Source organism: Pseudarthrobacter sp. AL07 (assembly GCF_029960665.1).
Lineage (GTDB): Bacteria > Actinomycetota > Actinomycetes > Actinomycetales > Micrococcaceae > Arthrobacter.
The window spans coordinates 172120-402805 of sequence record NZ_JASBRB010000001.1 but is presented as its reverse complement, the minus strand read 5'-3'; the positions used below and the strand labels follow the sequence as shown (position 1 = coordinate 402805).

Annotated in this window: 198 protein-coding genes, 5 tRNA genes, 1 other RNA gene, 5 pseudogenes and 1 riboswitch (2 of these 210 running past the window's edge); of the genes and pseudogenes, 68 read left to right on the top strand and 141 right to left on the bottom strand. The window is 64.7% G+C overall.

The annotated features are described in order from the left end of the window. Window positions 1–434 carry the 3' portion of a glucose-6-phosphate dehydrogenase gene (locus QK290_RS01850; protein ID WP_282329043.1) on the top strand. 970 nt of this gene lie to the left of the window's left edge, so only the last 434 of its 1404 coding nucleotides appear in the window; the start codon falls outside the window, past its left edge; it ends in the stop codon at window positions 432–434. 78 nt (window positions 435–512) lie between these two features. Here QK290_RS01850 and QK290_RS01845 read toward each other — a convergent pair whose 3' ends face one another. Continuing rightward, window positions 513–851 carry a P-II family nitrogen regulator gene (locus tag QK290_RS01845; protein WP_056349123.1) on the bottom strand — a complete coding sequence of 113 codons (339 nt, stop codon included), beginning with the start codon at window positions 849–851 and terminating at the stop codon, window positions 513–515. After that, window positions 848–2197 (bottom strand): ammonium transporter, encoded by a 1350-nt coding sequence (locus QK290_RS01840; RefSeq protein ID WP_282329042.1) that lies wholly within the window; start codon window positions 2195–2197, stop codon window positions 848–850. Before QK290_RS01840 ends, QK290_RS01845 begins: the two co-directional genes overlap by 4 nt. Window positions 2198–2423: 226 nt before the next feature. Here QK290_RS01840 and QK290_RS01835 point away from each other — a divergent pair, with 226 nt between their 5' ends. After that, window positions 2424–3665 carry an MFS transporter gene (locus QK290_RS01835; protein WP_282329041.1) on the top strand — a complete coding sequence of 414 codons (1242 nt, stop codon included), beginning with the start codon at window positions 2424–2426 and terminating at the stop codon, window positions 3663–3665. Between the two features lie 77 nt (window positions 3666–3742). On the opposite strand, the gene ftsY is transcribed toward QK290_RS01835, so the two are convergent. From ftsY to coaD, 7 genes are all read right to left on the bottom strand, one after another. Further along, window positions 3743–4951 carry a signal recognition particle-docking protein FtsY gene (gene ftsY / locus QK290_RS01830; protein ID WP_282329040.1) on the bottom strand — a complete coding sequence of 403 codons (1209 nt, stop codon included), beginning with the start codon at window positions 4949–4951 and terminating at the stop codon, window positions 3743–3745. A 55-nt stretch (window positions 4952–5006) separates the two neighbouring features. Further along, a complete protein-coding gene (gene smc / locus QK290_RS01825; RefSeq protein ID WP_282329039.1) occupies window positions 5007–8597 on the bottom strand; it encodes a chromosome segregation protein SMC in 3591 nt (1196 codons plus the stop codon). A 140-nt stretch (window positions 8598–8737) separates the two neighbouring features. Further along, complete coding sequence (gene mutM, locus QK290_RS01820; RefSeq protein ID WP_282329038.1) at window positions 8738–9685, bottom strand: bifunctional DNA-formamidopyrimidine glycosylase/DNA-(apurinic or apyrimidinic site) lyase; 948 nt, start codon at window positions 9683–9685, stop codon at window positions 8738–8740. An 8-nt stretch (window positions 9686–9693) separates the two neighbouring features. Then, entirely contained in the window at window positions 9694–10434 is a 741-nt protein-coding gene (gene rnc, locus QK290_RS01815) for a ribonuclease III (RefSeq protein ID WP_282329037.1), read from the bottom strand. A gap of 21 nt (window positions 10435–10455) precedes the next feature. Beyond that, the gene (gene rpmF / locus QK290_RS01810) at window positions 10456–10659 is read right to left on the bottom strand and encodes a 50S ribosomal protein L32 (RefSeq protein WP_009356569.1); all 204 of its coding nucleotides are present in this window, start codon (window positions 10657–10659) and stop codon (window positions 10456–10458) included. A 36-nt stretch (window positions 10660–10695) separates the two neighbouring features. Next, window positions 10696–11220: a DUF177 domain-containing protein gene (locus QK290_RS01805; RefSeq protein ID WP_282329036.1), complete on the bottom strand. Its 525-nt coding sequence runs from the start codon at window positions 11218–11220 to the stop codon at window positions 10696–10698. A gap of 124 nt (window positions 11221–11344) precedes the next feature. After that, window positions 11345–11845 carry a pantetheine-phosphate adenylyltransferase gene (coaD, locus tag QK290_RS01800; RefSeq protein ID WP_282329035.1) on the bottom strand — a complete coding sequence of 167 codons (501 nt, stop codon included), beginning with the start codon at window positions 11843–11845 and terminating at the stop codon, window positions 11345–11347. Between the two features lie 43 nt (window positions 11846–11888). Between coaD and QK290_RS01795 the strand changes: the two genes are divergently transcribed. Beyond that, window positions 11889–13118, top strand: coding sequence for an aminotransferase class I/II-fold pyridoxal phosphate-dependent enzyme (locus QK290_RS01795; RefSeq protein ID WP_282329034.1), 1230 nt, complete (start codon window positions 11889–11891; stop codon window positions 13116–13118). Then, window positions 13118–13906: a fused MFS/spermidine synthase gene (locus tag QK290_RS01790; protein ID WP_282329033.1), complete on the top strand. Its 789-nt coding sequence runs from the start codon at window positions 13118–13120 to the stop codon at window positions 13904–13906. Before QK290_RS01795 ends, QK290_RS01790 begins: the two co-directional genes overlap by 1 nt. A gap of 3 nt (window positions 13907–13909) precedes the next feature. Here the strand turns inward: QK290_RS01790 and rsmD are convergent, their stop codons facing one another. Genes rsmD through thiL form a run of 4 tightly spaced genes read right to left on the bottom strand, consistent with a single transcriptional unit; the run spans window position 13910 to window position 18846 of the window. Continuing rightward, the gene (gene rsmD / locus QK290_RS01785; protein WP_282329032.1) at window positions 13910–14491 is read right to left on the bottom strand and encodes a 16S rRNA (guanine(966)-N(2))-methyltransferase RsmD; all 582 of its coding nucleotides are present in this window, start codon (window positions 14489–14491) and stop codon (window positions 13910–13912) included. A 9-nt stretch (window positions 14492–14500) separates the two neighbouring features. Continuing rightward, window positions 14501–16783, bottom strand: a complete 2283-nt coding sequence (locus tag QK290_RS01780) for an ATP-dependent DNA helicase RecG (RefSeq protein WP_282329031.1) — start codon at window positions 16781–16783, stop codon at window positions 14501–14503. Beyond that, a complete protein-coding gene (locus QK290_RS01775; protein WP_282329030.1) occupies window positions 16773–17783 on the bottom strand; it encodes a DAK2 domain-containing protein in 1011 nt (336 codons plus the stop codon). The genes QK290_RS01780 and QK290_RS01775 overlap by 11 nt, the downstream gene beginning before the upstream one ends. Window positions 17784–17805: 22 nt before the next feature. After that, the gene (thiL, locus tag QK290_RS01770; protein ID WP_282329029.1) at window positions 17806–18846 is read right to left on the bottom strand and encodes a thiamine-phosphate kinase; all 1041 of its coding nucleotides are present in this window, start codon (window positions 18844–18846) and stop codon (window positions 17806–17808) included. Window positions 18847–18967: 121 nt separating this feature from the next. Between thiL and QK290_RS01765 the strand changes: the two genes are divergently transcribed. Then, window positions 18968–19471, top strand: a complete 504-nt coding sequence (locus QK290_RS01765; RefSeq protein WP_282329028.1) for a DUF3515 domain-containing protein — start codon at window positions 18968–18970, stop codon at window positions 19469–19471. A gap of 31 nt (window positions 19472–19502) precedes the next feature. Here QK290_RS01765 and QK290_RS01760 read toward each other — a convergent pair whose 3' ends face one another. The 6 genes from QK290_RS01760 to leuC all read right to left on the bottom strand — a co-directional run bounded on the left by QK290_RS01760 (window position 19503) and on the right by leuC (window position 26088). Next, a complete protein-coding gene (locus QK290_RS01760) occupies window positions 19503–20651 on the bottom strand; it encodes a D-alanine--D-alanine ligase family protein (protein ID WP_282329027.1) in 1149 nt (382 codons plus the stop codon). A 2-nt stretch (window positions 20652–20653) separates the two neighbouring features. Continuing rightward, window positions 20654–21703 (bottom strand): NAD(P)H-dependent glycerol-3-phosphate dehydrogenase, encoded by a 1050-nt coding sequence (locus tag QK290_RS01755; RefSeq protein WP_282329026.1) that lies wholly within the window; start codon window positions 21701–21703, stop codon window positions 20654–20656. Next, the gene (locus QK290_RS01750) at window positions 21703–22470 is read right to left on the bottom strand and encodes a lysophospholipid acyltransferase family protein (protein ID WP_282329025.1); all 768 of its coding nucleotides are present in this window, start codon (window positions 22468–22470) and stop codon (window positions 21703–21705) included. The genes QK290_RS01755 and QK290_RS01750 overlap by 1 nt, the downstream gene beginning before the upstream one ends. A 10-nt stretch (window positions 22471–22480) precedes the next feature. Continuing rightward, entirely contained in the window at window positions 22481–23806 is a 1326-nt protein-coding gene (gene murA, locus QK290_RS01745) for a UDP-N-acetylglucosamine 1-carboxyvinyltransferase (protein ID WP_282329024.1), read from the bottom strand. Between the two features lie 215 nt (window positions 23807–24021). After that, on the bottom strand, window positions 24022–24624 hold the full coding sequence (leuD, locus tag QK290_RS01740; protein ID WP_282329023.1) for a 3-isopropylmalate dehydratase small subunit: 603 nt from the start codon (window positions 24622–24624) through the stop codon (window positions 24022–24024). A 9-nt stretch (window positions 24625–24633) separates the two neighbouring features. Further along, a complete protein-coding gene (leuC, locus tag QK290_RS01735) occupies window positions 24634–26088 on the bottom strand; it encodes a 3-isopropylmalate dehydratase large subunit (protein WP_282329022.1) in 1455 nt (484 codons plus the stop codon). A 113-nt stretch (window positions 26089–26201) separates the two neighbouring features. On the opposite strand from leuC, the gene QK290_RS01730 reads away from it, so the two are divergent. Both QK290_RS01730 and QK290_RS01725 read left to right on the top strand, forming a co-directional pair. Beyond that, on the top strand, window positions 26202–26921 hold the full coding sequence (locus tag QK290_RS01730; RefSeq protein ID WP_104061235.1) for an IclR family transcriptional regulator: 720 nt from the start codon (window positions 26202–26204) through the stop codon (window positions 26919–26921). 44 nt (window positions 26922–26965) lie between these two features. Beyond that, window positions 26966–27505, top strand: a complete 540-nt coding sequence (locus QK290_RS01725) for a DUF1697 domain-containing protein (RefSeq protein WP_282329021.1) — start codon at window positions 26966–26968, stop codon at window positions 27503–27505. A 5-nt stretch (window positions 27506–27510) separates the two neighbouring features. On the opposite strand, the gene QK290_RS01720 is transcribed toward QK290_RS01725, so the two are convergent. The 20 genes from QK290_RS01720 to ilvD form a co-directional block, all read right to left on the bottom strand. Next, complete coding sequence (locus tag QK290_RS01720; RefSeq protein WP_282329020.1) at window positions 27511–29127, bottom strand: GTPase; 1617 nt, start codon at window positions 29125–29127, stop codon at window positions 27511–27513. Then, complete coding sequence (locus tag QK290_RS01715; protein ID WP_282329019.1) at window positions 29124–30839, bottom strand: dynamin family protein; 1716 nt, start codon at window positions 30837–30839, stop codon at window positions 29124–29126. The genes QK290_RS01720 and QK290_RS01715 overlap by 4 nt, the downstream gene beginning before the upstream one ends. Before the next feature lie 214 nt (window positions 30840–31053). Beyond that, a tRNA-Glu gene (locus QK290_RS01710) sits at window positions 31054–31129 on the bottom strand. 143 nt (window positions 31130–31272) lie between these two features. Further along, window positions 31273–31344 (bottom strand) — tRNA-Gln (locus QK290_RS01705). Between the two features lie 148 nt (window positions 31345–31492). Beyond that, entirely contained in the window at window positions 31493–32230 is a 738-nt protein-coding gene (locus tag QK290_RS01700; RefSeq protein ID WP_282329018.1) for an HAD family hydrolase, read from the bottom strand. Continuing rightward, window positions 32230–33744: a glutamate--tRNA ligase gene (gene gltX, locus QK290_RS01695; protein WP_282329017.1), complete on the bottom strand. Its 1515-nt coding sequence runs from the start codon at window positions 33742–33744 to the stop codon at window positions 32230–32232. Before gltX ends, QK290_RS01700 begins: the two co-directional genes overlap by 1 nt. Before the next feature lie 20 nt (window positions 33745–33764). Beyond that, window positions 33765–34541, bottom strand: a complete 777-nt coding sequence (locus tag QK290_RS01690) for a fumarylacetoacetate hydrolase family protein (protein WP_282329016.1) — start codon at window positions 34539–34541, stop codon at window positions 33765–33767. Between the two features lie 56 nt (window positions 34542–34597). Then, window positions 34598–35395 carry an MBL fold metallo-hydrolase gene (locus QK290_RS01685; RefSeq protein WP_282329015.1) on the bottom strand — a complete coding sequence of 266 codons (798 nt, stop codon included), beginning with the start codon at window positions 35393–35395 and terminating at the stop codon, window positions 34598–34600. A gap of 192 nt (window positions 35396–35587) precedes the next feature. Beyond that, a complete protein-coding gene (locus tag QK290_RS01680) occupies window positions 35588–36700 on the bottom strand; it encodes a branched-chain amino acid aminotransferase (protein WP_282329014.1) in 1113 nt (370 codons plus the stop codon). Between the two features lie 112 nt (window positions 36701–36812). Next, entirely contained in the window at window positions 36813–37865 is a 1053-nt protein-coding gene (locus QK290_RS01675) for a 3-isopropylmalate dehydrogenase (protein WP_282329013.1), read from the bottom strand. Window positions 37866–37908: 43 nt separating this feature from the next. Continuing rightward, on the bottom strand, window positions 37909–38604 hold the full coding sequence (locus QK290_RS01670) for a class F sortase (protein ID WP_282329012.1): 696 nt from the start codon (window positions 38602–38604) through the stop codon (window positions 37909–37911). Window positions 38605–38720: 116 nt separating this feature from the next. Next, window positions 38721–39575, bottom strand: coding sequence for a hypothetical protein (locus QK290_RS01665; RefSeq protein ID WP_282329011.1), 855 nt, complete (start codon window positions 39573–39575; stop codon window positions 38721–38723). 269 nt (window positions 39576–39844) lie between these two features. Next, on the bottom strand, window positions 39845–41404 hold the full coding sequence (gene metG, locus QK290_RS01660) for a methionine--tRNA ligase (RefSeq protein ID WP_282329010.1): 1560 nt from the start codon (window positions 41402–41404) through the stop codon (window positions 39845–39847). Between the two features lie 34 nt (window positions 41405–41438). Beyond that, a complete protein-coding gene (locus tag QK290_RS01655) occupies window positions 41439–42194 on the bottom strand; it encodes an ATP-binding cassette domain-containing protein (protein WP_282329009.1) in 756 nt (251 codons plus the stop codon). Continuing rightward, on the bottom strand, window positions 42191–44986 hold the full coding sequence (locus QK290_RS01650; protein ID WP_282329008.1) for an FtsX-like permease family protein: 2796 nt from the start codon (window positions 44984–44986) through the stop codon (window positions 42191–42193). Before QK290_RS01650 ends, QK290_RS01655 begins: the two co-directional genes overlap by 4 nt. A 204-nt stretch (window positions 44987–45190) precedes the next feature. Further along, complete coding sequence (serA, locus tag QK290_RS01645) at window positions 45191–46780, bottom strand: phosphoglycerate dehydrogenase (RefSeq protein ID WP_282329007.1); 1590 nt, start codon at window positions 46778–46780, stop codon at window positions 45191–45193. 126 nt (window positions 46781–46906) lie between these two features. Then, window positions 46907–47932, bottom strand: coding sequence for a ketol-acid reductoisomerase (gene ilvC, locus QK290_RS01640; protein ID WP_282329006.1), 1026 nt, complete (start codon window positions 47930–47932; stop codon window positions 46907–46909). Between the two features lie 98 nt (window positions 47933–48030). After that, entirely contained in the window at window positions 48031–48543 is a 513-nt protein-coding gene (ilvN, locus tag QK290_RS01635) for an acetolactate synthase small subunit (RefSeq protein WP_028271611.1), read from the bottom strand. A 2-nt stretch (window positions 48544–48545) separates the two neighbouring features. Next, window positions 48546–50453, bottom strand: coding sequence for an acetolactate synthase large subunit (locus QK290_RS01630; RefSeq protein ID WP_282329005.1), 1908 nt, complete (start codon window positions 50451–50453; stop codon window positions 48546–48548). 384 nt (window positions 50454–50837) lie between these two features. Further along, window positions 50838–52559, bottom strand: a complete 1722-nt coding sequence (gene ilvD, locus QK290_RS01625; protein WP_282329004.1) for a dihydroxy-acid dehydratase — start codon at window positions 52557–52559, stop codon at window positions 50838–50840. 207 nt (window positions 52560–52766) lie between these two features. Between ilvD and QK290_RS01620 the strand changes: the two genes are divergently transcribed. From QK290_RS01620 to QK290_RS01610, 3 genes are all read left to right on the top strand, one after another. Beyond that, entirely contained in the window at window positions 52767–53741 is a 975-nt protein-coding gene (locus QK290_RS01620) for a hypothetical protein (RefSeq protein WP_282329003.1), read from the top strand. Further along, window positions 53695–54882 (top strand): PQQ-dependent sugar dehydrogenase, encoded by a 1188-nt coding sequence (locus QK290_RS01615; protein WP_282329002.1) that lies wholly within the window; start codon window positions 53695–53697, stop codon window positions 54880–54882. The genes QK290_RS01620 and QK290_RS01615 overlap by 47 nt, the downstream gene beginning before the upstream one ends. 116 nt (window positions 54883–54998) lie before the next feature. Beyond that, window positions 54999–55074 (top strand) — tRNA-Lys (locus QK290_RS01610). Window positions 55075–55240: 166 nt separating this feature from the next. Here the strand turns inward: QK290_RS01610 and QK290_RS01605 are convergent. After that, on the bottom strand, window positions 55241–55696 hold the full coding sequence (locus tag QK290_RS01605; protein ID WP_282329077.1) for a MarR family transcriptional regulator: 456 nt from the start codon (window positions 55694–55696) through the stop codon (window positions 55241–55243). A gap of 95 nt (window positions 55697–55791) precedes the next feature. Here QK290_RS01605 and bcp point away from each other — a divergent pair, with 95 nt between their 5' ends. The 8 genes from bcp to QK290_RS01565 all read left to right on the top strand — a co-directional run bounded on the left by bcp (window position 55792) and on the right by QK290_RS01565 (window position 65866). Next, on the top strand, window positions 55792–56265 hold the full coding sequence (gene bcp, locus QK290_RS01600) for a thioredoxin-dependent thiol peroxidase (protein WP_282329001.1): 474 nt from the start codon (window positions 55792–55794) through the stop codon (window positions 56263–56265). A 157-nt stretch (window positions 56266–56422) separates the two neighbouring features. Continuing rightward, window positions 56423–56504: transfer RNA gene (locus tag QK290_RS01595), tRNA-Leu, on the top strand. 270 nt (window positions 56505–56774) lie between these two features. After that, complete coding sequence (locus QK290_RS01590) at window positions 56775–57446, top strand: fasciclin domain-containing protein (RefSeq protein ID WP_282329000.1); 672 nt, start codon at window positions 56775–56777, stop codon at window positions 57444–57446. Window positions 57447–57639: 193 nt separating this feature from the next. Next, window positions 57640–59262, top strand: a complete 1623-nt coding sequence (locus QK290_RS01585; protein ID WP_282329076.1) for an ABC transporter substrate-binding protein — start codon at window positions 57640–57642, stop codon at window positions 59260–59262. A gap of 79 nt (window positions 59263–59341) precedes the next feature. Further along, window positions 59342–60844, top strand: coding sequence for a malate:quinone oxidoreductase (locus QK290_RS01580; protein WP_282328999.1), 1503 nt, complete (start codon window positions 59342–59344; stop codon window positions 60842–60844). An 80-nt stretch (window positions 60845–60924) separates the two neighbouring features. Next, window positions 60925–64158 carry an efflux RND transporter permease subunit gene (locus QK290_RS01575; RefSeq protein WP_282328998.1) on the top strand — a complete coding sequence of 1078 codons (3234 nt, stop codon included), beginning with the start codon at window positions 60925–60927 and terminating at the stop codon, window positions 64156–64158. A gap of 113 nt (window positions 64159–64271) precedes the next feature. Further along, window positions 64272–65381 (top strand): LLM class flavin-dependent oxidoreductase, encoded by a 1110-nt coding sequence (locus tag QK290_RS01570; protein WP_282328997.1) that lies wholly within the window; start codon window positions 64272–64274, stop codon window positions 65379–65381. Continuing rightward, window positions 65381–65866, top strand: a complete 486-nt coding sequence (locus tag QK290_RS01565) for a MarR family winged helix-turn-helix transcriptional regulator (RefSeq protein ID WP_282328996.1) — start codon at window positions 65381–65383, stop codon at window positions 65864–65866. Before QK290_RS01570 ends, QK290_RS01565 begins: the two co-directional genes overlap by 1 nt. Before the next feature lie 97 nt (window positions 65867–65963). Here the strand turns inward: QK290_RS01565 and QK290_RS01560 are convergent, their stop codons facing one another. Further along, window positions 65964–66770 carry a transglutaminase family protein gene (locus QK290_RS01560; protein WP_282328995.1) on the bottom strand — a complete coding sequence of 269 codons (807 nt, stop codon included), beginning with the start codon at window positions 66768–66770 and terminating at the stop codon, window positions 65964–65966. A 69-nt stretch (window positions 66771–66839) separates the two neighbouring features. Further along, window positions 66840–67655, bottom strand: coding sequence for a hypothetical protein (locus QK290_RS01555; RefSeq protein WP_282328994.1), 816 nt, complete (start codon window positions 67653–67655; stop codon window positions 66840–66842). A 95-nt stretch (window positions 67656–67750) separates the two neighbouring features. On the opposite strand from QK290_RS01555, the gene QK290_RS01550 reads away from it, so the two are divergent. The 3 genes from QK290_RS01550 (at window position 67751) to QK290_RS01540 (ending at window position 69843) form a co-directional block, all read left to right on the top strand. Next, window positions 67751–68413 (top strand): DUF1684 domain-containing protein, encoded by a 663-nt coding sequence (locus QK290_RS01550; RefSeq protein ID WP_282329075.1) that lies wholly within the window; start codon window positions 67751–67753, stop codon window positions 68411–68413. A 70-nt stretch (window positions 68414–68483) separates the two neighbouring features. Then, window positions 68484–69332 carry a fumarylacetoacetate hydrolase family protein gene (locus tag QK290_RS01545; RefSeq protein ID WP_282328993.1) on the top strand — a complete coding sequence of 283 codons (849 nt, stop codon included), beginning with the start codon at window positions 68484–68486 and terminating at the stop codon, window positions 69330–69332. 19 nt (window positions 69333–69351) lie between these two features. Then, complete coding sequence (locus QK290_RS01540; RefSeq protein ID WP_282328992.1) at window positions 69352–69843, top strand: GtrA family protein; 492 nt, start codon at window positions 69352–69354, stop codon at window positions 69841–69843. Here QK290_RS01540 and QK290_RS01535 read toward each other — a convergent pair. From QK290_RS01535 to QK290_RS01515, 5 genes are read right to left on the bottom strand one after another with little or no spacing between them, the layout of a single operon-like run. Beyond that, on the bottom strand, window positions 69840–70994 hold the full coding sequence (locus QK290_RS01535; protein ID WP_282328991.1) for a cysteine desulfurase family protein: 1155 nt from the start codon (window positions 70992–70994) through the stop codon (window positions 69840–69842). The two genes, QK290_RS01540 and QK290_RS01535, sit on opposite strands and share 4 nt — an antisense overlap. Window positions 70995–71001: 7 nt before the next feature. Next, window positions 71002–71874, bottom strand: a complete 873-nt coding sequence (gene nadC, locus QK290_RS01530; protein WP_282328990.1) for a carboxylating nicotinate-nucleotide diphosphorylase — start codon at window positions 71872–71874, stop codon at window positions 71002–71004. Beyond that, entirely contained in the window at window positions 71867–73705 is a 1839-nt protein-coding gene (locus QK290_RS01525; RefSeq protein WP_282328989.1) for an FAD-dependent oxidoreductase, read from the bottom strand. Before QK290_RS01525 ends, nadC begins: the two co-directional genes overlap by 8 nt. A 53-nt stretch (window positions 73706–73758) precedes the next feature. Further along, window positions 73759–75081 carry a quinolinate synthase NadA gene (gene nadA / locus QK290_RS01520; RefSeq protein ID WP_282328988.1) on the bottom strand — a complete coding sequence of 441 codons (1323 nt, stop codon included), beginning with the start codon at window positions 75079–75081 and terminating at the stop codon, window positions 73759–73761. Further along, window positions 75078–75788, bottom strand: coding sequence for an NUDIX domain-containing protein (locus QK290_RS01515; protein ID WP_282328987.1), 711 nt, complete (start codon window positions 75786–75788; stop codon window positions 75078–75080). Before QK290_RS01515 ends, nadA begins: the two co-directional genes overlap by 4 nt. A gap of 478 nt (window positions 75789–76266) precedes the next feature. Between QK290_RS01515 and QK290_RS01510 the strand changes: the two genes are divergently transcribed. From QK290_RS01510 to QK290_RS01495, 4 genes are all read left to right on the top strand, one after another. Then, complete coding sequence (locus tag QK290_RS01510; RefSeq protein ID WP_282328986.1) at window positions 76267–77646, top strand: amino acid permease; 1380 nt, start codon at window positions 76267–76269, stop codon at window positions 77644–77646. A gap of 48 nt (window positions 77647–77694) precedes the next feature. Next, window positions 77695–77982 carry a biotin/lipoyl-containing protein gene (locus QK290_RS01505; RefSeq protein WP_348994424.1) on the top strand — a complete coding sequence of 96 codons (288 nt, stop codon included), beginning with the start codon at window positions 77695–77697 and terminating at the stop codon, window positions 77980–77982. Window positions 77983–77986: 4 nt separating this feature from the next. Next, on the top strand, window positions 77987–78814 hold the full coding sequence (locus tag QK290_RS01500) for an alpha/beta fold hydrolase (RefSeq protein WP_282328984.1): 828 nt from the start codon (window positions 77987–77989) through the stop codon (window positions 78812–78814). 368 nt (window positions 78815–79182) lie between these two features. Then, the gene (locus QK290_RS01495; RefSeq protein WP_282328983.1) at window positions 79183–79830 is read left to right on the top strand and encodes a phosphoribosyltransferase family protein; all 648 of its coding nucleotides are present in this window, start codon (window positions 79183–79185) and stop codon (window positions 79828–79830) included. Between the two features lie 100 nt (window positions 79831–79930). Here the strand turns inward: QK290_RS01495 and QK290_RS01490 are convergent, their stop codons facing one another. Then, on the bottom strand, window positions 79931–81265 hold the full coding sequence (locus tag QK290_RS01490; RefSeq protein ID WP_282328982.1) for an MFS transporter: 1335 nt from the start codon (window positions 81263–81265) through the stop codon (window positions 79931–79933). A gap of 282 nt (window positions 81266–81547) precedes the next feature. Here QK290_RS01490 and QK290_RS01485 point away from each other — a divergent pair, with 282 nt between their 5' ends. Then, window positions 81548–82273, top strand: coding sequence for a helix-turn-helix domain-containing protein (locus QK290_RS01485; protein ID WP_282328981.1), 726 nt, complete (start codon window positions 81548–81550; stop codon window positions 82271–82273). A gap of 43 nt (window positions 82274–82316) precedes the next feature. Here QK290_RS01485 and QK290_RS01480 read toward each other — a convergent pair whose 3' ends face one another. From QK290_RS01480 to QK290_RS01465, 4 genes are all read right to left on the bottom strand, one after another. Then, entirely contained in the window at window positions 82317–83696 is a 1380-nt protein-coding gene (locus tag QK290_RS01480; RefSeq protein WP_282328980.1) for an MFS transporter, read from the bottom strand. A gap of 112 nt (window positions 83697–83808) precedes the next feature. Next, window positions 83809–86886, bottom strand: a complete 3078-nt coding sequence (locus QK290_RS01475) for an SMC family ATPase (RefSeq protein ID WP_282328979.1) — start codon at window positions 86884–86886, stop codon at window positions 83809–83811. Then, window positions 86883–88064, bottom strand: a complete 1182-nt coding sequence (locus tag QK290_RS01470; protein ID WP_282328978.1) for an exonuclease SbcCD subunit D — start codon at window positions 88062–88064, stop codon at window positions 86883–86885. Before QK290_RS01470 ends, QK290_RS01475 begins: the two co-directional genes overlap by 4 nt. Before the next feature lie 71 nt (window positions 88065–88135). Next, entirely contained in the window at window positions 88136–89146 is a 1011-nt protein-coding gene (locus QK290_RS01465; protein ID WP_282328977.1) for an aquaporin, read from the bottom strand. A 144-nt stretch (window positions 89147–89290) separates the two neighbouring features. Between QK290_RS01465 and QK290_RS01460 the strand changes: the two genes are divergently transcribed. After that, on the top strand, window positions 89291–90373 hold the full coding sequence (locus QK290_RS01460) for an ADP-ribosylglycohydrolase family protein (RefSeq protein ID WP_282328976.1): 1083 nt from the start codon (window positions 89291–89293) through the stop codon (window positions 90371–90373). Here QK290_RS01460 and QK290_RS01455 read toward each other — a convergent pair. Beyond that, on the bottom strand, window positions 90360–90878 hold the full coding sequence (locus tag QK290_RS01455; RefSeq protein ID WP_282328975.1) for a DUF4395 domain-containing protein: 519 nt from the start codon (window positions 90876–90878) through the stop codon (window positions 90360–90362). The genes QK290_RS01460 and QK290_RS01455 overlap by 14 nt on opposite strands. Window positions 90879–91003: 125 nt before the next feature. After that, the gene (locus tag QK290_RS01450; RefSeq protein ID WP_282328974.1) at window positions 91004–91996 is read right to left on the bottom strand and encodes an exonuclease domain-containing protein; all 993 of its coding nucleotides are present in this window, start codon (window positions 91994–91996) and stop codon (window positions 91004–91006) included. Window positions 91997–92174: 178 nt separating this feature from the next. Here QK290_RS01450 and QK290_RS01445 point away from each other — a divergent pair, with 178 nt between their 5' ends. Beyond that, window positions 92175–92948 carry a VTT domain-containing protein gene (locus tag QK290_RS01445; RefSeq protein ID WP_282329074.1) on the top strand — a complete coding sequence of 258 codons (774 nt, stop codon included), beginning with the start codon at window positions 92175–92177 and terminating at the stop codon, window positions 92946–92948. Between the two features lie 101 nt (window positions 92949–93049). Here the strand turns inward: QK290_RS01445 and rdgB are convergent, their stop codons facing one another. The 6 genes from rdgB to clpS form a co-directional block, all read right to left on the bottom strand. Next, window positions 93050–93706: an RdgB/HAM1 family non-canonical purine NTP pyrophosphatase gene (gene rdgB, locus QK290_RS01440; protein WP_282329073.1), complete on the bottom strand. Its 657-nt coding sequence runs from the start codon at window positions 93704–93706 to the stop codon at window positions 93050–93052. 26 nt (window positions 93707–93732) lie between these two features. Then, complete coding sequence (rph, locus tag QK290_RS01435; RefSeq protein WP_282328973.1) at window positions 93733–94491, bottom strand: ribonuclease PH; 759 nt, start codon at window positions 94489–94491, stop codon at window positions 93733–93735. 87 nt (window positions 94492–94578) lie between these two features. Beyond that, window positions 94579–95376: an MBL fold metallo-hydrolase gene (locus QK290_RS01430; protein ID WP_282328972.1), complete on the bottom strand. Its 798-nt coding sequence runs from the start codon at window positions 95374–95376 to the stop codon at window positions 94579–94581. Further along, window positions 95373–96440 carry a glutamate racemase gene (gene murI, locus QK290_RS01425; RefSeq protein WP_282328971.1) on the bottom strand — a complete coding sequence of 356 codons (1068 nt, stop codon included), beginning with the start codon at window positions 96438–96440 and terminating at the stop codon, window positions 95373–95375. The genes QK290_RS01430 and murI overlap by 4 nt, the downstream gene beginning before the upstream one ends. Before the next feature lie 69 nt (window positions 96441–96509). After that, window positions 96510–97076: a DUF2017 domain-containing protein gene (locus QK290_RS01420; RefSeq protein WP_282328970.1), complete on the bottom strand. Its 567-nt coding sequence runs from the start codon at window positions 97074–97076 to the stop codon at window positions 96510–96512. After that, a complete protein-coding gene (gene clpS / locus QK290_RS01415) occupies window positions 97069–97461 on the bottom strand; it encodes an ATP-dependent Clp protease adapter ClpS (RefSeq protein ID WP_282328969.1) in 393 nt (130 codons plus the stop codon). The genes QK290_RS01420 and clpS overlap by 8 nt, the downstream gene beginning before the upstream one ends. Before the next feature lie 96 nt (window positions 97462–97557). Between clpS and QK290_RS01410 the strand changes: the two genes are divergently transcribed. Together QK290_RS01410 and QK290_RS01405 are read left to right on the top strand one after the other, a co-directional pair. Continuing rightward, entirely contained in the window at window positions 97558–98886 is a 1329-nt protein-coding gene (locus QK290_RS01410; protein ID WP_282328968.1) for a nicotinate phosphoribosyltransferase, read from the top strand. Then, entirely contained in the window at window positions 98886–99518 is a 633-nt protein-coding gene (locus tag QK290_RS01405; RefSeq protein WP_282328967.1) for an isochorismatase family protein, read from the top strand. The genes QK290_RS01410 and QK290_RS01405 overlap by 1 nt, the downstream gene beginning before the upstream one ends. A gap of 85 nt (window positions 99519–99603) precedes the next feature. On the opposite strand, the gene QK290_RS01400 is transcribed toward QK290_RS01405, so the two are convergent. The 8 genes from QK290_RS01400 to QK290_RS01365 form a co-directional block, all read right to left on the bottom strand. Beyond that, window positions 99604–101388, bottom strand: coding sequence for a DEAD/DEAH box helicase (locus QK290_RS01400; protein ID WP_282328966.1), 1785 nt, complete (start codon window positions 101386–101388; stop codon window positions 99604–99606). Further along, the gene (locus QK290_RS01395) at window positions 101388–101729 is read right to left on the bottom strand and encodes a DUF3039 domain-containing protein (RefSeq protein WP_056349372.1); all 342 of its coding nucleotides are present in this window, start codon (window positions 101727–101729) and stop codon (window positions 101388–101390) included. The genes QK290_RS01400 and QK290_RS01395 overlap by 1 nt, the downstream gene beginning before the upstream one ends. Before the next feature lie 122 nt (window positions 101730–101851). Further along, the gene (gene nagB, locus QK290_RS01390; protein WP_282328965.1) at window positions 101852–102634 is read right to left on the bottom strand and encodes a glucosamine-6-phosphate deaminase; all 783 of its coding nucleotides are present in this window, start codon (window positions 102632–102634) and stop codon (window positions 101852–101854) included. Between the two features lie 31 nt (window positions 102635–102665). Continuing rightward, a complete protein-coding gene (locus QK290_RS01385; protein ID WP_282328964.1) occupies window positions 102666–104237 on the bottom strand; it encodes a transporter in 1572 nt (523 codons plus the stop codon). Beyond that, window positions 104219–105025 carry an ABC transporter ATP-binding protein gene (locus QK290_RS01380; RefSeq protein ID WP_282328963.1) on the bottom strand — a complete coding sequence of 269 codons (807 nt, stop codon included), beginning with the start codon at window positions 105023–105025 and terminating at the stop codon, window positions 104219–104221. The genes QK290_RS01385 and QK290_RS01380 overlap by 19 nt, the downstream gene beginning before the upstream one ends. Before the next feature lie 72 nt (window positions 105026–105097). Next, window positions 105098–106195, bottom strand: a complete 1098-nt coding sequence (locus tag QK290_RS01375; protein ID WP_282328962.1) for an NADH:flavin oxidoreductase/NADH oxidase — start codon at window positions 106193–106195, stop codon at window positions 105098–105100. After that, window positions 106195–107202, bottom strand: coding sequence for a tetratricopeptide repeat protein (locus QK290_RS01370; protein ID WP_282328961.1), 1008 nt, complete (start codon window positions 107200–107202; stop codon window positions 106195–106197). Before QK290_RS01370 ends, QK290_RS01375 begins: the two co-directional genes overlap by 1 nt. Before the next feature lie 65 nt (window positions 107203–107267). Beyond that, complete coding sequence (locus tag QK290_RS01365) at window positions 107268–108962, bottom strand: hypothetical protein (protein ID WP_282328960.1); 1695 nt, start codon at window positions 108960–108962, stop codon at window positions 107268–107270. Window positions 108963–109178: 216 nt separating this feature from the next. Between QK290_RS01365 and QK290_RS01360 the strand changes: the two genes are divergently transcribed. Then, window positions 109179–110498: an AI-2E family transporter gene (locus tag QK290_RS01360; protein WP_282328959.1), complete on the top strand. Its 1320-nt coding sequence runs from the start codon at window positions 109179–109181 to the stop codon at window positions 110496–110498. A 24-nt stretch (window positions 110499–110522) separates the two neighbouring features. Here QK290_RS01360 and QK290_RS01355 read toward each other — a convergent pair whose 3' ends face one another. Further along, window positions 110523–111323, bottom strand: coding sequence for an alpha/beta fold hydrolase (locus QK290_RS01355; protein ID WP_282328958.1), 801 nt, complete (start codon window positions 111321–111323; stop codon window positions 110523–110525). A gap of 95 nt (window positions 111324–111418) precedes the next feature. Continuing rightward, the gene (locus tag QK290_RS01350; RefSeq protein WP_282328957.1) at window positions 111419–111775 is read right to left on the bottom strand and encodes an ATP/GTP-binding protein; all 357 of its coding nucleotides are present in this window, start codon (window positions 111773–111775) and stop codon (window positions 111419–111421) included. 37 nt (window positions 111776–111812) lie between these two features. Here QK290_RS01350 and nucS point away from each other — a divergent pair, with 37 nt between their 5' ends. Further along, a complete protein-coding gene (gene nucS / locus QK290_RS01345) occupies window positions 111813–112508 on the top strand; it encodes an endonuclease NucS (protein ID WP_282328956.1) in 696 nt (231 codons plus the stop codon). Between the two features lie 315 nt (window positions 112509–112823). Next, window positions 112824–113027, top strand: coding sequence for a cold-shock protein (locus QK290_RS01340; RefSeq protein ID WP_011692441.1), 204 nt, complete (start codon window positions 112824–112826; stop codon window positions 113025–113027). 145 nt (window positions 113028–113172) lie between these two features. Here QK290_RS01340 and QK290_RS01335 read toward each other — a convergent pair whose 3' ends face one another. The 14 genes from QK290_RS01335 to QK290_RS01270 all read right to left on the bottom strand — a co-directional run bounded on the left by QK290_RS01335 (window position 113173) and on the right by QK290_RS01270 (window position 126615). Then, window positions 113173–115722: a DUF2156 domain-containing protein gene (locus QK290_RS01335; RefSeq protein ID WP_282328952.1), complete on the bottom strand. Its 2550-nt coding sequence runs from the start codon at window positions 115720–115722 to the stop codon at window positions 113173–113175. Continuing rightward, entirely contained in the window at window positions 115719–117026 is a 1308-nt protein-coding gene (locus QK290_RS01330; RefSeq protein ID WP_282328951.1) for an alpha/beta hydrolase-fold protein, read from the bottom strand. Before QK290_RS01330 ends, QK290_RS01335 begins: the two co-directional genes overlap by 4 nt. 4 nt (window positions 117027–117030) lie before the next feature. Further along, window positions 117031–117462, bottom strand: coding sequence for a DUF2550 domain-containing protein (locus QK290_RS01325; RefSeq protein ID WP_282328950.1), 432 nt, complete (start codon window positions 117460–117462; stop codon window positions 117031–117033). Window positions 117463–117472: 10 nt separating this feature from the next. Continuing rightward, window positions 117473–117757, bottom strand: coding sequence for a F0F1 ATP synthase subunit epsilon (locus QK290_RS01320; RefSeq protein ID WP_056349400.1), 285 nt, complete (start codon window positions 117755–117757; stop codon window positions 117473–117475). Window position 117758: 1 nt separating this feature from the next. Further along, the gene (gene atpD, locus QK290_RS01315; protein ID WP_185260919.1) at window positions 117759–119213 is read right to left on the bottom strand and encodes a F0F1 ATP synthase subunit beta; all 1455 of its coding nucleotides are present in this window, start codon (window positions 119211–119213) and stop codon (window positions 117759–117761) included. 75 nt (window positions 119214–119288) lie between these two features. Next, window positions 119289–120182: a F0F1 ATP synthase subunit gamma gene (locus QK290_RS01310; RefSeq protein WP_282328949.1), complete on the bottom strand. Its 894-nt coding sequence runs from the start codon at window positions 120180–120182 to the stop codon at window positions 119289–119291. A gap of 75 nt (window positions 120183–120257) precedes the next feature. Then, on the bottom strand, window positions 120258–121895 hold the full coding sequence (gene atpA / locus QK290_RS01305; RefSeq protein ID WP_185260921.1) for a F0F1 ATP synthase subunit alpha: 1638 nt from the start codon (window positions 121893–121895) through the stop codon (window positions 120258–120260). 83 nt (window positions 121896–121978) lie between these two features. Beyond that, the gene (locus QK290_RS01300) at window positions 121979–122806 is read right to left on the bottom strand and encodes a F0F1 ATP synthase subunit delta (protein WP_282328948.1); all 828 of its coding nucleotides are present in this window, start codon (window positions 122804–122806) and stop codon (window positions 121979–121981) included. Then, a complete protein-coding gene (locus QK290_RS01295; RefSeq protein ID WP_282328947.1) occupies window positions 122806–123363 on the bottom strand; it encodes a F0F1 ATP synthase subunit B in 558 nt (185 codons plus the stop codon). Before QK290_RS01295 ends, QK290_RS01300 begins: the two co-directional genes overlap by 1 nt. Before the next feature lie 56 nt (window positions 123364–123419). Beyond that, window positions 123420–123635, bottom strand: a complete 216-nt coding sequence (atpE, locus tag QK290_RS01290; protein WP_282328946.1) for an ATP synthase F0 subunit C — start codon at window positions 123633–123635, stop codon at window positions 123420–123422. A gap of 79 nt (window positions 123636–123714) precedes the next feature. Next, a complete protein-coding gene (gene atpB / locus QK290_RS01285; RefSeq protein WP_282328945.1) occupies window positions 123715–124515 on the bottom strand; it encodes a F0F1 ATP synthase subunit A in 801 nt (266 codons plus the stop codon). A gap of 81 nt (window positions 124516–124596) precedes the next feature. Next, on the bottom strand, window positions 124597–124872 hold the full coding sequence (locus tag QK290_RS01280) for a hypothetical protein (protein ID WP_282329072.1): 276 nt from the start codon (window positions 124870–124872) through the stop codon (window positions 124597–124599). Between the two features lie 55 nt (window positions 124873–124927). After that, window positions 124928–125410: a hypothetical protein gene (locus QK290_RS01275; RefSeq protein WP_282329071.1), complete on the bottom strand. Its 483-nt coding sequence runs from the start codon at window positions 125408–125410 to the stop codon at window positions 124928–124930. 92 nt (window positions 125411–125502) lie between these two features. Further along, complete coding sequence (locus QK290_RS01270) at window positions 125503–126615, bottom strand: MraY family glycosyltransferase (protein WP_282328944.1); 1113 nt, start codon at window positions 126613–126615, stop codon at window positions 125503–125505. 293 nt (window positions 126616–126908) lie between these two features. Here QK290_RS01270 and QK290_RS01265 point away from each other — a divergent pair, with 293 nt between their 5' ends. Continuing rightward, window positions 126909–127805 carry a glycosyltransferase gene (locus QK290_RS01265; protein WP_282328943.1) on the top strand — a complete coding sequence of 299 codons (897 nt, stop codon included), beginning with the start codon at window positions 126909–126911 and terminating at the stop codon, window positions 127803–127805. Here QK290_RS01265 and QK290_RS01260 read toward each other — a convergent pair. From QK290_RS01260 to argS, 10 genes are all read right to left on the bottom strand, one after another. Beyond that, window positions 127802–128560 carry a WecB/TagA/CpsF family glycosyltransferase gene (locus tag QK290_RS01260; protein ID WP_282328942.1) on the bottom strand — a complete coding sequence of 253 codons (759 nt, stop codon included), beginning with the start codon at window positions 128558–128560 and terminating at the stop codon, window positions 127802–127804. The genes QK290_RS01265 and QK290_RS01260 overlap by 4 nt on opposite strands. Continuing rightward, the gene (locus tag QK290_RS01255) at window positions 128557–129393 is read right to left on the bottom strand and encodes an L-threonylcarbamoyladenylate synthase (RefSeq protein ID WP_282328941.1); all 837 of its coding nucleotides are present in this window, start codon (window positions 129391–129393) and stop codon (window positions 128557–128559) included. Before QK290_RS01255 ends, QK290_RS01260 begins: the two co-directional genes overlap by 4 nt. A 15-nt stretch (window positions 129394–129408) precedes the next feature. Continuing rightward, the gene (gene prmC / locus QK290_RS01250) at window positions 129409–130278 is read right to left on the bottom strand and encodes a peptide chain release factor N(5)-glutamine methyltransferase (RefSeq protein ID WP_193342326.1); all 870 of its coding nucleotides are present in this window, start codon (window positions 130276–130278) and stop codon (window positions 129409–129411) included. Window positions 130279–130288: 10 nt separating this feature from the next. Beyond that, window positions 130289–131362, bottom strand: coding sequence for a peptide chain release factor 1 (prfA, locus tag QK290_RS01245; RefSeq protein ID WP_193342325.1), 1074 nt, complete (start codon window positions 131360–131362; stop codon window positions 130289–130291). Window positions 131363–131469: 107 nt separating this feature from the next. Then, window positions 131470–133740 (bottom strand): transcription termination factor Rho, encoded by a 2271-nt coding sequence (gene rho, locus QK290_RS01240; RefSeq protein ID WP_282328940.1) that lies wholly within the window; start codon window positions 133738–133740, stop codon window positions 131470–131472. A 298-nt stretch (window positions 133741–134038) separates the two neighbouring features. Continuing rightward, the gene (gene thrB, locus QK290_RS01235) at window positions 134039–135013 is read right to left on the bottom strand and encodes a homoserine kinase (protein WP_282328939.1); all 975 of its coding nucleotides are present in this window, start codon (window positions 135011–135013) and stop codon (window positions 134039–134041) included. A 2-nt stretch (window positions 135014–135015) separates the two neighbouring features. After that, complete coding sequence (gene thrC, locus QK290_RS01230; protein WP_282328938.1) at window positions 135016–136122, bottom strand: threonine synthase; 1107 nt, start codon at window positions 136120–136122, stop codon at window positions 135016–135018. After that, window positions 136123–137439: a homoserine dehydrogenase gene (locus tag QK290_RS01225; RefSeq protein WP_282328937.1), complete on the bottom strand. Its 1317-nt coding sequence runs from the start codon at window positions 137437–137439 to the stop codon at window positions 136123–136125. Beyond that, window positions 137432–138937: a diaminopimelate decarboxylase gene (gene lysA, locus QK290_RS01220; RefSeq protein ID WP_282328936.1), complete on the bottom strand. Its 1506-nt coding sequence runs from the start codon at window positions 138935–138937 to the stop codon at window positions 137432–137434. Before lysA ends, QK290_RS01225 begins: the two co-directional genes overlap by 8 nt. A gap of 5 nt (window positions 138938–138942) precedes the next feature. Further along, complete coding sequence (gene argS, locus QK290_RS01215) at window positions 138943–140592, bottom strand: arginine--tRNA ligase (RefSeq protein ID WP_282328935.1); 1650 nt, start codon at window positions 140590–140592, stop codon at window positions 138943–138945. Between the two features lie 160 nt (window positions 140593–140752). Here argS and QK290_RS01210 point away from each other — a divergent pair, with 160 nt between their 5' ends. The 4 genes from QK290_RS01210 (at window position 140753) to QK290_RS01195 (ending at window position 143794) form a co-directional block, all read left to right on the top strand. Further along, complete coding sequence (locus QK290_RS01210) at window positions 140753–141217, top strand: FMN-binding protein (RefSeq protein WP_282328934.1); 465 nt, start codon at window positions 140753–140755, stop codon at window positions 141215–141217. A gap of 3 nt (window positions 141218–141220) precedes the next feature. Next, on the top strand, window positions 141221–142087 hold the full coding sequence (locus tag QK290_RS01205; protein ID WP_282328933.1) for an FAD:protein FMN transferase: 867 nt from the start codon (window positions 141221–141223) through the stop codon (window positions 142085–142087). After that, entirely contained in the window at window positions 142084–143643 is a 1560-nt protein-coding gene (locus QK290_RS01200) for an oxidoreductase (RefSeq protein ID WP_282328932.1), read from the top strand. The genes QK290_RS01205 and QK290_RS01200 overlap by 4 nt, the downstream gene beginning before the upstream one ends. Window positions 143644–143721: 78 nt before the next feature. Further along, window positions 143722–143794, top strand: a tRNA-Arg gene (locus tag QK290_RS01195). 223 nt (window positions 143795–144017) lie between these two features. Here QK290_RS01195 and QK290_RS01190 read toward each other — a convergent pair. Next, the gene (locus QK290_RS01190) at window positions 144018–145487 is read right to left on the bottom strand and encodes an HNH endonuclease signature motif containing protein (protein ID WP_282328931.1); all 1470 of its coding nucleotides are present in this window, start codon (window positions 145485–145487) and stop codon (window positions 144018–144020) included. A 275-nt stretch (window positions 145488–145762) separates the two neighbouring features. Here QK290_RS01190 and QK290_RS01185 point away from each other — a divergent pair, with 275 nt between their 5' ends. Both QK290_RS01185 and QK290_RS01180 read left to right on the top strand, forming a co-directional pair. Further along, window positions 145763–146821 (top strand): M4 family metallopeptidase, encoded by a 1059-nt coding sequence (locus QK290_RS01185; RefSeq protein WP_282328930.1) that lies wholly within the window; start codon window positions 145763–145765, stop codon window positions 146819–146821. 60 nt (window positions 146822–146881) lie between these two features. Continuing rightward, on the top strand, window positions 146882–147223 hold the full coding sequence (locus QK290_RS01180) for a protealysin inhibitor emfourin (RefSeq protein ID WP_282328929.1): 342 nt from the start codon (window positions 146882–146884) through the stop codon (window positions 147221–147223). Between the two features lie 30 nt (window positions 147224–147253). On the opposite strand, the pseudogene QK290_RS01175 reads toward QK290_RS01180, so the two are convergent. After that, window positions 147254–147598 (bottom strand): annotated as a pseudogene (locus tag QK290_RS01175) (helix-turn-helix domain-containing protein); the annotation flags it as partial. A gap of 302 nt (window positions 147599–147900) precedes the next feature. Between QK290_RS01175 and hrpA the strand changes: the two are divergent. Beyond that, complete coding sequence (hrpA, locus tag QK290_RS01170) at window positions 147901–151851, top strand: ATP-dependent RNA helicase HrpA (RefSeq protein ID WP_282328928.1); 3951 nt, start codon at window positions 147901–147903, stop codon at window positions 151849–151851. A 41-nt stretch (window positions 151852–151892) separates the two neighbouring features. Here the strand turns inward: hrpA and QK290_RS01165 are convergent, their stop codons facing one another. The 5 genes and pseudogenes from QK290_RS01165 to QK290_RS01145 form a co-directional block, all read right to left on the bottom strand. After that, on the bottom strand, window positions 151893–152321 hold the full coding sequence (locus QK290_RS01165) for an HIT family protein (protein WP_282328927.1): 429 nt from the start codon (window positions 152319–152321) through the stop codon (window positions 151893–151895). Next, entirely contained in the window at window positions 152318–153487 is a 1170-nt protein-coding gene (locus QK290_RS01160) for an NAD(P)-dependent alcohol dehydrogenase (protein WP_282328926.1), read from the bottom strand. Before QK290_RS01160 ends, QK290_RS01165 begins: the two co-directional genes overlap by 4 nt. Window positions 153488–153580: 93 nt before the next feature. Then, window positions 153581–153910: pseudogene (locus QK290_RS01155) on the bottom strand (ATP-binding cassette domain-containing protein); the annotation flags it as partial. A 14-nt stretch (window positions 153911–153924) separates the two neighbouring features. Then, a pseudogene (locus tag QK290_RS01150) lies at window positions 153925–154194 on the bottom strand (hypothetical protein); the annotation flags it as partial. Window positions 154195–154249: 55 nt separating this feature from the next. Further along, window positions 154250–155125, bottom strand: coding sequence for a sulfurtransferase (locus tag QK290_RS01145; protein ID WP_282328925.1), 876 nt, complete (start codon window positions 155123–155125; stop codon window positions 154250–154252). A gap of 94 nt (window positions 155126–155219) precedes the next feature. Between QK290_RS01145 and QK290_RS01140 the strand changes: the two genes are divergently transcribed. After that, window positions 155220–156299: a PLP-dependent cysteine synthase family protein gene (locus tag QK290_RS01140; protein ID WP_282328924.1), complete on the top strand. Its 1080-nt coding sequence runs from the start codon at window positions 155220–155222 to the stop codon at window positions 156297–156299. A 7-nt stretch (window positions 156300–156306) separates the two neighbouring features. On the opposite strand, the gene QK290_RS01135 is transcribed toward QK290_RS01140, so the two are convergent. Further along, window positions 156307–156963, bottom strand: coding sequence for an MBL fold metallo-hydrolase (locus QK290_RS01135; RefSeq protein ID WP_282328923.1), 657 nt, complete (start codon window positions 156961–156963; stop codon window positions 156307–156309). Between the two features lie 110 nt (window positions 156964–157073). Between QK290_RS01135 and QK290_RS01130 the strand changes: the two genes are divergently transcribed. Continuing rightward, the gene (locus QK290_RS01130) at window positions 157074–157556 is read left to right on the top strand and encodes a Fur family transcriptional regulator (RefSeq protein WP_282328922.1); all 483 of its coding nucleotides are present in this window, start codon (window positions 157074–157076) and stop codon (window positions 157554–157556) included. 115 nt (window positions 157557–157671) lie between these two features. Here the strand turns inward: QK290_RS01130 and QK290_RS01125 are convergent, their stop codons facing one another. The 5 genes from QK290_RS01125 to QK290_RS01105 all read right to left on the bottom strand — a co-directional run bounded on the left by QK290_RS01125 (window position 157672) and on the right by QK290_RS01105 (window position 162880). Next, on the bottom strand, window positions 157672–158547 hold the full coding sequence (locus tag QK290_RS01125; protein WP_282328921.1) for a metal ABC transporter permease: 876 nt from the start codon (window positions 158545–158547) through the stop codon (window positions 157672–157674). Next, complete coding sequence (locus QK290_RS01120) at window positions 158547–159362, bottom strand: metal ABC transporter ATP-binding protein (protein ID WP_282328920.1); 816 nt, start codon at window positions 159360–159362, stop codon at window positions 158547–158549. Before QK290_RS01120 ends, QK290_RS01125 begins: the two co-directional genes overlap by 1 nt. Then, window positions 159359–160363, bottom strand: coding sequence for a zinc ABC transporter substrate-binding protein (locus QK290_RS01115; protein ID WP_282328919.1), 1005 nt, complete (start codon window positions 160361–160363; stop codon window positions 159359–159361). The genes QK290_RS01120 and QK290_RS01115 overlap by 4 nt, the downstream gene beginning before the upstream one ends. A 115-nt stretch (window positions 160364–160478) precedes the next feature. Next, window positions 160479–161549, bottom strand: coding sequence for a hemolysin family protein (locus tag QK290_RS01110; protein WP_282328918.1), 1071 nt, complete (start codon window positions 161547–161549; stop codon window positions 160479–160481). Beyond that, window positions 161546–162880, bottom strand: coding sequence for a hemolysin family protein (locus tag QK290_RS01105; protein WP_282328917.1), 1335 nt, complete (start codon window positions 162878–162880; stop codon window positions 161546–161548). The genes QK290_RS01110 and QK290_RS01105 overlap by 4 nt, the downstream gene beginning before the upstream one ends. Window positions 162881–163375: 495 nt before the next feature. Between QK290_RS01105 and QK290_RS01100 the strand changes: the two genes are divergently transcribed. From QK290_RS01100 to QK290_RS01085, 4 genes are all read left to right on the top strand, one after another. Further along, window positions 163376–167176 carry a multifunctional oxoglutarate decarboxylase/oxoglutarate dehydrogenase thiamine pyrophosphate-binding subunit/dihydrolipoyllysine-residue succinyltransferase subunit gene (locus QK290_RS01100; protein ID WP_282328916.1) on the top strand — a complete coding sequence of 1267 codons (3801 nt, stop codon included), beginning with the start codon at window positions 163376–163378 and terminating at the stop codon, window positions 167174–167176. Between the two features lie 121 nt (window positions 167177–167297). Then, the gene (locus QK290_RS01095; protein ID WP_099093407.1) at window positions 167298–167897 is read left to right on the top strand and encodes a GDSL-type esterase/lipase family protein; all 600 of its coding nucleotides are present in this window, start codon (window positions 167298–167300) and stop codon (window positions 167895–167897) included. 99 nt (window positions 167898–167996) lie between these two features. Further along, window positions 167997–168839 (top strand): DUF4097 family beta strand repeat-containing protein, encoded by an 843-nt coding sequence (locus QK290_RS01090; RefSeq protein ID WP_282328915.1) that lies wholly within the window; start codon window positions 167997–167999, stop codon window positions 168837–168839. Next, the gene (locus tag QK290_RS01085; protein WP_282328914.1) at window positions 168839–169450 is read left to right on the top strand and encodes a PadR family transcriptional regulator; all 612 of its coding nucleotides are present in this window, start codon (window positions 168839–168841) and stop codon (window positions 169448–169450) included. Before QK290_RS01090 ends, QK290_RS01085 begins: the two co-directional genes overlap by 1 nt. 335 nt (window positions 169451–169785) lie before the next feature. On the opposite strand, the gene rsrA is transcribed toward QK290_RS01085, so the two are convergent. Both rsrA and QK290_RS01075 read right to left on the bottom strand, forming a co-directional pair. Next, entirely contained in the window at window positions 169786–170046 is a 261-nt protein-coding gene (gene rsrA / locus QK290_RS01080; RefSeq protein ID WP_185260958.1) for a mycothiol system anti-sigma-R factor, read from the bottom strand. Continuing rightward, window positions 170043–170867 (bottom strand): sigma-70 family RNA polymerase sigma factor, encoded by an 825-nt coding sequence (locus QK290_RS01075; RefSeq protein WP_282328913.1) that lies wholly within the window; start codon window positions 170865–170867, stop codon window positions 170043–170045. Before QK290_RS01075 ends, rsrA begins: the two co-directional genes overlap by 4 nt. A 316-nt stretch (window positions 170868–171183) precedes the next feature. On the opposite strand from QK290_RS01075, the gene QK290_RS01070 reads away from it, so the two are divergent. The 9 genes from QK290_RS01070 to QK290_RS01030 all read left to right on the top strand — a co-directional run bounded on the left by QK290_RS01070 (window position 171184) and on the right by QK290_RS01030 (window position 179281). Further along, window positions 171184–171720 (top strand): DoxX family protein, encoded by a 537-nt coding sequence (locus QK290_RS01070; protein WP_282328912.1) that lies wholly within the window; start codon window positions 171184–171186, stop codon window positions 171718–171720. Window positions 171721–171726: 6 nt separating this feature from the next. Further along, window positions 171727–173127: a 3-phosphoshikimate 1-carboxyvinyltransferase gene (gene aroA, locus QK290_RS01065; RefSeq protein ID WP_282328911.1), complete on the top strand. Its 1401-nt coding sequence runs from the start codon at window positions 171727–171729 to the stop codon at window positions 173125–173127. Then, a complete protein-coding gene (gene rsgA, locus QK290_RS01060; RefSeq protein WP_282328910.1) occupies window positions 173111–174226 on the top strand; it encodes a ribosome small subunit-dependent GTPase A in 1116 nt (371 codons plus the stop codon). Before aroA ends, rsgA begins: the two co-directional genes overlap by 17 nt. A gap of 54 nt (window positions 174227–174280) precedes the next feature. Further along, window positions 174281–175093 carry a histidinol-phosphatase gene (hisN, locus tag QK290_RS01055; RefSeq protein ID WP_185260962.1) on the top strand — a complete coding sequence of 271 codons (813 nt, stop codon included), beginning with the start codon at window positions 174281–174283 and terminating at the stop codon, window positions 175091–175093. 156 nt (window positions 175094–175249) lie between these two features. Beyond that, a riboswitch (SAM riboswitch) is annotated at window positions 175250–175363 on the top strand. Window positions 175364–175398: 35 nt separating this feature from the next. Next, window positions 175399–176823 carry an aminotransferase class V-fold PLP-dependent enzyme gene (locus QK290_RS01050; RefSeq protein ID WP_282328909.1) on the top strand — a complete coding sequence of 475 codons (1425 nt, stop codon included), beginning with the start codon at window positions 175399–175401 and terminating at the stop codon, window positions 176821–176823. Window positions 176824–176932: 109 nt separating this feature from the next. Next, window positions 176933–177691: a class I SAM-dependent methyltransferase gene (locus QK290_RS01045; protein ID WP_282328908.1), complete on the top strand. Its 759-nt coding sequence runs from the start codon at window positions 176933–176935 to the stop codon at window positions 177689–177691. A gap of 31 nt (window positions 177692–177722) precedes the next feature. Then, window positions 177723–178436: a metal-dependent transcriptional regulator gene (locus QK290_RS01040; protein ID WP_282328907.1), complete on the top strand. Its 714-nt coding sequence runs from the start codon at window positions 177723–177725 to the stop codon at window positions 178434–178436. Beyond that, window positions 178437–178886 carry a CrcB family protein gene (locus tag QK290_RS01035; protein WP_282328906.1) on the top strand — a complete coding sequence of 150 codons (450 nt, stop codon included), beginning with the start codon at window positions 178437–178439 and terminating at the stop codon, window positions 178884–178886. Beyond that, window positions 178883–179281: a CrcB family protein gene (locus QK290_RS01030; protein WP_282328905.1), complete on the top strand. Its 399-nt coding sequence runs from the start codon at window positions 178883–178885 to the stop codon at window positions 179279–179281. Before QK290_RS01035 ends, QK290_RS01030 begins: the two co-directional genes overlap by 4 nt. A gap of 70 nt (window positions 179282–179351) precedes the next feature. Here QK290_RS01030 and QK290_RS01025 read toward each other — a convergent pair whose 3' ends face one another. Beyond that, window positions 179352–181802, bottom strand: coding sequence for a hypothetical protein (locus tag QK290_RS01025; RefSeq protein ID WP_282328904.1), 2451 nt, complete (start codon window positions 181800–181802; stop codon window positions 179352–179354). A gap of 235 nt (window positions 181803–182037) precedes the next feature. On the opposite strand from QK290_RS01025, the gene QK290_RS01020 reads away from it, so the two are divergent. Next, window positions 182038–182406 carry a hypothetical protein gene (locus tag QK290_RS01020; RefSeq protein ID WP_282328903.1) on the top strand — a complete coding sequence of 123 codons (369 nt, stop codon included), beginning with the start codon at window positions 182038–182040 and terminating at the stop codon, window positions 182404–182406. A 220-nt stretch (window positions 182407–182626) separates the two neighbouring features. On the opposite strand, the pseudogene QK290_RS01015 reads toward QK290_RS01020, so the two are convergent. From QK290_RS01015 to QK290_RS00945, 15 genes and pseudogenes are all read right to left on the bottom strand, one after another. Beyond that, window positions 182627–183219: pseudogene (locus QK290_RS01015) on the bottom strand (PDZ domain-containing protein); the annotation flags it as partial. Window positions 183220–183450: 231 nt separating this feature from the next. Continuing rightward, window positions 183451–183819, bottom strand: a transfer-messenger RNA (tmRNA) gene (ssrA, locus tag QK290_RS01010). An 87-nt stretch (window positions 183820–183906) separates the two neighbouring features. After that, window positions 183907–184377 (bottom strand): SsrA-binding protein SmpB, encoded by a 471-nt coding sequence (gene smpB, locus QK290_RS01005; protein WP_282328902.1) that lies wholly within the window; start codon window positions 184375–184377, stop codon window positions 183907–183909. An 87-nt stretch (window positions 184378–184464) separates the two neighbouring features. Further along, window positions 184465–185892, bottom strand: a complete 1428-nt coding sequence (locus tag QK290_RS01000; protein ID WP_282328901.1) for a M23 family metallopeptidase — start codon at window positions 185890–185892, stop codon at window positions 184465–184467. Between the two features lie 27 nt (window positions 185893–185919). Beyond that, window positions 185920–186834 (bottom strand): permease-like cell division protein FtsX, encoded by a 915-nt coding sequence (gene ftsX / locus QK290_RS00995; RefSeq protein ID WP_282328900.1) that lies wholly within the window; start codon window positions 186832–186834, stop codon window positions 185920–185922. Next, window positions 186831–187625: a cell division ATP-binding protein FtsE gene (ftsE, locus tag QK290_RS00990; protein ID WP_282328899.1), complete on the bottom strand. Its 795-nt coding sequence runs from the start codon at window positions 187623–187625 to the stop codon at window positions 186831–186833. The genes ftsX and ftsE overlap by 4 nt, the downstream gene beginning before the upstream one ends. Before the next feature lie 177 nt (window positions 187626–187802). Next, complete coding sequence (gene prfB, locus QK290_RS00985; RefSeq protein WP_160672173.1) at window positions 187803–188918, bottom strand: peptide chain release factor 2; 1116 nt, start codon at window positions 188916–188918, stop codon at window positions 187803–187805. Between the two features lie 62 nt (window positions 188919–188980). After that, window positions 188981–189451: a pilus assembly protein TadG-related protein gene (locus tag QK290_RS00980; RefSeq protein ID WP_282328898.1), complete on the bottom strand. Its 471-nt coding sequence runs from the start codon at window positions 189449–189451 to the stop codon at window positions 188981–188983. A gap of 7 nt (window positions 189452–189458) precedes the next feature. Next, on the bottom strand, window positions 189459–189851 hold the full coding sequence (locus tag QK290_RS00975) for a hypothetical protein (RefSeq protein ID WP_348994652.1): 393 nt from the start codon (window positions 189849–189851) through the stop codon (window positions 189459–189461). 73 nt (window positions 189852–189924) lie between these two features. After that, a complete protein-coding gene (locus QK290_RS00970; protein WP_282328896.1) occupies window positions 189925–190368 on the bottom strand; it encodes a TadE family protein in 444 nt (147 codons plus the stop codon). 3 nt (window positions 190369–190371) lie between these two features. Beyond that, window positions 190372–190653 (bottom strand): hypothetical protein, encoded by a 282-nt coding sequence (locus QK290_RS00965; RefSeq protein ID WP_282328895.1) that lies wholly within the window; start codon window positions 190651–190653, stop codon window positions 190372–190374. Between the two features lie 67 nt (window positions 190654–190720). Next, complete coding sequence (locus QK290_RS00960; RefSeq protein ID WP_282328894.1) at window positions 190721–191662, bottom strand: type II secretion system F family protein; 942 nt, start codon at window positions 191660–191662, stop codon at window positions 190721–190723. After that, on the bottom strand, window positions 191659–192513 hold the full coding sequence (locus QK290_RS00955) for a type II secretion system F family protein (RefSeq protein WP_282328893.1): 855 nt from the start codon (window positions 192511–192513) through the stop codon (window positions 191659–191661). Before QK290_RS00955 ends, QK290_RS00960 begins: the two co-directional genes overlap by 4 nt. Continuing rightward, window positions 192513–193736 carry an ATPase, T2SS/T4P/T4SS family gene (locus tag QK290_RS00950; protein WP_282328892.1) on the bottom strand — a complete coding sequence of 408 codons (1224 nt, stop codon included), beginning with the start codon at window positions 193734–193736 and terminating at the stop codon, window positions 192513–192515. The genes QK290_RS00955 and QK290_RS00950 overlap by 1 nt, the downstream gene beginning before the upstream one ends. 293 nt (window positions 193737–194029) lie before the next feature. After that, the gene (locus tag QK290_RS00945; protein ID WP_282328891.1) at window positions 194030–194308 is read right to left on the bottom strand and encodes a hypothetical protein; all 279 of its coding nucleotides are present in this window, start codon (window positions 194306–194308) and stop codon (window positions 194030–194032) included. A 121-nt stretch (window positions 194309–194429) separates the two neighbouring features. Between QK290_RS00945 and QK290_RS00940 the strand changes: the two genes are divergently transcribed. Together QK290_RS00940 and QK290_RS00935 are read left to right on the top strand one after the other, a co-directional pair. Next, window positions 194430–196475, top strand: coding sequence for a lysozyme (locus QK290_RS00940; RefSeq protein ID WP_282329070.1), 2046 nt, complete (start codon window positions 194430–194432; stop codon window positions 196473–196475). A gap of 192 nt (window positions 196476–196667) precedes the next feature. After that, window positions 196668–197930, top strand: a complete 1263-nt coding sequence (locus QK290_RS00935; protein WP_282328890.1) for a polysaccharide biosynthesis C-terminal domain-containing protein — start codon at window positions 196668–196670, stop codon at window positions 197928–197930. A 91-nt stretch (window positions 197931–198021) separates the two neighbouring features. On the opposite strand, the gene QK290_RS00930 is transcribed toward QK290_RS00935, so the two are convergent. From QK290_RS00930 to QK290_RS00915, 4 genes are all read right to left on the bottom strand, one after another. Continuing rightward, entirely contained in the window at window positions 198022–199014 is a 993-nt protein-coding gene (locus QK290_RS00930; RefSeq protein WP_282328889.1) for a glycosyltransferase, read from the bottom strand. 13 nt (window positions 199015–199027) lie between these two features. Beyond that, a complete protein-coding gene (locus QK290_RS00925; RefSeq protein ID WP_282328888.1) occupies window positions 199028–200452 on the bottom strand; it encodes a bifunctional dTDP-4-dehydrorhamnose 3,5-epimerase family protein/NAD(P)-dependent oxidoreductase in 1425 nt (474 codons plus the stop codon). A gap of 3 nt (window positions 200453–200455) precedes the next feature. Continuing rightward, a complete protein-coding gene (rfbB, locus tag QK290_RS00920) occupies window positions 200456–201454 on the bottom strand; it encodes a dTDP-glucose 4,6-dehydratase (RefSeq protein WP_282328887.1) in 999 nt (332 codons plus the stop codon). A gap of 84 nt (window positions 201455–201538) precedes the next feature. Further along, window positions 201539–202309, bottom strand: a complete 771-nt coding sequence (locus QK290_RS00915) for a glycosyltransferase (protein WP_282328886.1) — start codon at window positions 202307–202309, stop codon at window positions 201539–201541. A gap of 198 nt (window positions 202310–202507) precedes the next feature. Between QK290_RS00915 and QK290_RS00910 the strand changes: the two genes are divergently transcribed. The 5 genes from QK290_RS00910 to QK290_RS00890 are packed head-to-tail and all read left to right on the top strand — an operon-like array spanning window position 202508 to window position 206628. Then, window positions 202508–203257 carry a glycosyltransferase family 2 protein gene (locus QK290_RS00910; RefSeq protein WP_282328885.1) on the top strand — a complete coding sequence of 250 codons (750 nt, stop codon included), beginning with the start codon at window positions 202508–202510 and terminating at the stop codon, window positions 203255–203257. A 4-nt stretch (window positions 203258–203261) separates the two neighbouring features. Then, on the top strand, window positions 203262–203705 hold the full coding sequence (locus tag QK290_RS00905; protein WP_282328884.1) for a DUF2304 domain-containing protein: 444 nt from the start codon (window positions 203262–203264) through the stop codon (window positions 203703–203705). A gap of 3 nt (window positions 203706–203708) precedes the next feature. Beyond that, window positions 203709–204596 (top strand): glycosyltransferase, encoded by an 888-nt coding sequence (locus QK290_RS00900; RefSeq protein ID WP_282328883.1) that lies wholly within the window; start codon window positions 203709–203711, stop codon window positions 204594–204596. A 25-nt stretch (window positions 204597–204621) separates the two neighbouring features. Continuing rightward, window positions 204622–205716 carry an NAD-dependent epimerase/dehydratase family protein gene (locus QK290_RS00895; protein WP_282328882.1) on the top strand — a complete coding sequence of 365 codons (1095 nt, stop codon included), beginning with the start codon at window positions 204622–204624 and terminating at the stop codon, window positions 205714–205716. A 12-nt stretch (window positions 205717–205728) separates the two neighbouring features. Continuing rightward, window positions 205729–206628, top strand: a complete 900-nt coding sequence (locus QK290_RS00890; RefSeq protein WP_282328881.1) for a glycosyltransferase — start codon at window positions 205729–205731, stop codon at window positions 206626–206628. A 242-nt stretch (window positions 206629–206870) separates the two neighbouring features. On the opposite strand, the gene QK290_RS00885 is transcribed toward QK290_RS00890, so the two are convergent. Then, the gene (locus QK290_RS00885) at window positions 206871–207953 is read right to left on the bottom strand and encodes an acyltransferase (RefSeq protein ID WP_282328880.1); all 1083 of its coding nucleotides are present in this window, start codon (window positions 207951–207953) and stop codon (window positions 206871–206873) included. A gap of 84 nt (window positions 207954–208037) precedes the next feature. Between QK290_RS00885 and rfbA the strand changes: the two genes are divergently transcribed. After that, window positions 208038–208901, top strand: a complete 864-nt coding sequence (gene rfbA / locus QK290_RS00880) for a glucose-1-phosphate thymidylyltransferase RfbA (RefSeq protein ID WP_282328879.1) — start codon at window positions 208038–208040, stop codon at window positions 208899–208901. A 56-nt stretch (window positions 208902–208957) separates the two neighbouring features. Then, the gene (locus tag QK290_RS00875; RefSeq protein WP_282328878.1) at window positions 208958–210955 is read left to right on the top strand and encodes a DUF6541 family protein; all 1998 of its coding nucleotides are present in this window, start codon (window positions 208958–208960) and stop codon (window positions 210953–210955) included. 24 nt (window positions 210956–210979) lie between these two features. On the opposite strand, the pseudogene QK290_RS00870 reads toward QK290_RS00875, so the two are convergent. The 7 genes and pseudogenes from QK290_RS00870 to glf all read right to left on the bottom strand — a co-directional run bounded on the left by QK290_RS00870 (window position 210980) and on the right by glf (window position 217836). Further along, window positions 210980–211615, bottom strand: a pseudogene (locus QK290_RS00870) (SGNH hydrolase domain-containing protein). A gap of 104 nt (window positions 211616–211719) precedes the next feature. Then, complete coding sequence (locus QK290_RS00865; protein WP_282328877.1) at window positions 211720–212283, bottom strand: hypothetical protein; 564 nt, start codon at window positions 212281–212283, stop codon at window positions 211720–211722. Window positions 212284–212294: 11 nt separating this feature from the next. Continuing rightward, a complete protein-coding gene (locus QK290_RS00860) occupies window positions 212295–212954 on the bottom strand; it encodes an acyltransferase (protein ID WP_282328876.1) in 660 nt (219 codons plus the stop codon). A gap of 78 nt (window positions 212955–213032) precedes the next feature. Beyond that, on the bottom strand, window positions 213033–213758 hold the full coding sequence (locus QK290_RS00855) for an ABC transporter ATP-binding protein (protein ID WP_282328875.1): 726 nt from the start codon (window positions 213756–213758) through the stop codon (window positions 213033–213035). Then, window positions 213759–214640, bottom strand: a complete 882-nt coding sequence (locus QK290_RS00850; RefSeq protein WP_282328874.1) for an ABC transporter permease — start codon at window positions 214638–214640, stop codon at window positions 213759–213761. It lies immediately after the preceding gene. Continuing rightward, window positions 214637–216652: a glycosyltransferase gene (locus QK290_RS00845; RefSeq protein WP_282328873.1), complete on the bottom strand. Its 2016-nt coding sequence runs from the start codon at window positions 216650–216652 to the stop codon at window positions 214637–214639. Before QK290_RS00845 ends, QK290_RS00850 begins: the two co-directional genes overlap by 4 nt. Beyond that, complete coding sequence (glf, locus tag QK290_RS00840; RefSeq protein WP_282328872.1) at window positions 216649–217836, bottom strand: UDP-galactopyranose mutase; 1188 nt, start codon at window positions 217834–217836, stop codon at window positions 216649–216651. The genes QK290_RS00845 and glf overlap by 4 nt, the downstream gene beginning before the upstream one ends. A gap of 246 nt (window positions 217837–218082) precedes the next feature. Between glf and QK290_RS00835 the strand changes: the two genes are divergently transcribed. Beyond that, complete coding sequence (locus QK290_RS00835; RefSeq protein WP_282328871.1) at window positions 218083–222096, top strand: FtsK/SpoIIIE domain-containing protein; 4014 nt, start codon at window positions 218083–218085, stop codon at window positions 222094–222096. A gap of 15 nt (window positions 222097–222111) precedes the next feature. On the opposite strand, the gene QK290_RS00830 is transcribed toward QK290_RS00835, so the two are convergent. Then, a complete protein-coding gene (locus tag QK290_RS00830; protein WP_282329069.1) occupies window positions 222112–222534 on the bottom strand; it encodes a hypothetical protein in 423 nt (140 codons plus the stop codon). Window positions 222535–222781: 247 nt separating this feature from the next. Between QK290_RS00830 and QK290_RS00825 the strand changes: the two genes are divergently transcribed. Then, window positions 222782–223030: a WhiB family transcriptional regulator gene (locus QK290_RS00825; protein ID WP_003804966.1), complete on the top strand. Its 249-nt coding sequence runs from the start codon at window positions 222782–222784 to the stop codon at window positions 223028–223030. A 103-nt stretch (window positions 223031–223133) separates the two neighbouring features. Here the strand turns inward: QK290_RS00825 and QK290_RS00820 are convergent, their stop codons facing one another. From QK290_RS00820 to QK290_RS00810, 3 genes are all read right to left on the bottom strand, one after another. Then, window positions 223134–224603: a PAS domain-containing sensor histidine kinase gene (locus tag QK290_RS00820; RefSeq protein WP_282328870.1), complete on the bottom strand. Its 1470-nt coding sequence runs from the start codon at window positions 224601–224603 to the stop codon at window positions 223134–223136. A gap of 28 nt (window positions 224604–224631) precedes the next feature. Then, window positions 224632–229485 (bottom strand): NAD-glutamate dehydrogenase, encoded by a 4854-nt coding sequence (locus QK290_RS00815; protein ID WP_282328869.1) that lies wholly within the window; start codon window positions 229483–229485, stop codon window positions 224632–224634. Window positions 229486–229551: 66 nt separating this feature from the next. Beyond that, window positions 229552–230686, bottom strand: partial view of a chromosome partitioning protein gene (locus QK290_RS00810; protein WP_282328868.1) — the 3' portion only. Its footprint extends 164 nt past the window's final position; the window shows 1135 of its 1299 coding nt (coding positions 165–1299); its start codon lies off the right edge, out of view; the stop codon is at window positions 229552–229554.

The following is a 230686-nucleotide window of genomic DNA, read 5'->3' as shown; positions in this document are numbered from 1 at the left end:
TCCCTTTCATTCTGCGTTCGGGCAAGGCCCTCGGTGTGCGACGGAAGGAGGCCGTGGTCACCTTCCGGCCCGTACCGCACCTTCCGGCGGGCTTCACGGGCGTGGACTCCCCTAACCGGCTGCGGATCGGGTTCGGGCCCGATACCCTGGCCTTCGACGTCGACGTCAACGGTCCCGGCAGCATGTTCAGCCTGAGCCGCACAACACTGAATGCGGAGCTGAGCGCTTCTGAGCTGCTGCCCTATGGCGAAGTGCTCGAGGGCGTCCTGAGCGGGGATCCGCTGCTCTCGGTGCGCGGTGACACAGCGGAGGAGTGCTGGCGGATTCTTGAGCCGGTGCTGAAGGCCTGGCAGCGGGGCACGGTGCCGCTGGAAAAGTACGACGCCGGTTCGGCCGGTCCCGCCGGATGGCCAGGTTCCGCGCCGGCTGAGTAGGCCAGAACAAACAGAGCGGGCAGGGAACCTTTTGAGGTTCCCTGCCCGCTCTTTCGTGTGGATCAACTTCTGGAACAGCTAGATGGCGGCGACGCCGCGTTCTCCCGTGCGGACCCTGACGGCTTCGAAGACGTCCACGGTCCAGACTTTGCCGTCGCCCGCGCGGCCGGTGTTGGAGCTGGCGATGATGACGTCCAGGATGTCATCGGCCTGTTCGTCCGTGGCGAGGACTTCAACCCGGATCTTGGGCAGGAGGTCCACGTTGTATTCAGCTCCGCGGTAGACCTCCGTGTAGCCGCGCTGGCGGCCGTAGCCGCTGGCCGCGCTGACCGTCAGCCCCTGGACGCCGTAGGACTCCAGGCCCTCCCGGATGGCTTCGAGCTTCTCCGGGCGGACGATGGCTGTGATCAGTTTCATGCTTCCACGCTTTCCTTGCCCGCTGCCGGTTCAGTCTTCTTGGTGCCGGCTGCTTCGCCGTCAGCGGCAGAGCCTTTGCCCGTGATCAGTTCGTGAAACGGCTGGAAGCTCCCGCCGTGGCCGCCCACTCCGAACTCGTACGCCGTTTCGGCGTGCAGGCTGAGGTCAACGCCAACAGCTTCCTGCTCCTGGGATACCCGGAAGCCCATGGTCTTGTGGATGGCGAAGGCGATGATCGCCGTGAGGGTCGCCGAGTAGGCGATGACGATGCCTGCCGCTGCGAGCTGGGCCCAAAGCTGGGCCGCGCCGCCGCCGTAGAAGAGGCCGCCGCCCACACCGTCGGCGGGGAGGGCGATGAAGCCCAGGGCAACCGTTCCGATGATGCCGGAGACCAAGTGAACGCCCACAACATCCAGGGAGTCATCGAAGCCCCAGCGGAACTTGAGGCCGACGGCCAGGGCCGAGGCGACACCGGCGACGACACCGAGACCGAGCGCGCCCACCGGGCTGACGTTGGCACAGGCAGGGGTGATGGCAACCAGGCCGGCAACCACACCGGAGGCTGCCCCAAGGGAGGTGGGGTGTCCGTCGCGGATGCGTTCTGTGACGAGCCAGCCGAGCATTGCCGCGGCCGGGGCTGCGAGGGTGTTCACCCAGATCAGGCCGCCCTGCTCAGCAGTGGTGGCCGCGCCGCCGTTGAAGCCGAACCAGCCGAACCACAGGATGGCTGCACCCAGCATCACGAACGGGATGTTGTGCGGGCGGTGGTTGGGGTCCTTGCCGAAGCCGCGGCGGTTGCCGATGATCAGGACGAGTACGAGGGCTGCCACACCGGCATTAATGTGGACCACGGTGCCGCCGGCGAAGTCGATGGCCGGGCCGAGGGCCTGGCCAATGGCGCCTTCGGGGCCGAAGAGGCCGCCGCCCCAGACCATGTAGGCCAGGGGGCAGTAGACGAGGGTGACCCAGACGGGGACGAAGACGGTCCAGGCGCCAAACTTGGCGCGGTCAGCGATCGCGCCACTGATGAGGGCGACGGTGATGATGGCGAAGGTGGCGGCATAGCCGACCTTGATGAGCCCGTCAGGGCTGGTGATGCCTTCAAGGCCGAAGGTGGCGAACGGATTCCCGACGATCTGCAGGAACCCCTCGCCGGAGCTCATCGAAGCGCCCCAGAGCACCCAGACTACGCCGACCATGCCGATGGAGATGAAGCTCATCATCATCATGTTCAGTGCAGCTTTGGCGCGCGTCATGCCGCCGTAGAAAAATGCCAGACCTGGTGTCATGAACAGCACGAGTGCTGCTGCCACCATTAGCCATACGTGACCTGCGGTAAGTTCCATGGTGCACGTCCTCCCTGTGATCGATGCTGCGGAATACTCCGCCTTACTAACGCCTTTTGCGTCCTGCATCGAGTCTGTCGCTGCGGTGTTTCGGCCGCAGAGGATTTTCATTGCTGGCTTGTTACAACAACCTCCCGGAAGTAAATGGTGCATATCTGGCTTGTTACGGTTATGTTTCACCACTGCCGCCGACCCTCGGCTGCCTACCTTGCAAGGAAACCGCCCCATGACGGCACCATCACGCGTGAGCCGCGCCACAACGCGGATTTTGTCAGTTGTCCGCCCGCAGAGGCCCACGCTGCCGCGCGACATCAAGGTGATGCTCGCTGCGGCGTTCCTGATTGCCCTCGGGTTTGGGCTGGTGGCGCCGGTCCTGCCCCAGTTCGCCACCACTTTCGACGTCGGGGCGACGGCCGCCGCCGTGATCGTGAGCATCTTCGCCTTCATGCGGCTGGTGTTCGCGCCGGCGGGCGGGGCCTTGATTGCCCGTTGGGGTGAACGGCCGATCTATGTGGCGGGGCTGCTGATTGTTGCGGTTTCAACCGCGGCGTGCGCCTTTGCCCAGGACTACTGGCAGCTCCTGGTCTTCCGGGGGCTTGGCGGTGTGGGCTCGGTGATGTTCACGGTGGCTTCCATGGCCCTTGTGGTGCGGCTGGCGCCGCCGCAAAGCCGGGGCAGGGTATCCGGCGCCTACGCATCCGCGTTTCTGATCGGCAGCGTCCTGGGCCCGGTGGTGGGCGGGCTGCTGGCTGGATTCGGCTTGCGGGTCCCGTTCCTTTGCTACGCGGCCGCGCTGATCCTTGCTGCCGCCGTGGTGCAGACCCAGCTCAGCCATGCGCCGTCGGCGGACCGGTCCACGGTGGGCCGCGCCCCTGACATGCCGTTCATCGAGGCCTGGCAAGTTGGTGCGTACCGCTCGGCACTGATGTCCAGCTTCGCCAACGGCTGGGCCACGTTCGGTGTGCGGATGGCCACCGTCCCGCTGTTTGCGGTTGCTGCGCTCGGCGCCGGTCCGGAGGCTGCCGGCCTGGCGCTGGCCGTTTTTGCTGCCGGCAATGCCGCAGCGCTGACATTCTCCGGCCGGCTGGCGGACAGCCTGGGCAGGCGGCCGTTGATGGTCGGCGGGCTCCTGGTCGCCGGTCTCGCCACGGCCGCCATCGGCTTCACGTCCCACCTGGGTTGGTTCCTGGCCGCCTCGGTTGTGGCCGGGGTGGGGTCCGGACTGCTGGGACCTGCCCAGCAGGCTGCCGTCGCGGATGTCATCGGCAATGAGCGGTCCGGCGGGCGCGTCCTGGCCGTCTACCAGATGACCTCGGACGTCGGTGCCATTGCCGGACCGGTCCTGGTGGGGGTTCTGGCAGACCGGCTGGGCTACGGCTGGGCGTTCGGGGTCACCGGCGGTGTGCTGGTGCTCGCGGCGGCCTGCTGGGCTGTGACGCGAGAGTCGCTTAAACGAATTGAGGGGTGAGTTCCCACCACTAAAGCTTCGGCTTAGCGGCGGGATCTCACCCCTCATTTTGTGTCGATCCGGTGTGGACCCGGTCCCTAGTTCAGCAGGGCGTCCACAAAGGTCTCGGCTTCGAACGGGGCCAGGTCATCGGCGCCTTCGCCGAGTCCGATCAGCTTGACCGGCACGCCGAGTGATTTCTGGATGGCCACCACGATGCCACCCTTCGCGGTCCCGTCCAGTTTGGTCAGGACAATGCCGGTGATGTTCACTACCTCGGCGAAGACGCGGGCCTGGTTCAGGCCGTTCTGGCCGGTGGTGGCGTCCAGAACCAGCAGGACCTCGTCCACCTCCGCCAGCTTTTCGATGACACGCTTGACCTTGCCGAGTTCGTCCATGAGGCCGGTCTTGTTCTGCAAGCGGCCGGCGGTGTCAATCATGACAACGTCGACTTCCTGCTCAATACCCGCCTTGACCGCCTCATAGGCGACGGACGCTGGGTCCGCGCCGTCGACGTCGGACTTCACGGTGGGTACACCCACACGCTGGCCCCACGTGGCCAACTGTTCGGCGGCCGCGGCGCGGAAGGTGTCCGCGGCGCCGAGCAGGACGTCCTTATCCTCGGCAACAAGCACGCGGGCGAGCTTGCCCACGGTGGTGGTTTTGCCCACGCCGTTGACGCCCACCACCAGCACGATGGCCGGCTTGTCCGCATGCCTGTCCGTGCGCAGCGCGCGGTCCATGGTGGGATCCACCAGCTTGATCAGTTCCTCGCGGAGCAGAGCCTTGACCTGCTCGGGGGTCCTGGTGCCGAGTATTTTCACGCGCTCCCGGAGGGCGTCGACCAGCTGCATGGTGGGTTCGGTACCGAGATCGGCCAGCAGGAGGGTCTCCTCCACTTCATCCCAGACGTTCTCGTCGATCTTGTCGCTGGAGAGTAACGCAAGCAGGCTCTTGCCGAGGATGTTGTTCGACCGGACCAGACGCTCGCGGAGGCGGGTCAGGCGGCCGGCAACAGGAAGGGGGGTTTCAACCTGGATGATTTCCAGGCCTGCCACGTCATCAGGAACATCGGTGACTTCGAGGTCTTCGAGGTCGACGCCGGCGGGAGCGCTGCGCTCGGCCGGAACCACGGGCGCGTCCTCGAGCAGTGTTCCCCCGCCTTGCGGGGTGGCGGGATCATTGGCGTCGCGCGTCCCCGGGTACTGGGTGATGTTCTTCCGCGTCTTCAACAGGACCGGGATCAGCCCGCCAATAACCGCCAGGGCAGCAACAATGGACAGAATAATGGGGAGGATGTCATTCACTCCCCTAGCTTCTCACAAACGTGGCAGGCGTTCGGGGCCGCCACCTGCACGGGCGCTATACGTCGGCACCCAGCCGCTGGCTGATGACGGTGGACACGCCGTCGCCGCGCATGGTGACGCCGTACAGGGCATCAGCCACTTCCATGGTCCGCTTCTGGTGCGTGATCACGATCAGCTGGCTGGACTCCCGCAGCTCTTCGAAGATGGTGATGAGCCGGCCGAGGTTGGTGTCATCAAGGGCCGCTTCAACCTCGTCCATGACATAGAACGGCGAGGGGCGGGCTTTGAAGATAGCAACCAAAAGGGCGACGGCGGTGAGGGACCGTTCTCCTCCTGACAACAGTGAGAGGCGCTTGATTTTCTTGCCGGCGGGTCGCGCTTCGACCTCGATTCCGGTGGTGAGCATGTCCGAAGGATCCGTCAGCACCAGCCGGCCTTCGCCGCCGGGAAAGAGGCGTTCAAAGACGTGGACGAACTGGCCCCGGGTGTCCTCAAAGGCCTCGGTAAAGACCCGCTGGACCCGGTCATCCACTTCCTTGATGATGTCCAGCAGGTCCTTGCGGCTGGACTTCAGGTCCTCCAGCTGGGTGCTGAGGAACTGGTGCCGTTCCTCCAGGGCGGCGAACTCCTCGAGCGCCAGCGGGTTGACCTTGCCCAGGGCTGACAGGTCCCTTTCGGCTTTCCGGAGGCGCTTCTCCTGCTCCTCGCGGACAAAGGGCTTGCCGTCGGGGACCGGTGTGCCGTCGTCGTCCACGGGGGTCCGCAGAGCCGCCCATTTGTCGCCGCTTTCCTCTGCGGGGACGGGCACGGGAACGTCCGGGCCGAAGTCCGCCACCAACACGTCCGGCGTGATCCCGAGTTCCTCGATGGACCGCGTTTCCAGGGCCTCAATCCGTGCCCGCTGCTGGGCGCGGACCAGTTCGTCCCGGTGAACCGAGTCCGTCAGTTCCGCCAGTTCGCGGGCCAGCGCATCATTGGTTGTCCGGGTCGCCAGCAGCGCCCGGTCCCGGTCTTCCCGGTTCTCTTCGGCGAGGTCACGTTCATGCCGGGCCAGCTCAACAGAAACATCGATGAACCGGATTGCCAACTCCACCGCAGCGGAGACAGCAGCCGCCCGTTGGGCCTGGATCCGACGGCGGCGCGCCCGTTCGGCAGCCTCTTCACGCGCCCGTCGTTCGGTGGCCGCTGCCCGTTCCAGCGATAGGGCCCGGTTGCTCGTGGCGGTCAGCTGCTCTTCCGTGCTGCGCAGCGAAAGCCTCGCGTCCATCTCCGCAGACCTGGCCAACGACGCCGCCAAAGCGAGGGCATCACGTTGTTCGGTGGAGGGTTCCTCTTCAGCCGGCGCCTCCTGCGCCGCAGCCAGGCGCGCGGCAACGGCGGCGAGCGTCTGCTCCTCTGTCACAACATTGGCCTCCGCCCTGGCCAGCGAAGTGGCCAGCCTGTCGCTTTCACCGACGGCGCTGCGCAGGATGGAGTTCAGGTGGCCGAGCTTTTCGGCCACGGCTGCGAGCCGGGCGTCGGAATCGTGCAGGCGGTCCAGGGCAGCCTCCGCTCTCGTCCGGGCCTCGGTGCGCCGGACCTCGGCGCCGGCCAGTGCGAACCGGTTCCGTTCCAGGTCCGCGGTGACAACAGCCAGCCGGGCCTCGGCGTCGTCCACGGCGGCCTGCACCTCAAGCAGGGACGGCGCCTTTGCCGAGCCTCCGGTCACTGTAAGCGCGGTGAACACGTCCCCGGCCCGGGTCACGGCTGTCAGGTTGGGCCGTTCGGCAACCAGCAGCCCCGCACCGACCAGGTCTTCAACAACTGCCACCCCGGTCAAGAGCGCGGCCACCGCAAGGGCGGCCCCGCCCTCGGCGGATGCCAAGTCCACAGCCCAGCGTGCGCCTGCCGGCAGGAGCTCGCCCGCGCCGGAGGTCGCGTCCCGCACGGGCACAGCAGACGCCAGCAGCAGGGAAGCACGCCCCGCATCGTCGTCTTTAAGAAGTTGAACCACGACGGCGGCCACGTCAGGATCCCGGACCACGATCGCTTCGGAGGCCCCGCCCAGCGCCGCGGCAATCGCGGCCTCATACCCCGGCTGAATAGTCAGGCTCGAGGCAAGCGCTCCCGCAACGCCATCCAGTCCGGAGTCGAGGGCGTGCGCCGTGCCGTCTTTGCGGTTGAGGCCAAGCTGCAGCGCGTCCCGGCGGGCCACGAGGGCGTCACGTTCGCGGACAGCGTCTCCCCCCACGGACGTCAGCTCGGCAATCTCCTGCACAACGGCGTCGAGCTCTGCGCTGGCGTCCTCGTAGTCGGCGTCCAGGCTTTCCTCCCCTTCCTCGACCCCCGCCACCTGCGTTTCCAGGGCGGTGAACTCCGACTGGGCCCGGCGGCGGCGTTCCTGTCCGGCGGCGAGTGATTCCCGCAGCCTGCCCAGTTCGGCCTGCGCGGATTCAACCCGCGATCGTGCGGCACCAACCTGTCCGGCAAGCTTCGCGAGGCCCTCGCGGCGGTCCGCTGCGGCCCGGAGGACGGCAGTCAGCCTTTTCTCCTCGGCAGACGCCTCGAGTTCGGCAGCGTTCTTCGCCGCCGTCGCCGAGTCCAGCGCGCTGCGCCGGTCAAGGATGTGGCGCTCCATCTCCATCAACTCATCCCGGACCCGGACGGCCTGCCGTTCCAGCTGCTCGGGATCCCTGCCCGAGTACGGTTCGGCATCAACGGCGCCCAGCAGGCGGCCGCGTTCCTGGGCCAGCGAGCCCAGGGAACGAAGCCGTTCCCTGGAAGCGGAGAGCCGGTACCAGGTATCCCGGGCGGCGTTGAGCTTTGGTGTTGCCTCGGCTGCGAGCTGTTCCACGGCTGCCTGTTGCCGGCGGCCCGCCTCCAGCTGCTGCTCCACCACCGCACGGCGGGCCTTCAGTGCCGTTTCGTCGGCCACGTCCTGCTCAAGTGAATTCTGTTGCTGGACGAGGTCGTCGGCCAGCAGCCGCGCGCGTGCGTCGCGGACGTCGAACTGGACCCGTTGGGCGCGGCGCGCCACATCGGCCTGCTTGCCGAGTGGCGTGAGCTGGCGCCTGATCTCCCCCGTCAGGTCGCTCAGCCGTTGCAGGTTCGCCTGCATGGCCTCAAGCTTGCGGACCGTTTTTTCCTTGCGGCGGCGGTGCTTGAGGATCCCGGCGGCTTCCTCAATGAAGCCGCGGCGGTCCTCCGGAGTGGCGTGCAGGACCTTGTCCAGCTGCCCCTGGCCCACAATGACATGCATTTCCCGGCCCATACCGGAATCCGAGAGCAGTTCCTGGATGTCGAGCAGGCGGCAGCTGGCACCGTTAATAGCGTATTCAGAGCCCCCGGTGCGGAAGAGGGTCCGCGAGATGGTGACCTCGCTGAATTCGATGGGCAGGGCGCCGTCGGTGTTGTCGATGGTCAGGGATACGTGGGCCCGGCCCAGCGGCGGGCGCCCGGAGGTCCCGGCAAAAATGACGTCCTCCATTTTGCCGCCGCGGAGCGTTTTGGCTCCCTGCTCCCCCATCACCCAGGAGAGTGCGTCCACCACGTTGGATTTCCCGGAGCCGTTCGGCCCCACCACTGCCGTGATGCCAGGCTCAAAATCGAAGGTTGTGGCCGATGCAAACGACTTGAACCCACGGACGGTAAGGCTTTTGAGGTGCAAGGTGTTTCTGGTCTCCTGAGTGGCTGAAGCGGCTGCTTTGCTGCCCCAAATCTACTGTGTTATAGCGGAAAGCCGCGGATTTCCGGGTGTCTGTCCCTGCACCGGACAGCGCCCGATCATGCCCGGCAGGGCGCGGCGGGCTACCAGCGTCCGTTGCGCGGGCGCGGCTGACAGACCGGGCAGGAGTATGAGGACCGGTTCATGAACTGCTCGCGGCGGACCGTGGAGTGAATTCCGACGGCGGCACAACGGCTGCAGGGTTTGCCTTCCCGCCCGTAGGCGTTCAGGGAGCGGTCAAAATAACCAGAGGCGCCGTTGACGTTGACGTACAACGCATCGAAACTGGTGCCCCCTGCCGCCAGAGCATCCAGCATGACCTCGCGGGAGCTGGTGATGAGCCGTTCCGCGTCGCCGCGGCGCAGCGTATCGGTGGGCCTGGCGTAGTGCAGCTTTGCCCGCCACAGGGCCTCATCGGCATAGATGTTGCCGATTCCTGAGACGAGTCCCTGGTCCAACAACGCGCGTTTGAGGCCCGTCCTGCGCTTGCGCAGCCTGCCGTAAAAAAGGTCAAAGGAAAACGCCGGGTCCAGCGGGTCCCGGGCGATGTGGGAAGCTTCCTCAGCGATCAGCGCAACGGGAGATTCGGACTGGCCGCCAGGGCCGCCGTCGTCCGTGGGAATCATGCCGGTGACGAACAGCCCGCCGAAAATCCGCTGGTCAACAAACCTGAGTTGTTCAGGCATTCCGGCCACGGGGCTCAGCCGCAGCCTGACCTTGAGGTGTTTCTCGTCCGGCACTTCGCCGTCCTGCATCAGGAGCTGACCGCTCATCCCGAGGTGGGCCATCAGGGCGACGCGGGGTGCGCCAGCGGACTCCGCAGCCTCGCTCAGCGGCATCCACAGGAATTTTCCGCGGCGCACAACGTCCACAACCGTGGTGCCCTGGAGGTTGCCCCTGAAGTCCTCAGGGCCCATTGCATGCCGGCGGAGGGAGCGCGGGTCCAGCACGTCTACCCCTGTGATGGTTCGGCCGCGGACCCAACTCACCAGTCCACGGCGGACCACTTCAACTTCAGGCAGTTCGGGCACGGCTCAGCCTATACGCTGCGGGAAGACTCTGGTGATGCGCCCTCCGCTGCAGGGGCAGCGGCGGCTCCGGGAGTTCCGGAGAGCTGACGCCAGGCGTCCGCGGCAGCTTCCTGTTCCGCTTCCTTCTTCGAGTGGCCTGATCCGTTGCCGTACGGTTTGCCACCAATATTCAGGACCGCTGTAAAGGTCCGGGCGTGGTCCGGCCCCGCCCCCTCAACGGCGTAGTAGATAGTGCCCATCTGCCTGCTGGCTGCCAGTTCCTGGATGCTGGTTTTCCAGTCGGTGCCGGCGCCGAGGGCGGCAGCATCCTTCAGGAGCGGGCCAATCAGGCGCATGACGAGCTGACGGGCAGTCTCAATGTCGTTGGACACGTAGGTGGCACCAATGAGTGCTTCCATGGTGTCCGCCAGGATGGAAGCCTTGTTCTTGCCCGCGGTGAGCTTTTCGCCCTGCCCCAGGTAGATGTAATCCCCGATGCCGAGGCTTCGGCCAATGCCGGCGAGGGCGCGGGTGCTGACCACCGCAGAGCGGCGTTTGGCAAGGTCGCCCTCTGGGAGGGTGGGGTTGTCCCGGTACAGGGCATCGGTCACGGAGAAGCCCAGGATGGAGTCGCCCAGGAATTCGAGCCGCTCGTTGGTGGGGATGCCGCCGTTTTCGTAGGCGTAGGAACGGTGTGTGAGAGCAAGACGAAGCGTCCCGGCGTCAATGGAGACACCGAGACGCTTCAGAAGCTCTTCAGTTGAAGACATCATGTCAGCCCAAGCGGCCGATTAGACGTCTGCGACCTTGCGGCCCTTGTACTCAAGGAACAACGCAGTGCCAGCCGAGTCGGTAACGACCTTCGCCTGGTGCGGCAGGCTGTAAGTAACCTGGCCGTTCTCTACGGTCTTCACCAGGTGGGGGGCAGTTGCCTTCCACTGGGAGCGGCGGGCGCGGGTATTCGAGCGAGACATTTTCCGCTTCGGGACAGCCACGGCTAACTCATTTCTCTCTAGAAAAACACTTACAAATCAGTTTTGCCGGTCAGGCTTAGCCAAGTCAGCTAGGGCAGCCCAGCGAGGATCTACGACCTCGTGGTGGTGCCCCGGCTCGTCTTCCAGGCGTACTCCGCATTCGGAGCAAAGGCCCTGGCAGTCTTCCCGGCACACCGGCTGGAACGGCAGCATGGTTACAACTGCGTCCCGCAACACCGGCTCAAGATCGATTAGATCGTACTCGATTCGATATTGCTCTTCTTCGTCTTCTCCGTCGGAGAACTGAACGCCCTCGTAGAAGAAAAGTTCTTGCACATTGACCTCAAGGTCATACGCAAGGGGATCCAGGCATCGTCCGCACTCGCCTTTTACTTCGGCGACCGCGGTTCCTGATACCAGAATTCCTTCGTGTACGGCCTCAAGCCTCAGATCCAGCTCGATGTCCGAGCCTTCCTGAACGCCAATGAGTGCCACACCAAGGTCACTTGGTGCGGGTACATGTTCTTTCAGTGTCCGCATGCTTCCCGGGCTGCGCCCGATATCCTTGACGTCGAACGCCAAGGGCGAACTAGCATCTCGTTTAATGAGAACTCCTGTTGAACATATGACCGACGTACCATCCTAGCCTGAAGAACCGCAGGGACTCAAACCAGGCGACGGACGGCCGTCGAAGTACCGGACTAGCCTACCCTCTTGGCAGCTGATCGGACGCAGACCCGCCCGCGAGCAACCTTTTATGCACCGACCGGGGAACATAGTCGGACACGCTGCCACCCAGACCGGCCACTTCTTTGATCAGGGTGGATGACAAATGCAGGTAGTGCGCCTCGGCCGGCAGGAACACCGTTTCGACGCCGCTGAGCTGGCGGTTCATCGTAGCCATCGGAAGTTCATAGTCGAAGTCCGAGGACGAGCGGAGACCTTTGACGATCGCGGAGACCCCGCGCTGGCGGCAGTACTCGGCCAAAAGACCGTCGCCCACCGGTTCCACCACAATGCCCTTGAGGGACGCCAGGGTTTCGCGCGCCATATCCAGGCGGTCCCCCAGGCTGAACATGTACTTCTTCGCATAATTGGTCGACACCGCCACGATCACCTCATCGAAGAGGCCCGCGGCACGGGCGATGACCTCGAGATGGCCGTTGTGAATGGGGTCAAAGGATCCGGGGCAGACAGCGCGTCTCATCCACCGAACCTACCGCATGGGGTGGCCGGGATACCATGACTGGATGCATCCACCACGGGACCTTTCCATGTCCACAATGCCTGCCCCGTGGCAGCGCACCGCCTCAGGCGCCAACCTGCTGGGACCCGCCGGCCAACTGGGCGTCACCATCTTCGAGGAGATGACCACGCTGGCGGCGCAGACCGGCGCCATCAACCTCGGGCAGGGTTTCCCTGACGAGGACGGACCGCTGGAAATCAAGGCGGCCGCGGTGGCCGCCATCGAAGCCGGAGCCAACCAGTACGCGCCCGGCAAGGGCATCCTGGAACTGCGTGAGGCCGTATCCGCACACCAGGAGCGTTTTTACGGGCTGACCCCGGACCCGTTGACCGAGGTCATCATCAGCACCGGCGCCACCGAAGGGATCGCCGCAGCGTTGCTGGCGTTCGTCGGCCCCGGCGATGAGGTGCTGACTTTCGAACCGTTTTATGACGCGTACGGCGCCGTCATCGGCCTGTCCGGCGCCACCCACGTCACGGCCCCGCTGCTGGCTCCGGACTTTTACCCGGATATGACCGCGCTGGAAGCGGCCTTCACCGACCGCACCAGGGTGGTGCTGTTGAATAATCCGCACAACCCCACCGGCGCCGTCTTCCCCCGTCATGTCCTGCAGCGCGTCGTCGAGCTTGCCACAAAGCATGACTGCCTCATCGTCACCGATGAGGTGTACGAGCACCTCACCTTCGGGGTCAGGCATATTCCCGTCGCCTCGCTGCCTGGTGCCGCTGAGCGGACCATCACCATCTCGTCCGCCGGAAAGACTTTCTCCTTCACCGGCTGGAAGATCGGCTGGCTGACCGGCCCGGAACACCTGGTGGCGGCTGTCCGCACGGTCAAGCAGTTCCTGACCTACAGCTCCGGTACACCGTTCCAGTCGGCCATTGCGGCCGGCCTCGCGCTGCCGGACGAGTTTTACCGGGGCGTGTCGGCAAGTCTCCGGAAGAAGCGTGACATCCTCAGCGAGGGCCTCCGCGCCGCAGGATTCGACGTTTACACGCCGCAGGGAACCTATTTCGTCACGGTGGACACCGCACCCCTTGGCATTGGCGACTCCGTGGACCTGGCCCGCAGGCTGCCCGGACTGGTGGGAGTGGCCGCGATCCCCGTCCCCGTCTTCTGTCACCCGGAGGGCGCGGAACGGACACGGAGCCTGCTCAGGTTCGCGTTCTGCAAGAAAGTTGAGCTCCTCGAGGAGGCCTCCGCCAGGCTGGCAACCCTCAGCGGAAAGCTCTGATGTCGGAGCCTGGCGGCACACGATCCACGCGGTTCCTGCGGACCACTGGCCAGCACGCCTCCATCGAGCCCGACGCCTTCACCGACGGCGGCTACGTGCTGAGCATCGGCGGGGCCGAGCAGTCCCACGTTAATCTGGCGCATCCTGAGGAGATCTTCTACGAGTACCTGCGACGGATCGGCCATCTGGTGGACCTCGCCGCGCCCAAAAGTCAGCCGATCACAGCCCTGCATCTTGGGGCTGGAGCCCTGACTCTGGCCCGCTATGTGCAGGCGACGAGGCCTGGATCCGTCCAGTATGCGGTGGAGCTGGAACGCGAGCTCCTCGACTTTGTCCTGCAGCAACTCCACCTTCCTGACGGAACCGACCTGCATTCCGTGATCGGCGATGCCCGCGACGCCCTGGCGGACCTGGACCCTGAACTTCACTTCGACGTCGTGATCCTGGACATTTTCTCTGGTCCGGAAGCCCCGGCCCACATCGCCTGCCAGGAGTTCTACCAGGAGGTCCGGGCACGCCTCGCACCGGAAGGCTTGCTGATCGTGAACGTGGGCGACGAACCCGGGCTGACCCTGGTGCGGAGTCAGGCTGCCGCCATGCGCAGCGCCATGGCGGACGTTGCCGCCTTCGCCGAAACCGGGATGTTCGCGGGCCGCTACCCCGGCAACATCATCCTCGCCGGAACGCAGACTCCGTGGCCCGAAGCCTGGACGGCCGAACTGACGGCACGGGGCCCGCACCCTGCGAAGGTTCTCGCCGGCGTGGACCTGGATGGGCTCGCCGGCTGAATCTCAGTCCTCCGGAAGCACCGGAGGCTCCGCGAACCAGAGCCGTGTTTCGCCGTACTTCTTCTCCGCGAACCGTTCCAGGCCGGCTGGCCAGAGCGGCTCCGGTGAACGCGTGGACCGCTCCACCACCACCACGGCCGCCGGGGCCAGATGATCGGCGAGTTTGCCCAGTACCGCCGTCAGGGCCGGATCATCCAGCGGATACGGCGGGTCCAGGAACACCAGGTCCCAGCTGGACGTCTCCGCCGCGCGCTCCAGGAAGGACTCCACCTTGGACCGGTGGACCGTCACGGCCTTGCGGCCCAGTACACCGTTGATCAGGTCCGCGTTGCGCTGGCACACGGAACTGGCCTTGGCATCGAATTCCACAAGGTCAACGGTGTCAGCGCCCCTGCTGCCGCTCTCCACGCCCAACGAGCCGGACCCTGCGTACAGGTCCAGGACCCGGGCACCTGCAATGATCCCGAAGGCGTCGAGCCGGGAGAACAGCGCCTCCTTCACACGGTCGGTGGTGGGCCTCGTGAGGGAGCCGGGAACGCTCACCAGAGGGGTCCCGCCTGCAGCGCCCGCGATGATGCGGCTCATGGCCGCCTCCTATCCGCGCTCAAGGAACGCCTCCTTCTCGGGGTTCAAGTATTCGTCGATGGCCTCCGCCAGCCGCGGATGCCGTGCCAGGGCAGGATCAGCGGCCACAATTTCCTGGGCGTCCTGGCGCGCCTGCGCAATGATGTCCTCGTGCTCCAGCACGCGCAGCAGTTTCAGGGTGGAGCGGCCGCCGGACTGCGACGCGCCCAGGATGTCGCCCTCGCGGCGCAGCTTCAGGTCCTCCTGCGACAGCTCGAAGCCGTCGGTGGTTGCCGCCACGGCGTCCAGCCGGCGCCGGCTCGGGTGTCCGCGTTCCAGGGTGGTGACCAGCAGGCACGTTCCGGGAAGCCCGCCGCGGCCCACCCGGCCGCGCAGCTGGTGCAGCTGGGAAATGCCGAAGCGGTCGGCGTCGAGGATCACCATCAGCGTTGCGTTATGGACGTCGACGCCGACTTCGATAACGGTGGTGGAGACCAGGAGCTTGGTCCGGTTGGCGGTGAAGTCGGCCATCGCGGCGGTCTTCACTGCGGTGTCCAAACGGCCGTGCATCGGCCCAAGGGGCACACCGGCCAGGGCTGGCTCCTGCTGGAGATGTTCGACGACGGCGGTCACCGACGCGAGCTCCCGCCCACCGCCGTCGCTCGCCAGGTCAGCCGCGGAAGGTTCCGCTTCCCCCGGGCTGAAGTCGCCGTCGTCGTCCGTTCCGATCCTGGGGCACACCACGTACACCTGGTGCCCGGCGTCGATTTCCTCACGGGATCGGGACCAGATGCGGTCGGCCCAGCCGGGATTCTCGGCCAGGCCCACCACATGCGTGGAAATCGGCGCCCGGCCGGCGGGCAGTTCGTCCAGGACGGAGGTTTCAAGGTCGCCGAAGACCGTCATGGCCACGGTGCGTGGAATGGGCGTGGCCGTCATGACCAGCAGGTGCGGCGGCTTGTTGGCCTTTGACCGCAGGACGTCCCGCTGCTCCACGCCGAACCGGTGCTGTTCGTCCACCACGATCAGGCCAAGGTCGTAGAACGCGACGTTGTCGCTGAGCAGCGCATGCGTGCCGATCACGATCCCGGCCGCGCCGGATGCGGCGTCCAGCATGGCCCGTTTCCGGGCGGCGGTGGGCATGGAGCCGGTGAGGAGAGTGACCTGCACGGCCCCTTCGGCCAGGCTGCCCAGCAGCCCGTCAGGGGACAGAATGGGGTCGCGGGACAGGGAGCCCAGGGTCCGCCGGATGGAATCGAAATGCTGGGCGGCGAGGACCTCCGTTGGCGCCAGAAGCGCAGCCTGCCCGCCGGCATCCACCACCTGCAGCATGGCCCGCAGCGCGACGATGGTCTTGCCCGAGCCGACCTCGCCCTGCAGCAGCCGGTTCATGGGGCTGTCCTGCGCCAGTTCTGCGGCAAGCGTTTTTCCGACGGCGGCCTGGCCGCCGGTGAGCGTGAAGGGCAGCTGCCTGTCGAACGCCGCCAGCAGCCCGTCCGTGGCCGGGCGCCGCGCCGTGGCTTCCTCGGCCGCAAGCTGGGCACGGCGCCGGGCCAGAGCCGCCTGCAGGACCAGGGCCTCCTGGTAGCGCAATCGCTCCTGGGCCTTCTTCCAGTCAGCCTGCGTTTCCGGCTTGTGGATGAGCCGGTAGGCCTCGGCCACGGGGAGGAATTTTTCCCGCGCGGCGACCGTCTCCGGCAGCGGATCCGGCAGGGCATCCAGATCCACGGTTTCCAACAGCGTGGAAATGACTTTCTGAATCGACCAGCTGGTGAGCTTTGCGGTGGCCGGGTAGACCGGGATGGGCATCACGGCGAGCTTTGCGGGCTCCATGGCCGGCATGTCCGGGTCCTCGTCGAGGAGGTGGAAATCCGGGTTGGTCAAGCCCAGGGACGCTCCGTAGCGCGTCACCTTGCCGGAGAACATCACGCGCCGGCCCGGCAGGAGCTGCGCCTGTGCCCGGTGTCCGCTAAAAAAGGTGATCTTGAGCGTGCCGTGCCCGCTGCCGGGGCCGACCGAGGAAAGGCGCGGACGGCCGTGGGAGGCGGCGTCGTCGGTGATCACAACGTCGGTAATGGAACCACGCCGCGTATGCATCTTGCGCGTGCTGTTGGAGAGCACTCGCGCAAAAAGCGTGACCTCTTCATCCAGCGGCAACTCGCTGATGGGCGTCAGTTCACCGCGGTTCAGGTAGCGGCGCGGGAAGTAATTCAGGAGGCCGCCGACTGTGGTGATGCCCAGATGCTTCTCAATGGCCGAAGCTGACCGCTTTCCGATCAGGCGTTCCAGGCCCAGGTCCAGTTCAGCGCTCATGCCCACTGGAGTTCACCGGAGCTGGTTCGGGATCTCGGGCCATGGCGAGTTCGCTGACCGAAATGTCGCTGGGTTCGCCGAGGGAACGGATCAGGGCGACGGCCGGGGCGGCGTCGGAGACGTGCACGTGGACCCGCCACCGGTAGCTGCCCTCGGCATCTGCCAGGCTGTCCACCTGGCTCATGATGACGGACTCGCCGATTTCGTCGAGTCGCTGGCGCAGCGTGGCCGCGCTGAGCGGCGACAGGCTGATGGTGCACATAACCTCAACGCCGTCGTCAACCGGCATATCAGTGTGGATGTGGGGGTCCTGGACGTCATAGCCGTGGAGCCCGTCGAGGAGTTCGCCCTGCAGCCCTTCGCCCAGGACTGCTGAACGCAGGCAGTCAAGGATGAGCAGCATGCCAACGCCCCCGGCATCGACCACATGGGCGGCTTCAAGGGCGGCCAGCTGGCTCTCGGTGCTGACGACGGCTTCTAATGCACCGTTGACGGCAGCGTCGAGGGCTTTGCCCAGGGCTTGGTTACTGTCGTCGCCATTGTGCCCGGCGTCCACCGCCGCGGCGGCCCGGGCGGCGGCCTCCATGACCGACAGCATGGTGCCTGGGACGGGGTCGCTCAACGCGGACCAGGCCCGGATCTGGGCACGGTTCAGCGCGGCGGCCAGGAGGGTAGACGTCAGGCGGGTGTGACCGGCCAGGGGTTCAGCCGCAGCGCAGAGGAAGACCGCGAAGAGGGTTCCGGAGTTGCCCCGGGCCTGCTCCATCGCGGCCCGGCCGGCGTGCGCCAGCACTGCCCCGACATCCGACTGGCCAGCATCAGCAGGGACTGCCTCGTCCTGCCCTGCCGGGTCGCTGCGCAGGGCACGGGCGGCCGCCCGCACGGTGAGGTAAAGGTTGGTGCCGGTGTCACCGTCCGCCACGGGGAAGATGTTGATGGCATTGAGGCGGTCGCTGTGGTTGGCAACGGCGATTTCAGCCTTGTCCAACCACCGCTTCATCGCTTGCGCGTTGGCGGCAACCTTAGTCTGCAAAGTGATCCCATCCCCCGGTGCCAACGGCGTGGCCCGCAATCGTGACGCCCGGTGGTGTGGAGCTTCCCGGGGCTTGTACTGAGCCTATCGCAGTGAATCCGGCAGGCAGCTGAACGCCGGCAGGGAACGAGGCCAGCAGCCCATGGTCCTCTCCCCCGCCAAGTACCCAGGCCATGGGGTCAGCTCCGAGAAGGTCCGACGCCGGACGCAGTGCTTCCGCGAGAGGTTTCAGTGCTGCGGGGTCAAGGTCAAGAACCACGCCGCTAGCGGCGGCGAGGCGGCCGCCGTCGCGCACCAGGCCGTCAGAGACGTCCAGCATGGCGGTGGCACCGGCCCGCGCTGCCGACGGCCCGGCCGCGAGGGGCGGCATTGGCCTGCTCTGGCTGTCCATGAGCCGCCGCTGCTCTGCGGTGAGCGTGTCCGCCGGGACGGCGCTCTCAAGGAGGGCGAGGCCTGCCGCGGCCCGCCCGACGGTTCCTGCCAGGGCAAGAGTGTCCCCGGGGTTGGAGCCCGAACGCAGCACCGGCGGCAGTCCGCCCAGGGTCCCGACGATGGCCACCGTCACCGCTATCTCCCGCCCGCGCCCCAGATCTCCGCCGGCAACGGAACAGTCAGCAGCGCCGAGCCCGATGATGCCAGCGGTCAGCCCGTCGGCGAAGCGTTCAACCCACTCGACGGGAGTGCCCGGCGGCATGGTCAGGCTGACCACCAGCGACGTGGCCCGGCCGCCCATGGCGTTGATATCGCTGAGATTCTGCGCGGCGGACTTCCAGCCGACGTCGTACCCAGTGGTCCGGTAGCCGTTGTTCCACTCGAGGCGGAAGTCCTGGTCCTGGGTCTGGGTGTCGATGGAGATCAGGGTCCGGCCGTCCGGAGCGGCGACAATGGCGGCATCGTCTCCAGGGCCAAGCAGGGTTGCCGAACCGTGATTTCCACCCATTTCCAGCCGCGGGAAGATCCGGGCCAGCAATTCGGTTTCGGACAGCGCGGCGACAGTCAGCGTTTCTTCAGTCAACGGGATTTCAGGCACGCCCCTACGCTACAGCGCGGCACCGACATTGTTGATCAGCCCGTCGCTGGTCAGGTGCTCTAAAGGGCCGCACGGTCCATTGAGCGTCCGCAGCACACGGCAGCGACGATAGGCTGGATGCATGCGCAATCCCCGTTTTTCCCTGCCTCTCCGCGTGTCCGGAATCCTGCTGACTGCGTCCTTCGCAGGAGCTCTTCTGTCCGCCTGCGCCCCGACCGTGGATGTCACCGCCGCCGGCGATGCGGCGAACCCGGCCTGCGCTCCGATGATGGTGGCCCTCCCGGACGCCATCGGTGACGCTGCCCTGCGGAAAACCAACAGCCAGGCCACTGCCGCCTGGGGTGACCCGTCCCAGGTGATCCTGCGCTGCGGCGTCAACATTCCGGGGCCGACGACGGACCGGTGCGTGAGTGTCAACGGCATCGACTGGGTCATCAAGGAAGGCGATCCGGTGTGGACGCTGACTACCTTCGGCCGCGAACCCGCCACGGAAATCCTGATGGATCCGGACAAGATCAGCTCCGCGACCGTCCTGGCGGATCTTTCCGCCTCAGCCGGAAAGGTCCCGGCCAGCCGGAACTGCGTGGGCCAGGAAGATCTGCAGAACCTGCCGTCCAGCAAATAGGTCTCGACAGGCTCGACCACCGGACCACCGACTACCGCAGGCCGGTCTTCCGGTGCAGCGCCAGGTAGATGAGCTCATCAATCAGGGCCGCATAGTCCAGGCCTGACGCTGCCCACATCTGCGGGTACATGCTCTTGGGCGTAAACCCGGGCATGGTGTTGATCTCGTTGATGATCAGGTCACCGTCGGGCGTATAGAAAAAGTCCACGCGGCTCAGGCCCTCGGCCCCCACCGCGTCAAAGGCAGCTGCCGCGAGTTCCCGGACGCGCACGATGGCTTCCTCGGGAATGTCGGCGGGGCAGCTCAGCGAGGCGGCGTCGTCTTCAACATACTTGGCGTTGAAATCGTAGAATTCGTGCGTTCCGGCGGCGACGGAAATTTCGCCGGGCATGGACGTACGGGGGGAATCGGTCCCGCGTCCTTCCAGGACGGCACACTCAATCTCACGTCCTACGATGCCAGCCTCGATGACCAGCTTGAGGTCGTGACGTCGGGCCTCCTCGACGGCGGCGTCGAGTTCTTCAAGCGAGTCCACTTTGGAGATCCCCATGGACGAACCCGCCCGCGCCGGCTTGACGAACACGGGAAAGCCGAGTTGGTCCACCCGTTTGCGGACGGCCTCGGCGTCTTTTACCCACTGCCGGTCCGTGACGGCAATGTACGGCCCCACGTGCAGCCCGGCGGCCTCGAACACAACCTTCATATAGTGCTTGTCCATGCCTACAGCCGACGCCAGCACGCCGGCGCCGACGTAGCGGGTGTCGGACAGTTCCAAGAGCCCCTGGATGGTGCCGTCCTCGCCAAAGGGACCATGGAGAAGGGGAAACACAACGTCCACCGTGCCGAGTTCCTGCGGGACCTGGTTCGGCGAGGCGACGATCAGCTGGTGCTCGCCGCCGATCTCGGCCAGTGTCACGGTTTGTGCTGACGGAGCTACCTCCGGCAGCGACGACGCGGACAGCGACCACTGGGTGGTATCCCCCGAGGCCAGCACCCACTGCCCCGATTTGGCGATGCCGAGGGGGATGACTTCGTACTTGTCTTTGCTGATGGCGCCCAGCACGCCGGCGGCGGTCACGCAGCTCACGGCATGCTCGCTGGACCGGCCACCGAAAAGGACCGCGACGCGGGGTTTGGCCCGGGGGGCGGAGTCCGCTGCGGTTAGGTTATCGTCGGACATCGTCAGTAATCGCCTTCGGGTTTCAGGTCCCGGGCCAGCAGCAGCGGCCCCAGTTGGTCAACGGACAGTTTGCCGGCCAGGACGGCTACGACGGCGGCAGTGATGGGCATTTCGACGCCCAGTTTCCCCGCAAGTTCATGCACAGCCTGGCCGGATTTGATGCCTTCGGCTGTTTGTGTCATCTGCTGCGCCAACTGCTCCAGCGTCAGTCCCTGGCCGAGCAGCCGGCCGGCCGTATGGTTTCGTGACAGCGGCGAGGAACACGTTGCCACCAGGTCCCCCAGACCGGCCAGCCCTGCCATGGTCTGTGCCTCGCCACCAAGGGCAAGGGCGAGCCTTGACGTTTCGGCCAAGCCCCGGGTGATCACGGAGGCCTTGGTGTTGTCCCCCATCTGTTTACCTTCACAGATGCCCACCGCCAGCGCGATAACGTTCTTGACGATTCCGCCGATTTCCACGCCGACCACGTCCGCCGTGGTGTATGGACGGAAGTATGGCGCTGTGCAGCTCCTCGCGATCCAGCCTGCGGCGGCCGCGTCGATACAGGCCACCACCGAGGCCGTGGGTTCCTCACGGGCGATCTCCATGGCCAGGTTGGGGCCGGAAACCACGGCGATGCGTTCCGCGGGAATCCCCAGTTCATCGCTGATGACCTCGCTCATCCGAGCGTCGGTGCCGAGCTCGAGGCCCTTCATCAGTGACACCACCATGGCGTCAGAAGCAATCAGTGGCTTCCATTCACGTAGCTGGAGGCGCAGTGACTGGGCCGGAACAGCAAGGACCACCAGGTCTGCGCCCGCCAGCACGGCACGGACGTCTGTGGACGCCGCGATGCCGGGCGGCAGTTCGGTGTCCTTCAGGTACTGGACGTTGCGGTGGGAGGTGTTGATCTGCTCCACCACTTCGCTGCGGCGGCCCCAAATCCGGATGCTACGTTCTTCCCCCGCTGCGCCGGCCGCGTCGGCGAGGATCTTGGCGAATGTGGTCCCCCAGGAACCGGCGCCCAGGACGGCGACAGACCGGGCCGAACCCTGACGGCTTCCGTCAGGCATCAGGTGGCATCCGCAGCGTCGTCAGGATTTCCCGGCTCAACGAAGCGGCCGTGCGTGGCCTGTTTGTGCTTGGACGGGTCCCAGCGTTCAGCGGGAGGCTCCTCCCCGCGGATGTCGGCCAGCAGACCGGTCACGGCATCCATGATCTTCTCGGTAGCCGCGGTCAGCGTTGCTTTGTCCAGTGGCAGGCCCATGAACTGGCTGAGGTCAACGGGCTTGCCCACCATCACCCTGGACGTCTTGCGCGGGAAAAGGTGGAACCGCTTCGCATAGCGCGGGAACACCTCATGGGCGCCCCAGTGCGCGATCGGCACCACGGGAATGCCGCCTTCCAAGGCAAGGCGGGCAGCGCCGGTGTGGCCTTTCATCGGCCACAGCCCGGGATCGCGGGTGAGTGTGCCTTCGGGGTAGATGATGATGGCCCCGCCGTCCGCCACAATCTCCTGGGCGAGCTGCAGCGAGCGGTTCGCTCCCGCCGTCGAGCGTTCCACCGGGATTTGCCGGGTGGCACGCAGGACCGCGCCCAGGACGGGAACCTTGAACAGTCCGGCCTTGGCCAGGAAGTGCGGGGCGCGCTTCTGGTTGTAGAGAATATGCCCCACGATCAGCGGATCGATTTCCGTACAGTGGTTGGGCGCGGCAATAAATCCGCCGGCAGGGAGGTTCTCCAGGCCTTCCCACTTCTTGTTCATCATTGCATTCAGCACCGTGCGCACGATGGCTGCGACCACAACGAATGTGGCCTGGCTCTTGGCTGTTTCCTTCACGTACCCACCGCTACTTTGTCGAAGTGATGTCGAAGTCGGCGCCGAGGCCGGACAGCTTTTCGGTGAAACGTTCGTAACCGCGGTTGATGATGTCGATCCCGGTCACGCGCGACGTGCCGGAAGCGGCCAGCGCCGCGATCAGGTGGCTGAAGCCGCCGCGCAGGTCCGGTACGTCGATGTCGGTGCCCTTGAGCTGGGTGGGGCCGGAGATGACGGCGGAGTGGAGGAAGTTGCGCTGGCCGAAGCGGCACGGCACACTTCCCAGGCACTCGCGGTGCACCTGGATGCTGGCGCCCATCCGGATGAGCGCATCGGTGAAGCCAAACCTGTTTTCGTAGACGGTTTCGTGGACGATTGATACGCCTTCGGCCTGGGTCAGCGCCACCACGAGCGGCTGCTGCCAGTCGGTCATAAAGCCGGGGTGCACGTCGGTTTCCAGGACCAGCGGGTTGAGCTTGCCGCCCCGGTGGTAGAAGCGGATGCCGTCCTCGCCGATGTCCATGCCGCCGCCCACCTTCCGGTAGGTGTTCAGGAACGTCATCATGTCCCGCTGCGAGGCGCCTTCAACGAAAATGTCACCGCGGGTCACCAGCGCCGCGGAGGCCCACGACGCCGATTCGTTGCGGTCCGAAAGGGCGCGGTGGTTATAGCCGCCCAGGTCACGGACGCCTTCAATGCGGATGGTCCGGTCGGTCTGGACGCTGATGATGGCGCCCATCTTCTGCAGCACGGCAATGAGGTCGATGATCTCAGGCTCGGTGGCGGCGCCGGAAAGCTCGGTGATCCCTTCGGCGCGGGTGGCGCTGAGCAGCACCTGTTCCGTGGCGCCGACCGACGGATACGGCAGATTGATCTTGGCGCCGTGCAGGCCCTTGGGCGCAGAGATGTGGATGCCGCCCGGGCGCTTTTCCACCACGGCGCCGAACTGGCGGAGCACGTTGAGGTGGTAGTCGATGGGCCGGTCACCGATCTTGCAGCCGCCAAGGTCCGGAATGAAGGCCTCACCGATCGCATGGATCAGGGGTCCGCAGAGCAGGATGGGGATCCGTGAGTCACCGGCGTGGGCATCGATGGCAGTGCTCGGGGCGGTTTTTGCCGCTTTCGGATCCAGGGTGAGATCGCCATTGACGGGATCCTTGACCACCGTCACTCCGTGCAGCTGCAGGAGAGAGGTGACAACCTCGACGTCCTTGATCTCCGGAACGTTCCGCAACACCGACGGCTCGTTGCCCAGCAATGCTGCCACCATTGCCTTGGGAACAAGGTTTTTGGCCCCCCGGACGCTGACGCGGCCTGTTAGCGGGACTCCGCCGCGGATTGTCAGAACACTACTCATATACCGGTTTCCTTACGATTACTCGCCCCAAAATCCTTGCAAAGGCTCCAGCTAAGCATAGGAGGTTGCGTTACCGAACCGAAATACGGCGTGCCCAGCGCCGTCGTGAATTCCCAACTTCGCCACCGCCAGGAGAGATGCAACGCGGGGTCATTTACGGCCCGTCCTGGGACCTGACATGGGCCGCAAGTGACCCCGCGTTGCCCCAGCGGTACTCAGGAAAGGCGGGCTGGAAGGGTCTTGGGCATGAAGGCCAGACGGGTGGCCTCGAAGGCGGTGATGTCCTCTTCGTGCTGGAGCGTCAGGCCAATATCGTCCAGGCCCTCCAGGAGGCGCCAGCGGGTGTAATCGTCGATGTCAAAAGGTGCCACGATACTGCCGCAGCTGACGGTCTTGGACGGCAGGTCGACGGTGACTTCGGTGCCCGGGGCGTTTTCCAGTTCCTTCCAGATCAGCTCTACATCGTCCTGGGCGAGCTCGGCGGCCAGCAGTCCCTGCTTGCCGGAGTTGCCGCGGAAAATATCGGCGAACCGGGAGGAGAGGACCGTCTTGAAGCCGTAGTCCTTCAGAGCCCAGACGGCGTGTTCACGGGATGAACCGGTGCCGAAATCCGGGCCCGCCACCAGGACGGAGCCGGCGTTGAACGGCGCCTGGTTCAGGATGAAGGCCGGGTCCTTGCGCCAGGCCGAGAACAGGGCATCCTCGAAGCCGGTGCGGGTGATCCGTTTGAGGTAGACCGCGGGGATGATCTGGTCCGTATCAACGTTGCTCTGGCGCAGCGGGACGCCGATGCCGGTGTGGGTGGTGAACTTTTCCATGGCGGCCTCCTAGGCTGCGTTGGTGCGGATGGCGGCGGACTCGGGAGCAGGATCGAGGTCCGACGGCGAACTCAGGGTGCCACGGATGGCCGTGGCCGCTGCCACCACCGGAGAAACCAGGTGGGTGCGGCCGCCCTTGCCCTGACGCCCTTCAAAGTTGCGGTTTGAGGTCGAGGCGCAGCGCTCCCCCACCTCCAGCTGGTCCGGATTCATGCCCAGGCACATTGAGCAGCCCGCGAAGCGCCACTCGGCACCGAAGTCCTTAAAGACCTTGTCCAGGCCTTCTGCCTCTGCTTCGAGCCGCACGCGCGCCGAACCGGGTACCACCAGCATCCGGATGTTGGGGTCCTTCTGGCGGCCGCGGATGATGTCCGCGGCCGCGCGGAGGTCCTCCATGCGTGAGTTGGTGCAGGAGCCCAGGAAGACCGTGTCCACCCGGATCTCCTTCATGGGTGTACCGGCGGTCAGTCCCATGTACTGCAGGGCGCGTTCGGCGGCAGCCTTGGCGTTCTCGTCGCCGAAGTCCTCCGGGGACGGCACCTTGGAAGACAGCGAAACGCCTTGGCCCGGGTTAGTGCCCCAGGTGACAAACGGCTCCAGCGTGTCGGCATCCAGGTCCACCTCGACATCGAACGCCGCGTCGTCGTCGGTCCTTAGCGTGTTCCAGTACGCGACGGCGGCATCCCAGTCCGAACCCTGTGGCGCATGCGGGCGGCCAAACATGTAGTCGTAGGTGATTTGGTCCGGGGCCACCAGGCCGGCGCGGGCACCGGCTTCGATGGACATGTTGCAGATGGTCATCCGGGCATCCATGGACAGCGCTCGGATGGCGGAACCGCGGTATTCCAGGACGTAGCCCTGGCCTCCGCCGGTACCGATCTTGGCAATCACGGCCAGGATGATGTCCTTGGCGGTGACGCCCGGGCGCAGGGTGCCTTCAACGTTGATGGCCATGGTCTTGAACGGCTTCAGGGACAGCGTCTGGGTGGCCATGACGTGCTCCACCTCGGACGTGCCGATGCCCATCGCCAAGGCACCGAACGCGCCATGGGTGGACGTGTGGGAGTCACCGCAGACAACGGTCATGCCAGGCTGGGTGAGGCCCAGCTGCGGGCCAACAACGTGCACAATGCCCTGTTCCGCGTCGCCGAGCGAGTGCAAGCGGACACCGAACTCCGCGCAGTTGTTGCGCAGCGTCTGAATCTGCGTGCGGCTGGTGAGATCGGCGATGGGTTTGTGGATGTCCAGCGTGGGAGTGTTGTGGTCCTCCGTGGCAATGGTGAGATCCGGGCGGCGCAGCTTGCGGCCGGCCAGGCGCAGGCCCTCGAAAGCCTGCGGAGAAGTCACCTCATGGACAAGGTGAAGGTCAATGAAGAGGAGGTCGGGCTGGGCATTGGCTCCTTCGCCCTCGCCTTTGCGCACCACATGTGCGTCCCAGACTTTCTCGGCCAGTGTCTTTGCCACGGCCATCTCCCTTCACTGCTGTTTGGCTGTTTGGTTCCACTGAACCAGCAGGGCTGCATTTTGTGCCAGCCCAAAGATTTGCATCTCAGATAATGAGACGTCAATATCATTACATGGACAATTCTAGTGGAGTCGGTGTCATTGATAAAGCGGCCCATGTGCTTGATGCTTTGGAGGCGGGACCCACCACCCTGGCACAGCTGGTGGCCGCCACTGGCCTGGCCCGGCCCACCGTGCACAGGCTTGCCCTGGCCCTGATCCACCACCGGCTGGTGAGCCGCGATATCCAGGGCCGGTTTGTCCTCGGCAGCCGCCTGGTGGAGCTCGCCTCCGCCGCCGGCGAGGACCGCCTCATCGCTTCGGCGGGCCCGGTCCTGATGCAGCTGCGCGACGCCACCGGCGAAAGTTCCCAGATCTTCCGCCGCCAGGGCGAATGGCGTATTTGCGTCGCCTCCGCGGAACGCCCCATCGGCCTGCGCGACACCATCCCCGTCGGCACCAAGCTTTCCATGAAGGCCGGCTCCGCCGCCCAGGTGCTGCTCGCCTGGGAAGACCACGACCGGCTTCTCGAGGGCCTGCAGGCCGCCCGTTTCACGCCCACCGTGCTGGCAGGCGTACGACGGCGGGGCTGGGGACAGAGCCTCGGCGAACGCGAGCCCGGGGTCGCCTCAGTCTCGGCCCCCGTCCGGGGACCGTCCGGACGCGTGATCGCCGCCGTCTCGATCTCCGGCCCCATCGAGCGGCTCACCCGCCAGCCGGGCCGCCTCCACGCCGAGGTGGTCTGCAACGCCGCCCGCCTCCTCACCGAGGCCCTGCGCAAGAGCAACGACTGAGCCGCCTCCGTCCGGGCGTGGCCGCCCACAGCTAGGCTGTCGGCATGAACAGCTATGCAGTCTTCCTCCGCGGGATCAATGTCGGCGGGATCAACATCAAGATGGCGGACCTCAAGGATGCACTTGCATCGCGGGGCTTCGCGGAAGTCAAGACCCTGCTGGCCAGCGGCAACGTGGTGCTCGCAAGCGACGAGGATCCTGCTGCCGTCAAATGGACCTTTGAGAAGTGCCTGCGTGACGCGTTCGGCTACGACGCCTGGGTGGTGGTTTTGACCGCCCAGCGGGTCGCCGAACTCGTGGCGGCCTGCCCGTACCCGGCGGACGACAAGGCAACGCACACCTACATCACGCTGGCCTCAGACATTGCCATGCTCGATGAGCTGGACGCAGCCGGTGCAGCCCTTGACGGGACTGAACAGAAACGCCTCGGCCTGGAGGCGCTGGCCTGGCTGGCCCCGGCCGGCGGGACGCTGGACAGCCCCTTCAGCAAGATCTCGTCCAAGGCAAAATTCAAGGCGACCACCACAACACGGAACCTGCGGACGCTGATCAAGGTCAGCGACGCCGCAACCGCCCTGGCGTAGCTGCCTTAGTTTCCAGCCGCAGCCTTCAGCGCGGCGTTGAAGGACGCGAGCCTGCTGACCTCGACTTCCACAGGCTCCACCACCAAGTCCCGGGCAACCTCGCCCACCGCTGTCCTCAGCCGTTTCCTGGCCCTGGCTGCACGCGCCCTCGCAGCACCTGACCCAATGAACTTTCCGGTCAGCGCGAGGAAGATCCCCAGCGCCACGCCGCCGGCAATCATCAGCGTCGGCACCGGCCAGCCTTCCACCTTCGGAACCTCGGGGACGGGCAGTTGGAGATAGCCGAGCCCTGCCAGCACGCCAAGCCAGCCCAGGCCACCCAGGACAGTCAGCAGCGTCAGCCACTGGACCACGTTGAACACGCCCCACCACCAGGACTTCCGGGACGCCATCAGATCTGTTCCCGCAATGGCCTGGTCCAGGGCATCCGGCAACGCCTCCCGCCCTTCCCGGGCAGCACCCCGGATTGCCGCACGCCACGGTCCGGGTGCTCCCGCACTCGCCGCGTCCGCAAACTCACGGACAGCAGCATCCGTCCGGGCACGTTCCGGGGCTCCCGCGGCCGGGAGCGACGTCCGGTTAAGTTGGGACGGGGAAGCACTTCTCAGATTGAGCCGGCGGAGCGGATCCGGCCGGAACCGCACCAGCCACCGCGTCACCGGCCACCCCGTGCGGCGCGTCGACTCGATGCGGTAGGATCGCGCAACTGCGTCCACCACCACGGGCACGTTGGCGGCCGTCGCCAGCTCATCGGTGAGCCTGGATTTCGACGCCGGCCTGACACCCGCGGCTTCACCAGCGCCGGCGGCTTCCCGGAGCTGCCCGGAGGCCCGCGAAACGTCCGCGGCCAGCCGCTGCGAAAGCGCCTGGCGCTGCACCACAACATGTCGGATGGCGCCCCGGACCTTATCCACGCCGGTGCCCTTCAGGGCGGATGCGCCCAGCACCTGAACCTTGTCCAGCCCGTCGCGGGCAAGGATCCCTTTCAACGACTCCAGCACAAGCTGGACGTCCCGTTCGGGCAAACGGTCCACCTGGTTAAGGACCACCAGGGTTACAGCTCCATGCGCGGCCAGGGGCGTGAGGAAATCGTTGTGGACCGCCGCGTCGGCGTACTTTTGCGGATCCAGGACCCAGACCAGGACATCAACCAGGCCAACCATGCGCTCCACGATCGCGCGGTTCGCGGCCCTGGTGGAATCGAAGTCAGGCAGGTCCAGCAGGATCAGCCCCGTGCCCTCGTCGGCGAAGCCGGCCACGGGCTCGGCATGGTGGCGGTTGCGCACCTCAAGCCAATCCAGCAGCGGCTCGCTGCCGTCCGCGCCCCAGACACCTGCCAACGGTTCCGACGTTGTGGGGCGGCGGGCGGCCGCCGTCGCGATTTCAGCGCCGCTGACCGCGTTGAAGAGTGACGATTTGCCGCTGCCGGTGGCACCGAAGAACCCAACAACGGTGTGATCAGCCGATAGTGACCGCCGGGAGCTCGCGCGTTCGAGGAGCTGGAACACCTCCTCGAGTGCCGCATCCGGCAGGACGCCTTCGGCGAGTTCGCGGGCATCGTTGAGGGCTTCGAGCCTGCGGTCCAGCTGGGACGCTTCGCGGGAGACGCGGTGGCGGCTCATGCCTTGTCCGCCAACCAGGCCAGGGCAGCGGCGTGGTCGGTCAGGATCCGGCCGGTGTCCGCGCCGCCCTCCGGCAGGCGTTGGAGGAACTTCTGCTGCTCTGCCTGCAGCAGCCGCTGGCAACGGGCATGGAGGTCATCCCGCGCCGTCTGCGCAAGCCGGCGCACCGCGTCTTCGCCGAACACTGCCTCCAGAAGTCGCTGGCCCACCACCGCGGTACCGCCCGCCACGCCGATCTCCAGCCCGGTGAGGCCGGCGGTCATGGAAAACACCACGATCATCAGTGCGGCACCCAGCCCGTTGATCCCGAAGGAAAGCCAGCGGGCCTGCGTCCGCTTGCCCTGCCCTTCCGTGCGGATCAGTTCCATCAGGCCGGCCTGCCAGGCCCTGATCTCCGCTGCGGCCACCTCGGCGAAACCTGGGCTGGTGCCGGACAGATCGGCCGTCCCCAGAAGCTCGCGGCCGGCCGGGTCCGAGCGCCACCGCCGGTCAGTTTCCTCGCCGGCGTTGGCGGCCTCGTCCAGGATGACGGCCTGCAACCCCGTTTCGATGGCGGCCTCAACCCGGACGGCCGGCGTCGGCTCCCCCCGGAAGAAGGCTCCCACCCGGTCCCGCAGCCGTCCGATGTTCTGTTCCAGCGCCCTGAAGAATTCCCCGGTTCCGACGAAGTCCTGCCAGCGCGCCAGGACTTCGCCGCGGAGGAGGGCGCCGTCCTTTGTTGCGTCCAGGATCCGGGTTCCGGCATCGCGATAGGCGGCCTCAGCGCCTGCACGGAGTGAGGCCGCGGCCCGCTCCTGCCCCTGGACCGCGTGCGCCACCGTGCCGACCCGCCCGGCCAGCGCCTTCACCGTGCCGTTGAGTGTACGGCGGGCAATGTCGGACCGCCCGGCGGCGTCGGCTGCAAGATCCTGCAGCCAGCGCTGCAGCGGCTCCACCGCGTTCGTTGGCAGCATGCCGAGATGGTCCAGGTCCGTCTCCGGCACAATGAACAGTCCGGCATCGCCGAGCCCTTCTTTCTGCAGCAACGCACGGAGATCGGCGCTGACTTCGGCTTCCGCCTCGGCCGGCACACGGTCCAGGACCACGGCCACCATGATGTCCCGCGAGGACGCGTCCAAAAGCAGCTTCCACGGGACCGCGTCCGCATAGCGGTTGGCAGTGGTCACAAAAACCCACAGGTCCGCGGCGGCCAGCAATTGACCGGCCAGCCTGCGGTTGTCGTCGGAAATGGAGTCGACATCGGGAGCGTCAAGCAGCGCGATCCCCTGCGGCACAGCCTGATCCGCCACCAGCACCAGGGAGGAAATGGCCTCCGCATCGGGTGTTGCGCCGGCCCGGCTGGCCGGGACGGGTTCCGTCGAGACGGTGCCCCGGATCCGGTTGAGCGTGGGCAGCACACGGTGGCCTTCGAACCAGCCGGCATCAGCCGGGTGGTGCAGCAGGATGGGCTGCCGGGTGGTGGGTCTGATGGCCCCGGAGCGTGTGACCGGGTGCCCCACGAGGGCGTTGACCAGCGTTGACTTGCCGGCGCCCGTGGAACCCCCGACGACGGCAAGCAGCGGTGCGTCCAGGCTGCGGTACCGCGGCAGGATGTAGTCGTCCAGCTGGGCGACGGCGTTCCGCGTGTCCTGGCGCGCCTGTTCGACGTCCGCAAGGGCGAGCGGCAACGACACTGCGGACAGATCCCCACGCACGGCCTCAAGCAAGGCCACGGCTGGCTCCGACGCCGCGTCGGGCCGGCCCGGCTGCGTTCTCGGTGCGCGCTTAGGCGGCGAAGGCTGCGTGGGACGAAGCCCGTCTGAGGAGGTCACAGGATCATCATGCCAGTTGCGCCGCTTTTCCACCGGGCCCCGGTTTTGTCCTGTTCCCGCCGGAGCGGAGTCCACAACGAAAAACGGCCCCGGGCTGAGGCCCGGGACCGTTTCATGGTGACCCCAGCGGGATTCGAACCCGCGTTACCGCCGTGAGAGGGCAGCGTACTAGGCCGCTATACGATGGGGCCGCGTACTTCCAGGAAGTTTTCACTTCCAACCGGCGCCAGGCCGGTTTGCTAAGTGAGTATTTCATACACTCAGCGCGCGTTTCAAATCGGCGAACCGATCTGAAACCACTGATTTGCCGCGGTTAGCCTGCGACCAAACAGAGCTGGGATACCAGGACTCGAACCTAGAATGACGGTACCAGAAACCGTAGTGTTGCCAATTACACCATATCCCAATGATACTTTCGGGCCGGAGTTTCGGGCTTCAAGCCGCGCTCCGTGCGCCTCAGCACGAGAAATTACTTTACCCGAGACTTTGGGCTGGCACAAATCGGCGCTGACGGCTTGGGTGCCGAAGCCCTGCAACGAACGCGCGCCCGGCGGTCATAAAGTCAGTTGCGACAGCGAGCCGACCTCGTGGCCGGTGAAATCCGGCGCCGGCTCCCCCACCCTGTTGAGCCAGACGCCGATCAGGCCCGCCGCCGTCGAACCTTCAGCATCCAGCATCCTGTTGTCCCCCACATAGAGGGTTTCCTCCGGTGCGGTCCCCAGCAGCCGGACTCCTTCGAGGTAGATGGCCGGCTCGGGCTTGGCAACGCCTACCGTGTCCGTGCCAACCAGGCGCGTGACGCGTTCCAGGCCGGCACTGTCGAGCTTTGCCCGCTGGTAGTCGTGCACGTTGTTGCTGACGGCACCGTAGGGGATGCCGGCCGCGTCCAGCACGTCCAGGAGCGGCAGCACGTCCGCGAAGGCCCGCACATAGCTGGGCTGCAGCCGGCTGTAGGCCGAGAGCCACCCGTGCGATTCTTCGCCCTCGGCAAGTTCCACCCCGAAGTGCCCCAGAGCGGCGCGCCCCCGCAGGAGGCGCTGGTCATTGAAGGTCAGCTCCCCCGCCAGGTACCTGTCGTAATAGTGGGTGGTCTCGTGCGTGAAGATCCTGCCGAAACGCTCCCACGAGGTCTGGTCCAGACCGGGCAGGAGGTGCTCGCTGACCTCGCGCAGGGCTGTGGTCATGGCGTATTCGAGGTCCACCAGGGTGTCGTCGATGTCGAACAGGACGCCCCGGATGGTCCCGAAGCGCGTCTGCAGAACTCCGTCAGCGGTGGTGCCGGTGGCGGACATCAGCCGCGGAAGGCGCGGAGCCGGCTCAGGGACGAGTCCTTGCCCAGGATCACCATGGATTCGAAGAGCGGCGGGGAGATCCGGCGCCCGGAGACGGCTGTGCGCACAGGACCGAAGGCCAGCCGCGGCTTCAGCCCGAGGTCCTCCACGAGCGCCTGCTTCAGGGCCGCCTGGATCTCCTCCGGGTTCCAGTCCTGAACAGGCTCAAGGGCCGCCAGTGCGGAATCAAGTACTTCGGTCAGGTTGGCCGGCAGGCCCTTGCGGGCGTCCTCTGCGACGTCGATCGCGTCATCGGCCTTGAACAAAAAGGCGAGCATCTCCGGGGCCTCCCCCAGCAGGGTGATCCGCTCCTGGACGAGGGGTGCGGCCTCGGTGAGGATCTCTTCCTCCCGGTCGGTGAGGATCTCCCCTACCAGGCCCGCGGCCATGAGGTACGGCACCAGGCGCGCACGGAAATCGGCGGCCTCAAGCAGCCGGACGTGCGTGCCGTTGATGGCCTCTGCCTTCTTCAGGTCAAAACGTGCCGGGTTCGCCAGCACATCGTGGATATCGAAATGCTCCACGAGCTGCTTGACGGTGAAGATGTCCTCGTCGGCGCTCAGCGACCAGCCCAGCAGGGACAGGTAGTTCAGCAGGCCCTCGGGGATAAAGCCGCGTTCGCGGTGCAGGAACAGGCTGGACTCGGGATCGCGCTTGGAGAGCTTCTTGTTGCCCTGGCCCATGACGTAGGGAAGGTGGCCGAACTCCGGCATGTACTCGGCCACGCCGATGGCGTAGAGGGCACGGTACAGGGCGATCTGGCGGGGCGTGGAGCTGAGCAGGTCTTCGCCGCGCAGCACGTGGGTGATTCCCATCAGGGCATCGTCCACCGGGTTCACCAGCGTGTACAACGGCGCGCCGTTGGCACGGACCACCGCGAAGTCCGGCACGGAGCCTGCCTTGAACGTGATCTCGCCGCGGACGAGGTCCTTGAAGGTGAGGTCCTCGTCCGGCATCCGCAGGCGCAGCACGGCCTGGCGGCCTTCGGCCTTGTACTGGGCCAGCTGTTCCTCGGTGATGTGCCGGTCAAACCCGTCATACCCCAGCTTGGGGTCACGGGACGCCGCACGGTGGCGGGCTTCGATTTCAGCCGGCGTGGAGTAGGACTCGTAAATGTGGCCGCCGGCCTTCAGACGAGCGATGACATCCTGGTAGATGTCGCTGCGCTGGGACTGGCGGTACGGCTCGTGCGGGCCGCCCACCTCGACACCTTCGTCCCACGTGATGCCCAACCACTTCAGCGCGTCCAGCAGCTGATGGTAGCTTTCCTCGCTGTCCCGCGCGGAGTCCGTGTCCTCGATGCGGAAAACCAGCGTGCCCTTGGTGTGCCGGGCATAGGCCCAGTTGAACAGCGCCGTGCGGATCAGGCCCACGTGCGGGGTGCCCGTGGGTGACGGGCAGAACCGCACCCGGACCGGGGTTTCGGCAGTGACGGACGGGATGGCGGCAGGGTTCAGCGCGGAGGCAGTAGTCATAGTGGTTCCAACTTTACCCGTCAGCGGCGGACCACCGGGTTGGACAGGCGGCCGATGCCCTCGATCTCCACGTCATAGCGGTCCCCCGCGGTTACAACGTCAACGCCGGCCGGGGTGCCTGTCATGATGACGTCGCCGGGGAGCAGGGTGAAGGCCCGGGACACGATGGAGACGATTTCGCGGACGCCGCGGATCATCTGGCTGGTGCTGCCGTCCTGGCGCAGTTCGCCGTTGAGCCAGCCCTTGATGGCCAGGTCTTCGGTGTCCAGCTCGGTCTCGATCCAGGGTCCGAGGGGTGCCGAGGTGTCGAAGCCCTTGGCCCTGGCCCACTGAAGGTCCGTTTTCTGGACATCGCGGGCGGTGAGGTCGTTGCCGCAGGTGTAGCCGAAGATGACGTCGTCGACCCGGTCTTCGGGGACGTCCTTGCAGATCCGGCCGATGACCACACACAGCTCGGCCTCAAACGAAACCTCGTCGGAGAATTCCGGCAGCACAATGGGATCGCCGGGGCCGATGACGGAGGTGTTCGGCTTCAGGAACAGCAGCGGATGCTGCGGGACTTCGTTGCCCAGTTCGGCGGCGTGCTCGGCGAAGTTGCGGCCCACGCCGATCACCTTGCTGCGGGGAATGATCGGCGCCAGGAGCCGGACGTCTTCGAGCTTGTGCTTGACGTGGGTGCGCTCCACCCCGTTGAAGAAGGGGTCGCCGTTGATGACAGTGATTTCCTCACTGCCGGGCTCACCTTCAACAACGCCGTAGAGGGGATCAGAATCGACTACAAACCTGGCAATACGCATGGTCTCCAGCCTACCGTCCTGAGCGGCGGCACCTGGCTTTGCGTCAGGTCCTGTGGTCAGGTGCCGGGCAGCCGGCGGAGGTAATCGAGTTGCGCGGCAACCGACATTTCGGCCGCCCGCCGGACGGAAGGGTCGACGTCGGCGTACACGGCGTCTGCCACGTCCGCCACCGTGGCGTCCCCGCCCAGCCGGGCCAGCGCTGCGCGGATCTGCGCCAGCCGCTCCTGCCGGTGCTCGCGGTAGGCGCGGGTGATGGCCTCCAGGGAGGGCAGCACCGGGCCGTGGGCCGGCAGGAGGGCGGCCTGACCAAGGGCTTCGAGCCGGTCCAGGGACCTGAGGTAGTCCCCCAGCCTGCCGTCCGGGTAGTCCAGCATGGTGGTGCCCCTGCCCAGGATAGTGTCGCCGGTCAGTACTGAACCGTGGGGGCCGTCGTGGGGAAGATGGAAGCAGACTGAATCGGAGGTATGGCCCGGCGTGGCCAGGACCTGGACCGTCACTCCAGCCGCCTGGATGGTTTCACCGTCCTGAAGGGGTTCGCCGCCGCCGTGGCAGTACCGGGGATCGGCGGCGCGGACCGGGGCTCCGGTGAGCTCATGGAGCCGCAGGGAGCCCGCGGTGTGGTCGGCATGCCGGTGCGTGACCAGAATGAGTTCCACGGGGCCTGCGTCCGCGAGGCGACGCAGGTGACCTTCGTCCGCAGGGCCCGGATCCACCACCACAGATGCGCCGGACCCGGGGGCAGAGATGACGTACGAATTGGTGCCGTCCAGGCTCATAGGCCCGGGGTTGGGCGCCAGGATGAAAGCCGTAAGCGGGCTGCAGGTGTGGAGGGAGCCGCTCGAAGTGGAGTTCACTGCACCATCTTCGCATCCGGCCGGCGAGGAATAACCGCACCCCCAGGGCTGGTGAGCCCAACGACTGGGACGGACCTGCCCGCAGTTAAAGGACAACGCGGGGTCACTTAGCGCCCGTCCCGATGCGGTTAATGGGCGCTAAGTGACCCCGCGTTGTAGTGGTCAGCGTTGTAGTGGCCAGGGTTGTGGAGGTCAGGCCAGGCGTGTCAGCCAGCCGTGGGTATCCGGCGCGGTTCCGGTCTGGATGCCCAGGAGCTGTTCGCGGATGGCCATGGTGGTTTCCCCCGCCGCCGCGTCCGCGGAGCCGATGAATTCGGTGGTGTCCTTCAGGACCCCGATCGGCGTGATCACCGCTGCGGTACCGCAGGCAAAGACCTCGGTGATCTCGCCGGAGGCCACGCCGTCGCGCCATTCATCAAGGGTGATCTTGCGCTCCGTCACTTCACGGCCCATGTCCTTGGCCACCTGCATGACGGACATGCGGGTCACGCCTTCCAGGATGGTGCCGCTCAACGCCGGAGTGACCAGTGAGCCGTCCTTCATCACGAAGAATACGTTCATGCCGCCGAGCTCTTCCACGGCGTCATCGTTGAAGTGGTCCAGGAACAGCACCTGCTTGCAGCCGTTGGCTTCGGCTTCCTGCTGCGCGATCAGGGAGGCGGCGTAGTTGCCGCCGCACTTGGCCGCACCGGTGCCGCCGCGGCCTGCGCGGGCGTACTCGCGTGAGATCCAGATGGACACGGGCTTGAGCTCGCCGCCGAAGTAGTTGCCGGCGGGCGATGCGATCACCCGGAAGGACACCTCACGCGCTGCCCGGACACCAAGGAACGCCTCCGTGGCGATCATGAACGGGCGCAGGTACAGGGCCTCACCCTCACCGGCGGGAACCCATTCCTTGTCCGCCTGCACAAGTTCCCGGATGGCGCCCAGGAAGTATTCCTCCGGCAGTTCCGGCAGCGCCAGGCGTCGGGCCGACTTGTTCAGGCGGGCCGCATTCGCCTCCGGGCGGAAGGTCCAGATTGAGCCGTCAGCGTGGCGGTATGCCTTGAGGCCTTCGAAGATCTCCTGGCCGTAGTGCAGCACCGCGGCGGACGGGTCCAGGGAGATGGGTCCGTACGCCTCAACGCGTGCTGTGTGCCAGCCACCTTCGCCTTGCTCGTTGACGCTGTAGTCGACGACGGCGGTGTGGTCGGTGAAGTAGTTGCCAAATCCCGGGTTCGCCAGGATGGCTGCACGCTCTTCAGCTGACTTCGGGGTTGCCGAGAGCTGCTGGTTAAATTCGACGCCATGGGCGGTCTGAGTCATGGTTCCTCCACGATCGGCTGCCTTCTGAATGTGGTTCAGCACTGAACCGCAGGGCAGCATTTGGTGATTCGAAACTAGCTTACGCCGGTTAACCGAGTCTCATGAGCACGGTCTAGAGCGCTGCAGCGATGGCATCCCCCACGGCGCTGGTACTGCGGGCGCCGCCGTCGCGGGTTTCGACGTCGGCGATCACCGCAGCTTCAATCCTGCGGGCCGCGGCGGTGTAGCCGAGGTGGTCCAGCAGGAGCACTGCGGACAGGATGGCCGCGGTGGGATCGGCCTTCTGCTGGCCGGCGATATCCGGGGCCGAGCCGTGGACCGGTTCAAACATGGACGGAGCAGTACGGTCCATGTTGATGTTGCCGGACGCCGCCAGGCCGATGCCGCCGGTGATGGCTGCAGCAAGGTCAGTCAGGATGTCGCCGAACAGGTTGTCGGTGACAATGACATCGAAGCGGGACGGGTTGGTGACCATAAAGATGGTGGCCGCATCGACGTGCAGGTAATCGTGGGTGACCTCGGGGAATTCCTGGGCCACCGCCTCGACGGTGCGTTTCCACAGGTGGCCTGCGTACACCAGGACGTTGTGCTTGTGCACCAGGGTCACATGCCTGCGTTCGCGGGCACTGGCGCGGCGGAAGGCGTCACGGACAACACGCTCAACGCCATAGGCCGTGTTCAGTGAAACCTCGGTGGCCACCTCGTGGGGCGTGCCGGTGCGAAGGGAGCCACCGTTCCCCACGTAGGGCCCCTCGGTTCCCTCGCGGACGACGATAAAATCGATGATGCCGGGATTCGCCAGCGGGCTGCCTACCGTTCCGTATAGCCGCGACGGCCGCAGGTTGACGTAGTGGTCCAGGCTGAAGCGGAGCTTGAGCAGCATCTCCCGCTCGATGATGCCGGACGGAATCCGGGTGTCGCCGGGTGCGGCTCCGACCGCACCGAAGAGGATCGCGTCCCGCGTGCGCAGATCGGCAAGGACTTCATCAGGAAGGGTCTCGCCCGTGGCCAGCCAGTGCTCGGCGCCGAGCTTGTAATGGGTCTGCTTGAGGACAACGCCTTCAGCGGCGACAGCCTTTTCGAGGACTTTCAGTGCCTCGGCAATGACCTCTGGGCCAATGCCGTCACCGGGAATGACAGCGAGATTGATCGTGGATGCGCTCATGCTCCAAGAATATTAAGGTCATCCGCATGTCGGACAATCAGTCTCATTTATTGAGACGAAGGGCTGGGTCCTCCGGTGAGGCCACCACCACCACGTTGGTGCCCCAGAAATCACCCGTATAACAGGAAATCAGGACCAGCCTGTTGGGTGCCACTTGCCATATGGGGCTGTCCTTGAGGCCGGACTTGACGTAGGTAGTCACCGAATCCACCACGTAGGCCACTTCGCCCGTGGCTGTGTCCACTGTCAGCCTGTCACCTGCCGCCGCCTTGGTACTCAGCCGGTTGAACGGCGCGCCCCTGTCCACCCAGCTATGGCCGGCGATGTAGGTGGTATTGACCGAGCCCACTCCGGGCACACCGTAAGGCGACAGCCAGTAGCCGTCCATGGTGGGCGGCGGCACGATAGTTTGAGTGGCCTGGTCCTCGCCGGTTGGTTTGAGCGGATGGACCACCACATCGATGTCTGCGGCCGGGTACACCAGGCGCTGCGGTGGCGACGCTGCCGGACCGGCCGGAACCGGACCGGCCGGGACCGGAGCACCGGTGTCCGTGGAGGGCGCTGGGGTGGACGGCGTTGGAGCCTGGGCGGTCGGCTGCACAGCAACCCCGGTCACCTTCGGCGACTGTCCCGGCCCGGCCAGGAATGGCAAAAAAGCGAACGCCAGGTAGGCCAGCACGCCACAGAGCGCCACAAAGACAATGCTCTTGGCGGTGAAGAGCCTTCCACCGCTGTACATGGTTACCCCCGCTTGTCAGTCGGATTTTCCCGGTTTGCCGGCAGGCGCCGGGCCCTTGCGGCCACGGCGCCCGCCGTTGATTCAAACAGCGCCACTGCGGGCGCCAGGACCCGGCGTCACTCCTTCCAGGGCCGGGATACGGTACCGCTGGCTGCCAGCGTCTTCCGGGCAGCCACTGCCACTGCAGCGAGCAGCATCATCACGATGCCGGCGGCCCAAGGGGCAACGGCAACGTCAGTGGAACCTGCCACTGCAGTCTGGACATTGAAGCCAGGGTTGTTGGCAGCTACGGCCCCACGACCGGCCGTCGTTCCGACAACTGCCCCACTGGGATTACCCGGTACAACTGTCGTTACGCCCGGCGGCACCACAGGCGGGACCACCGGAGGAACCACCGGAGGAACCACCGGAGGGACGACAGGCGGCACTACTGGCGGCACTGTTGTGGGCACGCAACCGTTGTTATACGTTGCCTGCCCTTCACCCATCCAGTTCAGGCCTGCAGGCAGCACCTTGCCGTTGTTCGGCGGGATGATGTCTTCCGAGTCCTGGTGGTTGGCGTTGGCGTGGCCGTTGAGCCCCTGCAGGGCGATCGTTACCGGCACGTACGGGTTCTTGTCCGAGCCGGTGGCGTGGCAGATGGTGATCTTGTGATCGCCCTGACCATTGCCGTTCGGCTCGGATGGTGCGGCGCAGCCGGCATTCCAGATGCCGATCTTGTCAAGGTTCTGGCCGCCGGGAAGAACTTTCCCATCGTTGGCCGGAATGATGTCCTCATCGTACTGGTGGCCCACGTGGCCGTTGAGCCCGTTGAGGTTGATGGTCACCGGCACGTAGGGATTGCTTTCCGAGCCGGTGGCGTGGCAAATGGTGATTTTTTTCTCATCCTCAGAAGGCGACGCGGTAGCCGGCGCTGTGGCACCTAATAGCGCAAGACCCGCGACACCAAAAGCGGCAAGGATCCGTTTCATTTCCGTCTCCGTCCATTGTCTGGTCCAAACTGATCAGACATGTGGAAGAACGGCGCCATCCCCGAAACGGAGGGCTAAAGGCAAACGGACAGCATCGGGGCGACGGTTCTCCCAGATGCGAATCATCAGTTTGCTAACCAGATAAGGCTAGGCAGACGGACACCAAGATGTCGCCAGTACTCAGTACCCGCCTTACAAGATGGACCCTACTGACCGGACCCGGAACCGTACTCAGTCCGCGTACCAGCAAGTAGCCAGCCGGAACGTACCTAGGCTTCGGCCGGCTCCTCGTACTTGGGGAAGACGGGCGCCGGAGCCGGCAGCGGCGTTCCGGCGACAATCGGCGTAGTGAGCGCGGCGAACTGGCGGGATCCGCCGTCGGGCTGTCCCAAGGTGTCCAATAGCGAGGCCGTGGCCGTGGGCATCACGGGCTGGGCCAGGATAGCCACCATGCGCAGCACTTCCAGCGTCACGTACAGCACGGTGTTCATGCGTTCGACGTCGGTCTTCCGCAGCACCCAGGGGGCCTGCTCGGCAAAGTAGGCGTTGGTGTCCCCCAGGACGCCCCAGATGGCCTCGAGGGCGCGGCTGAATTCCTGCTTTTCGAAGGCGGCCCGGGCCGTCTCCAGGAGCCCGTTGGCCTGTGCCAGGATCGCGGTGTCTTCAGCCGTGAAGGCACCCGGAACCGGGACCCGGCCCTCGCAGTTCTTGGCCACCATGGACAGCGAACGCTGCGCCAGGTTGCCGAAGTTGTTGGCCAGGTCCGAGTTCATCCGGCCCACGATGGCCTCATGGTTGTAGCTGCCGTCGGCGCCGAACGGGACCTCGCGGAGGAAGAAGAACCGTACCTGGTCCAGGCCGTACTGCGCCACGAAGTCTGCCGGCGCCACCACATTGCCGAGCGACTTGGACATCTTCACGCCGTTGTTGTGCAGGAAGCCGTGGATCATCACGCGTTTGGGCAGCTCAATGCCCGCACTCATCAGGAACGCCGGCCAATAGATGGCGTGGAACCGCGAGATGTCCTTGCCGATCACGTGCACGTCGGCGGGCCAGAACTTCTTGAATGATTCCGACTCCACGTCCGGGTAGCCGACGCCGGTCAGGTAGTTGGTGAGCGCGTCCACCCAGACATACATCACGTGCTTGTCGTTGCCGGGGACGGGGACGCCCCAGTCGAAGGTGGTGCGGCTGATCGACAGGTCTTCGAGGCCGCGCTTGACGAAGCTGATGACCTCGTTGAAGCGGGACTGCGGTGCGCCGAACTCCGGCTGCGCCTCATACAGCGCCAGCAGGCGGTCCTGGTAGGCGGACAGCCGGAAGAAGTAGCTCTCCTCAGCCGTCCACGTCACTTCGGTGTCCGTCTCCTTTGAGTACCGCACGCCGTCGTCCTTCACCACGGTGTCGTCCTCGACGTAGAAAGCCTCGTCCCGGACCGAGTACCAGCCTTCGTACTTGGACAGGTAGATGTCGCCGTTGGCTTCCATCTTCTTCCAGATGGCCTGCGACGCGGCGTAGTGGTCAGCGTCAGTGGTCCGGATGAAGCGGTCGTAGGTGATGCCCAGGGCGGCGTGGGCAGACTTGTAGACTTCCGCGTTGCGGTCCACCAGTGCCTTGGGCGTAAGGCCTTCCTTCTCGGCCGCCTGCGCAATCTTCATGCCGTGCTCATCCGTGCCCGTCAGGAACATCACGTCGAAGCCGTCAAGCCGCTTGAAGCGCGCCATGGCGTCGGTGGCGATGTACTCGTAGGCGTGCCCGATGTGCGGAACACCGTTGGGGTAGGTGATGGCCGTGGTGATGTAGAACGGGGTTTTGGCTGTTGCGCTCACGTGCGGACGTTACCTTTAGTGCGAAGGGGCAGGGCTAGATCAGTTCAGTCAGCGTATCGCTCAGGCGGACCAGTTCGTGGTCGTGTGAAGCGACCAGTACTGCGATTCCGTCCGAGGTGGTGTCCTTCAGGATGCTGATGATGCGGTTGGCGGAGGCCCGGTCCAGGCTGGCCGTGGGCTCATCAACCACCAGCACACGCGTGCCCAGGATCAGGGCGCGGGCGATCGCCACCCGCTGGCGTTCGCCACCGGACAACTGGGCCGGACGGTGCCGCATCCGACGGCCCAGGCCCACCAGGTCCAGGAGGTCCTTGGCCATGTCGCGGCGCTGGTCCACCTCGCCGTCAGGCACTGCCGGGAGGAGGACGTTTTCGAGGGCGCTCATGCCGTCGATCAGGGCACCGCCCTGGTCAACGTAACCGATCAGGGCCCGACGGCGGTCGGCGATTTCGTCGTCGCCCATGGTTTCGAGAGAATCCCCCTCCCAGAAGACACGGCCCGACGTCGGCAGGGTCAGACCCGCGCCGACGGTCAGGATGCTGGTCTTGCCGGATCCGCTTCGGCCGGCCACGCAGTGCATCTCGCCCGCGTGCAGCGTGAGGTCGAAGCCCTCCACGACACTGACTGCCTCGGCACCGCCCTTACCGCCGCCGTAGCGGATGGTGATGCCGCTCAGTTCCAGCGGGGTCCCGTGGTCCGCGGCCTTGACGATGGTGTTGGCACGGGTCTGCAGGGGCGCCTCAGCCAGGCCGGACCTCCGGCTCCGGTGAACATTCGTCTCGTTTGTCATTGGACCACTTTCGTTGCAATCGGTATCCAGCAAAGTACAGCCACCAGGCCGGCGACGCCGGCCCACAGTGCGGCATACGGGGCAAGAAGCAGCCCGATGCCCAGCGCGCCCAGGACGCCCAGGGGCAGGGCCACCGTGCCTACCAGCGCGTTTTCGAAGAGCCGGACCTGACGCAGCATGTCCGGGTTCCAGCCCATGGCCTCAAGGATGCCCAGGTATTGGCGTTTGGCGTTCAGCTCAAACCTGCCGGTCACCAACGTCAGGGTAAGGCCCACGGCGACGCCGGCGAGAGCAAGGACCATGCTGGGCAGCGCGACGCTTGCTGCGGCCAGTCCGCTGAGCGCACTCGCGCCTGCTGCACGGGGGATGTCGATGAGCAAGGCAACCAGCCCGCCCACCGCGGCGCCGAACACGCCCACTGCGACAGCCAGGGACACGGTGTTGAACTTGTTCGTACTGAGCTGCCGGTTGGCAAACGTCAGCGGAGAGTCGACCGGGATCAGCCGCTCGTCGTGCTGCGGTTCCTGGTCCACCTCATCGCGGTGGCGCAGCTGTTGCGCGGCGAAAAAAGCTGCTGCCGCATACAGGACCAGAACGGAGGCCGAGACGATGGCTGTGGTCACGCTCCAGCTCACCAGGCTCAGGACAATCCCGGCTACTGCGAGCAGCGCAGCGCCGACGGCGAATTCCTCGAGCACCCACTTCCTGATGCGCAGCTGGGTCCAGCCCATGGCGCGGAGGGTGCCGGCTTCGCGTTTGCGTTTCCGGATGTAGCTGACGGTGGAGGCGCCGGTCAGCAGGGCGGCTCCGCAGAGGGTGAGGAAAAGAAGTGTCACGTTGGACCCGGACAGCGAGCCGGAGACGGCGTCGGCAGCGTTCTGCCGGACCCAGGACTGCTGGACTGTGCCCAGCGCTGACTCCTTGCCGGCGTCGTCCTTTGAGTAGCCGGGGACAAAAATGCTGGCGTCTTCACGCGCGGAACCGGCCACGACAGTAGCCTCGAGACCCATCTCGCGGATCTCGCTGGCGAGCTTTTCGACGTCCGGCTGGGCTTCCTTCCAGCTGCCGGGGGCCTTGGCCCGGACACGCACCGCATCGATCACAGAGGCGTTGTCCTTGTAGCCGCGGGCCGCGGCCAGGCCGTAGAAGTCGGTGATGGCGCCAGCGGACTGGCTTGCCAGTCCGGTGGCACTGAGTGAAGGCTTGAGTCCGGCAGCGGTGACCGGCTTGCCGTCGGCGTCCTTGGTGAGGGTAAACGGGGTGGGGTCGTAGCCACCCAGCGGGAGGCGGTTGACGTCGCCGGCCGCCTTTTCGACGGCCGAGGGGTCAAAGGTCCCATAGACCATGGCCAGAGGAGCCGCGAGATTCTCCCCCGTTGCCAGGTCTTCCCGGTAGGAACGTTCATCCACGGGCTCACGCTGCGTCTGGTCCACCGGGGCGCCGTTCGCACCCTTCTCCGGTAGCCGGTTAACGGTGACCCAGTCGCTGGGAACGGCGGTCTTCTGGACTGCGCCATTAGCTGCGGCTTCGCCGTCGGTGTACTTCGGAGCGGCTGCGAAGTCATTGCTCCACGTAGCCGGGGTATAGAGTCCCTGGTTGAAGTTGCCGGCGCTGCCAAAGAGGCCGGAGTGATCGGTGGAACCGGGCCAGGACAACGCGAAGGGGTCTTTGGACACGAAAGGCAGGTAGTCCTTGCCGAGGGAGCGCGTGGCGGTGCCGACTTCCTTGACCACCTTGCCCGCGGCGTCGATCTCCTCGATCTTTACGTTGTATTTCAGGTCCAGGGAGGTGCCGGAACGGACAATCAGGGGAATCGCCTGCGAGTCTGCGGTCAGCTGTCCGCTGCGTTTGGCCTGCTGGTACTGCGTCATCAGCGGTGCCCAGTATTTGAGTTTGACGCCGAGGAAGTCGGGGCCTTCGTTGAGCTCTTGCGTGCTGATGCCATTGGTGAAGAGGCTTTCGAAGTGCCGGCCAATCGCACCGGCATTGCGCGCATCAGCAGGCGGAGCTTTCTCCAACGGGGCAAGGAAGTCGCCGGCCGAGCCAAGCAGGGCGCGCTCGGAAACGGGGTCGACGGCCACCACGGACTCGGTCACTTCGGGAGACAGCGGCAGGGCTACAGAAAGGTTGAACAGGTTGTGTTCGGAACCGCCGGCAGGAGCGGGGAACTTGATGCCCGTCTCGCCTGTGGGAGGAGCGATCCGGATGCTGGTGCCCCCGACCGTCTGCTCTTCGACCAGGCGGGCTTTGCCCAGGCTGCCCTCTGCGGTGGACTTGAACAGGGTCTGCTCTGAGACACCGTCGGAGCTGACGGCGCTGGCGGTCAGGCGGTAGTTCTTGGCGGAGTCGCCGAGAACTGACTCGGCGGCGGGCCATTTGCTGGGCTCTGTGGCGCCTGCGGCCTGGTCTGTGGTGGCTGTGCCTGCCAATCCGGAGTTATAGCCCAGGTAGTCCATGGCGTCGAGCCGCGGAGCCTCCAGGTTCTGTGTCACACGGGACACCAGGCTGATGGGGGCCGCCACGGAGGTTCCGGAAAGCTTCCGGATGGTCTCGAGCTGGTCAAAGCTGATGCCGCCGCCGCCGTTGGCGATCTCCGGCTGCATCAGCGCCGCGGAACCTGCCTTGGCCTGGACGAGGACGTCGTAGAGTCCCCGCGAGTTCTCATCCACCGTTCGGTTGAGCGCGGCCTGAGACTGGCCTTGGACGAGGACCGACAAGCACATGGCTGCGATCAAGATGGCCGCGGTCAGCAGCAGCACTTTGCTTCTGATGAATCGCTGGACGGCGTTCATGGGGCTCCCTGAAACCTGGATTGCGTGCGCACACCGGGATCCGCAGGCGGCGGACATGGAGGATTTCCTGCCTGGTGTGCAAAAAGTATTGGCCGGTCTGCCGGACTGGTCCCGAAACGGGACTCAGCCATTGTAAGCAGACCGGCCAATCATACGTGGCCGAGGTTAAGCTTCGGTCACGCGTAGTTCATGGCGGTGCAGTTCCTAGTCCTCGAGGTCCACTTCGCGGACCATCTCGGCGCCGATGCCTGCCTTGATGGCGTCAAGCACCTGCTGCGGAACGGAGCTGTCGATGGTAAGCAATGCCAGTACCTGGCCACCTTCCGCCTGACGTGCGACCTGCATGCCGGCAATGTTGATGTTGTTCATGCCCAGGATGTGTCCGATGGTTCCGATCACACCGGGCCGGTCGGCGTAGGCAACCACCACGAGGTGCTCGCTGATGGGGATCTCCACGTCGTAGCCGTTGACGCCCACGAGCTTCTGGATCTGCTTCGGGCCAGTGAGCGTACCTGCCACTGAGATCTGGCTGCCGTCGCTCAAAGCACCCCGGATAGTCAGGACGTTGCGGTAGTCCTCCGCTTCCGCCGACGTGATGAGGCGGACGTTGATGCCGCGCTGTTCGGCGATGACCGGGGCGTTGACGTAGGAAACCTGTTCGGTCACCACATCGGCGAAGATACCCTTGAGCGCTGCAAGTTCCAGGACCTTGACGTCAAGGGCCGCGATCTCGCCGGCCACCTCGACGTCGATCTGGGTCAGGGAGGCGTGGGTCAGGGCTGTGAAAATCCGGCCCAGCTTTTCGATCAGCGGGATGCCCGGACGGACGTCGGGGGCGATCACGCCGCCGGCCACGTTTACGGCATCCGGGACGAGTTCGCCGGCCAGCGCCAAACGCACGGACTTGGCAACGGAGACCCCTGCCTTCTCCTGGGCTTCGTCGGTGGATGCACCCAGGTGCGGGGTGACCACTACATTGTCCAGTGCGAAGAACGGCAGGTCCGTGCTGGGTTCCTTGACGAAGACGTCCACGGCTGCGCCGGCGATCTGGCGGTCCTGCAGGGCGGCGTAGAGTGCTTCTTCGTCCACGAGGCCGCCACGGGCCACGTTGATGACGTAGGCGGTGGACTTCATCTTGGTGAACGCGTCTGCGCCGAGCATACCGACGGTTTCCGGCGTCTTGGGCATGTGGATGGTGACGAAGTCAGCCTGGCTCAGCAGTTCGTCGAGGGTGACGAGCCTGACGCCGAGCTGTGCGGCGCGTGCAGAGGTGATGTACGGATCATAGGCAAGGATTTCGGTGTCGAAACCCTGGAGGCGGGCAGCAACAAGGGCGCCGATGCGGCCCAGGCCGATGATGCCGACCTTCTTCTCGAACAGTTCGATGCCGGTGTACTTGGAGCGCTTCCATTCACCGTTTTTCAGCGCGGAGCTGGCCTGCGGGATATGGCGTGCGAGGCTAAGGATGTGGCCCACCGTCAGTTCCGCTGCCGAAATGATGTTCGATGTCGGGGCGTTGACCACCATCACGCCGGCTTGTGTGGCGGCTTTGATGTCAACGTTGTCCAGGCCAACACCGGCGCGGGCGATGACCTTGAGGTTCTTGGCGGCGGCAATGGCTTCGGCGTCCACCTGGGTGGCGGAGCGGACCAGGATGGCGTCCACGTCAGCGATGGCGGCGAGCAGCTGGGCCCGGTCTGCGCCGTCGGTGTGGCGGATCTCGAAGTCCGGGCCGAGGGCCTCGATGGTGGCGGGCGAAAGTTCTTCGGCGAGCAGTACTACGGGTTTTGACACGGCTGATCCTCTGCGTTGCAGTCCTGGGGATGGGAACAAGTCTAGGCTGACAGAAAGGCCGGGCTCACATTGTTAAGTGTGAGCCCGGCCTCACTGTTGCACGGTGATGGCGCCGGAAGGGCAGACTTAGCGGGCTGCGGAGCCGTCTACGTAGTCCTCGTCCGTCTGCTGCCAGGCGAACAGGGAGCGCAGCTCGCGGCCAACGCCCTCGATCGGGTGCTGCTCAGCCTTGGCACGAAGGGCCATGAACTCGGCGCCGCCGTTGTCCTGGTCGTCAATGAAGCGCTTGGCGAAGGCACCGCTCTGGATGTCGCCGAGGACGGCCTGCATGTTTTCCTTCACCGCGGGGGTGATGACGCGCGGGCCGGAGACGTAGTCGCCGTACTCTGCGGTGTCGGATACGCTCCAGCGCTGCTTGGCGATGCCGCCTTCCCACATGAGGTCAACGATGAGCTTGAGCTCGTGAAGCACCTCGAAGTAGGCGATCTCGGGCTGGTAGCCGGCCTCGGTCAGGGTCTCGAAGCCGTACTGCACCAGTTGGGACACGCCGCCGCACAGGACAGCCTGCTCGCCGAAGAGGTCGGTTTCAGTCTCTTCGGTGAAGGTGGTCTTGATGACGCCGGCGCGGGTGCCGCCGATGGCTTTTGCGTAAGACTTGGCCAGGTCCCAGGCTGCTCCGGAGGCGTCCTGCTCCACGGCGATGATGTCCGGGATGCCACGGCCGGCTTCGAATTCGCGGCGCACGGTGTGGCCCGGAGCCTTCGGAGCGATCAGGATGACGTCAACACCCTCCGGTGCCTCGATGTAGCCGAAGCGGATGTTGAAGCCGTGGGCGAAAGCCAGAGCCTTGCCGGGGGTCAGCTTGGCCTTGATGGAGTCGTTGTAGATGGAGCGCTGGTGCTGGTCCGGTGCCAGGATCATGATGACGTCGGCCCATTCGGCGGCGTCGGCAACGCTGAGAGCCTTGAAGCCGGCTTCTTCGGCCTTGGCGATCGACTTCGAGCCCTCCTTGAGGGCAATGACAACCTCGACGCCGGAATCGCGCAGGTTCAGCGCGTGGGCGTGGCCCTGGGAGCCATAGCCAACAATGGCAACCTTGCGACCCTGGATGATCGACAGGTCAGCGTCGTCGTCGTAGAACATTTCAGTCACTTGGGTAACTCCTCTTGAGTGTTTTTACTGGGTAAATAGTCTGCGGTGTTGCGGTACTGCACGGGCAATGCGCCGCAGGTGGGACGTGCCCCGCCTGACTAAGCGCTGCGCAAAGCCCTGTCACTCATGGAGCGGGATCCCCGTCCAACGGCCAGGGTGCCGGACTGCACAATTTCGCGGATGCCGAAGGGCTCGAGCACTGAGAGCAGCGCCGTGAGCTTTTCGGGGTGGCCGGTTGCTTCAATGACCACGGAGTCTGTGGAGACGTCAACCACTGAAGCACGGAACAGGTCTGCAGCCTGGGTCACCTGCAGACGAGTTGCGGCATCCGCACGTACCTTGACCAGGATGTGGTCTCGCTGTACGGAAGATTCGGAGGTCAGCTCGACAATCTTGATCACGTTGACCAGCTTGTTGAGCTGCTTGGTGACCTGTTCAATGAGGTCACCGTCGGCGTCGACGACGACGGTCATCCGGGACATGCCCGGAACTTCCGTCGGGCCGACGGCCAGGGAGTTGATGTTAAAGGCGCGTCGGGCAAAGAGGCTCGCGACGCGGGTCAGTACACCGGGCTTGTCTTCAACCAGAACGGACAATGTGTGGCGGGTCATGTTCAGTCCTCCTCTTCCCATTCCGGGGTCATGTTGCGGGCAACCTGGATCTGGTCGTTGCTTACGCCGGCGGGCACCATCGGCCACACCATGGAGTCGGGGCTCACCACGAAGTCGATGACCACGGGTCGGTCATTGATTTCAAGGGCCTTCTGGATGGTGGCATCAATGTCCTCATCCCGCTCGCAGCGGAAGGAAGCGCAGCCATAGGCCTCCCCCAGCTTGACGAAGTCAGGGATCCGGACCGTCTCGTGGCCGGTGTTGAGATCCGTGTTGGAGTAGCGGCCCTCGTAGAACAGTGTCTGCCACTGGCGGACCATGCCCAGCGAGGAGTTGTTGATGATGGCAACCTTGATGGGGATGTTGTTAATGGCGCAGGTGGCCAGTTCCTGGTTGGTCATCTGGAAGCAGCCGTCACCGTCGATGGCCCAGACCACACGGTCCGGATCTCCCACCTTGGCACCCATGGCAGCCGGGACGGCATAGCCCATGGTGCCGGCGCCGCCTGAGTTCAGCCAGGCATGCGGACGCTCGTACTTGATGAACTGTGCGGCCCACATCTGGTGCTGGCCGACGCCGGCAACGTAGATGCCTTCCGGTCCTGTCAACGCGCCGATACGTTCGATGACGCGCTGTGGGGCGCTGAGCCCGTCCTCCGGCTCGGTCCATCCCAGCGGATACGTTTCCTTAAGGTTGTTAAGGAAAGCCCACCAGGTGGTGAGGTCCGGCGCGCCGGCGGACTCGAATTGTGTGCGGACCGCCTCGGTGAGTTCGGGGATGATTTCCTTGACGGATCCCACGATCGGTACATCGGCGGTACGGTTCTTGGAGATTTCGGCGGGATCAATATCCGCGTGGATCACCTTGGCGTTGGGCGCAAATGACTTGAGGATGCCCGTCACCCGGTCATCGAAGCGGGCTCCGAGGGTGATGAGCAGATCGGACTGCTGCAGCGCCGTGACGGCGGAAACGGTGCCGTGCATGCCTGGCATGCCCACGTGCTGCGGGTGGGAGTCGGGGAAGGCGCCGCGTGCTGTCAGAGTGGTGACCACAGGCGCGCCTGTCAGTTCGGCCAGCTCGCGGAGCTCAGCAGAGGCGTGCGCCTTGACCACGCCGCCGCCGACGTACAGGACAGGCTTGCTGGCTGCGGCAATGAGTTTGGCGGCTTCGCGGACCTGCTTGTTGTGGCCGCGCGTCACCGGGCGGTAGCCTGGAAGGTCGATTTTCGGCGGCCAGGAGAACGTCATCTGTCCCTGCTGGGCATCCTTGGCGATATCCACCAGCACCGGGCCGGGGCGGCCCGTGGACGCGAGGTGGAAGGCCTCGGCCATGACATGCGGAATATCCTGGGGGTTGGTGACCAGGAAGGAGTGCTTCGTGATCGGCATGGTGATGCCCACGATGTCTGCTTCCTGGAACGCATCGGTGCCGATCACGGCGCTGGATACCTGGCCGGTGATGGCCACCAGCGGCACGGAATCCATGTGGGCATCCATAATGGCGGTAACGAGGTTGGTGGCACCGGGGCCCGAGGTGGCAATACAGACGCCAACCCGTCCGGTAACCATGGCATAGCCTTGCGCGGCGTGGCCGGCTCCCTGTTCGTGACGGACCAGGATGTGATTCATCCTGGAAGCCATCAAGGGGTCATAGGTAGGCAGGATCGCGCCACCGGGCAAACCAAAAATATCGTCGACGCCGAGTTCTTCGAGCGATCGGACAATAGCTTGTGAGCCGGTCATCACCGTTGGGGGTACAACGTTGTTGGGCCCAAGGACAGGAGAGACGGCGGCAAGATCAGCGACGACGGCGGCCTGGTCAGCCGTTCGGTCGGCGCGTTCCGGAGCCTTGGGGGCTCCAGCGGACTTAGTAGCCATCAGCGAGGGGCTGATCGGCGATCCTTTGCTCATCGGACTCTTCCTTGTGGATCATCTGTGTACTTGGAAAATGCGGAAATAAAAAAACCCCTCAGCCGGGTGGCCTTCGAGGGGTTGCGCGTGACGGTTCGTTACCAGTCGGGCTAGTCAGCCACGCGCTTGGTAAGGACGACGGATACACCCAAAGCGGCGCCGACAGTAACGAATGCGATCATGCGTTCAGTTTTCCCTCTGCGTGAGATGCCTGTCAACGAGGACTGTGCGCATCTCACAGTGTGGACTCCATTGTCCACGGACTGATCTTACCCCGCACCTCCGGCGGAAGCGCCGTCCGCGCGGGGACCCTGGATCAGCCCTTATTAAGCCCTGCCGCCTCCGGCAGCCGCGTCGCCACCGGAGGCTTGAGGTACTTGGGTATCACCCGCAGTATGCACCCGTGCTCGCGCTGTGCACCAGCTTGGCGTACTTGGCGAGCACGCCCTTGGTGAACTTGGCGGGGAGGGGCTCCCAGCCAATCCTGCGGGATTCGAGCTCGGCCTCGCCGACCAGCAGGTCGAAGCTTCGGGCGGCGATGTCCACCCGGATCCGGTCACCGTCCTCGACGAAGGCGATGGGGCCGCCGTCGGCTGCTTCCGGTGCCACGTGGCCAATGCACAGGCCGGTGGTTCCACCGGAAAAGCGGCCGTCGGTGAGGAGCAGGACGTCCTTGCCCAGTCCGGCGCCCTTGATGGCGCCGGTGATGGCGAGCATCTCGCGCATGCCCGGCCCACCTTTGGGGCCCTCGTAACGGATGACCACAACGTCGCCGGCCTTGATCAGGCCCTGGTCCAGTGCGGCCAGGGCGCCCTGCTCACGCTCGAACACACGGGCGGTGCCTTCGAAGACGTCGGCGTCGAAGCCTGCGCTCTTCACTACCGCACCTTCAGGCGCCATGGAGCCGTGCAGGATGGTGATGCCGCCGGTCTTGTGGATCGGGTTGTCCATGGCACGGAGGATCTTGCCGTCCAGGTCCGGCGGGTTGATCGCGGCGAGGTTCTCGGCAACGGTCTTGCCGGTGACGGTGAGGCAGTCGCCGTGCAGCAGCCCGGCGTCGAGCAGTGCGCGCATGATGACCGGCACACCGCCGATCTTGTCAACGTCAGTCATGACGTAGCGGCCGAACGGCTTAAGGTCACCGAGGTGCGGAATCTTGTCGCCGATGCGGTTGAAGTCCTCCAGGTTCAGCTCGACCTCTGCTTCGCGGGCGATGGCCAGCAGGTGCAGGACGGCGTTGGTGGAGCCACCGAAGGCCATGGTGACGGCGATGGCGTTTTCGAACGCTTTCTTGGTCATGATGTCCCGGGCGGTGATGCCGAGGCGGAGCAGGTTCACCACTGCTTCGCCGGACTTGCGGGCAAATTCATCACGACGGCGGTCTGCCGAGGGCGGGGCGGCCGAGCCGGGGAGGGACATGCCCAGGGCTTCGCCGATGCAGGCCATGGTGTTGGCGGTGTACATACCGCCACAGGCGCCTTCGCCGGGGCAGATGGCCTTTTCGATGCGGGTCAGGTCTTCGAGGCTCATCTTGCCGGCGGCGCAGGCGCCGACGGCTTCGAAGGCGTCAATCAGGGTGACTTCTTTTTCGGAGCCGTCCTCAAGCTTGACCCAGCCCGGCATGATGGAGCCCGCGTACAGGAAGACGCTGGCGAGGTCCAGTCGGGCGGCAGCCATGAGCATACCCGGCAGGGACTTGTCACAGCCTGCGAGCAGGACGGAGCCGTCGATGCGCTCGGCCTGCATAACGGTTTCCACGGAGTCGGCAATGACTTCACGGGAAACGAGCGAGAAGTGCATGCCTTCGTGGCCCATGGAGATGCCGTCGGAGACGGAGATGGTGCCGAACTGCATCGGGAAACCGCCGCCCGCGTGGACGCCTTCCTTGGCGCCCTGGGCCAGCCGGTTCAGGGAGAGGTTGCAGGGAGTGATTTCATTCCAGGAACTGGCAACGCCGATCTGGGGCTTGGCGAAGTCGTCGTCGCCCATGCCGACTGCGCGGAACATGCCGCGCGCGGGGGCGGCATGGATCCCGTCGGTAACGACCCGGCTTCGGGGCTTGATGTCGATCTTGTTCTCGGTTGCTGTTTGGGTGTCCTCACTCATGGTCAAAGTCTATGACTCCGATCGGGACGCTAACGACTCGAACAGCTCGTTTGGACCATTTTCAGGAATATTTCGATCAAATAGTGGACGCTCGTCTCAAATTCTGAGACGGCCACTAGTGGACCTGCCGGAACCTAGACAGCCCTGTTCGCGCCGACGTACCGTCAGGGAACGGCAACCATGCCATCCGGACTGAAGGGCCCTGCTATGGATTTTGTCTTCTGGATTATCCTCATCGTGCCTATCGTGGGCGTTGTGTGGTGGCTGCTGAACCGCAGCAACTCCTCGAGCACCGGCGAATCCACGCCGATCCGGACGGACGGCGGGCTCGCTGGCGGAAGCGCAGCTGCCTCGGCGGAAGCCGCCGGCACAACGGGCATTCCCAGCGCTGCGGGCTTCGGCACTGCTGAGCCGGCACCACCAACGACGGCCGATGATGCGCCCGAGCACGACAGCACGGCAGAACCCCAGGATGCTGCCGCCGTGCATCAAACCGGCCTTGAAGAAGTCGACGTTGAAAAGGATCCCAGCGATGGGCAGGACGCCGGTCATGAACCCATCGCTGCCGGTTCCACGGACGCTGAGGCCGAGGATCCGGTCCGCCCGGAGGACGTATCAACGCAGCAACCTCGAATCCAGGAAGCCGGCAGCCAGGAGAGTGTGAGCCGACAGGCAGACGAAGCTGAGTGGGAAACCCAGTGGTCAGAGGCAAGTGTGCCAACCCAACCCGCGGCCAGCCGCAGGCCATCAGGCGACTCAGCCACCGTGATGGCAGCTATCCCGCTGTCCGAACTGCCAGCGGCCCAGGGCACCGGGCCTGAGCATCACCCGGAGTACACGGAGCCCCACGCGCCCACGCTGCCCGGCGCCGAAACGGCCGCTGCCGAAGCAGTTGAAACGGAATCCGCGGCCGTGGCGCCCGCAGCGGTGGCGGACTCCGACGCTGCGCCGGAACCGACCGGGCATCTGGCCGCGGATCAGCCCTATGGCGCCGGTTCCGCATCTCCCGGCCCGGACGGCAGCGGCCCGGCGGATTTCGACGTCAAGGCCAACGCCGGAACCATGGTCTATTACGAGGAGGGGCATCCTGACTATGAGCAGACGACAGCCGACGTCTGGTTTGAGTCGGCGGCCCATGCCGAAGCTGCAGGTTTCCGAGCTCCCCGACGCACCCGAATCTGACCGGACGGGAGCGCGCTTTCATACGTTCGCGGTGGCCAAGCCTCCTGCGGGCGCCGTCGCAGTGATCCTGGCCCTGCTGCTGTCGGGCTGCGCCGGGGACGCCAGCGATGCTCCCACCGCCAGCATCACGGGAAGAGTGAGCGGATCCGGCACGGAAATTGGGCCGGTCCCGGGAAACACGACGCCGCCCGAGATTGTGGCACGGCTCGATCTTCAGCTCGACATCCCCTGGGCCACGGTATTCCTGCCGAACGGAACTGCCGTCATCTCCGAGCGTGACTCTGCGCTGCTGAAAGCTGTCCGTGATGGCAAGACCATCACCATCGGCCAGGTCCCCGGCGTTGCTCCAGGCGGTGAGGGAGGACTATTGGGCCTCGCCCTCTCCCCCGATTTTCCGGCCGACAGCTACCTTTACCTGTACTTCACGTCCGCGGAGGACAACCGGATCGCCCGGTTGAAACTGACGGGACAGCCTGACGGGGGCCTGGACCTCGGCAGGCCAGAGGTGGTCTTTTCCGGAATCCCGAAGGCGTCCACGCACAACGGCGGCCGGATCCGGTTCGGCCCGGATGGGTTCCTGTACGTGGGTACTGGAGACTCCCAGCGCCGGGAACAGCCGCAGGACCCGAACGCCCTGGGCGGGAAGATCCTGCGGCTGACGCCGGAGGGAGACCCCGCCCCCGGCAACCCTTTTGGCAATGCCGTCTACAGCCTGGGGCACCGAAACGTCCAGGGTCTGGCGTGGGACAGTTCCGGCCGGCTCTGGGCCAGCGAGTTCGGCCCGGACGTCAACGACGAACTCAACCTCATTGAACCGGGCGCCAACTACGGGTGGCCCGCAGTGACCGGGGCGCCACATCGGGAGGAGTACCGCGACGCGAAGGTGGTGTGGCCTTCGACGGCGGACTCCTCACCCAGCGGCCTGGAAATTGTCGGGTCGACCGCATACCTCGGCGCCCTGCGCGGCCAACGCCTCTGGACTGTGGCACTGTCCGGCGCAGAAGCAGGAGCACCTGTGGCTTATTTCACAGGCGAATACGGCAGGATCCGTGACGTCACCCGAACCCCCGACGGCGGACTCTGGCTGCTCACCAACAACAGAAACCCTGATTTTGTGCTGGTTCTGGCCCCTCCCGGGTGAGCCTGCTGGCCCCAACAGCTTCAATTTCACATGACCCGAAAGTTCGTGTAGAGTTTCATGTCGTTGCGGAGATCAACCGGGAAAGAAAAAGCCCGGAAGGTCATCACATAAGAGATGCACCTCTAGCTCAATTGGCAGAGCAATTGACTCTTAATCAATGGGTTCCGGGTTCAAGTCCCGGGGGGTGCACCAAAGTAAAAACAGCTCCTGGCACGCGGAAACGCTGGCCAGGGGCTGTTTTTGTTAGTGGCGGAAGATCCGCTTGTGCTGACAGGACTACAGCGGCAAAAACCGGCACCACCACTGCAACACTTCGCAGCGGCGAGACCGGCGGGGTCTTTCCGAACTCCGGGGATTGCTAGCCGAGCGGGGAACCGTCAATCAGGGCGCGCGTTGACGGCGAGGCGAACTGGCTGGCTAATTCCCGGACCACGGCCTGGAGTTCCTGCCGTAGGGCGTCGGGATCAATGGTTGCCGCGGCGAGTACGGAGCGTTCCATCTCAACTGCCGCGGCCGCAGCTTCCCGTCCGCTGTCGGTGAGGGACACCACCTGGCTGCGGCGGTCCGACGTGCTGCGGACGCGAACAATGTGGCCGTGGGACTCCAACCGACTTAACGTCTTACCCATGGTCTGGGCCTGAACACGCACATATTGGGCGAGTTGGGCCTGCGTCATCGGCCCTTGTGCTGAGAGGACTTCGATAGCGATCACGCCGGCATGCGTCAGTCCGATGGCGCTTAGCTTTTCGTTCCAGGAGTGTTCAACGAGGCGTGCCGCAGTGGACAATAGGCGCCCAGTGGGCCAGCGATCCATGTCAGGCATACGAGCAAGTATAGCTAAGGCTGGTTAGTACCGGTCCTGAATGCTTACTAAAATGGTGTGTTCCGCCTGCAACGAGGAGATTAATAGTGGCTGACAGACTCTTGACCGGGGATTTAGCGCCCGGCTTCACCCTGAAGGACTCGTCCGGCGAGGACGTCAGTCTTGCTTCGCGTCACGGCGGCAGCACCATCGTCTATTTCTACCCCGCCGCCGCGACACCGGGCTGCACCAAGCAGGCCTGCGATTTCCGCGACAGCCTCGCGTCGTTCATATCGTCCGGCTATCGGGTCCTGGGCGTCTCTCCCGATTCTGTGAATAAGCTTGCTGCCTTTGCCGCCAAAGAGGACCTGAGCTTTCCGTTGCTTTCGGACGGGGACCACGCCGTCGCCGAGGCCTATGGCGCCTGGGGCGAGAAGAAGAACTACGGACGGACCTATGAGGGACTGATCCGCAGCACCGTGGTGATCGACCCCGCCGGCAAGGTGGAATTAGCCCAGTACAACGTCCGGGCCACCGGACACGTGGCGAAACTGCGCCGCGACCTCAAACTGGACGCCTAACGCCTAGCGTCTGACGGGGCGCCGGTTCCGGCGAGGAGGATCCGGTTGACCCGAACCGCGCTTGCCCGCGGTTACAATGGAAACTGGCATCCGGCGTCGTACGTTCTATCCCGTTGGCCAGATGGTCAACGTCAGGACAAATGGCGGCAACTGCCAAGCGCGAGTGGTGAAATTGGCAGACACGCAGGATTTAGGTTCCTGTGCCTTCGGGCGTGGGGGTTCAAGTCCCCCCTTGCGCACACATAAACAGAGATCCCGGGCCCGCAGGCCTGGGGTCTCTGTCGTTTAACTGCCCCTAGACACCGTGTTCTAGTGGGCTTTTTCTCCGGGCTGGGGACAAAACTAAAAAACTCTTGGCAGTCCACCCATCCGCTTCCGCGCTTCGACCGAATACCCATTGAGACACCAGCCAAGGGCAGGTGCCCAACAGTCGGAAAAGGCCACGCAACAGGCACAACGCCTGCGGCAGGCAAGAACTCGGCAGAAACCACAAAACAAGGAGAACCGAAATGCAGTCATTCAAGCGCACATCCTTCACCGTCGCAGGCGTTGCAGCTGCAGCCCTGTTGAGCCTCACCGCTTGCGGTGGAACCGCGACAACAACCCCGAGCTCCTCGGCTCCGGCCGCCGCACCGTCAGCAACGAAGGCGGCCCCGTCCCCCTCCGCCAGTGCTAAGGCCATGGATCCGGCCGCAAACCTCGTTGGCGCAGGCTGCGCCGGCTACGCGGAGAAGGTCCCCACTGGTGCAGGCTCGGTTGCCGGGATGGCCCTGGATCCGGTAGCGGTCGCGGCATCCAACAACCCCATCCTGACCACCCTGACAGCTGCTGTTTCCGGCAAGCTGAACCCCAAGGTTGACCTGGTTGACACCCTTAACGGCGGCGAGTTCACGGTCTTCGCTCCGGTAGACTCCGCCTTCGCCAAGATCGATGCGGCCACCATCGAAACGCTCAAGACCGACGACGCCCTGCTGAGCAAGATCCTGACCTACCACGTGGTCCCCGGCCAGATCACCCCGGACAAGATCGCCGGCACACACGCCACGGTCGAGGGCGGATCAGTCACCGTGACCGGCAGCAAGGACGCCCTCATGGTTGACGGAGCCAGCGTCATCTGCGGCGGCGTCCAGACCAAGAACGCCACCGTATACCTGATCGACTCGGTGCTGATGCCCAAGTAGTCCGCTCTAAAACCCAGAGGCCTGTTCCCACCGGAACAGGCCTCTGGCGTGTGCCCAGGGAGCACGGAGGTCTGTCAACTAGACTGTGTCCTTGGCCCGCAGTAGGCGGCGCCCGCCAAAAGCAGCCAGAGGTGATAGACGAGTGCCCAGCAGTACTTCGCGGCGAACGGTCATCAAGACCGGGGCCGTTTTTATGGCGTTAGGCCTGACATCCTGTACCGGCATCCCGTCGCCGTCAGCAACACCCACATCACCTGCAACGGCTCCCGCCGGCATTGAGCCCACCGAAACCTTTACTTTCGGCACGGCGTCCCAGCCCCTTGGCCTCGACCCTGCGCTCTCAAGCGATGTGGAAAGCTACCGGATCACGCGGCAGATTCTCGAAGGCCTGGTGGGCGTGGACCAGACCACCGGGAAACCCACGCCGCTGCTGGCGACGGAATGGTCCGAAGACGACGACGGCCGCTCCTACACGTTCACACTCCGCAGCGGCGTCTCGTTCCAGGACGGCACGCCCTTCAATGCCGACGCCGTATGCGCCAACTTCAACCGCTGGTTCGCCTTCTCCCCGGATTTGCGGCGGCAGGCGCCGGGAAGCTCGTTCAAGAGCGTGTTCAAGGCACATTCCGACGACGCTGCGCTGTCCATTTTCAAGAGCTGCACGGCCCTCTCTGCTGACACTGTCCGGATCGACCTGACCCAGCGCTTCACCGCTTTCCTCCAAGCGCTCACCCTGCCGGCATTCGCTATCGCGTCCCCGGCCGCCCTGGCCGCGGGCACGGCGGATGTCCTGGACCAGACCCGTGGCGGAAACCCGATCTCCAGGTTCGCCACCAACCCTGTGGGAACCGGGCCGTTCAGCCTGGCCGCCTGGGAAGAGGCGAGTGTCCGGCTCGTCAGCCACAAAAACTACTGGGGTGACCGCGGGCAGATCTCCACCATCAATTTCGTCACGTACGACCACCCCCAGACGAGGCTTCAGGCCCTCCTGGCCGGCAAGATCGACGGCTACGACGCCGTCACTGTGGGCAATTTCGATCAGCTGGTCAAGCGGGGCATGCAGATCGTCCAGCGGGATCCGTTCTCGGTGATGTACCTGGGCATTAACCAGGAAATTCCGGTGCTGCAGAACGAAAAGGTCCGGCAGGCCATTGAGCTGGCCATCGACAAGGAAACCCTGATCCGCAAGTTCTTCATCGACAACACGGCCAAGGCATCACAGTTCGTTCCACCCAAGATCAGCGGTTTCAATAACGACGCTCCCGCGCTGGGCCACGATCCGGTCAAAGCCAAGGCCTACCTGGCCGAGGCCGGTTACATCGGGGAAGAGATCAGGTTCTACTACCCGCTCAATGCCACCCGCCCCTATCTGCCGACGCCGGAGAAAATCTACGCCGAAATCAGCCGGCAACTGACCGCCGTCGGGCTCAACATCAAACCTGTCCCGGTGGACTGGTCCGAGGGCTATCTCCAGAAAGTGCAGTCACCCGGGGACCACGGGCTCCACCTGCTGGGCTGGAACGGCGCGTATGCGGACGCCGATAACTTTGTGGGCCCGCTGTTCGGCGAAAAGAACGGCGAATTCGGCTACCAGGACCCGCAGGTCTTTTCCAAGATCAACCGCGCCCGCGGCCTACCTGCGGGGAAGGAACGCGACGAGCAATACCACACCATCAACGCCCAGATCGCGGCCACGGTGCCGGCCGTTCCCATCGCCTTCCCCATCTCGGCTCTGGCACTCTCGGACCGCGTCAGCATCTACCCGGCGTCCCCGGTCCTGAATGAAGTTTTCACAAAAGTAGAGCTAAAGGCTTGACGGTCCGGCCCAATTTCAGTATGCGGGCCGCCCGGGGATATTCTTTGACAGCCAGAGCCGCTGCTATCGGAGACTGATTGTGACCTTCATATCCAAGACCCAACATGCCGACGTCGTACTGATTGGCGGCGGCATCATGAGCGCCACACTCGGGGCGTTCATCAAGCAGCTTGAACCGAACTGGACCATCTCCCTGTTCGAACGCCTGGATCAGCCCGGGCTGGAAAGCTCCGACCCCTGGAACAACGCCGGCACCGGCCATGCCGCCCTGTGCGAACTCAACTACTCCCCCGCCGCCAAAGACGGCTCGGTGGACCCTGCCAAGGCACTGCTCATCAACGAACAGTTCCAGCTGTCCCGCCAGTTCTGGTCCCATTTTGTGGACGAATCCCTGATCGGTTCGCCCAAGGGCTTTATCAACACCGTCCCGCACATGAGCTTTGTGATCGGCGAGAACAACGCCAAGTTCCTCAAGACCCGCTACGAGGCACTCAAGCCCCACACTCTGTTCCGCAGCATGGAGTACTCCGAGGACCACGCTCAGATCGCTAAATGGGCGCCGCTGATCGTCAAGGGCCGGGACCCTAAGCAGAACATCGCCGCTACGCGCGCAGCCGAGGGGACCGACGTTGACTTCGGGGCACTGACCCGCGAGCTCACCACCTACCTCGGAAACAACGGCGTCGAAATCAATTACGGCCATGACGTCAGTGGCATCTCCAAAGCGGCCGACGGCGGCTGGGACCTTTCGATCAAGCACCCGGCTTCCGGGGAACACGGCAAGATCCACGCCAAATTTGTGTTCGTGGGAGCAGGCGGCGGCGCACTGCACCTCCTCCAGGCCTCCGGCATCCCGGAGAGCAAGGGCTTTGGCGGTTTCCCCGTGTCCGGCCAGTTCTTCCGCTGTACCGACGAGAAACTCTCCGCCCAGCACAGCGCCAAGGTCTACGGCCAGGCTTCGGTGGGTGCCCCGCCCATGTCAGTCCCGCACCTGGACACCCGCTACGTGGACGGGAAGCGTTCACTGCTGTTCGGCCCTTACGCCGGTTTCTCCACGAACTTCCTGAAGAACGGCTCCTACCTTGACCTGCCGCTGTCCATCCGGCCCAGCAACATCATCCCGATGCTTGCTGTGGCCAAGGACAACATGGACCTCACGGCCTACCTCGTCAAGGAGGTGGCCAAGCGCCACGGCGACAAAGTCGAGGCACTGCGCGAGTACTACCCCGAGGCCAAGGACGGCGACTGGGAGCTGATCACCGCAGGCCAGCGCGTACAGATCATCAAGAAGGACCCGAAGCGGGGCGGCGTGCTGCAGTTCGGTACCGAGGTCATCGCCGGCCGGGACGGCACCATCGGCGCGCTGCTGGGCGCATCCCCCGGCGCCTCCACGGCCGTGCCCATCATGATTGAACTGCTGCAGAAATCCTTCCCCAAGAACTTCAAGGGCTGGCAAGGCAAGCTCAAGGACATGATGCCGGGCTACGGTGTGAAGCTGGATGAGAATCCGGATCTGGCCGCTGAGCTCGAGGCGGCTACGGCCAAGGCATTGCAGCTCGAGAGCGTATCCGCCAACCACTGATTCAGGCTGTCCGGCGGGCGTGAAGACCCGGCTGGACGGTCTGGTCCGCAGGAGTCCATCAACCCCAGGAGAGACCCGCGATGTTCCGGCTGGCACAACTTTCATTGGCAAACCGGGCGCTGATCGCGCTGATCACCGTCTTCGCGACGGTGTTCGGCGTAATCACCATGTCATCGCTGAAACAGGAACTCATCCCCTCCATTGAGTTCCCGCAGATAACAGTCCTCTCGGCCATGCCCGGCGCGTCACCCGAAGTGGTGGACAAGCAGGTCAGCGCACCGCTGGAAACCGCCTTGAACGGCGTGGAGGGCCTGGAGTCCACGTCCTCGACGTCGCGCAACGGCGTCTCGCAGATCTCAATGGTGTTCACCTACGGGACAAACCTCGACCGCGCCCGCAACCAGATCGACCGGGCCATCTCAAACGCCAAGCGTTCCCTGCCTGAGGAGGTGCAGCCACAGGCCATCGCGGGCAGCATCAGCGACTTCCCCATTGTGTTCCTGGCCGTGTCTTCGGACAAGCCTCTGAGCGAACTGAACGCTGACCTGGCGCGCCTGACCGTTCCACGGCTCCAGAAGATCGACGGCGTCCGCGGAGCCGACGTGACCGGCGGCGCCACCCAGCACATCGAGATACTCCCCCGGCCCGAGGAAATGGCCGCCAAGGGCGCCACGATCGAGTCCATCCGGAACGCCCTCTCCAACAACGGCGCGCTGGTCCCGGCCGGGACCATCCAGGAGCAGGGTAAAACGCTCTCCCTCCAGATCGGCAGCCCGGTGGATTCCCTGGACGCCATCAAGGCATTGCCCCTGGGCGGGGCCAAGGATGCCGCAACCATCGGCACGGTGGCCGACGTCAGCCTGGAGGACAACGAGCGGACGTCCATCACCCGGACCAACGGCCAGGAAACGCTGGCAGTCTCCGTGACCAAGAAGCCGGAGGGAGACACCGTAGGAATCTCCCACGCAGTGAACGAGTCGTTGGCGGCCCTCGAGGCCGAACTGGGGTCCAATGCAAAGTTCACTGCAGTGTTTGACCAGGCCCCGTTCATCGAGAAGTCCATCAAGGACCTCACCACCGAAGGCCTGCTCGGGCTGGGCTTCGCCGTCGCCGTCATCCTTCTCTTCCTGATGTCAGCCCGCTCCACCCTTGTTACCGCGGTGTCGATTCCGCTGTCGCTGCTGGTCACGTTCATTGGCCTGTCCGCGACCGGCTATTCGCTGAACATCCTGACCCTGGGCGCGCTCACCATTGCGATCGGCCGGGTGGTGGACGACTCGATTGTGGTGATCGAAAACATCAAACGCCACCTCAGCTACGGGGAGGAGAAAGTCTCGGCGATCCTCACCGCCATCCGGGAGGTGGCCGGCGCCATCACCGCCTCCACGTTGACCACCGTGGCGGTCTTCCTGCCCATTGCATTCGTGGGTGAGCTCGCCGGCGAACTCTTCCGGCCCTTCGCCCTGACCGTCACCATGGCCCTGCTGGCATCGCTGCTGGTATCACTGACGATCGTTCCGGTCCTGGCCTACTGGTTCCTTAAGAGCCCCACCGGTTCCGCAACAGGTTCGCCAGCTGCCCGCGAAGCTGCTGTCCGCGCTGCCGACGCCGCCCGTGCCCACGCCCAGGAGGCGGAACAAAAGAGCCGGCTGCAGCGCGCGTACCTGCCCGTCCTCAGCAAAACCCAGAAGCATCCGGTGGTGACGCTGGTAGCCGCCGTCCTGGTCCTCGGCGCCACTGCTGCCATGACGCCGCTGCTTTCCACCAACCTCCTCGGCGAATCCGGCCAGAACAGCATGACGGTCCGCCAGGTGATGCCCGCCGGGACAAGCCTGGCCGACACCAGCGCAGCCGCGGTCAAGGTCGAGGACGTCCTTCGGGGCATCGAGGGTGTCAGGAATGTGCAGGTCACCACAGGCAACGCCCAGGCCGGTTTTGCCGCCCTGACGTCCTCCGGCTCCGCCAACTCCACGTTCACCGTGGTGACGGATGAGAAGGCGAATCAGGCAAAGCTGCAGGAAACCGTCCGGGCTGAGGTAAGCAAGGTGGCCGGTTCCGGGAAGATTACGGTCGGCTCCCAGCAGGGTGGTTTCGGGACGTCCTCCACGGTGGATATCACCATCAAGGCTGCAACATCAGAGGATCTCCGCACAGCCAGCGAGGCCATGGTGGATGCAATGACCGGCGTGCCGGAAACCAGCGAGGTGGCAACCAACCTGGCGGCCAACCAGCCGGTGGTCCAGGTCAAGGTTGACCGGGCCAAGACCGCGGCAGCCGGACTGAACGAGGAACAGGTAGCCGGCGTCCTGGCGGCCACCATCAGCTCCATTCCTGCCGGCACGGTCCGGATCGACACCAACGATTTTCCGGTCCAGATTGGCAAGGGCACCCGGTTCACCAGCATTGACGCCGTGCGCAACATCGCACTCCCCGCCGCGGGCGCACGGGTGACCCTGGGCAGCATCGCTTCGGTGGAACAGGTGGACGTGCCGGTCTCCATTACCGCCAGCAACGGCCAGCGGACCGCCAAAGTGTCAGTCACGCCGTCGGGCTCCAACCTTGGCGCCGTGAACGCGGAGGTGCAGAAGCGCCTCACGGACGTCAGCCTGCCCGCCGGCGTCACCGCCGAACTCGGCGGCGCCACCACCCAGCAGGCCGAGTCCTTCCAGCAGCTTGGCCTGGCGCTCCTGGCGGCAATCGCAATTGTCTACGTCATCATGGTGGCCACTTTCAAGTCCCTGATCCAGCCGCTGATCCTGCTGGTTTCCGTTCCCTTTGCCGCCACCGGAGCCGTCGCCCTGCTCCTGGCCACGGGCGTTCCGCTGGGCCTGCCGTCGCTGATCGGCATGCTGATGCTGGTGGGCATTGTGGTCACCAACGCCATCGTGCTCATCGACCTCATCAACCAGTACCGGCGGCCACAGGACGGCCGCGCCGGGATTAGCGTGGCGGACGCAATCACCCATGGCGCGAGGCAGCGCCTCCGGCCCATCCTGATGACCGCACTGGCCACCGTTTTCGCCCTGACACCCATGGCGCTTGGCCTGACCGGGGGTGGCGGCTTCATTTCCCAGCCGCTGGCCGTAGTTGTGATCGGTGGCCTGGTTTCTTCCACAATGCTTACCCTGGTGCTGGTTCCTGTACTGTACCGGCTGGTGGAGGGACGGCGGGAAACCAAAGCACTGCTTCTTGCCATGCAGCAGCGTCCGGAGTTTGCAGCAGCGGACGACGTCGATGCCGAGTTCCGGGACTGGACCACCGGTAAGGTGCCCCGCGTCAGTGGCCGCCGAGCCGCTCCGGGCGACCCCGAGTAGAGCCTGGAATATTCTCGCCGCGGCGGCGTTATATCTGTCGATACATGCAAATGCATGCACATCGCGTATAGTGGAAGCAAGCCCAGAGAAGTCCAGGAAACGGAAGGCCCACCATGCAGATCGGCGTATTCAGCGTCAGTGACATCACCACTGACCCCACCACCGGCCGGACGCCCACGGAGAACGAACGCATCAAAGCGGCAGTGGCAATCGCCAAAAAAGTCGAGGAAATCGGCATGGATGTCTTCGCCCTCGGCGAGCACCACAACCGCCCGTTCTTCTCCTCCTCGCCCACCACCACCCTCGCCTACATCGCCGCGCAGACCGAGCGGATCACGCTCTCCACTGCCACCACCCTGATAACTACCAACGATCCGGTCAAGATCGCCGAAGACTTCGCCATGCTGCAGCACCTCGCGAACGGTCGCGTGGACCTGGTCCTTGGCCGCGGCAACACGGCTCCGGTGTACCCGTGGTTCGGCAAGAACATCCAGGACGGCGTGGAGCTGGCCGTTGAGAACTACAGCCTGCTGCGCCGGCTGTGGGACGAGGACACGGTCAACTGGTCCGGCAAGTTCCGTACGCCGCTGCAGAACTTCACGTCCACTCCCCGCCCGCTCGACGGCGTGGCCCCGTTTGTGTGGCACGGCTCCATCCGTACACCGCAGATCGCCGAGGTGGCTGCCTACTACGGCGACGGGTTCTTCGCGAACAACATCTTCTGGCCCAAGGAGCACTATCAGCAGCTGATCAGCCTCTACCGTGAGCGCTACGAGCACTACGGCCACGGCAAGGCGGATCAGGCCATCGTGGGCCTCGGCGGCCAGTTCTTTATGCGGAAGAACTCCCAGGACGCCGTGAAGGAATTCCGGCCCTACTTCGATAACGCGCCCGTTTACGGCCACGGCCCGTCGCTGGAGGACTTCACTTCCCAGACGCCGCTGACAGTCGGCAGCCCGCAGGAAGTGATCGAAAAGACCCTGACGTTCCGCGAGTACTTCGGCGACTACCAGCGCCAGCTGTTCCTGATCGACCACGCTGGCCTGCCCTTGAAGACGGTGCTGGAGCAGCTTGACCTGTTTGGCGAGGAAGTACTCCCGGTCCTCCGCAAGGAATACACGGCCCTCAAGCCCGCGCACGTCCCGGACCCGCCTACGCACGCCGGCCGCGTGGCCGCGCTGATGGCCGCGCAGGCGTCTGACACTGCTCCTTCGGAGGCATGATGGCTGCCGGCGGCAATGAATCACCCATTCGTTTGGCAGCGGAAACCTGGGAATCCCTGTTCCGGGCGCAGGTGGCCGTGATGCGCAGGCTGCAGGCCGGTCCCGCTTTCCGGAAAGTGGCACTGAACGAATACGACGTGCTGTTCACGCTGTCCCGGTGTCCGTCCGGCTGGCTCCGGCTCAATGAACTCAATGACCATGTCCTGCTGAGCCAGTCAAGCCTCAGCAGGCTGGTTGAAAGGTTGGAGAAGCGCGGGCTCGTGGTCCGGATGGCGGCCCCCGACGACGGCCGCGGCGTGCTGCTGAAGCTCACCGAGGAGGGATCTGCCCTCCAGAAGGAGATCGGCCGGGAGCATGTGAGGGACATCGCCAGCCTGGTGGGGCCGGCCCTGACGGCAGCCGAGCAGCGGGAACTTCAGCGGCTGACCGAGAAACTCCGGCATTCCGTGGGGGCGCGGCCGGCAAAGCAGCCGCCCGGGAACTGACTTGCCGGGAACTCACCGCCCGGCACCGGCCGGGCGGTGCCGTTTCGCGCAGAGCCGTTCCGTTCCGTACCGTACCGTGCCGTGCCGTGCCGGGAAACTAGCCCAGCATGACCAGCCTGGCCGGATCTTCGGCCGGCAACTGCCCGTTGACCACAGCGCTGACACGCAGCTCGGTCAGCGTCAGGCGCCCGCCCACTGTGGACAGGAACGCGGTGTCGGACGAGTCGCGGCCTGCCGTGATCCGCAGCATCGACTCCCGTGGGGCCAGCCCTGTGGGGTCGATGACGTGCCAGGCGCCGTTGACATGTGCCTCGGCTACCGCGTGGAAATCCATGGGACTCAGCCCTGGCGCGTACACGGCGGTGAGCCGGGCCGGGACGTCCTTGGAACGCAGCAGGGCGATGGCCAGGTGCGCAAAGTCCCTGCACACTCCCCTGCGGTGCAGCAGGGTTTCGACGGCGCCGTCAGTGCCCCTGGAGGAACCGCTGATGTACCGCAATTCCCCGAAGACCCAGCTGCGCACGGCCTGGAGCAGTTCGGCACCGTGCAGGCCGCCAAATTCGGCGTAGGCCGTGGGCAGCAGCCTGTCCGACTCCGCGTAGCGGCTTGGCCGCACGTAGCGGATGAGCTCAGCCAGGGTGGCTTCTTCCGCGAGGGCCTGCCCTGCAACCGTGGCCGAGTACTCCACGGTGACCTCGGTGGGTTCAACGAATTCCATATAGTGCAGGCGGCCGCCATGGTTGTCCGCGAGTTCCTGGAACGGAACCGGCTGCCCGTCGGCCGTGACAGTCAGGGACTCGGCAAACGATGTATAGCCGGGATTCCTGGCCACAGCGATGGCGAGGGCTGCCTTCGTGTCGGCGATGGTCCTGAAAACCATACGTGCTGAAACGGTGCGTTCCATGTATCTCCGGGTGTGAGGTTGTGGCAGAACTTCCCGCACTGCCCCGGGGTTGAGGGGCCGGGGGCGGGACTAGTTTTTGATCTCCAGAGACATTAGCATCCGCTGGACGTTCGCGAATTCCGGGCTCTCGTCCACGTACTTTTCGGCCTGGCCCAGGGTGTCGAAGGCCTTGGCCGGTGCCACCTTCTCGTCCGGGGCGAAGGCCTTCAGGACGCCGAGGTCACCGAAGGAGTAGTCCCCTTTTCCGGCCGGGCCACGGACCACATTCCGCAGTTCGCAGGCCTGGCCGTCCGCCCCGCCCACAATGTTGGTGATGCCGTAGGAGCCGAAGTATCGGTAGCCCTGGATCACGCGGAACACCGCGTGCGGCGCGATGGTGCCCTCCGCCGTCAGGCCGGGAAGCTCTACCGGCACGCTGCTGATCACAACATAGGGTTTCCGGGCATCTTCCGGGCACTCGGATGACGACGGCGGCAGTCCTGTCCGCAGGGCAGCCACCACCGTGCCGTCCTGCTTTTTCACCTCGATCCTCAGGGCACCCGGCAGCGTCCCGTCCTCGGGCGTGACGGATTGGGCGATCCATTCCTCCGGCAGGTCGAAGCTGACGGTCTTCGCCGGGTCAGTGAAGGTCTTCCAGGCAGTTGCCGTTGCGGCCGGTCCGGGTGCGGCGGACGTCGAGGCGCCCGCTGTGGCAGCAGGATCCGGTGACGGGGACCCGGTAGCGCCGGCGGTTGAGCCCGTGCCGGCGCCAGGGCTGGCCGATGGGTCCGGCTGCGCCGTCCACGCTGAATCGCTGTTGCCAGGCGCGCTGCAGCCGGCTGCCAGCGTCCCTGCCATCAGCAGCGCGGCCGTCCGCACTCCCCACATTGCCGCCTTGTGTGTCATGCAGCCAGCCTAGCGGCGGACGGCGGCGGCCAAAGGGCCGGAGCCTCGTGTCGCCGTCGGACGTTCCCCGCATGCAAGGGACTAGGCTGGTGCTTATGGCGGATGAGCAGTACGGCGCGGACATGGGGAGCCTGGCAGACATCTCTGCCATCGACATTGCGGACTGGCGGCTGCGGACGTTTGCCCTGTACGACACTGTGCGGAAGGTTGCCGCCGAAGATCCGGCGGAGGCCCATTCGCTCTGGCGGCATGAACGCGACCGGATGTTCGCAACGCATCCGGCCTCAGCTCTCAGCGCGAAGGACAAGTCCCAGTTCTCCGGCCTGAAGACGGCCGACTACGATCCCATCTACCGCTTTTATGTTCCCCTGACCCTTGAGGGCGCCGGCCGGGAAATGACCGCGGAAACCGCCACTGACGGTGTTGTCCGTTTTGTCCGGCTGGGCACGTTCGACCTTCCCGAACTGGGCCAGCTGGGTGTGTGGAAGCTGCAGGGTTACGGCGGCGGGATTTTCGTGCCGTTCCGGGACGCCACCGCCGGCCAGCCCGGCGGAACGTACGGCGCCGGCCGTTACCTCCTGGATACTATTAAGGGCGCATTCCACGGGGTCCATGGCTCGGGTGCGGGGGCCGAGTTTGTCCTGGATTTCAACTTCGCTTATAACCCGTCCTGCGCCTACAACGAAGCCTGGGCCTGCCCGCTGCCCGGCCCGTCCAACCGCCTGGCTGTGGAGATCCCGGTGGGAGAGCTGTACTGAGCCGACCAACCCGGTGATTGGGCCTGTTAAGATCCGGATACTGCTCGCCCGGAGGACGTAGGATGTCATCATGACTGCCAGCGCCCCCCGCCGCCTTGCCCGCGTCCGCCCCCTGTCCCCGGCTGTTGCCGACGAACAGTTCTTCGCGGCCAATGACGCCCCCGACTTCGGCACCGACGCAGGCCGGTCCTGGACAGTTGTTGATTCCCCCTTCGAGGCGTCCCGCGCAAACGCCAACCACCCGGCCCGGCCGGGGTGGGAGACCGGCACCGTAGTAGACCAGGAGTCCTTCTCTTTCCTGGCCCCATCCGTCCCCGCCAATGTCTTCGGCATGGCGCATAACACTGGCCAGGCCGGCCGGAACCTCCCGCCACAGGCCTTCCACAAGGCGGCATCCAGCGTGATCGGCCCCGGCGACGCCATTGAACTGAGCTCAACGGTGGGCTACGTGGACCCGGAAGCGGAGCTGACCGTCGTCGTCGGGCGCACCGTCCGCGGCCTGACGCTGGAGACCGCCCGGAGCGCCATCCTTGGCTTCACCATCGGCAACGATGTCTCGGCACGCGATCTGCAGAAGTCGGACGAACTGTGGATCAGCGCCAAGAGCCAGGACACTTTCACTCCCGTGGGCCCCTGGATTGTGACGGACCTCGACGATTCGGAGCTGGCCATCAGCATCGTGCACAATGGCGCCGAGCTGAAGGCCGCCAGCAGCGCCGACCTCGGCTGGAAGGTGGACGAAATCCTTGTGTACCTCAGCTCGTTTATGACCCTGCACACCGGCGATCTGGTCCTCACGGGCTTCCCGGCGGAGTGTGCCCGCATCCACCCCGGGGACACAGTGGTGTGCCGTGTGGAGGGCATTGGCGAGCTCAGCAACCCGGTCAAGGCTGCGTCCTGGGAGGAAACCCCCGCCTGACATGTGTCAGGCTTGACCCATGGAAACCCCTGCTGCGCCCGCCGCCCAGCTGACGCAGCAGCCCACCCGCAGTGCGCCGGCCACCAGGCACTACCCTGGAATCTTCAGGTTTCCGCTGGTGCGGCAGCTCCTTCGCTTCACCGGCGTCGGCATTATCTGCACCGCCACCTCCCTTGCGCTGTATGCGTTGCTGCGGCCTTGGCTTGGACCGCAACTGGCCAATGCGGCCGCCCTGGTGCTGACGTCCTTGATGAACACGGCGCTGAACCGCAGGCTGACGTTCAAGATCTCCGGGCAGCGCCGGATGGCCCGTGACCATCTGAACGGCATGATCGTCATTGCCGTGGCGCTGGTCATTACCGGCGGCAGCCTGGGCGTGCTGCATTGGCTGCACCCGGAGGCCACTGTGTCCGATGAACTGTGGACCACCACGTTGTCAGGCTTCGTGGCCACCGCCGTGCGGTTCACGATGTTGCGGCATTGGATTTTCCGCCGCGCCCGCCATATCTAGCGGCCGAGGGTTCTGACGCGTCCGACGGCGGTGCCCACCGCTGCCGCCGCCTGCTCCAGTTCGTCCGCGGTCACGTCTGAGGTGAAACTGAACCGCACGGCCGTCTGCGCCACTTCGGCGTCATAACCCAGCGCGGTCAGCACCGGCGACGGCGCATCCGAGCCGGCGGCACAGGCCGAACCGCTCGAGCACACCACACCTTGCCGCTCCAGCTCCAACAGCACGGATTCGCCGCTGGTGCCGGGGAAACAGAACGATGCCACGGACGGCAGCCGTTCCGTCCGGTGCCCGGTGAGCAGGGCGCCGGGAACGGTGTCCAGGATAGTGGCGATGTAGCATTCGCGGAGAAGAGCCACACGGGCGGCGAGTTCCGGCCGCTCGGCGTGGGCGAGCGTCAGTGCCGTAGCCAGCGCCACGGCACCGGCAACGTTTTCGGTCCCGGACCGGCGGCCGCGTTCTTGGCCGCCGCCGTGCACCAGGGGCTCAACGCGGGTCCGGCCGCGGACGTACAACACGCCGCACCCCTTGGGCGCACCGAGCTTATGGCCGGAAATGCTCAGGGCGTCCACGCCCAAGGCCTTGACGTCCAAGGGCAGCCAGCCAGCGGCCTGGACGGCGTCGGTGTGCAACGGGATGCCCCGCCCGGTGGCGACGGTGGCCAGTTCGGCGACCGGCTGGATGGTGCCCACCTCATTGTTCGCATACATGACGCTGACCAGGGCAGTTTCCGGCCGGAGCACGGCGGCGAGCGCCTCCGGCGTCACCCGGCCGGTCCCGTCCACCGGAACCACGTCCACGGTGAACCCGTGAAACCGTTCCAGGTAGCGCGCGGACTCTTCCACTGCGGGATGTTCGACGGCGCTGATCACCACGCGGTTGAGGGCCGGGTCCGCAGCCTGCCGGGCCAGGGCAACGCCCTTAACGGCGAGGTTGTCCGCCTCCGTGCCTCCCGAGGTAAAGGTGACCTCGCCCGGACGGCAGCCGAGCACCTTGGCCACGGCCGCACGGGCGCCTGCGAGCGCGGACGCCGCAGCTTCGCCCAAGGTGTGGTGGCTGGAGGGGTTGCCGAACTCGCCGCTCAGGTAGGGCCACATGGCCTCGAGGACCTCGCGGCGGACCGGGGTGGTGGCGGCAGCGTCGAGGAAGATCATGGCCGCTTCAGCCGACGCTCAGTTCGACGTCCAGGCCGAGGTCCAGGGCAGCCACGCTGTGGGTGAGACCGCCGATGGAGATGACGTCCACGCCCGCCGCTGCGATGTCGGCGACGGTGCCGACGTTAACGTTGCCGCTGGCTTCCACAATGGCGCGTCCGTCCACCTGCTTGACACCGGAGCGGAGCTCTTCGAGGGTGAAGTTGTCCAGCATGATGGTGTCCACACCGGCGGCAAGGACAGGTTCAATCTGCTCGGCGCTGTCCACCTCCACTTCGAAGTGCGTGGTGTGCCCCAGCTGGGCCTTGGCCGCGGCGAGCAGGGCGGTGAGCTTGGCGGGGTCTCCGCCCGTCATGACGGCCAGGTGGTTGTCCTTGGCCAGCACGGCGTCGGACAGGCTGTAGCGGTGGTTGGCTCCCCCGCCGCAGCGGACGGCATAGCGCTCCAGCACTCGCAGGCCGGGCGTGGTTTTGCGGGTGTCCGTGATGCGCGCCGTGGTGCCTTCGACGAGCCGGACGAATTCCGCGGTCTTGGTTGCGATGGCACTCATCCGCTGTACAAGGTTCAGCCCGACCCGTTCGGCGAGCAGCACCGAGCGCGCGTTGCCAGTGACGCGCGCGAGGTGCGTGCCGGCGTCGAACACTGCCCCCTCAGCGAGCAGCAGTTCCACGTCGGTGTCCGGGTCCACAAGCTTCATGGCGTCGCGGAACACCGTTCCACCGCTGAAGACGCCGGGCACCCGCGCGTTCAGCACCGCGGTGGCGCGGGCGTCGGCCGGGATCAGCAGCTGCGAGGTGATGTCACCGTTGGGCGCGTCCTCGGCAAAGGCCCGTTCCAGGATGTCCCGGACGGGTGCTGCGGGGAGGGTCAGGCTAGTCATTGACGAGGCTCGCTTTCCGGCTCATGGTGTAACGCTTATCAAAATGTTCGACGGCGGCATTCACGGGCACGCTGTCGCTGCGGTAATGCGCCCCCAAGGATTCCCGCCGCTCCCGCGCGGCATGCACAAGCAGCTGCGCAGCCAACAAAAGATTGGCATCCTCATGATCGCGAGAATCGAGGGAATCAGGCAAAGTAGCCGGATGGTCAGCGGAGGCCCAGGCCCCAAGCAACCCCGAAGCCTCCCTAAGCAACCCGCCATGACGCAAAACCCCAGCGTTAGCAGTCATCAACCGCCGCAAAGCCACCCGGGAAAACGGCCCCGCCGAAGCAAAGGAAGTTTCACGAGGACCAGGTGCCGGGACCGTTTCGAACTCCCAGCCCATGTTGGCAGGCTTTTCGGAAGTCCCCCGCGAACCAAGCGTTCCGTCGTCGACCGAGGGTGTTCCGGAAGCGAGCGTCAAGGGGAGGCCGCCAGCGGCCGAGACAGCGAGGGGAGGAACAGCGTCGGGCGACACCCAGCCCGAGACAGCACGCGGAGCATCGGTGTCCCGCGACGGACCGGAAGCCAGGAACCCCTCAACAGCCCGGCGCCCGAAGACCAGACCCTCAAGCAAAGAATTGCTGGCAAGCCGGTTGGCACCTTGGACGCCGGTGCAGGCAACCTCGCCGGCAGCCAGCAACCCGGGTACAGAGGTCCGCCCGTAAAGGTCGGTAAGGACCCCGCCCATCCAGTAGTGCGCGGCCGGTGCCACGGGGACGAGGTCCCGGGTCCAGTCGACACCGGCGTGGCGGGTGCGGGTGCTGATGGTCGGGAATCGCTTTTCGAGGTACCCCTTGCCGTGCAGGGCCTCGACCACCATGGCGTCAAGGAACACGTGTCCGTTGGGATCCCCCAGGGTAGCGAGGTGCAGGGCGATGCTGCGGGAAACGACGTCGCGCGGGGCAAGTTCTGCATCAGGGTGGTAGGCGGGCATAAAGCGTTCGCCGTGGGCGTCCAGCAGGATGGCGCCTTCGCCGCGTACGGCTTCGGAAATCAGGAGCGGTTCAGCTCCGTTGCCGGCTGCCTCAAGAGCATCGGCCGGGAGCACCATGCAGGTGGGGTGGAACTGGAAGAACTCCAGGTCCGCAACTGCGGCTCCGGCCCGCCAGGCGAGCGCCAGCCCGTCGGCAGTTGCCACGGCGGGGTTGGTGGTCTGGGCGAACAGCCTTCCAGCTCCCCCGGTGGCCAGGAGCACGGCATCGCCGCGGATGGCAAGTTCCCGCCCGTCGTGGAGGAAATTCACTCCGTCCACGCGTCCTTCGCTCTGGGACAGGGACGTCACCTGGGCGTGGCCGATAACCTGGATCCGGCCAGCGGCCTGCGCATCCAGAACGGTCCTGATGAGCGCCCGGGCCACCCCGGCACCGGTTGCGTCGCCGCCGGTGTGCAGGATCCGCGGCGCGGAGTGGGCGGCTTCCAGACCCAGCGAGGGGTCGCCGTCGTCGTCCGTATCGAAATGCACGCCGAAGCGTTCCAAGCCGGCGATATCCTGGCGGGCTTCCGTGCAGAGCACGCGGACGGCGTCCTCGTCGCAGTGTCCGGCCCCGGCCTTCAGCGTGTCTGCGATGTGCGCGGCCACGGTGTCTCCGGGCGCGGGCTCGTCGAGCACGGCGGAGATGCCACCCTGGGCGTAGTAGGTGTTGCTGTCCGCGAGCGCGCCCTTGGTCAGCAGCACCACTTCGACGCCGGCGTCGGCGGCAAGCAACGCGGAGTACAGTCCCGCGATGCCGCTCCCGACGACGATCAGCCGCCGGGGTGCCGGACCACCGGCTGGGCTCTCTGCGCTCATGTGGGGCTCGTTTCGGTGTCCAGGGTTACAGCGGGCGGGACTGCAGCGGCGGGCTACAGGGGACGCGCGGCGAGCATACGCTCGAGCGCGGTTTTGGCGTTGTCCTGGACGGAAGCGTCCACGCTGATGCGGTTGACGATGCGGCCTTCGACGAGTTCCTCCAGGACCCAGGCGAGGTAGCCGGGGTGGATGCGGTACATCGTGGAGCAGGGGCAGATCACCGGGTCCAGGCAGAAGATGGTGTGCTGCGGGTATTCCGCCGCCAGCCGGTTCACCATGTTGACTTCCGTGCCGATCGCGAAGGTGGCAGGTTCGGTGGCGGCCGCGATGGCCTTCTTGATGAAGTCGGTTGAGCCGGCGGAATCGGCAGCGTCCACCACCTCCATGGGGCACTCGGGGTGCACAATCACGTTGACGCCGGGGAACTCGGCGCGGGCCTTTTCGATCTGGCCGACGTTGAAGCGCTTGTGGACCGAGCAGAAGCCGTGCCAAAGGATGACGCGGGAATCGAGCAGGGCCTGTTCATCGTTGCCGCCCAGTTCCTTGCGCGGGTTCCACATGGGCATCTGCTCCAGCGGCACACCCATGGCCTTGGCGGTGTTGCGGCCCAGGTGCTGGTCGGGGAAGAACAGGACCCGCTGGCCCCGTTCGAAGGCCCATTCCAGGACCACCTTGGCGTTGGAGGAGGTGCAGACAATGCCGCCGTTGCGGCCGCAAAATGCCTTCAGGGCGGCGGAGGAATTCATGTAGGTGACCGGAATGACCGGAACCCGGCCCTCGGCGTCGGCCTCGGTGCCGAAGATTTCTTCGAGCTGTTCCCAGCACTCCTCCACGGAGTCGATGTCCGCCATGTCTGCCATGGAGCAGCCCGCGGCGAGGTTGGGCAGGATGACGGCCTGTTCCGGAGTGGAGAGGATGTCCGCGGTTTCGGCCATGAAGTGCACGCCGCAGAAAATGATGGCCTCGGCGTCAGGCCGGGTGAGCGCGGCGTTGGCCAGCTGGAAGGAGTCGCCCACAAAATCGGCGTACTGGATGACCTCGTCGCGCTGGTAGAAGTGGCCCAGGATCACTGCCCGGTCGCCCAGCTTTTCCTTCGCCGCACGGATGCGGACGTCCAGCTCGGCATCCCCGGCGCGCTTGTATTCCTCCGGAAGCTGGCCCTGGCGCGGCGTGGCGGCCGGCGCAACGTCCGCACTGGAGGCGCCGGGTCCATAAGCCGGGGCACCGGCGAGCACCTCGGCGAGGTCGTATTCCCACGGCCCCTTGGCGAGCGCCGGGCTGCAGGTGGCTGCTGTTTTGCCTGCAGCCGCGCTCCGGGACGCGCTTTCGGCCTGTTCGCGCGTGATCAGCTGGATGGCTGTGTTGACGCTGCTCATGGTGTGCTCCTGTTGTCGGGATCAAGGCCGGGGCGGCCGGTGAAGCGGTAGAGACGTGGCGGGCGGTGCTTGCCGCCCTGGAGGTACTCGCCGGTTTCTTCGATCTCCGGCGTGGATTTTAGCTGGCGGCGGAAGTTGGCCGGGTCCAGCCGGGTGTCCAGGACTGCTTCGTAGACTTCCCGGACCTGGGCGAGGGTGAAGTACTCGCCCAGGAAGTGGTAGGCCACCGAGCCGTAGGCCAGCTTGTTCCGCAGGCGCCGGAGCGCGTAATCAACAATGGCGTTGTGGTCGAAGGCCAGGTCCCCTACCTTGTCTGCCCTGAACCACCTCACGTTCTCCGATTCGTCGGCCAGGGCGGCCTCGGTGGGCTGGACCAGCGCCCAGTAGACGATGGACACAACCCGCTGCGTGGGTGAGCGGTGCAGCCCGCCGAACGCATAGAGCTGTTCCAGGTAGCTCGGGGTGAGTCCGGTGGTTTCCCGGAGGTGGCGGGACGCAGCATCCTGCAGGGATTCAACATGCGTCAGCGGTCCGCCGGGAAGTGCCCAAAGGTCTTTGTACGGTTCACGAATCCTGCGGACCAGGGGTAGCCACAGGGTAGGCCGGCCCGAGGATTCGCTGGGCCGCAGGGCGAAAATGACGGTGGAGATGGCGAGCGAGGGGGCAGCGGTGGCCCGCTCGGAGACGTTCGCTGAACTGCTGTACACGGTCACTCACCCGCTCCCTGCTTTTGGGCTTCATTGCCATCACCTAGTTATAGTCAATATGACTAGAACTGATTCTACGGCCACATTCCCCTGATTCAAAATGTTTCGCCGCACAGTGCAACCGGATGAAGGATCCTGTGGCTGGTCCGCCAGACCAGGGGGCGACCATCGCATCCAAAACGCGCCGCAGGTCCGGACTGCCGGAAGCGGTGTGAACCTCGATCAGCTCCGGGATCGCGGCCAGCACCCCGGACTGTCGGTAAAACGTCGAACAATTTTGGCGTCCAAGGCCTCGACGTTTAGACAACCGCCTTCGCCTAACACCTTGGGGTAAGCAACGTGCCAGCCAATAGTCATCCAACTGATTCAAAGTGCCGGCATCGTTGCAGACCGGTTGCCCGCGGGACGGCGACTTAGGCGGTAAATTCAAGTGGTCCCCTCAGAGGCACCCACCCCAACCCCAAGAAGGTTCACAGGCATGACATCGACGTCCACGGCAGTGCGGCCGGCATCCCACCTCGGTCACACCATGAAATCCCGGCAGCTCACCATGATGGGACTGGGCAGCGCCATTGGCGCCGGCCTGTTCCTGGGTTCAGGGGCTGGCATCCAGGCCGCCGGGCCTGCCGTGCTGATCTCCTATCTTGTCGCCGGGACGCTCATCATCCTGGTGATGTGGGCGCTGGGCGAGATGGCCGCTGCGAATCCCACGAGCGGCGCCTTCTCCGTGTACGCCGAACGGGCGCTGGGAAAAACCGCCGGCGCTACCGTGGGCTGGCTGTGGTGGCTCCAGCTGGTGGTGGTCATCGCTGCGGAAGCCCTGGGCGCAGCGGGCCTCCTGTTTTCCGTCTGGCCGGTTATCCCCGTCTGGGCCCTGGCCCTGATCTTTATGTTTGTGTTTACGGCAATCAACCTGACGGGTGTGAAGAACTTCGGCGAGTTCGAATTCTGGTTCGCCATCCTGAAAGTTGCCGCCATTGTGGCGTTCCTGGCCGTGGGGGTCGCCCTGCTGCTGGGCCTCCTGCCCGAGGTAGCTTCGCCCGGGCTCGCTAACATCACCACTGACTTTGCTCCTGCCGGGCTTGGCGGAATCGCCACGGCATTGTTCGTAGTGATCTTTGCCTTTGGCGGAACCGAGATCGTTGCCGTGGCCGCCGCGGAAACGGAGGATCCGGAGCACAGCGTGGGCAAGGCGATCCGCACAGTGCTGTGGCGCATCCTGGTCTTCTACATCGGCTCGGTATTTGTCATCGCTGCAGTCCTGCCGGTCTCCTCCAAAGGACTCGCCTCGCCCTTTGCCGGCGTGCTCGACGCGGCCCGGATCCCGGGCGCCGGGACGGCGATCACCCTGGTTGCCGTCGTCGCGCTTCTCTCCGCACTTAGCGCCAACCTCTACGGCGCGTCCCGAATGGTGTACTCGCTCGCCGAACGGGGCGAGGCTCCCCGGTTCCTGGCCAGGCTCAGCGGCGCCAGCGTGCCCATGGTGGCAGTAGGCGTGTCGGTGGCATTCGGCTTCTTCGCCACCGTCCTGGAGCTGCTGTTCCCGGACCGGATCCTGCCGGCCCTGTTCCAGCTGGTCGGATCCACATGCCTGGTGGTCTGGGGCACGGCCCTTGTCTCGCAGCTGATCCTCCGGCGCCGCGCGGACCGGGACGGTGCCGAGCTTCCGCTGCGGATGCACGGATTCCCGGCCCTGACCATCTTCGGACTCGTCCTCCTGGGACTGATTTTCGCTGTTGGCTTCAGCGCGGAAAGCAGCCGCGGCCAGCTGCTGAGCACCTTTGTTCTGGTTGCCTGCCTCGCGGCAGCCTGCTGGCTTGGCGCCCGTCTCACCCTCCGCGATCGCCAACCCAAGTAACTAGCAGGAAGCGGTCCCGTCCTCATCTAAGCCGTGACCTACCGCCATATGGCCAGCGCCGATGTTGCCGGCTGCTCCAGCACGCTCAAGGCGCCGGTGGAACGGAACCGGCCGCTGACGGCGGTGGAAACCAGGAAAACCGCTGTTGAACTGCCCGGTCCGAAGGCAGGTAAAGTGGTGCGTACCTTCGGTGGGGCAGGCGACAGGATCAATGTCGGCAAACCCCTGATCGTGTTCGAGGTGCCGGACAACACTGCCGGGATCATGGGTACGGTCCCGAAGGATGAGGCACCGACGCGCCGGGTCCGCCTGAGCGCCGTACTTGATGAGGACTGACACCATGAGCGGCAGGCACACCGGCGAGATGCATTCCCACACCGTTGAGGGCACCGACCCCCAACTGTTTGTGGAGATGCACGATCCGCAGGACGACGCCGGACTGCGCCCTGTGCTGCTGCTGCACGGCTTCTCTTCTTCCAGCAAACTCAACTGGCATGACACCGGCTGGGTGGCGGCCCTGCTGGAGGCCGGCCGCCGCGTCATCACCGTGGACCTGCCCGGACACGGCCGCAGCGGCGCCCCCGAGGACATGGACTCCTACTCCCCGAGCAGGATCCGTGCGGACCTGCTCCAGATAGCGTTCGACGCCGGCGTGCGGCCATTGCACGATGGTGACCCTTCCAGCGGGGTGGACCTTCTGGGCTATTCCTTGGGCGCCCGGCTCGCCTGGGAATTCGGTGCCACCCAGCCCGAGATCGTCCACCGCCTGGTCCTGGGCGGACCGAACATCGCCGATCCGCTGGCAGCCTTTGACCTCATAGCCGCCCAGAACTACCTCGCCGACGGAACCCCCATCGCGGACCCGTCCACGGCCGGCCTGCTCAAAATGGCCATGCTCCTGCCGAGCAACAACATCTTCGCGCTGCTGTCCCTGGTGGATGCCATCAAAGCCGAACCGTTCGATCCGGCCGAAGCCGTTCCCCACATGCCGATGCTTCTTGTGGCCGGCGACCAGGATGAACGTGCGGCCACCATGCCGCAGCTCGCCGAACTTGGAATCCGGGCAGGGTCCATGGCTGAACAGCTGACGTTGCCTGGCCGCAGCCACACCAACGCCATCACCAGCCGGGCTTTCAAACAAGGCGCCATCGCTTTCCTCGGAGTCTGAGCACAGCGCGGCTGACCCCTGGCGGCTGATTCCTGACAGGGATTTCATGGCTCCCGCATAGGTTCCGCTGCCTGGATCCTCAGATGCAGCATCCTTCAAAAATCCTGACTGCTGCGGCCTTCTACCACCTGGTGGAGGAGGGTTCGGCGTCCCTCGATGATCCGCTGGGCGCGTTCACCTGGAGTTCCAGAGCCAGGCGACGGTCCAGGAGCATACGGAACAGCTGCTGTCCTACATGCAGGACATCACCAAGGCCGTTTCCGTCGCGCTCGCTTGACTCAGCCGCGGCGGGAGGCCGTATCCCCGCTTCCCGCTGCGGCGGCAGAAGGTAGGCTGGAATCGGGCGGAGACAGCCGGAGAGGGAGCAAATGAGCACGCGTTTTGAAGACCGCACCCATGCCGGTGAACGGCTGGCGGCGGTGCTCACCCAGTTCCGGGAACGCCCCGACACCATCGTCCTGGGGCTGGCCCGCGGCGGTATCCCCGTCGCCGCCGCGGCCGCGAAGGCCCTGTACCTGCCGCTCGGCGCCGTTCTGGTCCGTAAACTCGGCATCCCCGGCCACGACGAAACAGCGTTCGGCGCGCTGGCCTGGTCCGGAGGCCGGATAGTGCGCCTGCTCAACCTTCCCCTGATCACCCGCATTTTGGATCACGGAGTCCGCCAGGAATGGCTGGATGAAGTGGAGAAACGCGAGCGGGCCGAGCTGCTTCGACGGGCCGGGACCTACCCGGGGATCAGCAACAGCCTCACCGGCAAAACAATCCTCCTTCTCGACGACGGCCTGGCCACCGGAGCCACCATGCGCGCCGCCGTCGAGGCCGCCCGTTCGGGTGGCGCGGCACTCGTCGTCGCCGCAGCCCCGGTGGGTTCGGTGGAGGCCTACGCGGCAGTGTCCAGGGTGTGCGATGCCGTGCTGTGCCTGCATCTGCCGGGCAAGTTCCGCGCCGTGGGTAGCTTCTACCGGCACTTCGAACAATTAACCGATGAGGACGCCATCAGCCTGCTGAACCAGTAAGCCCCGCAGCAGCCCAGCCCTCAGGGCGCCACCGGGCTCACGGCAACCGGCGGGCCCAGGCCAGATGGCCGGAACCCGCCGTTGTGCGATGCGGACTACCCTAGTGGTGGCTGCTGACGCCGAGCGGGTTGCCCTTCGTCTCCTTGGCGAGCAGAACCCCGGCTGCTGAAATCACGCACAGGATCATGATGTAGATGCCGATGGATCCGGTCCATTTGGTGCTCAGCAGCAGAGTCTCGGCAATGGTCGCAGCGAAAGCACCACCGAGGATGGCGCCGAAGGCGTACCCGATGGAGATGCCCGAGTAGCGGACATTGGGCGGGAACATCTCGGCGTACATTGCCGACATGGGGCCGTAGGAGAGGCCGAGGCCGATGGTCAGGACAAAGAGCGCCACAGCGTAAAGCCAGATGTTCCTGGTGTCGATCAGAGCAAACATCGGGATCATCCACATGAAGATGATTGCATAACCGATCAGGAACGTCTTGACCCGGCCGATCCGGTCCGAGAGCCAGCCGCCTGCGAGCGTGAAGATCAGCCAGCCGAAGGAGGCAAGGGTGGTGGCCAGCAGGATTTCCGGGACCGGCATCTTCAACGTCCTGGTGGCGTAGGAGATGAAGAAGGCAATCAACAGGTAGCCAGCAGCGTTGTTGCCAATAAAGATCATGGTCGAGTAGAGCACGGGCCTCTTATGGTTACGAATGAGCTCGCTGAGCGGCGCCCTGCTTTCGGCCTTTCGGGCTGCCATCTCCTGGAAGACGGGACTCTCGGCCACAGCCCGGCGGATCAGGTATCCCACCACAATCAGCACTATGGACAGCAGGAACGGCACCCGCCAGCCCCAGGCCGCGAAGTCTTCCTTTGACATGTTGGAGTTGAGAACGAAGAGCAGGCCTGTGGCCAGGATCATGCCGACCGGGACCCCGATCTGCGGGTACGCACCGAACACACCGCGGCGGCTCTTGGGGGCGTGCTCCACGGCCATCAGCGCAGCACCGCCCCATTCACCGCCGGCGGAGAAGCCCTGGACAACGCGGAGGAGAATCAGCAGGATGGGAGCCCAGACGCCGATCTGCGCATAAGTCGGCAGCATGCCGATCAGCGACGTGGCTGCGCCCATCATCAGCAGGGTGAAGACCAGCATTGCCTTGCGGCCGAGCCGGTCGCCGAGGTGGCCGGCGACAACTGCACCAAGCGGGCGGAACAGGAAGCTGATGCCGATGAGCGCGAAGGACAGGATCTGGGCCAGGCCCGGGTTGGATTCGTTCAGCGGGGACAGGAACAGCGGGGACAGCAACGTGCCCGTCAGTTGCGCGAAGATAAAGAAGTCGTACCACTCGATGGTGGTGCCGACCAGCGTTGCAGCGAGAACCTTGCGTTCCTCGTGCTTGCTGCTCGGGCCCGCCTCGGAATCGACGCGTGAAGTTTCGGTCATGGGCACTCCGTGGCTTGGGGGCAGCCTGGTGAGGGATTCCGGCTGCCGGGGTGGATTCAGGTCGTCCAATTTACTGATCGAACGGTCAGTAAGTATTAGGTTACGCGAAAATGTGACGAAACGCACGACTTTTCTTGAATCTTCGTGCGGATCAATTCCATAGTTGAACTTCTATTTCGGAATCAACACACAGCTTTTTCGAGAATCAGCACACCGTCCGGGTGCGGGAAGCAACGTCATGGTGCACGGGCAGGGCCGGCGCAGACGCCTAGGATGGAATCCATGACGCCCACCGCAGTCCCCTCCAAAGCAGCTCAGGCTTCCCCTTCCCAGACCCTGTCGCGCGGAATCCGGGCACTGGAAATACTGGCCGCGGCGCAGGCGCCGTTGACCATTGCGGAGCTTGCCGACGCCATGGGGGTCCACCGCTCCGTGGCCTACCGGATCCTGCGGACCCTGGAGGATCACTCCTTGCTGGTGCGCGATGACGCCGGCAGAGTCCAGCCAGGGCCCGGGCTTGCCGTCCTGGCGCGGGGCGTGGCCCGCGATCTCCAAACGGCGGCCTTGCCGGAGCTGACCCAACTCGCCAATGCCCTGGCCATGAGTGCCTTTGTGGCCGTCTGGGACCGCGACGACTGTGTCACCATCGTCACCGTGGACCCGAGGCATACCGGCGCCGCGATTGTCCAGCACCCTGGCTCCCGGCATCCAATCAGCGCCGGTGCCCCCGGAATTGCGATCCAGTCAGCGTATTCAGAAGCTGACTGGCATGCGGCCGCGCCCGGAATCCCCTACCGGCCCGAGGCGGGAACCGCGCGGCAACTGGGCTTTGCCGCCAGCCACGATGAAGTCATACGCGGAGTCTCCTCCGTGGCTGTCCCGGTCCGGGTCCCTGCCGGCCGGCCGGCCGCGCTGGCCGTCGTCTATATCCGGGGAGCCCAGAATCCGGACGAAATCGCCGCGGCGCTGGTGGCGGGCGCCGGGCGCATTGAGGCCCAGCTGGGCTGACCACGGCATACCCCGTCTGGCCGTGACCACCGACCGGCGCCGATCAGTGGCGTTTGCGGAGAATGACTGCGGCCGCAGCACCAAGCACCAGCAGGCCGCCAGCAGCAACCACAGGCACAACGAACGCGGTGTGGTAGCCGTGGGCCTGCGCGAGCTGGCCACCAACCGCGGCCCCCAGTGCGGTGCCCGCCACGATACCGCTGGCCAGAGCCGTCATCACGGTCCCCAGCCGTTCCACCGGCGCCACCACGCTTCCGATCGCGAAGACCGTGACCATCACGGGACCCACCGGCAATCCGAGGACCAGCAGCACCACCACCATGCCGCCCAACGATCCCGGCACCAGAAGCAGCAACGCAAGCACCGTCATCAGTGCCGCGCTGACCAGCCACCGGGCCGCCGGCGTGAAGCGCTGGGGCCAGTACGCCACGGACAGGGCTGCGGCGGCAGAACTCAATCCCATGACCGCATACAGCAGTCCGGCGATTTCAGAGGAGGCGAAACTCGCAGAGAACGAGCTCAAGGACGTCTGGGCGGACCCAAAGAAGGTGCCCATGGCCACCATCGCCAGGACGGGCAGTGCGACGACGGCGGGAATTCTGGCTGCCTTGCGCGAGGCCGCGGAGCCCCGGCTTACGGGAACCGCCTTGTGGGTGGAGTGCATGGCAAAGGCGGGCACCAGCGTGATGGTCATGGCTGCAGCAAGAGCCAACGGCAGCCAAGGGGCCACCAGGCTGGCCAAAATTCCCACTAGGGCCGGTCCCAGGACAAACGTCAGTTCATCGGCGGTGCCCTCGTAGGACAGGGCCGTATCAAGGTCCCGGTTGTCCATCGCTTCCTTGCCCCGCGAAGTGAGCGCCATCCAGCGCACCCTGGCCAACGGCCCTACCTGCGGGCAGCTGGCACCGGCGAGGAACGCTGCGGCGATTACGGCTACGGGAAAGGACCCGGCGTCGGGCGCGGCCCAGGCCGTGCCGATCAGCCCAAGGACGGCCAAGGCATTGAGCACCGACGCAACCAGGAGGACGGGCCGCTGCCCCCTGCGGTCTGCGAGGGAACCAAAGACGGGGGCGCCGAGAGCCGAGCCGATCCCCACGGCACCCGCGGCCGTGCCGCCCAGCGCGTAGGAGCCGGTCACGGACGTGACGAGGGTCAGGGCACCGACGGTCAGCATGGCCAGGGGCAGCCGGGCGAACAGGCCCAGGGGGATAAAGCTGCGGCCGGCGAGGTGCGGGAGCCTGGCGAACCGACCCGTGGGCGGAGCCAGCGCAGCGGACGCCGGCGCATTGTTGGGACGGGCAGTGTCGGGATGGACAGTGTCGGGATGGACAGTGTCGGGATGGACAGTGTCGGGAGCGCCGGCGCCGGCAGAGACCGGCGCTTCCAGGGAAACGGACAGGGAGGACATTGCTGAAGATTTCAAGGTAACGGGCTCGTTCAGTAATGCGCATCGTCCCTCCTCCCGATGCGCGCGACCCGGTAACTGTTCAATCATATAGGCCGGTTTGGCCCAGTCCAGACCGGCATGGCCGCAGTCACACCAGCGCCTCGGCGGCGTCGGAAATACGGAGCGTGGAACCGTTCCGACCCTTGAGGACCTGGAGTTGGGTTCCGATGCGCTGTTTCATCTCCCCCACATGGCTGACCAGACCCACAACGCGGCCGCCGTCACGAAGGCCTTCGAGGGCATCCATGACCTGTTCCAGGGACTGTTCGTCCAGGCTGCCGAAACCTTCGTCTACAAAAAGCGTCTCGATCTGGATGCCACCGGATTCCTGCTGCACAACGTCTGCCAGCCCCAGGGCGAGGGACAGGGACGCCATAAAGGATTCGCCACCGGAAAGCGTAGAGGTATCCCGGCGGTGACCGGTCCACTGGTCCACCACTTCCAGCCCCAGCCCGGATTTTGCGCCGCGCGCGGCCTTGGCGTCTGAATGCTGGAGCAGGTAGCGGCCATCGCTCATGGCGACTAGCCGTTCGGAGGCAGCCAAGGCCACCTGTTCGAGCCGTGCCGCGAGGACGTAGCTGTTCAGGCTCATACGGTAGGTGTTGTCTCCACGGCCGGCCGCGGTATCAGCCAGGGCTGTCAGCAGCTGGGCGCGTTCCCTGGGAACGCGCCCAGAACCGGCCAGTTGTTGGTAGTCGCTGCGGACAGCCGCTAGCGCCTCCACACAGCGCGCGGCCATGCCGGCGGCGAGATCGGCAGCCCGTGCTTCCTGTCCGGCCTTCTCCGCGGCGTCCTGCAGGTCAGCGAGGAGGGCTTCGTCCACCACGGGATGGGCGGCCTCTTCAGTCAGTGCAAGCAGCAGATCCTCGGATGCGAACAGCTCGGCAATCCGCGCCTGTTCGTCCTGGCCGGCCCGGACCTCGGCCTGCAAGGCAGCAGCATCAGCATTCGAAAGAAGCTGTGCGCGGGCCACCTCCGCCGAGCCGAAGCCGGCGTCCGGTAACGCCAGGTCAAGCTGGATCCGTGCTTCCTCGGCCCTGGCTTTGGCTCTGCTGAGCAATGCCTGGGCCTCCACGGCCTTCTCCACCGTAGCGGCGGCATCCTGCAGCGCCCGCAGCCGCTGAGTGAGGCTGCGGTGACCGCCTCGCAGCGCAGAGAGTGCGCTGTCCAGGGACGCCAGCTGGTCCGCCAGTCCCGACAATTCAGCGGTGACCCGCGCGAGTTCGGCTGCTGCGCTGTGCCTGGCGGAATCCGCTGCCGCATTTCGGACCTCCGCGGCCTCAAGCTGCTGCCGGAGGTCCGCAAGGTTTTTCACCGCCAGCTGCGACTCGCCGGCGGCCGTGCGGGCGGACTCGAAGGCCGCAAGCGCATCCGCTTCGGGCATGTCCCCGCCCTGGCCTTCAAGGACAGCCACCAACTGGTTCGCGTCGCCCAACTCGCGGGCCCGCGCTGCCAGTTTTGTCTCTGCGGCCTCATGCTCGTGCTGGGCAGCCTCCTCGGCCTGGCTGAGGCCCAGCGCTGACGCCCCAGCCGCCGCGGGAGCCGGATGGTCCGCACTGCCGCAAACGGGGCAGGCCTCGCCCTCGGCCAGCTGGGCGGCGAGTTCCGCGGCGGCATTGGCGAGTCTTTCCTCGCGCAGGTCCAGCCAACGGAGTTTCTTCTCGAGCTGGATCTCCCGGGACGCCGAGTGGCGCTCCGTGGCGAGCGCCTGCGCCGCGCGTGCAGCCGCGCAGCGCCGGACGACGTCAAGAAGCTCCCCGGCCGCAGCGGCTTCCTTGTCATGGAGCGTGGCTGCTGATGCCAGTTCCGTCAGTGGCTCCAGGCCTGCCGTCAGGGTTTCCTGCTCCGCGCGGAGACCCTGCAGCGAAACGCCAAGGTCAATGTCCTTTTGGGTGAGTTCCTGCTGCTTCGTGGTGAGCGAGGCGCGCCTGGCAACCAGTGATTGAAGGCGTTCCTCATCCGGCAACCTGGCTTCCACAACGGCCAACAGTGACCTGAGGCGGCTGAGCTCACCCGCAACGTCAAGTGCCGCGGCGGCGGAGAGCCCGGCATCGCCGTGGTCTGCCTCCATGGCACCGAGGTCCAGCTGGCCCAGTTCGGGGTCTTCATCCGCGGCCATCCGCAGCAGTGTGATGGCGGATTCCAGGGCTCCCGCGGCGTGCCGGACCTGGGTCTGGCTGGACTGGACAGCCTGCAGCTGACCGGTGAGCACCTCGGCGCGGCGGTGTTGTTCGAGCCGGGCGCCATGGAGCTCCAGGGATGGCAGGATTGCCTCAGCGGCGGCCTTCCGGGCCTCGGCGGCTGCCAGCTTGCGGTGGCGCTCCCGCCGCGCGGATTCGTTCTCCAGCCGGTCTGACGAGTGCCTGCTGACGGCCGCTGCGGCGTCCGCCGCCGCAGCCAGCTCGACTGCGCGGTGGGCCACGGTTTCCTGCAGCCATTCGATCCGGTCCGCCGGCTCCTCCTGGGCAGGAGCCGGCAAATCATCAATGGCCAGCGCAGCGGCCTCGGCTTCGGCCCGCGCCGCCAGCAGCTCAAGCTCTGCGTTCAGCCGGGCAACATCGCTCCGCGCGGCCTGGGCCTGCGCCGACAGCTCCTGTTCCAGGGCTTCGAACCGCTGGGTGCCAAAGAGTTTCTGCAGCAGTTCCAGGCGATCGGCTGCCTTGGACCGCAGGAAGGCGGCAAAATCGCCCTGCGGCAGCATCACCACTCGGGTGAACTGTTCCCGGTCCATTCCGAGCAGGGCGATGATTTCAGCGCCGGCTTCATCATTGCGTCCGGATCTCTCCGTCCACGTTCCGCTGAGGCGTTCCCGGAGGAGCGTTTTGGCCTGCTGTGTGGTGAAGCCGTTCTTTCCCCGGGCACTGGGTTTATCCCAAGCCGGCGACCTGGTGACTTCGAAGTGGCGGCCCTGGGCGGAAAACTCGCAGGTGACCGCAGGCTCCAGCGAAGGCTCGGCATGATCGCTGCGCAGGCGTTTGCCGTCCTGGCGCGCCCCCGGCACGGATCCGTACAGCGCAAAGCAGACAGCGTCCAGCACGCTGGTCTTCCCTGCTCCGGTAGGTCCGTTGAGGAGGAAGAGTCCGTGGGCACTCAACCTGTCGAAGTCGATTTCCTCGGTGCCCGCAAAGGGCCCGAAGGCGGAGATGACAAGGCGGTGGATCCTCATAGCGATGCCTCCCTGAGGCGGACGTTATCCAGCGCCGCGGCGATAGCCGACTGCTCGGCGTCGTCCGCGTCCCGCCCCCGCACGTGATCGAGGAATCCGCAGCAGAGCGAGAGATCATCCCGGGCTTCGGCGAGCCGGCTGCTGTAGCTTTTGGACGCCTTGACGGCGCCGCCCTGTGGATCAAACCCGAGGACCAGCGTGTCCGGAAAACGGACCCGCAGCCGCTCCATGGCCTGCCCGGGCCGCTGCTCATCCGTAAGCGTGATCTGGCAGTACGCCCCTTCGGCCCAGGAATGCTCTGCGGACTCCAGGAGTTCCGAGATTCCGCCGCGGAGCACGGCCAGCTTCCGCGGGGCTTCCCACGTCAGTTCCGATACACCGGTCACACCGTCCGGGCCGACGTCGATCAGCCAGCTTCCCTTGGTGTGCTTGGCTTCGGAGAAAGAGTAGGCCAGGGGCGATCCCGAGTACCTGACCTGCGGCGACAGCGTCTGCCGGCCGTGCAGGTGCCCCAGCGCGGTGTAGCTGAACCCGTCGAACAGGTCCAGGGGCACGGCTCCGACTCCCCCGATGCTGAGGTCCCGCTCGCTGTCTGAGCTGATCCCGCCGCTGGCGAACGTGTGGGCGAGGACCACCGAATGAACCGTTCCCGCAGCGTTGCGCTGCGCGAGGTCCGCCCGGATGCGGTCAGTGGCGGCGCGGGTGACTTCGAAATGGCTGGCGGTTTCTGCGCCGAGTTGTTCGGCGACGAGGCGCGGTTCCAGCCAGGGGATTCCATAGATGGCCAGGACTGCGCCAGGATCAGCGCGGTCACCCGCTCCCAGCGGCAGTACAACTGGCTGGTCCAGGTCTGCCAGCCTGGTCCGCAGGTGGACGCCGCCACGTTCCAGCAGCCGGGAAGCGAAGCCCAGCCGGATGGCGGAGTCGTGGTTGCCTGATGTCAGCACCACCGTGGCACCGGCCGCTGTCAGTCGCACCAAGGCATCATCCAACAGCCCCACCACGTCGACGCCGGGCAGGGCGCGGTCATAGACGTCGCCGGCAATCAGGACAACATCAACCGCGTTTTCGGTGACGGCGCCGACGAGCTGATCAACAAATGACCGTTGGGCGTCCAGCATCCCGACGCCATGGAAGGACCTGCCCAAGTGCCAGTCCGATGTGTGTAATAACCGCATATTCTTACGCTAGCGGCTGCCACCGACAGTTTAGGACACCGCCGCAACAGTCCGTGGCCCGGCCAGGCCGGTTAGCCGCGCTTTCCGTCGAAGAAGTCCTGGGCCTCGTCGCGGCTGTCCGGCTGGTCCGCGGTGGAATGAACCGGTGCGGCCTTCACCGGGGCAGCTGCCGTGGCAGCTGCCGTGGCAGGCACCGTAGCGGCCTCATCGGCGACGTCGGCATCGACCTCAACATCCTCGTCGTCAAAATCCTCAACGTCGTCGGCGTCGCTGTCGTCAGGCGCTGACCCGCCAGCGGCCAAGGCAGTTACGGAAACAACAGGGTCGGCGAAACCACGGAAGACCAGCCCGGCGATGGCCGCGCCCGCCAAGGGAGCCACCCAGAAGAGCCACAGCTGCTCAAGGGACCAGCTGGAGCTGAAGAGGGCCGAGGCCGTAGCGCGGGCGGGGTTGAACGGCGCATTGCCCACGGACAGGCCCAGCTGCAGCAGGACGGCGAAGGCAAGGCCCACAGCTACGGCGGCTGCCGACTTGTTGACGTTGTTGCGCGCAGTGGTGCCCAGGAAGACTGCAACCAGGATGGCGGCCCCAAGTACTTCCAGCAGGAGCACGCCGGCGAGGGGCGCCTGGATGATGGAATGTTCGCCGAATCCGGCGGTCACGGTGTCGAACGCCGTTCGGCTGTCCTGGATGCCGGGCAGCGTCCGCAGGATGCCAAAGAGTGCGAGGGCGCCCAGGAGCGCGCCCACCAGTTGCGCGCCGATGTACGCGGCGGCGTCACCGAGCCGGATCCGGCCGGCGACGGCGTGGCCAACGGTCACCGCCGGGTTGAAGTGTCCGCCGGAAACGTAGCCGAAGGCCAGCATCGCCGCGGTCACTGCCAGGCCTGCTGCGAGCGCGGCCGGCAGCGGGCTGGACTGCGGGATGGAGAACAGCGGGACGCCCAGGCCTGCCACCACGATGAAAAGGCTGCCAAAGGCTTCCGCAGACAGCCTGGACACAAGCCCGTGCCGGATTTCGCCACCGCTGCCGGCAGTCAGCCCGGAGGCGGGATCACGGTGGACGGGCACAGGCGTGGTCATGGTGGGGAAATCCTTATCGTTGGGGTTTGGTGCCTTTGCATTCTGCGAAGGGATTCTGGGCGTTGGCTGAATCCGAGCTTAGTGGACGGACGGCGTGGCACCCCCGGCGAGTTCCACCGCCGCCCGCGCGGTAAATTTACTGTCATGAGCATCGAACCGGGCGCCGTTGCCGCACCCCCGCTGAAGTCCCGCATCCACGGCTGCCTCCTGGGCGGCGCCTTGGGCGACTCGCTGGGCTACGCGGTGGAGTCCGTCTCGATCGAGGCCATCCGCCGGCGCTTCGGCCCGGCGGGCCTGACGGACCTGGCAGGGCTCGACGGCGGCAGTCACTTTTCGGACGACACGCAGCTGACGCTGTACACCGTGGACGGGCTGGTGGAGGTGCTCGAATGGGCCAATGACGGCGTGGGTGCCGACGCGAACGCCTGCGTGTGGCTGGCCTATCTCCGCTGGTTGGCCACCCAGGGTGAGTCCTTACCGCCGCAGGCCCCGGCGCAGCCGCCGCGGTGGATCGACGGCCATGAGGTCCTGAGGCACCGCCGCGCTCCGGGAAACGCGTGTACCAGCGGGTTGGCCACCGGGGAGATGGGCACGGTTTACCGGCCGGTGAACCCGGATTCGAAGGATCGCGGAACGGTGATGAGGTCGGCACCGTTCGGCCTGATTCCCTACATAGGGTCCGACGCCGTCTATAAGTTGAGTGCCGACGCCGCCTCCCTGACGCACGGTCATCCGTCCGCACGGCAAAGTGCCGGCAGCTTCAGCCTGCTGATCCACCGCCTGGTGGCCGGTGATACGCTGGCGGACGCGGCAGCGGCGGTCGTGGAGGAGGTGCGTGGCCTGAAGGATGTGGCGGCGGAACTTCCCGAGCGGCTTGAAGCGGCCATCCGCTGTGCGGGAACAGGCGTCCTGTCGCCGGAGGAACTGGTTCGGCAGCTCGGCGGGGGCTGGGTCGCGGAGGAGGCGTTCGCCGTCGGGCTTTACGCTGTCCTGGCCACAGCGCCGGATGCGGACTCCACACTGTCGCCGGAAGACCATTTCCGGGCAGCCGTGGCGCTGGCCGTCAACCACAGCGGCGCCAGCGATACCACGGGATCCATCGCGGGAAACATCCTGGGCGCCTACTACGGCGAAGAGTGCCTGCCCCCGGAGTGGCTCGATGCCCTCGAAGGACCGGACGTTATCCGCGGCATGGCCGATCTGCTGGTGGGCGTTACGTCCGCCTAAGCTGGAGATTGTTGCAGGCCTCGCAGATGTCCTCCGGGATCAGGCCCCGGCGCTGGAGCACTCCGAAGATAACGCAGCCCAGGCAGAATCCGGCGAAGGCCTCCAGCGAGGCAGCCGCTATGAGTACCGCGAGCATAATCCACGCTGCCGGGGCGGCGCCGGCAAGGAACAGGATCAGCGCCGTGGTGGAGACTACAGTCCCCATGCCCTGGGCAAAACGCTTGGGCGGTCCGGGAACCAGGCGAACGCGGCCCAGCCGGGGTGCCAGGACCTTGACGGAGAGCAGGGCCAGCGGCGAAATCCGTGGGCCGAAGAGCACCCGCAGCCAGAAGCCGGCGGCAATCAGCACCAGTCCCCACACGGACCCGCTCAGCAGTGTGGCGCCCGCGAGGAGCACCACCAGGCCGGCGGTGATCCGGGCCGCGTATTCATTGACGGGGTTGGGAAAGGCGAACACGGCGGACCAGTTGATTCCGGTTGTTTGGCCGTCCGTTAGTTTGCTCATCCTGCAAGGCTAGGAGCCAGGCACGCCGCAGGGAAGATTTGTTGCGCCGGATGAACGCAGGGCCGGATAAACGCAGGGCCGGATCCGTGCAGCCGGAATCACCGCATGCGGACAAAGCGTGCTGCTCAGCCGCCCACCATCTGCAGGAACTCGCCTTCGGAGAGCACTTCAATGGGCTGGCCGCGATCGTGGAGCTCCAGGACACGCCGGGCCTTGCCGGTCAGCCTGCCGGACCGCAGGTCCGCGGCCACAAAGCCGTCACCCACCACCAGCACCGTGGTGCGGGCCGTCACCCGGCTTTCCGGCCGGGCACCCAGCTCGGCCGAACGCACCTTCGCTTCCGGCCGGGCCATGGCGAGCTCGCCGGTGAAGACAACGGTCTGGCCATACAGCGGGTGGGAGGGTTCGGCGTCGGCATTGGGCACTGGGTTCTCGCCCTCCTCCGGCCACCCGGACACGAGCGGGCGGACCAGCGCTGCGCTGTTTCCCCCAGCGGCGCCGGCAAGTGCAGTAAGGCTGGCTTTGGACAGGACATCGTGCGCCGGGTCAAAAGCCGCCTGATGCGGCAGGATCAGACCCAGCGACAGGTAGAGCTCGGCAATGCTGTTGGCATTGTTCCGCGCAGCGATATCGATCAGGATGCCGGCGCAGGCCCGGGCGTCCTCTGCGGCGTCGTGATGGTTGACCAGCGGCACGCCGGCTTCCTCCGCGGCGAACGGCAAGGAATTGGAGACCAGGGAGTAGCAGCGCCGGGCCAGCATCACCGTGCAGACGTAATCGTAGGCAGGCCCGGGCAGGCCGGAGACCTCAAGCCCGGACCGGATCACGCCCAGGTCAAAGGCCGCGTTATGCGCCGCCAGGATGTCGCTGCCGATAAAGGCACCAATCTCCGGGAACAGCTCACCGAAACGGGGACGGCCGGCCACGTCCGTAGCCTTGATGCCATGGACCCTGACGTTGTGGTACTCGAAGTGGTCGTGGTTGACCGGCGGACGCATCAGCCACGACGCCTCATCCACCACGCGCCCGCCCCGGACTTTCGTCAGGCCAACAGCGCACGGTGAACCCCGGAAGCCATTGGCCGTCTCGAAGTCGATCGCCGTAAAGTCCAAACCCACGGCCCATACTTTACCGCCGGACATGGCCGCTCCGTGTCACCGGGGCGGCCCTGTCGCGCAGATCACGCGCTCGACGCCGGGTGGCGGGGTTGGGGAACCGCCCGCCGCAGCGTGAGGTGCTGATGCAACAGGGACGCCCAGGTGCGTCAAGTACCCTGAGGAGGTGAACTTTCTTGCGATCAGCGACCTTGCCGCGCCCATGCTGGGTGGTGCAGGACCGGTCCAGCCGCAGCTGGCCTCCTTCCTGCCCGACTGGCTGAACCCCCAGATTTTCCTGGCCGATCCCGCACTAGCGCCCTGGGTGGTGCTGCTGGTCTGCGGAATTGTCTTCGCGGAGACGGGCCTGCTGGTGGGATTCTTTCTTCCCGGGGACTCGATGCTGTTCACGGCAGGGCTGCTGGTGGCAACGGACACCATCCAGTTCAATGTCTGGCTCCTGGCGCTCCTGATCACTATTTCCGCCATCATCGGCAACCAGACCGGCTACCTGATCGGCTCCAAGGCCGGCCCGGCCATCTTCAACAAGCCGAACTCCCGCCTCTTTAAGCGCGAAAACGTCGAGAACGCCCACGCTTTCTTCGAAAAGCACGGCGGCAAGGCCCTGATCCTGGCCCGCTTCGTGCCGATCATCAGGACCTTCGTGCCTGTGATCGTCGGCGTGGCCCGGATGGACAAGAAAAAGTTCTTCCTGTTCAACGTGATCGGCGCGGTCCTGTGGGGCAGCGGCGTCACATTGTTGGGCTACCTGCTCGGTGACAGGGTCCCGTGGGTCCGGGAGAACCTGGACATCATCTTTATCGTCATTGTGCTGGTGTCCGTGATTCCGATCGGCATCGAAGTACTCCGCGGCCTCTCGGCCAAGCGCCAGGCCGCCAGATTCGGCACCGATGCCGTCGACGAATTCATCGAAGAACACGCTCCCCACGAAGAGCGCAAGACGAACCTGGACTAACTCCCTGCAGCGCTGCTGGGCGGCGCTGCAGCCAAGGCAAAGCGAAGGGAGCCCCACCATGGTGGGGCTCCCTTCGCTGTTAAGGCGTTTCCGGAACGGCCTTACCGCCGCGCCAGCGCGTCGACAATGGCCGGCAGGAGGGCCCGGAAGGCCTGCCCTCGGTGGCTGATCGCGTTCTTTTCAGCCGCCGACAATTCAGCGCAGCTGCGGTCCTCGCCGGCCGGCTGCAGCACGGGGTCGTAACCAAAGCCGCCCTCACCACGAGGTTCGCGCAGCAGGGTCCCCTCAAGCTGGCCGTACTCCACCACTTCGCTGCTCCCGGCACCGGGTCCCGGAACCGCCAGGGCCGCTGCGCAGACAAACGCGGCCCCCCGGTGCCCGTCCGGGACATCCGCGAGCTGGTCCAGCAGGAGCCTCAGGTTGGCGGCGTCATCGCCGTGCCGGCCAGACCAGCGGGCGGAAAAGATTCCCGGTGCCCCGCCCAGCACGTCCACAGCCAGCCCCGAATCATCGGCAATGGCCACCAGGCCCGTGGCTTCGGCCACGGCCCGCGCCTTCAACAGTGAATTCTCGGCGAACGTGACACCGGTTTCGACGACGTCAGGCGCACCTGCCGCCGCGGCGTCCACTACCTGGGTGTCGACGTCGAGCCCGGGGACCTGTCCGCGCAGCAACTCGCGGAGCTCCTTGAGCTTGCCCTTGTTGTGCGTGGCCAGGACGAGGCGAAGCACGGGCGCGCTAGCGGATTCAGCGTTCATGGCGTTGCTGTTCACGGTGTTCGGGTTCACAGTGCGTCTGCCAGAGTTTCGCGCTGGATCGCCGCCAGCGCCGTGGTGCCCAGGAGGGCAAGGTCCAGCAGCTGGTCCAGCTCGGCGCGGTCGAAGGGTGCGCCCTCAGCGGTGCCCTGGACTTCCACGAACTTCCCGGAGCCGGTGACCACCACGTTCATGTCGGTTTCGGCGCGGACGTCCTCAACGTAGGGCAGGTCCAGCATAGGCACGCCGTCGATGATCCCCACCGAAACGGCTGCGATCGTGTCGATCAGAGGCTGGGCGTTCCGGGCGATCAGTTTGTTGTCGCGGGCGAACCGGATGGCGTCAGCCAGTGCCACGTAGGCGCCGGTAATGGCCGCGGTGCGGGTTCCGCCGTCGGCCTGGAGGACGTCGCAGTCCAGGACAATCGTGTTTTCTCCCAGGGCCTTGGTGTCAATGATGGAACGCAGCGAGCGTCCGATCAGCCGGGAAATCTCGTGAGTCCGCCCACCGATTTTCCCCCTGACCGATTCGCGGTCGGAACGGGTGTTGGTGGCCCGGGGAAGCATGGCGTACTCGGCGGTGACCCAGCCGCGGCCTTCACCCTTGAGCCAGCGCGGCACTCCCGCCGTCAGGGAAGCCGTGCACAGGACCCTGGTGTTGCCGAACTCGATGAGGGCAGATCCCTCGGCCTGCTTGGACCATCCGCGGGTGATGCTGATGGGGCGGAGCTGGTCGGGGGCGCGGCCATCGGCACGCACTACGGGCACTGCGGTTGCTTCAGAAGTCATGCCTTTAGCTTATCGACTCGCGGCGAGCAGTCCCGCCGCAGCCGGGGCAGCCAACCACGCAGGGCGGCGGACCCGGGAAGCATTGGATCAGACGGTGTAGTGCACACCGGCCACGGCTACGGCGACATCGCCGCCGAATACGGGGCGCGCTTCGGCCATAACAGTGGTGGGCGACGTCCAGACGGGGATGTGCGTGAGCAGCAGCCGGCGTGCGCCTGCGCTCTCAGCCGCCTGACCGGCGCGCTTTCCGGTCAGGTGGACATCCTTGATGTCATCGTCGCGGCCTTCTTCAAACGCGGCCTCGCACAGGAACAGGTCAGCGTCCTTTGCCGCTTCCTCCAGCCCGGCACAGGAATCGGTGTCCCCGGAATATGTCAGGACCCGGCTGACCAGGTTGCCCTGCTTGTCCGGTTCGGTCACTTCCACCCGCAGGGCGTAGGCCTCCTCCACGGGGTGGTTCACCGCAAAGGGCGTCACCGTGAACGGCCCCACAGTGACGGACTCCCGTTCGGTCCAGTTCGTAAAGTCGAATTCCTCGTGCATCCCCGGATCCAGCTCCAGGCCGTAGGCGGTGGCCATCCGGTCAGCCGTCGCGGCCGGCCCCCAGACCGGAATCCTGCCGCGTCCCCAGCCGCCGGGCTTCCAGCGGACCGCCACGTGCAGCCCGCACAGGTCCATGCAGTGGTCCGGGTGCAGGTGGGTGAGGAAGATCGCGTCGATGTCTTCAAGGTCTGTGTAGCGCTGGATGGCGCCCAGCGCTCCGCTGCCCAGATCCATCACGATCTTCCAGGTCCGCTCGCCGTCGTTGGCGGTCAGGAGGTAACAGGACGCCGGCGAGCCGGGGCCGGGAAAGGAGCCGGTGCAGCCGACGATGGTGAGCTTCACAGGACAGGACCTCCGGTCCGGTGGGCGCCTACAAAGTTCGAAATCCTGGGTCCCGACGACGGCTGCCGGGCGCTGGCGGCCTGCGCGGCAGCGATCATCTCGGGGGTGATCCTCGCCAGGCTGCCGGTGGGGTACTGGGCCGCCACGTGGTCCACGTGCCGGACGGACAGGACCTCCGGACCCAGGAACCGGCGGGCCAGCGTTTCGAACTGGCCAGCGTCACCGGTGGCGATGAAGTGGTGTTCCGGGGGTGACACGGCGGTGCGCTGCAGGTCGTGCGTGACAAGGGCCCGATACACGTCCTTGGCCGTTTCCTCGGCGCTGGACACCAGCGTGACGGCGTCGCCCATCACGAAGGAAATGACGCCGGTCAGCAGTGGATAGTGCGTGCAGCCCAGGACCACCGTGTCCACGCCGGCTGCTTTCAGCGGAGCCAGGTATTCTTCGGCGATGGCCAGCAGGGCGGGTCCGGTGGTGATCCCGGCCTCCACGTAGCTCACGAACTCCGGGCAGGCCACGGATGTGATCGCCAGATCCGGCGCGGCGGCAAACGTGTCTTCATAAGCCCGTGAACCAACGGTGGCAGAAGTACCGATGACGCCGACACGCCCGCTCCTGGTAGCGGCGACAGCCCGCCGGACGGCCGGCTGGATCACCTCGATGACGGGAATGCCATACTTCGCGGTGTACCGCTCCCGGGCGTCCCGCAGGACTGCGGCCGACGCCGAGTTGCAGGCAATGGTCAGCAGCTTGACGCCGGAGTCCACCAGTTCGTCCATCACGCCGAGTGCGTTCGCGCGGACTTCAGCGATGGGCAACGGCCCGTAGGGCCCGTTGGCGGTATCCCCCACATAGAGGATGGACTCGTTGGGGAGCTGGTCGATGATGGAACGGGCCACTGTCAGTCCGCCGACACCGGAATCAAAGACGCCGATGGGGCGGGACCCCACCTGGCCGGTGGTGCTGCTGGCTGGGGAGTCCGATGCGACTGCGACTGACGGATCCATGCTCGAGGCTGTAGTCATGATTATTCGAGGATAGGTCTTCCCCGGGGCCGCATTCATCACATTGTGGCGCCCGACTCATGTCAAATTTGTCACATTGGGGGTAATATTCCGGAACTGGACAGCAGGTCAGGCCCGGGAACCCAGGGACTGGAGCATGGCCTGGACCAGGGATTCCTGCAGCCACGTGGTGAAGTTGTACACCAGGGCGAGGTAGCTTTCCACGTCCTCGGCCTGGGACCAGTCCTGCATCAAATGCACGTGTTGGGCGTCCTCTTCATCCCGGATGTCCAGGCGCTCCGCCAGCACCAGGCGCACGTCATTCAATGCCATGGACCAGAGCCTGGCTCCTTCTGCGGTGAGGACCACCTCGTCTTTGTCCAGGTCCAGCGCGGCGGCGCGCAGCGCGCCGATCTTGGTTTCCCGCAAGGAGCGCTCGGTGAGCTGGCGGAACTCCAGGGACGCACCGTCGTCGTTGTTCATCACGTTGGGCAGCAACCGCTTAACCGCACGGTCCGTCGGTTCCTGGACATCCATGTCCAGTCCGATCAGGGCGGCCAGCGGATCCTGGCTGGCGTGCTCGGCCGGCTGGAGCATGGAGATGACATCATCCATCAGGCTGCGGAGCAGTTCCCGTTCGGCTGGCTCCAGGAACCCGGTGATGCCCTTGAGCCCGTACTTGAATGCCTTAGCCACGTTTCCCCTTGCCCTGCCCGGACCCGCCGGACTTTCCTGTGTTTCTGGAGTTTCCACCATTCCCGCCGGCGGCCTTCTCCACGGTGGCCCAGAGGCCGAAACCGTGCATGGCCACGGCATGCCGCTCCACCTGTTCCTTGCTGCCGTGGGCAACAATGGATCGGCCCTTTTTATGGACTTCCATCATTAGCTTGTTGGCTTTGGACTCGGAGTAGCCGAAATAGCTTTGGAAAACATAGCTGACATAGCTCATCAGGTTGACGGGATCGTTCCAGATCACCAGGTTCCACGGGATGTCCGGGGCAGTCAGGGAGTCGGTGGACGCCTCTGTCCCGGTCCGGGTGCCCTCCTGTGTATCAGGGCCGAGCGCAACACTTAAGGTCATCTGTCCATTCTATGGCGAGTATGGGCCCACGCCGGCGAGGGCCCCGCGGCGAAGCGAAGCGAGACGGGGGAGCCGGTGGGGACTAGAGTGAATTTCGTGAGTACCTCCGCCGGCTGGGACCATCCCCGCACGTCCTTTTACACAGACCACTACGAACTGACCATGCTGCAGGCGTCGCTGCATTCGGGCGCCGCGCACCGCCGGTCCGTCTTCGAGGCCTTTGCCCGGCGCCTGCCCGACGGCCGGCGGTACGGGATTGTGGCGGGAACTGGCCGGCTGCTGGAAGGCATCGCCGACTTCCGGTTCGGCGAAGCGGAACTGGAGTTCCTGGCCCGGACCGGCGTAGTCAACCAGGACACCCTGGACTACCTGGCGACCTACCGGTTTTCCGGTGACATCTGGGGCTACCCGGAGGGCGAGGCGTACTTCCCCAACTCCCCCATCCTGATTGTCGAATCAACGTTTGCCGAAGCCTGCATGCTGGAGACCTACCTGCTCTCGGTCCTGAACCATGACAGTGCCATCGCATCCGCCGCATCCCGCATGATCACCGCGGCCGGCAACCGGCCCTGCATCGAGATGGGGTCCCGCCGCACGCACGAGGAATCCGCAGCCGGGGCCGCCCGCGCCGCCGTCATCGCCGGTTTCGACAGCACTTCCAACCTTGAGGCCGGCATCCGCTACGGCATCAAAACGGTGGGCACCGCCGCGCACTCCTTCACACTCCTGCATGACACCGAGCGGGACGCCTTTGAGGCGCAGATCGCTGCCCTCGGTCCCGGCACCTCGCTGCTCGTGGACACGTACGACGTCGAAGCGGCGGTGCGTGCCGCCGTCGAGTTGGCGGGGCCCAAACTGGGCGGCGTCCGGCTGGACTCCGGGGACCTCGTGGCCCAGGCCCAGTGGGTCCGGCAGCTGTTGGACGAGCTCGGCAATGTGAACACCAAGATTGTGGTTACCTCGGACCTGGACGAGTTCGCCATCGCCGCTCTGCAGTCGGCGCCGGTGGATTCGTACGGGGTGGGCACATCCCTGGTTACCGGCTCGGGGGCACCCACAGCGAGCATGGTCTACAAGCTCGTCAGCCGGACCGACGACGCGGGCAACTTCGTCTCCGTGGCGAAGGCGGCCAAGAACAAAACCAGCAAGGGCGGACGGAAGTACGCACTGCGCAAGCTCAACGAGCGGGGGGTTGCTACCCAGGAAATTGTGGGCATCGGCCACCGTCCCGAAGACGACGGCAACGACCGTCCACTGCTTCAGCAGTTTATGAAGAACGGCGAACTGCTGCCGGGCTGGACCGGACACGAGGGTGTGGTCCGCGCCCGCCAGCGGCACGCGGACACCATGGCCGAACTGCCCGGCGTCGTCAACCGCCTGCAGCGCGGCGAGCCTGCCATCCCCACCATCTACGAGGAGAACTGATGTCCCGCGCCCTGATCATCGTTGACGTGCAGAACGACTTCTGCGAGGGCGGCTCCCTGGCCGTGGCCGGGGGTGCCGATACTGCCGGGGCCATCAGCGAGTACGTGGACGCCCACCACAACGAGTTCGACCACATTATTGCCACCCAGGACTGGCACATCGATCCCGGGGCTCATTTTTCCGACACGCCCGACCTCAAGGACAGCTGGCCCCGGCACTGTGTGGCCGGCACGCGCGGAGCCGAACTCCATCCGGACCTGGACACCGAATACATTCAGGCCTACTTCCAGAAGGGCCAGTTCACCGCGGCGTATTCCGGCTTTGAGGGCCTGCTGGCCCCTGAGGACGCCGTCCCCACCGGGGAACGCCAGCCTGGTGCCATGCCCGCTGACGCAGCTGCCTACGCGCCGCCGGAGAACGCCATCGGGCTGGACGACTGGCTGCAAAGCCACGATGTGGAGGACGTTGTCGTCGTGGGGATTGCCACCGACTACTGCGTGATGGCGACCTCGCTGGATGCGGTCCAGGCCGGCTACTCCGTCACGGTCATCCGTTCACTGACCGCCGGCATCGCCGAGGACCTGGAGGATGCCGTCGCGGAGATGGAGCTCGGCGGCGTCGAAGTCTCCTGACGCCTGGCACCAGCCGCCTGATCCAGGACCAATAACAAGCATGGCCCGGGATGCAGAGCACCGGGCCATGCTGTGCCCCGGGCCGCTATTTCCGGCCGATGAACCAGTCCTGGAGCTTGCGCAGCCTAGACTGGAGCTGCTCCTCGTTCGCCTGCGCCACCGGCGGGCCGCCACAAACCGTCCGCAGCTTCGTGTGCACCACACCGTGGGGGGTTCCGGTCCGCGCCGACCAGGCCGCCACGTTTTTGGCCAGCTCGTTGCGCAGGTCCATCAGCATCCGGTGGTCCGGTATGGCCGGAGCCGCGGCGGCCGGCTCGGCTGCCGGTGCGCGCCTGTTTTTGCGGTTGAGCTGTTCGTGTTGGCGCTGCCGCAGCAGCGTCCCCACCTGTTCGGCGTCCAGCAGCCCGGGGATGCCCAGGAAGTCCAGTTCGTCCTCCGAGCCCACCTCTCCCCCGGTGCCGAACTCGCCGCCGTCGAACAACACCCGGTCGAAGGACGCCTGCGAGTCGAGGGCCTCGAACGTGCCCTTGGTGAGGCTGTCGGACGCCTTGTCCTCCCGGTTGGCCTCTTCCATCAGCGAGTCCTCGGGATTGAACAGGCCGTCGCTGTCCTCTTTCTCGGGTCGGTCCAGCGCGTGGTCGCGTTCGGCCTCCATCGAGTTGGCCAGGGCCATCAGCGTCGGCACAGACGGCAGGAAGACCGAAGCGGTTTCGCCGCGTTTCCGGGCACGCACAAAGCGGCCCACCGCCTGGGCAAAGAACAGCGGCGTGGAAGTGGATGTCGCATAGACGCCGACGGACAGCCGGGGCACGTCCACACCTTCTGACACCATCCGGACGGCAACCATCCACCGCTTCTCGCTCACGGTGAATTCCTCGATCTTGCTGGAGGCCTTGGCGTCGTCGGAAAGAATCACGGTGGGCGATTCGCCGGTGATCCGTTTCAGCTGCCCGGCGTAGGCCCTGGCGTCGTCGTGGTCCGTGGCAATGACCAGCCCGCCGGCGTCCGGAACCGTGCGGCGCACTTCGCTGAGCCGTTTGTCCGCCCCCGCCAGGACAGCCGGAATCCATTCCCCGGCCGGGTTCAGCGCCGTCCGCCACGCCTGCGACGTGATGTCCTTGGTGACCGAGGACTCGCCGAGGGAAGCCGCCATCTCCTCGCCGGCACTGGTGCGCCACCGCATCTGGCCCGAGTAGGCCATGAACATGACCGGGCGCACCACGTGGTCACGCAGGGCGTTGCCGTAGCCGTACGTGTAGTCAGCTTTCGAGCGCCGGATGCCGTCCTTGTCCTGGGCGTATTCAACAAACGGGATGGGCGACGTGTCGGAGCGGAACGGCGTCCCGGTCAGGGAGAGCCGCCGTGCCGCAGGGTCAAACGCTTCGCGGAGGCCATCGCCCCAGGACAGGGCTTCGCCGCCGTGGTGGATCTCATCAAGGATCACCAGAGTGCGGGCGGCCTCGGTCTTGGCCCGGTGCAGCATGGGCTTGCTCGCCACCTGGGCGTACGTGACAGCCACGCCAACAAAACCACGGCCGTGCTGGCCATCGGAGTTCTTGAAGTTGGGGTCGATGGCGATGCCCACCTTGGCCGCGGCGTCGGCCCACTGCCGTTTCAGGTGGTCCGTGGGCGCCACAATGGTGACCCGGTTGACCGCCCCGGATTCGATGAGCATGGAGGCCACGCGCAACGCGAAGGTGGTTTTGCCGGCCCCGGGAGTTGCTACGGCCAGGAAGTCGCGGGGATCGGTCCTGAAGTAGAGGTCAAGGGCTTGCTGCTGCCAGGCACGGAGTTTTTGAGCGGTTCCCCAGGCTGCGCGTTCCGGATAAGCCGGTGGCAGGGTGGGGCCGCCAAAGAGCGTCTCCGTCACTACTTGTTATTGCCCGAGTCCCCTCCGGGACCCTTGCCGCCGTCATTGCCCGGGCGGAGGCCATCATAAACCTCTTTGCACATGGGGCACACCGGGAACTTCTGCGGATCCCGGCCCGGCGTCCACACTTTGCCGCAGAGGGCAATGACAGGATCACCCGTCAGTGCGGATTCCATGATTTTTTCCTTGCGCACATAGTGCGAGAAGCGTTCCCGGTCACCGGGCTCCACTTCCTGGCGCAACTCTTCGCGCTCGATGGTTGCCGTGGACGTTCCAGCCCCGGAAAGCTCGCGCATCGGGTCGTTCTCGAGAGGGTCCGTCATGCTAGTCATGGCATCCATCTTAGCGTCCCGGGAGGGCGGACGTTCGACGGCGGGAGGACCGTTTTGCACTCACCGCGCCGTTCGGCGCCGCCGGTTCCGCGCAACGCCGGGACCCGCCCGCCCGCAGCGTGTGGCCGGAATTACAGCTCCTGCCAGTCAGGTTTGTGATCGTACGTGTGCCGGTAGAAGTCGGCGAGCTTAAGCGACGACGCCGCGGCCTCATCCACCAGGATGGTGGCATGCGGATGGAACTGGAGGACCGAAGCCGGGCAGATGGAGGCAACGGGTCCTTCCACGAAGTCGCGGACCGCCGGCGCCTTCTGCGCCCCGGTAGCGATGAGGACAACGTGCCGTGCCTCGAGGATGGTGCCCAGACCCTGGGTCACCACGTGGTGCGGCACCTCTGCCAGGCTAGTGAAGAACCGGGCGTTGTCGCGGCGGGTCTGCTCGATCAGCGTTTTGATGCGGGTCCGGGATGCGAAAGACGAGCCAGGCTCGTTGAAGCCGATGTGGCCGTCCGTGCCGACGCCCAGGAGCTGCAGGTCTATGCCACCGGCTGCCCGCATGGCTTCTTCGTAGCCCCGGCAGGCGGCAGGAAGATCGACTGCCGAGCCGTCGGGCGTGTGGACGTTGCTTTCGGAGATGTTCACCCGGCTGGTGAATTCCCGCCGGATAACCTCCCGGTAGGACTCCGGGTGCCCGTGCACCAGGCCCACATATTCGTCCAGGGCAAAGGCCCGGACTTGGCTGAAATCCAGCCCGTCCCGCTGGTGCCGCGCCGCCAGCTCATCGTAGGCCGGAAGCGGTGAGGACCCTGTGGCCAGGCCCAGGACGGCATTGCGTTTGCGCCGCAGCAGGGCCTCAATCGTGTCAGCGGCCAGCATGCCGATCTGTTTGCTGCCTGGAAGGATGACGACTTCCATGTCCGGCCGCCTTTCTGGTGCTGTACGGAAATCAGCGGTTGATGGTCAGCTGGGCCAGCAGCTCAGGCCCACGGGCGTCAAGCCATTTTCCGCCCAACCTTACTCCGGCCACAAAAAGGCCAAGCCCCAGGAACAGGCCCACTGCAAGGTTGGCCCATCCGAAGAGGACATTCCCGGTAACAAGCTGGGCTATCCGCAGGACGATCTCCGGCAGAAGCAGCAGTCCCAGGATCCCCATGCCGGCAAACTGCACGGCCATGGTCTGGCCCACGTTGCCCGGAGGCTTCTTGAACGGGCTGTCGCCGGGCAACGGGACCGTGACGGTGTAGCGGGCCGACACCACGGACGACAGCCCCAGGCCCGTAAACAGGATGCCCAGGCTCAGGCCCAGCTGGCCCGGCAGGGCGTCCCAGCTGCCCGTGAAGAAGCACTGGCCCACGGCAAAAATCAATACCACCGGCAGAGCGAAGGCGAGGCAGGCGAGCGCCCGTCCAAGGCGGTCGTCGGCCCCCTTCACCCCAGTTGCCAGATGCAGGGCAAAAGCTGTGTTGTCGTAGGAGACATCCGCCGAGATGGACCAGGCCAGCAAGAACGCCGCCAGCGGCGCCGCGAAGGCCAGGGTCCCGTAGTCTCCGGTTCGGCTGCCCTGGAACACCAGCAGGATGGGCAGCAGCGGGACCACCACCAGGGAACCTGCGTACCGGGGATCGCGCAGCCAGTAAATCAGCGCCCTCGCCGTCACGGCACCGGCGGGTGTGGCCGGCATTAGGCCAAGCAGCCCCAGCTTTCCGCCCTTGCGGCTCCCGCTTCCGGCGTACGGCGGATTAACCAGGGCCCGCTCCAGGAGCAGCTTCCAGCACCACGCAAGGCCGGCGAGGGTGGCAAGGGCGACGAGGAGTTTAACCGCGGCCTCGACCGGCCGTCCGGCGGCGACATCGCCACCGAGGGACCACACCGCCCCCAGGGGCGTCCAGGACAGCGTGCCGGCCAGCTCCGGCAGGAAGCCTGTGGAGGCGGAAACACCCCGGCCCACCCCTGCGACGATCGGACCCATCAGGACCAGCGGAACCATAAACACGATGGCGCTGGCATCCTTGAACCGGCGCGACGCCGCGAGGCTTGCGGTTGCCGTAGTCACCACCCGGGAGAGCACGATGCAGCTCAGGACGCCGACGGCGGCACCCACCAGGGCGGCAACGGCCGGAAGGGGACCGCGGGCCCAGGTCCACACGGTGGCGAGTGCCACGAGCGCCGTGGCGATGCCGGGAATGCCAATCAGACCGCCAAGGGCCAGCCCCGTCAGGAGCTGCCGCATGGGAATGGCGGAGGTGGTGAAACGTGAAGGGTCCAGGGTCATGTCCACAGCGGATGCGGCCACGGGGACGATGCCCCAGCCCAGGAGGGCCGCCGAACCGCCGAGCACCACGACTGTCTGGGCCAGTTCCGGGTCGGCGCGGCGCAAGAGGACCAGTGCCACCACAAGTGCCCCCACCAGCCCCAGGGCATACAGCCCGCCGAAGGCCATGCCCACCAGTTGCCAGGGACTGCGCCGGAGACCGTTGCGGAGCAGGGTCAGCTTTAGCCTCAGAAGGTGCCCAACCATTCCAGGCCTTCCGTGTGGTTGCGTCCGCCCACCAGCTGCACGAACCTGTCCTCCAGGGACTCCCCTCCGCGGACCTCGTCCACGGTGCCGGCAGCGAGCAGCCGGCCTGCCGCAACGACGGCGACGTGGTCGCACATGCGCTGAACCAGGTCCATCACGTGGCTCGAGACGATCACCGTCCCGCCGGAGCCGACGTAGCGGTCCAGGATGCCACGGATATTCGACGCCGAGACCGGATCTACAGATTCGAAGGGTTCGTCGAGCACCAGCAGCCTCGGTGCATGGATCAGCGCCGAGGCGAGCGCAATCTTCTTGGTCATGCCGGCCGAATAGTCCACCACCAGATTCCCGGCGTCCGGCGCCAGGTCAAGGGCCTCCAGCAGTTCGCCCACCCGGACTGCGACCACATCCTTGTCCATGCCACGCAGCAACCCCGAGTAGGTGACCAGCTGTTCGCCGGTGAGCCGGTCAAAGAGGCGCACGCCGTCAGGGAGGATGCCCATCAGCTTCTTGGCCTCCAGCGGCCGTGCCCAGACATCCACGCCATGGACCACTGCCGTGCCGAAGTCAGGCCTCAACAGGCCGGTGGCCATCGACAGGGTGGTGGTCTTGCCGGCGCCGTTGGGGCCCACGATGCCAAAGAACGAACCCGCCGGGACGTCGAGGCTGATACCGTCCACGGCGATTTTTCCGCCGAAACGCTTGGCGAGGCCGCGGATAGACAAGGCAGGAACGGGCCCGGTATGCCCCACCGGATCAGAGTGGGGACCAGGATGCGGAGCAGTCATAACGCCAGCCTAGACCCAGGGCCCTGTCGACCGGGTCCACCCGCAGGAGTAGGGCCAAAGGCGTAGGCAAGCCTAGAACGAATGCCGCGGCAGTGCTCGTTCGTACTGTGGCGCCCAGGGGAGGTCATGCCCAAGTTCAAAAGCCGCCCGGAGCCACCAGTGCGGATCCCGGAGCGCGGCCCGGGCAATAAACACGCCGTCGGCCTGCCCTGTGGCCACCGCATGCTCCGCCTGGCCCGCGGAGGTCAGCAGCCCCACGGTGCCCGTGGGGACGCTGGCCTCCCGGCGGATGCGCGCAGAGAACTCCGTCTGGTAGCCCGGGCCCGGCTTGATGTCCTGATGGGCCACGGCTCCCCCGCTGGAGACGTCAATGAGGTCCACCCCGCGCTCCGCCGCCTGGGCGGCAAGCCGGACCGAAGCCTGGGCATCGACGCCGCCCGGCGCCCAGTCGGTGGCTGAAATCCTGAGGAGCAAGGGCATTGTTTCGGGGATGACGTTGCGGACAGCATCTACGACGGCGAGCATCAGCCGGTTGCGGCCAGCCTCGTCCCCGCCCCAGGAATCGGTCCGGGTGTTGATCAGCGGGCTTTGGAACTGATGCAGGAGGTAGCCGTGCGCGCCATGGATTTCCAGAGTGTCGAAGCCGGCGTCAACCGCCCGCACCGCGGCGGCCACGAAATCGGCAATAACGTCATGGATCTGCGCCTCGGTCATCGCGACGGGTTCGGCGTAGCCATCGAAGGCAAGCCCTGTAGGTCCCACCGTGGGCCAGCCGCCGTCGGAATCCGGGACGCTCCCCCGCTGCCCGGCGAACGGCCAGTAGGTGGACGCTTTCCGGCCGGCGTGCGCAAGCTGGGCACCGATCTTCGCTTCCGCGGCACCGTGGCGGTGCACAAAGGACGTGATCCGTTGCCAGGCCTCAGCCTGTTCGTCGTTGTACAGCCCGGCATCCCGCGGGCTGATGCGCCCTTCGGGGTTGACGGCCGCGGCTTCGGTGAGGATCAAGGCGGCGCCGCCCGCGGCGAAGGAGCCCAGATGCATCAGGTGCCAGTCGTTGGGAACCCCCGGGGCGCCGTCGGGACCGCAGCTGTACTGACACATCGGTGAGACCCAGCCGCGGTGCGTGAGGATCAGGGAACGGAGCTTGAGCGGCTGGAACAGGGCCGGCATTAGAACAGGACCCTGGCGAGTCCTTGGCGCGCCTTGGCAACGCGGGGATCGGAGGTGCCTACCACGTCAAAGAGCTCCAGGAGCCGTACCCGGGCGGTCTCCCGTTCCGGACCGAAGTTCCTGCCGATGAAGCTGACCATGCGGTTCAGCGCGTCCTCCACATGGCCGCCGGACACATCCAGGTCCGCCACGCCCAGCTGGGCGTCCAGGTTGTCTGGCTCGTTGGCGGCGACGATACGCAATGCTTCCGAGTCCTCGGCGGACAGCGGCTGGAGCCGGGCCATCAGCTCCACCTGGGCCAGCCCGGCCTTGGCCTCGGCGTCCGCGGGCATTTCCAGCAGGGCCTGGCGGTAGGCTACCGCTGCTGCCTCGTAGTCGCCTGCCTCGATGGCGTCGAAGGCGGCCTGGTGCAGCGGCGGGAGGGGTGCCGATTCGGTTTCCGGCGGCGTACCGCCCCCGCCGAGGCTGCCCGTGACGCCGTTGGCGGCCGCCACTTTGAGCAGTTCATCCAGGAGGGGCCGGATCTGGGCTTCCTCGGCGCCACCCTGGAACAGCGGTACAGGTTGGCCCTTGAGCACGGCGACGGCGGTAGGGACGGCCTCGACCTGGAATGCCTGTGCCAGTTGCGGGAAGGCTTCAATGTCCGCCGCCCCCAAAACGAGGCGACCGCCGTAACCGTTGATGACCCGCTCCAGCGAGTCGAGCATCGCGGCGGATTCCGGCGAATACGCCGCCCACAGCGCGAAGACCACCGGCACCTGGGCGGAAAGCTCCACGAGCTCCTGGAAATTGCCCTCGGTGACAGTGACCCGCAGCGGCGCCGCGCCGCCGTCGGGCGCTCCGGCACCTGCCTCGGGGGTGGCGCCTGTGTCGCCGGAAACAGGTGGATTTCCGGGAGCGGCGGGAGGTGCCTGGCGCTGTTTCAGGGCTGAAAGGTCGACGGCGCCACGCAGGTTAAGCAGGCTGGCAGCGGCTGGAGGGACTGGGCGGGAAGCTGGCGAACTCATGCTTTCCACTCTAGCCACTCCGGCCGCTGCCGGGGGTACTGCTTCAGGGACTGGACCCTTCGCGCCTACTTGAAGCTTGCGCCTACCAGCCCGCGCGTCGCGGCCACCAGCTTGATGGGATCCGTCGAACCTGCCGGCGGGACGTAGACAGCCATTGATTCAGCAAAGTTCAGCACCATGCCGGAGGTGGTCTCCTTGCCGCCGGCGAGCGCCGCGGCGTCGTCGCCGATGGTGAGCTTGTCACCGGAGGCCTTTGGCGTGCCATCAAAGGCGAAGTCGATCCGGCCCAGCACCAGCGCTCCGCCGTCAGCCGTCCGGAACACCACAGTGCTTTCCGGCACCACCTTGTGAGTAAAGGAGAAGTTGCCGTTTTCTCCCGACTTCACTACCTCGGCCTGGTAAGAAAGCGTGTCGGCGATGTAAGGCGAAGAAGCGCCCTCCACCAGCTTGTCCTTGAAACTCGACTCTGCGTTGCTCAGGCGGTCGGCCAGCCCGGCCAGGGCCTCTTCGCCGCTGTAGAGCAGGCCTGATTTGTCATTGGCGGCCAGGGTATCGGTGCCTTCCCTGCCGATGGCGGGGAACGTGGTCCCCGGCTGCAGCGGGGTGGTCTCGGTGAGCTTGTAGTTCTCCCGGGGCGAAGGCTGGACCAGGGTGAGGAGCTGCGGGACAACGTTGCCTTCGCCCTGTGTGACCGCAAGGACAGAACGGGGCCAGGTCCGGTCGCTGGTGACCACGGTAGTGAGGAGCTTGGTGGAACGGACAGGCATCCGGGCTTCATAGGTGCCCACCTGGGATCGGATCTTGTAGTTCTGGGTACGGACCTCAAGCTCCGTCCCCGCGACCCGCTCTGCAAGCTTGGCTGCGTCCTTGGCCGCATCGCCGGCGTCGGCGGCGCTGGAGACCTGCTCCAGGATTCTGCGGAACTGGGCATCCAGGAGGACCGGCGCGGCCGTCTGGGCGGCCTCCGGTGCCGCAGATCCGGTGGCGGGTGGCGGGGCGGGTGTGGTGGCCGCGTTCGCAGCAACACCCGTTCCGGCCATAACAAGGGCGGTCACTGCGGCGGTGAACATGCCGCCGGAAACCATGCCGAGCCGTGCCGTGGACTTCGCCTCAGCCTTGGCCCGGGCACGCCGGGCGAACAGGCTGCCCTTGCCGTCACCGTCGCGCTTGCGGGCGGACACGACCAGCAGGGCGACGCCGGCCAGGATCAGCAGGCCGCCAATCACCATGAGCGGGACGGCCCACGGGGTGGAGGTGTCGTTCGGGAACGTCATTGAGATCGACGAGGGTGCGGGCTTGGTGCCATCGGACGCCAGCAGCAGTGACCATTCGCCGTCGGCCGGCGGCGTCCACGAGTACTCCAGCTCACCGCTCGAGTTCTCAGTGGAAACCCAGAGATCGGATCCGGACGGATTCGGCGCCGTTGCGTCGCCATCGGTGTGCTCAACCTGCAGGGATTTGTTGTCCTCGGAAACCCCCATGATGGTGTTGTGGACCGTCGGGCCCACCCAGGCATCCACGTCGTCAGGCCGGCCGACGACGAGCAGGAAGTTGCCGTCGCCTTCGATTTTGATCTTCACCGTTCCGCCCTGCGCGGTGCGCAGGTTCTGGTCGATGACGGTCAGTGGAGCCTCCGCGGCATCTGCCGGGACGGAAGCCGTGAAGGTATCGGAGGGAGCCCAGATTGTCTTTTGGCCGATTCCGGCCAGAAGTGTCAGGAGGCCGAGCAGCACGAGTGCAACTGCAGTCTTGAAGCGCAAAGGAAACACCTATCATTCGCGGGGGTTTACTTTCAATAGTAACCGTTTTGTTACCAGAACCCCCGTTTGGGCGCCGGAGGCGTCCGGAAACAGGGCAGCCCAGGCGGCCCGGCGAGCGCCCTCGCTCCTGTTGACAAGGCTGCTGATAGTGTTTGCGATGATCATCACACCGGCCCGCATACGCGGCGCCACGCACGGAACAGGCCCCCTTAACCAGTGACTGACAAGACGGAAGAGTCCTCCACGGGACACGAAAATCAACCGGCCGCTGACGCATTGGAATCCTCGCCGGACGTCCCTGCCAGCGCGAAGCGACGAGGGCCCGCCGCCGCAGCCCTTGGCCAGCTGGCGCGGCGCCTGCGCCAGCCGTTGCCGGGCGCCCAGCCCAGGCGCCGGTTTGAGTTCCCGCCGGAATACAACGACACGGAAGAATCTGCCGCCACCGACGTCGACGAGACCGCCGGGAGGCCCGAGCAGTTCGGCCCTCCGGGTCCACAGATGTCGATGCAACATCCCCTCTATATGGGCTTCATGGGAACCGTCGGCGTCGGCCTTGCCCTGCTGGTGTACTGGATTGGCTCCAACACCACGCAGCTGCTGCTGTGGATCGTGGCTGCCCTGTTCATTGCCCTCGGCCTGGAACCTGTGGTCGGCTGGCTGGAGAACCGCCGGATTCCCCGCCCGGCCGGCATTCTACTGGCCGTGCTGGTCCTGGTGATGGCCGTGGGCGGGTTCTTCGCCACACTCATCCCCACCATCGTGGAACAGGTCACCCAAATCGTGGTGCAGGCACCCACCTGGGTACGGGACTTCATCGACTCTGAATTTTTCCGCACCGTGGACGACCAGTTCGGTGTGCGAGACCGCATCAACGAGGAACTCGACAAGTTCGTCAAAAACCCCGATGCGATGGGCGGGATCTTCGGCGGCGTGGTGGGCTTCGGTTCCACCCTGGCCAACGGCCTCTTCGGCACGTTGATCGTCCTGGTCCTGAGCCTGTATTTCCTGGCAGCCCTTCCGGCCATGAAGAAGTGGGGCTACCGGCTTGCCCCTCGGTCACGCCGGGCCCGGGTGGAGGCCCTTTCCGGGGAGATCACCCGGTCCGTAGGCAACTACGTGATCGGGCAGGCCTGCGTGGCATTGCTCAATGCCACGTTTGCGTTCATCGTGATGTCCATCGTGGGTGTCCCGTTCGCCCTATTGCTGGCCTTCGTGGTGGCCCTGCTGGCCTTTGTCCCCCTGGTGGGGGGCATGATCGCCGGCGTCGTCGTTGTGCTGATCGCTGTGACGGTCGGGTGGCAGACGGCCGCCGTCTACGGCATCTGCTACTTCGCCTACCTCCAGTTCGAGGCCTACTTCATCTCGCCCCGCATCATGCAGAAAGCCGTGGCCGTACCTGGTGCCGTTGCCGTCATCTCCGTGATTGCCGGTGGCAGCCTTTTGGGGGTCCTGGGCGCACTCATCGCCATCCCGACGGCGGCCGCCATCCTGCTCCTGATCAAGGAGATCTACATCGTCCGCCAGGACAAACACTGACGGACAGAAACCAGTGCGAGCGTGCTAGGCGGCTGAGGTAGCCAATGGGCCGTTCCACACCTGCGGCAGGCCCTCGGGACCGGAACCTGCTTCCGTCACATCATCAACGATTTCATTGAGCACGCGGGAAGCGTACTTCTCCCCCACCCAAAGGTGCTTGGCGCCATCCACCCCCACCACTCTGGCCAAAGGCACCAGGCTGAAGCGTTCAGCGGCGGCCTCGGGCTGCAGGTAGTCGTCATGCTCCGGAACGAGCACGGTGAGCGGCTTCGCGGAGTCTGCCCAGAGGAGCAGGTGGGCGTCGGTGGCACGGTGCAGCGGCGGCGACAGCAGTACGGCACCTTCAATTTGGCTGGCCACCGGCTCAACGGCACCGTACATCAACGCCAGCTCGGTACCGAAGGACCAGCCCACCAGCCAGCGGTTGGGCAGTTGGCGTTCGACTGCGAAACGCACCGCCGCCTCTACGTCCTGCCGCTCGCCGATCCCCTCTTCGAAGGAACCCGCGCTGGTTCCCCGCGGCGAACCGGTCCCGCGCGTGTTGAAGCGAAGCACGGCGACGCCGGCGAGGGCAGGAAGCCGGTAAGACGCCTTGCGGTACACGTGCGAGTCCATAAAACCGCCGTGCGTTGGAAGCGGATGCAGGGTGATCAGCGTCGCAGTGATCGGGCCGGACTCGGGCAGCGCCAGTTCCCCGACCAGAATGTGGCCATCCTCGGTGCGTAGCTCGATGTTCTCCCGCCGGGCCGGCAGCACCGTTGACGCGCGGATGGGTGCGGGCCCTGTTGGCTGGCTGAATTCATACGACGCCGGATCAAAAGTCATGCCTGCCAGCTTAGCGACTTCCGGAGTCCCCCAGTCGCAGTGCCCCGGATCGTAACGCGGCTTTACGGGGCGCCGTTCGCCCGGGCTATTCAAAGTCAGCGGTAACGGTAGGTCCGGGACAGCCAACAGTTTGTGTGCCAGTGCCGGCGCTCGGCCAGCCCTGCCGCAGCACCGAAAATATGATCATCTTTCCACACCACCAGGTGGGCGATGCCGGGGACAACAGCGGTGGAGCAGCCAGGGCAAACGTACGTCTTTTCCGCGTTTCTGGCGGTCATCGTCCTGACCATCCACTCGCCGTCGGGCGCGCTTTCCCGCCGGGCGATTCCAGCCCGCGCCCGCTCCAAATCCAGCTCAGGAACGACGCTGTTGCCCTTCTTGCCGGCCGGCTTTCCGGCAGCTATGCCCGGCCTTCCGGAGGCAGGTCGGCGGGGGCGGTTGGAACGCGGCATGCCTCTATTCTGCCCCAGCCCCGGTAGTGTGTACGGCGTGCGACTTGTCATAGCCCGATGTTCAGTTGATTACGTTGGCCGGCTCAAAGCCCATCTCCCCCTGGCCACCAGGCTCCTGCTGGTCAAGGCCGACGGCTCGGTGCTGGTTCATTCCGACGGCGGCTCGTATAAGCCACTGAACTGGATGAGCCCGCCCGCCACCCTCCGGGTGTCCTCGCCGGAGGACATTGACCTTGAGCTTGGCGTCACGGAACAGTGGACCGTCCAGTCGGCCAAGACCGATGACCGCCTGATCATCAATATCCACGAGCAGTTGCACGAGTCCTCCCACGACCTTGGGCTGGATCCCGGTCTGATCAAGGACGGCGTCGAAGCTGACCTCCAGCGCCTGCTCGCCGATCAGATTGAGACCCTCGGCTCAGGCTTTTCACTCATCCGGCGCGAATACTTCACGGCCATCGGCCCCGTGGACATCCTGGCCCGCGACGCCAGCGGGGCCACCGTGGCCATTGAACTGAAGCGGCGCGGCGACATCGACGGCGTGGAACAGCTCACCCGCTACCTTGAACTCCTGAACCGGGACCCGCTGCTGGCCCCGGTTCGTGGCATCTTCGCTGCCCAGCAAATCAAGCCGCAGGCCAAGGTGCTGGCAAACGACCGCGGCATCGACTGCATCACGCTGGACTACGATGCAATGCGCGGTGTGGACGACAGCGATTCCCGGCTTTTCTGAGGCCCGCAAACCGCCTTTCTGACGCCGGGTGTCCGCACCGGCACCGGCATTCGGCCCCTGACAAGGGGATTCATCCGTTTTATCGGCTAAATTTGCCGTCTTGGCCGTTAAGACCGTTGACCTGACGGAATCGGCGTGAAATTCTTAGACCAGTCTTTGTGTAGGTGTTTTTCATGCTCGCAAGACATGTTGCGAGCGCGAAGCTCCTGCAGCGCATGTTCCCAGGAACGGCATTGAAGGATTCTTCTCGCGGAGTGACCGAGTCCGGCACGAGGTGTGCCGGACTTAGACAAGTCCCATAATGAGGAGAAATAAATGGCACAGGGAACCGTCAAGTGGTTCAACGCTGAAAAGGGCTTCGGCTTCATCACCCCGGATGACTCCGATGGCGATGTCTTCGTTCACTACTCGGAAATCCAGACCGGTGGCTTCAAGACCCTCGACGAGAACCAGCGCGTTCAGTTCGAAATCGGTCAGGGTGCCAAGGGCCCCCAGGCTACCGGCGTAACGCTGGTCTAGTCCCCCGCCCGGTGGCCGCCATCTGCGCGGCTTCCAGCGAAAAAGATCCCCGGCATCCGTGCCGGGGTTCTTTTCTTTGTCCACCGTGACCTTGGCCACTGTGACTTCTCCAGTCACAAAAGTTTCGGGCCGCCTCCTATGACGATCAGCTTCCCTGGCCCACCAGGCCCCGGACCAGCCGTGCCCCCTGCCGCAGCGAAAGGCCGGGCAAATAGGCACGGGTGAGCGCCCGTCCGATCGCCGGCAACTGCAGCGGATCCTGGTAATACAGGTAAAGCGCCCGGTACTCAGGTTTGAAGCGTGATTTGAAAGCAGCCAGGGACCGGAACCCGTAGACCGGTTCGAGGGCGTGGCCCACCACATCGAGGATGCGGACGAGGTTCTCTGCCGGCACCGGCTCCCCCGGCGTTTCGTCGCCGGGCCGGCTGGCGAGCGGGGACCCGGAGAGCGAGATCACCTCCACGGATTTGCGCAACTCCAGGACTGCCGAAGCGATCAGGAACTCCATCACCCCGGGGAACCCGTCGGCACCCCGGCGCATGACGTCCAGCGTGCGGCTGACCAGCGTCCCGCCGTCGTAAACGGGCAACCAGCTCGTTACCCCGTGCACGTGGCCCTCGCCGTCCACGGCGAGGCAGCAGAGCACTTCGTCGTCCATCAGCTCATCCATGCCGCCGAGCGTGAATCCCATTTCCGGAACTGATTTGCCCGCCGCCCATTCCTCCGACACTTCGCTGAGCCGGGCACGGAGAGCGGAGGGAAGCCCGTGGTAGGTACCCCAAACGGCTTTGACGCCCATCTTGGCGGCGCGGTTGCGCGCGGTCCTGACGTTCTGCCATTCTTTGCCGGTAAATTCGAGGTGCCGGACGGACAGCCTGGTCTCCTGCGCCACGGACACTCGCTGGAACCCCCGGTCCTGCAGGAGTGGCCACAGCGTGTCATCGCACGAGTAGAACGCCGGGCTGAGCGCGCGGTTGCCGCAATACGAGAGAAACCCTTCTGCGGTCTGCTGGCGGGCATCCGCCGCGCCGAAGGGGCCCGCCAGCGTCAGGGCAACACTGCCGTGCAGCTGGTAGGCCACCGCACCGCGTCCGTCCGGGCTAAACCAGTACCGGTTGGGTTCCCAGAGAGCCATCCACGACAGCGAATCGCCGCCCTCGTGCAACAGCGTCCGCGCTGCCGCCCTGTCATCGTGGCCCGAATCACTGCCATGGTGCCGTCCCAGGAGCACGGACCAGACTCCGGCCAACGCAACAAGCCAGAAGACCGGTCCGGAGTAGGCAAAAATCAGGGCCTCGAGGCCGTCCCGTTCAGCAAAAACCCGGTGGTAAAGATTCGGCAGTGGAACCGGCAGATACTGCCTGGAAAGTTCAGCAAGTAAGCCCAGCAGGCCGCCGTCGCGCGTCATTCCCCCCGCGGCAAACCAGGCCACTGCATAGCTCCCGGCCAGCAGGAGCCAGACGCCGCCTACCACCGCTAGGAGCCGACGGCGGGCGGCCGGGATTGTCTCGACGCGGAACTGCAGGCGGTTGGCCCAGAGCAGGACTGCCAGCAGCAGTGGGACGATCACCAAAGGCAGGATGTGAACAAAACCCGAACCCATAGCGGCAGTATGGGGACGCGCGGGATAGAGCGGGATCAGCGCAAACAATGCCAGGTAGACGGCCGCCATCGCCGTTACCGCTACTTGGAGCGCCAACGTGATGCGCAGAGCCATGCGGCGGCCCCGGCGCATTCCGTCAGCACAAATGAGGAGCAGAACCACCGGTACCACTGCCAGCGCGAGGCCGAAGGGGCCGGCAAAGCCCGTCCGCCCCATCTCCAGGCAGGATGCCTCCACTGTTGCTCCACAATTAGCTTCGAGTTGCCCGAGTGTGGGCATGGGGTTCAGCACCACGTCCCGGAGCAGCGCCAGGGGGCCGGTGGGAGTCCGGGCAACAGCGGTAAGGATGGGGCCCACGGCGAACACGGCCACCGTCAGGGCAAGGAGGTTCCTGGTTTCCCTACCGCTCGAGCGGGGCGGATGCAGCTGGCTGTGGTCGCCCTGGTTCCACCAGCTGGCTGCAAGACCCACCGCGGCACCTACCAGGCCGATGACGGTTTCGGCATGCCCCACGTACAGAACCAGCAGCAGCGACACTGAAAGCAGCGCCGTCCGCAACCGGCGCCGCCACAGGAGACCAATCCTGCCGCTCGCGGCGAGCGAAGCCGCCAGGACAGCGGCGTAGGGTCCGATCAGGCTGTAGTCCGCCATCAGCCCCAGCCAGCCTTCTCCCGCGTACCTCGCCAACTGGGTCACGAGCAGGAAGACGGTGACAGCCGCAAACTGGCCACCGAGGAAATACGCTGCCGTCTGCAGGGGCCCAAGAGTCCTCTCGGCCAGGCCAAGCAGCAGCAGGATCATCAGCGACGCCACCAGATAGGCCAGCGGATTGGTGGCAAAGAACAGTGCCGTGACCAGGACCCACCAGTTGCCGGCCTTCAGGCCAGGGGCGCTGACGCCGGCGACGGAAAGAAGCTCCTCCGGCGGGCCGCTGAGGAAGCTGCCGGTCGCGGCACCGACCAGCAGGAAAATACCGAGGATACTGAGCGTCAGCGGCACGGACCGCAGATATCCCCACATTCTTCCGCCAGCCGGAAGCACGACCGTCGACCAGAGCAGGGCCGGCGCACGGGTTTCCCCGACTTCCCTCATTTCGCCCAGCCCCAGTGTGCGGCCAGCAACTCAAGTCCGTTGCCCAAACCGGGAGTCAGGACGTCCCAGGAATGGCCGGTGTGCGCCACCACATCCGAGCCCACCGTAAAACCTGCGCCCCTCGCGGCTGCCTCAAGGGACCGCAGATTTGCCACGAACTCCGGATCTGTGGCCCCCGCCGCGAAGTACGCGACGCTGCCAGGATACTTGCGCTCCTTCAACAGCGTCAGCGGCACCTGGGCATCAAACGCGGCAGTGTCGCCATGGAAGGCAGCGTCAACGGTTTTCTGGCGTTCCTTGGCCAGCGCGGGCTCACTCTCGCTGGAAAAAGCAAGAACACCCGTGTACAGCTCCGGGTGGCGGGTGCCCATCTGAACTGCACACGTGGCACCAAAGCTGAAACCGCCGATGGCCCATTGCCGGTGATCGGCGTCCACGTCCAACATTGCTGAAATCCATCCGGGCACGTCAACGGAGAGGTACGTGTCCGCCTTGGCGATGGCGCTGTCCATGCAGAGGTTGTTCGCTGACTGGCTGCCGTTGGGATCAACCACCACAACAACGGGCGCCACTCCCCCGTGCCGGGCGGCGAAAGTGTCCATGCGTGCCCTGATCGACCCGCCGGTCAGCCAGTCGGCGGGGCCGCCGGGCTGTCCGGGCACCAGAACCAGCACCGGAAGGCTGGGACGGTTCGAAGCAAAGTAGGCCGGTGGGAAGTAGATGTAGGAGTCGCGGGCCTGTAGGCCCGAGGCGGTTCCTGGAATGGATGCGGTGCGGAGAACGCCATCGGCGGGGAGCTCAGTGGCCGGTTTCCATCCGTCCAGAGATGTTGCCGGGCCGTTCGGCTGGCGCATTAACTCCTGTTCCAGGGCCGGGATGCGGCTCAGCGCCGTTCCCGTCAGGTCCGCAACTGTCCGGTTGAGGCCGAAATAGGCGTTGATCTGCACCGCGGCCAGCAGCACCACGGCGAGGAGGGCAAGCGCATCCAGCGCACGGCGGCGCCACGACGCCGTGCGAAGCCGGAGCACCACCAGCAGGAGGGCGGCCACAGCGGGAAAAACCCACGCCAGGACGTCGAGCGGAAGTTCTTCGGGGAAGGTTGAGGCCCAATAGATGAGGACCCAATGGACCAGGAGCACCACGATGGCTGCGGCGGCCACTGCGGCGGCAACACTGAGGAACCAGCGGCGGCGGCCGAGGGCGCGCGGGCGCCAGATCAGGGACAGTGCGGCGGCGGCACCAAGGACCCAGGCGGCCCAGTACACCGGCCCGTCGGTCAACCGGATATCAGCGAACCAGTCCACGTGGCTAGCGCCAGGTACCCACGCCGATGACCGGCCCGGCTTCCAGCCATGAGGACAGCCCCGCGTAGGCATCGAATTTCATGGCCAGCCGCAGATCCTGGCCTTCGTATCGCAGCTCGACAACCACGACGTCGGGCTGGACCTTCACGGCCTCGGCCTCGGTTGGTTTGCGACGGCCCAGCAGCTCCAGGGAGCTGCGTTTGAACTTGTGTTTGGGGCGCACGCTCAAGGAAAGCAGCCGGAACCACTCAAGGTCGTTGTCCTGGTAACGACAAACCCCCATCTGCCAGCTGTTTCCAGCGATGCAAATGGAGGCGTCCACCGTGCCCAGGGCGCGCCGCAGATTGAAGCGGCGCACCCCCGAAAGGCACAGTGCGAAAATCAGCAATCCGAAAACGATTGCCAAGGCGATGAACGTAAAAGTCGGCGCGTCCATCAGGGTCGTGCTAGCGGATCCCAGCAGTAGCCGCGTCACCCAGTTGGGCGTTGTCAGCAACAATCACCACGCGGTTGTTGTCGACGGAGAAAAATCCGCCGTCAACAGCCACGGCAATGCGGTTCCCGGAAACCGGCTCAATGGCCAGTTCACCTTCGGCCAGGATCGCCAGCAGGGGCGAGTGGCCGGGCAGGATTCCGATCTCACCATCACTGGTGCGGGCCTTGACCATCTTGGCCGCTCCGGACCACACGAAGTGGTCCGCTGCGACAATCTCAACCTCAAGCTCAGCCATATTACTTGGTCTGTTCCTGGATCTTGGCCCACTGGCGCTCAACATCATCCAGGCCGCCGACGTTGAAGAACGCCTGCTCTGCAATGTGGTCAAGCTCACCGTCGCAGATGGCAGTGAAGCCTTCAACCGTGTCCTTGATGGTGACGGTAGAGCCCTCGACGCCGGTGAACTGCTTGGCGGTGTAGGTGTTCTGGGAGAGGAACTGCTGGATACGGCGTGCACGCGACACAACGATTTTGTCCTCTTCCGACAGTTCGTCGACACCGAGGATGGCGATGATGTCCTGGAGTTCCTTGTTCTTCTGCAGGATCTGCTTCACACGGACAGCCGTGTTGTAGTGATCCTGACCGATGTACTGCGGGTCCAGGATGCGGGACGTCGACGTCAGCGGGTCAACGGCCGGGTACAAACCACGGGAAGCAATTTCACGGGAAAGTTCCGTGGTTGCGTCGAGGTGTGCGAAGGTCGTGGCCGGGGCCGGGTCGGTGTAGTCATCTGCGGGAACGTAGATGGCCTGCATCGAAGTGATCGAGTGGCCCTTGGTGGACGTGATGCGCTCCTGGAGGAGGCCCATCTCGTCAGCCAGGTTGGGCTGGTAGCCCACGGCCGACGGCATGCGGCCGAGGAGGGTGGAAACCTCGGAGCCTGCCTGCGTGAAGCGGAAGATGTTGTCGATGAAGAGCAGCACGTCCTGGTTCTGCACGTCGCGGAAATACTCCGCCATGGTCAGGGCAGACAGTGCAACGCGCAGACGCGTTCCCGGCGGCTCATCCATCTGGCCGAATACAAGGGCGGTATCCTTGAGGACGCCCGCCTCTTCCATTTCGACCCAGAGGTCGTTACCTTCACGGGTACGCTCGCCAACACCGGCGAATACAGAGGTACCACCGAAGTTACGGGCCACACGGGTGATCATTTCCTGGATCAGAACCGTCTTGCCCACGCCGGCGCCGCCGAACAGGCCGATCTTTCCACCCTTGATGTACGGGGTGAGAAGGTCGATGACCTTGATGCCGGTTTCCATCATCTCGGTGGAACCCTCGAGCGTCGCAAAGGCCGGGGCCTTGCGGTGAATGGGCCAGCGCTCGGTGATCTCGAGTTCGGCCTCCGTCACGTCAAGCGGCTGTCCGAGGACGTTGAAGATGTGCCCCTTGACGACGTCGCCGACGGGCACGGAGATGGGGGCACCGGTATCCACCACAGCGGTACCGCGGACCAGTCCGTCGGTTGCCTGCAGGGAGATGGCGCGAATCACGTTGTCGCCGAGGTGCAGGGCAACCTCGAACGTGATGGTCTTGGTCTCACCGTTGAGGGTAATCTCGGTGGTGAGTGCGTTGTAAATCGAGGGGATTGCGTCAGCCGGGAATTCGACGTCGACAACCGGGCCAATAACACGTGCAATACGGCCGGTAGCACCGGTCGTCGCGGCTACGTGTTCGGTAGCAGTGGCAGTCATCTCTCTCACTTCACTCAGTAGATGGCGTGGGGTTAAGTTTGTTCTTTAGTGCAGGTACAGCTGGACCGGACCGGGCTAGGACGCGTTCAAGGCGTCGGCACCGGCAACGATTTCAGAAAGCTCCTGCGTAATTTCAGCCTGTCGGGCTGTGTTGCGCAGACGCGTGTACTTCTTGATAAGGTCCGTGGCGTTGTCGCCGGCAGACTTCATCGCCCGCTGGCGGGCTGCAAGCTCGGAAGCTGCGGCCTGCAACATGGCGGCAAAAATGCGTGACTCGATGTAGCGCGGCAGCAGGGCATCAAGGACCTGTTCCGCCTCCGGCTCGAATTCGTAGAGCGGCAGGAGGTCCGACTCGGACGCCGCCTGCTCTTCAACAACCTCGAGCGGAAGCAGACGGATAACCGTCGGCTCCTGCATCACCATGGACTTGAAGCGGGTGTAAACGACATGGATCTCGTCCACGCCACCCTCTTCATAGTCTGTCGCGAAGGCTTCAAGCAGTGCCGCGCCGACTTCACGTGCAGTTCCAAACTCGGGCGCATCCGTGTTGCCGGTCCACACCCGCTCGTAAGGAAGGGTGCGGAAGTCAAAGTACGCCTGCGCCTTGCGGCCCATCACATACGTCTTGACTTCTTTGCCCTCTCCGCGGAGCAGTTCGTTGAGGCCAACCGCCTGCTTAAGCACGCTTGCCGAATAGGAACCGGCAAGGCCGCGGTCAGCACTGATGACCAGGACGGCGGCCCGGCGGATCTGCTCCGGTTCGGTGACCAACGGGTGGTCGATTTCGCTCTGGCTCGCGACAGCAGAAACGGCACGCGTAATCGCGTTTGCGTAAGGCAGTGAAGCCGCTACGCGTGCGCGGGCCTTGCCAATGCGCGAGGTAGCGATCAGTTCCATCGCCTTGAAGATCTTGCGCATCGACGTGGTCGAGCTGATCTTCTGGCGGTAGACCCGAATCTGGGCTCCCATACTTTTCCTTTCCTAAGATCCCGATGGCCGGGACTGCCGGAACCTCAAAGGTCCCGGCAGTCCCTGCCAGCGAAACTAGCGCTTCTGCTTGACGATTTTTTCCTGGTCAACGTCACCTTCGGAGATAGCGTCGTGCTCCTCGTGGCCGGCGCCTACCAGTCGGTTGTCACCTTCACCGAAGAAGCCCTTTTTGAAGGCCACGATTGCAGTCTTCAGTGCTTCGGCAGTGTCATCGTCCATAACGTTGGTCTGCGCCAGCGTGGTCAGGATGGAGGACTTGTGCTTGAGGTGCTCCAGGAATTCGGTCTCAAAGCGGTTGATGTCCTCAACCGGAACCTCGTCGAGGTAGCCGTTGGTACCGGCCCAGATGGACACAACCTGGTTCTCGATCGGGAACGGAGAGTACTGGCCCTGCTTGAGCAGCTCCATCAGGCGGGCACCACGGGTCAGCTGCTGGCGCGATGCGGCATCAAGGTCCGAAGCGAACATGGCGAAAGCCTGCATGTCGCGGTACTGGGCCAATTCCAGCTTCAAAGTACCGGAGACCTTCTTCATGGACTTGACCTGTGCAGCACCACCAACGCGGGACACAGAGACACCCACGTCGACAGCCGGACGCTGGTTAGCGTTGAAGAGGTCCGACTGCAGGAAGATCTGGCCATCGGTAATGGAGATCACGTTGGTCGGGATGTAGGCAGAGACGTCGTTTGCCTTGGTCTCGATGAGTGGCAGGCCGGTCATCGAACCGGCACCGAGCTCGTCAGAGAGCTTGGCACAACGCTCCAGCAGGCGGGAGTGCAAGTAGAAGACGTCGCCCGGGTAAGCTTCGCGTCCCGGCGGGCGACGCAGCAGCAGTGACACTGCACGGTACGCCTCGGCCTGCTTGGAGAGATCATCAAACACGATGAGGACGTGCTTGCCGCCGTACATCCAGTGCTGGCCGATGGCCGAACCGGCGTACGGTGCCAGGTACTTGAAGCCTGCGGGGTCAGACGCCGGGGAAGCCACAATGGTGGTGTATTCCAGAGCGCCGTTGTCCTCAAGGGTCTGACGGACAGCCGCAATGGTGGATGCCTTCTGACCGATTGCCACGTAGATGCAACGCACTTGCTTGGTCACGTCGCCGGAAGCCCAGTTGGCCTTCTGGTTGATGATGGTGTCGATAGCGATTGCCGACTTACCGGTCTGGCGGTCACCGATGATCAGCTGACGCTGGCCGCGGCCGATCGGGATCATGGCGTCGATAGCCTTCAGACCGGTCTGCATCGGCTCGTGGACCGACTTACGCTGGGTCACGCCGGGCGCCTGTAGTTCCAGAGCACGGGTGGTTTCGGCCTTTATCTCGCCGAGGTCGTCGATGGGCTGGCCCAAGGGGTCAACCACACGGCCGAGGAAGGCGTCGCCTACCGGTACGGACAGAACCTGACCCGTACGGTGGACTTCCTGGCCCTCTTCGATTCCGGTGAAGTCACCGAGTACGATGACACCGATCTCGCGGACGTCAAGGTTCTGGGCCAGGCCCAGGGTGCCGTCTTCAAAGCGAAGCAGCTCGTTCGCCATGACCGAGGGAAGGCCCTCAACACGGGCGATGCCGTCACCTGCGGTTGTTACACGGCCAACCTCTACGCGCTCTGCGTTTCCGGGTTCGTAGGACGCCGCGAACTCGTTCAACGCATTACGGACGTCGTCGGCGTTGATGGTCAATTCGGCCATCTGCAGTCCCTGCTCTCCTGTTTTCGTGATCATCGTTGCTCACGATGACCGGGGTTTCGTTTCGTTAAGTTGTGCTTGTCCGGCTAACCGGCCAGTTGGCGGTGAAGCTGACCCAGCCGGGTGATAACCGAAGCGTCAAGCACTTCGTCACCCACCTGGACGCGGATTCCACCGATCAGTTCAGAATCAACGGTGAGGTTGATCTTGAGCTCGCGACCGTACAGGGAATTAAGCCCTGACTGGAGGCGGGCGAACTGCGTTTCCGTCAAAGGACGGGTGACGCTGACCGTTGCAATCCAGCGCTGCTGCCGCTTGGCTGCCAGCTCGGCGAACCGGGCCACCAACAGGGTCGGCTTGATGCCGCGGGGCTGGGAAACCGCCTGCGCGATGAGGACGTTTGCTTCCTCGCTTGCGCCGGGATTCAGCTTCCTCGCCAACCCGGTCTTCGCTGCAGCACTGGCCTGCGGCTCAGACAGAGCACGTTGTACCTCGTGGTTGGAGGCAACGGCCTGGTTGAAGGAGAACAGATCGTTCTCCAGCTCTTCCAGCCCAGAGATTCCGGAGGCAGAAACGGCCGACTTGTTTTCAGCAACGGCGATAACCACCGTTGCGGCAAGCGTCTCGAGTGCATCGCCGATATCTCGGGCCGATGCCCAGCGTGAACTGGCCAGTCCGCCCGCGATGTCCGCAGCCTCAGCGGAGACTTTTCCGCCAACCAGCTGCCTGACAAGCGCCGACTTTTCGTCACCGGTGCGGGACGGGTCAGTCAGGGCGCGGCGCAAGCCAGCCGAGCTGTCCACCGTTCCCAGGATTCCGAAGAGTTCCTTAGCCAACTGTAGCGAGGCCAACGGAAGTTTTGCTTCCAGTTGGGTCAGCGCCGTGGTCAGCGATTCGCTCGATACACCTGACATTACTTAGCTGCACCTGCGTTCTGGTTCTCCAGATCTGCCAGGAAGCGGTCAACCACACGGGCGGAACGCTCGTCATCGTTGAGTGCTTCGCCAACGATGCGGCCTGCCAGCGTGGTAGCCAGCGTGCCTACCTCGGAGCGCAGGGACACAACAGCGGCCTGGCGCTCCGATTCGATCTGCACATGTGCCTGGGCCGTGATGCGGGCAGACTCAGAGGCAGCCTTTTCCTTCAGATCCGCAAGGATCTGGGCGCCTTCAGCACGGGCTTCCTCGCGGATCCGGTTGGCCTCGGCACGGGCATCGGTCAGCTGCTGCTTGTACTCTTCGAGTGCTGCAGAAGCCTCTGCCTGCGCCTTTTCTGCCTTGGCAATGCCACCTTCAATGGCCTCGGCACGCTCTGCAAACGTCTTCTCGAACATCGGGACAACGAACTTGACCACGATGTACATGAGGACAGCAAAGCCGACGAAGACGACGCCCATTTCCCAGACGTTGGGAACGAGCGGGTTGGTCGCCTCGGCGCCTTCCACGGCGGCTGAGATGATCGTTTGATACATAATTCACCCGTCCTTATCTACTCGGTTCTGGATGTTCGCTTGGTTCTGAAGTCAGACTAGAGAACGAAAGCGAAGACCAGGCCGAGGATGGCGAGGGCTTCAGTCAGCGCGAGGCCAAGGAATGCGATCGGCTGCAGGACGCGCTGGGCTTCCGGCTGACGTGCTACGCCATTGATGTAAGCGGCGAACACGAGACCAACACCGATACCACCGCCGATTGCGGAGAGACCGTAGCCGATGAGGTTGAGGGAGCCGTTAATGGAGCCTTCCATTTTTCTTCCTTTCAAGATGCCACCCGTGTGGCAGGTTGTTTGGTTTGCTTCATCCCCGTGAGGGGAAGTTTGTGGGTGCCTAATGGCTGTCCGCGTGCAGCGCGCCTTCGATGTAGATGGCGGTCAGCAGCGTGAAGACATAAGCCTGGAGGGCCATGATCAGTGCTTCCAGCATGTACATGGCTACTGCGCCGGCGATGACCAGCAGTGAGGTTCCCTTGAGCAGGATGTTCTCCTGCATGACGAGAAACTCAATGCCCGAACCGGCGATCATGACGATCAGGTGGCCGGCCAGCATGGTGGCAAACAGACGGAGGCTGTGCGTGACGGGCCGGACCAGGAAGTTCGAGATGATCTCGATCGGGATGATGAGCGGGAGAATATAGACCGGTACACCGGAGGGTACCGTGGCCAGCTTGAAGTACTTCAGGCCGTTCTTCTTGATGCCGATGCCAATCCACGTGACGTACACAATGCCCGCCAGGACATAGGCGCCGCCGACGTGCGAGAAGCTCGGCAGCTGAATCACGGGAATGGCGCCGTAAATGTTGTTTACGAGGATGAAGAAGAAGAGGCTGAACAACAGCGGCACATACTTCATAAAGTCTTTGCCACCGATAATGTCCTTGGCGATGCTGTTACGCACAAAGCCATAGGCCATTTCACCAGCGAACTGGAGCTTGCCGGGAACAAGCTGCTGCTTCCGTGCAGCTAGCAGAAAGAATGTGGCGATAATGACGACCGACAGGATTACGAGCAGCATCTGCTTGGAGAATCCGTCAGCCACCCCCCACGGCAGGATTGCCGGCAGGTGCATTTCTTCAATTCCAGGAGGATTGAACTCTCCTGAATCTTGGGCCGGGAGCGCAAGCGCGATCAACGCGTTTCCTCTCTGCAGTGTCCATCATTGGGCGTTGGTCGAGGACCCGCGGATTTGTGCTCCGCAGCTCCCCCTGTGAAATTATTTGGCATTTGTGTTTCCGTCCGCGGACGGGCCGCTGTCTGCTCTGCTCTTACCGGCCGTGGTTCTGGAACTGGTAAGGCCATGCATGTGGGAAAGATAGAAACCCCCGAGTGCTCCAAGCAGAGCGCCTGCGAGCACGATCCAGCGGGTTCCCCACAGATTATCCAGACCCCACCCTATCAAACTCCAGACGATGATTCCGCCAATAATGTAGCTAAAGACGGCCATTCCGGCGTTGTATCCGCCGTCGTTGTTTTCGGCCGACACCCCCATCGTGGGAGCAGCGTTCTTGGGCGCGGAAGAGCCGTTTTCGGCGGGTCGTTTCCGATCAGACATCGTTCGGCTCCTTGGGCTCGGGGTCGTTGTAAATCTGCAGGCGTGCCGTGCTGAAGCCATAGATTTCGGCGGCCTGCCAGAAGACAACAGTGGCAACGGCACCAATAAGGAACCATTGCGCGTGAAGCCAGGCAGGCGCTCCGATCACAAACAGGACAACTGCGAAACCCACGACCTTGACAAAATACGTGGCCACGAACATTCCGATAGCACCTGAGGGGTTGTTGCGCCCCATGAAGTGGCCCACCAGAAGACTGATAGCGAAGAAGAGCATCACCAGGATGCCGCCCAAAGTACTGGACAGGACGCCGCTGGGGCCGTTCAGGATCCCAGCCGGGATGCCCGCCAGGATCACTGCGCCAGCACCGCCAGCTGAACTGAGTGCGAGGAGGCGGAGCCAGAGGGAACGGGTTGGACCGGAGACTCCAGCGGATCCGTTGCCGGACGGATGTCCGGAGTCGGCGTTGGAGGTCACAAGATCCCAATCGTCGGCGCCCTGGGGCTGGGTGGAGGGCAGCTTTGGCTGCACCTGAATTCTACACGAGATAGAAATAAATCCGAACGCGGTTACGCGGTGGACTCGTCGCTCCCCCGGCGCAGGTACGGCCAGGCCGTCACCAAGCCCATCACCAACGTTGCGAAGATGTCTACCGCCAGCACCACCTGCCACGGGAACACGGCAAAAGCCAGGCCGCCGAACGACAGCACCGCTGTCCACAAGTAGAGCAGGATCACTGCGGTCCGGTGCGAGTACCCGATGTCCAGCAGCTTGTGGTGGAGGTGTCCCCGGTCGGCGGACCAGGGTGATCGCCCTCGGGCTGTCCTGCGCACTACGGCGAGGCCCAGGTCAAGCAACGGCAGGAACAGTACGGCGAAGGGCAGCAGGATGGGTATGACGGTGGAGATACCATTTGCCCGGTCATACAGCCCGGACGTGATCTGGCCGGTGGAGACAATACCGGCGGAGGCCATCAGCAGCCCAATCAACATGGCACCGGAGTCACCCATGAAGATTTTCGACGGAAACCAGTTGTGCGGCACGAAGCCGATGCAACCGCCCACCACGACTGCGGTTAGGAGCGTCGCGAGATCGGATTTGTCTAGCACATCTGAGTTCCGGTGCACCCAATAGGCTGTCAGGAAGAACGCGGTTCCGCCGATGATCGCCACGCCGGCGGCCAGCCCGTCGAGGCCGTCAATAAAGTTGAAGGCGTTCATGGTGGTGACGATGAGCCCGGCTGTCAGCACCACTCGAAGCATCTCGTTCTCAAGGAAGATCGGCTCCGGAACCCACGGCACAATCGTCATCTGGACTCCCCAGATCGCCACCACCAGGGCTGCAGCGCTCTGGCCGATGAGTTTCACCCACCAACGGATGTCCAGGAGGTCGTCCGCGATCCCCACGAGCACGATCAGCGCCGCGCCCGCCAATACGCCCCACGGCGAGAAGTTGTTCCGGTAGATGTCCTTGACGAAGAAGGACTGGCTGGCCACGAGGAGGGCCACCAGTACGCCGAGGAAGATGGCAACCCCGCCCAGCCGGGACACCGGCGTCGTGTGCATGTCACGGCTGCGGATGGGAGCGTGGAGTTCAAGCCGGTGCCCGATGACGCGGGCACCCCAAGTGGCTCCGTAGGACACGACGGCAGCCGTCAGCCCCATAAGCAGGTACATAATCATGCGATAGCGGCCGTTTCGTCGGTGTTCGGCGCAACCCGGCGGGTGCGCTCAGGCATGGACAGCGGCCCGAACAGGTGGTCCTCGATCGATGGGCTCACTGGCGGGGAATCTGACTTTCGATAAATGAAACTTCTCCGTCGCCGGGCACGCAGCAGGCAGTGCTTGGTGCCTTACAGGGCTGTATTACAGTGGACTCTAGTCAAGATACTAGCGCCAACGGCTCCATGGCCTCGCGCCACACTGGCGCATTGCGAGCGGGGAATCCCCTGAAGGCCATGCTGAAAGGAATCCCCATGACCGTCCGCGTTGCAGTTGCCGCCGTGACATTTAACCGTCATAAAGAGCTGTCCGTCCTGCTGGACGCCATTAATGCGCAGTCCGCGGCAGTGGACACCATCTGCCTTGTTGACAGCGGCACGGACCCCGCACGCGATGTTGCCGTGCGGCACACAAATGTTGACTACGTCCGTTCCGAAGCGAACCTCGGCGGGGCAGGCGGCTTTGCCCTCGCCGCGCTGAAGGCGGTGGCCAGCGGTGCCAAATGGGTCTGGATGATGGACGACGACGCCGAGCCGACAGATCCCGAGTGCCTCGCCACGCTGCTGCGTGAGGCTGAGGCACGCGACCTTGAAGCCGTGGTCCCGCTGGTGGTTGCCCCGGGCCATCCCGACCGGCTGTCCTTTTTCTTCCGGCTGGATGGGAAAGTCACCCACGACCGGGCCGAACTGGAAAAAGTAGGTTTCCTGCCCAACGACGGACACTTCTTTAACGGTGCCCTGATCAGGTCCGACGTGTTTTTCAAGGTGGGCCTGCCGGACATGCGGCTCTTTATCCGCGGCGACGAAGTGGACTTCACCATCCGCCTCCGCAAGGCTGGTATTAGGTTCGGCACAGTGACCACCACCGCCATCACCCACCCGCATGCGTTTTCCGAGACGCAGCATGTGTTTGGTGCACGCTGGCATGTGATTGTGCCGGATTCGGCGTTCAAGCGTTACTACTACTACCGCAACCGCGGGTACCTGATCCGCCGCTATTTCCGGGTCAAGTCGCTGGTGGCCGACGTCGGCGGCTATCTTGGCTATTTTGCGAAGCGCCGTGACCTGCCTGGACTGCTAGCCTGGGCACGGTCGTTTACGAAAGGACTGCGTGCTAAAGGCTTCGCGCCGCTTGAGGACCAGGAGTTCTAGGACACGCGGCGCAGCCGGCGCCGGACAAGGAGCCAGAGGAGTACCCACGGCTCGCCGAAAACGCGGTACGCAACCCTGCGCGGATGCAGCAGCAGGCGCCACGCCCACTCCAGCCCGAGCCTTCCCAGCCAGCGCGGTGCCAGTTTTTGCACGCCCGCCAGCTGCTCGATGGCGCCGCCCACCGTGCAGTAGATGGCCGGCGGGAGCATATCCAGGCGGCGCTGCAGCACTGATTCCTGGAGTGGCATGCCCAGCCCGAGCAGGACGAGCTGGGGTTGCTGCTCAACGAGCCAGCCCAGCGCGGCGGTTTCGACGTCGTCGTTCCAGCCTTCGCCAGGGAACCCTGTCACGCTGGCGGCCGGGGCAATGCCCTGGAGCCGTGTGACCGCTTTGGCGTTGGCTTCCGTGCCGGCGCCGACCACGGCGATCCGTTCAAGGCCGTCCACCCGGCCCAGGGACGGTAGCCAGTCGGTCGAGCCCAGCCGGTACTCCATCAGCGGGCTGACAGCGTTTCCCGTCCTGCCCCACAACCACAGCACCGGTGTACCGTCCAGGAGCACCACGTCGCTGTTCTCGTACAGAGAGCGGAATCCTGCGCCGGAATGGGTCAGCGTCACGCTGTGCAGGTTATGTCCGACGACGGTGCGCAGGGTCCCGTCGTCGACAAACCCGGAGAGCACCTCAACCAGTCCGTCCACCGTCAGCGGCGTGGCGTCCACGCCCAGGACAGGGATGTGCTGGCGTGCCAGGCTCACCGGTCAGTCTCCCGGACCGGTGCGGCCGGCCCGTCGACAGTTTTTTCAGCGGCAGGTCCATCAGATGCGTCCCATTCGGCGTCAGATTCGACCGCTGGTTCTACTTCTTCAGCGGCTGATTCGGCCGGCAGAGCGAATGGTTCAGATTCTTCCTCGGGCTCAGCCATCGGGATCTCACCCAGGCCCAAGACGCCCGGAACGTGCTCCCGGAGCTGCTCCAGGGACACGGCGCCGTTGCGCACCACTCGCAGGAGCGGACCGGTGGCGTCCACAATCGTAGAGGGCACGGCGTCAGTTCCTTCCACCGGCCGGAAACCGCCTTCGAGGTAGACCTCCACGGACTCCGCGAGCTGGGCTCGTGCCTCAGCGGCGGTCTGCGCCGGCGGCTGGCCGGTCCGGTTCGCGGAGGACACAGCCAGCGGACCCGTCAGTGTCAGTAGTTCCTGGGCAACTTCGTCGGCGGGCATGCGCAGGGCCACTGTTCCCTGGGTCTCGCCCAGGTCCCAGTCCAGTGACGGCTGGGCGTGCAGGATCAGGGTCAGGCCCCCCGGCCAAAACGCCTCGGCGAGTTTGCGGGCATCAGCGGAAATATCCGTGGCCAGCCCGTCCAGGGCATTGATTCGGGGAATCAGAACCGGCGGCGGCATGGTGCGGCTGCGTCCTTTGGAGGCCAACAGCATGGTGACGGCCTGCGGCGAAAAGGCATCGGCGGCAATCCCGTAGACCGTGTCTGTGGGGAACACCACGCACTTCTTCTCGCTGATGGCACGCTGGGCATGCTCCAGGCCAAGGGCGCGCTGATCCTCTGACGTGCAGTTGTAGGTTGTGGTCACTGGCCTATTCTTTCATCACTCGTGGTGCGGACCGGCAAGGACAGCGCTGGTGGCGCGTTCTTTGCCGTTGAGGTCCAAGTGCGTGGTGATCTCCGACCAGACACCCGTCCGCTGCATCATGCCGGCGATCCAGCCGGCCTGGACTTCCGCGTGTTCCATTACGAAGTAGCCGCCGGGAACCAGCAGCCGGGCAGCCGAGGCGGCCGCCGCCGTCGGAAGCTCCATGCCGTCCGCTCCCCCGCCGTACAGGGCTTCGGGAGGATCGTGCAGGGCAACTTCGGGTTCATTCGGGATGGCTTCGGCGGGAATATAGGGCGGGTTGGAGATTACGACGTCGAAGGTTCCGTTAAGTTCCGGCAGCGCGTCGCGGAGGTCCCCCAGGATCAGCTTGACGCCCAGCGGCGCCAGGTTCGTGGCTGCCCACGCGTGCGCGAACGGGCTGTACTCCACGGCGTGGACTTCGGCGCCGGGCACTTCGTGGGCGATGGAGCCGGCAATCGCGCCCGAGCCCGTGCCCAGGTCGACAATCCGCGGGTGCACCATGCCCTGGACGTGGTCGATGACCAGTTGCACCACGGACTCTGTTTCCGGCCGGGGGATAAAAACGCCGGGCCCGACCGCAAGCTCCAGATACCGGAAGTGAGCCACGCCGGTGATGTGCTGCAGCGGGATCCGCTGGGCGCGTTCAGCAACAAGTTCAGCATAGCCATCGGGCGCTGGAGTGTCCCCCAGCATCATCGCCCGGAGCCTGCCGAGTCCCACGCCGAGCAGGTGGTCCGCCAGAAGTTCCGCGTCGATGCGGGGGCTGGGGACCCCTGCGTCCAGGAGGATCGCCGTGGCCTCGCTAACGGCAGCCGCGAGGGACTGCTCCGACCCGAGTGTCATGGCGCCCGGGCTAGTCGCCGATGGCGTCCAGGCGTGCCTGTTCGTCCATCTCGATGGCGGACTGGATGACCGGTTCCAGGTCACCGTTCATGACCTGGTCCAGGTTGTATGCCTTATAGCCGGTGCGGTGGTCCGCTATCCGGTTTTCCGGGTAGTTGTACGTGCGGATGCGCTCGGAACGGTCCATGGTGCGGATCTGGGACTTACGCTGGGCCGAGTTCTCGGCGTCGATGATTTCCTGCTGGTGCGCAAGGATTCGGGCACGGAGCACGCGCATGCCTGCTTCGCGGTTCTGCAGCTGGGATTTCTCGTTCTGCATGGCCACCACGATGCCGGTGGGGAGGTGGGTGATACGGACAGCGGAGTCTGTGGTGTTCACGGACTGGCCACCGGGACCCGAAGAGCGGTAGACGTCGATCTTGAGATCGTTCTGGTTGATGTCCAGCTCTTCGGGCTCATCGACCTCGGGGAGGACCAGGACACCGGCGGCAGAGGTGTGGATGCGGCCTTGGGATTCCGTGACGGGCACACGCTGAACACGGTGGACGCCGCCTTCGAACTTGAGCCGTGCGTAGACACCTTCGGCGGGATCGTTCGAGCTGCCCTTGACGGCCATCTGGACGTCCTTGTAGCCACCGAGATCGGATTCGTTGGCTGAGATGAGTTCAGTCTTCCAGCCGCGGGATTCCGCGTACCGTGTGTACATCCGCAGGAGGTCGCCGGCGAACAGTGCGGCTTCGTCGCCACCTTCACCGCCCTTGACCTCGAGGATCACGTTGCGGGCGTCGTCAGGGTCCCGCGGGATGAGGAGCCTGCGCAGCTTCGCGGAAGCCTGCTCCAGCGCTGCCTCCAGCACGGGAACTTCGGCAGCAAATTCAGGGTCCTCCGAGGCCATTTCCTTGGCCGCGGCGAGGTCGTCCTCCAGGGCATGCCACTTGTTGTATGCCTCCACGATGCCATTGAGCTGCGCGGACCGCCGCCCCAGCTTCCGGGCCAGCCGCTGGTCAGCATAAACAGCAGGGTCACCAAGCTGCGCCTGGATAGCATCATGCTCATCAAGCAGGCCCTGTACGGACTCAAACATTTCAAAACCTCTTTCGACTTTTACAAGTCTAGTTTCATGGGACTTAACGACGAACCGCCCAAAATATGCCGGCCATCAGGCCGGCATATTTTGAGCGGTGAGCGCAGCTACTTGTCGTTATCCGACTTCGCACCAAGCGTTGTCTTCTGGACCTGCATGAGGAACTCGACGTTGCTCCCGGTCTCCCGGATCTTGTTGGTCAGCAGTTCAAGGCTCTGCTGCGTTTCGAGTCCGGAAAGGACGCGGCGCAGCTTCCACATGATCTTGACTTCCTCGGGGGAAAGCAGGTTCTCTTCGCGGCGTGTGCCGGACGCGTTGACATCCACAGCCGGGAAGATGCGCTTGTCCGCCAGCTGGCGGGAAAGGCGGAGCTCCATGTTGCCGGTGCCCTTGAACTCTTCGAAGATGACCTCGTCCATCTTGGAACCGGTCTCCACGAGAGCGGTTGCCAGGATGGTCAGCGAGCCGCCGTTTTCGATGTTGCGGGCTGCACCGAAGAAACGCTTCGGCGGGTACAGCGCGGCGGAGTCGACACCACCGGACAGGATTCGGCCGGAGGCCGGTGCTGCCAGGTTGTAGGCGCGGCCCAGGCGGGTCATGGAGTCCAGGAGGACCACCACGTCCATGCCCATTTCCACGAGGCGCTTGGCGCGTTCGATGGAGAGCTCGGCAACGGTGGTGTGGTCATCGGCGGGACGGTCGAAGGTAGAAGCAATGACCTCACCCTTGACCGTGCGCTGCATGTCCGTGACTTCTTCGGGACGCTCGTCAACGAGCACCATCATGAGGTGGACTTCAGGATTATTGATGGTGATGGCGTTGGCGATGGACTGCAGGATGAGCGTCTTGCCGGCCTTCGGCGGGGAGACGATCAGACCGCGCTGGCCCTTGCCGATCGGGGCAACCAGGTCGATGACGCGGGGGCCGATCTTCTTGGGATCCGTCTCGAGGCGCAGGCGCTCGGACGGGTACAGCGGAACCAGCTTGGCGAATTCGACGCGGTCCTTGAGCTCTTCCGGCGTCTTTCCGTTGACGGACGTGACACGGACCAGGGCGTTGAACTTCTGGCGTGCGGTCTGCTGGCTCCGGTCTTCGCCTTCGCGCGGAGCACGAATGGCACCGACGCAGGCGTCGCCCTTGCGCAAGTTGTATTTCTTGACCTGCGCCAGCGAGACGTAGACGTCGTTCGGGCCCGGCAGGTAGCCGGATGTGCGGATGAACGCGTAGTTCTCCAGCACGTCCAGGATGCCGGCGACGGGCAGCAAGACGTCGTCCTCAGTGACCTCGACGTCGTCGACGTCCGGTCCCTGGGTGCGTCCCCGACGGCGGTCGTTCCGGTCGCGGAAACGGTCGTTACGGTCGTTGCGGGAGTTGTCCCGGCTGTCCTGGCCGCCACCGGAGCGATCATTGCGATCGTTCCGGTCCCTGCGGTTGCGGCGGTTCCGGCGGCTTCCGCCGTCAGTGTCGTCGCCATCGCGAGCGTTGTCGCGCGTGTTGTCGCGGTTGTCATCGCGGCGGGCACCATCACGCTGGCCGGCGTCGCGGCTGCCTGCGTTGTCGCGGCCACCATCGGTGGTCTCGCGGGCGCTGGTGTCTCGAGACGTGCTCTCGCGGGCAGGGGTTTCACGGGCGGGGGTGTCCCGGGCTGCGGTGTCCCGGGCTGCGGTGTCGCGGGCGGTGGTGTCGCGGGCGCCACGGGTGCGGCCGCTCTCACGGCGCTCAGCACGCTGGCCGTCGCCTGCTTCGGCGGCCTGGGAATCGGAACGCTGTGTTTCGGCGCGGTCAGCCTGGCGCTGTTCAGCGGCGGGCTGACCGGCCGGAGCCTCAGTTTCTTCCGGCTGCGTTGACGCGGCTGCCGCATCGCCGCGGCGGCGGTTGCGGGTACGCGGCTGGCGGCGTTCCCCTTCAGCGGCGGCCTCAACGGGCGCCGACGCCGGAGCCTCAGCGGGTGCAGCGGCCGGAGCTTCGGTGGCAGCTGCCGCGGCGGGTGCCGTAACTACTCCGTCGCTGACAGCGCGGCGGCTGCGTCCACGGCCGCGTGCACGGGTCCCCTCAGCGGCCGGAGCCTCCGAGGTTTCGCTTGCGGCAGCCACCGGTGCGGCAGCAGCCGGCGCCACGTGGTTTTCGGTCGCCTTTTCGGCAGCCTTGGCCGGAGCCTTGCTGACTGACGTGCCTGCACGATGGGCGGAAATGGCGGTCACCAGATCCCCCTTACGCATGCGGGATCCACCGGAAATCCCCAGCTGGCTGGCAAGTGCCTGCAACTGGGCGAGCTTAAGGCCGGCGAGGCCACTGCTCTTGGCGGGTGCGGCCGTTGACGATCCGGCAGCAGAAGTTGATGGTTCCACAGCTGAAGACAGCTCAGTGGTTTCGGTCACGAAGGATCCTTCCCCCTCGACGGCGTCCAGACTGGGAGCTGGACGCGATGATTTTGATCTGGGCTGCAGTTCAGATCTGCAGCCGACATTTTCGGTCTTGCCGGTTGGATTTCGGCCAACAGGGCCGGATACTGATTCACCTCACGCACCGATTAATGGCGGGGCGCCGGACTGACGGTTCAGGGGCAGACAATTCAGCTGCAGATTCCTGCGACAGACCAAGCAGGCGGCACCGGAAAATATTTCGCAGTAGGAGATCACTAACAACTGAATGCAGCTGCCGATCAGATAGGCCGGATTACCGCCGGTGCAAGTCCACCTTAGCACCTTCGACGTCCACTGCCAGCTTCAGGACGCGCCAGCCGATACCCGGCGTGTTCGCCTCAGTAAAGGACTCAATAAACCCAAGCACCTCGGCGGCTTCGGCCTCGCCGTCCGCGAGAACCAGAACTGTAGGCCCGGCCCCTGAAACCACTGCGGCGTGGCCTGCACTGCGCAGCGCCCTGATGAGGGCGGCGCTGGGGCGCATGGCCTCGGCCCGGTAGCTCTGGTGGAGGTAGTCCTCGGTACCGGCGAGCAGGAACTCCGGCTTCCGAGTCAGCGCGTGGATGAGCAGCGCAGCCCGGCCGGAGTTCATCGCCGCGGCGTGGTGGCCCACGGACGCCGGCAGCAGCGCGCGGGCCGCTTCGGTGGACAGTTCAAAGTCAGGAACTGCGACGATGGGAATGACCGAACCAACAACGGTGGCGCAGGTGCTCCTGTACTGGTCACTGTCCTGCCATGATAGCGCCAATCCGCCGAAAATCGCCGGTGCGACGTTGTCCGGGTGGCCTTCCATCTCGCTGGTGAGCTGCAGGATCCAGTCCCGCCCTCGCTGCCCCGCCGCCGGCGCCATGGCGTTGGCGGCGGATACTGCGGCCACCACGGCCGAGGCTGACGACCCCAGGCCACGGCCGTGCGGATTGACGTTCGTCGCCGTAATTTTTAGCCCGCCGTGACGGTAGCCCAGCCGCGAGAAAGCGGCCTCCATGGCCCGGACCACGAGGTGGCTCCCGTCGCGCGGCAGGCTGTCCGCTCCCTCGCCGCTGAGCGCGAACAGGAGCTCATCGGTTTCGAGGCTTTCCACTGTCAGGGTGTCGTGCAGTGCCATGGCGAGGCCCAGGCTGTCGTAACCCGGTCCGAGGTTGGCGCTGGTGGCCGGGACTCTGACGGTGACGCGCTGTCCTGCCTCAATGACGGGCAGGTCAACGGCGGTGGTCGAGGTGGTTTCCAAGGCTACTTTTCTTCCAGTCCCAGTTCAGCTGCGACTGTCACGACGTCGTTGGAGACCTTGACGGGCTGCACTTCACTGCCGTCCTCGGTCCGGAGGGCCCACTGGGGGTCCTTGAGTCCGTGGCCGGTAACGGTGATGACGATCGTTTTGCCGGTAGGAACTTCACCGGCTGAATGCTTCTTGAGCAGGCCGGCCACACCGGCGGCGGACCCGGGCTCCACAAAAACGCCTTCGCGGGCGGACAGCCAGCGGTGGGCATCGAGGATCTGCTCGTCAGTGACGGCGTCGATGAATCCGCCTGACTCGTCGCGGGCCGCGATGGCACCGTCCCAGGATGCCGGGTTGCCGATCCGGATGGCAGTGGCAATGGTGTCCGGCTCCGTGATCGGGTGCCCCGCGACAAACGGTGCCGCGCCGGCTGCCTGGAAGCCCCACATCTGGGGGGTTTTGGTGGACACGGCGGGCAGGGTTCCGGCTGTTTCGGATTCGAACGGAGCCGAGTATTCCTTGTAGCCCTTCCAGTACGCGGTGATGTTACCGGCGTTACCGACGGGAAGGACGTGGATATCCGGAGCATCGCCGAGCGAATCGACAATCTCAAACGCGCCCGTCTTCTGGCCCTGGATGCGGGCGGGGTTCACGGAGTTGACCAGGAACACCGGGTAGGACTCCCCCAGCTTCCGTGCAATGTCCAGGCAGTTATCGAAGTTGCCGTCCACCTGGAGCAGCGTGGCGCCGTGCGCGATGGCCTGGCTCAGCTTACCCATGGAGATCTTGCCTTCGGGGACCAGCACCGCGCATTTCAGTCCCGCTGCCGTGGCGTAGGCCGCGGCAGAAGCTGAGGTGTTGCCGGTGGACGCGCACACGACTGCCTTTGCACCGGACGCAACAGCGGCCGTCATGGCCATGGTCATGCCGCGGTCCTTGAAGGAACCGGTGGGGTTCATCCCCTCGACCTTCAGGTACACGGTGGAACCCGTGAGCTCGGAGAGCTTCTGCGCGTGGACCAGCGGAGTGCCGCCCTCGCCCAGCGTGATGACCCGGGTGGACTCCGTGACAGGCAGACGGTCAGCGTATTCGCGGATAACGCCGCGCCATTGGTGAGCCACTTAGACTCCTTCTACCCGCAGAACGGATGTTACTGAATTGATGACGTCCAGGCCTTTGACGGCCTCGACGGTGGCTGCGAGGGCAGCCTCTGATGCGCGGTGCGTAACGATCCGCAGTTCGGCCGACTCCACGTTGGACTCTGCGTCCCGGTGGATGGTCTGCCGCATGATTTCGATGGACACGCCTTGCTCCGCAAAGAGCTGGGCGATCCGGGCCAGCACGCCGGGCTGGTCAGCCACATCCAGGCCGATGTAGTAGCTTGTCATGACCGCGTCGATGGGCAGCGCCGGGACGTGGCCCGTGGTGGTCTCCGTGCGGCCGGGACCACCCAGCACAATGCGGCGGGCGGCCGAAACGAGGTCACCCAGCACGGCCGATGCCGTCGGAGTTCCGCCTGCACCCTGTCCGTAGAACATCAGCTCGCCGGCGTTCTCCGCCTCAATAAAGACGGCGTTGAACGCGCCGCGAACCGCGGCCAGCGGGTGCTCGCGCGGCAGCAGCGTGGGGTGCACGCGCACGGAGACGCCTTCTCCGCCGTCGGCATCGGTGAGCTTTTCGGCGATGGCCAGCAGTTTGATGACAAAACCGGCGTCCTTGGCCGCGGCGATGTCCGCGGCGCTAACGGAGGTGATGCCTTCACAGTGGACGTTCTCCAGGGCAAAGCGGGTGTGGAAGGACAGCGAGGCCAGGATGGCGGCCTTGGCTGCGGCGTCGTGGCCTTCGACGTCTGCGGTAGGGTCAGCTTCCGCGTAACCGAGGCGCTGGGCTTCGGCGAGGGCGTCCGCGAACTGGGCGCCGGTGGAGTCCATCTGGTCCAGGATGAAGTTAGTGGTGCCATTGACAATGCCCAGCACGCGGGTGATGCGGTCGCCGGCCAGGCTGTCCCGGATGGGGCGCAGGATGGGGATCGCACCGGCCACGGCGGCTTCGTAGGACAGCTGCACGCCGGCCTTGTCCGCCTCTTCGTAGAGGGTGGGGCCGTCCTGGGCGAGCAGGGCCTTGTTGCCGGTGACAACACAGGCGCCGTTGCGCAGCGCGGAGAGGATCAGCGTGCGGGCAGGCTCGATCCCTCCCATGAGCTCAATCACCAGGTCGGCGTCCTTGACCAAGGTGTCGGCGTCGGTGGTGAAGAGGTCCTGGGGCAGGTCCACATCCCGCTTGGCATTGACGTTGCGTACCGCGATGCCGCTGAGCTGCAGGCGCGCGCCGGTACGGGCGGCAAGGGCGTCGGCGTCCTCAATGAGAATCCGCGCAACCTGGGCCCCTACGTTGCCACAGCCCAGCAGGGCTACCTTCAGGGTTCGCAATTCAGTCATTCGGCACTCCCATGTCGCGGTTAAGCAGATCTTCTTCGGTTTCCCCGCGGACAATCAGCCGGGCAGATCCGCCGCGCACCGCGACAACGCCCGGCCGGGCCAGATAGTTGTAGTTGCTTGACAGGGCCCAGCAGTAGGCGCCGGTCCCCGGTACAGCAAGCAGATCACCGGCTGCCACGTCCTCGGGCAGATATACATCTCTAACAACTATGTCGCCGCTCTCGCAATGTTTGCCCACCACGCGGGACAGCTGCGGAGCCGCGGCCGACGTGCGCGAGGCCAGAATCGCCGAATAATCCGCGTCGTAGAGCACCGGGCGGGCGTTATCGCTCATACCGCCGTCCACTGACACATACCGGCGGGGATGCGTAACGTTCTCCTGGGCTGCGTCGCCGGCCGGGGCATCCACCCGCACGGTTTTCAGGGTGCCCACCTCGTACAACGTAAAGGTTGTGCTGCCAACAATCGCACGTCCGGGTTCGATGGAAATCCGGGGTGACGCGATCCCCAGCTCAGCACACGTGGAACGCACGACGGCGGCCATCGCCTGCGCGATCTCGGCTGCGGGGCGGGGGGTGTCCACCGGGGTGTAGGCAATGCCGTAGCCGCCGCCAAGGTCCAGCTCGGGCATAACGATGGCGTACTTTTCCTGCATGGCCGCGTGGAAACGCAGGAGCTTCTGCGCCGCGAGCTCGAAGCCGTCCGGCTCGAAGATCTGCGAGCCGATGTGGCAGTGCAGGCCCAGCAGTTCGATGCCGGCGTAGCCCGTGGCTGCCGCCACGGCTTCCTCCGCTGCTGACAGTCCGGCCTGCTCCGTGGAATCGCCGGCCATGGAGAGGCCGAACTTCTGGTCCTCGTGGGCGGTGGCGATGAACTCGTGGGTATGCGCGTGCACGCCCGGCGTCAGGCGCAGCATGACCTTGGCGATGTCGCCGCGGCCCGAGGCGATCTTGGCCACCCGATCCAGCTCGTCGAGGCTGTCCACCACGATGCGGCCCAGCTTCATGTCCAGCGCACGGTTAATCTCGGCGTCGGATTTGTTGTTGCCGTGCAGGCCCAGGTTTTCGCCCATGATGCCGGCCCGGGCGGCCACCGCGAGCTCGCCGCCGGAACAGGTGTCCAGCCGGAGTCCTTCGTCCGCCACCCAGGCAGCCACTGCGGTGCACAGGAAGGACTTGCCCGCGTAGTAGACGTCCACTCCCCCGCAGATGTCAGCAAACGCGGCGTCAAAGGCGTCCTTGAAGGAGCGGGCGCGGGCCCGGAAATCGGTCTCACTCATCACAAAGAGCGGCGTGCCGAATTGTGCCTTGAGCTCGCTGACAGCAATGCCATCGATGGCGAGCTCACCGGCGTCGTTCTTCTGCACATCCTGCGCCCACATTGGTTCGTGGAGCGCGTTCAGGTCCGCGGGAACGGCGAGCCATTCAGGCGCCAGCGGGGACGCGGGGTTGGTGTCCTGCGCTGGCTTGCCCTGTGCTGAAATTTCCTCTGCAGGCATGGGTCTTACATCCGTTCCGGCGCGGAAACGCCAAGAAGGTCAAGGCCGTTGGCCAGCACCTGGCTGGTGGCGTCGTTCAGCCACAGGCGCGTCCGGTTAACGTCGGTCACCGGTTCGTCACCCATGGGTGCGATGCGGCAGGCGTCGTACCAGCGGTGGTACGCGCCGGCGATGACCTCAAGATGGCGGGCCACGCGGTGCGGCTCACGCAGCTCCGCTGCCTTGGCCACGATGGACGGGTAGCTGCCCAAGTAGGAGAGCAGTTCGTTTTCCGTGGCATGATCCAGCAGCGAGGCCTCGAAGGCGCTCCGGTCCACGCCTGCAGCCACGGCGTTGCGGGCCGCGCCGCGGGTACGCGCATGGGCGTACTGGACGTAGAAGACCGGGTTCTCGTTGCTGTGCTTCTTCAGCAGGTCAGGATCCAGGGTGAGTGGGGAATCCGCAGGGAAACGGGCCAGGGAGTACCGCACGGCGTCCTTGCCCAGCCAGTCGATGAGATCCTTGAGCTCGATGATGTTACCGGCCCGTTTGGACAGCTTGGCGCCATTGACAGAGACCAGCTGGCCGATCAGCACCTCGATGTTCACGTCGGGATCATCGCCGGCACAGGCAGCGATGGCCTTAAGCCGGTTGATGTAGCCGTGGTGGTCGGCGCCGAGGAGGTAGATTTTCTCGGTGAAGCCACGGTCCTTTTTGGACAAGTAGTAAGCGGCGTCCGCGGCAAAGTAGGTGGGTTCGCCGTTCGCGCGGATCATCACGCGGTCCTTGTCGTCGCCGAAGTCGGTGGTGCGCAACCAGACCGCACCGCCGTCGTCGAACACGTGGCCCTGCTCGCGAAGGCGGGCCACGGCACTTTCGATCGCGCCGGCGTCGTGCAGTTCCTGCTCCGAGAAGTAGACGTCGAAGGCAACGCCAAAATCGGCGAGCGTGTCCTTGATGTCCTTCAGCTGGGCCTTGTAGGCGGCAGCGCGGATGACGGGGAGGGCGGCGACTTCGGTGAGCTCGCGGATATCGGGGTGCGCGCTCAGAACGTCGTGGCCGAGGTCTGCAATGTACTGGCCCGGGTAGCCGCCCTCCGGCACCGGAAGTCCGTGCAGCCTGGAATAAACAGAGTTCGCGAACACATTCATCTGCGAACCGGCGTCGTTGATGTAGTACTCGGCGGTGACCTCCGCGCCTGAAGCACGCAGAACGCGGGCGATGGCGTCACCCAAGGCGGCCCAGCGGGTGTGGCCGATGTGCAGCGGACCGGTGGGGTTCGCCGACACAAATTCCATGTTCACCACGTGGCCGGCGAGCGTGGTGGTGGTGCCGTAGTCCCGGCCGGCTTCCACAATGGCCTTCGCCAGGGCACCCGCGGCGGCCGCGTCCACCGTGATGTTCAGGAAGCCGGGGCCGGCGATATCGACAGCAGAGACGCCGTCGATGGACTTCAACCGGGCGCTGAGGATGGTGGCGAATTCACGCGGGTTGGTGCCGGCCTGCTTGGAAAGCTGGAGGGCTATATTGGTGGCCCAGTCTCCGTGCTCCCGGTTCTTCGGTCGCTCCACGCGCACCTCATCAGGGACAGCTGATGCAGAAAGCGCGATTTCGCCAGCGGCGACGGCGTCTTTCAGGCAGGCGGATATGGCGAGGGAGAGTTCTTCGGGAGTCACCCCTCTAGCCTACCGGCGGCTGCCACATGGACGAATTTCGGGATGGTGCGTGACTGTTTTTCCTCACAGCGGAAGCACTGCTAATACGCAGGGTGAACCAATACGATGAATCAGACGTTGAGTACACCATAAGCACCCAGCCCACGAAACGAGCCCCAATATGAGTCCGTCAGTCCGCAAGAGTGTTTTCGTCGGCATCGCCGGCCTGTCCCTCGCCGGAACAGTGGCGGGCTGCGCGCCGTCGGCCACACCCGCCTCAACATCCGAGAACACCTCCGGGGCATCCACCGCCCCTTCCGGCACAGCATCAACGACGGCCAGCAGCGGCTCGTCCTATGTAGACGGCACCTACAGTGCCGACGGCACCTATGTGTCCCCCAATGGCACCGAAACCGTCGGGGTTGAGCTGACGCTCGCCTCCGGTACGGTCACCGCCGTGAACATCACCCAGCACCCTTCGAGCCCGAACACGCGGAAATTCCAGGGCGAGTTCGCCGGCGGGATCGCGGCGCAGGTTGTGGGCAAGAGCATCGATGAACTCAAGGTCTCCAAGGTGGCCGGGTCCTCGCTCACCAGCGGCGGCTTCAACCAGGCGCTGGACAAGATCAAGGCCGAGGCCCAGTAGGCCGTGCCGGACCCGGAGGACTTCCGCTTCGACGGCATCGGTACCCGGTGGGAAATCTCCACGCCCAGTCCGCTCGATGCCAGTGTCCGGGCCCGACTGCTCACCTTGGTGGAGCGGTACGACGGCGACTGGTCCCGTTTTAGGTCCGATTCGACAGTCAGTGCCATGGCCCGCGAGCCGGGGCGGTATGAGCTGCCGGCGGAAGCCGCCGACCTTGGTTGGCTGTACCGCTCGCTGTATGACATCACCGGCGGAGCGATGACGCCCCTGATCGGCGGCAGCCTGGAGCGCCTCGGGTACGACGCCGCATATTCCCTCCGGCCTGAAGGGTCCGCACTTCCGGCACCCCGCTGGGAGGACGTCCTGACGTGGAACGGCCAGGTTCTGACCACCTTCGCCCCCGTGGTTCTGGATATCGGTGCTGTTGGGAAAGGACAACTGGTGGACCTTCTCGCTGTTGAGTTGCGCTCCTGTGGCGTGGATTCCTTCCTGATTGACGCCAGCGGCGACCTGCTTCACCGCGGGCCTGATCCGGTGTCCGTGGCATTGGAGCACCCGTACGATTCGGCGAGGGCCATCGGCACTGTGTCGCTGGCAGGCAACGCCTTGTGCGCGTCAGCCTCAAACCGACGGGCATGGGGCGACGGCCTGCACCATGTGCTCGATGGCACCACAGGGCTACCCGTCAGCACCGCGGTGGGCACGTGGACCATGGCTGAAAGCACCATGGCTGCCGATGCTTTGGCCACGGCCCTGTTCTTTGTCCCCGGCAGCGAACTGGAACAGACATTCGATTTTTCCTGGCTCACGGTTTTTTCTGATGGCAGTGCCGCCTACTCAGCCGGATTTGAAGGGACACTGTTCTCATGAGCCCCGTTGACTCCCCCAAGGCAACTGCCGTATTCACCGCCGGCCGGTTGGACGCCGTGTTGGGCAAGTACACGATGTACCGGCTGATCCTCCTGGTACTGGCCGCTCTTGCCGCGTACAGCCTTCTGCTGAATGCCCTTGGCTGGCTGACGTTCGGCATCCCGCAGATGCTGGTCCACCTGGCGATGTGTCTTGGCCTGACCTATGTGTCCAACCGCGGGCTGGCCGCCCTTTTCCACGTCCGCCCGCATTCCGAGTCGTCGCTGATCACCGGCCTGCTGCTGTATTTCCTGTTCTGGCCCTCCTTTACGCCCCTGGATATGGCGGGGGTGGCCCTGGCTTGTGTGCTGGCCTCCGCCTCCAAATACGCGTTGGCCTGGCGTGGCCGGCACATCTTCAACCCCGCCGCTGCCGGAGCGTTCGTGACCGGGCTGACCGGACTGAACATAGCGACATGGTGGGCGGCGACCCCCGCCATGCTCTGGCTGCTGATCCCGGGGATCCTCCTGGTCCTGTACCGGACACGGAAGTTGCTGATGGCGTCCTTGTTCCTTGTGGTTGCCACGGCGATTGTGAGCGCTGAGCTGATGCAGGCAGGGCTCACCTTGGGCAGCGCACTCTGGCAGGCACTCGCCCAACGACCGTTGCTGTTCTTCGTCGGCTTTATGCTGACAGAGCCTCTCACCCTCGCGCCACGCCGCTGGCAACAGCTCGCACTCGCTGCCGTCGTTGGCGCGCTCTTCGCACTCCCTTACAACTTCGGCTTCATCGCCAACTCTCCGGAACTGGCACTGCTGACCGGCAACCTGCTGGCGTTTCTCGTGGGCCAGCGGGGCGGGCTCAGGCTCCGGTTCACGGGCTCCCGTCCGTTGACGCCGAGCACCACGGAGTTTGCCTTTGAACCGTCCCGGCCCATCCGCTTTGTGCCGGGACAGTATATGGAACTGGATCTGCCGCACGCGAAGTCAGACGGTAAAGGCCGACGCCGGGTGTTCAGTTTGACCAGTGCCCCCGGTTCGGAGACGGTGACGTTTGGCGTCCGGACGGCCGAGCCCCTGTCCGCGGCGAAGAAAGTCCTGCTGGACCTGAAGCCCGGTGACGAAGTGGCGGCCACGTCCGTGGGCGGAGATTTTGTCCTGCCCCGCGATCCCCGAACCCCCGTCCTCCTGATCGCCGCGGGCATTGGCATCACGCCTTTTCTTGCCCATCTGTCTTCCGGCGCGGCCCAGGACCGGGACGTGGTGCTGCTTCTACTGGCACGCAATCCTGCGGAAATTGCCTATGCGCCCGAGCTGCAGGCGTCCGGGGCGCGTATCCTGGCTCGCCTCGCGGACGGTTCCGTCCCGCCGTCGTTCATCACCGATGCCGGGACGCCGGAGTCCGGGGGTGCCGCCGCTGGACGGCTGGACGGAGATTCCCTGAAGGTCCTGGTGCCCGACATTACCAACCGCGCCGTCTACATCTCCGGGTCCCCTGCGAGCGTCGCTTCGCTGCGCCGTGCAGCCCGGAAAGCCGGCGCTCGACGGGTGCATGTTGACTCGTTTTCCGGCTACTGACGCCGGCCGTTTTTCCTTGCAGGCACCTTCCTGCTAAGCTCTAGGACGTCCCGCTGGCAACGGCAGGATCCCTGAATTGCCCTCGTAGCTCAGGGGATAGAGCGTCTGCCTCCGGAGCAGAAGGTCGTTGGTTCGATTCCAATCGAGGGCACAGAGAAAAACCCCTGCCGCTTGCAAAAGCGGCGGGGGTTTTCTGCGTTCCACCCCCGGCGCGAGCAAACACTTGGGGCCCTAGCGCCCAGCATCAAGGGACACTGGACGCCGTAGCGAAGTCGTACGTGCGGATAGCGGCCACCGTGTTGAGCCGCAGGCCGGCTCGTCAGACTCCTCGCCTGACCGTGGGCCTGGATTAAAGACCCGCGATGCTGCCCGGGCTACGGCGGTGTGGCGCTCGATGCACCTGTCGTCAGCTTTGCTGGCCAGTGTGGTGGTTCCCAGTCGGGGTGTTCGCTGGTGTAGTGGCGTCCGGACGGTGATGTCCAGCCGGGTGGTTCGTTCTTGGTGGCTGTAGTGGGTGTCCAGGCTGTGGTGTGGCGGAGTCGGTGATGGCGGGGGCAAGGCTGGCCGAGATTGCTGATCCCGGTGCTGCCTCCGTAGGCCCAGGCGAGGAGGTGGTCGGCTTCGTTGTCGAGGGAGTGATTGCTGCAGCCGGGAAACGGGCATCTGCCGTCCCGAAGTCTGAGCCATTGGCGTTGGGCTTTTGTGAGCCGGTAGCTGGTCCGTCCGATCTCCAAAGGAGCGCCGTCTCGCGGGTCGATCAGGACCCGGTGGAAGGATTCGGCACCGTCGGCGATCAGGTGCCGGGCCATGGACGGTGGGACGGGGCCGTATCCGTCGAGCATGGCCGGTTCATCCGTGAGGCCAAGCAGCGCCATGACCGGGACGGTGATCAATACCTGTGCCCGGGGTGAGGGAACACCGCCGCTCACGGCGATGCCCCCGGTCTCTTGGTGGCTCGTTTCACCGGTCGCGCTGCCGCTGTTTTCCCTACCCTCATCACCGGTTCCAGCCCCGGCGCTGGTGTTGGCGCCGAGGAGCCAGGTCGCGGCGGTGTCGGCGCGGAGCTGGCTGAGAGTCCGGCCCTCATGAGGCCCCTGGAGGGCCCTCGCGGCTGTGGTGGTCCGGTCCCAGATCCCGGCCGCCTGATCGGCGGGCAGGTACGCGGAGAGCCAGGCCATCCCGTCACGGTCCGGGGCGTACTCCACCCGCCGATCGGCAGCACTCCTTGCGTGGCGCTTTTCGATGCTGACCGGATGATGGCGTTCCCGCCAGGTGCGGGCCTTGTGCCGGAACCTCCCGGGGGCGAGCTCACCGGCCGGGCACCCACGGGCCGGATTCGCGACGTCCGGGTCCAGGAAATGCCCTTCGAGAGCTTGCGAGCCTGCAGGGTCCAGGTTCACGGTTTCATCGACCATGATCCTCGCGTGCTGCCACGAAATGACCCCGGCCTGCAGCGCCGAGAACGTCAGCGGCAGGGCGGTAGTCAGCGCGTGTGCCTCAGCGAGCAGGGCACTGGCGGCGCGTTCACTGACCGTCAGCACGCACGCGACCTCGGCAATCACGGCCATCTCCTGCCCGGTGTGGTCCTGCGGGGACTCGGAAGGGCCCGCAAGGGCCTCAGCAGCGGCGCTGTAGCCGGCAGCCAGCCAGACCTTCAGGGCAGCACTTTTCGCGTCCAACCGTGAGATCTCCGCCAGCCCGTCCAGGAAATCATCCGCTACCCGGCGCAACGGATCAGCATCCCCGAAGCCGGCGGCTTCCGGCCCGCCCCGGAGCACAGCAGCAAGCTCCGCGAAAGACACCGAAAGGGCCTCCGCCGTCGCCACAGCTGCTCTGCTATCCATACACAAATCATCCCCGGAGGGTCCGACAATAACGGCGAAGCTGAATGCCTATGTGCATAACTCCGCGACTCGGAGAACATCGACGCGACTTTTGATGCGTTCAATCGCGCCGTGCACTTCAGAGCCTCCAGCGTCCCCTTGCGCCGGGTGGGGCTTAAATGACCCTTCGCGCATGGTCGTCGCCACAGCTGTCCGTTCGCGCTGGATTGCGTGCGCCTTCATCAGATTGTCGGTGGCCGCTCGTAGGCTGATTCAACGAACTCGAGGGGTAGGCCATGCACGTTCCAGCCACATTCTGTTCCATCATTCCGCCGTATTTGTTGCGGCGGTTGGCTCGCTTGGACGAGCCGCAGTTTTCTGCGGCTGCGCGGGCGGCCAAAGAAGCACTGAGCCACGTCCGGTCCGTCCTGTCGGCCCGTACCCTGCCGGTCCCGGCCGTTCCCCCGGCACTGCGGCAGGTCCGCACCGGCCCGCCCAACAGGAGCATCTATGATGCCGGCGGTTCCGAGAACCTGCCGGGAAGGCTGGTGCGCAAGGAAGGCGAACCGGCTTTCGGCGATCAGTCTGCTGATGAGGCCTACGACGGCCTTGGGCACACACACCGCCTCTTTGCCGACATCTTCGGCCGCAACTCCATCGACGGCGAAGGCCTGCCGCTCGATGCCACAGTGCACTTTGGCAGGCTCTACGACAATGCTTTCTGGGACGGCCGGCAGATGGTCTTCGGTGACGGGGACGGCGAAGTTTTCGAGCGTTTCACGCGGTCGCTGAGCGTCATCGGGCACGAGCTGACGCACGGCGTCACCCAGTACTCGGCGGGGTTGGCTTACCGCAACCAGGCAGGTGCACTCAACGAATCCATGTCCGATGTTTTCGGCGCGCTCGTGGAACAGTACCTGAATAGCCAGTCCGTGACCGATGCCAGCTGGCTCATCGGTGAGGGAATCTTCACACCTCAGGTTGAGGGATCGGCTCTCCGCTCCCTGAAGGCGCCGGGCGCAGCGTACGACGACGACGTGCTGGGCAAGGATCCGCAGCCAGATTCGATGGACTCGTATGTGCGCACCAGCGCCGACAACGGCGGCGTCCACATCAATTCCGGCATCCCCAACCGGGCCTTCTACCTCACGGCGGAGTCACTTGGCGGCAACGCCTGGGAGGCACCGGGACGGATCTGGTACGACGCACTGACCGGCGGCTCACTGCCTGCCACCGCCACTTTCCGCGTGTTCGCCAAGGCAACGGCGGCATCCGCCCTGGACCTCTTCGGCAGCGATTCGCCAGAGCATGACGCCGTGCGGCAGGCGTGGGAAACTGTGAAGGTCAAGCTTTAGTTGAACGCCTGCCCGCCGCGAGCCAGCGGCCAGGCTGCAGGAAAGCCCAGGACCGAGGCCATGAAGATCAGTGTGGAGCGCAGTGGCGGCATCGCGGCCGTGTCCCGAGTATGGACAGTGCACGCCCAGACAGATAGCGCCAAAAGTCAGTGGCAACCAATTGTGGAAGCATGCCCTTGGGATGCGGTACCCAAGACCGTCAGGGCCGCGGCCGCCGAGGTGCACGGCAACCAACCAGACCGATTCATCTATTCGATCCGGGCCGGCCAGCGCCGCGCGGCGCTGCCCGAGCAGGCTGTCACAGGACCATGGCGTGTGCTGGTGGACAGCACCCGGGCAGCTTCCGAGGACACCCCGGGCCCGGCGGAGAACCCTGGTCCGCAAGGGCCCGCCCCGGTTTAAGGCGCCGCCAAGGCGTAGCAGCCTCTCCAGTCAGCCTGCCGTTACCAGGTGCCCCCGAAACGCCCGGCGATAGGACTGCGGGCTGGTGTCCAGCACCTTGGCAAAGTGATGCCGGAGCAGGACGGGGTGGCCAAAGCCAGATTCCCGGGCAACTTCGTCGATGCTCAGGTCCGTGGATTCCAACAGCTCCTGCGCCCGGAGGACCCGCTGCGAGTTCAGCCAGGCAGCGGGCCTGGCCCCGGTTTCGGACCGGAAGCGGCGGGCGAAGGTCCTGGCTGACATGTGCACGCGCGACGCCAACTCAACGACTGTGTGCTCCTGCTCCAGGTTCTGCACCATCCACCGCAGCAGCTCTTCCATCGGCGCCGACCCACAGGGTGGCCGCGGCCATACCCCGCCCGTCACCTCCAACCAGGCCTGGTCCGCCCTGGACCTGCAGAGCACCAACTCCACACCGCGCAACCCCTAACCCGCAGGCACGCCTTAAGCTGCCCATATTTACCCATCAGTACTAACACAACGGGACCCGGCGCATAAGAGCCGGGTCCCGTCCTCATATCCTGGGTGAGCGGAGTCCGCTAGTCCGGGGCAAGGCGGGATCAGCGGCCGGGGCGGCGGCGGGGTTGCCAGCAGCAAGAGCGGGAAACAGGCGCGGCCCCAGTAGACTGGCTGCAGCCATGACATTTCATATCTCCTACCCTGCTGAGCTGCCCGTTTCCGAGCGCCGCGAGGACCTGATGGCTGCCATTGCAGCGAACCAGGTGACCATCATCGCCGGCGAGACCGGCTCCGGCAAGACCACCCAGATCCCCAAGATGTGCCTCGAGCTGGGCCTGGGCGACAACGGCCTGATCGGGCACACTCAGCCACGGCGGCTAGCAGCCCGCACGGTCGCTGAGCGCATTGCCGAGGAACTAGGTGTGGAGATCGGCCAGGAAGTCGGGTTCCAGGTGCGGTTCACCGGGGAAGTCAGCCGCGCCACTAAGGTCAAGGTCATGACTGACGGCATCCTGCTCGCAGAGATCCAGCGCGACAAGCTGCTGCGCAAATACAACGCCATCATCATTGATGAAGCACACGAGCGCAGCCTCAACATCGACTTCATCCTGGGTTACCTCAAGCGCATCCTGCCGCAGCGGCCGGACCTGAAAATCATCATCACCTCGGCCACGATCGATCCGGAGCGTTTTGCCAAGCACTTCGGCTCCGACGACGAGCCCTCCCCCATCATCGAGGTGTCCGGGCGCACGTTCCCGGTGGAGATCCGGTACAGGCCTCTGTCCCAGCCAGCCGGCGGACCCGCCGATGGCGAAGACGCTGATGCCTCAGACGACGAACTCGAAGAGGACCGCGATCCCCTCGACGCCGTCTGCGACGCCGTGGACGAGCTCGCCACCGAGGCCCCGGGCGACATCCTGATCTTTTTCTCCGGCGAGCGCGAAATCCGCGATGCAGCAGAGGCACTGAACGCCAGGATCCAGTCCAACCGGCGCCTGGCCGGCACCGAGGTGCTCCCGCTGTTCGCCCGCTTGAGCCTGCAGGAACAGCACAAGGTGTTCCACCCCGGCCGCAACCGCCGGATTGTGCTGGCCACCAACGTGGCCGAGACGTCCCTGACTGTCCCCGGCATCAAGTACGTCATCGATACCGGCACTGCCCGCATCTCCCGCTACTCGCACCGCACCAAGGTCCAGCGGCTGCCCATCGAGCGTGTGTCGCAGGCTTCAGCGAACCAGCGCTCGGGCCGGTGCGGCCGGGTGTCGGACGGTATAGCCATCCGTCTCTATTCGGAAGGGGACTTTGAGTCCCGGCCGCTGTTCACGGATCCGGAAATCCTGCGCACCAATCTGGCGGCAGTCATCCTGCAGATGACCGCCATGGGTGTGGCCCGCGGGCCCAAGGACGTGGAAAACTTCCCGTTTGTGGAGCCGCCGGACTCGCGGGCAATCAACGACGGCGTGACGCTCCTGCGCGAGCTCGGAGCCTTGAATGCCGTCAGGCCAGGTGACGCCAAGAGCGGCGGGCTGACCGCCGTCGGAGAGCAGCTTGCCCAACTCCCGGTAGATCCCCGCCTCGGCAGGATGATTGTGGAGGCCGCCAAGCACGGCTGCGTCCGCGAGGTGATGATTCTGGCCGCGGCACTAACCATCCAGGACCCGCGCGAGCGCCCGACTGACAAGCAGCAGCTCGCCGCCGAGAAGCATGCCCGCTTCCGCGATGAAAACTCGGACTTCACCGGCTTCCTGAACCTGTGGAACTACCTGCAGGAGAAACAGCTGGAACTCTCATCCACCCAGTTCCGCCGCCTGTGCCGGACCGAGTTCATTAACTACCTTCGGGTCAGGGAATGGCAGGATCTCTTCGCCCAGCTCCGCCAGATGGCCCGCCCGCTGGGGATCAGCCTGGACAACAAGCGCCTGGCCGATCCCGTGGGCAACCACGAGGGCATCCACATGAGCCTGCTGTCCGGCCTGTTGAGCCACATCGGCATTCTGGACGAGCGCAAGCGCGAGTACGCGGGCGCCCGCGGCAGCCGCTTCGCCATCTTCCCCGGCTCCTCGCTCTTCAAGAAGTCCCCGACGTTTGTGATGGCTGCCGAACTCGTGGAAACGAGCCGCCTCTGGGCCAGGGTCGCAGCCAAGTTCGATCCCGCCTGGGCAGAACAGGTGGCACCGGACCTCGTCAAGCGCAGCTACAGCGAGCCGCACTGGTCCACCAAAATGGGCGCGGTCATGGCGTACGAGAAGGTCACCCTATACGGCGTGCCCATCATCCCGCAGCGCCGGGTCAACTACAGCCGCGTGGATCCCGTGTTGGCCCGCGAGCTGTTCATCCGGCATGCCCTGGTGGAAGGCGACTGGAAAACGCACCACAAGTTCTTCCACCGCAACCGCGCCCTCCTCCTTGAGGTCGAGGAGCTCGAGGCCAGGATGCGCCGCCGCGACCTGCTGGTGGACGACGAAACGCTGTTTGAGTTTTACGACGCCAGGATCGGCCCCGACGTTGTGTCCGAACGGCACTTCGACAAATGGTGGAAGGAGGCCCGGCAGCAGAGCCCGGACCTCCTGGACTTCGACAAGTCACTGCTGCTCAACGACGCCGACGACCTGGACGAGGCCGCTTATCCGAAGACCCTGATGCATAAGGGCTTCGATCTGCCGCTCAGCTACGAGTTCCACCCTGTGGCGCCAGGGTCACCGCCCAACCCGTCCGACGGTGTCACGGCCGAAGTCCCGGTGCTCTTCCTGAACCAGCTCGATGATGCCGCCTTCCGCTGGCTGATCCCGGGCCAGCGCGCGGAACTCGTGGCTGCCCTGATCAAGTCACTCCCCAAGCAGGTCCGCAAGAACTTTGTCCCCGCCCCGGATGTGGCCCGGCAAGCCGTTACAGCCCTGGAATCTGACTTCGATCCGGCGCATGATGAGCTGGAAGCTTCACTGGAGCTGGCCCTGCGCCGGATCCGCGGCCACGTCATCCCCCCAGGTTCCTGGAACTGGGACGCTGTGCCGTCCCACCTGCGGGTGAGTTTCAAGGTTGTCGATACCCAGGGCAAGGCGCTGGATGAGGGCAAGGACCTCGCGGCCCTTCAGGAGCGGCTGGCCCCGGCAACACGCCGCGCCATTGCGGAATCACTGGGGGCGACGCCCGGAACCACCGCGCCGCAGTCTCGTGAAAATTCGAAGTCACAGGGAAAGTCCAGCGGGAACGTACCCGCGTCATCGGCAGGCGGAAATTCGGCGGGCACAAGCACAGGCTTCCAAGAACAGGCCGGCTTGACCGAATGGGCCTTCGGCACGTTGCAGCGGCAGGTCAGCAACACCGTTAAGGGCCACACCGTCACCGGCTACCCGGCGTTGGTGGATGAAGGAACGTCGGTGGCGCTGCGCGTCTTCCAGACCTCCTCCGAGCAGCTCGAGGCAATGCGCGGCGGTGTGATCCGGCTGCTCGCCCTCAGGGTGCCGGCACCGGACCGCTACGTCCTGGAGCATCTCAACAACACCGAGAAGCTGACGTTCAGCCAGAATCCGCACGGTTCGGTGTCAGCCCTCATTGCCGATTGTGCCCTTGCTGCAGTGGACAAACTGACCCCGGCGGAACTTCCGTGGGACCGGGCGTCCTTCGACTCCCTCTATGAACAGGTCCGCGCGGAACTGATCGATACCGTCTTTAGTGTGACGGCCGTGGTGGAGCGCATCCTGGCCAGCACCCGGCGGATCGAGAAACAGCTGAAGGGCACCACCAGCCTGGCGCTCATCAGCGCCCTGAACGATGTCAGGAGCCAGCTTGAGCAGCTCGTGTTCCCGGGATTTGTGGCCCGTACAGGCTACAGGCAGCTGAGCCAGCTCCCCCGATACCTTGCCGCCATCGAGAAACGCATCGAAAAGCTCCCCGGCAACGTCCAGCGGGATGGGCTAAGCATGGCCGCGGTCCAGCGGCTGGAAGACGATTACGACGACGCTGTGTCGGCCTTGCTGCCGGGACGCCGGGTGGGTGCCGAACTGATCCAGGTCCGCTGGATGATCGAAGAGCTGCGGGTGAGCCTGTTCGCCGTCGAGCTCGGCACTGCCTATTCCGTCTCCGAAAAGCGGATCAGGGCTGTCCTGAACAAGGCGCTCGCGCCGGCCTAGGCCTACCGGCAGAGGCCGGAAAGGCAGCGCCGGCGTCAGACTCAGCTTGCGGGAACGAACTCTGCGTAGCCAGCGGCCCGGAGCCCGGCGCGCAGCTTTTCTGCGTTCGCGTCCAGCACCGCGGGGTCCGGGTTCTGGTCGGCCGAGGCAAAATCGAAATCAGCCATGCTCCTGGACGGCCAGATGTGGACGTGCATGTGGTTGATCTCGTATCCGGCCACAATCAGCCCCGCCCGCTCGGCGGGGAAGACTTCCAGCTGCACGGCACCAATCCGCCGCGCCACTTCCATCACCTTGGCGAGGGTTTCCGGGGACGAGTCGGTCCAGCGGTCCACCTCCTCGGTGGGGACCACCAGTGTGTGTCCGTCTGCCAGGGGACCCGTGGTCAGGAAGGCCGCAACGTCAGCCTCCCGCCAGACAAAGCGTCCTGGGATCTCGCCATTGATGATCTTGGTGAACAAGGTGCTCATGCGTCTGCTTTCTCGCCCGGAGCCTGCAGGGTACTGGTGTCCAGCACAAACCGGTACTTGACGTCCCCTGCCACCATGCGGTCGTAGGCCTCATTCAGCTGGTCGGCGCGCACCAGTTCAATGTCCGCCACCACCCCATGGTCGGCGCAGAAGTCGAGCATCTCCTGCGTTTCGACGATGCCGCCGATCAGCGATCCGGCGTAGGCGATACGGCGGCTGATGAGGGCACCGGGGTTGACCGGCGGCATCGCCTCGGAGGGCAGCCCCAGCTGGAACAGCGCGCCGTCCTGGCGGAGCGTGCGGAAGTACGGGTTGAGGTCGTGCGGGGCGGCGACGGTGTCGATGATGACATCGATGCTGCGGTCCGCGGCGGCCATCGCGGCCGCGTCCTTGGAGAGGATGACCTCGTCTGCCCCGAGTTCACGGGCGGCGGCGAACTTCTTCTCCGAGGTCGTGAAGACCTTCACCTCGGCACCCATGGCCTTGGCGATCTTGACGGCCAGGTGGCCGAGTCCGCCGAGGCCAACGACACCAACGACGTCGCCCTCTTCGACCTCAAAGTGGTTCAGCGGCGAGTAGGACGTCACGCCGGCGCAGAGCAGCGGCGCCGCGGCGGCCGGGTCCAGACCCTCCGGGATGGTCAGAACATAGTTGCGGTCCACCACGATGGAGGTGGAATAGCCGCCCTGGGTGACGGCGTCGGCGTTGCGCGGGTCTTGGGCGCCGTAGGTGCCGATCATGCCGTTTTCGCAGTACTGCTCGAGGCCGTCGAGGCAGGCCTCACATTCGCGGCAGGAATCGACTATGCAGCCGACGCCGACGCGGTCACCGACCGCGAAGTCGTCGACGTCGGAGCCGACACGGCTGACACGGCCGACGATTTCGTGGCCCGGAACGAGCGGGTACGTGTCGCCGCCCCATTCACCGCGGGTGGCGTGGACATCGGAGTGGCACAGGCCGACGAAGTCGATGGAAATCTCGACGTCGTCGGCCTTGGGTGCACGGCGTGCAACGGTCAGCGGAACCAGGCCGCTGTCAGGGGCTGTGGCGCCGTAGGCTGCAACGAGGGTGCTGCCGTCAGCCTGGACGTTATCGTTCAGCGGGACGTCGCCCAGCTCGGGAAGGGGCGTGGCGAGGGGCGGGGGTACGGGTCGTCCGGGAGTCATAATCTGACGTTACGCCCGTTGCCGTACCGTTATCTAATTCGTCCGCTCAGAGCGATACCGGCCAGTAGTTTTCCCCGGAACCGGGGCGCAGCCTCAGGCCACCGTCAGCACGGGGGCAGTGAGGTGACCGTCGCGCATGGTGGCCACGGCGTCGATCAGCGGGACGAATTCGGTGTTGTGCGTGACCATAACGGTGGCAACCATAAAGTCGTCGGTGACGCGGCGCAGCAGCCGGACGATGGAGTCGCTGCGTTCGTGGTCCAGAGCTGCCGTGGGTTCGTCGACAAGCAGGATTCTGGGGTCTCCCATCCGGGCGCGGGCGATGTTGACCCGTTGGCGATGTCCGCCGGAGAGCTGGTGCGGGCGTTTGTCCGCGCAGGATGGTTTGTCCGCGCAGGATGAGAGTCCCACGATGTCGAGGAGCCCGTTGCCCTGGCCCGGCGCCTGATCAGGGTTCCGGGGTTGACCGACGGCATGGCGTCGGACGGCAAGCCCAGCTGGAACAGCGCACCGTCCACGCGCAGGGTACGGAAGATCGGATTCAGGTCGTGCGGCGCGGCCACGGTGTCAATGATGAGGTCGATCTGAGGGAAAGGTCCGTAGCCGCCCTGGGTGATGGCGTCGCCGTTGCGTGGATCCTTGGCGCCGTAGCTCCCGGTCAGCCCGCTTTCGCAGTACTGTCCCAGGCCGTCCAGGCAGCTCTCGCACAACGGGGTGGGCAAGGGGCGGCGGTACGGGGCGTCCCGGGGTCATCCTTCGACGCTACCCCCCGCGGGCCGCCGCATGGCCGCTCGGGCCGCTTCCCGTGGCCACCGGCCGGGCCGAGTTGTTGGACCATTCCGAGAAGGATCCCGGATAGAGCGCGGCCTGGAATCCGGCGATTTCGAGGGCGGCCACCTCATGGGCGGCGGTCACGCCCGAGCCGCAGTACACGGCCACGGGGACGCCGTCGCGGACGCCTAGGTGCTCGAACCGGCGCCGCAGCAGGTCGGCCGGCAGGAAGAGGCCGGCCCCGTCCACGTTCTCCGTTGTTGGAGCGCTGCGGGCGCCCGGAATGTGGCCGGCACGGGGGTCAACGGGTTCAAATTCTCCCCGGTACCTTTCGCCGGCCCGGGCATCCAGGAGGACGCCAGTTGCGGGCCAGTCTGCCGCTCCGGCCGCGTCGATGCTGGGCATCCAGCCTCCAGCGGGGGAAACATCAAAGGAAACACGCCCGACGGCGGCGTCCACCGGTCCGGCATCCAGCGGCCGTCCGGCGTCCCGCCAGGCTGCCAGGCCGCCGTCGAGCAGGTATACGCCCTGGAACCCGGCGTTCCGGAGCATCCACCAGAGGCGGGCGGCAGCCATGTTGCCGCTGTTGTCGTAAGCCACCACGACGTCGCCGTTGTTGATCCCCCAGCGCCTGGCAGTTTCCTGGAACTCGTCGTGGGTGGGCAACGGGTGCCTGCCGCGGGCCGGAGTGGCCGGCGTCGCCAACTCGGTGGAAAGGTCCACAAAAACTGCGCCCGGGAGGTGCCCTCCAAGGTAGTTTTCCCGGCTGCGCGGGTCTCCCAGCGCCCAGCGGACGTCCAGCACCACGGTTCGCTGGCCGGCGTCGAAACGCGCCGCCAAAGCCGGGACATCTATCAGTGGACCCATCGTTCTCCTTGGCAATTCCGGGGTGTGTAGTTCCTGATCCAACTCTAGCTCCGGCAAAGCGGCCGGCGGGGAGGGCCGCCGGTAGGCTGGTTGGGTGAAGAACGCGAGCGCGGACCGGGCCTGGGCTGATGAGGCCATCCGAAAAGTAAATGCAGAAAACAACCGGTCTGCCGATACCCACCTCTATTCGGTACCGCTGCCGGAGCACTGGGGTGTCCAGCTTTACCTCAAGGACGAATCCACGCACCGTTCGGGGAGCCTCAAGCACCGGCTGGCCCGCTCGCTGTTCCTCTTTGGCCTGGTCAACGGCTGGATCCGCGAGGGTACCACCATCGTAGAGGCTTCCAGCGGCAGCACCGCGGTCTCGGAGGCATACTTCGCGCAGCTCCTGGGGCTGCCGTTCGTGGCAGTAATGACCCGCACGACGAGCCCGGAGAAGATCGCGCTGATCGAACAGTTCGGCGGCTCGTGCCTGTTGGTTGACCATGCCTCAGAGGTCTACGCCGCGGCGGCGGACGTCGCTGCCACGTCCAACGGCCACTACATGGACCAGTTCACCTACGCGGAGCGGGCCACGGACTGGCGCGGCAACAACAACATTGCGGAGTCCATCTTCGGGCAGTTGGCGATGGAGGAACACCCCGTTCCGCACTGGATCGTGGTGGGCGCGGGGACCGGCGGCACAAGCGCGACCATCGGCCGCTACCTGCGCTACCGCGGCCACAACACGCGCCTTGCGGTGGTGGACCCGGAGAATTCCGCATTTTATCCCGGCTGGGTGAACGGTGCCGGCGGGACCAGCACCGGCCTGCCCTCACGGATCGAAGGCATCGGCCGCCCGCGGATGGAACCGAGCTTTGTGCCCGCCGTCATCGACCACATGATCCAGGTCCCGGATGCCGCGTCCATCGCGGCCATGCGGCACCTGCGCACGGTCGCCGACCTGCATGCCGGACCGTCCACCGGCACCAACCTGTGGGGTGTCTGGCAACTCATGGCGGAAATGGTCGCCGCGGGACAGCGCGGCAGCATTGTGTCGTTGATGTGCGACGGCGGGGACCGCTATGCCGGCAACTACTACAATCCGGTATGGCTGTCCGGCCAGGGCCTGGACCCCGAGCCGCATGAGGACGTCATCCGCCGGTTCTTCGAGACCGGCGTCTGGAGCGCGTAGCTGCTGTTCAGATCTCCACCGATTCCCGCGGGGTAAGGCGGGTGTACTCGGTACCGTATTTCCGGCCCAGCCGGGCCACGTGGGATTCTGCAACCTTCAGGCCGGTTTCGTTCAGCAGCCCGTCGTGGATCTGGAAGGCACGGGGGGCCCGCACGGCGATGACAAAATCCACCACCTCGCTGACTTTGCTCCACGGTGCGTGGATCGGAACCAGCAGCGTCTGCACGCTGAGGCCGTCCGGGATGATGAAAGAGTCCCCCGGGTGGTACAAGTTGCCGTCCACCAGGTAGCCGATGTTGGCCACGATGGGAACCTGTGGATGGATCAGTGCGTGCTGTCCGCCGAAGCTGCGCACGTTGAAGCCGGCCGCGTCAAAAGTCGAGCCGGGTTCAACGGTGTGGATCCGGGCTGCCACCTGGGGTGCCTCTTCCCGCAAGTGGTCGGCCACTCCGGCCGGCGCGAAGACCGCCAGCCCGTCCGAGCCCTGCAGGGCGTTGACCATGGCCGGCATATCCACATGATCGCCGTGCTCGTGGGTGATGAGCACGGCCTGCGCCCCGGCCAGGGCTTCGGCGGTCTCGGAGTATGTTCCCGGATCCAGCACCAGCACCCGGCCGTCCTGCTCAAGCCGGACGCATGCGTGGGTGTATTTTGTCAGCTTCATAGCGCCAGCCTAGGGTCCGGCCCCAAGCCTGTCCAAGGCACGTCCGGCGGCGCGCTCCCGGCTGGTAATCTGGATGATTGCCACCGTCCCTCAGGGAAGCGAGTACGTTCATGCCGTTCGGCACCAAAGCTGACGCGACGCCGTCGAACGCTGCATCCGGCGCAGGAACCGTCGGCGCGCCCGGCAAGGAGCAGCGCGTCACCAAGCAGCGTGTAGCCGTCAGCGCTGCCCTGGACGAGCTGGATGACTTCGTCAGCACGCAGGAGCTCTACCGCATCCTGCAGAACAAGGGCGTCTCAGTTTCACTGGCAACGGCGTACCGGATCCTGCAGTCCCTCGCGGACGACGGCCTCGTGGACGTCCTGCGCAACGGCGAGGGCGAAGCCGTCTACCGGCGCTGCGCTGTTACCGGGCATCACCACCATCTGCTGTGCCGCAACTGCGGGAAAGCCGTGGAAGTAGAGGCTCCGGCGGTGGAAACCTGGGCGGCCCGGATCGCCACCGAACACGGCTACACCGAGGTGGCTCACACCGTGGAGATCTTCGGCCTGTGCCCGGACTGCACCGCCCTCAGGGCCGCCGGCAAGCTCTGACAGCCAGCGCTGCCGCAACAACTCCACCCACTCCCCCGAGTTTTTGTCCAGATAATCGACGTTCGGGGGCCATTTGGATGCATTATCTGGACAAAAACTCCCGGCGGAGGTGGTGTCAGCGGGCGTGCACCAGACGGCCGTTGATGCCCTTCTTGGCGCGGACACTGCCCACGACGCGGCACACCACGTAGATCAGGAACGACAGCGTGGTGACATAGGGGCTGATGGGGATCCGCCCACCCAGGGCCAGCAGGATTCCGCCCACCGTAGCCGTGACGGCAAAAACAACGCTGAGGGCCACCACGGCCACCGGAACGGAGGTCACGCGGAGCGCCGCGGCTGCCGGAGTGATCAGCAATGCCAGTACCAGGAGCGCCCCCACCACCTGGATGGACAGCGCTACGCTGACTCCCAGCAGGACCATAAAGATCAGCGCGAGTGTCCGCACGGGCACCCCGCGGGCTTCGGCCAGTTCGGGATCAACGCTGGCAAAGTTCAGCGGGCGCCAGATGGCCACCAGGGCTGCGATGACCAGCACGGCGGCGCCGGCGAGGACCTGGAGCTGGACGGTGTCCACGGAGACAATCTGCCCCGTAAGCAGCCCGAATTTGTTGGCCGCACGGCCTTGGTAGAGCGACAGGAACAGGATGCCGAGCCCAAGCCCGAAGGGCATGATCACCCCGATGATGGAGTTTTTGTCCCGGGCCCGGACGCCCATCACGCCTAGGAGCAGCGCCGCCGCCACCGAGCCGATCAGCGAGCCAAGCACGATGTCCGCGCCGATCAGGAGCGCGAACGCGGCCCCGCCGAAAGAGAGTTCTGAGATGCCATGGACGGCGAACGCCAGGTCCCGTTTCATCACGAAGGTGCCCACCAGCCCGCCCAGCAGGCCCAGCACGGCCCCGGCCCAGAGGGAGTTCTGGACCAGCACCAGCAGCTCGCCGTAGTTCTCGAAGCTGAAGATCGCTCCGATGATGCTGTCCGCATCCATCAGGCCACCTCCCCAACCGTTGCGTGGACATCGGCATGGTGGTGCGTGGTTGCGTCGGGAAGGCCGACGACGACGATGCGCCCGTTCGCGTGGATGACTTCCACGTGGCTGCCGTACAGCGCTGACAGGACATCGGTGGTCATGACCTCTTCCGGGGTCCCCACGCGGAACCGCCCGCCGGCCAGGTACAGCACCCGGTCAACATAGTCGATGATGGGGTTGATTTCATGGGTGACAAAAACCACCGCGCTGTTCTGGGCATGGCACTGCTTGTTGATCAGCGCGCTGACGGCCTGCTGGTGGTGCAGGTCCAGGGACAGCAACGGTTCGTCGCAGAGGAGGACCTTGGGGTCCGTGGCCAGCGCCTGTGCCACCCGGAGGCGCTGCTGCTCGCCGCCGGAGAGCTGGCCCACCGGGACTTTGGCGTAGTCACTGGCGCCCACCAGTTCAAGAAGCTCATCGATCCTGCGGTTTGCCCGGGACTTGCCCAGCCGCAGGCCCCAGCGGTGGCCGTCCACGCCCAGCCCCACCAGGTCCCGGGCACGCATGGGGGTGTCCGGAGCAAAGGATTTCTGCTGCGGAATGTAGCCGATCAGGTTACTGCCCCGCTCCACGGGACGGTCGCCAAGCGTGGCCCGGCCGGACTGCAGTTCCTGCAGGCCCAGGAGAACCTTGAGGAAGCTGGTCTTTCCGCTGCCGTTGGGACCCAGGACGGCGAAAAACTCACCGGGCCTGATGTCCAGGTCGAGATCCTCCCAGAGCAAGCGTTTGCCGAACTGCAGGGACGCCCCGCGGAGGCTGACCACCGGTTTCAACTATTTGTCTCCAAAACTTTGCTGACGTTGTCAACATTGTCCGTCATCCATTGCAGGTACGTCTTGCCCTCAGGCAGTGTTTCGCTGAAGTCAATGACGGGAACGCCGGCTGCTTCGGCTGCCTTTTTCAGCGCCTGCGTCTGGGGTCCCTCTGTCTGCGCGTTGTAGGCCAGGAACCTGATGTCCTTGGACCCGGCCAGGTCCGTGGCTGCCTTCAGCGCCGCGGGCGGAACATCCGACCCTTCCTCGATCGCGGCGGTGTAGTCGGCCGGAGTCTTGTTCTCCAGCCCGGCTGCCTCGAGCAGGTACAGCGGGACAGGTTCGGTCACGGCCACGGCTGCGCCTGTTCCGTTGGCCTTCAGTGCGGCGAGCTTGCCGGCCAGGCCGTCCACCCCGGCTTTGAAGGTTGCGGCATTGGATGTGAACAGGGCCGCAGAGCCCGGTTCGAGTTCGCCCAGTTTGGCCGCCAGCGAATCAGCCAGCTTACCCATGGCATCCAGGCTGTACCAGGCGTGTTCGTTGAATGCACCGGGCTCGTGCGCGTGTTCGTCGGCTGATTCGCTAACCGACGGCGACGGCGACGAATCGGCGTGCGCTTCCTCCGGCGCCAGGCCGCCTACCTCCACGGCCGTGACGATATTGCTGTGCGGGATGTTGCTGTCGTCGGCCATCTTGTGGAGGAAGGCGTCGTATCCGCCGCCGTTCTCGATCACCAGTTCCGCTTTGGAGACCAGCAGCCGGTCCTGCGCGGTGGCCTCGTAGGAGTGCGGGTCCTGGCTGGTCTTGGTGATCATGGCGGTGACGTTGACTTTGTCCCCGCCGATGATCGCGGCGATGTCCCCGTACACGTTGGTGGAGGCCACAACGTCGACGACGCCGGCAGATGAGTCGGCGCCGGACGTCGCCGACGGTGCACCGCCTCCGGAGCCGCAGGCGGTGAGCAGCAGGCTCACCCCGGCGAGGGCTGCGAGGGACGTTCGGATGGCGGCGGTGTGGTGCACGGAAACCTCAGTTCAGTACAGGGATGGACTTTTGCGTCTCCAAAAAGCTTACCCCTAAATGTGAATGATTCCTATTTAGGATAGCCGGGCCGGTCCCCTGCGGACCCGGGCGCGCTCAGTCACCGTTCGGCTCGCCCAGCCTCCTGATGCCGGTGGCCTGCGTGGCGTCCCGGATCTCTCCCACCAACTGCTCGATCACGTCTTCCAGGAAGAGGACGCCGTGGGTCTGCCCGTCAGCGCCGATCACGCGGGCAAGGTGTGAGCCCGTGCGCTGCATGACGGACATGGCCGTTTCAACTTCGTCGTCCAGCGCGAGGTTGGCAAGGGAGCGGATCCTGCTCTCGGCGATGGGGTGCTGGTAATCCGACTCGGGAATGGACAGCACGTCCTTCACGTGGAGGTAGCCGGACAACATGCCGTCATCGTCGAGCATCGGGAACCGTGAGAACCCGGTCCGACTGACGGCTTTTTCAAATTCCACCGGGGTGGTGGCCGCCTTCAGCATGACCAAATCGTCCAGCGGAACCATGATGTGCGACGCCGTGTATTCGGAGAATTCCAGGGCGCCGGTGATCAGGCCCGCATCATCGTCCACCAGGCCGTGTCGGGTGGATTCCTGCACGATCGACTGGACTTCCTCGAGCGTGAAGGACGAGTTCACCTCATCCTTGGGCTCAATCCGCAGGAGCTTGAGGATGTGGTTGGCGGACCAGTTCAGCGCGACGATGGCCGGGTTGACCAGCTTCGCAACAAACATCAGCGGCGGGGCCAGCAGCAGGGCAGCCTTGTCCGCCACCGATACCGAGATGTTCTTAGGCACCATCTCGCCGAACGTCACGTGGAGAAAGGTCACCACCATCAAGGCGATGGCGAACGCTGCGACGTCGGCAACTTCCCCCGGCAGCCCAACAGCTTCCAGCGGCGCCGCCATCAGGTGGTGGATGGCCGGTTCGGCGACCTGCAGGATCAACAGCGAGCACACGGTGATGCCCAATTGCGCGCAGGCCAGCATCAAGGAGACGTTTTCCATGGCGCGCAACGTGGTCTGCGCCCGCTTGGAACCGGCTTCGGCGAGGGGTTCGATCTGGCTGCGCCTGGCAGACATCACGGCGAACTCAGCGCCGACAAAAAACGCGTTCCCCAGCAGGAGGACAACCAGCCAGGCAATTCCGGCCCAGTCACTCATCGTTCCCTCCTGTCGTCCGGAGCAGGCTCCACTACGGGCGCGGCCGGATGGAAGGAGATCCGCTCGATCCTTCGGCCGTCCATCCTGGTCACGCTCAGCGTGCCCCCGCCGACCTCGACGGTGTCCCCCACTGCGGCGATCCGGCCCAGCTCACTCATGACGTACCCGCCCACCGTTTCGTAGGCGGCTTCGTCCGGAACGGTCAGCCCCGGAATCTGTTCGGAAAGCTCGTCAGGGCGCAGCAGCCCGGGGAAGTACCAGTCGCCGGAGGCGCTCTGCAGCAGTCCCGGGCGTACCTTGTCGTGCTCGTCGGACACTTCTCCGACGATTTCCTCCACCAGGTCCTCAAGGGTGGTGATGCCGGCGGTTCCGCCGTATTCATCCAGGACGATCGCGAGTTGGAGGTTTCCCTCCCGCAGCTCCGCCAGCAGCGCATCGAGGTGGATGGTCTCCGGCACGCGGAGGACATCGGTCATGATGGCTCCGGCCTCCAGGTTGGCCCGCCTATCCCACGGCACGGCAACGGCCTTCTTGACGTGGACCAGGCCCTTGATGTCGTCGGAGGACTCCCCGATGACGGGGAAACGGGAGTACCCGGTGCGCCGGGCGGCGTCCAGGATGTCCGACACAGGCTGGTCGGCATCGATGGTCTCCATCCGGATCCGCGGCGTCATAACGTCGGCAGCCGTCCGGGCTGAGAAGTTAAGGGTCCGCGCCACAAAGTTGGCCGTCCCGGCGTCGAGCGTTCCCATGGCAGCGGAGCGCCGCACCAGGGAGGCGAGCTCGGCCGGGGTCCGGGCACCGGAAATCTCTTCTTTGGCCTCCAGGCCAAAGACGTTCAGTACCTTGTTGGAAAAACCGTTGAGCACCACGATGGCGGGCTTGAAGATGGCCGTAAAGACCAGCTGGGGCCGTGCCAATGCTTTGCCAACCTGGAAGGACAGCGCAATGGCCATGTTCTTGGGCACCAGTTCGCCCAGCAGCATGGACAGCAGCGTGGCCAGCACCATGGCGATGACCAGGGAAACGGGTGCCGCCGCCACTTCGGGAATTCCGACGGCGGCCAGCGGGCCCTCGAGGAGGCGGCCCACCGACGGTTCCATCACGTAACCGGTCAGAAGGGTGGTGAGGGTAATGCCGAGCTGACAGCTGGAAAGCTGGGTGGAGAGGGATTTCAGGCACTTGAGCAGCGGGACGGCACCCGTGTCACCGTTATCGATGGCACGTTGGACCGTGGCCTGGTCAAGGGCAATCAGGGAAAATTCGACGGCGACGAAAAAGCCGGTGCCGGCAATCAGCAGGAGGCCTGCCGCGAGGAGCAACCACTCCATTCAGCATCCCGCCCGAAGGCCGGAGGCAATGGTGTGAGGCCGGGGGAAACGGCCCGGCGGAGGATGATCGGCCGAAGCCGATGCTGTTTCCATAGGGGCTCCGCCGGGGTGGGCTGACGGAGAGTGATGGGCGCGTGTTCGGGGTTTGCCGGCTCTGCGGGTGGACTGCGCGGTGCTGTATTTGATGCTCCGCTGACAGCCCCCAGGCCGGCACCTAGATTTACTGTCCATAAGAATTTCAGTCTACAGGAGCAGATTGCGCCTTTCGGCTGGGCGCTGGGTGGTCGCGCCCGCACCGGGAAAGCTTCCGGACGCCACAATCCGTGATCTCCGCGTCATTGCCATGATTTGGGTCACCGTTATTGGCAGTTAACACAGAATGCTCATTAGACTGGCATCGGTCCGGGTTCAGGACGCAGAGACTGGTTCGAATGTTGTGCTGCGGCACCGTGGCGGCCAGAGAGAAATCAAACTCATGGAAGAGGCGTATTTCAAGTGCCAGAGCAGCCTAGCCACCGTCTACCAGAGGAATTTGGCGGAAACGAGTGGCTCGTTGACGAACTGTACGAGCAGTATCAGAAAGACAAGAACACAGTGGATACCAAATGGTGGCCCCTTTTCGAGTCCTTCGATTCAGGCAGCGGTTCTTCTTCCAACGGAAGCACGGCTGTAGCCGTGGCCCACCCCGCAACTCGCGAAATGCCGGCTGTACCGCCGGCACCCCCGGCTTCTGCAGCAGCTGTACCGGCAACGTCGCCGGCCGCACAGCCGGCGGCGCCGGCCACCGCCCCCGCGGCGGCAAAGAAAGCTCCCGCTACGGTCGCCCGCGATGGCGCGAAGAAGACCGAGCCCGGAAGCGGGGCCCAGCCGATTCCCGCCCAGCTTCCCAAGAACGTCAAGGCACCCACGGCCCCGGAAGAAGACGTGGTCTCCGTTCTTCGCGGCCCGGCCAAGGCCATTGCCACCAACATGGTCACCAGCCTTGAAGTGCCCACGGCCACCAGCGTCCGGGCTATTCCGGCCAAGCTGCTGATCGATAACCGCGTGGTCATCAACTCCAACCTCGCCCGTGCACGCGGCGGCAAGGTTTCGTTCACGCACCTCATTGGCTACGCCGTGATCCGGGCCCTGGCCCAGTTCCCGTCGATGAACGTCTACTACGACGAAATCGACGGCAAGCCCAGTGCTGTCCAGCCGGCCCACGTCAACTTCGGTATCGCCATTGACATGCCCAAGCCGGATGGCACCCGCCTGCTCATGGTGCCTAACATCAAGAAGGCGGAGACCCTCAACTTCTCCGAGTTCTGGCACACCTATGAAGACCTCATCAAGCGTGCCCGCGCAGGTAAGCTGACCGCTGATGACCACTCCGGGACCACCGTGTCCCTGACCAACCCCGGCGGCATCGGCACCGTTCACTCCGTGCCGCGTCTGTCCAAGGGACAGGCCGCCATCGTCGGCGTCGGCGCCCTCGACTACCCAGCCGAATTCCAGGGGTCCAGCGAAAAGATCATTGCGCAGAACGCCATCAGCAAGGTCCTTACGCTGACGTCCACGTATGACCACCGCGTCATCCAGGGAGCCGGCAGCGGCGAGTTCCTGAAGCTTGTGCACCAGCTGCTGCTCGGTGCCCAGAACTTCTACGACGACATCTTCGAATCCCTCCGGATCCCCTACGAGCCCGTGCGCTGGAGCCCGGACCTGCAGGTGGACCCGGCCGACGAGATCAACAAGGTTGCCCGGATCCAGCAGCTTATCCATTCCTACCGCGTGCGCGGCCACCTTATGGCAGACACCGATCCACTGGAGTACGTCCAGCGCAAGCACCCGGACCTTGACGTCCTCACCTATGGACTGACGTTGTGGGATCTGGACCGCGAGTGGCCCACCGGCGGGTTCGGCGGCAAGCCGATGCTCAAGTTCCGCGACATCCTCGGTGTCCTCCGTGACGCCTACTGCCGCACCACCGGCATCGAGTACATGCACATCCAGGAGCCGGAAGAGCGCAAGTGGTTCCAGGACCAGCTGGAACACGCGTACTCGAAGCCGAGCCGCGAAGAGCAGCTGCGCATCGTGTCCCGGCTCAACGCCGCTGAAGCATTTGAAACCTTCCTGCAGACCAAGTTCGTCGGCCAGAAGCGCTTCTCCTTGGAAGGCGGCGAATCCCTGATTCCGCTGCTGGACGCCATCATTTCCGATGCCGCTGACGACGGACTGGACGAGGTTGCGATCGGCATGGCCCACCGCGGCCGCCTGAACGTCCTCACCAACATCGCCGGCAAGACCTACGCCCAGGTGTTCCGCGAATTCGAAGGCACGCAGGATCCCCGCTCCGTACAGGGCTCCGGCGACGTGAAGTACCACCTCGGTACCGAAGGCACGTTCACCTCGGAAAACGGCAACGAGACCAAGGTCTACCTCGCTGCCAACCCGTCCCACCTCGAGGCGGTCGACTCCGTGCTCGAAGGCATCGTCCGCGCCAAGCAGGACCGCCTGGACCAGGGCGAGGCCTTCCCGGTGCTGCCCCTCATGGTCCACGGCGATGCTGCCTTCGCAGGCCAGGGCGTGGTTGCCGAGACGCTGAACCTGTCCCAGCTCCGCGGCTACCGGACCGGCGGCACCATCCACGTGGTGGTCAACAACCAGGTGGGCTTCACCACGGCGCCGTCGTCGTCGCGCTCGTCCACGTACTCCACGGACGTCGCCAAAATGATCCAGGCGCCCGTGTTCCATGTGAACGGTGACGATCCTGAGGCAGTGGTGCGCATCGCGCAACTCGCCTACGCGTTCCGCCAGCGGTTCCACAAGGACGTTGTGATCGACATGGTGTGCTACCGCCGCCGTGGCCACAACGAGGGGGACGACCCCTCGATGACCCAGCCCATGATGTACAACCTGATCGAAGCCAAGCGCTCCGTCCGCAAGCTGTACACCGAGGCACTCATCGGCCGTGGCGATATCACCGAGGAAGAAGCCGAGCAGCTGCTCCGCGACTACCAGGAACGGCTGGAACGGGTCTTCGCCGAAACACACGCGGCGCAGACCTCGCCCATCCCGATCATCACCGCTGACTCCGCCGCAGTCTCCGACATTGAGCGTCCCATCGCCCAGCAGGCTGACTTCGGCACCAACGCCCCGGCGTCCACTGCCATTTCGCCGGAAACCCTGGCGCACATCGGCAAGGCTCACGTCCAGATCCCCGAGGGCTTCACCGTCCACGCCAAGCTCAAGCAGCTCCTTGAGAAGCGCGAGCAGATGTCCCGCGAAGGCGGAATCGACTGGGGCTTTGGCGAGATCGCGGCCTTCGGATCGCTGATCATGGAAGGCGTTCCCGTCCGGCTTGCCGGCCAGGACTCGCGCCGCGGCACGTTTGTGCAGCGCCACGCCGTATTCCACGACCGCGCCAACGGCGGCGAGTGGCTCCCGCTGGGCCACCTCTCGGATGACCAGGCCAAGCTGTGGATCTACGACTCCCTGCTGTCCGAATACGCGGCCATGGGCTTCGAATACGGCTACTCGGTGGAACGCCCGGATGCCCTGGTGCTGTGGGAAGCGCAGTTCGGTGACTTCGTCAACGGCGCGCAGACCATCATCGATGAGTTCATCTCCTCGGCCGAGCAGAAGTGGGGCCAGCGCTCCTCCCTGGTCCTGATGCTGCCGCACGGCTACGAAGGCCAGGGCCCGGACCACTCCTCGGCACGCATCGAACGCTTCCTGCTGATGTGCGCCGAAGAGAACATGATCGTCGCAAATCCCACCACGGCAGCCTCGCACTTCCACCTGCTGCGCCGCCAGGCGTACAGCCGTCCGCGCAAACCGCTGATCATCTTCACGCCGAAGCAGCTGCTGCGCCTCAAGGCAGCCGCGTCGTCCGTCGAGGACTTCACCACGGGCGCCTTCCGCCCCGTCATCGGCGACCACGAGCAGTTGGCGGCAGACGCCGTCGAACGCGTACTGCTGGTCTCCGGCCGCCTGTACTACGATCTCCTGTCCACCCGGCAGAAGACCGATGACAAGACCACCGCGATTGTCCGCGTGGAGCAGCTTTACCCGCTGCCGCACGAAGAAATCGCAGCGGAACTGGCCAAGTACCCGAACGCCGAGGTTGTCTGGGCACAGGACGAGCCCGCAAACCAGGGGCCGTGGCCGTTTATGGGACTGAACCTCCCGGAGTCGCTGGACCGGCGCGTCCGCGTGGTGTCGCGTCCCGCGTCGGCCTCCACTGCGGCGGGCTCCATGAAGCGGCACGCTGCCGAGCAGGATACGCTCCTCAAGCAGGCATTTGCACGGAAGTAGTACCAGTGGCTGCCCGGCCGGACGTCGAAACACCAGACTCCGGCCGGGCAGCTCTGTTTAATGAAGATGGATCATAGCCACGCCGGTTGGCCACAACCGGCACGGACGTTAAGAGGGACTTGTGGAAGACAGGAAGCTGCGGATCGCAGCTGTTGGAGATGAACTGCTTGCCGGGCTGGGCGATCCCAGGGCGCTCGGCTGGCTGGGCCGCGTGTTGGCCCGCACTCCGCAGGACGGAATGGTCATGGAAGCGTACGCCCTCCCCTGTCCCCAGGAAGGAACGGAGGGGCTGGCTGCCCGCTGGCAGGAGGAGGCCGGCCGGCGGTTCGGCGACCAGCACGAAAACCGCCTGGTGATCGGCCTCTCGGGCCGGGACATCGAGTTCGGCCTTTCCACCGCCCGCAGCCGCCTGAACCTGGCCAATATCCTGGATACGGCCACGCAGAACCGGATCGAGGTCTTTGTCGTGGGCCCGCCGCCCACGCTGGACCCGGTACAGAACCGCCGGCTCGCCGATCTCAACACCGCTTTCGCTGACGTCACCACCAGGCGCAAGCACCTCTATGTGGACACGTTCTCCCCGCTGCTGAACCACGAGCAGTGGCGCCAGGACCTTGCGGCCAACACTGGCACGCCGGGGCAGGCGGGCTATGGCCTGATGGCCTGGCTGGTCCTCCACCGCGGCTGGTTCCAATGGCTGGGCATGGACGCCCCCGAGTAGGTTTCCAGCCCCCCTCAGTCGCGATATATCTTGACCGGCTCCACTGGCCCGTTGTATCTTGGGATATCAGTCACGATATATCGCGGTTTTGGAGGATTCATGACAGCGGACAGCTGGACCGTCACAGGTCCGCAAACCATCGATGTTGGCCCCGTCAGGTCGCTGAAGCTGGGCATGGTCCGCGGCAGGTTCGACGTCGTAATCCACTCGGAGGCCTTTGTTCGCGTGGGTATCAACGAGGTCCAGGGCGATCCTGTGTCGGTGACGCTGACCGACGGCAGGCTTGAGGTCCGCCATCAGTTGCACGGCCCCCAGGGCTGGTTCAAGAACCTGATGGGCACGGTCAACCACAACAGCAACAACTCAGCGGTTATCAGCATTGCCCTGCCGGCCGGCGTGGAGGTGGAGGCCGGCACGGTCAGCGGCGATGGCCTCGTCTCCGGAACCAGCGGGCACACCCGGCTCAATACCGTCTCGGGTTCAGTGATGGCGGACGGAACCACCGGGGAACTTCACGTCAACACGGTAAGCGGCGAGGTCATCGCGAGAAACCACGACGGCGTCCTGACCGCCAAGAGCATTTCCGGCGAGGTCACCGCCTCCGGCCGGTTCAGCAACATCCGGGCTCACACGGTCAGCGGCGACATGAGTTTTGACTTGCTCGGATTCACCCACGATTTCGGCGCCAATTCAGTCTCCGGTGACCTCACCATCAGGCTTCCCCACGACGTCGGGGTGGACATCGTGGCGAAGTCCGCCAGCGGCGTTGTGGTGATTGATGACCAGCAGTACTCCCAGCCCGGCGGCAAGGTGGAAACCATTGCCGGACCGGACGGCAAGCTGATGCTGGTCCGGACCAACTCGGTGTCCGGCAAGACGTCCATCTTCCATGGCCAGCCGGCCCGCAGCGACGACGCAAGAAGCCCGGAAGCGGGGCACTGATGCCCCCGGTGTTCGCCCATGGTGCACTCCGGCTGTACCTGCTCGCGCTGCTGGAGTCAGGACCCAAACACGGCTATGAACTGATCAAAGCCCTCAGCGAACGGTTCGGCGGCACGTACTCCCCCAGCGCGGGGACCATCTATCCGCGGCTGGGGAAACTCGAAGAAGAGGGGCTCGTCGACACCGAGTCTGTCGGCCGCCGCACCAACTACCGCATCACTACGGCTGGACTTGCTGAACTCAACAAGCGCCGGGAGGAACTCGCCGGCGTCGAGAACGACATTTCCGCTTCCGTCCGCCGCCTGGCGGACAACCTGCGGGCGGATATCCGCGCCAACATGCGCGGGTTGCGGGCAGACCTGGCGGCCACGGCAGAGGCGGCCCGCTCCACGGCGCGGGCCGCCGACTTCAGGAAGGCCGGCCGCCAGCCGTCGGAGGGGATCCGCGAGCTGAAGGAAGCGGAGATGCTGCTGCAGGCGTTCCGGGACGAGCTGCGGGTGGAGCTGCGGCTGCAGGCCACCCGACAACCGCTCAGCGCGCTCACACTGGAAACCGTCAGGACCGTGCTGGACCAGGCGCGCATCTCCATCCGCAACTCACTGCCTAACTGAGCCGACGGGCTGAGCAAGCCGCCGGACGGCGCCGCCGCTCAGTATTGGCCCCGGCCACACCCCGTTTCGGTTTCGCGGCGTGTCCCATGGTGTGGGAGACTTGAGGGCAGCTCTTTTGAGTACCAACATTTAAGGAGGCCAGCTATGAGCAAGCGTGCACGTAAACGTCGTGACCGTAAGCGTGGCGGCGCGAACCACGGGAAGCGCCCCAACGCCTAAGCTAAAGCTTGGAAAACGGTTTAAGCAAAGGACCCCGGAAGCCACTCGGCTTCCGGGGTCCTTCGTCTTTGCGCTGTTCTTTACGCCGGCAGTACTGCAGACGGCTGCCGCTTGTGTCAGGCGTCCACCGGGCGGATGGAGTGGATCCGGTCCAAAATGGCGTTCTTCAGGTTTTCCGGAGCGGCCTCGGTGCACGAGCGCTTCACCATGGTGCGGATCACGCACTCGAGGTCGTACTGCTCGGTGCACTCAGGGCACTCATCAAGGTGGGTCTTGATTTCCGTGATGTCCTCGCGGGTCAACGCCCCGTCGAGGTATTCGTAGATGCGTTGCATCCGGGCGTCATCGCAGTCGCCCAATCCCTGGCAGTCGCTCATTTCCTGTTCTCCTGTTTTGTGGTCGCGGCCGTGTCCTGTGATTCGACGGCGCCTTTGAATCCTCGTTCGGCGGCATAATCCGCCAGCATGTCCCGCAACATTTTCCGGCCGCGGTGGAGCCGGGACATCACCGTCCCGATAGGGGTGTTCATAATGTCTGAAATTTCCTTGTACGCGAAGCCCTCCACGTCAGCGAAATACACCGCCAGCCGGAACTCCTCGGGGATCGACTGGAGCGCCCGCTTGACGTCCGAGTCCGGCAGGTGGTCCAGCGCCTCAGCCTCGGCTGAACGCAGGCCGCGGGACGTGTGCGACTCAGCCCTGGCAAGCTGCCAGTCCTCGATGGTGTCCGAGTTCGACTGCAGCGGTTCGCGCTGCCGCTTGCGGTACAGGTTGATGTACGTGTTGGTCAGGATGCGGTACAGCCAGGCCTTGAGGTTGGTACCGGGCTTGTACTGGTGGAACGCTGAGAACGCCTTGGTGTAAGCCTCTTGGACGAGGTCTTCCGCGTCGGCAGGGTTCCTTGCCATGCGCATGGCGGCCGAGTACAGCTGATCCACGTACTGCATGGCATCACGCTCAAAACGGACCCGGCGTTCGTCCGCCGATTCGGTGGCCACGTCCACGGGCTGCTCAGCGGACACAGGCTCGGCACTCACAGGATCAGCGGACACAGCCTCAACGGTCGCAGGGACTTCCGCTTCCGGCTGCGGGTCGCTCCCTGCCGGCGCATCGCTGCTGGCAGTGGCGTCGCTGCTTGATTTGGCTCCGCGTTCGGATGCCTCATACATGGCCTCGAGGGCCGGATCCAGGGTGCTCATTGCGTTCAAGTCTACTGTGACGGCCCTGGCACGTGGTGTTCCGTACTCCGGAAGATCGGATTCCAGAGTCTGCAGCGCCACGGGCCCGGTGGGTTCCGTCCCGTCCTTCAGTAACCTCAAGGGCAACTCCACTCTGTCTCAGGCCAGGGCGTTGCAGGCAAATATCTGCCCGGCAATCCATGGTGTGTCGATTTGTCCGGTGTTCGGCGGACCCGCAATTCATAACCGCTGGCGGCAGGCAAATATTCCTCAAAAGTGCAAGACTAGAACGGACTCCGCCGCATTCGGTGCGGTTCGTCCAGCCAGGAGGAAATCCATGTCCTTTGTCCGTACTCTCGCCCGCCCCATGCTGGCTTCCAGTTTCGTCGTCGCCGGACTGGACAAGCTGAAAAACGCCGATGACACCGCCACCCAGCTCTCGCCGCTCCTGCAGAAGGCGGCCGCGTCGCTGCCGTTCCAGGCCGACGAGAAGATGCTGGCACGCGTGATAGGCGGAACGCAGGTGGGTGCCGGCATACTGTTCGGCCTGGGCAAGTTCAGTCGCCTCTCGGCATCACTGCTGACCGTCATCTCCCTCCTTAATACCTTTGTGGAGTGGCGCAGCGCGGACATCAGCACCAAGGAAGGCCGCCAGGCCCGCCGGAACCAGCTGCTCAAGAACGTCTCCCTCAGCGGCGGCGCCCTGCTGGCCTCAGTGGACACCGCCGGCAAGCCCGGCCTGGCCTGGCGTGCCGAGCATCTCGCCGCAGACGCACGGAAGTCTGCTGCAGGTGCGCGGAAGACCACCGGCCAAAAGTTCCACAAGGCGGACAAGGCCGTGCGCCGCGCCGTGGAACACGCAACGGGGGCGTAAGGACGGATGACCGGTTCCACCCCGCCCGCAGCCACCGACTCACACAGCTCCACCGACACCGTTCCGCACTGGCCGGCTCCCTTCGCCAGCAGGCCCATCAACGCCACCGTCACGGTGCCTGGCTCAAAGTCCCTGACCAACAGGTTCCTGGTCCTGGCTGCGCTGGCTGACGGGCCGTCCCGGCTCCGCGCACCCCTGCATTCCCGGGACTCCGCATTGATGATCGATGCCCTCCGCCAGCTGGGAGCCACCATCACAGAGGTGCCCGGCGACGGAGCGTACGGGCCGGACCTTGAGGTCACGCCCCTGAGCCAGGAGGCGCCGTCATCAAGCACGCACATTGACTGCGGCCTCGCCGGAACAGTGATGCGTTTTGTTCCGCCCCTTGCCGCGTTGCGCAACGGCGTGAGCGTGTTCGACGGCGACACCCACGCCCGGAAGCGCCCCATGGGCACCATCATCGAGGCCCTGAAAGCCCTCGGAGTGGCACTGACCGCGGACGACGGCGGGACCCCCTCATCGCTGCCGTTCACCGTCGAGGGCACCGGGGAAGTCCGGGGCGGCCACCTGGTGATCGACGCCAGCGCGTCGTCCCAGTTCGTCTCGGCCCTCCTGCTGGTCGGCGCCCGGTTCACCGACGGACTCCACCTGGAGCATGTGGGCAAACCGGTGCCCAGCTTGGACCACATCAACATGACGGTTTCCGTACTTCGCGGCGTCGGCGTGACCGTGGACGATTCCGTGCCGAACCACTGGGTGGTGGCACCCGGCCCCATCCGTGCTTTTGATCAGCGCATCGAGCAGGACCTCTCCAACGCCGGCCCGTTCCTGGCCGCAGCATTGGCCTCCGGCGGCACCGTACGGATCCCGGACTGGCCCACCGGCACCACCCAGGTGGGGGACCTCTGGCGCAGCATCCTGGCGGACATGGGCGCAGACGTCAGCCTCGCTGACGGCGTCCTGACCGTCACCGGCGGGTCAGAGATCAAGGGCTCGGATTTTCACGAAACCAGCGAGCTCGCCCCCACCGTGGCGGCCCTCTGCGCCCTGGCCACCGGAACTTCACGGCTGACCGGCATCGCGCACCTTCGCGGCCACGAGACGGACCGGCTGGCCGCGCTGGTCACCGAAATCAACCGCCTCGGCGGCGACGCGGAGGAGACCAGCGACGGCCTGGTGATCCGCCCGGCAAAGCTGCACGCCGGCGTCGTCCACAGCTACGCGGACCACAGGATGGCCACCGCCGGCGCCATCCTTGGCCTGGCGGTGCAGGGCATCGAGGTCCAGGACATCGCCACCACGGCTAAGACCATGCCGGAGTTCCCGCAGATGTGGGCGGACATGCTCACTCAGGGCGTCGCCGCCGGTGACGCCACGGAAGGTTCCGCTGGTGGCACGCAGCACTGATTCCTGGGACGAGTCCGACGTCCGGATCCGGCCCAGCAAAAAGGGCTCCAGGCCGCGCACGAAGGACCGCCCCAGCCACGACGACGCTGTGACGGGCCGCATCATCACCGTGGACCGCGGCCGGTACACCGCCGTCGTCGGTGAGGACTCGGGCGACGAACGGATCATTATCGCCGCGAGGGCCCGCGAACTGCGCCGCTCCCCTGTGGTGGCCGGCGACTTCGTCTCCCTCGTCGGCGATGTGTCCGGGGAGCCCGACACGCTGGCCCGGCTGGTCCGGATCCAGGACCGCAGAACCCTGCTGCGCCGCAGCGCCGATGACACCGATCCGATCGAGCGTGCGGTGGTGGCCAACGCCGATCAGCTGGTGGTGGTGGTGGCCGCCGCAAACCCGGAGCCACGCACTGGCTTCATTGACCGCGCCCTGGTGGCCGCCTACGACGCCGGCATCGAGCCGCTGCTGCTCGTCACCAAGGCGGATGTCAAGGATCCGGCGGAACTGTTGTCCAACTACGAACACCTGGACTTCCCGGTGATCATCAGCCGTACGTCGGACTCCGAGGCCTCAGGTATTGATGCCCGCTCCGATGATGGCCTCTCTGCCCGCCTGGACGGAGACGCGGTTTCGCAACTCCGCGCGTACCTCGAGGGCAAGGTCTCGGTGATGCTGGGCCATTCCGGCGTGGGCAAGTCCACCATGGTCAATGCGCTCACCGGGGCCGAACGGGCTACCGGTGGCGTGAACGCGGTGACAGGCCGCGGCCGCCACACGTCGTCGTCGGCCCTTGCCCTGAAGCTGACGGGAGCTCCCGCCGGAAGCTGGATCATCGATACCCCTGGCATCCGTTCGTTCGGCCTGGCCCATGTGGACCCTGACCGGATCCTGCGGTCCTTCCCGGACCTGGAACCGGGCACGGATGCCTGCGAGCGTGGCTGCAAGCACAACACCGCGGCTGTCAACTGCGGCGTGGATTCCTGGGTGGCGGCCGGTCAAGCGGGCCCCACCGGCCCGGCCCGGCTAGCATCCCTGCGGCGGCTGCTCGGCACTGATCCGCGCCTGGTTGGCCAGGAAACCAAGGAACTGGGCAGCATAAGCTAGCGGCCAAAAGCCGACGTCCCCAACCCCACGGCCCGGAGACGGTAGTTTGTAACCATGATCCAACCCGCTTCGAGCTACAACGATGACCTGCGCCTTGCCCATGTGCTGGCAGATTCCGTGGATGACCAGACCATGAGCCGCTTCAAGGCACTGGACCTCCGCATCGAGACCAAGCCGGACCTGACGCCGGTCACGGACGCGGACAAGTCCGCGGAGGAAGCCATCCGCGGCCAACTATCCCGCTCGCGTCCCCGCGACGCCGTGCTGGGCGAGGAATTCGGCAGTTCGGGCCATGGCTCCCGCCGCTGGATCATTGATCCCATCGACGGCACAAAGAACTTTGTCCGCGGCGTCCCGGTGTGGGCCACACTGATAGCCCTCGTGGACGAAGGCGAACCCGTGGTGGGAGTGGTCAGTGCACCCGCGCTGGGCAAGCGCTGGTGGGCCGCCAAGGGTTCCGGAGCCTACATGGGCAAGTCCCTCGCCGCCGCAACGCGGCTCCGGGTCTCGGACGTCTCCAAGCTCTCGGATGCCTCCCTGTCTTATTCCAGCCTGGGCGGCTGGAAGGAACGCGGCAACCTGGATGAATTCCTGGGACTGACCGAAGACGTGTGGCGAACACGCGCCTATGGCGATTTCTGGTCCTACTGCATGGTGGCCGAAGGTGCCGTGGACATCGCCTGCGAACCGGAACTGAATCTGTACGACATGGCCGCTTTGGTGCCCATCGTGGTGGAAGCCGGCGGCCGCTTCACCTCCCTGGAGGGCCAGGACGGACCGTTCGGCGGCAACGCCCTGGCCACGAATTCCATCCTGCACTCCGAAGTCCTCAAGCGGCTGAACCCGGATCTGGACGACCTTCTTTAGATCGTTTTACGAATTATCGACGGCGGACGCCCCCTGATTGGGGGCTCCGCCGTCGTATCTTCGACAAATATTCCATTCCTCAAACGTGCGTAACAAAGCCCTTAACATTGGGGCGGGCTTCCTTCTCGCCCCGGCACATGTTCTACGCTCTTAACAGGTCACGAGTGCCAGCGCTAAACCCCGGTTTGCTGGCCGGCAACCCTCCATTCGCGGTGGGGTGCCCCGGGTGACGACCAGGCCGGTCCGGAATGGACACGGCAAGCGCGGATTCCCGGTACCGGGAGTCCTTTTAGAGTGAGGTCTCCTTGACAACTGCCACCGTCTCCCCCGCCAGTTTTTCCCCCAACAACGCCGCTGCGCTGATCCACGATGCCGCTGCCGTCTCCGGACGCCCCCTTTCCGCCGTCACCGGCGCGGAAATCCAGGCACCGTTGATCCAGGGAGGCCATGTCCGCTACGCAAACCTGGACTACGGCGCATCCGCTCCTGCCCTCTCCGTGGTGTCCGCCTACCTCAACGAGATCCTGCCGTTCTACGCCAGCGTCCACCGCGGCGCAGGCTTTGCGTCGCAGATCAGCACCTCTGTCTACGAGAACGCCCGGAACATCGTGCGCGATTTTGTGGGCGGACGCCCGGACGACTCCGTCATCTTCACCCGAAACACCACCGACTCGCTGAACCTGCTCGCAGGTTGCCTGCCAGCGACAGATGGCCGGCCGGATGGAGATGTCCTCTACCTGGACATCGAGCACCACGCCAACCTCCTGCCGTGGCAGGGCGTCCGGCACCGCAGCGTCGTCGCCGCGGACACCATCGTGGGGACCCTTGAGGTCCTGCGCGCCGAACTTGGGCAAGGCAACGTCAGTCTCCTCGCGGTCACGGGCGCCTCCAACGTCACCGGCGAGATCCTGCCGGTCAAGGCCCTGGCCGCCCTCGCCCATGAGTACGGGGCGCGGATCGTGGTGGACGCCGCGCAGTTGGCGCCGCACCGACGCATCAATATCAGCACCGACGACGTCGACTACCTCGCCTTCTCCGGCCACAAGCTCTACGCGCCCTTCGGCTCCGGGGTCCTGGTGGGCCGCACGGACTGGCTCGACGCCGGTACTCCCCACCTGGCCGGCGGCGGCGCCGTCCGCGAGGCCAAGCTCGACGGCGTCAGCTGGGCCACCGGCCCGGCCCGGCACGAGGGAGGCTCCCCCAACGTCCTGGGTGCGGCTACCCTGGCACGCGCCACCCAGGTCATCGCATCCTTGGACCAGGACCGCTGGCACGCCCACGAAGCGGCCATCCGGTCATTCCTGGTGGACGGGCTCGGGACGATCGACGGCGTCACCGTGCACCAGATCTTCTCGGATACGGACGCCGAGACCGGCACCATCGGCGTGGTGAACTTCTCCGTGGCAGGATACGACGCCGGGCTGGTGGCCGCCTACCTGTCGGCCGAGCATGGCGTTGGCCTCCGTGACGGCCGCTTCTGCGCGCACCCACTCCTCAAGCGCCTCGGCATTCCCTCCGGTTCGCTGCGGGCCAGCTTCGGCGTAGGCTCCCGGCTGGAGGATGCCCAGCGGCTCCTCGCAGGCCTGGAACAGCTCCGCCGGACCGGCCTGGGCTGGGACTACGTAGTGGACGCGGGCCGCTGGGTTCCGGCTAACGACACCCGCACCTACCCGCACTGGGCGCCCAACACGCCGGGTACGGCCGGCGCGGCTCCGTGCCTTGACAACTGACTGAGCCTTTCGTCCTGTACCTCCTGATCTGACGGCCACCCACCGGGTGGAGGCCTATGCGGTAAATTCGACGGGGATACGGAATTGGCAGAGTTGAAGGAGGCCGCACGTGGCAAGGGGTGGCCCCAGGCTTGAGCACGGACGCCGTCTGGAACTCGGGCAGAGTTTCCAGGACGGCGGCGAACATTACCAGCGCGTACGCCCTGGCTACCCCGCCGAATCAGCGGACTGGCTGATCCCTTCCGGAGCCAAGGACGCAGTGGACGTGGGCGCCGGGACCGGCAAGTTCACCACCCTGCTGCTGGAACGCGGCATGGCGGTTTCGGCCGTGGACCCGTCCCCGGACATGCTGGACCAGCTGCGGGCACACTGCCCGGGGGTTTACGCGACCCAGGGGACCGCAGAGGCCACCGGCCTCCCTGAGTCTTCGTTCGACGTCGTGAGCGTTGCGCAGGCCTGGCACTGGTGCGATCCGCTTCCAGCGAGCACCGAACTGGCGCGGATCCTGCGGCCCGGCGGAACCATGGCCCTGATCTGGAACCAGCTGGACACGTCCGTGCCGTGGGTCCACCGGTTGTCCCGCATCATGCACGCGGGCGACGTCTACAAGCCCGGGTTCCGACCGGTGGTGGGCCCGGAGTTTGAAGGCCTCAAAAGCCATGTGGCGGGGTGGGAGGACAGCCTCAGCACGGCGGACATCATGGAACTGACGAAGTCCCGCAGCTACTACCTGCGCGCTGGCGAAGCCACCCGCAGCAAGGTCCTGGCCAACCTGGACTGGTATCTGCACAAGCATCTGGGGCACGCCGCGGAAGAGGACATCAGCCTGCCGTACCTGACGCTGACGTGGCGGGCAGCGAAGGCGTGACGGGCGCAGACCACCGGGTAGGCTTGGAAGCGTGAAGACCAGCGCGCCCTCCTCCTCGATCGAGGACTACGTCAAGGTCATCTACGGCTTCACGGAGTGGCAGGATAAACCAATTACGTCCTCCCAGCTCGCGCAGCGCCTGGGGGTGGCCAATTCTTCGGTCTCAGAGATGGTCCGCAAGCTCAAGGACCAGGGCCTGGTGGACCACAAGCCCTACAGCGCCATCACCCTTACGGACTCCGGTGTCCGGCTGGCACTGTCCATGGTGCGCCGTCACCGGCTTATTGAGACCTACCTCGTCCAGGAGTTCGGCTACAGCTGGGACGAAGTCCACGACGAAGCCGAATTGCTGGAGCACGCCGTGTCGGACACGTTTATCGAGCGCATGGCGGCGAAACTGGGCAACCCGCAACGCGACCCGCACGGCGACCCGATCCCCGCCTCGGACGGCACGGTGCTGCTGCCGGAGGCCCATCTGCTCGGCGAACTCGATCCCGGGCACACCGGCAGGATCACCCGGATCAGCGACGAGAATCCGGACCTGCTCCGGTATCTTTCGGCCGAGGAAATCGATCTCGACGCCGAGGTGGAGGTAGTAGGCCGCAAACCGTTTGGCGGCGCGCTCGTGGTACGGATCAGCAACGGCGGCAGGACGCGGGATTATGATCTCGCGGATGAAGTCACCGCCGCGCTCTGGGTCCACAGCGACCATTCCCATGCCGGCTGCGTCCTCGGCGACATCTGAATGACGAACACCCGCGTCCCGCAGTGGCGGGCCTGGCTTGCCGTGGCGGTGGGCGGCCTGGCCGGAACGGAACTCCGGTACGGCCTGGGCCTCGCGTTTCCGGAACCCGCGGGGACAATGCCCTGGACCACCCTGGGCATCAACGTTGCCGGCAGCTTTGTGCTGGCCGCCCTCACCACCGTTTGGATGGCCCGGCCACAGACAGCGTTTTGGCTCCGCGCAGGCCTGGGGCCCGGATTCCTGGGCTCCTTCACCACGTTTTCAGCAGTGGCATTCGCGGTGGACCGGCTGGCCCATGCCGGCGAGCAAGCCGTATGGATCGCCTATCTGGGGCTGTCCCTGTTCCTCGGTCTGGGCGCCGCGGCCGGTGGGTGGCGGACCGGGCGGCTTTTCGCTGACCGGCTGCAGGGCGACCAACTGCAAGGCGACCGGGCGGGATCAGCGCCGTGATTGCCGCGGTCCTGGTGGGTTTGTTCGGCGTGGCAGGTGCCCTGCTGCGCTTCGCCGTCGACAGCTGGTTCGCCCACCGTGACGGTCGCCGCGCCCCCGTCACCACCGCCGGCACGCCGCGGCATTGGCCGTGGGCCACGCTCACGGTCAACGTCACGGGGTGCCTGATCATCGGGCTGTCCATCGGCATCACCGGAAGGCTCGGCCTCGCACCCGAGTGGCAGACCGCCGTCGCCACCGGCCTTGCCGGCGGGCTCACCACGTTCAGCTCCTGGACCACCGCGACGGTCCGGCTGCTCAGTGAGTCGCGGTTCGGGGCCGCGGCACTGAACGTCGCTGCCAACCTGGCCTGGGGATTGGGAGCGGCGGCCCTGGGCATGGCACTCGCCTCGTAGTTCCGAACCTACGAGGCGAGTGCAGTGAACTGACTACCCGGAGGGGATCCGTGCCAGCTGGATACTATCGTTACGGCGTGCCGGAGAGGAAGTACCCTGCGACGTCGGCGATCAGGTGGGTGGTACCAGACGAGTTATTGACTAGAACGATCTTGCCGTCAGAGCCCACGGGGACAGTAACGGAATTCGGAACGGTCTGCCCCGGGACAAAGTTCTCGTTGGATGTGCTGGGCCGGGTGGTCCCCGATGCGTAGGCAGTGATATGCCCATAGGACTGGGGCTGCGTCACAGTGAGGTTGAAAACAATAGCAGAGACCTTGAGCGGGATGCCCGCGACTCCGGCAGCCTGGAAAGAAACCGACGAAAACGCGCCCGCAGGTGCGGTGTTTCGCGTGTCCAAAAGCCGGGTCGGGGAAACGGGCACGAAGGCTCCCGGGACGGCCGGAGTACCCGCGATGTAGTATCCCCCGATGTCGGCAATCACGTGCGTGGTTCCGTTCGAGTTGTTGACGAGGGTGATTTTGCCGTCAGAGCCCACGGGGACAGTAACGGAATTCGGCACGGTCTGGCCCGGGACGAAGTTCTCGTTGGAGGTGGTAGGCCGGGTGGTCCCAGACGCGTAGGCGATGATATGCCCATAGGACTGGGGCTGGGTCACAGTGAGATTGAACACCACAGCCGAGACATTCGCCGGGATACCAGCGACTCCGGCAGCCTGGAAAGAAACCGACGAAAACGCGCCCGCAGGTGCGGTGTTTCGCGTGTCCAAAAGCCGGGTCGGGGAAACGGGCACGAAGGCTCCCGGGACGGCCGGAGTACCCGCGATGTAGTATCCCGCGATGTCAGCGATCAGGTGCGTGGTTCCGCCAGAGTTGTTGACCAGCGTGACCTTGCCGTCAGCGCCAACTGGAACCGTGACGGAGTTCGGCACCGTCTGGCCTGGGACGAAGTTCTCATTGGACGTAGTAGGCCGGGTGGTTCCAGACGCGTAGGCGATGATATGCCCATACGCTTGGGGCTGGGTCACCGTGAGGTTAAACACCACAGCCGAGACCTTTGACGGGATACCCGCGACTCCGGCAGCTTGGAAGGACACCGTCGAGAATGCCCCCACAGGTGCAGTGTTTCTGGTGTCCAGGAGCCGGATCGGGGTTACCGGCACGAAGGTCCCGGGCGCCGTCGGAACCGGAGTCACACCGAGCGGCCTGTCGGCGAACCAATAGCGCTTGGCGACGTCGTCGCTCGCCATGACCACAAGGCCCGTCTTGTTGCTCACCGGCTGCTTGCTGGTGGTCACGTCATTAATGTTGGGGGAATTGGGGTCCTCCATGATGGGTTTGCCCCGGCCCGCAGCAAATACGGGATTGTCCATGGATGCGGTCTTCTCATAAATGCTGCCGGAAACGCCGTCGAAAGCGCATCCGCTGACTGTCGATGAGGGTCCAGTTTGGAAAGCATGGACGAGGTTGTTTTCCGGGTCCAGCACTATTTGCGGACGCGAGGTGCAATCGCCGGTGAGCGATATCGTCGACTTCGAGAAGGAGCCGGTGCCTGGTTTGAAGACCAGCAGCACCAACTGATCCAGCGTCGGATCCGTAGACGTAACATCGAGACTCGTCTTCACCGCCGCAAAGACCCGGCCGGAGGAGTCGGACTGCAGTGATTTGAGGTTGAGATGGTCATCGGCCAGTCCGTTGCCTTTGGTAGCAGTCTGGACTTTCCATGACGACGTCGCCGTCGGGTCCGTTCCGTCGGTGCGCGTGGCCCACCACACGGACCCCGTGAGCTGGTCGCTCCACATCACCCCGATTTTCTTCGTGCCGTATGCGACGATGGCTGAGATGTCATCGGGTGCTGGATTCGGATTGGAAACCGGAATGATATAGGGAGTTGCCCAACCCGTCCCTCCAGGCGCGGACTTGTTCACATAAACCGTGTTGGTGAACCCGGCGACGGGGTCGCCGGCGACCTGCGTCCACGTGGCCCAGATTGCACCCGTGGTGTCTTGGGCTATGGTCATTGACTCGCTGCTGTTAGTAGCGATCAAAGCCGGGAATCCGCTGTCTAGCGTGTATTGTCCGCCGGAATAGCTATACCTGTAAAGGTACGCATACTGCCCTGGAATTGAAGGCAGTGGCGTATTTTCATTGGATACGGTGACTACATGGGATGCGATATACAGATGGCTGCCGTCCCAGAGTGTGTCCGCCAGGGTATTCGTACGGCTATCAATAAGCACACCAGTATCCACCCAGGTCTCGGAGCTGCGGTCCAGGCGGTAGATGTGCCACCCACTGCCCGTGGTCCACATGTCCGCCCACCACGAGCCGTCGTTCCACCACAACTTGCTCTGCGGCTTATCCGAAGTGGGGGGCTTGCCGGCGCCTGAGTAGCTGATGCTCGGGTGCCCGTAGGTGGTCGCGGCCTCGGCACCATTGGCGGCAGCGAGGACTGTCCCCGCTACGATGGTGGCCAAAACCAGAATCTGACTCAGCCAATTGACAGTTCGCTTCATTTTCATGGCAGCACTCCTGGGTGTGATCCGGCATCAGGACAGCGTCACGCTCTACGCAGATGCAGGGCGCGGCAATTTCTTTCACCGAGCGTCATCTGGTCTGCGGCCCAGCTGCCGTCAGCCCAGAATCCGGCCGGTCCGATGAGCCTAGTGATTAGCTCCACACGCTGTCCCGAGTAGCGTGTACTCGTTTTTGTGGGCCCGTCCCCCGGTTTGGCGGCGTCCCGTATTGTTGACTCTGATGATTAGCAGACGTGACGCGGCAATTGCCCTTGATGTACCGATGGAAATGGCCCAGCGCCATGGCATCCCCAAACGAATGACCGAGGCGGAGCTGGGCGACATCATGGACAACCCGCCGGCATGGCTGATCCAGTCGAGGGCCAACCGGACCGGCAAACGTCCGGTCTGGGTGCACCTGGAATGCGCCGTCTGCGGCTATGAAGAAGCGGCCCGGCCTAAGAAATGGTGGCCGGAATTCACGTACGTGGTGTGCGAGCACCATTCCCCGGACGAGGTGCCCCCGCTGCGGGCTGGCCTTATCAGGAGCGAGTTCGACGGCGTCGGGACCCGTTTTGTGGGCATTGCGGACGTTGCAGTTCCGGACTGATCCGGGCATTACATTCGGGCCTGAACAGGCGTATTTTACAAAGTGGGACGCAGCCCGTCCCCCGCTGTAAGGAGCACGCCATGCCGGATAAGTCACCACATCAGCAGCTGCACAAGAAACCGGTTAAGACCATCAAGGAAAAACGCGCGGAGAAGAAGGCCAAGAGCCGATGGAAGGCCCGCAGGACCCGGTAGCGCACCTGAAGAAGCGCCGGTAGCGGTTACACGTTCCCGGCCATCTCTTCGGGCGCTGCCACAAAGTCCACTTCCTGGCCGTCCCTCAGCACCCGAATCGGCAGCGGCTGGCCGGTCGCATCGCCGATCAGCAGCTTCTGTAGGCTCTCAGCGTTGCTGACGGGGCGGCTTCCGGCAGTCAGAATGACGTCCCCTGCCCGGAGGCCTCCGCGATCTGCAGGCGAACCGGCCAGGACCTCCACCACGCGCAGTCCGTCGCGTTGTCCCGTTCTGATCACCGCGACGGCGTTGAACCGGAACGGTGTGCTGACAACGCCGACATAGGCCCGCCGGACGCCGCCGTCCTTCAGCAGCGCCGAGATGATGCGCCGCGTGGTGGTGTTTATGGGCACGGCCAGGCCCAGCGGATTTCCCACTGCTATGACCAGCTGGCCCGGAGCGTCTCGGCCTCGTCGAACTGCGCCGGGGCCACTTTCGGCGCCCGGCCGTGGACCACCGCGGGGTCAGACAAAGGATCCGCCCCCACCAGTTCAAGATCGGTCTTGCTGCCGTCGGCAAAGGCGGCATGGCCTTGGTGCGTGCCGGCTACCACGTGTGAATTGGTCAGCAGGTACACGTCCGCACCGGATTCACTGGCCGGGTCCACGGCGCAGTTCCTTGCTGGCGTGGCTGCCTCCGGTTTCCAGACCTTGTGCTGCGCCGGAACTTATTGGCGACAACCACGCCGTGGCGTCCGGTAGTCTCGGAACGGCTACGCCGTGGGTGGACAAGGGCACAGACACGGCACTTAAATGCCAGAAGACCCGGACGCTGGGTCCGGGTCTTCTGGCAATGTCTTGCGACATTCAAAATGTGGAGATGGGGGGAATTGAACCCCCGTCCGATGTCGTGTTAACAGGTCTTCTCCGGGCGCAGTTTGCGTCGGATTTTCTCGGCCCCAGCCCTCCTGCAAACAGGTGGCTGATCCGGGCCCAGTCATCTAAGAGTCCCGTTTGCCCCGATGACGGAGGCAAGCAGCAGTGGCTATCTAAATGACGCCAGGATCCGGGGCAATAGCAACCTCGGGCTGACGGACTGTCTTACTGCTTAGGCAGCGAGAGCGAAGTCAGTGCGGTTTGATTTGGCACTTATTGGTTTGCAGACAGCGTTTACGAGATAATTCTGCATCCTCGGCCCGCTTCACCTGTTGCGACTAACATCGTCGAAACCGATCATCCCCGTATTTTGTTTTCAAACCGGCCGGGTTGTGCAGGCACAAATCCCTGCCGGAATACTAATTCTAACGCATGTGCGGCGGAAAACATTCCTACCGACGGTTGCGTTCCCGGACCTCGCGAAGGGCTTCGCGGTTGTCCTGCTGCTCACGCAGGGTCTGGCGCTTGTCGTACTCACGCTTACCGCGGGCGATCGCGATTTCCACCTTGGCCCGGCCGTCGAGGAAGTACAGCTGCAGCGGTACCACCGTGAAGCCGGACTCGCGGATCTTCACGGAGATCTTGTTGAGCTCGTCGCGGTGCAGCAGCAGCTTCCGACGGCGACGTGCGGAATGGTTGGTCCAGCTCCCCTGGTTGTACTCGGGAATATGAATGCCCTCCATCCACAGCTCATCGTTGTAGAACGTGCAGAAGCCGTCCACCATGGAGGCATGTCCTTCGCGCAGGGACTTGACCTCGGTCCCCATCAGGGCAATGCCTGCCTCGTAGGTATCCAGCACAAGGTAGTCATGCCGGGCCTTGCGGTTGGTGGCCACTACCTTACGGCCACTTTCTTTGGGCACGGTGGAACTCCTCAGTTCTTGAATCTTGGCCGGCTCCGGCCGTTCCGGCGCGGAGTCATACCAGTCTACGGCAGGCGAAGACCGGCGTTACAGCAGGCGCATCGGGTCAACTGCGGCTCCGTTGAGCCAGGTTTCGAAGTGTGCGTGGCAGCCCGTTGAGTTGCCGGTGCTGCCCGAGTAGGCGATGAGCTGGCCAGCGGAAACCTGCTGGCCGTTGGAGACGACAACGCTGGCATTGTGGTAGAGAATCGTGGTCAGGGAGTTGCCTTGGACCACACCGTGGGACAGCTTCACCCGCCAGCCGCCGCCGTCGGCGGAACTCCAGCCTGAGGAGAAGACCTCGCCCGCTGCTGCCGCGTAGACGGGGGTGCCACAGCCGACCCCAAAGTCGATTCCAGTGTGTAGGTAGCCGCCCGTTCCGTAAAAGTCGATGGTTCCAGGCGGGGTTGCCCGCCAGCCAAAGCCGGATGTGATGGGCGCACCACCTGAGAAGGGGTGCCGCAAGCCAAACGCCGACGGCGATCCGGTCACCGGAACGTACGGCGCTTGTGCTGGCGGAGCCTGGCCCTGGGCGGCTGCGCGGGCGGCCGCGGCAGCAGCGGCCGCCTCAGCGAGGCGGCGCTGCTCTGCTTCCCACTGCTCGCGGAGCCTGCGGTCACGTTCAGCGATTTCGTTGGCAACGGAGTTCTGGCTGGCTTCCACCGCCGCCATTTGGGACTGGATGCCAGGTTTCGCTGCCTGTAGTTCGGCATCAAGGCGGGTGGTGTCGGCGATCAGCTGGTCAACCTGGGCCTTCTTGGCAGCGGCCTCGTCACGGGCAGCCTTCTCCCTTTCCAGTGCGGCATCGGCCTTGGCCTTGAGGTCCCTGATCTCAGCCTCGACAGCTTCAAGCCGGGCCTGGGAGTTTACGTTGGTGGCGCTTTGCTGGGACAGCTTGTCCATGGCGGCGTTCTGGCTGCGCATGGCTTGGTCCGCGAGGTCCATGGTGTCGGTCAGGCTGCCGCCGTTGTTGGCCCCGAAGAAGAGGGTCAGGTTCGACGGAACGCCACCGGATTTGTAGGCCTGGGTGGCGATCTGGCCGATCAGCTTTTTGGTGTCGGCGATTTTCTGCTTATCAGCCTCAAGCTGCTGCGTGATTTTGGCCTTGTTCTGCTGCGCAAGGTCAACCCGCGCCGTCAGCGCTTCGACTTCCTTGACCGCACTCGCCACGCGCCCCTGAGCTTCCAGGAGGGCCTGCTGGGCGCCTGGCAGCTGGCCCTGGTAGATCACCAGGTCGCCGGCGGCCTTCGCGATGCGCGAATCCACGAATTCCAGGGACTGCTGGACCCGGGCCGCCTCAGCTTCAAGGGCGGCACGCTTGTCATCGAGCTCATCAGCATGCGCCACCGGGGCTGAGGCACCCATGCTGGCGGCGAGCAGCAGTGCCAGGACGCCGCTGATCAGGCCGGCGCGGCGGCCTGACGGTCGCGTGCGTTCGGCCCGGTGCCGGGGCACAGTTCGGTGCAATTCGTTCATCAGGATTCCTTGTTCGGTTTGCACAGCCTAAACCTTCAAATATCTGCGTAAGGTCAAGAGGGACGAAATTCCTGCCAAAGATCCGCCAAGGATCAGCAAGGCAGGCGCAAGAATGAGCGTCTGCCCCGGTGAAATGAACGCCGTGTCCGGATACTGCTTGGACAGGTACTCGCCCAGGAAGAAGTGCGCCACTGCCCACAGCGTGCCGGATGCCAGGGCTGCGCCTATCACCGCCGCAATCACGCCTTCCAGGATGAACGGGAGCTGGATGACGATCTTGGACGCACCCACCAGGCGCATAATCCCGGTCTCTCGGCGGCGGCTAAAGGCCGAGAGCCGGATGGTGGTGGCGATCAGAAGGATGGCGCACACGATCATCACGCCGGCGATGCTGACGGCCACGAGGGAGGCGGCGTTCATGGCCGAGAACAGCCGTTCGAGCAGCTGCCGCTGGTCTATGACCGTTTCCACGCCCGGCTGCGAGGAGAACGTCTCGCTGATGATCTGGTATTTTTCCGGATCCTTCATGTTGATCCGGAAGGATGAAGGGAGCTGGTCCGGCGTGACGGAATCGACGATCGGAGAATTGGAGAACTGGTCCTTGAAGTGCTTGTAGGCCTCGTCTTTGGACTCGTACTGGAAATCGTTGACGTACTGGGCCACGGCAGGTGATTCGAGCAGGGTCTGCAGGTTGTCCTGCTGCTCCGGGGTGACCGGGCCTGTGGCGCAACCGGCCGCCGTCGAACCGTCACTGCAGAGGAAGATGGCAACCTGGACCTTGTCGTACCAGTAGCCCTTCATCTGGTTGATCTGGAGCTGCAGCATGCCTGCGGCGCCGACGAATGTCAGCGAAACAAAGGTGACCAGGATGACCGAAACCACCATAGTGATGTTGCGCCGCAGTCCGCTGCCGATCTCACCGAGGATAAAGGCGAGCCTCATCGCTGCTCCTCCCCTGAGTCGGGATTCGGTTCCCCGGGTGCGGGTGGCTGGGCTTCGTCCCGGCCGCTGGCGTCCCTGAGCCGGCGGGATTGGCCTACTACGGGGATCATGGAGGTATACAAAGCCCTGGCCTCGTCGCGGATCACGATGCCGTTCTTTAGCTCCACAACGCGTTTGCGCATCTCGTTGACGATGTCGTCGTCGTGTGTGGCCATGACCACCGTGGTGCCGTTCTGGTTGATCTTGTCCAGCACGCCCATGATGCCCATCGACGTGGTGGGGTCCAGGTTGCCGGTGGGTTCGTCGGCAAGAAGGATGCCGGGGCGGTTGACTACCGCGCGGGCAATCGCCACACGCTGCTGCTCGCCGCCGGAAAGTTCATGGGGAAGGCGGTTTTCCTTGCCTTCCAGACCCACGGTCTTGAGGACTTCGGGGACGGTGTCGCGGATAACGCTGCGGCTCTTACCGATGACCTGCATCGCGAAGGCAACGTTGGCGAACACGCTCTTTTGCGGAAGGAGCCGGAAGTCCTGGAAGACCACGCCGATGCCACGGCGGAGCCTGGGCACGCGCCAGCTGGAGATCTTGGCGACGTTTTGCCCGGCCACGTAGACGGCGCCGGAGGATGCCCGGTCTTCCTTCAGCACCAGCCGCAGGAAGGTGGACTTTCCGGATCCGGAAGCGCCGACGAGGAAGGCAAATTCACCACGGTCAATCTCAAGGCTGACATCGTCCAGCGCAGGCCGGGCCGTCTGGTCGTAGACCTTGGTGACATTTTCGAATCGGATCATGGCCCTAAGTACCCTGCAGGCACGGCTGATACAGCCCAGATCTGCAGCCGGTGCGCGGGCATTCGTTTGGGGGAAGAAGAGCCCCGGCTCCTCGACTATACGCAGCCTCTTGGCCGGATTTCGGGGGCTACGGGGGTGTGTCGCGCGATCGCGCCTAGCCGGTAGGCACGGCAGGTGCTACTTCGCGGCGTTGCGGTTGTCGGTGCGCCAGCGGATCCCTGCGTCGATGAAGTCGTCAATTTCGCCGTCGAACACTGCGGAGGTGTTGCCCACCTCGTGTTCGGTGCGGAGGTCCTTGACCATCTGGTACGGGTTCAGGACGTAGGAACGCATCTGGTCGCCCCAGGATGCCTTGACATCGCCGGCGAAGGCTTTCTTTTCGGCGTCCTCCTGTTCCTTCTTCAGCAGAAGGAGCCGGGACTGCAGGACCCGCAGGGCTGCTGCCCGGTTCTGGAGCTGCGATTTTTCGTTCTGCATGGACACCACCGTGCCGGTGGGGATATGGGTGAGCCGGACGGCGGAGTCTGTGGTGTTAACCGACTGCCCGCCCGGGCCTGAGGACCTGAACACGTCAACGCGGATCTCGTTGTCCGGGATGTCGATGGAGTCCGTGGATTCGATGAGAGGAATGACTTCGACGGCTGCGAAGGACGTCTGGCGGCGGCCCTGGTTGTCGAAGGGGCTGATTCTTACCAGGCGGTGGGTTCCGGCTTCGACGCTCAGCGTCCCGAACGCATACGGTGCTTTGACTTCAAATGTTGCGGACTTCAGTCCGGCCTCTTCGGCGTAAGACGTGTCCATCACGGTGGTGGGGTAACCGTGGCGTTCGGCCCAGCGAAGGTACATACGCATCAGCATTTCGGCGAAGTCCGCGGCGTCAACGCCGCCTGCCCCTGCCCTGATGGACACCACGGCTTCACGTTCGTCGTATTCTCCGGAAAGAAGGGTCACCACTTCGAGGTCTTTCAGGGATTTCCGGATGGACTCCAGCTCGGCAGCGGCTTCGCCCATGGAATCGGCGTCGTCCTCGTCCTGCCCGAGCTCCACCAGCACTTCGAGATCATCAATCCGCGAGACCAGCTTGTTCAGCCGCTCCAGCTCGGACTGGCGGTGCGACAGGCGTGAGGTGATCTTCTGGGCCGCCGCGGGGTCATCCCACAGGTTGGGCTCGCCAGCGCGTTCGCTCAGTTCGGCGATGTCTTCCTTCAGGGCCTCAACATCGCTGACTTGCTCGATGGAGGTGTAGGTGGCGCGAAGAGCGCGGATTTCTGCGGAAAAATCAATAGTGGCCATGGTTGTTTAAGCCTACGCTATTAGGCCGGAGTGCCGGACTTCCCTGACTTCTCCGCGTCCGGTCAGCGCGTGAGCCGGGAACGCGCCGTGGAGGCCGCTTCAATTCTGATCCCATCAGGCACGAGGAAGTTCGCTATCGGCGGGTGGACAACAGCACTGAGAACCACGACGGCGGTGGATCCGTCAGGGCTGCCGGTCTCCGCTGAAACGGCTAAACCGGCGAACCGGGCCGACGACGGGCTCCGGGCGATAAAGTCGGCCGCAACGCTGCGGACGCGGCCGGAACCCAATATGGCTGAGGGGCTTCCGCCCTCTCCCCCGACCTCGCCCAGGGTGTAGCTGTCGGCGGCGGCCAGCGAGGCGCCGTCGGCCAGTGACAGCAACCTTTTGTGTTCAAGGTAGACGCTGGAAATGCCGATGACCACCGTAACCACCAGCAGGGCCACCGCGACGTAGCCAATGATCATCACGATCATCTGGCCGTCCTCACCTGAGTCGCTTGGTTTGGCTTCGGGGATCGCTTTGTGTGTCATCTTTGGGTCACCTGAACCTGCCCACCAGTTGGGTGGACGAGGCTTCAACTTCACTGGCCTTGAGCCTGAAGTCCTCGTTGAACGGCACGAAGGGCAGCGGCACGGTGAGGTTGACCGTGACGGTGACGGCAGTGCCCGCAGCCTGGCAGTCGGCAGGGTCGCAGCGGGTGGATACGCGTGCCTGCCCGGCATCGTGACTGAAGTCCGCGAGGGCGATGCGGGCTGCCTGTTCGGCGGCGGCCTGGGCAGACTCTGCATCCGGTTGGGCGACGAACACCTTCGCGGCCTGGTCGGCGGCGCCGACTACGGCAAAGGACCCGCCCTGGATCTGGCCTACGGTGATGATGAAGTAGACCAGCGGGACCATCAGGAGCAGGGCGAGGAACGTGAATTCGACCACTGCACTCCCCTCTTCACGCGGCCCCTCGCAAAGCGCCTGCCGGAACCGAAGATGGAGCCGGGAACGCAGGGTGTCAGGGTTGGATGGCTGCATGCCCTTTTACCTCCAGCAGGTTCCGCGGGCCGATCAGTCCGATGACGGGCATGGGAGCTTTGATGGTCACTTCCAGGGTCCGCAGGCCCTGGAACGTCACTTCCGTGGTGCTGATGTCCTGCGCGAAGTCAGTGTTGAGCGCGGTCCCAATCAGCATCGCCGCCCGTTCTTCGGCGTCTGACGCTCCCCGGTCTGCGAGCGTTCCGTAGCGCGCCCCGGAGGCGGCGGCGTCGATCAGTGTGTTGCGGACGTGCAGGACCAGGGTCAGCTGGATGATCGCCAGGAAGAACATGGTGAGCAGGCCGCCAACCATGACGAAGTCCACTACTGCTGAGCCGCGTTCATCTGTGCGCCAGCCCGGCTCGGCGCCGTCCCTGGACCGGCGCGGTAGCCTGATGGACGTGCACTGGCTGGCGCCCAGCATGTTTTACTTGCCGACCTTGTCCATGGCCTGGTTGAACATCGTTTCGAGGGCCGGGCCGGCGAGAGCCAGCAAGGCAGCCACCAGGACCGCGGACATTAAAGTGATCATCACCCAACCAGGCACGTCGCCACGCTCCGGGTGGTCATGGACAGAGGCCTCGCCGCCATGCCGGGCGTCTGTTCTGCCCGACGCGGTACGACTGGCCCATGCCCAAAGGCCGGCAAGCAACGCAAGGAGCAACACGCTGCTCGAGATTCCCATGTTCTTCATTTCGGTCCCATTCATTGTGTAAGTGACGCTGTGTAATTGACGTGGCGGCTAAGGGATATGAGCGCAGAAGTGATGGTCATGGCTACAATCCGAGGCTGATGGCCGCGATGCCGGGGAAAACTGCGAAAACCACCGTTAAGGGAAGGACACCAAAAACCAAGGGAACCATCATGGCAATTTCCTTTTTGCCCGCCGACTCCATCAGGTCCCGTTTTGCCGTGTCCCGGACGTCCTGGGCCTGAGCCCTCAGCACGTCGGCCAAGGGTGTACCCCGCTCGACAGCAACGATGATGCCGTCAACAAATCTGACGAGCGGCCCGAGATCTGTACGGGCGGAAAACTCCTGGAGGGCTTCCACCAGCGGTTTCCCAGCCCTGGTCTCGGCAAGGATCTTGGAAAACTCCTTGGCCAGTTCTCCACTGGCACTGCGGCAGACGCGGTCCAGTGCACCGGTGGCACTTTCACCGGCACCGACCGCCAGCGCCATGAGCTCGGCGAGGCTGGGGAATTCTGCCATCATTCGGGATTTCCGCCTGCTGATCTGGACACCGAGCCAGAAGTCCCGGAACAGAAACCCTCCGAGCGCGCTTCCGAGGACGGCCACAACCGCGAGGAAGGGACTGAAGCGGCCGGACACCGCGCCCAGTACCACCGCCGCCAGGGCGGCGGCGAATCCCGCGGCGGACCAGAGAAGCTGCTCGGCCCGGAAATCGACAGGTGATTTGCTGATCCCTGCTTGAGCCAGCCTTCGGGTCAGCGCCTTTGACCCGAGGTTTAACTTCCCGAGGGCGGCGAGTCCGTCGTGAAGCAGTGGACGCACGATCCGTTCCAATGGCCCGAATGGCGTGGCGTTCTGCCCGCTTGCCCGCAGCAAACGCGATTCAAGGTTTTGCGATTTCAGCTGTGGCTCGATGCGCTCGACGAACGTGAGCGGCCGCATAAAGGGCAGCCGGACGAAGATCAGCCAGAGGCCCGTTCCGAGTACGATGCCGCAAACAATCGCGGCCGCCGAGATCCCGTTCATCGCAGCACCCGTTCGTCCTGCGGAAGTGCGCCGATGCGCAGCATGATGGAGTAGCAGACCAGCGACACAACAAGTCCGCCTAGGAGGACAGCGGCTCCCGCGGGCGTGTTGTAAGCGTTCACGGCCTCAGGTCTCGTGGCCAGAAGGAGCATCACGATCCATGGAGCGGCCACCGCGAGTCTGGCGGCGTTAACCGTCCAGGACTGCCGGGCCTCAAGCTCACTGCGGGTCCGCGCACTTTCCCGGAGGAACTCCGCGAGGGTGCCCAGCAGTTTTCCAAGGTCCGAACCGCCAACTTCACGGGTCAACCTGAGTGCCTCGACGATCCGGTCCGCTACCGGATCCGCCAGCCGGTCCTTGAGTTTGTTAAGAGATGCATCAAATTGCCCGCCGGCGCGGTAGTCGGCTCCGAAATCCCGGAAAACATGCCGAAGCTCCTCGGGGCCCTTCTCCCCCAGCTGGATCAGGGCCTCCGGCAGTGAAAGCCCGGCGCGGATGGCCGAGCGCAGGTGGTCTACAACGTCCGGCCAGAGCTGGCGTAGGACGGCGGTTCTCCTGTTCGCCCGCCACCGGACAATGCTGACGGGCAGCCACGCGCCGAACAGTCCGAAGCAGACAGAGATCGGCCATGACCGGCTGACCACAAAGAAGATGAGAGCCACAAAAATGCCTAAGCCCAGGCAGGAGGCCACAAGTCCCGGCCCGGAGACCTTTTCGATTCCGGCGGAGGCCAGCAGGTCCTCGAGGCGGCTGGCCCGCGGGCGGCGCTTCAGCGCTGCCGGCTTTTCCCAGAACGACCACCAGATCAGGAAGAGCCCGGCGCCCGCAAGCACCCCTACCAGAGGCGCCATCAGCGCGGCTCCAGCAGCGCCGCGACGTCGTACCCTGCCCGGGAAAACTTCTCCGCCGCGGGCATGGAGTTGGCCCGCGGCTGTAGCTGGCCATCCTCCATGGCGAAAACCATGGAGGACTCAATGATGCCGTTTTCCACCCTCCGGCCGAGGGAAAGGATCTCGGTTACTTGGCGGCGGCCGTTGGCGTGGCGGCTGCAGTGAACCACGAGGTCGATGCAGGACGCCACGGTAGGAACCACGAAGGCAGACGAGATATTTTCACCGGCGAGTAGCGGAAGGGTACAGATCTTGGTGACGGCGTCGTGGGCCGAGTTCGCATGGACGGTGCACATGCCTGGTAAGCCACTATTTAAGGCGATGAGCATGTCGAGGCTTTCTGCTTCCCGGACTTCACCGACCACCAGGCGGTCCGGGCGCATCCGGAGGGCTTCCTTGACAAGCCTGCGCAGAGGGATCTCGCCTTCGCCTTCGAGGTTGGGCTGCCTGCATTGGAGTCCGACGACGTCCCGGAGCGGGAACTGGAGCTCAAAGATTTCCTCGACCGTAATGACGCGCTCACGGCTGCCGATGCTCGCTGCCAGGCAGTTGAGCATGGTGGTCTTGCCTGCTTGGGTTGAGCCCGATACCAGGATGTTCAGTCCGCTGGATACCGCAGCGCCGAGGAAGCGGGCCGACTGGGGCGTCAGGGTGCCCAACTCGACCAGGTGCTCAAGCCGGCTGGCCTTGACGACGAATTTTCGGATATTCACAGCCCAGTGCCTGCGGGTCACATCCGGAATGACCACGTGGAGCCTGGAGCCGTCCGGTAACGCTGCGTCCACAAAGGGCGATGACATGTCGAGGCGGCGGCCGGAACTCTTGAGCATGCGTTCCACGAGATCGCGCACCTGCTGGTCGGTGAGACTGAGCGAGGTCAGTTCCGACTCGCCGTTCCTGGCCACATAAATTTCGTTGGGCGCGTTGATCCAGACTTCCTCGATGGTCGGATCGTCAAGCATCGGCTGAAGGACACCGAACCCGGCCACCGCGTCAAAGACAAACCGGCGTGCGGCTTCCAACGGACCAATCGGAGGCAGCGGCCCCATGAGGGCGCGTTCGTCGTAATCGCTGACGGCTGCTTCGACCAGACGGCGGACCTCGCACGCCTGCCGTAGCGGGTCCAGGCCCCGACGGCGGATCAGCTCGCGGACTTCGTCTTCCACGATTCGCACAGCGTCCATGTTGTTCCCCAATACAACTACCGCCCCCGGTGGAGGCAGTTCAACTGGGTACAGCCTAGGGAGCGTAGCGCACGCCGCCAAGTCATATGGTGTGGGCTGTGGATAACAGTGGCGCATCATTCACATTGGCAACAATCGAAACTCTGGTTACAGCAGTCACTGCGGTGTTAGGGTAGGCGCATTCAGTCTCGATTTCCAGTTCAGCGTCTCCTGAACTGCAACCCACTAGTGTCGCGCTCAAGTTGGCGCCACATTTGCTCCGGAGCCAAAATGAAGCGGACCCAGTCCAACAGTCACCGTCCCCTGCTGCATGTCCTGGGGACAGCAGTCTTGGCTGCCGCTCTCGTGGCGGGCCCCGGCCTGGCAGGCGTCGCCTTCGCCGTTGACTCGAGTCCCGCACCGGCGCCTTCAATATCCGGGCCGACGCCGGCCCCCACTTCTGCGGTTCCGACGACACCTCCCGAGGCGGTATCACCGACCGCCACTGCGGCTCCCTCGGCGGCGCCGACAACTGTTGAAGATCCAGTGACCCCAGTGCCGACGACGGACTCCGCCGCTGCCAAGGCAGCCATGGCTGAAGCCATCGGTAGTGGCGGAGCGGAGATGGGACAGCGCTCCGCCCGTGTGACATCATCCTCGAGCACCAGCTTCAAGAAACTCACCACGGAGGCAATGTCCGCCGAAGGAACGTGGATGCCGACCTTTGGCGTCCAAGGACTGGATGTGAGCGGCCACCAGCCCAACGTCGACTGGCAACAGCAGTGGAACATGGGAGCCAGATATGCATACGTCAAGGCCAGCGAAGGTAACTACTACACAAACCCGTCGTACAGTTCGCAGTACCAGGGTTCAAGGAACGTAGGCATGATCCGTGGGGCCTACCACTTCGCTATCCCGAACTGGTCTTCAGGTGCCGATCAGGCCCGCTACTTCGTTCAGAATGGCGGAGGGTGGACCGCAGACGGCTACACGATGCCGCCGGTCCTGGACTTTGAGTTCAACCCATATGAGAACCGAACCATTAACGGATTCTACTTCGGCAACACGTGCTACGGCATGTCGCCAGCTCAGTTGGGTTCATGGGTCCGCGACTTCGGCAACACAATGCAGTCATTGACCGGCCGTCTTCCCGTTATCTATACCAACACCAGCTGGTGGAATCAGTGCCTCGGTAATCCCGCAGGGTTCAGTGACTATCCTCTGTGGGTGGCCGCCTACCCTAGCTCCCCGACTAACAACGCTGGCGCAGTTCCCACTGCGAGCTGGAGCACTTACAGCATCTGGCAATACAGCAGCACCGGTCCGTTTGCCGGTGATTCGAACGTCTGGAACGGCGACTATTCATCACTTGCGCTTTTTGCTGGTTCGGTACCGCAGGGATCGTTTGACACCGCGGCCGTTCAGCGCAGTGGCACGGCTACGTCCATACAGTTGCGTGGTTGGGCCCTGGACCGCGCATTTTCCGGTGCCACCACAGAGGTGCACGCCTACGTAACGGCACCAAACGGGACGAAGACCCTGCATAAGTTCCCGGCGACAGCCTACCGGCCCGACGTCAATACGGTATTCGGGTTGGGCGAGTATCACGGATTCGACAATCAAATTCCGATCAACGTTTCAGGAAAATACACGGTCTGCGTCTTCGCCATCGGTAAATACATCAACCCTGGGCTCGGCTGTAAGTTACTCACAGTGGACGGTGCCGAACCGCCGATCGGCAGCCTGGACGAAGTTTCGGAACAGCGGTCCCCGGACAAAGAATCGATAAAGGTACGGGGCTGGGCCGTGGACATGAGCCGACCCTCAGTCACTTCCGAAGTCCACGCTTATCTCTACAGCCCCGACGGCAGCAGCACGCTTTACAAGATCCCGGCGAACACTTCCCGGCCGGATGTGGACCGCATATTTTCCGTCGGCGCCAACCATGGCTTCGAAACCAACATCGACATCACCAAGGCAGGCAACTACAAGCTCTGCGTTTACGCCGTCGGGCTCTACCTCCAATCGGAACTTGGTTGCAGGTCCCTGAGCATCGCACCAGGCACGACCCCCGTGGGCACACTGGATTCGACCAGCGTCAAGAAGACAACCACGCAAACGCTGATAACCGTCCGCGGTTGGGCGGTTGACTACGGTAGCACTGCGGCTCAGATACCTGTGCACGCGTATATATTGGCTCCAAATGGCACCAGTTCGCTCCACGAATTCACGGCCGCAAAGTCTCGTCCGGACGTAAATAACGTACTAGGCGTTCCAGGGAACCACGGCTATGAGGCCGACCTACCCATTAGCCAGCCCGGTACGTACAGGGTGTGCACGTACGGCATTGCCCTTAGCCCGGTCTCCCCGGGGAACTCTCTTCTCGGTTGCAATTCTCTGGCCGTTGGTGTCAGCCCGAGCCCGATAGGATACTTGGATTCCGTGCGCATAGCTGCTGACGCTAACGGGGCCTCCTTACAAGCCACAGGATGGACAGTAGACTTGGACGTCCCAACCGTCTCCCTCAGCGTCCACACCTATGTGACGGCACCGAATGGCAGCGTCACCAACTTCGCGGTCCCAGCTAATCAGCTGCGCTCCGATGTGAACCAAGTACTCGGAATATCCGGCAACCACGGCTACACGTCAAAAAAAGCAGTCACCCAGCGCGGGAACTACAAGATCTGCACTTATGCGATTGCAGCTTCGCCTTTCGCCGCAGGCAACTCGTTACTCGGATGCAAGAACATCACCTATTGAGCCCGGACTCCACCATTACCGGCCGGCCACAAGCCATCGACCGTAGTACTGGGATCAAACTTGCTGAGACTGCCATGCCCTGCAGGGTGGCACGGTTCCGGGGCGGCGCATCGCTCGAGGTAGGATTCAGTCTGGCCTAAATGCCGACTCGCATGGGCGACATGCTTGGACCCATAGGATCGGAGATCTTGAGTGGCTTCGAAAGCTGCACCTGCTTTGTTGCGCCGTTTTGGTGGCTTCGCAACTTCCCTCGTGTTCTCAACTGTCGTAAACCTGCTCGCTATCCCCTTCGTTATTTTTACGTTGGGCAAGGAGACATGGGGAGAGCTGGCGTTGGCTCAGGCAACAGCGGCAATATTCGGGATTGCTGTCGCCTTCGGTTGGGGTACCGTCGGGGCTGCCCTCGTGGCCTCATTGCCCGAAGCGGAGCGGCCCCAAATGTTCCTCGATTCCCTGGTGAGCCGCGTCTATCTATTCCTACTAGCTCTGCCAGTGATGTTTTTGGTTGTGCTGCTTATGGGAAAAGTCGATCCCCCAGTGGCGGCGCTGGCTTCCGTGGCCTACATCCTGCCCTTCGTCGGCGCCTCGTGGTTCTTTATCGGGCAGGTCAAGCCATGGAAGCTCTTCCTTTTCGACGTGCTTCCCCAGGGTCTGGGCACCGTGGCGGGCGTCGTGCTGATCCAGTTCTTTCCGCAGCCCATCATATTTGTGCTGTCGCTTCTGGCTTTTAACCTGCTGGCAGTCGTCATCGGCGCCACCGGCGCCCTCTCAGGCGCTGGGCATACAGTGAAAGCAGATCTTCGCATCGTCCCCGCGATGAAGCGCCTGCGCGACCAGAAATACGGCGTGATTGCAGCGGGAACAGGGAGTCTCAACAGCAACCTGCCGATGCTTGCGGTAGGCCAAGTGGTTGCGGCCGCACTCCCCCAATACGCGTTGGCGGACAAGTTCTTCCGCTTTGCGGTCGCCGGTTTCGGGCCTGTCCTCCAGGTCATCCAGGGCTGGATTCCGGAAGCCGGGCCAGCCCGGAGTTCCGACAGGATCCGTACCGTCGCCAGGCTTGCCCCGTTCGTTGGTTTGGTTGCCGGAATCCTTTTGGCAGTCCTCACCCCCTGGGCGAGCCCGCTGTTCTCCAGCGGAGTCATCACGATCGACTACAGCCTCAGTATCCCGTTCGGACTTATTCTTGCCGGAGTCATCGTGGCGCAGGTCGTGGGCCTGGCCTGTCTCATCCCGCTCGGCAAGGGAGCTGCCCTGGCCAAATCGACGGCAATCGGGGCCGCCTTCAATGTTCCGATGATGTTTGTCCTCGGCGTCATGTTCGGCGCCCCCGGCGTAGCCTGGGCTGTCGGCCTCGCCGAACTCGTGGTTGCCGGCTACCAGATCATGGTGGTCCGCGACAGCCTCAAGCATCTAGTTCACCCGCCCGTTCCGGCCGCGGACCCACTGCCCTAGCCAGGCCCCCGGGGCAGGTATGACTGCGGCAGACTACCGGAAATAGACTCAGCTTTGGGCCGCCACGGCGCCATGCCCAGCCGCGGGTCAGCTACTTCCGGCGCCCCTTGACGAACAGTTCAACCGGAACGCCGGCCACAAATTCCACGAAACACGGCAAAGCAATGTCGCCGCTGCGCAGCCCTGACACCAGCGCGCGCGAGGTGGGCACCCAGCCGTGGCCTGTTTCAAAAGCGGCCACGCCGCCGTCCAGGCCGGGAGTGCCGGCGGCCACACGTGTCCTCAGGGCATCCGCCATCACGCGGCGCCAGCCGAAGCTCAGATCATTGGCCGTCCTGAGCATGGCGAGTGGCCTGCTGCTGCCCTGGAATTTCCGGGACAGGTTGGTCACGTGCTCAAAAGACTTCGCGAGGCTTTTCCTGCCGCCGACCTCACCAAGGACGTTGCCGCCGTGCTGTACGTAGTCCTGGACAACGTCGTCGACCACGAGCGCACCGCCGGTCGCTTTGGCGCAGACGGCCAGCCAGTGGTCATGCACCTGCGAGATGGTGTTCAGACGAGGAAAGGGAAGAGCCAGGTCCAGCAGTTCAGGCCTGAACACGGACAGACTACCGGTCACCTGGTTCTGGGCCAGCAAGGCATCCAGCGAAACGTTCTTCCGCTGCGTCGATGCCGTCACCACCTCGTTCCCGGGTAGCCGGACGACACGCGCCTGCGCCGCCACCAGGCTGACATCCGCCAGGTGGGGCATAAGCGTTTCGAGCTTCGACGGGTACCAAGTGTCATCCTGGTCCGATAGTGCCACCCACTTTGCGTCCGCGGGGACATGCTCAAGGACGCGTTCGAAGTTGCCGTAGAACCCCAGTCTCTCCTCAAAGCCGATCACGCGGAACCGTTCGTCGCCGCCAAGTTCCCCGGCCACAAAGTTCCGGACGTCGGCGAAACCGCCGTCGGCCGAGATGAGGCACTGGAAATGTGCGTGCGTCTGGTTCTGGATTGATTTCAGCTGGGCCCGGAAGAGTTCCCAGTCCGGCTGGTACGCCGCCAGGGCGACCACGCCGAACGTGCCGGAGTCGTACTGCATGGGTCGGTCCGCCCTATTCCGCGGCCGTCCGCTGTCCGAGATACGTTTCCAGCACGTCCCGGGCCGGACGTGGTTTGAAGCCCGAGTTCTTGATCTTGCCCAGGTCCAGGGCGCTGTTCAGCGGCCGCGGTGCGGCAGCTTTGCCCCTGAAATAGTCTTCGGTGCTCACGCCGGTGACGGCAGACCTCGGACGGCCGGAAAGCTCGTACACGTCCGCGGCGATGTCCGCCCAGGACTGCGGCTCGCCGTCGTTGCTGAGGTTATAGGTGCCGTAGTCCGCGCCGGAATCGAGCAGGTGCTGGATGCCCGCCGCGATGTCCTGGGTGAAGCTGAGCCGGCCAATCTGGTCATTGACGACAGACGGCTCGATGCCGCGGCCGGCAAGGGATGCCATGGTGCGGACGAAGTTGTTGCCTTCTCCGATGACCCAGCTGGTGCGGACGATGTAGTGGCGCGGAACGACACTTACGACGGCGTCGCCGGCCGCCTTTGTCTGGCCATAGACACCCAGCGGAGTGAACGGTTCGCCCTCGTCGTGGCTCTCTCGGACACCGTCGAAGACGTAGTCCGAGGAAACGTGCACCAGGGTGAGGTCATGCTCGACGGCGGTTCGGGCCAGCCGGGCCACCGCAGCAACGTTGACCTCCCAGGCGGCGGCGCGGCCCTCCGCGGTTTCCGCGGTGTCAACGGCGGTGTAGGCGGCAGAGTTGATGATCGTCGAGTAGTTCTTCCAGTTCCGTTCCGCGAAGGAGGCCTCACTGGCCAGGTCGAATCCGGCCCGGCCGGCGAACTCGACGGTCACGTCGCCGTCGTACAGTTCCCGCAGTGCCTTGCCCAACTGTCCGTCGGCACCGACCACAAGGATCTTCTTTGCCGGCATAGGCACGACGTCCGCAAGGCGGGGATGGGCCTTGTCCTTGTCGGAAAGTTCTGCCTCTTCGAGCGGAACGGGCCACGAAATAGCGGCCGTTTCGTCTGCGAGGTTCAGGAACGTGTACTGCCCCTGGGCATCGGCGGACCAGTGGTCGTTGACGAGGTAGGTGTAGGCGGTGTTGTCTTCCAGCGTCTGGAAGGCGTTGCCCACGCCGCGGGGAATGAAGATTGCCTGGCTCGGATCGAGTTCGGCGGTGAAGACGGCACCGAACGAGGGTCCTTCGCGCAGGTCCACCCAGGCACCGAAAATCTTGCCCGTTGCGACCGAGATGAACTTGTCCCACGGTTCAGCATGAATCCCGCGGGTGGTGCCGGCCTTTTCGTTGAACGAAATGTTGTTCTGTACGGGCCGGAAGGCCGGCAGCCCCAGGGCCACCATCTTTTCCCGCTGCCAGTTTTCCTTGAACCAGCCCCGGTTGTCACCGTGGACCGGAAGGTCATAGAGGACGACGCCGGGGATCGGGGTTTCGTGCGCAGTCAGCTTTTTGGAGAACTCGATCGACATCGTCTACTGGCCCTGTTCCTTGTACTTGGATTCGGTCTGGGCCTTCTGCGGCCGCCACCAGTTTTCGTTCTCGCGGTACCAGGCGATGGTGTCCTCGATGCCGGCGTCGAAGTTGGAGAACTTCGGTTCCCAGCCGAGCTCGTCGCGGAGCTTGGCGGAGTCGATGGCGTAGCGCAGGTCGTGGCCCGGGCGGTCCACGACATGGTCGTAGGCGTCCGGGGACTGGCCCATGTGCTTGAGGATGAGTTCGACGACGTCCTTGTTGTCCTTTTCGCCGTCGGCGCCGATCAGGTAGGTCTCGCCTATCCGACCTTCGGCGATGATGGCCAGCACGGCCGAGGAATGGTCGTTGGCGTGGATCCAGTCGCGGACGTTCTCGCCCTTGCCGTAGAGCTTGGGCCGGATCCCGTCGATCACGTTGGTGATCTGGCGCGGGATGAACTTCTCCACATGCTGGTACGGGCCGTAGTTGTTCGAGCAGTTGCTAATGGTCGCCTGCAGCCCGAAGGAACGTACCCAGGCGCGGACCAGCAGGTCCGAACCAGCCTTCGTGGAGGAATACGGGCTGGACGGATTATACGGCGTGTCCTCGGTAAACCGCACCGGGTCATCGAGCTCCAGGTCACCGTACACTTCGTCCGTGGAGATGTGATGGAAGCGCTTATTATGCTTCCGCGCAGCCTCGATCAGCGTGTACGTACCGATGATATTTGTATCCAGGAACGGACGGGGATCATGCAGGGAGTTATCGTTGTGCGACTCAGCCGCATAATGAACCACCACATCGGCGTCGGCCACGAGACCGTCAACGAGCGCAGAGTCACAGATGTCGCCCTGCACGAAGCGGAAGCGCTCCTCCGGAAGACCGCTTAGGGACTCCCTATTGCCTGCGTACGTCAGCTTATCCAGGACCGTGACGTGATCCTCAGTGTTCTCAAGGATGTAGTGGACAAAATTGGAACCGATGAAGCCAGCACCGCCGGTGACAAGGAGATTTTGCATTCAGCCAGCTTACCGGTTGAGTCATCCCGTTCGAATTTGCGCCATCCGTCCTGGTCGGGTCGGTTCGTACCAGGAGGGCTCTGATCAGGATGGCTGTCGAAGGCGGCGCCATGCCCGTGCGATGCAGCGGAGCAGGATGACGCGGGCACGGAAGATCACAGACAGCGAACGCCAGCCCCTGGGTGTGGCGTTGTCATCGTGGATCCTGCGCAACAGTGTTGACTCGTCCAGGTGCTGTATGGAGCCTGCCAGGTTGCCGCATATAGCCAGCCACAGGTCATGGGACTCGTTCAGGTAGCGGGGAACGGGCGAAAACACTGGCAGCATGTCCCGTCGGAATCCCATGCCGCAGCCGTAATAGGCCCGGTATCCCACCAGGATGCCGAGGATGTTTGCGGCATGCCGTCGGCTGTCCTTGTCCCGGAGCCGCGGGATGTTCGGACGGGGGCCGCCTCCAAGCACGTCGAAGTTGGTTGCCACCACCATTGATCCCTGCAGGGCACCAATCATCAGCTCAAGCCGGCCCGGCACCCAGACATCATCCTGGTCGGCGAGCAGAATGTACTTTCCCCTTGCGGCAAGAGCGGCTTGCTCGAATGATCGTACGTACCCCTGGTTCACAGCCGCCTCTATCAGCCGGATCCGCCCGTCTTCGAAGGTCCTGATCTGCTCGACAGTGTTGTCCGGTGAAGCGTCGTCCACGATCACCAGCTCATCGTCCGGGCCTAGTTGGGTGAGGATGGACTCGAGCTGTTCTGTTATATAGCGCCCGCCGCGGTAGCTGGCGAGGCAGACACTGGCCCTGGTTTCCCGGCTGCTTATGGGTTCTGGGACGCCTGTGAAATCGGTTATCAATCTGCTCCTTCCGCCTTCGCGAGATAGTCTGGGGCTCAGCGGCTGACGTCCGGAGCGCTCATCCCATCCTAGGCTCCGGTTTGGGTCCCAGTGCGCAGCGTCCTTCAGCGCCGACTGCGCCGATCGTCGCGGTCCCCTCCGCGCCGCGCGGCTATGTCGTCGCCGACCCGAATCGCGGATTGATATAGTTTGGACATCATGCAATTCACCCCCAAGCCGCGCGTTCTCGTGATCATGCCTGCCTGGAATGAATCGGAAGCCGTCGGCAATACTGTGCGGGAAGTACTGAACGCAGACTCCAGGTACGACGTCCTCGTCGTCAACGACGGGTCCTCTGACAACACCGCAGCTGTTGCCGCCGAGGCCGGGGCAACTGTGCTAAATCTGCCCTTCAACCTTGGCGTGGGCGGCGCCATGCGGGCGGGCTTCAAGTACGCACGCCGAAGTGGCTACCGCCAGGTGATCCAGGTGGATTCCGACGGCCAGCACGATCCGCGGAGCATCGACGAAGTCCTTGCAGGTCTTGCCCACGCCGACATCTCAATCGGCGCGCGCTTCGCGGACCGCGGAGACTACAAGGTCACTGGCCCGCGGAAATGGGCCATGCAACTGCTGGCCAAAGTTATTTCCGGGTTGGCAAAAACCCGCCTTACCGACGTGACCAGCGGGTTCCGCGCCGCCAACGTACGTGCCATGGACCAATACCTTGACCACTATCCGGCCGAATACCTGGGTGACACCATCGACTCCCTGGTGGTGGCCATCCGTTCCGGATGCACTGTTACGCAGGTGCCCGTCGAAATGCGGGCCCGGCAGGGCGGAAAGCCCAGCCACAATCCGACCAAGGCCGCCATATACCTCGGCAGATCGGTGTTCGCCCTGTTGTTCGCCCTGACCCGGAAACGGTCCCACCTGGCCGTCCCAACTCCGCAAGCATCAGGAGCCTGAAGGTATGGGAAACATTGCAGCCTTCTTGCTTGCCCTGGCCATCGTTGGCCTGGTCGTCGAAATGCTCCGCCGGAAGAAACTCCGGGAAAAGTACGCTGTCCTGTGGCTAGTTGTTGGCGTTGCCACCCTTGTACTGGCGGCCTTCCCCCGGCTACTGAATGTTGTGGCGGAGTTTGTCGGCGTACAGCTGCCTTCCAACCTTCTCTTCGCAATGAGCATCCTCATGCTGCTTGGCGTCTGCCTGCATCTATCGTGGGAAATCTCCGTTGTCGAAGATGAGACGCGGACCCTCGCCGAGGAAGTGGCAATCCTGCGCGTCCAGGTAGAGGCTCTCAGCGCACCCGCCAGCAGCGATTCACCGTTGCAGTCCGACCCGAGGGCAACAACCCCAGACACCGCCGGGTCCCACGCGGTGAAGCCCGATTCACAACAAAAAGGTTCGGATTAACATATGCCGCTGGATATTTTCATTCCCTACTGGGGCGATCCGGATTACATGAAGGAAACCGTCAACAGTGTCCTGGCCCAGGACAGCGATGACTGGCTCCTCACCGTCGTGGACGACGCCTTCCCTGGCCGCGAGATCAAGGACTTCATGGCCGGGATTACCGATCCCCGCGTCAAGTACATCCGGAAGGAACAGAACGCGGGAATCACGGAAAACTACCGGACCTGTGTGGCCTTGTCCACCGAGGAAGTCCTGGTGATCCTCGGGTGCGATGACGTCTTCCTACCGAATTACGTCTCCACCATCCTCGATGCCCACACGCGGTATCCCGATGCTGCCTTGATCCAGCCCGGTGTCCAGGTCATAGACGAGGCCGGCCACGTCGTGGTCACCCTCGTGGACACTGTGAAGCAGAAGCTGATCAAACCCCGGGGCGGCGGACGTCAACTGGTTTCCGGCGAGGCCATTGCGTCCAACCTGATGCACGGGGACTGGCTCTACTGGCCATCGCTGGCCTTCCGGTCAGACAAGATCCGCCAGGTGGACTTCCGGGACGGGTTCCCCATCATCCAGGACCTCGCCCTGATCATGGACATGATTTACAACGGTGACCAGCTCCTGATTGAGCCGACCGTCTGCTTCCAATACCGCAGGCACTCAAAAAGTGCCTCGTCCACCAAACTTGTCGATGGCTCCAGGTTCGCCGGGGAACGTGAATATTTCACCGTTTCCGCCGCACAGGCCCGGGAACTGGGATGGAACAGGGCTGCCCGTTCAGCACGGCTGAGGTTCACGTCGCGTGCGCACGCCGCGTCCCTGCTGCCCAAAGCAATGTTGAGCAAGAACTCTGCTGCCGTAAAGGCGCTGGTCCGCCACACCTTCGGCAAGTAACGCCGTTAGCAACGAAAGGTCCCAAGTGACTTCCTCTTCAATTTCCGCCCGTCCTGGAGGCACCGTCCTCGTCACGGGCGGCGCCGGATTCATCGGCTGTGCGATCTCCGACGCACTGGTAGACGAGTTCGACCGCGTCGTTGTCGTCGACAATCTCCACCGACAGATCCATGCCACGGGAGAGCGTCCCGTTCGGTTGAACCCCGCTGCCGAATTGGTTGTTGCGGACGTGACTGAAGCGAAGACCTGGGACACCGTCCTCGAGGACGTTACCCCCGACGTCGTAATCCACCTGGCCGCCGAAACCGGAACTGGCCAGTCCTTGGAAGAGTCCACTCGGCACACGCACGTCAACGTCGTCGGAACCTCCCAGCTCCTGGATGGCCTTAACCGGCACGGTAAGCTGCCGCGCCGGATTGTGTTGTCGTCAAGCCGCGCAGTGTACGGCGAGGGCGCCTGGCAGGATGCCGACGGGCGGGTCTTCTACCCGGGCCAGCGAACGAGCGAAACCCTCGACAAGGCACAATGGGACTTTCCCGGCGCCTCACCCGTCGCCATGAAAGCGTCGGAGACGTTCCCGGCGCCGGTGAGCGTATATGGTGCCACCAAGCTCGCGCAGGAGCATGTCCTGCAAGCCTGGGCCAAGTCCTACGGCGTGGAGACGGCGATTCTGCGCCTGCAAAACGTCTACGGTCCGGGCCAGTCCCTGATCAACCCGTACACGGGCATCATGAGCCTCTTTTGCCGGATGGCCATGGGCGGCAAGTCCATCCCCCTGTATGAGGACGGCGAAGTGCGCCGCGACTTCATCCTGATCGACGATGTCGCCTCCGCGATTGTCGCCGGCGCTGTCTCCCCCACTGTCCAGGGCGAACCGATGGACATCGGCTCAGGCGAGTTCCAGACCATCGGCACCGCAGCCAAGCTGATCGCGGAGCACTACAAGGCACCTGAATCGCACGTGACGGGCCAGTACAGGCAGGGCGATGTGCGGCACGCATGGGCTGACATCACCGCCGCCGAAAAAGTGCTGGGCTGGACACCGAAGTACAACCTGGCCCAGGGAATCGAACAGCTGGCCACGTGGATTGACGCGCAGCCAGGCGTCAATCCTGCCTGATCCGGAGAGCAAATGACGTCCAACGCAACCACTGCCGTAGTCAGTCTGTTCAATGCCGACGAGCGCGTCCTGGCCAACGCCGCGGCACTGCTGACCCAGGTCCGCCGTGTGGTGGTCGTCGACGACGGCAGTTCGCAGGACCCTGCGCCCGTGCTGCGCCAGTTACAGGATATGGGCTGCATCGTCGAGCGGCTCGCGACTAACTCGGGTATCGCTGCGGCTCTAAACGCGGGAATTGCCCTGGAGCTGGCGTCCGGGAACCGGCCGTCCTTTATCCTCACCATGGATCAGGACAGCCTGCTCGACGGCGACTACGTCGCCGCATTGGAGGAAGCGGCACTGGCCGCTGAACAGGCCGGAGTCAGGGTCGGCATGGTCGCCCCTGCGACCATCAGGGGGCTTCCGACCCGGCGGTCCGGCGTGGTGAACGGCGTGCAGCTGGGGGGCGAGCCTATCCAGTCGGGGCTGCTTCTGCCCGTTGCCGTCCTTGAGGAACTGGGTACACTCCAGAGCGATCTGTTCATCGACGGAGTCGACACTGAGTATTTCCTGCGGTGCCAGTCCGCGGGGTTCAAGACCGTCATCGCACCATCGGCCGCCTTGGACCACTCCCTGGGAAGTATGACGCCGGCCCGCGTGTTCGGTGCGGACCTGGCGTTCCGGGGACTGCCGATCAAAGTGAGGACCGCGGCCTCATGGCGATACTACTACCTGTTCAGAAACCGCATCCTTTTAGCAAGGAAGTACGGTCGCCGTCACGTCTTGTGGGCCGCGAAGGGCCTCATGGCAGACTACCGGCACCTTGTCATCGTGACTCTGCTGGCCCCACACCGGTTTGAACGCCTGGCCGCCGCCGCCGCCGGGATCGCAGACGGCCTCGCGGGACGGGCCGGCAAACGCCGCGTCAGCTAGCTATAGTGAAGCGCTAAGCGAGCACGCTGAGCTGGAAGCAACAATGCTTGGCTTCCGGCTGGCTCGGTCGGTCGATGTATTTGGTGGTTGGGAGAACCGCGGCAGAAGTACGTTTGGGACAGGTCACCGGCCTTCCCAAAGTCGATCTGCCCGGAAGAGCACGTACGCTGGGCGGGGCAAGACTCTCCGCGATACGGGAGCCAAAGGACGGGCTCCTACGTCTCGTCGCAACATAGGAAGCGCTAGACACTCTTCTTCGCCCGCCGCATTACGGGGCGTTCAATGAACAACCAGCTGGCAACGGCCAGCGGAATGGTGCACAGGGTCGCAATGATGGTGAACCACCATACGCCCCAGTGGTAGGCGCCGAAGACAGCCAGAAGCTGCTGGACGGGAAACGCGTAAATGTACGCGCCATAGGAGATGTCATTCTTTGCGACAAGGCCAGGCTGCGGCAACCAGGCGGAAATCCAAAGCAGCCCGTAGGCAATAAACGGAGCCGCGAGTTGACCTCCGAACCCGGGAACCCACAAGATCAGCGCGGCGGCGATGGCGACAGCTACAGGCCCGGCCACTCTATGGACACCAAGACGCGAGCTGAGCACCTGAACAACAGCGCCGCCCAGAAAATACGGGATCAGCCGGACCGCCAGTTCAAAGTCCTGGTTGGACTGCATATACGGCTTGAGGAATCCAACGTTCGCCCAGAGGACAACGCTAACCGCAAACGCGGCAATCACCGGCCACGGCGTCTTGCTCACGATCGGCAGGAAACCAAGGAAGGCCACCAGCAAGTAGCACATGAACTCGAAATACAGCGTCCATAGGGAACCATTCCAGGCGGCAGGATAGGGTACCCCCGCAGGCGTGCCCGCGATGTCGTAGCTCACAATCCGGAGGGACAGGTTCGCGAAGACCGAGTTCAGCGGCGTGGTTGGCGTGGACATGAACCCCAGCAGGTTGCCGCGCTGAACAAAATAGGCGATCGGAGCGAACACAAACGCCATCATTGCGAGGCACACGATAAAGGCCGGGAAGATCCTCGCAACCCGGTGAACGAGATAGGGGCCGATCCGGTTACTGAACCTGCTGGCCGTGATCAGGTAGCCGCTGATGCCGAAGAACCCTGCGACGGCCCACCCTCCCAGGTTCTCGCCCTTGAAGGTCGGTCCATTACCGGCACCGACGATGTGCCAGCTGTGAGCGAACAGCACCGCGAACGCCAGAACAAGCCGTATAAGGTTGAGGCTGTTTGCCCTCGGGTCTAGCGCCCGCCCCAGTCGAGGCGCCGGCACGGCCTTCGGTTTCAGAGTAAGAGTGCTCAAACGTTTGCTTTCTTATGAGTGTCGGCAGACGGTCCATTCTACAGCGTTTGGAGTCTCGGCCTTTGGTACGGGAGGATGGGGAGCATGCGTGGAATTATTTTGGCCGGCGGAACTGGGTCCCGGCTGCACCCGATTACTCTTGGCATCAGCAAGCAGCTCGTTCCTGTTTACGACAAGCCGATGATCTACTATCCGCTCTCCACTTTGATTCTCGCTGGCATTCGCGACATTCTGATCATTACCACTCCTCACGACGCAGATCAGTTCAAACGACTGCTCGGCGACGGGTCCCAGTTCGGCATCAACCTTACGTATGTGCAGCAGCCTTCTCCTGACGGACTGGCGCAGGCGTTTATCCTTGGCGCGGACCACATCGGCGACGAAACGGTTGCCCTGGTGCTTGGCGATAACATCTTCTACGGCCAGGGCATGGGCACCCAGCTCCGGCGCCACGCCGACATCAAGGGCGGTGCGGTCTTCGGTTATTGGGTCAGTGACCCGAAGGCCTACGGTGTGGTTGAGTTCGACGACGAAGGCAAAGCCCTCTCCCTTGAGGAGAAACCGGAAAAGCCGCGCAGCCACTACGCCGTTCCGGGACTGTATTTCTATGACAATGACGTCATCGAAACTGCCCGGAACCTGAAGCCCTCCCCGCGCGGCGAGCTCGAGATCACGGACGTGAACCGCGCCTACCTGCAGCGCGGGGATCTCCAGGTGGAGATCCTCCCCCGCGGCACCGCGTGGCTGGACACCGGAACGTTCAACGACCTCAGCGACGCTTCGAACTTCATCCGCACGGTTGAAAATCGGCAGGGGCTGAAGATCGGCGCCCCCGAGGAAATCGCCTGGCGCCAGGGTTTCCTGACCGATAGCGAACTTCGCGAACGTGCAGAACCGCTGGTCAAGAGCGGCTACGGAAGCTACCTTCTGGGTCTCTTGGAGAACTAGGGCATCTCCGGCCAGTTGGCGGGACTACCGCCGTCGTATTTTCGAGTGGAGTCTCAATGAGTTGGTTTGCTACCGTGCCCGTCGTTCTGGCGTGCTTGGTTCTGCTGTTCGCACCCGGCGCTCTGCTCCTTGCCGCACTCGGTCTTCAGCGCTGGTCGTACATGGCTGTCGCTCCGGTCCTCACAGTCAGCCTCGTAGCAGTCACGGCCATCGCGGCGCCGTTTCTAGGTATCCGCTGGTCCCCGCTTCCCGTTCTGGCATCCACTCTCCTGACGGCTGGACTGCTGTTCGGCGTCCGACTGTTCCGGCAGCGACGTGCGCCCAATGGCGCTTCGCCCCTTGGGCGCTGGGCCCTTCGGAAGCCGGCGAAGGCCGACGTGGTGGCTGCTGTGGGCTTCCTCGCGGGTTCCACGGCGATCGCCCTGCAGCTCCATCAGGCGTTCGGCAGGCCTGAGAACATCTCCCAGACGTTCGACAACGTTTTTCACCTCAACGCCATCCGGTACATCCTGGACTCCGGCAACGCGTCGTCGCTGACCCTGTCAAGCATGACCAGCGGAGACAGCCCGCCCTACTTCTACCCTGCTGCCTGGCACGGACTGGCGTCCCTCCTGGTGCAGATGACCGGCGCCCAGATCAGCGTCGCCGTCAACATCCTGAACATCTGCATCGCGGCTGCTGTCTGGACCGCCGGCTGCATGTTCCTGGCCCGCACGGTCATCGGACCGAACGCTTACGCCGTGGCCGCCGCGGGAGTCCTGGCTGCAGGCTTTGGATCCTTCCCGCTGCTCCTGCTGGACTTCGGTGTGTTGTACCCGAACTTTCTGTCCGTCAGCCTGATCCCGGCGTCCCTTGCATGTGTCAGCATGTTTTTTGGCGTCAGCGACGCACCGGGACCAATGGGCATGGCCCGCTTCATCCTGGCTCCGGTGGCAGCAATTGGCGTCGCGATTGCCCATCCGAACGGGCTCATGTCCCTCCTGGCGCTCTCCATTCCCATCCTGGTGGTCTCCTTCGTGGGGTTCTCACTGGCCAGGTACCGGAACGGCCGCGGCCACAAGGGTACCCTCCTCATGGGCGCCGGATTGCTCGGCATTCTCGGCGTCGTTGCGGTGATGTGGAAGTACATTCGTCCGCCGGCAGCGGCGGCCACCTGGCTGCCTTTCCAGACGCCGGGCCAGGCTATCGGTGAGATCATCACCAACTCCGCCATGCAGCGTCCCCCCGCCTGGGCGGTCAGCATCCTGCTCATCGCCGGCGTGGCGGTCCTGTGCCGCCGTCACAAGCGGATCTGGCTGCTCGGGTCATTCGCCGTCATCGCGGCTCTGTTCGTTGTGGTCTCCGCCGGCCCGAATGGCTGGTTGCGCAATACGCTCACAGGTGTCTGGTACAACGACAGTTACCGCCTGGCGGCACTTCTGCCCGTCGCGGCCGTCCCGCTGGCGGCTGCAGGTACCGGCTGGCTCGTCGGGAAGCTCCAGCACGCCTGGGTGACGCACCGTGGCTCGGTAAAGTTCCTCCCGGAGGGGCTCCGGAAGTCACGCGTGATAGTGCCCGCTGTTATTCCGCTGGTGATCCTCGCGGCGGTCCTGGTGACCCAGATGATGCCGCTGTCCGCTTCCATCCAGTCGGCGAAAGCCAATTACTCGACCACGCCGGACTCCGCGCTGGTCAGCTCCGACGAGATGGCCCTGATCGAGGAACTGGACAGTCTGGTCCCGGCAGATGCCACCATCGCCGTAAACCCCTGGACAGGAGGGGCAATGGCCTTCGCCATTGCCGACCGCAATACGACGTCCAAGCACACGCTCACGACGTACACGAAGGCCACTGAGCTACTTAACGACAAGTTCCGGGAGGCCAGCACCGATCCCTCTGTCTGTCCCGCCGCACGTGCCGACAACGTCCGTTATGTACTCGACTTTGGAACGCGGGAGGTGCACGGAGGAAACCACGGCTTCGTTGGTTTGCAGATCCCCGATGCGACGCCGGGCTTTGAACTGCTGGCCCGCCATGGTGACGCCAAGCTCTTTGAAGTGACCGCCTGCCAGTGATGCCCGCTTGCGGCACCTCCGCGTCTACAGGCGGAGCATCCTTGCCAACGGCGAGGCGAGTGTCCGGGCGAAACTGTTGGTCATGTGGTTATCCCGATACACCAACACATTGCCAACCACCGAGGGGCAGGCCCCGTCGGTGCAGAAGTAGGGGTAAGGGTCGATGAAATCCACGCCGGGAACCCTCGCGGCCGCGGCGGCCAACGGATCCTCCGGACGGTCCCCGGCCTGCTGCCGGACCGTGCACGCCTCGGCGGCCGGCCCATGGGCCTGCACGCAATCCGGTGCCGCAAAGTCAGGATAGGGGATGTCCATTACGACGGCGACCCTGATGCCGGCGTCCCGGAGCGGCTGGAGCATGGCCAAGTACCCGGACACGAGCGACTCCGGGTCCTTCCACCCCCACTATAAGGCGCGCCGATAGCCGGAGGGCGTCATTCCGGAGGCCACCACAAGGTCGAGCTTCCGGTGCAGGATGCGCTCCAGCGACACCCGGTTCTGGTGGGGGCAGTTATTGAAGACCGTATCCGTAGATTCCGGCGGTGCGGCTGAAAACGGGCAGCCGTTCCGGACCATCGCCTGGACGTTCCAGCCAGCCTGCTCCCCCACCAGCAGCAGGGGGTCAATCAGCTGGCCCGCATGTGAATCACCAACTACCATCATGGTCCGCTCCGCGTGTGGACGACCGTAACGGCACGCCTCATCGACCATCGTGGAGGGATCGAACGCGCCGCACTCGTTGCCGCCCGTCAACGGCACATCCTTCATCGCCACGGCCGGGTCCGGCCGCAGTGCGAGCCGGATGGCACTGCCGCCGGCCGGTCCCTGTCGAGCGCCATCGCGCCCGGATACTGGCGAAGATTAAGGGCACCGTCCAACTGCTGGGGTTTCGCTTCGACGATTCCCCATGGCGCCACCGCGGCCAAGAAGACTGCAGCCACGGGTCCGGAACCCAGGACAAACGCGCCACGGTTGCGGGACCGGCCAGTGGGGCCGCCCGCGGGGCTCCCCAGCGGATGCCGGAGCGGCACGCGGAACCTCTGTTCGACAAGGTAGTAGGACGCAATCGCCGAGGCCAGAATGATCAGCGCTATCACCGATCCGTGAAGGAAGCTGGGCGTCCTGCCGAGGTGGAAGACATAGAAGACGACCACGGGCCAGTGCCACAGGTAAAGGGAATAGGAGATGTCCCCAAGGAACTTGGCCGGTCCGACAGCGAGCAGCGACGACGCGCAAAAGCGCCCGGCGTCGTCCGTCCTTTCCGGTTCGATGCCCGCCGCCAGCCCGGCCCACCCCAGAAGCCGCCCCGTCCGTTCCCCCAGCTGCAACCGCGGGGCGGTCAGTGCGAGGATACCGCCGAGGCCGAGTTCCCAGACATGGTAGATGTGGCGAAGTAGGCGACGTCCTGGTCCGCTGCCAAGAAGGCGATGCTGTGGACAAATGAAACCGCTGACAGCGCAACGATCAGGTAGAGACACGCCGTTGTCCTGGGCAGGCCGGACTTTCGGGCCAAGGCGGCCGCAGCCAACAGGCACAGCGGCACCACCAGGTAGAACTGCTCCTCGACGGCCAGCGACCAATAATGCTGGACGGGCGATACAAGGGCCGTGGCTCCTTCGTAGCTGCCGGAGCCGAACGCCTGCTTCCAGTTCTGGACCTGCAGGGCCGCCATGATCACGTCGAAGGAGATCGACTGCCATCGGCTTTGCGGGAGTAGGAGCACCATCGCCGCGAGGGTTGCCAGCAGGACCAGGCTGGCCGCCGGGAGCAGCCGCCTGATCCGCTTTGCGTAAAAGGACCGCACGGACACCCGTCCGGTGGCCTCGACTTCGCGGACGAGCGATCGGACGATGAGGAAACCCAAGATGACAAAGAAGACGTCGACGCCAACAAAGCCGCCCGGCAGTACCTGCGGCCAGATGTGGTAGACGATGACCAGCCCCACGGCCACTGTCCTGAGGCCTTGGATGTCGCGCCGAGGCGCAGGCAAAGATGACACAACTACCTTCCGTTGAGAGCGATAGTTGTCCGCTTCGTTGCTGGACGTTCTCTCCCGCAGGAGCGGGCTGGCCTGCTGCTAGGAGCGCAGCATTGCCACGGCGTCGTGAATCGGCCCGTCGAAGAGCACGTTTCCGTGCTCCAACAGTATTCCCCGCGCGCAGATGCGCGACACCAGGTCAAGGTCATGGCTGACCACCACGAGCGTCTTCCCGTTCCGGGCCAGTTCCTGGATCTTGTCGATGCACTTCCGCTGGAAGGGCTCGTCGCCGACGGCGAGGATCTCGTCAATCAGGAACACTTCAGGATCCGTGTGCACGGCAACCGAGAACGCCAGCCTCAGGTACATGCCCGAAGAGTAGAACTTGACCTCGGTGTCGATAAACTGGCCGATCTCAGAAAACTCGACAATATCGTCGAATCGGTCATTGACCTGTTGCTCAGTCATCCCCAGGATGGCGCCGTTGAGGAACACGTTGTCGCGGCCGGAAAGGTCTGGGTGGAATCCCGCCCCCACTTCGATCAGGCCCGCTACGCGGCCCCGTGTCCGCACCGTGCCGGAGTCCGGCAGCATCACGCCTGAAATGTGCTTCAGCAGCGTGGATTTTCCGGATCCGTTCAGTCCCAAGAGCGCGACCGTCTCGCCCGTCTTCACCTCCACCGATACGTTCTTCAGGGCGTGGAATTTCTCGGACAGGTCGCCTTTTCGTCCCTTGGCAAGCCAGACGACGGCCTCCTTGATGGACCGGGTATGGCGCAGCACGAATTGCTTGCTGACGTCAGAGACTTCGATTGCGTTGACCACTCACAACTCCTGCGCGAAGCGGCCCTCGAGCCGCCGAAAAGTGAATTGGCCCAGAACCAGGACCAACAGTGCAATTGCCAGTCCCACAGGTGTCCAGAGGCTGAACAGATTGGGAGGCATGGTAGCGGATCCATCCGTCGTCGGGAACCAGAAGGCATAGTGGAAGAGCTCGACGCCGATCGTCACCGGATTTGCCTGGTAGACGGCGAACGCAGTTGTGCCGAGTTTCTGCTCAACCATGGTCCACGCGTACATCACGGGTGAGGCCCAAGTCGCTACCATCAGCAACATGTCCACGAGGTTTTCAGAGTCGCGGAAGTAGACGTTGGCGGCGCCGAATAACAACCCCAGACCGGTTGCAAGCAAGCCAACAATCGCAAAGCCGGCAACGGCCGCAAGAAGCTGGAAGACGTCTGGGTGCCACCCAGCAAAAAGGCAGCCAGCCACCAGCACCACCAGCTGAGGGAAGAAGTGGACAGCCGAGACCCATACGGACGCAACCGGGAATAGCTCGCGCGGAAGATAGATCTTCTTGATCAGGTTGCCGTTGTTGACTATCGACCTGGCCGCGTTGCCCAACGCCTCAGAGAAAAAATTGATCAGGACGATGCCTGAAAACAGGTAAACGGCGTAGTTTGATAGCCCCTCAGGGTTCCTCGGACTGCGTTCCAGCCCGAGGAACACACCAAGTGCCACATAGAAAACAATGAACTGCACACCGGGCTTAACGTAGGACCATAGGAGCCCAAGAACGGAGCCGCGGTAGCGGACCTTGAGTTCCTTCCGCACCAACAGTTTCAGCAGAAAGCTGGACTGGCGAAGATCGCGCAGGCCGCCGCCCAAGCCGGGCGTGGTTAGTTCCCCGGGACTGATCCCGCTCACTTGACCTCGTTCTGAGTGTGTTGCTCGAACGTCTTCCTCCAGGACTCAATCGACGTGAGGTCGTTCATTGCGGCCTTGTATTTCCGGCTGAGTTGCGGCCAGTCCTTGAGCAGCTCTGCGTGCAGGCGTGCGCTTTCGGCCAGCATCTTCCGAAGCTGCTTCGGATCCCGCCGGTACCAGGAGGCGCCGGTACCCTCGGCGTTGGACACTACGGCGCTGTCGTACTGGGCCATCCGCCACCAGCGGTTGTCCTGGTGGGCAACAGTCGCCTGCGGCCGCTCGGCGTTCGATCCGCTGACTGGGGATGCGAGCTGCCGGATCACGGTCTTGACTGCCCATGGTAGGAGCGAGAACTTAGACGGCTGTGAGATCCCGTGTCCCCTGCGTGGAGGCTTGTCCATTTTCGGGGCGGGGAACTCGTCCGGGTCGGGGCGGAACACGGAATCCGAGTACCCTGACATCATTTCCCGGATCTGGGGCAGCTTGGACGGGAGCAGGTCCCGCAGCGCATCCGGACCCTTCAGGATGTCCTCAAGGGCCCATCCACGGCCGTGCACGGTGGCGTACTGCATCGACACCAGGTGCTTGACATCGATGTACTGGGATTCCCGGACAACGCGTCCACCATGTTCATAGGGGCTGTGCAGCAGCGCTGCAACCACCCGGTTACGGGCGTGGAAGTAAGCCTGCCAACCAACGAGGTCGTCTTTGTCGATCCAAGATACATGCCAGACGGCTGAACCGGGCAGAGAGACCGTGGGGACGCCATGAGCCTTCGCTCGAAGTCCGTATTCTGAATCGTCCCATTTGATGAATAGCGGAAGGGAGAGCCCGATTTCGCGAATCACCTTCGTCGGAATCAGGCACATCCACCAGCCGTTGTAATCCACATCGCAGCGGCGGTGCAGCCAGGACGTCTGGCGGAGGTTTGAGGACATGAAGTCGTGTCCAAGAATCATCTCTTCGTTGGGCAGCGATGGTTGGAACCGGTATGGGTTCACGACTTCGCCGAACGTATGAAGGACTGTCCGGTTGTACAGGTCGAACATGTGTCCGCCGACAATCGTAGGAGTCTTGCAGCGGTCCGCGAACGTCAGCAGCCTTATGATGCTTTCAGGCTCGACGACGACGTCATCATCCATCAGCAGTACGTAATCGCTGCCATTCTCCACAGCTTCGAACATCCCCCGGGCAAAACCTCCGGAGCCTCCGAGGTTGGACTGGTTGATAATCCGCAGTTTCCCCTGCAGGGAATCCCGGACCTCCGCAAAGCCTTCCGCATCCGTAACCTTCTGGGATCCCTGGTCGACGATCAGGATTTCGTGGACGTGTTCCAGCGCCTCGCCGCTGTCAGCGAGAAGCCGCAAGTTGTTGAGGCAGAAGTCCGTCTTGTTAAGCGTCGTGATCTGCAGCGTCACGGAACCAGGCTGGCCCTCGGCCGCCGGGCCCTGCCATTCCGCGTCCAGCATGACGAGCGGTTCCGAGCCGGCCACGAGATCGAACCAGTACCACCCGCCGTCGCCGAACGGTGCTAGGGACAGTTCGAAGAAATTCTCCGAAATGCCCTCCACCCTGCGGGTGTCCACGCGCTGCAGCGAACCGCGCGCATTCGACTTGTAGACGATGACGGATCCGGTCCCTTGCGTGCGCACATGCAGGCGGATCTTCTCAACGCTGGTCCACCGGCGCCAATAGCTGGCAGGAAAAGCGTTGAAGTAGCTACCGAAAGAGACGCGCTCCCCGGACCGGACGGACGTCGAGAAGCGAGACAAAAAGTCCTCAACGTGAGCTTCTTTCGTCGGGCTGCTGAAGGCCTGGGGCTTGCTGGCTTTTCCGTCGCGGTCGCCGACGGTGGGCAGTTGGATACCCGTGGCAGTGCCCATGTCCATGTAAAGGGGCACCGTATCCATCTGGCTGGCACTCGGCAGAATAACCCGCTGGAGCGTATCCCAGCGTTCTTCGTTGGCCTGTGAGCTTTCGGTGCCGTTCGTGCTTTCAGTTGAGACACTCATGCGTCTACGCCTCCGCTTTCAAGCTTCGCTCCGCCTTCAAAATGCGGCCGAATCTGGTTGTCAAACATGGTCAGGGCCGAGCCGATGGCCATGTGCATATCAAGGTACTTGTACGTGCCAAGGCGTCCGCCGAAGAGGACGTCCTTCTCCGCAGCAGCGAGGTCACGGTACTTCAGCAGCCGTTCCCGGTCCGTGGGCGTGTTGATCGGGTAGTAGGGCTCGTCGCCCTTTTCGGCGGCACGCGAGAATTCGCGCATGACGACGGTCTTTTCCGTCTGGTAGTCGCGCTCGGGGTGGAAGTGACGGGGCTCGATGATCCGCGTGTAGGCCACTTCGGCGTCGTTGTAGTTGACCACCGACGTTCCCTGGAAATCGCCGACGTCGAGCACTTCCTTCTCGAAGTCGATGGTGCGCCACGAAAGGTCGCCTTCGGCGAAATCGAAGTAACGGTCAACCGGACCGGTATAGATCACGGGGATGTTCCCGACGACCTTGTTCTTGCTGTACTCGTGCGACTCGTCGAAGAAGTCGGTGTTGAGCCGAACTTCAATGTTCGGGTGTTCCGCCATCTTTTCGATCCAGGCCGTGTAGCCGTTCGTGGGCAGGCCCTCGTACTTGTCGTTGAAGTACCGGTTGTCGTAGTTGTAGCGCACCGGGAGCCGGGAGATGATGCCCGCGGGCAGGTCCTTGGGATCGGTCTGCCACTGCTTGCCGGTGTAGTGCTTGATGAACGCCTCGTACAGCGGCCGCCCGATGAGCTGGATGCCCTTGTCATTCAGGTTCTGCGGATCCGTCCCGGCAAGTTCGCCAGCCTGTTCCTGAATCAGAGCCTGCGCCTGACCCGGCGTCAGGTTGGCGCGGAAGAACTGGTTGATGGTGGCCAGGTTGATGGGCAGTGAGTAGACCTCGCCCTTGTGCACTCCATAGACCTTGTGGACGTAGTTCGTGAAGGTGGTAAACCTGTTGACATACTCCCACACGCGCTCGTTGGAGGTGTGGAACAGGTGCGCGCCGTAGCGGTGCACTTCGATCCCGGTCTGCTCTTCCTTCTCGCTGTACGCGTTCCCACCGATGTGGTGGCGGCGGTCGAGGACGACCACCTTCAAGCCGAGCTCAGTGGCGGCCTGTTCTGCGATTGTCAGGCCGAAAAAGCCAGACCCTACGATGACGAGGTCAGCGGTCACAAAATCTCCTGGTTCGAAAGCGGGCAGCGCAATGGTGCGCATTGTCTGCTGCACCAGCCTACCCGAGGCCCTATCGTGACCTACTAATCCTTCGGCTCAGTCCTTATCCACATACGGGCATCACCCCCACGACACGCTCCAGCCTGGCGGCTAGCTTGAAGACAAGCTGACCGTTAGGACTCACACATCATGCCGCTGCACTGCACGCTCGTTCGGAGCCCGGGCGCAGCTCTGCAGGAACCACCCGTGGAGCTGACCATCGGGGGTCCACACGGGGCTGCCGGTGCGGAACTGCAGGCAGCGCTGTCCTGCAAGTTTGGGACGGGCACGGTGAGCGTCAACGGCCGGCATGTCAGCTCGCTCACACTCGGGCAGCCTCCGCTGGTCAACGGGGCCACACTCGTCGATGGCGCGGACCTGACGGCACGCAGGTCCAGGCAGCGCACCTCCGAGCCTCCGGCGTCACTGGCCTTGGCGGTCCACAGCGGTGCCGGCGCGGGGACGGTCGTGCCGCTGCGGCGGGGTACATACACCCTAGGCCGCAGCAATGCCGACATTCTCGTCCCCGACGCCGACCTTTCGCGCGCCCACGCACGCCTGGTGGTCACCGAGACTGCCATCACGATTGTTGACCTGGACAGTGCCAACGGCACCGAGGTGGACGGCGAGCGCGTGCGGAATGCCGTGATTTCGACCGGCTCCACCATTCGTTGCGGCAACTCCACCATGTCATTGGTGTTCCTTGAGCGTTCCGGCGCCGGCCTGGACGACGCAGGAACGGATGTTCATGAGCCGTTGGTTGTCAGCCGGCGCGACGATCCCACGAACCGCGCGGCCCTGCTCCTGACGGCTGTCCTGCCGGTGGTCATCGGCGTGGGCCTTGCCGTAATGACCGGAATGTGGATGTTCCTGGCCTTCACCGCCGTCTCCGCAATCTCCATCCTGGTGCCCGTGATCGGCGGGCGCCGGCAACGCCGCGAACTCGCTGCCTCGGTCAGTTCCGCTGTCACCCAGGACCAGGAACGACGACGGCGGGCCGCGCCGCCGCTCTCGGACCTGACCATCGGGGATACAACAGGTAGGGACCGGGCCGGGCCGGTCGCCAACGAGGGCATCTGGCTGCGGCTGGGCCAGGCCATCCAGCTGGCCAACCTCCGGTTCGAGCCCACGGATCCGGGCCGCGCAATTCCTTGGGCCGGTACACTGCCACTCACGCTCAGTCCGGCCAGACCCCTCACTACCATCCGCGGGCCACTCGCCGCCGTCGACGGGCTGGTGCGCTCACTCCTGATGCAGCTCGTCGGCTATCCGCTGGGCCGGAATACCCGGGTGGTCGTCCATGGCAACGCGGAGCATCTCCCTTTCGCCGCACGGTATCTGGACGGCGTCACCCTTTCCAGTATCTCAAGCACTCTCGGGACCCTGCTCGAACGCGGCTTCGGGCCTCCCCATGGACACGGCCTGCTCCTGCTTTTGGACGCCACGGAGTCCTCGGCCAGGATCACCGCCACGGCCTTGGAACACGGGTGGCAGGTCATCCATGCCCCCGAAGGCGGGTCCGCGCTGACGAATGCTGACGTGGAACTCGGTGAACGCTCGTCTGTGTTCAATGACGGTGATGACAGCATCCGATTCGCTCCTGACCTGGCGCCCGTTGACGTCTTCAACAGGTTTTGCCGTCGACTGGCGCGGGAGGCAAACCAGCCAGTCGGTGCGGGACGGTCCATCCCCACGTCCTGCAGGCTCGCAGAGCTGCTCCCCCACTCCACGCCCGAAACATCCAGGCGATGGTCAGCGAACAGCAGCCGGCCCGGGCTTGCCGTTCCCATCGGACGCAGTCTTGAGGGTGTCCGGACACTCGATCTCCAACATGACGGACCCCACCTGCTGGTCGCCGGGACCACCGGCTCGGGCAAATCCGAACTCCTGCGCAGCCTGACTGTGGCCCTCGCCCTCAGCTACTCGCCAGACCGCATCAACTTCCTCTTTGTGGACTTCAAGGGCGGCTCGGGACTGGGACCCCTGACCGGACTCCCGCACTGCGTGGGAATGCTCACCGACCTGAGCAGCCATGAACTCGATCGCGCCCTCCAGTCCCTCCGCGCCGAGATCAAATTCCGGGAAGAGAGCCTTGCGGCAGTTCAGGCACCGGACCTGACCTCATTCCTGACAACGTCGGCCGGCCGGGCGTCGCCGCTCGCCCACCTGGTGATTGTCATCGACGAATTCCGGATGCTGGTAGAGGATGCGCCCGAATCCCTCAGGGAACTCATGAGGATAGCCGCCATCGGCCGTTCCCTGGGCATCCACCTGATCATGGCCACGCAACGGCCCCAGGGAGCACTGACAGCCGACATCCGTGCCAACGTCACGACCAGCATCGCGTTGCGCGTCCAGTCGGAGATGGAATCCGTGGACATCATCAATTCGAAAGCCGCGGCCGGGATCAGCGTCGATACTCCGGGCAGGGCTTACCTGGCCCGCGGAACGGAGGCTCCGCTGGAGTTCCAGGCCGGATCCCTGACAGCCGGAGCCATCCGATCCGAACCCGCCGGAATCTCGGTATGGTTGGCCTCCGAATACATCGATGCCCCTGTAGGGCTGGGGGGTTCCGGATCCGCCGGTTATGTACCGACGCCTGCCGAGGCAACAGCCCCGTTGATAGCTTCCCTGTCCGGGTTGTGGGAGGCCATGAACCGTCCGGCCATCCGGAAGCCGATTGCTGCACCGCTCCCCTGTCTCCTCCCCGAACCTGCAGGCTCGTCTGCCCCCGGGACCGTTGAAGGCGACGCTGACGACGACGATGGCGCCAGTGACAGGACCAAGGCCGACGGCGCTGCCACCTGCTGGTCCGTGACGCTCGGACTGATGGACCTGCCCGCCGAACAGCGAACGGCCCCTTTGGTCTGGGAACCTGCCGGCCACGGACACTTGGCCCTTGTTGGCGGACCGGAATCAGGAGTGCCCGAGGCCATCCGGCTGGCAGTCCTCGGGTTGGCATCCCACGCCCGGGAATCCCACTTGTATGTGCTGGACCCGGACAGTTCGTTCGTTGGATTGGCTTCCCACTGCCGGGTGGGCGCCATGGCAGGATTGCACGAGCTTCGCCGTGCCGTACGCATCCTGGAGCGTCTGGCACGGGAGCAGTCACTCCGGCTGGGACGTCCCGCCGCTGACGACGACATTCCGCTCGTGCTGGTGATCGCTGGTTGTGGATCCTGGCTCTCGGCCTTCCGTGCGGGGCCGCTGGCGTGGGCCGAGGACGTTCTCCATGACCTTGTCCGTGATGGAAGCCGGGCCGGTATCACGGTGATCATCTCCGGACAGCGGGAACTGGTCACTTCCAGGTTCTTCGCAGCCGTTCCGAACCGCGTGTATTTCCCGACCGGATCCAGCGACGACAGCCGGATTGCCTGGCCGAAACTGCCTCCGACAGCGCCCGCGGTGGGGAGGGGCGTCGCTGTGGGCGCGCTGTCAGGTGGACGAACTGCAGTCTGCCAGTTCTACACGGCTGCCGGCGCTGAGGCCGCAGATCCGGGGGTAGCCCACGCGCCGGAGCCTTCCCTGCGGCGTCGACCATTCCGGGTGGAGCCGCTGCCGGCCGTGGTTCCGGCGGCCCGGATCCACGACCGGTCGGCCATTCAGATCCCGGCTGGACTAAAAGGCAGGATGCCACTGGGGCAGCGCGTCCTCCGCATCGGCGTGGGCGGCGACGAACTTGAACCAGTATCCGTCCGGGCGCCTGCGGGTGGAGTGCTGGCCGTGCTGGGCGGCCCTTCGTCTGGCAAGTCGTCTTTTCTCCGGCTCCTGCCAAAGGTCAACCCTGAAGCAGGACCGTGGCTTATGCCGGAGCAGGACGCCGAGCCGGGGGCCTACTGGTCCGGGGTTCTGCGCCAAGCCACAACGGGCGGTCTGGAACGGAACTCGGTGGCTTTGGTTGACGATGCGGACCTGTTGCCGCAGGAAGTCAACCGCGACCTTGCCGACCTCAACACGCTCGGAATCACGGTGGTGATGACTGCTGGGTACAGTCCGATACTCGCCCAGCGGGTTCCACTGGCGCTGCAGGCGCGCAATCTGGGCTGCGGCATCCTGATCGCGCCCCGGACCTTCCTGGACGGTGACCTCTTTGGGGTCCGCTTCGAGGCGGATCCCAACCCGCCACCGGGACGGAGCGTTCTCATCCAGAACGGCCGCGCCACCGCCGTCCAGCTGGGCTGGGTACCGCCGGATCAGTCGCTGGACGGATTGGCCGCATAGATGGCCGGAACACGCCTAGAACGCCGGAGGCGAATCGCCTGTCCGGGATGCATAGCTGATGACGCGTTTGTCGAACAGGAGGACTATGGCCGCAAGTGCCGGCACCACCATGGCGATCCCCGCCCAAATGACGCCGCCGGAAAGGGTCGGGACGCCGATAGTAAGGACAAACAACTGGGCAACCAGCGCCGTTGCCCGCGTCCACCGGCGCCCACGGACGAGGAAGTGCCCCACCGAATAGAGCCAGGCCGAGAACGCGAGCAACAGGCCCAACGTAAAAACGGCTCCCCAAAAAGACAGGACCGGCGCACCGGTCAGGAGTTCGTAGCCGAACCAGGCGGCGGCAACCAATAGCGCGGTGGCCTCAGCGGCAACAACAAGAGCTATCGCCACAATGCCGCGCGGGCGCGTGGATGGCGATGGGTCTGCAGGGTTCATGGGGGGTCTTGACACATTGGCACCCTACCGGAGATAGTCGGACAGTGGCGGGGGGTCGGCAATGCCCATGTGACGTATCGCTCAGCTATCCGGGGATTTCAAGCTGTATTACCCCTTGTTTACACAGCGTTAACATGACAGGGTTGACTGAGATGACCAAGGGGGCCCCTCAGGGCCCTTTTCCTTTGTAGCTACTAGTGAATTATTTCACAAACGGCTTATCCCAGAATTGGAGTAACTGATCAGCATGGATTGGCGTAACCGCGCGGCGTGCCTCGACAAGGACCCGGAACTGTTTTTCCCCGTAGGAAACACAGGGCCTGCCCTCCTCCAGATTGAGGAAGCCAAAAGCGTATGCCGCCGCTGCCCCGTCGTTGACACGTGCCTCCAGTGGGCGCTCGAGTCCGGCCAAGACGCCGGCGTCTGGGGCGGCATGAGCGAAGACGAACGCCGCGCCCTCAAGCGCCGCGCCGCACGCGCCCGCCGCGCGTCGTAGGCCCTAGCACCGACAGCCTCACACGCCGATGGCCGCGACCCTTCCGGGTTGCGGCCATCGGCGGTTAGGTCAGAGACGGTCAAGTCACGTGCAAGGCCCCCGGCTACCTGGGCGCCAGGCTGAGCCGGATCTGGACAGCCGTTCCGCCGCCGTCGCGCGGGTGCCACGCGATGGTGCCGCCCAGCTCACTGGTGACCAGCGTGCGGACAATCTGCAGTCCCAGTCCCTCGACGTGCGGCGTATCCGGGAGTCCCACACCGTCGTCGGCAATCGTGACGGTCAGCAGTTCCTCGCCGTCCTCCTCTTCGGAACGGTCGGCGATGAGCCACACCGTGCCAGTGCGTCCTTCCAGCCCGTGCTCGACGGCGTTGGTCACCAGTTCATTGATGACCAGTGCCAGCGGGGTGGCGAAGTCGCTGGGCAGTTCCCCAAACAGTCCGGCGCGCTCGGTCTTGACCTGCTGCGACGGCGAAGCGACCTCCGCGGACAGCCTGAACTGGCGGCCGATCAGTTCATCGAAGTCAACGCTCTGCGCCAGTCCCTGTGACAGAGTCTCGTGGACCAGTGCGATGGTGGCCACGCGCCGCATCGCCTGCTCCAGGCCCTGCTTGGCCTCGTCGCTGACCATGCGGCGGGATTGCATACGCAGCAGGGCTGCAACGGTCTGCAGGTTGTTTTTCACCCGGTGGTGGATCTCGCGGATGGTTGCGTCCTTGGTGACGAGTTCCATCTCCCGACGCCGCAGCTCCGAGACGTCCCGGCACAGCACCAGTGCACCAAAGCGCTGCTGCTCATCCCGCAGCGGGATGGCCCGCAGCGACAGGCTCACACCACGGGATTCAATCTCACTGCGCCACGGCATCCGGCCGGTCACCACCAGCGGCAGCGTCTCGTCCACCAGCCGCCGGTCCTTCAGCAGGCCGGCGGTCACCTCGGCCAGGGAACGGCCTTCCAGCGACTCGCCGTCGCCCAGCCGCCGGAAGGCCGACACCCCGTTGGGGCTTGCGTACTGCACAATGCCTTCGGCATCGAGCCGGATCAGGCCGTCCCCCACGCGAGGCGCGCCGCGGCGCGAACCGGTGGGCGAGGCAAAGTCGGGCCACAGTCCCAGCGTTCCCATCCGGAGGAGATCGTAGGCGCACTGCCGGTACGTCAGCTCCAGGCGGGACGGCATCCGGGAACTGGTCAGGTCCATGTGAGTGGTCACCACGGCCAGGGTCCGGCCGTTGCGGACCATCGGCACAGCCTCCACCCGCAACGCCGTGTCAGTGCTCCAGTTGGTCTCGCTGGACCGTTCGATGGCACGGCTGCTCCAGGCTTTGTCGACCAGCGGCTGCAAGTCCTGCCGGATGGGCTCGCCCACAAAGTCGCCGTGGAACACGGTGTGCGTGGTGGACGGCCTGACGTGCGCCAGCGCCACATAGCCGTGATCCGGGTGCGGGAACCACAACGCCAGGTCAGCGAACGCCAGGTCAGCGACCATCTGCCAGTCGCCCACCAGGAGGTGCAGCCATTCGGCATCGCCCGGCCCGAAATCAGCGTGTTCCCTGATGGGGTCCGTAAAGATTGCCACTGCACCTCCAGTTACGACGCCGGGATTCCTAGCGTCGGACGATTGACCTCAAGAGCCTCAATGCTACCGACAGTGACGCCATATCGTCGGCTTCGAGCGAGTTGACCTCGTCAAACATGCTCTTCGCCCTGCCCAGCTGCTCGGCATTCTGGCGTTCCCAGTCCTTCAGCCTGTCCTCGGCAGAGTCCCCGGACGCTGTTGACTCGAGTACCGCCGTCGTCATGTCTGAGACGGTGGAATAGAGGTCGTCCCGGAGTGCGGCCCTGGCCAGCGCCTGCCACCTGTCCTGGCGCGGCAGGCTGCTGATCCGTTCGAGCAGCGAGTCGGCGTGGAAGCGGTTGAACACGGTGTAGTAAACCGCCGCAATCTCTTCCACCGGCTCCTTACGGGCATGCACGATCTTGGCGATGTCCAGCAGGGCAAAGCTCTCGAAGAGCTCCGCCCACCTAATGGCAAGCCCCTCCGGAAGATCCCACCCGCGCGCGGTCTCCAGCCAGTTGTCAACGCGGTCACGGTCATCGCCGCGGAGATAATCCAGCAGCCGCGCGCGCATCGGGTCCAGGAGGGGCTTGAATTCGGCCACGGTCTCCGCGATGGGCCGGGACGTGCCGCCCTGGGCCAGCAGCCACCGGACGGCGCGGTCCAGCAGGCGGCGGATGTCCAGGTGGACGGTGCTCCAGTGCTCGGTGGGGAACGACGCCGGCAGGCTGTTCAGCTCCGCCACCATAGTGGTCAGGTCGAAGATCTCGCGGAGCGCCACGAAGGACTTGGCCACGGCCACCTCCGTGGCCGAGGTTTCCTCCATGGTGCGGAAGGCGAAGGTGATGCCGCCCAGGTTGATCATGTCGTTGGCCACTACTGTGGCAATGATCTCGCGCCGCAGCGGATGGGTGTCCAGTTCGGCGTCGAACCGTTCCCGCAGCTGCTGCGGGAAGTACGCGCGCAGCGTTGCTCGGAACCACGGATCGTCGGCGAGGTCGCTGTCACGCAGTGCCGACGCCAGTTCGATCTTCGCGTAAGCGGCCAGCACCGAGAGCTCCGGTGACGTCAGCCCCTGACCCTGGCTCAGGCGTTCCCGCAGCGTTTCGGTGCTGGGCAGCGCTTCAAGGTCACGCTTCAGGTCGGCCGACTTTTCCAGCCAGTCCATCAGGCGCTCATAGCTGGGGCTCCACTCGGCCACCCGCATCCTGTCGTTCAGAAGCAGGATGTTCTGGTCCACGTTGTCCTCAAGGACCAGCCGCCCCACTTCGTCCGTCATGGAGGCGAGGAAGCCTGCCCGCTCTTCCCGAGTCAGCTTGGCCGCAACGACCATCCGGTCAACGAAGATCTTGATGTTCACTTCGTGGTCGGAGCAGTCAACGCCGGCCGAGTTGTCGATCGCGTCGGTGTTCAGGATGACGCCCTGCAGGGCGGCTTCTATGCGGCCGCGCTGCGTCATGCCCAGGTTTCCGCCTTCGCCCACCACCTTGACCCGCAGGTCCTGGCCGTCCACGCGGATGGCGTCGTTGGCCTTGTCACCTACGGACGCGTTGGACTCGGTGCTGGCCTTGACATACGTTCCGATCCCGCCGTTGTACAGCAGATCGGCGGGGGCGAGCAGAATGGCGCGGAGAAGTTCCGGCGGGCTCAGCTCGGTGGCCGCCTCCGGCAGACCCAGCGCCGCCCGGACCTGCGGCGAGACCGGAATGGATTTGGCGTGGCGGCCGTACACGCCGCCGCCTTCGCTGATGAGGGATTTGTCGTAGTCATCCCATGAGGACCGCGGCAGTGCAAACAGCCTTTGCCGTTCCACGAACGAGGATTCCGTTTCCGGGGCGGGGTCCAGGAAGATGTGCCGGTGGTCGAAGGCCGCCAGCAGCCGGATGTGCCGGGACAGGAGCATCCCGTTGCCAAACACGTCACCGGACATGTCGCCCACGCCCACCACGCTGAACGGCTGGGTCTGGGTGTCCACGTCGAGCTCGCTGAAGTGGCGTTTTACCGACTCCCAGGCGCCTCGGGCCGTGATGCCCATGGCCTTGTGGTCATACCCCACCGAACCTCCGGAGGCGAACGCGTCACCAAGCCAGAACCCGTATTCAGCCGCAAGCCCGTTGGCGATGTCGGAGAACGTAGCCGTGCCCTTGTCCGCCGCCACCACGAGGTAGGAATCGTCGTCGTCGTGCCTTACAACGTCCGACGGCGGCACAACAGTTTCGCCTTCAGTTCCGGCAACGAGGTTGTCAGTGAGGTCCAACAGGCCCCGGATGAACGTCTTGTAGCTCTCAATACCCTCCGCCATCCAGGCCGCACGGTCCGCTGCAGGGTCGGGCAGCCGTTTGGCGAAGAAACCGCCCTTGGCGCCGGTGGGAACAATGACCGCGTTCTTGACGGTCTGCGCCTTCACCAGACCAAGGATCTCCGTCCGGAAATCCTCGCGCCGGTCAGACCAGCGCAAGCCGCCCCGGGCCACCTTGCCGAAGCGGAGGTGGACGCCCTCGACCCGTGGGGAATAGACCCAGATTTCGAACATCGGCCGCGGGAACGGCAGCCCCTCAACCCGGGCAGGATCGAGCTTGAAGCTCAGGTGCGTCTTGTACTGGTAGTAGTTGGTGCGCAGGGTCGCCTCGATCAGGTTCGCCAAGGTCCGCAGCACACGGTCGGCGTCGAGGGTTGCCACCTCGTCAATGGCAGCTGACAGCTCACCGCGGACCTTCTCCTGCGCCGCAAGGCGCTCGGTCCCGCTCAGGGCGGGGTCGAACCGGGCCGCGAAAAGAGCCGTCAGGGCCTTGGTGACACCGGGATTGGCGAGCAAAGTGTCCGCCATGAAACCCACCGAGTTGGTGTTCCCCATTTGCCGCATGTACCGGGCGTAGGCCCGCAGGACCGTGATCTGGCGCCACTGCATCCCCTCACGCAGAACCAGCCGGTCAAAGCTGTCCGACTCAACAGCGCCGGATACGGCGGCACCGAACGAGTCGGCCAGCAGCTGTCCTGTGGCCAGCGGATCAATGCCGGCGGGGTATTTCAGCCCGAGGTCATAGAGGAAGAAGTCCCGCTGGTCAGCTGTCTCGATCTCAAAGGGCCGTTCATCCAGCACCTCGAGTCCAAGATTGTGGAAGAACGGGAGGATCTGGCTCAGGCTCTTGGGCTCCAACATGTACAGCTTGACGCGGGCATCTTCTTCGAGGACTTCACCGGCACCCTTGGGCAAGTACACGTGGACGCCCGGCCGTTCCTGCCTTGCACCGGCTGTGCGCTCGGCTTCAGCCCCGTATTTCTCGAAACGGGCGATGTCCTCCAGAGCGTCCTCAACCTCGTAATCCACGCGGTATCCGGCCGGAAAAGCCTCCGACCAGATCGCGGCGAGCTCCTTCGACTGCTCATCGGCGCCGCGTTCCCGCAGGACTTCAGTGATGCCCTCACTCCACGACCGGGCCGCCCGGACCAGCCGCGCCTCAAGGTCATCAGCGTTAACGTGGCTGACCTCAGCGCCCTTGGGCAAGCGGATCCTAAAGAACAGGCGGGCGAGCGCGGATTCGGTCATCCGCGCCTCGTAGTCGATGGTCTCTGCCTGGAACGTGGTCCGCAGTTCCTCCTCGATGCGGAGCCGGACATTGGTGGTGTACCGGTCACGCGGAAGGTAGACCACCGCGGACATGAAACGTCCGTAGATGTCCGGCCGGAGGAACAGCCGGGTCCGTCGCCGCTCCTGCAATCTCTGGATGCCGGTTGCGGTGGCCGCCAGGTCCTCGGTCTCGATCTGGAACAGCTCGTCGCGGGGGTACGTCTCCAGTATCCCCAAAAGGTCCTTGCCGGAGTGTGAGTCCGGCGGGAAGCCGGCGTTGCCCAGCACGGCGTCCACTTTTTCGCGCACGACGGGGATGTTCCGGACGGATCCGGCGTAGGCACTGGTCGCGAACAGGCCGATGAAGCGGCGCTCGCCGTTGACGTTGCCTGCCGTGTCAAAACTCTTCACGCCGACGTAGTCAAGGTACGCGGGGCGGTGGACGGTGGACCGTGAGTTTGCCTTGGTGATTACGAGTGCCCGCTTTTCGCGGGCCTTTTTTCGGCCGGCGTCGGTGAGGTGCTGCATGTGCGGAGCACCCGGCTTCGCCCGGAGCAGTCCGAGACCGCTGTCTTCACGCAGTTCCAGTACATCTTCACCGTCAACGGTAACGAGGTCGTACTCACGGTATCCGAGGAAGGTGAAGTTGCCGTTGTCGAGCCAGCGTAAAAGTTCCTGCGCCTGCCGCAGCTCGGCAATCTGAGCCGGGTGGGACACTTGGTCCAGGCTCGCGGCAATCTGTTGGGCCTTGTTGCGCATCTTGGGCCAGTCCTCGACAGCCGCGCGCACGTCTCCCAGGATGCGGTCCAGCCCGTCCAGCAACGAGGCCTTTGCCTCGTCGGAGACGCGGTTGATTTCCACAGCGATCCACGACTCCATGTGGGAGGCGTTTTCGCCCTGCGCGATGAGGTGCGAGAGCATGGGCATCGCCGCCGTATCACCGCTGGAGAGACCGATGTGGGACGGGACGCGGTCAACTTTTACCAGCTGTCCCGTTTCCCGGTTCCGGGTGACCACAAACAGTGGATGCAGTACAAGCCCGATGGCGGCGTTCTGGCGCACCAGCTCGGCATTAACCGAGTCAACAAGGAAAGGCATATCGTCCGTGACGACATAGACGACGCTGCTGTCCTGCTCGTTGACGATGGAAACCTGCGCTTGGCCCGGCAGCCGGTTCGCGGCGACACCGCGGTGCGTTTCCGCACGGCTGGCCAGCGCCTCCCGGGAATACGTCCGGGCATCCTCTTCGGCTAGATGCTGGTAATAATCCGCCAGGAATCCCTCCCGGTCACCAATAGCCAAGGCTTGATCCTCCACGCTGGATCCAGACGACATCAACAAACGCCTCCATCACAAGTTTGATGCTGCACCGTTGCAGCTCCTACGGTGAGCCTAGCCCTTTCACTGAAGCCTCGGTGTGGAAGAAAATACAGAGGACCGGGAGGATTGCTGGACAGGTGCACAAACCAATTTGGCGATCGCCTGCCTGAGCTTGGAATCCGGCGCCGTTTCGAGCAACAGCGAGCCGCCCAGCAGCGCCGCATCGGCTGCGGCGCTGTCCGCCGGAAGGAAGGCCTCGATTTTCGCTGATGGGCCATACCGCCCCCAGGCATCCTTCAGCTGGCGTTCCGGGGATCTCCCCACCGCCGCCGCCCGGACCTTGTTCATCACCACAACAGGTGAAACATTTGGTACTGCCAGCTCGAGCTCCGCGAGTCCGCGGACCAGCCGGGGAACCCCCACCGGATCGGCTGCCCCAACGGCATAGACGGTGTCCGCCAGTTCCAGGCTCCGCAGGGTCGCGGCATTCCGCCGCGGAGCCATCGTATCGAAGCTAAGTTCCTCGTCCGCCTCCAGGCAGAAACCTGTGTCCACAACGACGACGTCGGCAACCTCCTTCGCGCGTTCCAACACCAGCGACAGGGCGGCCGCCCGCAATTCCGTCCACCTGTCCGCCCGCGTAATGCCGGTCAGGACCCGGAAAGTACCAAGCTTGGTGGTGACAGGGTTGGCGACCTTCAGTAGCGCATCGGCGTCGAGCAGTCCCTGGTCCGCAAGCCGGCAGGCCTGTGCGATCCCGGCAGATTCATCCAGCAGGCCCAGGACTGCCGCCATGCTGGCCCCGTAACTGTCGGCATCGACGAGGAGCACGGATTTGCCATCCGCAGCCAACTCCCCCGCAATGTTGGCCGCAACGAAAGTCCGGCCCGGCGAACCGGCGGGACCCCACACGGCAATGATCTTGCCCGCGCCGGAGGCCGGCGGCACGCCCGCCTGGTCGGCGGGACGCTGGCGCAGCGCGGCGCTGGTGTCCCCCAGCCCACTCCCGGACGTCGCAACCGTGGCAGCGCCGGTCAGCTGGGAAACCGCCTCGGCAATCCTGCCGGCCAGGGCGGCAGACTCCACCCCGGTCAGTGCGGACGCCACGCCGATCCCCCGCAGCCTGGCGGCCTCGTCGGCGTCATCCGTGAGGGCGATGATCGCCACGCCCACGGCGCCGAGGCGGTCAACGAGCGACGCAGTCAGGCCCTCGCAA

Coding starts and splice junctions, on each gene's coding strand:
- QK290_RS00960 (WP_282328894.1), bottom strand. CDS start 191,662: ATGAACGGGATCTCGGCGGCCGCGATTGTTTGCGGCATCGTACTCGGA.
- QK290_RS01720 (WP_282329020.1), bottom strand. CDS start 29,127: ATGAGCCGCCACCGCGTCTCCCGCGAAGCGTCCCAGCTGGACCGCAGG.
- atpD (WP_185260919.1), bottom strand. CDS start 119,213: ATGACTGCCACTGCTACCGAACACGTAGCCGCGACGACCGGTGCTACC.
- QK290_RS01310 (WP_282328949.1), bottom strand. CDS start 120,182: ATGGGAGCCCAGATTCGGGTCTACCGCCAGAAGATCAGCTCGACCACG.
- QK290_RS00930 (WP_282328889.1), bottom strand. CDS start 199,014: ATGCAGTACGACTCCGGCACGTTCGGCGTGGTCGCCCTGGCGGCGTAC.
- QK290_RS01000 (WP_282328901.1), bottom strand. CDS start 185,892: ATGAACGAATTGCACCGAACTGTGCCCCGGCACCGGGCCGAACGCACG.
- QK290_RS01130 (WP_282328922.1), top strand. CDS start 157,074: ATGCCGTTCGGCACCAAAGCTGACGCGACGCCGTCGAACGCTGCATCC.
- QK290_RS01765 (WP_282329028.1), top strand. CDS start 18,968: ATGCGCAATCCCCGTTTTTCCCTGCCTCTCCGCGTGTCCGGAATCCTG.
- nadC (WP_282328990.1), bottom strand. CDS start 71,874: ATGACTAGCCTGACCCTCCCCGCAGCACCCGTCCGGGACATCCTGGAA.
- QK290_RS01135 (WP_282328923.1), bottom strand. CDS start 156,963: ATGAAGCTGACAAAATACACCCACGCATGCGTCCGGCTTGAGCAGGAC.
- QK290_RS01370 (WP_282328961.1), bottom strand. CDS start 107,202: ATGAGTTCGCCAGCTTCCCGCCCAGTCCCTCCAGCCGCTGCCAGCCTG.
- QK290_RS01795 (WP_282329034.1), top strand. CDS start 11,889: ATGCATCCACCACGGGACCTTTCCATGTCCACAATGCCTGCCCCGTGG.
- QK290_RS01570 (WP_282328997.1), top strand. CDS start 64,272: ATGCAGATCGGCGTATTCAGCGTCAGTGACATCACCACTGACCCCACC.
- QK290_RS01145 (WP_282328925.1), bottom strand. CDS start 155,125: ATGGGTCCACTGATAGATGTCCCGGCTTTGGCGGCGCGTTTCGACGCC.
- QK290_RS01190 (WP_282328931.1), bottom strand. CDS start 145,487: ATGGATAGCAGAGCAGCTGTGGCGACGGCGGAGGCCCTTTCGGTGTCT.
- QK290_RS00970 (WP_282328896.1), bottom strand. CDS start 190,368: ATGCTGGGCGCCAGCCAGTGCACGTCCATCAGGCTACCGCGCCGGTCC.
- QK290_RS00925 (WP_282328888.1), bottom strand. CDS start 200,452: ATGTCGATCGAGTTCTCCAAAAAGCTGACTGCGCACGAAACCCCGATC.
- QK290_RS01760 (WP_282329027.1), bottom strand. CDS start 20,651: ATGTCCGACGATAACCTAACCGCAGCGGACTCCGCCCCCCGGGCCAAA.
- coaD (WP_282329035.1), bottom strand. CDS start 11,845: ATGAGACGCGCTGTCTGCCCCGGATCCTTTGACCCCATTCACAACGGC.
- QK290_RS00875 (WP_282328878.1), top strand. CDS start 208,958: ATGAGTTGGTTTGCTACCGTGCCCGTCGTTCTGGCGTGCTTGGTTCTG.
- clpS (WP_282328969.1), bottom strand. CDS start 97,461: ATGACCTTAAGTGTTGCGCTCGGCCCTGATACACAGGAGGGCACCCGG.
- QK290_RS01265 (WP_282328943.1), top strand. CDS start 126,909: ATGACCGTCCGCGTTGCAGTTGCCGCCGTGACATTTAACCGTCATAAA.
- rph (WP_282328973.1), bottom strand. CDS start 94,491: ATGACTTCTGAAGCAACCGCAGTGCCCGTAGTGCGTGCCGATGGCCGC.
- QK290_RS01035 (WP_282328906.1), top strand. CDS start 178,437: ATGACGAACACCCGCGTCCCGCAGTGGCGGGCCTGGCTTGCCGTGGCG.
- QK290_RS01460 (WP_282328976.1), top strand. CDS start 89,291: ATGAGCATCGAACCGGGCGCCGTTGCCGCACCCCCGCTGAAGTCCCGC.
- QK290_RS01845 (WP_056349123.1), bottom strand. CDS start 851: ATGAAACTGATCACAGCCATCGTCCGCCCGGAGAAGCTCGAAGCCATC.
- QK290_RS01725 (WP_282329021.1), top strand. CDS start 26,966: ATGAACAGCTATGCAGTCTTCCTCCGCGGGATCAATGTCGGCGGGATC.
- QK290_RS01300 (WP_282328948.1), bottom strand. CDS start 122,806: ATGTCAGGTGTATCGAGCGAATCGCTGACCACGGCGCTGACCCAACTG.
- QK290_RS00910 (WP_282328885.1), top strand. CDS start 202,508: ATGCAATTCACCCCCAAGCCGCGCGTTCTCGTGATCATGCCTGCCTGG.
- QK290_RS01835 (WP_282329041.1), top strand. CDS start 2,424: ATGACGGCACCATCACGCGTGAGCCGCGCCACAACGCGGATTTTGTCA.
- QK290_RS01590 (WP_282329000.1), top strand. CDS start 56,775: ATGCAGTCATTCAAGCGCACATCCTTCACCGTCGCAGGCGTTGCAGCT.
- QK290_RS01780 (WP_282329031.1), bottom strand. CDS start 16,783: ATGAGCGCTGAACTGGACCTGGGCCTGGAACGCCTGATCGGAAAGCGG.
- rnc (WP_282329037.1), bottom strand. CDS start 10,434: ATGTCTTCAACTGAAGAGCTTCTGAAGCGTCTCGGTGTCTCCATTGAC.
- prfB (WP_160672173.1), bottom strand. CDS start 188,918: ATGGCCACTATTGATTTTTCCGCAGAAATCCGCGCTCTTCGCGCCACC.
- QK290_RS01320 (WP_056349400.1), bottom strand. CDS start 117,757: ATGGCTGAGCTTGAGGTTGAGATTGTCGCAGCGGACCACTTCGTGTGG.
- QK290_RS00955 (WP_282328893.1), bottom strand. CDS start 192,513: ATGGCGCCTCTGGTAGGGGTGCTTGCGGGCGCCGGGCTCTTCCTGATC.
- QK290_RS01395 (WP_056349372.1), bottom strand. CDS start 101,729: ATGGATGCCATGACTAGCATGACGGACCCTCTCGAGAACGACCCGATG.
- QK290_RS01665 (WP_282329011.1), bottom strand. CDS start 39,575: ATGAAACGGATCCTTGCCGCTTTTGGTGTCGCGGGTCTTGCGCTATTA.
- hrpA (WP_282328928.1), top strand. CDS start 147,901: ATGACATTTCATATCTCCTACCCTGCTGAGCTGCCCGTTTCCGAGCGC.
- QK290_RS01615 (WP_282329002.1), top strand. CDS start 53,695: ATGCCGAAGCTGCAGGTTTCCGAGCTCCCCGACGCACCCGAATCTGAC.
- QK290_RS01840 (WP_282329042.1), bottom strand. CDS start 2,197: ATGGAACTTACCGCAGGTCACGTATGGCTAATGGTGGCAGCAGCACTC.
- prmC (WP_193342326.1), bottom strand. CDS start 130,278: ATGACACTCGGGTCGGAGCAGTCCCTCGCGGCTGCCGTTAGCGAGGCC.
- QK290_RS01325 (WP_282328950.1), bottom strand. CDS start 117,462: ATGGACGCGCCGACTTTTACGTTCATCGCCTTGGCAATCGTTTTCGGA.
- ftsE (WP_282328899.1), bottom strand. CDS start 187,625: ATGATCCGATTCGAAAATGTCACCAAGGTCTACGACCAGACGGCCCGG.
- QK290_RS01545 (WP_282328993.1), top strand. CDS start 68,484: ATGACTGCCAGCGCCCCCCGCCGCCTTGCCCGCGTCCGCCCCCTGTCC.
- QK290_RS01495 (WP_282328983.1), top strand. CDS start 79,183: ATGAGCACGCGTTTTGAAGACCGCACCCATGCCGGTGAACGGCTGGCG.
- rdgB (WP_282329073.1), bottom strand. CDS start 93,706: ATGAACGCTGAATCCGCTAGCGCGCCCGTGCTTCGCCTCGTCCTGGCC.
- QK290_RS00965 (WP_282328895.1), bottom strand. CDS start 190,653: ATGAATGGGACCGAAATGAAGAACATGGGAATCTCGAGCAGCGTGTTG.
- QK290_RS01280 (WP_282329072.1), bottom strand. CDS start 124,872: ATGGGGGTGTCGGCCGAAAACAACGACGGCGGATACAACGCCGGAATG.
- QK290_RS01180 (WP_282328929.1), top strand. CDS start 146,882: ATGAAGATCAGTGTGGAGCGCAGTGGCGGCATCGCGGCCGTGTCCCGA.
- QK290_RS01185 (WP_282328930.1), top strand. CDS start 145,763: ATGCACGTTCCAGCCACATTCTGTTCCATCATTCCGCCGTATTTGTTG.
- QK290_RS01500 (WP_282328984.1), top strand. CDS start 77,987: ATGAGCGGCAGGCACACCGGCGAGATGCATTCCCACACCGTTGAGGGC.
- QK290_RS01455 (WP_282328975.1), bottom strand. CDS start 90,878: ATGAGCAAACTAACGGACGGCCAAACAACCGGAATCAACTGGTCCGCC.
- QK290_RS01490 (WP_282328982.1), bottom strand. CDS start 81,265: ATGACCGAAACTTCACGCGTCGATTCCGAGGCGGGCCCGAGCAGCAAG.
- lysA (WP_282328936.1), bottom strand. CDS start 138,937: ATGCCTGCAGAGGAAATTTCAGCACAGGGCAAGCCAGCGCAGGACACC.
- QK290_RS01025 (WP_282328904.1), bottom strand. CDS start 181,802: ATGAAAATGAAGCGAACTGTCAATTGGCTGAGTCAGATTCTGGTTTTG.
- QK290_RS01070 (WP_282328912.1), top strand. CDS start 171,184: ATGTCCTTTGTCCGTACTCTCGCCCGCCCCATGCTGGCTTCCAGTTTC.
- nadA (WP_282328988.1), bottom strand. CDS start 75,081: ATGAGCAGCGTCAACACAGCCATCCAGCTGATCACGCGCGAACAGGCC.
- rfbB (WP_282328887.1), bottom strand. CDS start 201,454: ATGCAAAATCTCCTTGTCACCGGCGGTGCTGGCTTCATCGGTTCCAAT.
- rsrA (WP_185260958.1), bottom strand. CDS start 170,046: ATGAGCGACTGCCAGGGATTGGGCGACTGCGATGACGCCCGGATGCAA.
- QK290_RS01550 (WP_282329075.1), top strand. CDS start 67,751: ATGGCGGATGAGCAGTACGGCGCGGACATGGGGAGCCTGGCAGACATC.
- QK290_RS01355 (WP_282328958.1), bottom strand. CDS start 111,323: ATGACTTTTGATCCGGCGTCGTATGAATTCAGCCAGCCAACAGGGCCC.
- QK290_RS01700 (WP_282329018.1), bottom strand. CDS start 32,230: ATGTCCGCCACCGGCACCACCGCTGACGGAGTTCTGCAGACGCGCTTC.
- QK290_RS01540 (WP_282328992.1), top strand. CDS start 69,352: ATGGAAACCCCTGCTGCGCCCGCCGCCCAGCTGACGCAGCAGCCCACC.
- atpA (WP_185260921.1), bottom strand. CDS start 121,895: ATGGCCGAATTGACCATCAACGCCGACGACGTCCGTAATGCGTTGAAC.
- QK290_RS01165 (WP_282328927.1), bottom strand. CDS start 152,321: ATGAGCACCTTGTTCACCAAGATCATCAATGGCGAGATCCCAGGACGC.
- QK290_RS00890 (WP_282328881.1), top strand. CDS start 205,729: ATGACGTCCAACGCAACCACTGCCGTAGTCAGTCTGTTCAATGCCGAC.
- QK290_RS00830 (WP_282329069.1), bottom strand. CDS start 222,534: ATGAACCCTGCAGACCCATCGCCATCCACGCGCCCGCGCGGCATTGTG.
- QK290_RS00945 (WP_282328891.1), bottom strand. CDS start 194,308: ATGGCTGCCTTGGCAGCGGCGGAGTCCGTCGTCGGCACTGGGGTCACT.
- nagB (WP_282328965.1), bottom strand. CDS start 102,634: ATGGAAGTCGTCATCCTTCCAGGCAGCAAACAGATCGGCATGCTGGCC.
- QK290_RS01555 (WP_282328994.1), bottom strand. CDS start 67,655: ATGACACACAAGGCGGCAATGTGGGGAGTGCGGACGGCCGCGCTGCTG.
- murA (WP_282329024.1), bottom strand. CDS start 23,806: ATGAGTAGTGTTCTGACAATCCGCGGCGGAGTCCCGCTAACAGGCCGC.
- QK290_RS01160 (WP_282328926.1), bottom strand. CDS start 153,487: ATGACTCCCGGACGACCCGTACCCCCGCCCCTCGCCACGCCCCTTCCC.
- QK290_RS01385 (WP_282328964.1), bottom strand. CDS start 104,237: ATGGTTGGGCACCTTCTGAGGCTAAAGCTGACCCTGCTCCGCAACGGT.
- QK290_RS00815 (WP_282328869.1), bottom strand. CDS start 229,485: ATGTCGTCTGGATCCAGCGTGGAGGATCAAGCCTTGGCTATTGGTGAC.
- QK290_RS01585 (WP_282329076.1), top strand. CDS start 57,640: ATGGCGTTAGGCCTGACATCCTGTACCGGCATCCCGTCGCCGTCAGCA.
- QK290_RS01630 (WP_282329005.1), bottom strand. CDS start 50,453: ATGAGCAAAGGATCGCCGATCAGCCCCTCGCTGATGGCTACTAAGTCC.
- ilvN (WP_028271611.1), bottom strand. CDS start 48,543: ATGACCCGCCACACATTGTCCGTTCTGGTTGAAGACAAGCCCGGTGTA.
- QK290_RS00940 (WP_282329070.1), top strand. CDS start 194,430: ATGCCGACCTTTGGCGTCCAAGGACTGGATGTGAGCGGCCACCAGCCC.
- QK290_RS00825 (WP_003804966.1), top strand. CDS start 222,782: ATGGATTGGCGTAACCGCGCGGCGTGCCTCGACAAGGACCCGGAACTG.
- QK290_RS01340 (WP_011692441.1), top strand. CDS start 112,824: ATGGCACAGGGAACCGTCAAGTGGTTCAACGCTGAAAAGGGCTTCGGC.
- QK290_RS01535 (WP_282328991.1), bottom strand. CDS start 70,994: ATGATCTTCCTCGACGCTGCCGCCACCACCCCGGTCCGCCGCGAGGTC.
- QK290_RS01620 (WP_282329003.1), top strand. CDS start 52,767: ATGGATTTTGTCTTCTGGATTATCCTCATCGTGCCTATCGTGGGCGTT.
- QK290_RS01020 (WP_282328903.1), top strand. CDS start 182,038: ATGATTAGCAGACGTGACGCGGCAATTGCCCTTGATGTACCGATGGAA.
- QK290_RS01525 (WP_282328989.1), bottom strand. CDS start 73,705: ATGAGCGCAGAGAGCCCAGCCGGTGGTCCGGCACCCCGGCGGCTGATC.
- QK290_RS01375 (WP_282328962.1), bottom strand. CDS start 106,195: ATGCCGGCCCTGTTCCAGCCGCTCAAGCTCCGTTCCCTGATCCTCACG.
- QK290_RS01510 (WP_282328986.1), top strand. CDS start 76,267: ATGACATCGACGTCCACGGCAGTGCGGCCGGCATCCCACCTCGGTCAC.
- QK290_RS01405 (WP_282328967.1), top strand. CDS start 98,886: ATGTCCCGCGCCCTGATCATCGTTGACGTGCAGAACGACTTCTGCGAG.
- QK290_RS01605 (WP_282329077.1), bottom strand. CDS start 55,696: ATGGATCGCTGGCCCACTGGGCGCCTATTGTCCACTGCGGCACGCCTC.
- QK290_RS01505 (WP_348994424.1), top strand. CDS start 77,695: ATGGCCAGCGCCGATGTTGCCGGCTGCTCCAGCACGCTCAAGGCGCCG.
- QK290_RS01755 (WP_282329026.1), bottom strand. CDS start 21,703: ATGCCTGACGGAAGCCGTCAGGGTTCGGCCCGGTCTGTCGCCGTCCTG.
- QK290_RS01335 (WP_282328952.1), bottom strand. CDS start 115,722: ATGAGGGAAGTCGGGGAAACCCGTGCGCCGGCCCTGCTCTGGTCGACG.
- QK290_RS01110 (WP_282328918.1), bottom strand. CDS start 161,549: ATGAGTGACTGGGCCGGAATTGCCTGGCTGGTTGTCCTCCTGCTGGGG.
- QK290_RS01105 (WP_282328917.1), bottom strand. CDS start 162,880: ATGGAGTGGTTGCTCCTCGCGGCAGGCCTCCTGCTGATTGCCGGCACC.
- QK290_RS01485 (WP_282328981.1), top strand. CDS start 81,548: ATGACGCCCACCGCAGTCCCCTCCAAAGCAGCTCAGGCTTCCCCTTCC.
- QK290_RS00950 (WP_282328892.1), bottom strand. CDS start 193,736: ATGGACGCTGTGCGAATCGTGGAAGACGAAGTCCGCGAGCTGATCCGC.
- rfbA (WP_282328879.1), top strand. CDS start 208,038: ATGCGTGGAATTATTTTGGCCGGCGGAACTGGGTCCCGGCTGCACCCG.
- QK290_RS01670 (WP_282329012.1), bottom strand. CDS start 38,604: ATGTACAGCGGTGGAAGGCTCTTCACCGCCAAGAGCATTGTCTTTGTG.
- gltX (WP_282329017.1), bottom strand. CDS start 33,744: ATGACTACTGCCTCCGCGCTGAACCCTGCCGCCATCCCGTCCGTCACT.
- QK290_RS01690 (WP_282329016.1), bottom strand. CDS start 34,541: ATGCGTATTGCCAGGTTTGTAGTCGATTCTGATCCCCTCTACGGCGTT.
- QK290_RS01085 (WP_282328914.1), top strand. CDS start 168,839: ATGCCCCCGGTGTTCGCCCATGGTGCACTCCGGCTGTACCTGCTCGCG.
- QK290_RS01790 (WP_282329033.1), top strand. CDS start 13,118: ATGTCGGAGCCTGGCGGCACACGATCCACGCGGTTCCTGCGGACCACT.
- hisN (WP_185260962.1), top strand. CDS start 174,281: ATGATCCAACCCGCTTCGAGCTACAACGATGACCTGCGCCTTGCCCAT.
- QK290_RS01125 (WP_282328921.1), bottom strand. CDS start 158,547: ATGGATGCGGACAGCATCATCGGAGCGATCTTCAGCTTCGAGAACTAC.
- prfA (WP_193342325.1), bottom strand. CDS start 131,362: ATGTTTGAGTCCGTACAGGGCCTGCTTGATGAGCATGATGCTATCCAG.
- QK290_RS01650 (WP_282329008.1), bottom strand. CDS start 44,986: ATGAACGCCGTCCAGCGATTCATCAGAAGCAAAGTGCTGCTGCTGACC.
- QK290_RS00980 (WP_282328898.1), bottom strand. CDS start 189,451: ATGACACACAAAGCGATCCCCGAAGCCAAACCAAGCGACTCAGGTGAG.
- QK290_RS00905 (WP_282328884.1), top strand. CDS start 203,262: ATGGGAAACATTGCAGCCTTCTTGCTTGCCCTGGCCATCGTTGGCCTG.
- QK290_RS01295 (WP_282328947.1), bottom strand. CDS start 123,363: ATGTATCAAACGATCATCTCAGCCGCCGTGGAAGGCGCCGAGGCGACC.
- QK290_RS00845 (WP_282328873.1), bottom strand. CDS start 216,652: ATGAGTGTCTCAACTGAAAGCACGAACGGCACCGAAAGCTCACAGGCC.
- QK290_RS00900 (WP_282328883.1), top strand. CDS start 203,709: ATGCCGCTGGATATTTTCATTCCCTACTGGGGCGATCCGGATTACATG.
- QK290_RS01675 (WP_282329013.1), bottom strand. CDS start 37,865: ATGAGCGCATCCACGATCAATCTCGCTGTCATTCCCGGTGACGGCATT.
- ftsX (WP_282328900.1), bottom strand. CDS start 186,834: ATGAGGCTCGCCTTTATCCTCGGTGAGATCGGCAGCGGACTGCGGCGC.
- murI (WP_282328971.1), bottom strand. CDS start 96,440: ATGAATGCGGCCCCGGGGAAGACCTATCCTCGAATAATCATGACTACA.
- QK290_RS01475 (WP_282328979.1), bottom strand. CDS start 86,886: ATGAGGATCCACCGCCTTGTCATCTCCGCCTTCGGGCCCTTTGCGGGC.
- QK290_RS01730 (WP_104061235.1), top strand. CDS start 26,202: ATGGACAATTCTAGTGGAGTCGGTGTCATTGATAAAGCGGCCCATGTG.
- QK290_RS01775 (WP_282329030.1), bottom strand. CDS start 17,783: ATGAAGCGGTGGTTGGACAAGGCTGAAATCGCCGTTGCCAACCACAGC.
- ilvD (WP_282329004.1), bottom strand. CDS start 52,559: ATGAGTGAGGACACCCAAACAGCAACCGAGAACAAGATCGACATCAAG.
- QK290_RS01680 (WP_282329014.1), bottom strand. CDS start 36,700: ATGACTCAGACCGCCCATGGCGTCGAATTTAACCAGCAGCTCTCGGCA.
- QK290_RS01560 (WP_282328995.1), bottom strand. CDS start 66,770: ATGGAACGCACCGTTTCAGCACGTATGGTTTTCAGGACCATCGCCGAC.
- leuD (WP_282329023.1), bottom strand. CDS start 24,624: ATGGAAAAGTTCACCACCCACACCGGCATCGGCGTCCCGCTGCGCCAG.
- QK290_RS01575 (WP_282328998.1), top strand. CDS start 60,925: ATGTTCCGGCTGGCACAACTTTCATTGGCAAACCGGGCGCTGATCGCG.
- QK290_RS01565 (WP_282328996.1), top strand. CDS start 65,381: ATGGCTGCCGGCGGCAATGAATCACCCATTCGTTTGGCAGCGGAAACC.
- QK290_RS01470 (WP_282328978.1), bottom strand. CDS start 88,064: ATGCGGTTATTACACACATCGGACTGGCACTTGGGCAGGTCCTTCCAT.
- QK290_RS01465 (WP_282328977.1), bottom strand. CDS start 89,146: ATGACCACGCCTGTGCCCGTCCACCGTGATCCCGCCTCCGGGCTGACT.
- QK290_RS01380 (WP_282328963.1), bottom strand. CDS start 105,025: ATGACTGCTCCGCATCCTGGTCCCCACTCTGATCCGGTGGGGCATACC.
- atpE (WP_282328946.1), bottom strand. CDS start 123,635: ATGGAAGGCTCCATTAACGGCTCCCTCAACCTCATCGGCTACGGTCTC.
- aroA (WP_282328911.1), top strand. CDS start 171,727: ATGACCGGTTCCACCCCGCCCGCAGCCACCGACTCACACAGCTCCACC.
- rsmD (WP_282329032.1), bottom strand. CDS start 14,491: ATGAGCCGCATCATCGCGGGCGCTGCAGGCGGGACCCCTCTGGTGAGC.
- QK290_RS01075 (WP_282328913.1), bottom strand. CDS start 170,867: ATGAGCACCCTGGATCCGGCCCTCGAGGCCATGTATGAGGCATCCGAA.
- QK290_RS01225 (WP_282328937.1), bottom strand. CDS start 137,439: ATGACTGAATTGCGAACCCTGAAGGTAGCCCTGCTGGGCTGTGGCAAC.
- QK290_RS01655 (WP_282329009.1), bottom strand. CDS start 42,194: ATGACAAACGAGACGAATGTTCACCGGAGCCGGAGGTCCGGCCTGGCT.
- QK290_RS01200 (WP_282328932.1), top strand. CDS start 142,084: ATGAGCCCCGTTGACTCCCCCAAGGCAACTGCCGTATTCACCGCCGGC.
- QK290_RS01350 (WP_282328957.1), bottom strand. CDS start 111,775: ATGCCGCGTTCCAACCGCCCCCGCCGACCTGCCTCCGGAAGGCCGGGC.
- QK290_RS01210 (WP_282328934.1), top strand. CDS start 140,753: ATGAGTCCGTCAGTCCGCAAGAGTGTTTTCGTCGGCATCGCCGGCCTG.
- QK290_RS01270 (WP_282328944.1), bottom strand. CDS start 126,615: ATGATTATGTACCTGCTTATGGGGCTGACGGCTGCCGTCGTGTCCTAC.
- QK290_RS01090 (WP_282328915.1), top strand. CDS start 167,997: ATGACAGCGGACAGCTGGACCGTCACAGGTCCGCAAACCATCGATGTT.